This window comes from Stenotrophomonas sp. 86156_Sma (assembly GCF_056481625.1).
This window is the reverse complement of sequence record NZ_CM151157.1, coordinates 1,745,742-1,971,062: the sequence shown is the minus strand read 5'-3', so window position 1 is coordinate 1,971,062 and position 225,321 is coordinate 1,745,742. Positions and strand designations below refer to the sequence as shown.

The following is a 225,321-nucleotide window of genomic DNA, read 5'->3' as shown; positions in this document are numbered from 1 at the left end:
TGCACGCGCTTGCCCAGGCTTTCCATCACCAGCTGCTGCAGGTAGGCCGGCAGCAGCGCCAGGCGCTGGTCGTAAGTCATCACCGCGTGCGTGGCATGGCCCAGCAGGTTGCGGTTCCAGATGTCGGTCAGGCCGTGCAGCACCGGCAGGTTGCGCTCCAGCGGTGCATCCAGCGCGTGCGCATCCATCTGCGCGGCGCCTTCCAGCAGCTGCTCGAAGCGCTCGAAGCCGATCGCAAGCGCGATCGGGAAACCAACGGCCGACCACAGCGAATAACGGCCACCGACCCAGTCCCACATCGGCAGTACGCGATCGGCGGCGATCGCGAAGGCCTTGGCGGCGCGATCCGGATTGGCGCTGACTGCATACAGGCGCTCGCTGCCACCCAGCCAGTCGTGCAGGATCTGGCCGTTGAGCAGGGTTTCCTGGGTACCGAAGGTCTTGGAGATGAGGATGCCGGCGGTCTTCGCCGGATCCAGCGTGGCCAGCGTGCGCTGCATGGCGGCGCCGTCCACGTTCGATACGAAATGCACGCGCAGGCGCGCGCCGGTGACCGGGCGCAACGCATCGGCGACCAGGCGCGGACCGAGATCGGAACCACCGATGCCGACGCTGACCACGTCAGTGACGCCGCTGTCTTCCAGCGCACGCACCAGCACGCCCATGCGCTGGCGGATCCCGCGCGCGGTGGCATAGGCCTCGGCTGCAACCGGCGCATCGACCACGTCGCCGCGCAGCGCGGTATGCAGCGCGGCGCGACCTTCGGTCAGGTTGACCTGCTCGCCACGGAACAAGCGGGTGATGGCGCCACCGACATCACGGTCGGCGGCCAACGTGAGCAGGGCCTGCAACGCCGCGGCATCGTATTTCTGCCGCGCGAAGTTGACGTACAACGGACCGACCCGCAGCGCCAGGTCCTGCACGCGGCCGGGTTCGGCGGCGAGCAGGCTGGGAATGCTTGCGCCCTTCAGGCGCTGGGCGTGGGAATGCAGCGAGTCGAATCCGTTGTTCGTTGTCATGCGGCCTGGGTCGGGATCGTGTCGTTGGTGTGGGAGATCTGGTTCTTGCCATCAACGTACACCAGCTTCGGCTTGAAGCTGTCAGCTTCCTGCTCGGTCATGCTGGCGAACGCGGCGATGATGATGATGTCACCGACCTGCACGTGGCGCGCAGCACCACCGTTGAGCGAGACAACGCCGCTGCCGGCTTCGGCACGGATGGCGTAGGTCGAGAAGCGCGCACCGTTGGTCACGTCCCAGATGTGCACCTGCTCGAACTCGCGGATGCCGGTGGCAGCCAGCAGGTTGTCATCGATGGCGATCGAGCCTTCGTAGTTCAGCTCGGAATGGGTGACGGTGGCGCGGTGGATCTTGGTCTTGAGCAGGGACAGGTGCATGGGGGCGCTGCAACGGCAAAGGAAAGAGCGGATTCTAGCACCCGCTTGGCCATCGTCACGGGGCCGCAGCAGGACGCTGAAGGCTGTTCAGGCCCCCTCCCCCGGCGGCGGCGGCGCGGCATGCCCGGAACTGCCCTCCAGAGACAGCCGGAACACCGTATGGAAGGCCAGCCCGGCGACCAGGCCGAAGCCACCTGCGGCCAGCACCTGCAAGGCATAGCTGATCACGTCGAAGGTGTCGACATAGCGCAGGCGCTGCAGCAGCGGACCATTGTCCGCGCCCGGCCAGGTGCAGGTGGCCATGGCCAGCGCGCCCAGTCCGAAGCCGATCAGCACGAATCCAGTCCGGCGCAGCCGCTGTTGAGACTGCAGGATCAGCGCCATCGGCAGCAACACCGCGATCGCATTGCACACGGCCAACACGAACATCAGCCCACCGCCGGTGAGCGCAGGCATCGGCGTGCGCCGGAATTCAAGCGCGAACAACAGGCCGCCAAACAACTGGGCCGGCAGCATGCCGGCGGCCAGCACCGCCAGGATCGAGGCCTGGGCAAGACGGCCGGTATCGGTGCTGGGGGTCTTCATTTCCGGTCTCCCGTCCGTGGGAAGTCGAGAGGCGCCCGTTGCGGGCGCCCCGGAGCCGCATGCGGCTCAGAACTCCAGGTTGTCGATCAGGCGCGTGCTGCCCAGGCGTGCGGCGATCAGCGCCACGCGGCCACCGCCGTCGAAGGTCGGCTCGGCCAGTTCCGGCGTGCGCAACACGGCGTAGTCGACCTGGAAACCATCCGCCTGCAGCGCGGCCGTTGCGTCGGCCTCGATCTGCGCGCGCGACTGGCCAGCCACGTAACCCTCGCGCATGCCCAGCAGGGTGCGGTGGATGCTGGTCGCGACCGGGCGCTGTTCGGCGCTCAGGTACTGGTTGCGCGAGCTCTTGGCCAGGCCATCCTCGTCGCGCACGATGTCCGCGCCGACGATCTGGATCGGGAACGACAGTTCGGCCACCATCTGCTTGATGACGGCCAGCTGCTGGTAGTCCTTGCGGCCAAACACGGCCACGTCCGGCTGCACCTGCAGGAACAGGCGCGCCACCACCGTGCACACGCCATCGAAGTGCCCCGGACGGCTGGCGCCTTCCAGCACTTCACTCACGCCCGGCGCGTGCATGCGCGTGGTCTTGTCCACCCCCAGCGGGTACATCACCTCGACGCTGGGCAGCCACACCGCATCGCAGCCGGCCTGCTCCAGCCCGGCCACATCGGCTTCCGGCGTGCGCGGGTAGCGACTGAAATCCTCGTTCGGCCCGAACTGGGTCGGGTTGACGAAGATGCTCGCCACCACCTTGTCGGCGTACTGGCGGGCCAGGGTCACCAGCGAATGGTGACCTCCATGCAGGTTGCCCATGGTCGGCACCAGCGCCACCCGCAGGCCCTCGCGCTTCCACTGGGCGATCTGCCCGCGCAGTGCGCCGAGCTCGTTGAAGGTCTGGATCATTGGGCGTAGGCGTGCTGTTCGTCGGGGAAGCTGCCGTCGCGCACCGCGTCGGCATAGGCGCGGGTGGCACCGGCCACCGAACCGCCTTCGGCAAGGAAATCCTTGACGAACTTGGGACGGCGATGACCACTGTCCAGGCCGAGGAAATCATGCAGCACCAGCACCTGGCCATCGCACTGCGGGCCTGCGCCAATGCCGATGGTCGGCACATCCACCGCAGCGGTCACTTCGGCGGCGACCGGAGTCGGCACGCATTCGAGCACCATGATGCTGGCGCCGGCAGCGGCCACAGCCTTGGCATCTTCCACCAGCTGGCGCGCGGCATCGCCACGACCCTGGATCTTGAAGCCGCCCAGTCGCAGCACCGACTGCGGGGTCAGGCCCAGATGCGCGCAGACCGGAATCTCGCGCTCCACCAGGTAGCGGATGATGTCGACCTTGAAGCCGGCACCTTCGATCTTGACCATCTCGGCGCCGGCCTGCAGCAGCTGCAACGAGGCATCCAGCGCGCGCTCCGGGGTGGCATCGGCGCCGAACGGCAGGTCGGCCACCAGCAACGCACGCTGCAGCACGCGGGCCACGGCGCGGGTGTGGTAGACCATGTCGGCCACGGTCACCGGCAAGGTCGAATCATGGCCCTGCACGACCATGCCCAGCGAATCGCCGATCAGGATCAGGTCGACGCCGTTGGCATCGAAAGTGCGGGCGAAGCCGGCGTCGTAGGCGGTCAACATGACCAGCTTCTGGCCATTGCGCTTGGCCTCGGCCAGGGCGGGAACGGTCCAGGGCTTGCTGTCTGCGTGGGTGCTCATGTGCTGATAACCGGGGGAGATAACCCGGGCATTATCACCCTATCGGCGCAATCCCGCAGGCATCCACCCGCATCACTGCATCCCGCACGCGGCCATGGCCGGGAATGGCCAGATCCGGCGCGATTTCGGCCAGCGGCACCAACACGAAGGCACGCTCGTGCAGGTAAGGATGCGGCACCTGCAGACCAGGCTGGTCGAGCACCTGCGCGCCATACAGCAGCAGGTCCAGGTCCAGCGCGCGCGGGCCCCAGTGCACCGCCGGATCGCGTACGCGACCAAAACGCTGCTCCAGCGCCAGCATCGCCTGCAGCAGCGTATCGGCGGGCAGCGTGGTCTCGACCGCAGCCACCGCATTGACGAACGGCGGCTGGTCTTCATTGCCCCAGGCCGGCGTGGCGTAGAGGCGTGAGGCCTGGCGCAGGCGGGTATCGGGCAGGCCGTCGAGCGCGGCAATCGCCGCGCCGACGGTGACGGCCGCGTCGCCAAGGTTGGCGCCGAGGCCGATCCAGGCAAGGGTCATCGTTTACTCGCCAGCCGCACCGGCCGGGGCACCCGGACGACGGCGGCGACGGCGGCGCTTGCGCGGTCCCCCGCTCTCGTCATCCCCCTCTTCGCTGTGCATCACGTCCAGCGACGATTCCAGCTCGCGACCGGACTGCGCCTGCGCCTCACGCCAGAACTCGACATCGGCGGCGTGCTCGGCCGAGGCCACCTGGCGCAGGCTGAGGAAGTCGAACGCAGCGCGGAAGCGCGGATGGGTCAGGGTACGGAACACGCGCTTGCGCTGGCGCGAGCTGAAGCGCGACTGCAGCAGCCAGATTTCCTGCATCGGCAGCGAGAAGCGGCGCGGCAGCGCGATGGTGCTCAGCTGCTGCACCGTGACGCGATCGGCCGCACGGCGCTGCGCCTCTTCCGGTGCCACGCCCTGCTTGAGCAGGGTTGCCTGGGCGCGGCAGAACGCCGGCCACAGCAGCAGCGCAAACAGGAACGCGGGCGAGACTGGTTCATCGTTGGCCACGCGGGCATCGGTGTTGGCCAGGCCCTCCACCAGCATGCGGCGCAGCGCGCCGGTGCGGTTGGACTTCAGCGCCTTGGCGCTTTCAGGGAACAGCACGTCCAGCAGGCCGTAGCGCTCAAGGCCTTCGAAGCTGGCCACGCCGTGCCCGGACAGGAACAGCTTGAGCACTTCCTCGAACAGGCGCGCCGGTGCGGCTTCGTTGAGCAGGCCGGCCAGGTGCGGGATCGGCGCGGCGGTGCCCTCTTCGATCTGGAAGCCGAGTTTGGCCGCCAGGCGCACCGCACGCAGCATGCGCACCGGATCTTCGCGATAACGCTGCTCGGGGTCGCCGATCAGCTTCATCAGGCGCGCCTGGACGTCTTCGAAGCCGCCGGTGTAATCGCGCACCGAGAAGTCCTCGATGGCGTAGTACAGGGCGTTGCAGGTGAAGTCGCGGCGGATGGCGTCGTCTTCGATGGTGCCGTACACGTTGTCGCGCACGAGCATGCCGTTCTCCATCTCGCGGTCGCCGCTGCCGTCATCGCTGTTGGCACGGAAGGTGGCGACTTCGATGATCTCGCGGCCGAACACGACGTGGGCGAGGCGGAACCGGCGACCGATCAGGCGGCAGTTGCGGAACAGCTGCTTGACCTGTTCGGGCGTGGCGTCGGTGGCCACGTCGAAATCCTTGGGTTGGCCATTGACCAGCAGATCGCGCACCGCGCCGCCGACAAGGTAGGCGCCGAAGCCGGCATCGCGCAGGCGATAAAGCACGCGCAGGGCGTTCGGGCTGATGTCCTTGCGGGAGATCGTGTGCTGGTCGCGCGGGATGACGCGCAGGCTGAACGGTGATGTAGCAGAGGAAATGATGTTGGCGCTTCCGGTTGAAGTTTCGGGATTGCCCAATGGCATCGAGGTGCATATACTAGCGCTCCTGCCTCGGCAGCGACACAGTTACGCTCCCTTCGTCTAGTGGTTAGGACGTGGCCCTCTCAAGGCTAAAACAGGGGTTCGAGTCCCCTAGGGAGCGCCAGTCGCCACAGCAGGAACCGAAAAAGCCCGCCTTTTGTGCGGGCTTTTCTGTTTTCCGGGGTTGTGATGGCGTCGGTCGACTTGGTCGCATTGGCGTCTCCCTGCAATCGGCTTGAGCCGGTGGGGTCACCCAGGGCAGGACACGCCGTGAACCCATCCATGGGGGCTCGATGGCGCCTTGCTCGCGTGCGCTGTCCTGCGCACACGGCAAGACCGGGGTTGGGCTCCTGCCCAACCCGTCGGGTGCATGCGCCCAACCCATGGCGCCAACGGTCCGGCCCTGGGTGACCCCACCGGCTCTGGACGGTTTCCCGCGCCCCCCGGCAACAACCGACCAGCGCTTCACCGCGTCCGCACGCACCATGAAACTGTCAGGAGGGGGCAGGCCGCCCTCTCCAGGACCGTTGGCGCCATGGATGGCGCCATCGAGCACCATGGATGGGCTTTTGCGTGTCCTGGAGAGGGCGGCCTGCCCCCTCAAACTCGGGACAACCAGGCGCCAACAGGATGCAACCGAAGCCGGGTAGCGTCAGCCTTCCATCTGCTCCAGCTCCTTGCCCCTGGTCTCGCGTACGTAGCGGACCACGAAAACGATCGAGAGGATCGCGGCGACCGCGTAGATGCCATAGGCGCCGGCCAGGCCGATGCCGGCCAGCAGCATCGGGAAGGTCACGGTGATCGCGAAATTCGACGTCCACTGCGCCGCACCGGCAACGGCCAACGCCGGGCCGCGGATCTGGTTCGGGAACATCTCGCCCAGCATCACCCACATCACCGGGCCCCAGGACATGTTGAAGAACACCACATAGACGTTGGCCGCAACCAGCGCCAGCCGGCCCATGCCGTCGGACAGCTGCAGGCGACCATCGACCAGGCTGCCGCTGGCAAATGCCACCACCATCAGCACCAGCGCCACCGACATGCCAACCGAGCCGATCCACAGCAGCGGCTTGCGCCCGATGCGGTCGATCAACAGCACCGTCAGCAGGCAGGCGCCGATGCTCAGCGCGCCGGACAGCACGTTGATCAGCAGCGCGTCGCTTTCCGAGAAGCCCACCGCCTGCCACAGCACCGCGCCGTAATAGAACACCACGTTGATGCCGACCAGCTGCTGGAACATGGCCAGGCCAATGCCTACCCAGAGGATCGGGCGCAGCTTGCCGGTGACCGTATCGCGCAGGTCGCTGAAGCGCGGCTTGTGCTGATCCTGGGCCAGGCTGGCTTCGATCTCGGCCTGCTTGGTCGCCGCGGCCGCCTCGCCGTACAGCCGCGACAGTACCGCCCTCGCCTGCTGCTGACGCCCCTTCAGGACCAGGAAGCGCGGGCTTTCCGGAATCACCAGCAACAACAGCAGGAACAGCCCGGACGGCAGCACCTGCATCCAGAACATCCAGCGCCAGGCCTCATGGCCCAGCCATAGCGGCTCGGTTGACGCCCCAGCAGCTCGGGCCAGCAGGTAATTGCTGAGGAAGGCGGCGAACAGGCCGCAGATGATCGCCATCTGCTGCACCGTGGCCAAACGCCCGCGATAGCGCGCCGAGGCCACCTCGGCAATGTAGGCCGGCGACATCACGCTGGCCGCGCCCACCGCGAAGCCGCCGAGCACCCGTGCGGCGATGAACAGCCAGGAGGCGTGAGCGGCACCGGCGCCCAGCGCCGAGACCAGGAACATCAGTGCCGAGGCGATCAGCACGCCACGACGGCCCAGGCGATCCCCCAGCCAGCCGGCCAGGAAGGCACCGATCGCGCAGCCCAGCAGCATCGAGGCGACTTCGAAACCGAGCGCCGCCTCGCTGGAGTTGAAGGCCTGGCGCAGGCCATCGACCGTGCCATTGATGACACCACTGTCGAAGCCGAACAGGAATCCACCCAGCGTGGCCACGCAGCTGATCAGGACGATGAATGCAGTGTTCTCACCACCATGGGAGGCGATGTTGGGCTGAGCTGGGGACATGAACGATCCTGCTGGGAAGGGGTCCGGCCATCCAACGCAGCCGGCTGACCCGCAGCGTCGCACAGGCCTCACCCTGCCGCCAACGACCACCACGGCCGCGCCTGCCAGACGCCCGATTTCCGCCCCGCGCCGACACCGGGGGCCAACCTGTTCTAGAATTGGCGGGTTCAGGAATCGATCCACCCCCAGCCCATGCCCTTTGTCGTCACCGAAAACTGCATCAAGTGCAAACACACCGATTGCGTGGAAGTATGCCCCGTGGATTGCTTCCACGAAGGCCCGAACTTCCTGGTGATCGACCCGGATGAGTGCATCGACTGCACCCTCTGCGAACCGGAATGCCCGGTCAACGCGATCTTCCCGGAGGACGATGTTCCTGCCGGCCAGGAGAGCTTCGTCGCCCTCAACGCCGAGCTGGCGAAGGAGTGGCCGGTACTGACCGTGCGCAAGGACCCGCCCGCCGACGCCGGCGAATGGGACGGCAAGCCGGACAAGCTGAAGCTGCTGGAGCGCTGAGAAGCGCCTCTTGCCGCAACGAAAAGGGCGCCTATGGCGCCCTTTTTCGTTGCTCGGCAGATAGCATCCGCGCGATCCGATAGGTGCCAACCGCAAGATCCGGTAGCTGCCAACCGCAGGATCCGGTAGGTGCCAACCTTGGTTGGCACAGAAGCGCCGACCAAGGTCGGCCTCTACCCGGGCACGTGCGGACCTGGGCCCGCACCCACCCGACCGGCCCTTACTGGGCCAGCTTTGCCTTGAGCGCGGCGATCAGCTTCACCGGCGCTTCTGCAGTGGCCGGCAGGCCACGCGGGTCGACCGCGGAGATGTAGGCGCCGGCATCGACGGCGACCACGCGGACCAGGAAGTTGCTGCCTTCGTAGGCCACGTCATACGAGCCCAGCAGCTGCGCGCGGCTGGCGATGGTCACGCCTTCCACGCCTTCCAGCGCGGTGCCGACCTTGGCGAAAGCCTCGTCCTTGCCGCCGGCGATGGTGAAACCGGTGTTGCCCACGGCCGGGGCCGCAGCCACCGGGGCCGCCGGCTTGGTCGCCGAGGCAAGGGTCGGCACCTTGTTGTCACTGGTGGCGTTGGGCAGGTTCAGGTCCGGCGGCACTTCCAGCGGACGCATTTCCGGGGCCAGGGCGTAGTCGCCCTTGACGCCACGCTTGAAGCAGCCGGTGGTGCCGGCGGCAACGGCCACCGCAAGCAGGGCGTAGGACAGCACGCGGACGGTGGATACGGATTGACGCATGTGAATCTCCTGGGTCAGACCAAGACGGAAGGTCAGTGGCTGGAAAGGGCTTCGAGGGCGGCGATGTCGCCGGCAAGATGATCGGCCGCCGGATGGTGCGCCGCCGACAGCGGCAGCAGCGGCAGGCGCAGGTCGTGACCGATGCCGATACGGCGCAGCAGCGCCTTGACCGGAATCGGGTTCGGCTCAACGCCGCAGAAATCATGGAACGGCTGCAGGCGCGCATCCCAGGACCCGGTGGCTTCGTGGTCGTGGGCGGCAGCCAGCTCGCACATCCGGCGGTAGGCGCCGGGCAGCACGTTGGAGCCGACCGAGATCAGGCCATCGATACCCGCCTGGATCGAGCGCGCCGCCGTACCGTCGTCGCCACTGAGCACAGCAAACTGCGGGCTGCGCAGGGCGAGCAGTGCCTGCACCCGGCCGGTGTCACCCACCGCCTCCTTGATGCCGACGATGTTGGGATGGCTGGCCAGTTCGGCCACGGTCTCCGGCTGCATGTCGCACCCGGTACGGCCGGGCACGTTGTACAACACGACCGGTAGCCCGCCCTGGTCGGCAACCGCGCGGTAGTGGGCGATCAGGCCAGCCTGGGTCGGCCGCACGTACGGCGGGGTGACCACCAGCGCGTGGCTGGCGCCAAGCGCGGCGGCACGGCGGGTCTGTTCGATGGTCTTGGCGGTGCCCGACAGGCCGGTACCGGCCATGACCGGGATGCGGCCGCCGATGCGCTCGACCGCGCTGGCCAGCAGCAGGTCGTACTCGGCATCGGTGAGGGTCGCTGCTTCACCGGTCGAGCCGGCTACGACAACGCCATGTACGCCACCTTCCAGTTGCAGGTGCAGCAGGCGCTGCCAACCGTCGGGATCGAGGGCGCCGTCGGCCCGGAACGGGGTCGCCAGCGCGGTGATGAGGCCGGAAAGGGACAAGGACGTGCTGCTCTTGGCTGGAAAGGGAAAACGCCCGCCACGAAAGGCCGGGGGCGACCTGAATGTTACTTGCGGCGCGAAAGCACGGGCAAGTATGCTGGACACCGGTGGATCCCCGCCTCTGGCGGGCATTCAGACTAACGCATGCATTACCCGGAATCGCCTTGACCGACACCACCCCGCGCCCCGCGCCGAGCGAAAACCACCTCCTGATCAACGCCTACACGACGCATCCGGAGTCTCCCCTGCTGTCCGTCACCCGCCGCATTGCCGACAGCGGCTGCAATCTGGTGGACGCACGCCTGGCCACGGTCGGCCGCGATGTCTCGGTCACCGCCCTGGCCACCGGCTCCTGGGACTCGGTGGCCAAGCTGGAAGCGATGCTGACCCGGCTGGAGCGCGAAGAGGGCCTGAAACTGGTCTGGTACCGCACCGCCGCCAAGCAGGCGCAGTCCAACCTGCTGCCGTACATCGTCGAAGTGATCGCCGCCGACAAGCCGGGCATCCTGTTCCAGCTGGCCGATTTCTTCGACCGCCAGGGCATCACCATCGAGAACCTGCAGAGCACGCGCTACCGCGCCATGCAGACCGGTGCGGAGATGTTCAGCGCGCAGGTCACCATTGGCGTGCCGGCCAACATGCACATCGCCGCGCTGCGCGACGATTTCCTTGAATTCTGCGACCACCTGAACCTGGACGCGATCATGGACCCGATGAAATTCTGATTCTTCGCGCGCCTCTCACGGGCGCGTGGCGTTTCATGCAATTGTCGTAGAAAGAACCCAGGCTCGACAGAAGGACCTCATGAACAACGGCGATACCCTGGACAGCACCACCCTCTCCCTGCCGCTGGCGCTGTCCGGTGGCGAACAGGCCACTCTCGGCGACTACGCCGGCCACTGGCTGGTGCTGTACTTCTATCCCAAGGACAGCACCCCCGGCTGCACCACCGAAGGCATCGACTTCAACGCACTGCTGCCGAAATTCAAGAAGGCAGGCGCGGTGGTACTCGGTGTCTCGCGCGACTCGGTGAAGTCGCACGACAACTTCTGTGCCAAGCAGGGCTTCAACTTCCCGCTGGTCAGCGATGGCGACGAAGCGCTGTGCAGCGCCTTCGACGTGATCAAGATGAAGAACATGTACGGCAAGCAGGTACGTGGCATCGAACGCAGCACCTTCCTGATTTCCCCCGACAGCCGCATCGTGCAGTCCTGGCGCAAGGTCAAGGTTGCCGGCCATGCCGATGCCGTTCTCGCCGAACTGAAGGCCTCCCAGTCCAAGTGAGTCCCACTGCCTACTGTGTCTGCCATCACCCTGCCCCGCAGCAGGCCGTGGTGGTTTTTCCCTGTCCGTAACCAGGAATCGACGATGACCCGAGGCAAGCGCATCTACGTGCTGGATACCAACGTGCTGATGCACGATCCCACCGCGCTGTTCAAATTCGAGGAGCACGACGTCTACCTGCCCATGCAGGTGATCGAGGAGCTGGACAACGGCAAGAAGGGCACCTCCGAAGCGAGCCGCAACGCCCGCCAGGTGAGCCGCTTCCTCAACGAGCTGGTGCAGGAATCCGGCCTGGACAACCTGGCCGACGGCATTCCGCTGCAGCGACCCAATGGCCTGCAGCTGCGCGGCAAGCAGAGCGCCGGCAAGCTGCGCTTCCAGACCAGCCATTTCGACGCCGGCAAGAGCTTCGGCAAGGTCATCCCGGACAACGCCATCCTCGGCGCGATCCTGGCACTGAAGGAAGAAACCCCGGACCTGCCGGTGGTGTTCGTCTCCAAGGACATCAACCTGCGGATCAAGGCCGCGATCGCCGGCATCGTGTCCGAGGACTACGAGAACGACCGCGCGCTGGACGATTTCAGCCTGCTCTACACCGGCGCCACCGAGCTGCCGGAAGACTTCTGGAAGCGCCACGGGGATGACCTGCGCAGCTGGAGCGACAAGGGCCGCACGCATTACGAAATCCTGGCGCAGGATGGCGAGGAGTGGTACCCGAACCAGTACGTCTACCTGCCTGGCGAAGATGAAGTCGAGCTGCGCGTCAGCCGCGTGGTCGGCGACGGCAAGGTGGTGCTGTCACTGGTCGATGATTTCCGCCACGGCAGCCACGCCGTGTGGGGCATCAGCGCACGCAACCGAGAACAGAACTTCGCGCTCAACGCACTGATGGATCCGGAGATCGACTTCGTCACGCTGCTGGGTACCGCCGGCACCGGCAAGACCCTGCTGGCGCTGGCCGCCGGCCTGGCGCAGACGATGGACCAGCAGCGCTACCGCGAGATCATCATGACCCGCGCCACGGTCAGCGTCGGCGAGGACATCGGCTTCCTGCCCGGCACCGAGGAAGAGAAGATGACGCCGTGGATGGGCGCACTGACCGACAACCTGGAAGTGCTCACGCACAACCAGGAAGGCGGCACCTGGGGGCGCCAGGCGACCAACGACCTGCTCGCCAGCCGCATCAAGATCCGCTCGATGAACTTCATGCGCGGCCGCACCTTCCTGTCGCGCTACCTGATCCTGGACGAGGCGCAGAACCTCACCCCCAAGCAGATGAAGACGCTGATCACCCGTGCCGGCCCCGGCACCAAGATCGTCTGCCTGGGCAACGTCGAGCAGATCGACACACCGTACCTGACCGAGACCACCTCGGGCCTGACCTACGCGGTGGATCGCTTCAAAAACTGGCCGCATAGTGCGCACATCACCCTGCGCCGAGGCGAACGCTCGCGCCTGGCCGATTACGCTTCGGAGGTGTTGTGAACCGCTGCACCCGCCTGCTGCTGCCCACGGCTGCGATCGCCCTCGCAGCCGTCCTGGGTGCCTGCACCACCACGCGCGGCCCGGCCAGCGTGCCGACCGCCGAGCGTACCGGCCAATCCTGGGTGGTCACCCGCCCGATCATCGCCGCGCAGGTGCTCGATACCTGCTCGCGCCCCAGTCCCGGCCGCGAGGCCGGGCGGGTCAGTGGTTACTGGGCGCCCAGCCGGCAGCAGATCGACCAGCTGGAAGCGCAGCTGTCGTCGCTGGAATCACAGGTACCGAAGGTGCTGGACTTCGACCGCCAGTACGTCGGCATCGAAAGCGCCGGCAAGCGTCTGATCTACATCAACGCCTTCCATCTGCCCGACGACAGCGGCATCAACCCGGCACGGGAAGCGATCCGCGTCTGTGACGGCGGCACGCAGTTCTGGGGCGCGGTATTCGACCCGGCCAGCAACACCTTCAGCGAGCTGCAGTTCAACGGCGGCTTCGGCGGGCCCTGAGGGGCCCCGCCGATGGGAATACGCCTGCCCACCTGGGTCTGGATCGGCGCGGTCGCGCTCTCGTGCGTTGCCGGCATGGTCAACGTGGTCGGCTTCCTCGGTTTCGAGCACCAGGCGGTCAGCCACATGACCGGCAGCACCAGCCAGCTGGGCATGGCGCTGGCCCAGGGTGACTGGCGCGCGGTCGGCCACCTGTGGGGATTGCTGATCGCGTTTTCGCTGGGCGCGATGCTCAGCGGCCTGCTGATCCAGGACAGCGCATTGCAGCTGGGCCGCCGCTACGGCGTCGCGCTGGCGCTGGAATCGGCACTGCTGCTGGTGGCCATTCCGCTGTTCGAACAGCATCAGATCTGGGGCGCACTGGCCGCCGCCATGGCCTGCGGCCTGCAGAACGCGATGGCCACCACCTTCAGTGGCGCGGTGGTGCGCACCACCCACCTCAGCGGCATGTTCACCGACCTCGGCATCGGCCTGGGCCACCTGCTGCGTGGACTGCCGCTGCAGGTTCGACGGCTGACCCTCAGCGGCCTGATCATCAGCGGCTTCCTCGGCGGCGGCATCCTCGGCGCCTGGTTGTTCATGCGCTGGCAATACGACGCCCTGCTCGCCCCCGCCCTGCTGACCGGCCTGACCGGGCTGGGGTATGTGGTGTACCAGCAGTGGGCGCGCTGGCGGCATTGAATCAAAGGCATCCACGCATGGCGTGGATCTACCTTCCCCTGCGGGACCACGGCACAATCAACTGATGAGCCCGACCACTCCCGTTTCCGCCCTCACCATCGCCGGCTCCGACTCCGGCGGTGGCGCCGGTGTCCCTGCCGATCTCAAGGCCTTCGCCGCGCACCGCGTGCATGGCCTGGCCGTGTTCGCCGCGCTGACTGCACAGAACACCCGTGGCGTCACCGCCGTGCATGTGCCACCGATCGCATTCCTGCAGGCGCAGATCGAAGCCTGCTTCGATGACTTCGATATCCATGCCGTGAAACTCGGCATGCTGGCCAACGCCGAGGTGATCCATGCGGTCGCCGACGCACTGGAAAAGCATCGCCCGCCGCACGTGGTGCTGGACCCGGTGATGGTCGCCACCAGCGGCGCGCGCCTGCTGGAGGAAAGTGCGCTCAAGGCCATGCGCGAACGCCTGCTGCCGTTGGCGACGCTGGTTACGCCCAATACCCCGGAAGCAGAACTCCTGATCGGCCGGAAGATCGCCAACGGCGATGACGTCGAACAGGCTGCCTCTGCCCTGCTCGATCTTGGAGCCGGCGCAGTCCTGCTCAAGGGTGGCCACCTGCAGGAAGGCAACCGCGTGATCGATCGCTACTTCGACGGCGTCAGCAGCGAAGAATTCATCCACGCCCGCCTGCCGCTGGACGCACATGGCACAGGCTGCACGCTGGCCTCGGCCATCGCCGCGCAGCTGTGCAACGGCCTGAGCCTGGCCAATGCCTGCGAAGCCGGCATCGACTACGTTGCGCGCGGCCTGCAGCAGGGCTACGCGCCTGGCCGCAGCGAGGTGCTGGTGCTCGATCACTTCGGCGCGGCACCGCACGCATGAGCCTCGCACCGGCCGTCGTTGCCGTGCAGTGCACTGATGGCCATCGCTACGAAGTGATCGCCTGCGTGCCCGCACAGCCCATCGCGCGCCTGCTGTGGCTGCCAGCGCTGGGCGTGGCCGCGCGTCACTACATGCCACTGGCATTGGCGCTGGCGGCGAAGGGCGTGGCGGTCTACCTGCATGAGTGGCGCGGCAACGGCAGCAGCTCACTGCGCCCCTCGCGCACGCAGGACTGGGGCTATCGCGAAGTACTCGAACAGGATCTGCCGGCCAGCCAGGCCGTCCTGGCCGCAGCCGATGACGCCACCGACGCCCTGCCCTGGATCATCGGTGGACACAGTCTGGGCGGGCAGCTGGCCTGCGTGCATGCCGGCCGCAACCCGCAGCACTTCAACCGGCTGTGGCTGGCCGCCAGCGGCTCACCGTTCTGGCGCGGCTTCCCGCCACCGCGTGGCTGGCTGCTGCCACTGGTCTATCGTTTCCTGCCGTGGATCGCGCAACGCCAGGGCGTGCTGCATGGTCGGCGCCTCGGCTTTGGTGGCACCGAAGCGCGCGGGCTGATCGCCGACTGGGCGCGCGTTGGCCTGAACAACCACTACGCCGCGGCCGGCATGGACGAAGACCTCGATGCGCAGATGGCGCGCGTGCATGGCAGCGCACAGGCCGTGTTGATGGAGCACGACTGGTTGGCACCGACCGGATCGATGCAGACGCTGCTGGCGAAGCTGCCGAATGTGGACGCGCAGCTGCGCGTGCTGTCCGCGCAGGAACTGGGCACGCGCGCCGATCATTTCGCGTGGCTGAAGGCGCCGGAGGCCGTAGCTGACAGCTTTTTCATTCAGTTGGATGAAAATTTTCACAAAACTGTTGACGGTACGCGCCGACATCCGCATAATTTCGCTCCTGTCGCAGGGCGCCCGTAGCTCAGTTGGATAGAGTACCTGGCTACGAACCAGGCGGTCGGGAGTTCGAATCTCTCCGGGCGCACCACTCGACAGGTTTTCAGCATCCGCCGCTGGAAATGCAGTAAAATTTAGCAGTAAGTTGATTGTGTACCGCGCGCCCGTAGCTCAGTTGGATAGAGTACCTGGCTACGAACCAGGCGGTCGGGAGTTCGAATCTCTCCGGGCGCACCATACACAGTCAGCACAACAAGTTTATGTAATTGGCGCCCGTAGCTCAGTTGGATAGAGTACCTGGCTACGAACCAGGCGGTCGGGAGTTCGAATCTCTCCGGGCGCACCATTACACCGAAACAGCAGGCCCCGGCCTGCTGTTTTTTTATGTGTGTTTTTCGGCAGGGCTGCGCCCTGCACCCCTGGTAGTGCCGGCCGCTGGCCGGCAACCTCAACAGCAAAAGCAAAAGCAAAAGCTGGCATTCCGTGGGTTGGCGGGGCGGTGTCGGAGTGCGGGGACGCCACAAGTACGTCCATGTAGCAACTGTGTTGCTGGAGAGTCTCAGGCCCGTCAGGTAAACGGGCACGGTAGTGCCGGCCGCTGGCCGGCAGCCTTTGGTCTTTCGCCCTGGCTCGCCTCAGGCGGGGACTACCCCGCTTTCAGCGTCGCGCACACGGGCGTTGAGGATGACCAGCATCTTCCGCATCACTGCCACGATGGCCACCTTGCCTTCCTTGCCGCGGGCTCGTAGCGACTGGTAAAAATCGCGCAGCCGAGGTTCATGCCGCATGGCCGACATTGCCGCCATGTAGAGCACTTGCCGGATTTCGGCTCTTCCACCGTGGATGCTTCGTTTTCCTCTCATCGTGCCGCTGTCGTGGGACATCGGGGCTACCCCGACCAGGCTGGCGATGCGCTTGCCACTGATCCTGCCAAGCTCTGGCAGATAGCTGGCTAGAACTGCCTGCAGCACAGGCCCTACGCCCTTCATCGACTTCAGCATCTTCAGTTGAGGCTGCTGACCAACCTGCTCGACGATCTGCTTGCCCAGACGCTCAACCAACGTTTGTAGGCGGGTGATGTTGCCCTGCAGTAGTCGGCGCAGTTCACGATCAAGCACCATTTCCTGCTGCTGCCGCGCGATGGTCAGGGCGTCCATCGCCTGCCGACGTGCCCGAACGAACTCCCGCATCTTCTGCTGCCAAGACTGCAGCGGCTGATAGGGAGGCAGCTTCACCAGGGCGGCCATCTGCGCCAACGCGTAGGCATCCAAACGGTCGGTTTTGGCAATCTGACCCAACCCCTGAGCCAGTTTCCGGGCGCGCAAGGCATTGGCACGGGCCACCGGATGACCGGCCTTGTGCAGGAAATCCAGCACCGGCTGCTCATAGCCACCCGTGGCTTCAAGCACGATCTGGCGGGTCGGACGCTTCTTCAGCCAAACATCCAGCTCAGAAAACCCGGAGCGGTTGTTGCCGACCTGCAGGGTTTCTCCGTCCGTCGTACCGATATCCAGCTGACGCTTGCTGACATCAATCCCGATCCCGTTCATCACCTGACTCCGTATAGTCTGGAAGGGTCGAGAGCTCCCCCGCTTGCCCAGTCTTATCGCTTCGAGTGGTCGCTCCAGCAACTGTTCGGGCGGATCAAGGGAGATTCCGGCGTGGGCGCCAAGCTACATGGCGATCGTCGCGATCCTGGTTACGGATCGTCGAGATCTAGGCTCGCACGGCGGCCCACGCCGGCTCTCGACGCCTACGCTGCCAGATTCCGATCAGATAAGGCTTGGCCGCGGCATCCATGCCGCGGACACCCCGCACTCCGACACCGCCCCACCTTCGACAGGTTCACGCGGCTGTTGGTAGGTGTCGACCTTGGTCGACACATCTGTCAGATATCGAATGAATTCATCCACGCATGGCGTGGATCTACCGTGTCGACCAAGGTCGACACCTACCAGAGCAGTACGCCGTTCCGACAGATCGCGGGACTCTGTCGAAGGCGGGGTGGGTCCGGTTGCGGGGGCGTGAGCCGCATGGATGCGGCGACCGAGCTTACATGGACGTACTTGCAGCGGCCCCCGCAACCGGACCCACCCCGCCTCCCCACAGGAAACCAGCTTCTGCTGTTGCTGTTGCTGTTGCTGTTGCTGTTGCTGTTGCTGTTGCTGTTGCTGTTGCTCCAGCTCGTAGCGGGTGCAGGGCGCAGCCCTGCCGTACCCCTACCCCCTGGCCATTGACTGCCACCACTGTGACAGCAACTCCGGCCTGCGCAGGCGCTCTCGCCACCAGCGCAGTGCGGCGCCATCCTCGCCGGTGCGCCAGGCCAGCCAGAAGGTCTCTTCCGGCTTGTGCTCCTCCACCTCGCGGATCACCAGCTGGCCACGCGCCACCGCCGCGCGCGCGCACGGCTCGGGCAGGAAACCGAAGCCCACGCCTTCGCACTGCAGCTTCAGCTTGCTGGCCATGTCCGGCACCGTCAGCATCTCCTGCCCCATCAACAGACCGACCGTGCGCGGCAGCAGCCGCCGCGCCGAATCGGAGACCGCGATCGCGCAGTGCTCGACCAGCTGTTCGCGTCCGAGCACGCCCGGCACTGCGGCCAACGGATGATCGGGGGCGACCGCGAACACGAACTCCACCGTGCCCAGCGGCTCGACCACGTAACCGCCGCCGCTGGGACCCTCGCCCGGCGCACCAACCAGCAGGTCGGCACGGCGGTCCAGCAAGGCCTCCCAGGTACCGGACAGGGCCTCACCGATCAACCGCAGCCGGGTCGGCGCCTCGGCCTCACGAAACGCGGCGATGTCCGGGCCGAGCAGCCAGGTCGGAAACACCGAGTCCACCGCCAGGGTCAGTTCGGTCTCCCAGCCCGACGCCACCCGGCGCACCCGCAGTTCCAGCTCCCGGGCCGCGCGCAGCAGGTGCCGTCCTTCGTCCAGCAGCGCGCGGCCAGCCTCGGTCGGCTCGGCGCGCGGGCCGACCCGGTCGAACAGCTGTACGCCCAGGTCCTCCTCTAGCTTGGCCACGGTGTAGGAGATGGTCGAAGGCACCTTGTGCAGGGCCTTGCCGGCACCGGCGAACGAGCCGCGGCGGTCGATGGCGTCCAGGATCTGCAGGGCATCGAGGCTGAGCTTGAGCATTCGAATTTTTCGATGATGACTGTCAAAACTATCCGTTTTTCAAACCCCGGGCGCAAGCGGATACTTCTCTCCAACGGGGAAACACAGCGGCTACCGGCCCACCCCGCCCCATCGAAACCATCGAACAAGGAGATTCCATCATGCTGCAGATCCGCAAGAGCGCTACCCGTGGCCTGGCCGAGCATGGCTGGCTGTCCTCGCGCCATACCTTCTCCTTCGCCAACTACTACGACCCCCGCTACGTCAGCTTCGGACCGCTGCGGGTGATCAACGAAGACAAGGTGATCGGCGGCCAGGGCTTCGGCACCCACAGCCACAGCAACATGGAGATCGTTTCCTATGTGCTGGGCGGCGCGCTGGAGCACAAGGACTCGATGGGCACCGGCTCGGTGCTGCGTTACGGCGACGTGCAGCGCATGAGTGCCGGCAGCGGTGTCAGCCACAGCGAGTTCAATCACTCCGCCGACGAGACCGTGCACTTCCTGCAGATCTGGATCTTCCCGGACGCGGAGAACATTACTCCGTCGTACGAAGAGACCCACTTCGCACCGGAAACCAAGCGCGGCCAGCTGCGCCTGATCGCCTCGCCGGACGGTGCCGATGGTTCGCTGCGCATCCACCAGGATGCCCGCATCTTCGCCACCATCCTCGATGGCGGCCAGAAGCTGCACCACGCCCTCGGCAACGGTCGTGGCGCCTATGTGCAGGTGGCCCGAGGCCAGCTGCAGGTCAATGGCATCACCCTGGAAGCCGGTGATGCGCTGCAGGTCAGCGACGAAGCGCAGCTGACCCTGGAGAACGGCAACGACGCCGAAGTGCTGGTGTTCGACCTGCCGCTGTAACGACAACGCCCGCGATGCCGAAAAGCATCGCGGGCGTATTTGTAGAGCCGAGCCATGCTCGGCTGCGGTTTGACAGCCAGCCGAGCGCGGGCTCGGCTCTACAGCACCACCGGCGTCAGAACTTGTACGTCATCGCCAGGCGCACGTTGCGCGGCTCACCCCAGGTATAGGTGCTGTACCAGCTGAAGATCGTGTAGTAACGCTTGTCCAGCAGGTTGTTGACGTTGAGCGTGGCCGACAGGCGATCGTTGAATTCATAGCGCGCCATCGCATCCAGCAGCCAGTAGGGTTGGGTGCGATGCACCACCTTGGCCTGCGTGGCCGGGTTGGTGATCTCACCGAAAGTGGAATCCTGCCAGCGCGCGCCACCGCCCAGCGTCAGCCCCTTCCAGTCGCCGCGCAGGCGGTAGCTGGTGTGCAGGCTGAACTGGTTTTCCGGCTCCAGTGTGGTCACCTTGGCACCGGCCTGGCGGGCGATCTTGTGCGAGAACCCACCCTGCACCTGCCAGCCCTCGGCCAGCTGGCCCGACATTTCCAGCTCGTAGCCCTTGGTACGCACGCCCATCAGGGCGCGATACGCATCCTGCCCGTCCGGCGTCTTGCCGCCGGTGGGCTGGGCGAAATTGTCCTGGTCGAGCTGGAACAGCGCCGCACTGGCGTTGAAGCGCCCATCGAGGAACTCGGCCTTCAGGCCCATCTCGTAGCTGCGGCCTTCCAGCGGATCCAGTGCCTTGCCCTGCTCGTCGCGTTCGCTGTGCGGTTTGAAGATGGTGCTGTAGCTGGCGTACACCGAATAGTGCTCACCGAGGTCGTAGACCACACCGGCATACGGCACGAACACGCCGGTCTCGCGCGTGTCCGGCGAGCGGTAGCTGGCCAGGCGACTGCCCACGATCACCTTCAGTGGATCGGCCACGTCGAAACGGCCGACCACATACAGGCCGTTCTCACGCGTCACTTCGTTGTTGCTGTAGCTGCGCTGCCACTCCGGCTCGGGAATGTCGCCATTCCAGGTTCTGTAGTCCGGCACGGTATCCGGGAACCCCGCCTGCGGGCCGTAGCCGGTATTGGTCCAGCGCTTGCGCGAGGCGCTGCCACCGACCACCAGCTCATGCTCCCGCCCGAACAGGCCGAAATGACCGCTCAGGTAGAAGTCGGCCGCATTGCTGACGGTCTTGCCAACGTACTTGCCGAGCCACAGGCTGACGCCCTCGCCGGTCAACGGATCGGGATTGCCGGCGGCGGCACCGGCCAGTGCCGCGTCATAGCCGTTGACCTGGTGGTTGAGCTGCAGCTTGGCCACCCAGTCGTTGGCGAAGGTGTGCTCGAGCGTGGCGAAGCCGGTGCGCACATACTGGCGCCAGCCACTCCAGCGCGTGCCGTTGTTGAACGAACGCGGCATGTCATTGAAGTTGCCGGCACTGTCCAGAAGAGGGATGCCACCCCAGGTCGAGCCCTTCGGGTCGCTGTCCATCGTATCGCCACCCACGGTCAGCAGCGTGCGCTCGCCCAGATCGGCTTCCAGCACCGCGTAGCCCACCTTGCTGGTGCGCTGGTAGAAGTCGAGATTGGAATGCTTGTCCTGCCAGGCGCCCACCGCGCGACCGCGCACACGTCCATCGGCGGTCAACGGGCCGCCAACATCGATCTCGGCACGATAGTCATCCCAGCGGCCGACACCCAGCGTCGCACTGCCGGCGAAGTCCTTGCCCGGCTTCTTGCGCACAAGGTTGATGGTCGCGCCCGGATCACCCATGCCGGTCAGCAGGCCAGTCGCGCCCTTGAGCACTTCGATGCGGTCATAGATCGCGGTATCGCTGAGCGTGTTGCCCGCCGAATAGGCCGAGTCACGCGACATCGGGATGCCGTCGTACTGGAAGTTCTGCACGGCGAAGCCGCGCGCGTAGTACTCGGTGCGCTCGCTGTCGTAGGTGACGATGCTGATGCCCGGGGTCACCCGCATCACGTCATCGATGCCGTTCAGGCCAAAGTCGTCCATCTGAGCGCGGGTAATGACGCTGATGGTCTGCGGGGTCTGCCGTGGCGTCAGCACCAGGCGGGTGGCGGTGGCGATGGTCCCGGGCGTGTACGCGCCGCTGCCCTCGGTGATGGTGCCGAGCAGGTTGGCGGTGACCTGCACGGTCTGCAGGGTCTGCGACGCCGGGGCCTCGGCGGCCTTGTCCGGCTCGGCGGCGGACTGCGCGGCTGCGATGCCGCTGCTGGCCAGTGCGGTGATCAGCAGGCCCTGGGCAAGCGCCTGCGGCAACGCACGGCGACGCGGCAATTGGGACGGAATACGGGCATCAGGCACAGACAGCACGGCGGGACCTCCACGATCGGGTGGGATCCTCTGGCGGCGGCTGGAGGGAAGACGGGGACGCGGCCGGTTGGCCGCAGGCGCAGGAGTGTACTCCCCTGCGCCCCGGCTGTCGTGCGGTGTGCTGTGGTGCGGCGCGCTGCCGCAGGCTCAGCCGCCGATGGCGGCGCAGGCCTCCAGGATCAGCGCGGTCACCTCCTTCGGCTGCGAGGCCAGCGAGGCATGGCTGGCATCCAGCTCCAGCAGTCGCTTGGGCTGCATGCGCGTGGCCATGGCCCTCTGGTTCTCCGGCGCGATCATCCGATCATGGCGGGACAGCTGGTACCAGCTCGGCTTGTGCTTCCACGCCGGGTCGCTCACCGCATCACCGAAAGTGCTGGCCAGCGGCGCCTTCTGGGTCACCGCCATCACCCGGCCCTCGTCTTCGCTCAGATCCTGGCAGAAGCTCTCATGGAACTTGTCCGCACGCAGCCACAGGTAGCCATCGCTGTCCGGCGCAAGGTTCGGCGCCGCCTCCGGCAGGTGCTGCTGGGTGATGCCACCGGGGCTCTCGCCGGCATCAGGCGCGAAAGCGGCGATGTAGACCAGGCCCTTCACGTTGTCCTCGTTGCCGGCCTGGCTGATCACCGCGCCGCCATAGGAGTGGCCGACCAGCAGCACCGGCCCGTCGATCTGCCGGATCATTTTCCGGGTGCGTCCTGCGTCGTCGGCCAGCGAGGTAAGCGGCAGCTCCACCGCCTGCACCCGGTCATGGCCGTTGCGATGCAGTTCCAGGATCACCTTGGCCCAGTGTGCGGCCCCGCCCCAGAAGCCGTGGACGAGGAGGATGGTGGGTGTCGTGCTCATGTACAGGTCTCCGGCAGCGGGCGGCGGAATGCCGACCGTGCAGCCACTGTCCGTGGGCGACGTTAATCGCCAGTGACGCGATCGGGTCACTGCAATCGTATGCGTCGCCCGATGTCACGCATGGCACTTGCCGAGCCGTCCTGAAAACGTTTTCATGAACACCCCCTGGAGCTTCGCACCGCGCATGACGCCTTCATCCCCACGTGCCCAACAGCACGCCACCCGTGCCGCCTTCTTCATCCCTGGATTCGCCACCGCCGCATGGGCGCCGATGGTGCCCTACGCCAAGGCCAAGGCCGGGCTGTCCGACGCCAGCCTCGGCGCGGTGCTGCTGTGCCTCGGGCTCGGCTCACTGCTGGCGATGCCACTGGCAGGTGCGCTGACCGGGCGGCTGGGATGCCGCCGGGTGATGGTGATCACCTGCGCGACGATGCTGTGCGCCCTGCCCTTGCTGGTGCTGGCGCCCTCTCCGGTAGCGCTGGGCGCCGCCCTGTTCGTGTTCGGCGCCGGCGTCGGTGCACTGGATTGTGCGATGAACATGCAGGCGGTCGCGGTCGAGCGCGACGCCGGGCGCGCGATGATGTCCGGATTCCATGCCTTCTACAGCATCGGCGGCTTCGTCGGCGCCGGCTGCATGACCGGCATGCTGATCCTGGGTACGCCACTGTGGCTGGCCGCGCTGGTGTCCGTGGCCGCTCTGCTGCTGGTGGCAGTGCTGTCGGCACCGCACTGGCGCCCGCAACGGATCCTGCATGAAGGCCCCCTGCTGGCACTGCCGCATGGCGTGGTGCTGTTCATCGGCGTGCTGGCCTTCGTGGTGTTCCTCGCCGAGGGCTCGATGCTGGACTGGAGCGCGGTGTTCCTCGCCGAAGTGCGGCAGGTGCCACGTGACCAGGCCGGTGCCGGCTTTGCACTGTTCACCCTGGCGATGACCGCGATGCGCCTGTTCGGCGACGGCATCGTCGAGCGCCTCGGCCGGACCCGCACCCTGGTCTTCGGCGGCATCACCGCTGCTGCGGGTTTCACCCTGGCCACGCTGGTGCCATCGTTTCCGGTGGCGCTGACCGGTTACGTACTGGTCGGGCTGGGCTGCGCCAACATCGTGCCTGCGCTGTTCTCGATGGCGGGCCAACAGCGGGTGATGCCGGAGAGCATCGCCATCACCGCGGTCACCACGCTGGGCTACGCCGGCATCCTCGCCGGACCGGCAGCGATCGGCGCACTCGCACACGCTACCAGCCTCGGCTTCGCCTTCCTCTGCGTGGCCGCGCTGCTGCTGGGCGTCGCGGCGTCTGCGCGCTCGCTGGCAAGACGGGTGGCCTGACAGAAAAAAGGGGACGGAGGGGATTAAGTCGTTTCTGGCCCAGCTGTGCGAGAAACGACTTAATCCCCTCCGTCCCCTTTTCTCAGCTGCGTGTCAGCCACTCGGCCTGGGCCGGCAGCTGGGGCGCCGGGCAGGCACTCTGCGGATGGTGCTCGTCGCGCGCCATCCAGTCATCGACCACTCCGGCCAGCAGGTCCAGCCGCAGCGGCAGGGTGATGTGGTCCTCGCCGCGCATCTCGATGTAGTGCGCGCGCGGATTGGCCTGCGCCAGTTCGCGGCCCTGGCTGACCGGAATGTGCTGGTCGCCCTGGCCGTGCAGCAGCAGTACGCAGGCGCGGGTATCGGCCAGCGCGCGCGCTACATCCACGCGGTCCAGATCGACGTCGATGCGGCGGCTGGCGGCGGCGATCACCTGGTTGATGTCCTGGCCGCCGTAGCGCCAGCGCGCGTACGACGCCACCGCCTGCGCCTTCAGGCCTTCCGGCTGCAGTCCCATCAGGTGCGGAATCATCGTGCGGATCGCCACACCGGCATTGGCGAACGATTCCATCGCCACCACGCCTTCCACCTGGTCACCGAGCTTGTCGGCGGTGAATACCGCTGTGGCGGCGCCATAGGACACGCCGAACAGGTACAGCGGGCCGGTTACTTCACCACGCGCGCGCAGCTCACCGATTACATCGACCACATCGTCGGATTCATAGGTGCCGTATCCGGACGGGCCTGCACCGGACTGTCCATGGTTGCGCAGGTCCAGCGTGATCACGCGATAGCCGGATTCGGCCAGCTGCAGCGACCACGGCAGCATCGAATCGCCGTTCATCATCCAACCGTGCAGCAGCACCACGGTGCCGCGCGGGGCCTGCGCGCGGAACGGTTGCGGTACTGCCAGGCTCAGGCCGGTATCCAGCGGCAGGCCGTTCTCGTGGCGCTGCGGCAGGTAGTGATAACGCGCGCCGTAGTCGCCGGGATCGAACACACGCCAGAAGATCGGCACGCCATCGCGGCCCGGCGCGAAGCCATGGCGGTTGGGCAGTTCGGCGATGGCCGCGGCAATACGCGGGCGATCGAGCAGGGTCGATACGCCACCTGGCGCGATCAGCCTGTCGGCGAGCGAGGTGGACGAGGCATTGATCGAGGAGGAGCATGCAGCCAGCCACAGGCCGGCGCACGCCAGCAACAACAGCAGCAGGCGCTTCATATCACGTCATAGGGGTGAATCAGACAGGCTGGGACGTTAACGCCCCGATAGACCGGTCATCTATCGCGCGCGGATGACGGCTTGATGACAACGCAGGAACGATTCAGCTTGGTGTACAAGCTGTATCCGTTCAGTCATTGATCCGGATCAATGAACGCGCGTGCGCGATTGCCCACAGTGCCGCCATGCGCACCTCGCTCAAGCTCGCCATTGCCCTGGCCGCCACGTTTGCCGCCGCCTACGGCATCGCCCGCACCACGCCCTACTGGTTCGCACCGCGACAGACGGCGCAGGTCGACATCCACGATCCGACGCTGATCGCGCAGGGACAGTACCTGTCGCGCGCCGCCGACTGCGCCGCCTGCCACACTGCGCCGGGCGGCAAGCCATTCGCCGGTGGCCTCGGCATGCAGACGCCGATGGGCACGATCTACTCGACCAACATCACGCCCGATCCGGACACCGGCATTGGCGCCTACGACTACGCCGACTTCGAGCGCGCGGTCCGTCGCGGCATCCGTCACGATGGGCAGCCGTTGTATCCGGCAATGCCGTATGCCTCATACGTGATCGCCAGCGATGCCGAGATCAAGGCGCTGTACGCCTACTTCATGGGCTCGGTGCAGCCGGTGAAGCAGGGCAACGCCGACAGCACGATCCCGTGGCCGGCCAACATGCGCTGGCCACTGGCCTGGTGGCAGCTGCTGTTCGCACGCCCGCGTACGTTCAACCCGGATCCGTCGCTGGATGCCGGCCAGCAGCGCGGCGCCGAACTGGTGGAAGGCCTGGCCCACTGCGGCGCCTGCCACACGCCACGTGGCCTGGCGTTCCAGGAAAAGGCGATGGCCGATGATGGCAGCCGCCAGTTCCTGTCCGGCTCGGTGCTGGAAGGCTGGTATGCGAAGAACCTGCGCAATGAATCAACCGGTCTGGCCAGCTGGAGCGAGGGCGAGATCGTCGACTTCCTGCGCACCGGCCGCACCGATCGCTCGGCAGCCTTCGGCGGTATGGCCGACGTGGTCGAGCACAGCACGCAGTACCTGTCCGACGCCGACCTGCTGGCGATGGCCCGCTACCTGAAACAGCTGCCGGCACGCGAGGGCCGCAACGCACAGTGGTCCCCGGGTACCGACACCACCACCGCCGCACTGCGCAGCGGCGACTACCGTGTTGCCGGTTCGCTGGCCTATGCCGAGCACTGCCAGGCCTGCCACCGCGCCGACGGGCGCGGCATGCCCCGCGTCTATCCGGCCCTGGCCGGCAACTCGATCGTGTTCGCCGATGACCCCAGCTCGCTGGTGCAGGTGACCCTGATCGGCGGCCGCACGCCGCATACCCCGCACGATCGCATGGCCTTCACAATGCCCGGCTTCGAGCAGCTGCCGAATGCGCAGCTGGCACAGATCCTGACCTTCATCCGCAGCAGCTGGGGCAACCAGGCCAGCGCGGTGAGCGAGGTCGACGTGGCGCGCATGCGCCGGGTGGTGCGTGACAAGCCGGTGCACTACGTTCCGCAGGAGGCCGCACGATGAAACGTTCGCGCAAACGCTCCCGCCTGCTGATCGGCAGCATGGTCACCCTCGTGCTGCTGGCCGGCGCCGGCACCCTCGCCTATCGCCATCTGTACCCGGACCTGGATGCCGCCGTAGCCAGCACGATCGATATCCTCGATGCCCAGGGCAAGGTGGTCGGCCACTACCATGCACCCAGCGCCGAGGAGATCGCCGGGCTCGGCAATGCCGAATCGGTGATGCTTGGTCGCCGCCTCCTCAACGAGACCGCACGGCTGCTGCCGGACAACGTCGGCAACGATCTGAACTGCAATTCGTGCCACATGGCCGAGGGCAAGCGACCGTTCGGCAACCACTACTTCAATACGGGCGGCGGCGCCTATCCGCGTTACATGCCGCGCCCGGGCAAGGTGATCGGGCTGACTGAGCGCATCAATGGCTGCCTGCAGCGCTCAATGAACGGCAAGCCGCTGCCGAAAGACTCACCGCAGATGCGCGCCATGCTCGATTACATGGCGTGGCTGAGCAGTCCAGTGCCAGACGGTGCAAAGGTGGCCGCCCCCAGCGAGGGCCCCATCGACAGCACGCTGACCCCGGACCCGATCCGTGGCCAGGCGCTGTACGCCGTGCAGTGTGCCGCCTGCCATGGCGACAACGGCGAAGGCCGGCGCGACGCCAGCGGTGATATCGCCTTCCCGCCGCTGTGGGGCGACCACAGCTTCAACATCGGCGCCGGCATGGCGCGCCTGTACAAGGCGGCCGGTTTCGTCAAGCACAACATGCCGCCGGCGGTGACCCGCGAGCCGCCACTGGGGCAGCAGGTGATGCCCGACCAGGATGCGGTGGACATCGCCAGCTACTTCATCAACCAACCGCGGCCGGACTTCGCCAACAAGAGCAAGGACTGGCCGCGCGACCCGAAACCCAAGGACGCGCGGTACTGAGGAGGGCGTGGTTCAGCGCTTGACCAGCTCGACCCGGCGATTGCGCGCTTTGCCTTGCTCGCTGCCATTGTCGGCTACCGGCCTGTCGGCGCCGAAGCCGGCCGCCTGCAGGCGGTCGGCGGCGATGCCCTTGGCGGTCAACGCCGCCACCACCGACCGCGCACGATCCTCGGACAAGCTGCGGTTGTGCGCGGCCGCGCCACTGTTGTCGGTGTGGCCTTCAATCGACAGTTTCAGCGACGGGTCGGCACGCAGCAGCTCCAGCACCTGCGCCAGTTGCGGTTCGGACGTCGACAGGATCTGCGCCTTGTCGGTGGCGAAGTTGACCTGGATCGCCACGCGGCCGTCGCTGTCCAGCTTCTTCTTCAACGCATCGGCCGGCAGCAGCGCCGCGGTCTGGGTGAAACCCTTGCGCTCGACCACGACCCAGCCAGCGCTGAGGTATTCGAGGCGAGCATGCACCCACACCTGGCGGCCATCAGCCAGATCGACGCGATAGACCACGGTGTCGTAGTTGTCCCAGCTGTAGCTGGCCGCGTTGCCGTAGGACGACTGCACCTGCTTCGACACGCCCTCGGCCGCCTCGTGCGGGATGCGCCCCTCGAACACCTTGGTGCCGTTGACCTGGGCCATCATCGCCTCAAGGTTGCGACGTACTTCATGCATCGAGTATTCGCGCTCGCCCTTGTCGAAATCGGCAGCGAAGGTGCGGCCCTCGACCGGTTCGAAGTGATCTCCGGTCCAGAACGGGAAGGCATCGAAATCACGCTGCTCGGGCGTGTTGCGCTCACGATAGCCGGCCGGCAGGGACAGGTGCGGGAAACGGTCCGACCACTGCGCAGTGGCCTTGAACGGCACGTCATCCACGACCACCAGACCGGCGCCGTTGCTGTCCACCGCCAGCTGCACCCACACGGTGCGGTTGGCCTGGCGCAGCACGTAGACGGTGGTGGGTGCGTCCTGTTCACCGTTCACCGCATCGATGAAGCCACCCCCGATCTCGCCTTCCAGTTGCGGGCCGTAGTAGATGTCGCGCAGCAGCGTGCCTTCAAAGACCTTGCGGCCGCCGGCGGCGGTGATCACGCCGTCGAAGTTGCGCTGCACTTCCAGCGCGGAGAACGCCTTGTCGGGGGCCGCCTCACTGTCGGTCACGATGCGTGCCGACCAGCTCGGACCTTCCACCCAATGCACACCCTCGCCCATCCGGAACGGGAAGCGCGCCCAGGCGCGCGGGTGCGGGGCGTTCTGCGGCGCGTAGCCCTGCGGCAGGCTGAAGAACGGCAGTCCGCCCAGCGCGGTGTCGCTCAGCGGCACGCTGCTGGTGTCGAAAGGCACCAGCGGCACCGGCTTGCCATCGCGGTCGGTGAGTGCGGTGCCGTCGGCGGCGGCCGTTGAACCCGCTGGGGCGGCGGCCGGTGCTGCGGCCCCGTCCGCCGTGGCTGGCGCAGGCGGTGCCACCTCTCCATCCGAGGGCGTCCGGTTGCACCCTGCCAGCAGCACCAGGGCTGCACCTCCCAGCCAGATCTTCGATCGCTTCTGCATCGCCACCACCTCAGGTCCATTGAAGCGCCGAGCATACCCGAAGGCCGTGACCGCCCCCACAGTGCCATCGTTCCTGCGCTGCCACGTCATGCCGATGTCATTGGCGCTGCCGACACTCCGGGGTTTCCTCCCTCTGAAGGTCCAGTTTCGATGCGAACGATTGCGCGTTTTCCCCGTGTCTCGCTGCTGGCCCTGCTGATCGCCCCCGCCCTGGACGCCCTCGCAGAAGCACCGCAGGGCGATACGGGCGAAGCGCGCAGCAGCGATGCGCGTACCCTCGACCAGGTACAGGTGATTGGTCAGGCCACCAGCTACGCGAAGACTTCGGTGCGCGCGGAAACACTGAACCGGCAGACCGTGATGAGCAGCGTCAACGACGCGCTCAACGAAGTGCCCGGCGTGGTGGTCAGCGAGGCCGATGCCACCGGTTCGTCGGTGTGGGGCACGCAGATCAGCATGCGCGGCTTCGTGACCAACCGTGACACCCAGCAGATCGGCACCACCATCGACGGCCTGCCCAATGGCGGCTCGGGCTACGGTGGCGGTTCGCTGGCCAACCGCTACATCGATACCCTGGACCTGGAAACAGTGGAAGTCAGCCAGGGCACTGCCGACATCTCCTCGCGCTCGAACGAGGCGCTGGGTGGCACGCTCAACTTCCTCACCAGCGACCCACTGCAGGACAGCCGCCTGCGCTTCGTGGTCGGTGCCGGTGACAACGAGGCGCGCAAGTACTACGTGCGCTACGACACCGGCCTGCTCGGCGGCCATACCCGCGCCTGGGTCAGCGCTTCTTCCGCACGTGTGCACGACTGGATCGATGGCAGCGGCAAGACCAGCAATGACCACATCGCCGGCAAGTTCATCACCGAGCTGGATCGCTGGACGCTGACCGGCTACCTGTCCTACAACGATGCCGACGAGCCGGAGTACACCAGCGTCTCGCCGAAGGGCTTCGCCACCAATCCGGACCGCGACAACCTGGTCGGCACCCTCACCGGCATTCCGTACCTGGACCAGAACTACCGTTCCGGCTCGCGTGCGCTGCGCGAGAACACCTTCGGCTACCTGCGCGCGGCCTTCGACGGCGGCAACGGCTTCAAGGCCTCGGTGGCGGCTTACGGGCACCGCATGGAAGGTCGTGGCGACTGGCTGCCCCCCTACCTGGCGCAGGTCAGCGATGATGGTGCCGGTCGCCCGGAGTCAGAGTACATCGGTGGAAAGACCGTGTACGGCGGCAGTAACCGCGGCCAGATTTTCTTCGTCAATCCCGATGGCAGCGCCGCGCAGCGCCTGGCCAGCTGCACCCCACGGCTGGGCTTCACCGCCGAGTACGATCCGAACTGCTACGCGGGCAACGTGCTGGGCGCGCAGTCCTACCGCCACACCCACTACGACAACGACCGCATGGGCGTGACCGCCGACGTCGAATGGCGGCAGACCTTCGGTGCGGTCGACAACACGATCCGCGGCGGCCTGTGGGTGGAAAAGCTGGACCGCTCGGCGCGCCGCGACTGGCATCGCCTGCTCAACGTCGGCCAGGACATCGCCTTCGACCATCAGCCGTACTGGGTGCAGTTCGAGGACAAGTACAAGGTTGACGAGCAGATGTACTACGTCGAGGACGTGGCCCGCTTCGGGCCGTTCAGCGCACGCCTGGGCGTGAAGCAGTTCTTCGTCGACCAGTCGCGCCGCCGCGTGATCGGTGCCAGCGAGCACGTCAAATCCGATTCCAAGTCCGATCCGCTGCTGTCCACCGGCTTCACCTGGGCACCCGGTGTGGAAGGCATGGAGCTGTTCGCTGGCTTCTCGCAGAACTTCGCCGCCATTCCCTCCGGCGTGCTCGGCGAGACCGACCCGCAGCGCTTCCGCAACGTCGAGCCGGAGACCGCCGACAACATCGAAGTCGGCATGCGCATCAGCCGCTGGCCGCTGACCGCGTCGGTCACCCTGTACAACATCAAGTTCGACAACCGCATCGTCTATCTGCCGGCCGGTTTCGTCAGCGGCATCGACTACCTGGGCGAGACCGACGGTGTCTACGAGAACTTCGGTGGCGTGGAAAGCAACGGCTTGGAGGCGGCGTTCGGCTACGGCTGGGACAATGGCTGGCGTCTCAACGCCGCCTATACCTACAACCGCTCCAAGTACCTGGGCAGTGGCGATGCCGCACGTGATACCCAGCTGGGCATCGTCGACGGTGCCAAGGTGATCGGCCAGCCAGAACAGACCCTGGTGCTGTCGGCCGACTGGCAGGGCGAAAACTGGAACTTCGGCCTGTCCGGTCGCTACCTGGGCACGCGCTACCTCGATGCCGCCAACGTCAACAAGCTGCCCTCGGCCACCGTGTTCAACGCCAATATCGGCTTCGACCTGCAGGGCCTGTCGCCGCGCCTGAAGGGCATGGGTGCCAACCTGGTGGTGAGCAACCTCACCGACAAGCGGTATCTTGCAGGGGTGGACGGCCGCGACAACGCCTTCATCGGCGCCCCGCGCACTGTCGGCATCTCCTTCCGTGTGGACCTGTGAGTGAGCCCGTGACTGATATCGGCCGACGCCGGTTGTTGCAGGCCGGCGTTGCCGCCGGCCTTTCCCCGCTGCTGCCCAGCATCGCCCGGGCCGCAGCGATCGCCCCCGCCGCGCAGACGCGCAGCCTCGAAGACCTGCAGCACATTGTGGTGTTCATGCAGGAGAATCGCTCGTTCGACCACTACTTCGGCACGTTGCCGGGCGTGCGTGGTTTCGGCGATCGCTTCGTGGCTCCCGCGCCGGCGCTGCAGGCCGGCGGCCGCACGCGCAGCCTGTGGCTGCAACCCGATGCCAGCGGCACGCGCGCGATCGCGCCGTTCCCGCTGGATACCGCTGCGCACTTCGGCTACATGCGGGTGGAGGGCACACCACACACCTGGCCGGACGCACAGCGCGCCTGGGACCACGGCCGCATGGGGCAATGGCCGAAGGCCAAGCAGAACCATTCGATGGGCTACTTCCAGCGCAGCGACCTGCCCTTCCAGTTCGCACTGGCCGATGCCTTCACCATCTGCGACGCCTACCACTGCGCGATGCAGGCCGGAACCAACCCGAACCGGGTGTTCCTGTGGACCGGTCACAATGATGCACACGCGCGTGCTGGCGGCCCGGTGATCGCCAACTCGCACGACAACTTCCCCGAGCACGGCGGGCATCCGTCGTCGTATCGCTGGACCAGCTATGTCGAACGCCTGCAGAAGGCGGGCGTCTCCTGGCAGATCTACCAGGACATGGCTGACAACTTCACCGACAACCCACTGGCCGGCTTCGAGTCTTTCCGCCAGGCCTACCGTGCTGCGCCGGGGCATGACCCGCAGCTGCGCGCGCGTGGGGTCAGCACGCGTGGGCTGGCACAACTGCGCCAGGACGTGGTCGACGGGCGCCTGCCGCAGGTCAGCTTCATCATCGCCGACGCGGCCGGCAGCGAGCATCCCGGCCCCTCCAGCCCGGCCCAGGGCGCGGCCTATACCGCACGCGTGCTGGATGCACTGACCGCCGATCCGGAGGTGTGGAGCCGCACCGCCCTGCTGCTGATGTTCGACGAGAACGACGGCTTCTTCGACCACATGCCGCCACCGGCACCGCCTTCACCGATAAACGGTGGCTGGGCGGGTACGTCTTCGGTCAGTACCGAAGGCGAGTACCACCGCCATCCGGCACCGGGCGACGAGAAGTACGACGCCGCCGAGCTGCGCGGCCGCCCCTATGGGCTGGGTCCGCGCGTGCCGCTGTACGTGATTTCACCCTGGAGCCGCGGTGGCTGGGTCGATTCGCAGGTGTACGACCACACCTCGGTCATACGGCTGATCGAACGCCGCTTCGGCGTGGCCGCACCGGATATCTCACCCTGGCGCCGTGCGGTCTGCGGAGACCTGAGCAACGCCTTCGACTTCGCCCAGCGCGATACCCGTCCGTTCATACGCGGCCTGCCCGACGTGAGCGCGGCGGCCGCACGTGCCGCCGCCCTGCCGGGACGCACCGTGCCGGCGTTGCCGGAGGGGCTGGAACCGGCGCAACAGGAACGTGGCGTACGTCCGGCGCGTGCCCTGCCCTATCGGCCGCAGGCATCGATTGCCGCGATCAACACATCGGGCGTGGAACTGGTGTTGTCCTGCGAAGGTGCGGCAGCGGTCCTGCATGTCTACGATCGGCTGCGGCTGGGTGAGGTGCCACGCCGCTATACACTGATACCGGGCACGCCACTGCGGGAGCGCTGGCCGCTGGATGTGCACGGTCGCTACGACCTTTGGCTGCTGGGCCCGAACGGCTTCCACCGTCACTTCCAGGGCGCTGCCAAAGGACCCGTTGTGCAGGCGTCGGTCGAGCGCGCCGACGGCCAGCTGCGGCTGCACCTGCGCAATCTGGGTGAAAGTGCACAGCAAGTGCGCGTGCATGCCGGTGCCTATGCCGGGCACATGCCCGAGCAGACGCTGGCACTGCCCGCGCATGCAGAGACTTCGTTGGCGTGGGATGCAACGCCTACCGCCGGCTGGTATGACCTGCAGGTCAGCGCAGGTGAGAGTGTGCTGCGCCTGGCGGGCCGTGCCGAGGATGGGCGTCCTGGCACCAGTGACCCGGCGATGGGCAGCGAACCACTGCGGTTCGAGCACGATTGAGCCGCTCCGCCCTTGTAGAGTCGAGCATGGCTCGACTCTACAAGGGGGCGTGCCTGATCAGGCCTCCTGCAGCCCCGGCCGGCCGTGCTCGACCGCGTAGCGCTTCCAGCTCTGCACCGTTCCGTTCGGCTGCATCACGGTATCCAGCGTCTTCATGTCGCCGATCCACGCATCACGGGTGACATCGCACAGCACATAGCCACGCTTGTCGGTGGTCGCCCTCAGATAAGGGCTGTGCCGCAGCTGGTTCTCGGCATATGCATCCACACCCTGGCCATCAGCGCCGGACGTGATCGAAGTGGCGAGGAACTCACTGGAGACCACGCCCGAATCACGATGGTCCTGCACCAGGTCGCTGGCGTAATGCCGGTGCGCGTCGCCACACGCCGTCACCACGTTGCCGAAGCCCACCTTCTGGATGTGATCGAGCAGGCGCCGGCGGCTGTCCAGATAGCCCGACCATTGGTCGTCGGACGACTGCACCATCCCGTCCTTCTCGCGCATGTAATTGCCCAACGCCACCTGGTGGGCAATGGTGTGCCAGCGCGGCGCGGCATCGGCCAGGCCGTCGAACAGCCAGCGCTCCTGCTTCGCACCCACAATGCTGCGCTCCGGCGATTCCACCTCCTCACGCAGCGCCATGTTCACCTGCTTGCTGCGGTACTGGCGGGTGTCGAGCAGGTGCAGGTCCATCAGCGTGCCGTAGCGTGCACGCCGGTACATCTGCATGTGGCCATCGCGCGGGAATGCCGAACGGCGCAGTGGCATGTTCTCGTAGTAGGCCTGGAACGCCTGTGCGCGGCGCAGCAGGAACACTTCGCTGGGCGTATCGTCCTGGTCTTCGGCGCCGGCCCAGTTGTTGTCCACTTCATGGTCATCGAAGGTGACGAACCACGGCGCCGACGCATGCGCGGCCTGCAGGTCGGCATCGCTCTTGTACTGGGCGTAGCGGCGACGGTAGTCGTCCAGCGTGTAGGTCTGCGGCCCGACATGATTGCGCAGGTTGGTGAACGGCTGGCCGTTCATTTTCCGCAGGCCCGGCTGGCTTTCGCCTTCGTAGATGTAATCACCGTAGTGGAAAACGAAATCCAGCGGTTCCTCGGCAATGCGCCGCCACGCGGTGTAGTGGCCTTCTTCGTAGTGCTGGCAACCGGCCACCGCAAAGCGCACGCGATCCACTGCGGCCGTGGCTGCGGGCAGCGTGCGGGTGCAACCGACCGCACTGGCGTGGCCGCCTACGGTGAAGCGGTACCAGTAAGGCCGTGCGGGCGCCAACCCACCCAGCTCCACGTGCACAGCGTGGCCGAGTTCGGGATGCGCCATCGCCGAACCCTGGCGTACCACCTTGCGCATGCCCTCGTCCGCCGCCAGCTGCCATTCGACCACCATCGGCCGGGTCGGCATGCCACCGCCGAACACCAGCGGCTCGGTCGCCAGCCGTGTCCACAGCACCATGCCATCGGCCGAAGGATCACCCGAGGCCACGCCCAGGGTGAACGGCGTGCTGGCGAACCGCGGCGACGCCAGCAGGTTGCGCGGGTTCAGCGCGGCGGCATCGGTCTGTGCGGCCAGCGCGTGCGCCGTGCCCATCCACGCGCCGGCAGCAGACAGGCCGGCCAGGGCCAGGAATCGCCTGCGATTGATCGTATCCACGGCTGCGCCCTCAGTTGTAGATGATGTGGAAATAGAAGAAGCGGCCGTAGTCGTCGATCTCGGTACGGAAGCGCCCGTTCGGGCCGGTGCTGTAGGTCGGCTGGGTGTTGAACAGGTTCTTGGCCTCGTACTTCAGCGTCACGTGCCTGCTGACCTTGTGGCTGAAGCCCATGTTGAAGGTCATATACGGGTCGTAGTACGAATCCAGCCACTGGGTATCGCCGAAGTCGACCAGCATCCGGCTGCGGTAGGTACCGGACAGGCGCAGCTGTGCGCTCTTCCACGGCATGCGCCAGATCACCGACCCATTGAGCGACCAGTCCGGCTGGTACAGCAGGCGGTCCAGGCGGCGTTCGGTGCCATCACTGATGCGGTAGTTGGTCTGGCCTTCCAGCCGCGTTGCGTTGAAGTACATGTCGAAGCGCTGGCGGCCCCACTGCAGGTTGCGGTTGGCCACCGCGAACTCGACACCGCGCAGCCTGGACTCGTCGGTGTTCATCGGCTGGGTGACCCGGTAGCGGGTATCGCCAACGTTCTCGAAGGTGGTCAGGGTGTAGATGTCGTCCTTGATCACTTTGTCGAACAGTGCCACCGAGACCAGGCCGTTGTTGCCGTTGAAGTACAGGTCCCACGCCAGGTCGATGTTGGTGGAACGGCGCGGCTGCAGGTTGGCGTTGCCCTGCTTGATGGTGCAGAAGCCCCTGCCCTCCTCGTCATCACCACAGCTGGTGCTGGTGGCCTGGGCGATGTTGCTGGGTGTCGGCCGGCCCAGCGTGCGGCTGGCGGAGAAGCGCAGGCGCTGGTCCTCGCTCAACTTGAACGTCGCATTCAATGAAGGCAGCAGGTTGTTGTAGCCACCGCTCGTATTGCGGAAGGCAGAGGTATACGTAGTGCCGCCATCATCGCTGAATGGGCTGTAGGCATCGAAGCGGGTGTGGTCGTAGCGCAGGCCGCCGATCAGCAGCAGTCGGTCCCAGGCGTAGTGTGCGGACACGTAGGCATTGGTGATGTCCTCCACGTACTTGTAGTCGCTGGTGAAGTTGGCATTTGGATACGCCGCATTGTTGTTGCCCAGTTTCGGCAGCAGTTCCTCGTTCCACTTGCGGTTGTCGATCAGCGGGAAGCCCGGCACGCTGCCCAGCAGCGTCGAACCCGGATACAGGTAATCGTTGAGCGTGGCACTGCTCTTGAAGTAGTCGAAGTCGATGTCCTGCCAGATCTTCAGATGGCGGTACTCGGCGCCGGCGGCCAGGCCGAAGCCACGCGCATCGGCGTCGATGTTGTAGCTGAAGTCGGCACGCAGGTTGTCGATGCTCTCCTTGGCGTCGCGCGGCGAGACATAGGCCTGTGCCGGGTTGAGCTTGAACGCCGAGCTGGTCAGCAGGCTGGAATCGGAAACCGCCACTGCGTTCGGGAAACCGTGGCTGTCGTTCTCGTAGTCGACGAACAGATTGCTTGGGTAGGCGCGCACACCCCAGTAGACCTGGTTGTTGTGGAAGGTCTCTTCGGTATGGCCGCCACGCAGGGTCAGCCGCGAGCGATCACCGATATCCCAGTTGAAGCTGGCGATGGCGCCCCGGTTGCTGCGGTCCCAGCGGTCGTGGCGGTTCTTGATGTAGATGCTGTTGATCTGGGTGGTACCACTGTCTTCGGTCTGGTTGCGGATCGGAAACTTGGCGTTGCCGTACAGATCGGTCTTGTTCATCGTCGAGTTCTCGTAGAACCGGTACGAGTACAGCAGCAGCGATGCGTAGAAGGGATCATCCGAAGGCTTCCACTCAAGCTTGGCGGAGCCACCGAAGTTGGTGATGAAGTTGGTGTAGGTGCCGGTGCTGAAGTTGCCCGGCGCACGCAGCCCGTTCCAGCCCTTGGCCTCGTCCGGCCCGGAGGTACCGTCGGTGAGGTACTTGCCGGCGTCGTTGTAGTAGTAGTTCGACTCCACCCAGCGCTTGACGCTGTTGCGCGAACGCTGCTCATAGCGCGCTACCGCAACAAGGCCGAATTCCTGGTCGGCACCGAACTGGTTGGAGAACACCATCTTGGCGCTCTTGCCGAAATGCCCCAGGGTCTCGTGGTTGCCACCGGCACTGCGCTCAACATTGGTCTCCGCCGTGGAATAGATGCCGGCCACATCGGCGAACACGTACTTGCCGGACCGGTCGAAGGCACTGCGGCTGATGATGTCGATCACGCCGCCGATCGCATCCGGCGCCCGCTCCGCGCTGAAGCTCTTGTAGATGTCGGTGCGGGTGCCGATGTCGCTGGGAATCAGCTGCAGGTTGTTCATGCGCTCACCCGAGCCACTGCCCCCCACGCTGGCAATCGCGATGCCATCGATGGTGGTGTAGTTGAGGTTGGCCTGCACGCCCCGCACCGTCACGTAACGGGGCTCACCGGCATCCTCCACGGCACTCAGGCCCGGCGCGGCCATCAGGCTCTCGGCCAGGGTCTCGTCGCCGTAGCTGTCCATCTCGTCGTAGACCACCGAATCCTTGATCACCGGCGAGGTCTTCTTCTGGTCGATCACCTCATGCGCAGCAATCACCTTCACCGTGCCCAGGGTCGGCGCCACCACCGCTTCGGCCTCGCGCGGCTTCGGCGCGGCCGGCTTCGGTTCGTTGTGTGCCGGCGTAGGATCAATGGCGATGACGTTGCCATCCACCACGGTGTAGCCCAGGCCGGTCCCTGCCAGCAGCGCGTCCAGCGCCTGCTTGACGGTGGCACCGCGCGGCACCGCACCGGCCATGTGCACGTCACCGCTGCCCGAATACAGGAACTGCACGCCGGAACTGCGCGACAACTGCTCCAGCGCGCGCGCCAGCGGCTGCGCCGCGATCGGCGCCGAAACGCGGGCCTCGAGGCCATCGGCAGTGGCCGCAGCCGCCAGCGGCACGCTGCAGGGAGACAGCGCGAGGATGATCGACAGGTAAAGCGTGTTGCGCATCACGGGTCCTTGGAAGAGAGAAAGCAGCAGGTGCCGCTGCGTGACTCGGCAGCGGCTTCTCCCAAGTAAGAGCCCGCATCCACCGAAGTGGAGAACGCGGATTTGATGAATTTTTTCTGACAACCCACGGCCATGTTGACCTCAGCGACTGCCAACCCGCACGGTGTCGCCTTCTCGCCGCACCACGAAGCGCGGGTCGCGCTCGAGGAAGGCCTGCAGCGCACCGATGCGATGCGCGTCCAGGCTGCCGGACAACCGCGCCGACGCCGCACCTTCATCCAGCACCCGCACCTGCACCTGGTTATGGCGGTTGAAGGCGGCGGCCACCTCATCCAGCCGCTCGTCCAGGAAAGAGACCTTGCGTTGCTGCCAGTCCAGCAGCATCGACAGCGGCACATCCAACGACTCCACGGCATGGCTGCGCGCGTCGACCTGCACCACCTGGCCTTTGCCCAGCTGTGCAAGACGCCGCGCATCCGCACCCTGGCTCCACACTTCCACCTCGCCGGAAACCACACCGATGCGGGTGCCCTGCAGCCGTCGCGACACATCGAACACCGTGCCGATATCGCGGATCTGCAACCCGTTCACCTGCACTTCGAACGGGCGCCGATCGCGTGCGATGTCGAACGTCGCCTCGCCCTGCAGCAGTTCCGCCTTGCGGCTGAACCCGCCCATGCGCACCCGCAGGCGGCTGTCCGCGTTCAGCCGCACCCGGGTCTGGTCGGGCAGCACCAGGTCACGCAGTTCACCATGGTCGGCGCTGTACAGCTGCTCGATGGGCATCAGCTGCGGTACCAGGCCCACGCCGAGCAGGGCGATACAGGCTGCGGCAGCCGCCCCCCACCAACGCGTGCGACGGCTGTGCGGCGCACTGCGCAGCGGGGCCTGTGCGTGTCCGAACAGCGGCACGACCTTGGCAGCGGCCTCCTGTGGCGGCACCGAGGCCTCTTCAGCCAATGCCGATTGCAGCGCCTCACCAATCTGCCGGTGCAGTGCGAGCGCGTGCATATAGGCGCGCACATGCTCCGGCGAGCGCTTCATCCAGTCCAGCAACGCAACCCGCTCCGCCTCGCCCACCACGCCCTCGCGATTGCGCTGGAACCAGTCCATGGCCTCGCTGGCGATCACGTCGTCGGCCGCACCCGATGGATTCCGTTTCATGTGAGCTCCCTGGCGCCCAGCGCCTTCCTGCAGGCTTCCAGCCCCTTGCCGATATGCTTGCGCACCATGTGCACCGACACCTGCAACTGTTGGCTGATTACCGGGCAGTCCAGCCCGTCGCGGTAATGCAGCTCCATCACCCGCCGCGTGGTGGCCGGCAGCCGTGCGATGGTGGTGCGGATATCGTTCCAGCGCTGCGCGCGCTCGAATTCGCCTTCGACGTCTTCTTCGCTCTTCAGCACTTCGGCCAGAAGGTCGACGTCCTCCAGCGGCGGCAGCGACGAACGCGCGCGCGCGTGCTCACGCGCCAGGTTGGCCGCCACGGTGAACAGGTAGGCTTCCGGGTTCTCGACCGCGTCGGCATGCTCACCGGTGCTGCGCAGCAGCCGCAGATAAACCTCCTGCGCCAGATCCTCGGCATCTTCGCTGGCAGAACCACGGCGCAGGAAGAAGCCGCGCAGCAGCCGCCGCCGCAGCGCATAGCTTTTCTCCCAGATCCTCACGCTGTTCACGGCCGGCCAACCACCCCAAGGCTGGAAAGCCCCGCAGGGTGACGGCCATCGATGACAGTGGCGTTTCAACTGCCGGCAGGCAGCCGCTAGAATGCCGCCTCTGCAGTTTCCGGCAGCCGGCACAAGGAGTGCCCCGCAATGAACGCCCGCACCGCCATCAACACCCTCAGCAGCCTGCTGTTCCTGCTGCTGGTCGCCCACACCACCGCCTACCAGCAGCAGATGTGGCCGCCCAGCCGTGTCGTCCACGTGCATCCGGTGGTCATCGCCCTCGCCTACGCGCTGGGCCTGCTCACCCTGCTGCTGTGGATCGGAGGGCGCCGCTTGCCGGAACGCTGCCAGCAGCTCTCAGGCTGGCTGCCGATCGTGGCCTGGTGCCTGCTGGGGGTTGGTGTGGCGGTCATCCCGATGTTCTTCCCGGGCCTGTCCCCGGCCTGATCAGCGGCCGCACCCGGCGCGCCCGGCCATGATACGGCGCACCGTGCCAACCCTTGCTTGCCAGAGACCCAAGCCCTGCCCGCCTATCGAAGCCGGGGGGCCAGGCCTACGCTTGTCTTCTCGGCGGCCGCCACGGTCGCCCTTCGCGTCACGGCCCCGCCGTTGCGACCCCGCTCCAGTGCTGTGCGCCCTGCCGGTGTTGTCGCCCAGGCAGAAGTCCGACCGGCGCCCTCTGGAGACAGTCATGAACCAAGCGCTCATTCCCTTCGATACCGATCCGCTGGAAACCCGCGAGTGGCGTGAATCACTGGAAGCGGTGATGCAGACCGGTGGCCGGCCGCGCGCGCACTACCTGATCGACCAGCTCAGCGAGCTGGATGCACAGCAGCACGGTGACCTGCATACCCGTGCCTGGACCGCCTACGTCAACACCATCCCGCCCGAGCGCCAGCCGGCCTACCCGGGTGATCTGGCCATCGAGCGCCGCCTGAACGCGATGATCCGCTGGAACGCGATGGTGATGGTGCTGCGTGCCGGCAAGCATTCCAACGTCGGTGGCCACATCGCCACCTACCAGTCGGCGGCAGTACTGTACGACGTGGGCTTCGATCATTTCTTCCGTGGCCGTACCGACACCTTCGACGGCGACATGATCTACATCCAGGGCCACTCCGCGCCGGGCATCTATGGCCGCGCGTACGTGGAAGGCCGCATCGATCCGGCGCGCATGGACAACTTCCGCCGTGAAGCCGGGCGCGAAGGCCTGTCCTCGTATCCACACCCGCGATTGATGCCGGAGTTCTGGCAGTTCCCCACCGTGTCGATGGGGCTGGGCCCGCTGACCGCCGCCTACCAGGCGCGCTACATGCGTTACCTGGAATACCGCGGCCTGAAAGAACACCAGGGCCGCAAAGTCTGGGCCTTCCTCGGCGACGGCGAGATGGACCAGCCCGAATCGCTGGCGGCGATCTCGCTGGCCGGCCGCGAGCGGCTGGACAACATCGTGTTCGTGGTGAACTGCAACCTGCAGCGCCTGGACGGTCCGGTGCGTGGCAACGCCAAGGTCATCCAGGAACTGGAAGGCACCTTCCGCGCCGCTGGCTGGAACGTGATCAAGCTGATCTGGGGCAGCGGCTGGGACGACCTGCTGGCCCGCGACCACAGCGGCCTGCTGCGCCAGCGCATGATGGAATGCGTGGACGGCGACTACCAGACCTTCAAGTCGCAGAACGGTGCCTACGTGCGCGAGCACTTCTTCGGTCGTTACCCCGAGCTGCTGGAGCTGGTCGCGCACATGAGCGACGACGACATCTGGGCGCTGGCGCGTGGTGGCCATGATCCGCAGAAGGTGTACGCCGCCTACCAGCAGGCAGTGAACACCAGCGGCCGGCCCACCGTGATCCTGGCCAAGACGGTCAAGGGTTTCGGCATGGGTGAAGCCGGTGAAGGCCAGAACATCAACCACCAGCTGAAGAAGATGAGCGCCGACGCGGTGCGCGCCTTCCGCGACCGTTTCAACCTGCCGGTCAGCGACGACCAGCTGGAGGAGATGCCCTATCTGCGCCCGGAACCGGGCAGCGCCGAAGCCATCTACTTCGCCGAGCGCCGCCGCATCCAGGGCGGGCAACTACCCGCGCGCCTAGCCAAGGTCGATCCGCTGCCGCTGCCGCCGCTGTCGATCTTCAACACCCAGCTGCAGGGCAGCGGCGATCGCGGACAGTCCACCACCATGGGCTTCGTGCGCATTCTCACCAGCCTGCTGAAGGACCCGGAGCTGGGCAAGCTGGTCATACCGATCGTGCCCGATGAATCGCGAACCTTCGGCATGGAAGGCCTGTTCCGCCAGATCGGCATCCATTCGTACCTCGGCCAGCTGTATACCCCGCAGGATGCCGGCCAGCTGAGCTACTACAAGGAAGCCAAGGACGGCCAGATCCTGCAGGAAGGCATCAATGAATCCGGCGCGATCTGCTCGTGGATCGCCGCCGGCACCGCCTACAGCAACCACGGCCTGGCGACGATCCCGTTCTACATCTTCTACTCGATGTTCGGCCTGCAGCGCGTCGGTGACCTGGCCTGGGCCGCCGCCGATGCGCGCACCCGTGGATTCCTGCTGGGTGCCACCTCCGGCCGCACCACGCTGATGGGCGAAGGCCTGCAGCATGACGACGGCCACAGCCACGTGCTGTCGTCGGTCATCCCGAGCTGCGTATCCTACGACCCGACCTACAACTACGAGCTGGCGGTGATCATCCACGACGGCCTGCGCCGCATGTACGTCGAGCAGGAAGACATCTACTACTACATCACCGTACTCAACGAGAACTATCCGCAGCCGGCGCTGCCCGAGGGCGCCGAGGCCGGCATCCTGAAGGGCCTGTACCTGCTGCACCCGGCGGCCGCCGACAGCGACTCGCAGCCACGCGTGCAGCTGATGGGCAGCGGTTCGATCCTGCGCGAAGTGGAAGCCGCGGCAGAACTGCTGCAGCAGGACTTCGGCATCGCCAGCGATGTGTGGAGCGCGACCAGCCTGACCGAACTGCGCCGCGATGGCCTGGCCGCCGAGCGCTGGAACCTGCTGCATCCGGCCGAGGAGCCCCGCGTGCCCTACCTGCAGCAGTGCCTGCAGGGCCATGAAGGCCCGGTGGTGGTGGCCACCGACTACATGAAGATCGTCGGCGACCAGATCCGTCCCTTCATCAACGACCGCCGCTTCACCGCGCTCGGTACCGATGGCTTCGGCCGCTCCGACACGCGTGAGTCGCTGCGCACGTTCTTCGAAGTGGATCGCCACTTCATCGTGCTGGCCGCCCTGAAGTCGCTGGCCGACGAAGGCCGCATCGAGCGCGCGCGGATGCAGGACGCCATCGACAAGTACGGCATCGACACCGGCAAGCGCGACCCGGCCGCGGTGTAATGCTGCAGCATTCACCACGCCCGTTCTGCGGGCGTGGTGCCGGTGGCAACGCTAATGCATCCGCTTGAACAGATTGGTCTGCAGGATCGGCGTACCATCGTGGCTGTAGAACGCCTTGGTCTCGGTCATCGTCGAGCGGTCAGCCGCCACGGTATAGATACGGGTGGAGGCCGGCGTGCCGTGGTCCACCAGCTGCATCACCAGGGTGTTCGGCGCCGGCAGTTTCAGGTTGGCCTTGTCCGCGCCATAGGTGCCGGACAGGGCGCCCGGCGTACCATCCAGCGCCAGCGTGCCGTCGGATTTCATGGTCTTGCCATCGTGCAGGACGATGTCCACATGTGAACTCCAACGCCCCGCACCGGCGTCCTTGAACTCCAGCACCACGTGCTTCGGGCGCTGCGCTTCGGGTAGCGCGGACGTGGCGATATCCAGCGACCAGCGCCCCAACAGCGGTGAAGGAGACGCCTCCACTGCCAGCGCCGGAACGGCAGGAAGTGAAAGCGCAGACAACAACACAGCGGACAACAGCTTCATACGTTGCTCCATTCGGCGAAGAAGGCTCTGCGTGAGGCGTTGCGGGGCGCAGCACGGTCAATGCTGCTCGCCCACGGCGTGCGCTGCAAGCCACTCGCTGAATGGCCGACCTCGCACCATGTCAGGCCGCTGTCACACAGGGGTAGTAGAACGATCCCGGATCTCCGGCCTCCTCCCCCAAAACAGCGTTGAACGCGCAGCCATCGCTGCGGCAGCTCTATGCCGCCGGCCACTTCGCCCGCACTCTGGTCTGGTCGTTCGTGGACCTGGCACTCGGCTACTACCTGCACGCGCGGCTGGGGCTGTCGGCTGCCCACACCGGCCAACTGCTGGCGATCTCCCTGGCCTACAGCAGCGTGCTCGACCTGCTGCTGGCCGCCGTGTTCACCCGCCTGCACGACCAGCGTCGCCTCGCCTTGCGCCTGCAGTTGATCGGCGGGCTCGGCACCGCCGCCAGCGCCTGCCTGCTGTTCAGTCCGAGCACCGCGACCGAGCCCGCCTTCCTGCCGCTGCTGGCCGCCTCGCTCTTGTTCCGTACCTGCTACGCGGTTTACGACGTGGCCCAGAATGCATTGACTTCGCTGTTGCCCCGCGACGAGAACGAGGCCATGCGCTACGTTTCCGCTCGCGCGGTAGTGGTACCGATCTCCAAGCTGTGCATCGCTGCAGCACTGTTCGGCGTGGTCGGTGCACCTGAATCTGCAGGCGGTGGCAACGCGCTGCTGATCTGCATGATCATCGGCATCCTGATCGCGGCCGCCGCGCTTCCCCTGGCCTGCGTCGCCACGCCCGCACAGCCCGCCACAACCAGCAGGCCCGTTGCCGGCGCCCTGCCGCTGCCGGCACTGCTGCCGGTTCTGCTGGCTGCAGCGGTAGAGACGGCGCTGGTGGGCCTGGCCGGGCGTCTGTTTCCCTTTGCCGACCAGGGCGCAGCGCTGACCTTCGCCATGGTCGCGGGCATGGTGGTCGCGCCTTGGCTCCATCTGCGCCTGCGCCCCCCGCTGTGCAGCGAGACAGGCCTGATCGCGCTGATGTCGGTGCTGGTCATCGCTGCCGTCTGCGTTTACCAGGCCAAGCCCTCCCTGCCTGTAGCGATTGCGTGTGCCGCTGTCCATGGGGCGGCGGTAGCCAGTGTCGGCCTGGTGCTGTGGCGGCGCACCGCGCTGATCGCCCGTCGCCATGCCGCCCGCAGCGGGCGCGAGGATGACCTTAGCTGTTTTGCGCTGCTCACTGGAACCATGAAACTGTCCATTGCCGCCTCCTCATTGCTGCTGGGCCAGCTGCTGCCCGGCATACAGGCCGGTGATCCGGGCACCTCTGCCGTACTGGTCTCGCTGGTTGCCGTCGGCAGTCTGCTGTCGCTGGCCGCATTGGCCTGGCCGGTCGCGCTTCCGCATACCGAGGGCCTGCACCCATGAACCTGGCTCCTACATCGCGGCTGCGCCGCAAACCGCTGATCGCGCTGGATGCCGACCACAAGCGCATCATCTGGCTGTTGCGCACGATGGGCGCTGTTCCCCGCATCACCATTGCCCACCAGCTGGGCATGCACAACGGTGCATTGACCCGCCTGGCGCGTGAACTGTTGATGCTGGAGGTGATCGAGGAACAGGGACAACTGTCCGATGGCCAACGGGGGCGTCCATCGGTGCCACTGGCACTGTCCGGGCGGGGTGGCTATGCCGCCGGTGCCACGGTGCACCCCGGTTGGCTGGAGATCGCGCTGGTGGATTTTGCCGGCCAGGTCATCGCCCGCGATGCAACCGCATTCGACAGCGCAGATCCTTACGACTTCGTGCACGCGGTGGACCAGCGCCTGCGCAGCCTCACCAGCCGCACCGGGCTCATGCGCGCGCGCTTCCTGGGCCTCGGCGTGGCGGTTCCCGGGCCCGTGGTCGAAACCGGTCCGGCACGCCGGCACGCGGTGGACTGGCTGCATGGCTGGCGCGATATCGACAACGACCAGTTCTTCGAAGACTACTTCGGCTTCCCGGTCTGGGTGGAGAACGATGCAACCCTGGCGGCACTGGCGGAATACTACGACAGCGGACTGATCCGCGACTGCGCGTCGGCGCTGTTGCTGTATGTCGGCCACGGCGTGGGCGGTGGCGTGATCCATCGACGTGATGTGATGCGCGGTGAGTTCGGCAATGCCGGGGATATCGGTCGCCTGTTCCGCATGGACGCACCGCGTCCCTCGGGCATCGACCTGCTGGCCACGTTGCGCGACGCCGGCGCCGGCATTCCTTCACTGTTCGAACTTGAGTCCTGCCTGGAAACCCATGCCGGCATCATCAATGCCTGGGCAGAACGTGCAGGCAACCAGCTGGGCGTGGCGGCCAATACCGGTGTGGCATGGCTCGATCCTGGCGCCCTGATCCTGTCCGGCTCACTGCCGAGGCAGGTGCTGGAAGTATTGGGGCAACACCTGCAGCAACCGGCACGCTGGAGCAGTGCGCTGGACAGTCTGCGCCTGCCACAGGTGCATGTGTCACGGTTGGGAGGATCCGCGGTATCGGTGGGCGCGGCCCTGCTGCCGATCCATCAGCTGGGTGCCGATGCCGCCGCTTAATTGTTTATTTCCGCCGAAGTAAACAATTCCGTCATCGCCCGGACCTACCGTGCAGCGGTCCCCCTTTCCTGCATGGCCGCCCTCCGATGAACATCAGCCCTCTGGTCCTGGGCATCTCCCTGGCCCTGATCACCCTGCACGGCAGTGCGTCTGCGCAGGACGCCCCTGTCCAGAACAAGGACAGTGCCGACGCTGCAACGCTGGATGCGGTGGTGGTCACCGGTGCGGCACGCACCCAGCGTCGCTTCGATGCGTCCTTCGCGGTCAATTCACTCAGCCGCGAAGACGTGCAGAGACTCGCACCGAAAAGCTACGCCGACCTGCTCGGCTCGGTTCCCGGCATCCATGTCGAGGCCACCGGCGGCGAGGTGCAGAACATCACCCGGCTGCGCGGCATTCCCACCGATCGTGGCTTCATCGCCTTCCAGCAGGATGGCCTGGCGCTCTACCAGGAGCTGGATGGTCACTTCTTCAATTCCGGCGACGGCATGAACCGGTTCGATGTGATGAACCAGCGGGTAGAGATCGTACGTGGGGGCCCGGCGCCGATCTATGCCAGCAGCGGCGGCGCCATCGTCAACAACATCCTGGCCGAGGGCTCGGAAGAGACCCACGGCAAGGCGCAGCTGACCATCGGCGATACCGGGCTGTACCGCGGCGAGATGTACCAGTCGGGCGCGCTCGGCAAGGACACGTTCTACGCCGTCGGTGGCTTCCTGCGCCAGCACGATGGCTACCGCGACAACGGCTTCCCGAACGACAAGGGCGGCCAGATCCGCGGCAACATCAAGCACTACTTCGACGACACCAGCTGGTTCAAGGTCAGCGGAACCTTCGTTGACGACCACAATACGTTCTACCTGCCGATCCCGGTCGCCGACCCTCGCAATCCCAGCGTCCCGCTGGATCCCTACATCGACTACTTCGACGGCACCCTGAACTCGCCCTCGCTGCGCAGTGTCAACCTGAAGTACCTCGATGGCGGCGGTGTCCTGCAGGGCATGAACCGCGATCTGGCCGATGGCCGCCACATGCGCTTCGGCAACATCGGCTTCCAGTACGAGAACACCGCCACCGACTGGACCCTGTCGCTGAAATCCGGCTACACCAAGGGCCGCAATACCTTCGACGCGCTGTACTCGACCACCAATCCGGTCGACGCACGCAGCTTCGCCAACGGCTATCTGGGCGCGGCCCGTACCGCCTTCGGTGCCGGTGTCGCGCGGATGGGCTACGCGCTGGCCGGTAGCAACAGCGCCACTGCCTACGATCCCTACGCCGACTCCGGCCTGGTGATCTCGGCCCAGTACCGTGCTGCTGATTCGGACTTCTACTCCGGTCAGGCCGATTTCAGTGCGACGCGGCTGTTTGAAACGGCCTGGGGCAGCCACGATCTGAACATCGGCGCGTACACCGCCTTCTTCGGCACCACGTCCTTCAGCCTGTACCAGGACATGCTGATGGAGATGCGCGGCAAGCCACGCCTGCTGGATCTGGTGGCCTACGGTAACGATGGCGCTCCACTGGGCTATGTCACCGACAAGGGCACGCTGCGTTACACCACCACCCTCAATCGCGGCAAGGTCGATGCCCGCATGTTCGCGGTCTACGCCAATGACACCTGGGCACTGACGGACCGCTTCAAGCTTGATGCCGGCATCCGCCATGAGCGCTACCGCTACGAGGGCTATGCCGAGCAGACCGCCCAGGTCGACCTCGGCGACCGCAACACACTGGCCGACAACACCACGCGCCGGTTCACCGGCGTCGTCCAGAACCATCGCCTGAACCCGACCGCCACCAACTGGACGGTCGGTGCCAACTACGATTTCACTGCCACCTTAGGCGCCTATGCCCGCGTGTCGCATATGGAGATCGTTCCCAATTCGTCGGTGGCGCGCTCGATCGACCCCACCATCGTGCAGACCCAGCTGGACCAGTACGAGCTGGGCTTGAAGGCCGGGTTCGGCCGGTCCTATCTCTACCTGACCGCGTTCTACACCCAGTTCGATCCACTCAACGCGTCCTTCGTTGCCTTCAATCCGACGACCGGCCGCAATGACCAGTCGGTGCCCTTCATCGGTACCGCCGTCTCCAAGGGCATCGAACTGGATGGCCTGTTCCGGCCGCTGGACTGGTTCAGCATCGCCGGTTCGATCACGGTCAGCGATCCGCAGTACGACAGCCTGCAGAACGATTCCGGTGCCGATCCGGCGGCGGTCAACGGCAAGCAGATCGTTCGCGAACCCAAGCTCTACGGCAACCTGCGACCGACTTTCAGTTTCCAGCACGGCCAGGACCAGTTCGAGACCTGGCTGCGCTATGACGTGGTCGGCAAGTCCTATGTCGATCTGTTCAACCAGACCGCGTTGCCTGCCTACCAGACCCTGGGTCTGGGCGTTTCATGGAAGCGCGGCAACTGGGGCGCACAGCTGGTGGGCGACAACCTGACCAATGAAAAGGGGCTCACCGAGGGCAACACCCGCACCGATGCACTGGCTGGCCAGGGTTCGGCCGAGGCAATCTATGGGCGGCCGCTGTTCGGCCGCAACGTCCGCCTGATGGTCAGCAGGAGCTGGTGATGCACCGACGATTGAGCTTGTCCCTCGCCCTGCTGGCCACGGCTGTGCTGCCGCTTGCAGCGGCCGCTGACGACCGTGACAGCGCGGCACTGGTCGGGCGCTTGTTTCCAACCCTCGTGCAGCTGAAGCACGACGCACTGCCCGCCCCTGCGCGCGCCGCCCTGGCCGAACGCATGCAGCAGCTGGCGGCCTGCCGGACGGCGGCCTGCACACTCGAGGCCGCGCGCTGGACGCCGGCGCAGGCCGATCTGCTGGCCACCACGGTTCCGGCGCGCGCCGATGCCATCGAAAGAGAGCTGGCGGGCCTCAACAACATTCTCTCCGTCTATGGCCACGGCCAGCCGCCCCACTACGACGCCATCGACGGCCCGGTCGGTGCGGCGGGCAGCACGCGACTGGCCGGCGATGTTGCCATTGCCATGCAGATGAGCGAAGTGGACGCCGGCGCGGCCTACACCGCCTTCGATCGCAGCATCGCCGTGGCGGTGGGCCTGCTTGATGCCAATGACCGCCTCGATGCGATCCGCTTCGAGCCCATCAACGCGGGACTGAACGCCGCGCCATTCGCGCGCGCGCGGCAGCTCGATTGGACCGCGCATCCATACACAGCGATCATCGTGCTGGGCCAAGGCCCAGACGAGCTGACCACCCCGCTCAGCGCCGGCAGCAAGCTGCGCCTGAAGGCGGCTGCGCAGCGCTACGACGCAGGTGATGCGCCCTTCATCATCGTTTCCGGCGGCGCCGTGCATCCGCGCGGCACCCGCAGCGTCGAAGCGGTGCAGATGCGCGAAGCGCTGATCGCGCGCTTCGGCATTCCCGCAGAGGCGATCATCATCGAGCCGTATGCCCGCCACACCACCACCAACCTGCGCAACGCAGCGCGATTGCTGGCGGCCCTGCCGGCACCGCCACGACAATCGGCACTGGTGGTCAGCAGCCCATCGCATATCGATTCGGTCGCCAGCAGCGGCTTCAGCGAGCGCAACCGCCGTGAGCTGGGCTACGTTCCAGGCAAGGTCGGTTCACGCATTTCACCGTACGCGATCACCTTCGTGCCAGCGCCCGAATCACTTCGCATCGACCCGATGGATCCACTGGATCCCTGAACCTCGCCACTGCCGCCTCAATAGCCAACCTTCAGCGTGAACATCACGTTTCGCGGCGCGCCGTACCAGCCCTGGTTGTAGAAGCCGATCTGCGAGTAGTAGTGGCGGTCGAACAGGTTGTTGATGTTGACCGCCGCCGACACGTTGGAACTGAACTGGTAGCGCGCCATCAGGTTCACCAGTGCGTAGCTGGGCTGCTCCACCGGCACACGGCGATTTCCGGGCGCGGTGGCGGTCTGGTACATGCGGTTCTGCCAGTCCACGCCACCGCCGATCGTCAGCTGGTCCCAGGCACCTGGCAGGCGCCAGGTGGTGAACAGCTTGAACAGGCTGCGCGGCTTGGCGGTATTGATCGCCCGGCCCTGCGCGTCCTGCGCGATGAAGGTGGTGAAGCTGGTGCCCAGGCTCCAGCCCGGCAGCGGCTCGCCGGCCAGTTCCAGTTCCAGGCCGTCCACGGTTGCGCCCTTCACCGCACGGTAGGCCGCCTGCGTGCTGCCTTCGACCAGACCACCAGTGGCCTCGGCCAGGTTGTCCTGCTGGGTGCGGAACAGCGCCGCCGACGCATTCAAACGCTCCTGCAGCCAGCTGCCCTTGAGGCCCAGCTCATAGCTGCGGCCACTGACCGGATCGAGGATCTGACCGGATTCGTTGCGGTTGTTCTGCGGCTTGAAGATGCCGGTGTAGCTGGCGTACACGCTGCTGTAGCTGTTGAGGTCCCAGACCACGCCGGCATACGGTACGAACTCGTTGCGGTAGCGGTACTTCCGCTTGGTGCCAAAGTAGACCTGGTCGGTCTCCCAGTTGCTCAGGCGGCCACCGACGATCACGTGCAGCGGATCGGCCAACGACAGCCGCGCGACGCCATAGGCACCGCTCTGCTGGTTGTCCAGGTCATCGGCCTGGGTCTTGCTGCTGGCCCACATCGGCTCAGGCGTGCCCGGCCCATGCCAATCCAGATAGCTGGCCAACGGCGGCAGCGGCGCCAGTGCGCGGTACTGCCCCAGCGCGATTTCATCGCGTGAGCGCGACCAGCCGATGGACGCAGTGTGCTGGCGGCCGAACAGCTGGAACGGACCGGACAGGCTGGCACTGATCGCTTCGCGGCGCACCGGACCGTCGTAGCGGGTGAAGCTGTTGCCATTGGGCATGGCGCCGGTAACCGGATCGGGGTAGCCACCGCGATAGAGATGCTTCATTTCCATGTCGGTATGCGAGCGGCTGTAGGACACGCGCGCCTGCCAGTCGTTGCCGAAACGATGGTTGAAGTCGAAGAGGCCATTGCGGGTGTCGGTGGTCATCCGTGCCCACGGCGCGGTGGCTGATACCGAGCGGTCGAAACGGGTGCGCGTGCCATCGGCGTTGAACAGCGCGAAGCCGCTGCCGAAGCCACGGTTGTCGTTGCCCTGGTAGGAGATGCCGGCGATCAACCCGGTGTCCTCGCCCAAGTCCACGCTGACCACGCCGTAGAGCGTCTTCGCCGTACTGTCCAGGCCAGCGGTGTAGCTGTCGCCCTCTGCCTGCGCGGCCACCAGGCGACCACGCACACGCCCTTCCCGGCTCAGCGGGCTGGACACATCCGCCCACGCGCGCCGTGCGTCCCAGCTGCCGAGGCTGATGCCACCACTGGCAGCGAACTCGCGCAGCGGGCGCTTGCGCACGTAGTTCACTGCCGCCGAGGGATTGCCGGCGCCGGTCATCAGGCCGTTGGCGCCGCGCACGATCTCGATGCGGTCATACACCACCATGTCCAGGTTGTTCTCGCCGAAATTCCACGGCGACAGCACCGGCATCACCACGCCATCGAACTGGTAGTTGTCGATGTCGAAGCCGCGTGCGGAGAACGAGTAGCGGTTGGCGTCGCTGCGCGTGACCGAGATGCCAGGTGCGGTCGCCAAGGCATCGGCGGTGCTGAGCAGGCCACGGTCCTCGATCTGCTGGCGGGTGACCACGCTGACGGATTGCGGGGTCTGCCGCGAGGTCAGCGACAGTCCGGTCGCCGTGCCCATCGAGTCGGTGGTGTAGGAACGCGACGTTTCGGTGCTGCCATCGAGGTCGGCCGTGACCTGCACGGTTGGAAGCTGGGAAGGCGTTACGGACGGAGTGCGCTCGGCGGCGTGGGCAGCGTTGAACAGCGCCAAGGTCGTGCCGATGGCGCTAGCCAGGGCACACGGGCGGAAACAGGCAGGCATGGGAGATCCAGCGGGAAGGAAAGGCTGGATGAGAATTATTGTCATTTGAGCGTGAGCGTACGTATGCGCGGACGCAGCAGGCGTATGCGCACTGCCGACGGTGGTCCGGACTCAGCGAAGCTCGCTGGGCGCTATGCCGTAGCGCGCGCGGAATGCGGTCGCGAAATTGGTGGCGTGCCGGTAGCCGACGAAGTGTGCGGCCTGCTGCACGCTGCAGCCCTGCCGCAGCTGCTCGCAGGCCAACTGCAGGCGCCGCTCGCGCAGCCAGGCGAACACCGAGCACCGGTGCACCTGCTGGAACTTCAGCCGCAGGCTGCTCGGGCTCATGCAGGCCAGGCGCGCCAGATCCTCCAGGCTGTGGTCAGCCGCAGGTGATGCCTGCAGGCAGTCGATCACCCGTTGCAGCATGCGGCGATCACGTGCTGAAACACGCTGGTCCGGCGATGCCTCCTGGGCAGGCGCACCCAACGCCATCGCCAGCATCTGCAGGCCCACACCCTCGCACAGCAGCGCATGCATTGCGCCCTGCCAGGTCCCCGACAGCAACTGTTCGGCGGCATGTTCAAGATGCGCGGGTACCTGCCAGCTGTGCAGCCGCCGGCGACCATGGCGATGCGCCTGCAACAGCAGTTCGCTGATCACCGGATCATCCATCTCGGCCGGTGCATCCAGCGAGACATTCAGACTGCGCATCCGTTGACCGGCCGGATGAATCGCAGTCATCGGCGTGGCATCGGCCAACACCATCGCGCCGGCGCCGCGGTTCATGCCGATCACAGCCTGCCCTTCCAGGCGTGCTCCGGCACGACCTTCCAGCATCACGATCGCAGCGAACGGCGGGGGTGCCTCCGAAGTCGCCTCGAACGGCTGATGCGCGACCACGTCCGACAGCGCCAGGCTGATGCCAGGGCGCAAGCAGCGCTGTTCCACCCTGCCCTCGACCACGCACAGCGCGCCCGAATCGGCGGCGGACGCGAGTGCTGGCAGCCGATAGCGGAAACCACTGCTGCGGCCCAAGCGGTCCAGGTCGGCGAGGGTGAGGCTGTGCATGGTGCGCCCGTGAAAAATCACCCGCCATTCTCATATGAGAACCGTTCTCATATCCAGCCCTGGTGGCAAGGCCCAATCCGCCCTTGTCGATACAAATAGTTACGTTATAACATTTCACATCAACTTCACGGATCGTGTCATGCGCCGCCATCTCCTTGCTGCAGCCATTCTGTTCGCCGTCCACACCGCCCAGGCCGCGGACGAACCCACCCTCCCCACCCTCCAGGTCCAGGCCACCCAGCCTTCGCGCATCGACAGCCGGGTCACCGTCGACAATCCGCAGGCGCAGAACCGCACCCTCGGCGGCCTGCTCGAACACGTCTCCGGTGTGCAGAGCAGCGCCTTCGGCCCAAACGCGGGCGCTCCGGTCATCCGCAGCCTCAGCGGCAACCGCGTGCAGATCCTGCAGGACGGCCAGTCCATCCTGGGCATGAACGCGATCAGCGGTGACATCAACATCCCGTTCGATCCGCTGTTCGTGCGCAGCGTCACCGTCAACAAGTCCTCCGACACCGTGCGCTATGGCGGCAATGCGATCGGTGGCAGCGTGGAGATCGACTCGGGCCTGATCTCGCGCAGCATGGAAGACAAGGACCAGTCGATGGAACTGGTCCTGCGCAAGGGCTTCAACGCGGCCGACGCGCAGGGCTTCCGCATGAACTTCAACAACCAGCGCAACATCTCCACCAATCTGCAGGTGTCGCGGCAGCGCATCTCGCACTACGACATCCCCGGCAACAGCAAGGCCAGCGTCTGCAACACCGGGCTGTTCCCGGCAGGCGGGGGCGTCAACTCGGCACTGGCCGACGCCTGCCAGAAAGAGGCGCGCGTCCAGCAGATCTACAACAAGGCCTCGCAGCCATACATCGACCAGTTCATGACCGAGAACCCGGACTGGGCCGATGGTGATTTCTCGTTCTACACCAACAATCCGATCTCGGTCTGGCAGCGCCGCACCTACATCAATCCGGTCAACCCGGCCTACGTGCCCGGCACGCCGTCGTACGTGCAGAAGCAGATCAACAACGATGTCACACCCGACTACCATCACCGGCTGGGCAACAGCTATGCGCGCAACAGTCAGGTGGCCTTCGGCTCGACCTTGTTCTTCGACCGTGGCTACGTGGGTGTCAGCATCGATGCCAAGGACAGCGAGTACGGCGTACCGGGCTTTTCGATGCAGAACCTGTCGTTCGGTTCCAACTATGCCGATGGCCTGCCGGTGGGCGTGGTGATCAAGCAACAGCGCTACGCGCTGGAAGCCCTGCTGCGTGATCCACTGCCGTGGTTCGAGCGCGCGGAACTCCGTGTTTCCAAGCTGGACAACACCTCAGGCGAGCGGCTGGGCGCCACCAAGGCCAACGACTACGATTTCGAGAGCACCCAGGCCGAGCTGCTGCTCAGCCATCAACGCATCGGCCCGCTCAGCGGCCTGCTCGGTTTCAGCCATCAGTCGCGTGATGTCACCGGCAGCGGCTCGCAGCGCTACCTGCCGGACGTGGACACGCGCAGCAATGCGGTGTTCCTGAAGGAGACGCTGGACTTCGGCTGGGCCACCTTCGATGCAGGCATGCGCCACGAGCGTGTGGATCACGAATTGCAGCCCAGCCGCTTCAAGACCGCGCGCAATGCCGCCAACACCAAACTGCAGGACCGCGACTACCGGCTCAACAGCTACAGCCTGGGTTCGTATGTCGAGCTGGGGCCGATGTTCGCGGCCAAGGTGCGCTACTCGTCTTCGCAACGTGCCCCGGAGATCAACGAGCTGTATGCCAGCAACGCACACTACTCGGTGATGACCCAGGAAGAAGGCAACCAGAATCTGGAACCGGAACGCGCGAAGAACCTGGAACTGACCGGCCTGTTCCATCTCGGCGGTTTCGAGCTCTCCACCACCGCGTACCGGATGAAGTACGAGAATTATCTCTACCTCGGCTACTCCGGCCTGCAGACCGCCAACCGCCTGCCACTGAAGTACTGGAAGCAGACCGACACCACGGTGAAGGGCTTCGAGATCGATGCTTCGCAGGCATTGGACCTGGGCCGCTTCGGCACGTTGAATGTGTCCGCCTTCGCCGACCTGGTGAAGAACAAGGCCGACCACCCCGATTCGCTGCGTGCCCACAACGACGGCGAGTACCTGCCGAACATGCCGACCAACCGCTACGGTGCCAACCTGCAATGGCAGCGCCAGGGCTGGAAGGCGCAGCTGTCCAGCACCTACTACGACACGCAGAAGTACCTCGGCCGCAACGTCAGCGAGGAGGTGCCACTGGATGCGTTCAACCTGGTCGACCTGCAGGTCAGCCGCGAACTGCCGGTACGCAACAGTTACATCGCCGGCGTGGAGGTGTTCGTCAACGGCAGCAACCTGCTCAATGAAGAAGCACGGCCGCACAACTCGCCGCTGAAATACATTGCGCCGCTGCCGGGGCGTGGTTTCCAGGTGGGTGTGACGGTGAAGCTCTGACAACCGGATGCATCGGTACACGCCTGCAGGCAGACGGCCTGCAGGCGTCGTCCATCGCACCCCCTGCGTGGTTGCACCACGCTCCCCGGTTGATTCACCATCGGCAGAGAAGGAGAGCGTGATGAACTGGAAGCATGCGGTTTCACTGGCACTGTTGTTGTCCGTTTCATCAGGCGCAAGTGCTGCGTCTGCGATCACCTACGACAAGGATGGCCGCTACGGCTATTCGATGAACCAATCTTCCCTCACCACTGCGATGCAGCAGTCGCTGCACTACTGCGCAGCGCGATCGCGCAATTGAATCGCCCAGGGTTCCGTAGACACCTCGCAGCCATAAACTATGGCTTAGGCGGAGGTGGTTATGAGCACGAAGCGGTACACCGATGAGTTCAAGATCGAGGCGGTACGGCAGATTGTTGAGTACGGCCGTCCGGTAGCGGAGGTTGCCGAGCGACTGGGCGTGTCGATCCACAGTCTTTACGACTGGAAGCGGCAACAAGGCAAAGGCGATGTTGGCCGGCGTGTGGAGCAGGACCAGAACGCGGAAGTGCGCCGCCTCAAGGCTGAGCTACGCCGGGTCACTGAAGAGCGAGACATCCTAAAAAAAGCCGCCGCGTACTTTGCAAAGGGGTAAGAGCAAAGTACGCCTTCATGAAGCAGCACGCAGATGAGTTCGGCCTCGCGGCGATGTGTCGGATGCTTGGCGTCCATCGCAGTGGCTACTACGCCTGGCTAAAAGAGCCGGCAAGCGCTCGCGACAAGGACGATCAGCGATTGCTCGGCCTGATCAAGCACAGCTGGCTGGAAAGCGGCTCCGTGTATGGCCACCGCAAAGTGACCACAGATCTTCGCGAGCTTGGCGAGACGTGTAGTCGGCATCGCGTGGCACGCTTGATGAAGAGCGAGGGGCTGCGGGCAATGGTCGGCTACGGTCGGCGACCACGCCCATTGAGCGGCCCTGTTGGATCAGTCGCCAAGAACGTTCTGGCTCGCGGCTTCAAAGTCAGTGAGCCAAATCGCGCGTGGGTCACGGACATCACCTACATCCGCACGTACGACGGCTTCCTGTACTTGGCGGTAGTGCTTGATCTGTTCTCGCGTCAGGTCGTTGGATGGGCAACCCGGCCAACTCAACATACGGACCTGGCTTTGCAGGCGCTATTGGCCGCAGTGTGGCGGCGCAAGCCAAGCCCCGGGCTTCTGCTTCACTCCGACCAAGGAACCCAGTTCACCAGCGAAGACTGGCAGAGCTTCCTGCGCGAGCACGACATCGTGTGCAGCATGAGTCGACGAGGCAATTGCCATGACAACGCAGCGATGGAGAGCTTCTTCCAACTACTGAAGCGGGAGCGTATTAAGCGGAGGATCTACAGCAATCACGACGAGGCACGGGCCGACGTCTTCCAGTACATCGAGATGTTCTACAACCCAAAACGGCGGCACAGTTCCAACAACGGGCTGTCCCCGGTAGAGTTCGAGAAGCAGTACGCACTAGACGGCTGACGACTGTCTACAAAACCCTGGGCGATTCAAATTGCGGTCAGTCCGCCAGCACCAGCAGCGAAGGCTATTCGGCCATAGCGACCGGCACGATTGCGTTGGGCTTTGCACTGGGTGAGAAGACCGCGGACGCCGCGCAGCGGAAGGCCGAAAGAATGTGCAGGGAACGTGCCAACGACTGCACGCTTGCCTTGCTGTGGCGGGAAACCCCACCTCGCTATCTTGAACCGCCACAGCTGCCCGGTGCGCCCGCTCCGGCACCAGCGGCGACGCCCGCGCCCATGCCAACGCCTGCCATCCGCACCGATCAGCCAGGATAGCCAGCTCCACGCCGGCTGTACTTTCGAGTGTCGGATAAAGAAAAACGCCTGCAGATCGAGGATCTGCAGGCGCTTCTTTGTATCTGGCGGAGTGAGAGGGATTCGAACCCTCGATAGAGCTTTTGACCCTATACTCCCTTAGCAGGGGAGCCCCTTCGGCCACTCGGGCATCACTCCGGGGTTTTCTCCGCGTCTGGTGCGTTGCACCTCAGCGGGGCGTGAATCATAACGTTAATCGAGTGCGAAGGTAAAGCGTTATTCGGCAGAATTTTCGCTACCGGCGCCACCGGCTTCGTCACCGCGCTGGATGCGCTGATAGATCTCTTCGCGATGCACAGCGACGTCCTTCGGCGCGGTGATGCCGATACGCACCTGGTTACCCTTGACGCCAAGCACGGTGACGCTCACCGAGTCTCCGATCATCAGGGTTTCGCCGACGCGGCGAGTCAGGATCAACATTTTTGTAAGTCTCCATGGAACCGTGTGGAAGGGTATCCCCCACCGGCTTGACGCTCCGTCAAGAAGCGCTACCACGACAAAGGGAAAAGATTCGCAATGGTACCGTCAGCCGTCCCGCTCCTACAAGGAGGGGGACGGCCAGGTTCATCACAGGCGGGGGCTGACCCATTCGACGACTGCAGCCAGCGCAGTGGCAAGGGCGGGCCCGTCCTCGCCACCACCCTGGGCGAGGTCCGGGCGTCCGCCGCCCTTGCCCCCGATCTGACCGGCGATATGGGACAACAGTTCCCCGGCCTTGACCTTGCCCATTGCGCTGCCGTTCACACCCGCGACCAGGGCGGCCTTGCCGTCCTGGGCGCCGGCCAGCACGATCACCGCATCGCCCAGCTGCTGCTTCAGGCGGTCCATGGCGTCACGCAGGGCCTTGGCATCGAAGCCCTCCAGGCGGGCAGCCAGCACCTTCACGCCGGCAACCTCGACGGCCTGGCCGGACAGGTCGGCGGTGGCGCCAGCGGCAACCTTGGCCTTCACGGCTTCCAGTTCGCGCTCCAGCTGCTTCTGGCGCTGGCCGAGGGCACGGATCTTCTCGACCACGTCGGCAGCGCTGCCACCGAGCAGGTCGGCGGCTTCGGCCAGGCGAGCCTCTTCGGCGTCCACGTAGTCCAGGGCGCCCTGGCCGGTGACCGCTTCGATACGGCGCACGCCAGCGGAGACACCGCCCTCGGAGGTGATCTTGAACAGGCCGATGTCGCCGGTGCGGTTGACGTGGGTACCGCCGCACAGCTCGGTGGAGTAGTCACCCATCTTCAGCACGCGCACGTGCTCACCGTACTTCTCGCCGAACAGGGCCATCGCGCCGAAGTCCAGCGCTTCCTGCATGCCCATGTTGTGCACTTCGGCAGCGTTGTTGGCACGCACCTGCTGGTTGACCTTGCGCTCGATCACCGCCAGCTCTTCCGCGCTGATCGGCTGGAAGTGCGAGAAGTCGAAACGCAGGCGGTCCGGAGCGACCAGCGAGCCCTTCTGCTGCACGTGGGTGCCGAGCACTTCGCGCAGGGCGGCGTGCAGCAGGTGGGTGGCAGAGTGGTTGAGGATGGTGGCGCCACGGCGCTCGCCATCGACCTGGCCGGACAGCACGTCACCGACCTTCAGGCCGCCTTCGGACAGGGTGCCGACGTGGCCATGGAACTGGCCGGCGAACTTCTGGGTGTCTTCCACCACCAGGCGCACGCCGTTGCCGGTGAGCACGCCGGTGTCGCCGACCTGGCCGCCGGATTCGGCGTAGAACGGGGTCTGGTTGGTGATCACGATGACCGCATCACCGGCATCGGCCGACTGCACCGGACGACCGTCCTTGAGCAGCGCCAGCACGGTCAGGCCGTCGGCCTGCAGGCGGTCATACCCCAGGAACACGGTTGGGCTGAGGGTCGCCACCAGCTCGGCAGGCAGGGTCACGCCACCGCCGAACTTGCCGGCCGCGCGCGCGGTTTCGCGCTGCTGCTCCATCGCCGCATCGAAGCCGGCGATGTCGACGGTCAGGTCGCGCTCGCGGGCGATGTCCTGGGTCAGGTCGAGCGGGAAGCCATAGGTGTCGTACAGGCGGAACGCGTCAACGCCGGGAATCACGCCATTGCTGGCCTTGCCGGCAACGTCTTCGAAGATCTTCATGCCGGCGTCGAGGGTTTCAGCGAAACGCTCTTCTTCGGCCTGCAGCGCACGGGTGACGGTATCGACCGCCGCCGGCAGTTCCGGATAGGCCTCGCCCATCTGCTCGACCAGGGTCGGCACCAGCTTGCTGAAGAACGGCTGGCGCACACCCAGCATCCAGCCGTGGCGCAGGGCGCGGCGGATGATACGGCGCAGCACGTAGCCGCGGCCTTCGTTGGACGGCAGCACGCCGTCGACGATCAGGAACGAGCAGGCACGGATGTGATCGGCGATCACACGCAGCGACTTGTTTTCCAGGTCGGCGGTGCCGGTCAGCTCGGAGGCCTTGCGGATCAGCGCCTGGAACAGGTCGATCTCATAGTTGGTGTGCACGTGCTGCAGGATCGCCGCCAGGCGCTCCAGGCCCATGCCGGTATCCACGCACGGTGCCGGCAGCGGCACCAGGGTGCCATCCGGCTGGCGGTCGAACTGCATGAACACCAGGTTCCAGATTTCGATGAAGCGGTCGCCGTCCTCATCCGGGGAGCCCGGGGGGCCGCCGGCGATATGGTCGCCGTGGTCGTAGAAGATCTCGGTGCACGGGCCGCACGGACCGGTGTCGGCCATCTGCCAGAAGTTGTCCGAAGCGAACGGTGCGCCCTTGTTGTCGCCAATGCGCACGATGCGCTCTTCCGGCACGCCGACCATGTCGCGCCACAGTGCGTACGCTTCGTCATCGGTCTGGTAGACGGTGACCAGCAGGCGCTCGGCCGGCAGCTTCCAGACCTGGGTCAGCAGTTCCCAGGCCCAGGCGATCGCATCCTTCTTGAAGTAGTCGCCGAACGACCAGTTGCCCAGCATTTCGAAGAAGGTGTGGTGGCGTGCGGTGTAGCCGACCTGGTCGAGGTCGTTGTGCTTGCCGCCCGCGCGCAGGCAGCGCTGCACGTCGGCCGCGCGCACGTAGCTGCGCTTCTCCGCGCCAAGGAACACGTCCTTGAACTGCACCATGCCGGAGTTGGTGAACAGCAGGGTCGGATCATTGCCCGGCACCAGCGGCGCCGACGGCACGATGGTGTGGCCTTTGCCCTTGAAGAATTCAAGGAAGTCGCTGCGGATCTGGGAAGTCGTGAATTTGGCGGATGCGTTCATTGGGGGCTGGCAGTCTGCGGGCCGGCGGGCCCGGACCACCGGCCGCGTTGGCCAGGGTCGCGAGGGACCGCCGAAAACCTAAAGGGTATCAGGCCCGGCGCCGCCAGTCTCAGTCATCCGGGTCGTAGCGGGTCGCACGGCGGATGCTGTCGCCGTCGAAGCCCCGTCGGGCCAGCAGATCGGCGGCCTTGCGCCGCTGCGTCAGGTCCTGCGGACCGGCCTCGCCAAAGCGTCGGCGGACCAGATCACGGGCATTTTCCTGCCAGTCGCCTTCGTAGCTGTCCATCGCCGCGGCAATCGCGGCACTGTCCAGGCCGTGAGTGCCCAGCTCGGCGCGGACATGGATCGGCCCATAACCGGTGTTGGCGCGCATCCGTACCAGGTTCTCGGCGAAACGGGTGTCGTCCTGCCAGCCGGCCTCTGTCAACTTGGCCACAGCCGCCTGCGCGGCTTCGTCTTCGATGCCGCGTGCGGTCAGCTTGCGGGTGAGCTCCTTGCGCGAGTGCTCGCGGCGGACCAGCAGGCCCAGCGCTCGTTGCACGGGCGTCTGCTCGCGCGGCCGGCGTTTGCGGCCGGTGGGAATGTCGTCGGCGTCGGACATCGGTGCTCCAAGGGTGGCGCCATCCGTGGCGCCCAGCCCATCCCTGGGCGATTCGAACCTGCGGGACAGGGCGACGTCACTGACGGCGCCGCCCTGCCCCACAGCAAGCCTTATTCGTCGTCGCCTTCGTCGTCGCCTTCCTCACGGGTGGCTTCGGTCGGCTGGAACTTCTCGCGCAGCTCGGCTTCAAGCTTGGCAGCGACCGTCGGGTTGTCGCGCAGGTAGCCACGGGCGTTGTCCTTGCCCTGGCCGATGCGCTCCTCACCGTAGCTGTACCAGGCGCCGGCCTTCTCGACCAGCTTGGCGTCCACACCCATGTCGATCAGCTCGCCCTCGCGGCTGATGCCTTCGCCGTACAGGATCTCGGTGATGACCTGCTTGAACGGAGGCGCCAGCTTGTTCTTGACGACCTTGATCTTGGTCTGGTTGCCAATGATCTCGTCGCCCTTCTTGATCGCGCCGATACGGCGGATGTCCAGGCGCACCGAAGCGTAGAACTTCAGCGCGTTGCCGCCGGTGGTGGTTTCCGGGCTCTGGCCCGGCATCATCACACCGATCTTCATGCGCAGCTGGTTGATGAAGACCACCAGGGTGTTGGAGCGCTTGATGTTGCCGGTCAGCTTGCGCAGCGCCTGGCTCATCAGGCGGGCCTGCAGGCCCGGCAGCTGATCGCCCATCTCGCCTTCGATTTCGGCCTTCGGGGTCAGCGCGGCGACCGAGTCGATCACCAGGATGTCCACCGAACCCGAACGGACGAGCATGTCGGCGATTTCCAGCGCCTGCTCGCCGGTATCCGGCTGCGACAGCAGCAGGTCATCCACGTTCACGCCCAGCTTGGCGGCGTAGATCGGGTCCAGCGCGTGCTCGGCGTCGATGAAGGCCGCGGTGCCGCCCATCTTCTGGCATTCAGCGATGGCCTGCAGGGTCAGCGTGGTCTTGCCCGAGGATTCCGGCCCGTAGATTTCAACGACACGGCCCTTCGGCAGACCGCCAATGCCCAGCGCGATGTCGAGCATCAGCGAACCGGTCGGGATGGCTTCGACGGGCTCGACCACGCGGTCGCCCATGCGCATCACCGAGCCCTTGCCGAACTGCTTTTCGATCTGGCCCAGAGCTGCAGCGAGGGCGCGCTTCTTGTTCTCGTCCATCGGATTGGTCCTTGCAGAGGTCGTGTCGTTGGAGGTGCTGTCTTTGGGGGTCTTCTTTGCCATGGGTTCACTTTAAGTCGGACGTATCGCACAGGCTGAGATTCTGCCCGGCGCTCTGAAAAGAATTATCGGACATCCGTACCAACCTCAGTGGAACCAGAGAATCGCCACAAAAGACCGCGGGGTAATGCGCTATGGAACGGGTCAACGGTTGGGTCGCAACAGGCCGCAATAGAGGCCCTCGATCGAGAAGTCCTGGTCCGGCAGCACCTCGATCGGCTTGTAGTCGGGGTTGCGCGGCAGCAGGCGGATACGATCCTTGGCGATCTTCAGCAGCTTGACGGTGATCTCGTCATCGATTCGGGCCACCACGATCTGTCCGGAATGAGCATCGCGGGTGCGGTGCACACCGATCAGGTCACCGTCGAAGATGCCCTCGTCGATCATCGAATCGCCCTGCACCTTCAACAGGTAATCCGGTGCCGGCGAGAAGAACACCCGGTCCAGCACCACGAAGTCGTCCGAGCCGATATCGGCACCGATCGGCAGGCCGGCTGCGACACGGCCCAATACCGGCAGGCGCAGGACGCTGTCGGGCAGGCCCGGCTCGGCCAGCTTCTCGACCGGTGGCGCCTGCACCAGACGGATGCCGCGGGCCTGGCCCGGGATGCGACGGATCGCACCGGCCTGCTCCAGGGCTTCCAGGTGGTACTGGGCCGCGCGCACGCCCTTGAAGCCGAACGCACGTGCGATTTCAGTCTGCGACGGCGGCGCGCCTTCGCTCTCGATACGCTCGGCGATCAACTGCAGGATCGCCTGCTGGGTGTCGGTCAGGTCCATGGTTAGTAGTATTACTACTAATGAGCGGGGCTGCAAGTGCCGGGGGCGACACGGCGGCATCTGTGGTGCCGAGCCCTGCTCGGCGATCGTCGCTGGGCTCGGCCTGGCTGGCAGAGACAAAGGCGAGAGCAGAAGCAGCCGACCAGCGGTCGGCTCTACAGGAATCGCGCAGCGATTCCGCGGTTCCCGTTGGGAACCGCTGCGGCAAGCACACTATGTGTGCTTGCCGCTTCTCCAGATCGAAAACAGGATCCAGACGCCGCAGAAGCCGGCGCCGATGAAGCCGCATACGCCCAGCGCCAGCAGCCAGCGGCTGGAGACGCCACCTACACTGTGCATCACGATTGATGAGCCGATGATCAGGGCGGCAGTGACGATGCCCATCACCAGCCGGTTCGCCGCACGGTTCACCTGCTCGCCGAAGCCCTGCAGCGCCGTGGTTTCCACCTTCAGCTGCAGGCGCCCACGGCGGGCGGCCTGGACCAGCTTGCGCAGGTCGCGTGGCAGTTCACCGGCGAAGTCGACCAGGCCCAGCAGGCTGCGGCGGCCGCGCTTGAGCAGGGCCTTGGGCGCATAGCGCTGCAGCACCACCCGTTCCAGGAACGGGCGCGCGGCACTGGCCATGTCGAAATCCGGGTCCAGCTGCCGCCCCATGCCTTCCAGGGTCAGGAACGCCTTGATCATCAGCGCCAGGTCGGCCGGCAGGGTCAGGCTGTAGCTGCGCAGCAGCTGGGTGATGTCGCCCAGCATCAGACCGATGCGCAGGTCCTTCAGCGGCACGCCACGGTACTGGTCGACGAACTGGCTGATGTCGTGCTGCAGCCGGTTCTCGTCCACTTCCACGCCGCCGGCCCAGTCCAGCAGCACGTCGGCCACGCCCTGCGGGTCCTGCTCGACCAGCCCGTGCAGCAGCTGCGCAACCTGGAAACGACGCACTTCGGACAGCGCACCGACCATGCCGAAATCGATCACACCGATGCGGCCGTCACGCAGGTAGATGATGTTGCCGGGATGCGGATCGGCGTGGAAGCTGCCGTCCTCCAGCACCATCTTCAGCACGATGTCAGCACCACGCCGCGCCAGTTCGCGCCGATCCAGCCCCGCCGCATCGACGCCGGCCAGATCACGCCCTGGAATGCCGTCGACGAAGTCCTGCACGTTCAGGCTTTCGCAGGTCCACTGCCAGTGCACGTCGGGAATCAGGATGTCGTCGCGGCCCTTGAAGTTGCGTGCGATGCGCTCGGCATTGCGGCATTCGGCGGCGAAATCCAGCTCGCGGCGCAGCGATACGGTGAACTGCTGCACGACTTCGGCCGGGCGGTAACGACGCAGGTCCGGAAGGCGCGCCTCGACGATTTCGGCCAGGCGGGCCAGCAGCCGCAGGTCCGCTTCGACCACATCGCGGATGCCGGGGCGCCGCACCTTCAGCACCACCTCGCGACCGTCATGCAGGCGCGCGCGGTGGGCCTGCGCCAGCGAAGCGGCGGCCATCGGGGTTTCATCGAGGAAGGCGAACACTTCTGAAGGCGATGCACCTAGGTCGGCCTCGAGCTGCTCGCGGATATCCGCGTACGGCAGCGCCGGCACCGCGTTCTGCAGTTCGGAGAGCTCGGCGATCCATTCCGGCGGCAGCAGGTCGACGCGCGTCGCCAGTACCTGGCCGAGCTTGACGAAGGTCGGGCCGAGATCCTGCATCGCGCTGCGCACACGCACCGGCGCAGTCATCCGCAGCAGTTCCTGCCGCTCTTCGTTCCAGTGCAGCAGGCGGCCTGCCCGCTCCAGCGTGCTGGCCAGGCCGATGCGCCGCACCACGTCGCCGAAGCCATAGCGGATCAGGACAACCGCAATTTCCTGCAGTCGGCCCAGGTCACGGACCGTGCCCAGCGTTTCCCACATCATGCGTGCTCCGGACGATTACCGGAGCAGCATGTCACAGCTGGGCGTCGATACCGCGCAATGCCGCCGCCACGGTTTGCCGGCGGATGGCTTCGCGGTCGCCATCGAACTGGAACAGCTCGGCACGGGCATAGCCGCCGCGGCGCTTCCAGCCAATCCAGACGCTGCCCACCGGTTTGTCCGGGCTGCCGCCACCAGGACCGGCGATGCCGGTCACCGCCACGGCGATACCGGCGCCGGAATTGACCAGCGCACCGGACACCATTTCCAGCACGGTTTCGCGGCTGACCGCGCCGAACTGCTCCAGGGTCTGCGCACGCACGCCCAGCAGGCGCTGCTTGGCCTCGTAGCTGTAGACCACCATGCCGCAGTCGAAGAACGCCGAGGACCCGGCGATATCGGTCATGCACTTGGCGATCCAGCCACCACTGCAGCTTTCAGCGGTCACCAGCTGCAGCGAAGCCTGCTGCAGGCGCTGCCCGAGCGCGGCGGACTGGGCATTGAGTTCAGCGTCGGTGGGAATGGACATCGGCATGACGGTGGGGTGAAGAACCTGCACGTTGTACCGCAGATGACAGCTGGATGTCGCGCCCCTCCGGCACGGTTGCGCTGCCGGCCAGCGGCCGGCACTACCGGGCATGGGCCGCTACCTCACCACTCCGGCAGTTTCTCCGGCAGCAGCGCCCGGATCGGCGCGCCGTCGGCACTGGCGGCCAGCTTTTCGGCTTCGGCAATCGGCAGGTCGACCTGCAGCAGCCAGCCGTCTTCGTCGGCCTGCTCGCTGCGGATCACTTCCAGCTGGTGCAGGCGCGCACGCAGGCGGCCGGCATCCGGCGGCAGGCGCAGTTCGCCGGTGACATGCTGCAGGCCCAGGCGCTTGCCCAGCACCGCCTGCAGCAGCTCCAGGCCCTGCCCGTCACGCGCGGAAATCCACACCCGCTCGCGACGCGACTCATCCGGGATACCGTCCTGGCCATCGTGGCGAACGTCGGCGCCCTCGATGCGGTCAATCTTGTTGAACACCAGCAACTGCGGCAGGTCACCGGCACCGACCGCGGTCAGCACTTCGTCCACCTGAGCGATGCGCTCCTCGCGGTGCGGATCGGCGGCGTCGACCACGTGCAGCAGGAAATCGGCCTCGCGCGCCTCGGACAGGGTCGAGCGGAAGGCAGCGACCAGGTCATGCGGCAGATCGCGGACGAAGCCGACGGTGTCGGCCAGCACCACGTTGCCGCCCGGCACCGCGATGCGGCGCACGGTCGGGTCCAGCGTGGCAAACAGCTGGTCGGCGGCATAGGCCTCGGCGCCGGTCATGGCGTTGAACAGGGTCGACTTGCCGGCGTTGGTGTAGCCCACCAGCGCGACACGCGGCAGCTCGCTGCGCACGCGCGCACGGCGCATCTGGGTCCGCTGCACCTCGACCTTTTCCAGCCGCTTCTGCAGCTGCTCGACCCGCTTCTGCAACAGGCGGCGGTCGGTTTCCAGCTGGGTTTCACCCGGGCCACGCAGGCCGATCGAACCACCGCGCTGGCGCTCCAGGTGGGTCCAGCCGCGCACCAGCCGCGTGGCCAGGTGACGCAGCTGTGCCAGCTCGACCTGCAGCTTGCCCTCGTGGCTGTGCGCACGCTGGGCGAAGATATCCAGGATCAGGCCGGTACGGTCGATCACCCGGCGCTCCAGGAACCGTTCCAGGTTGCGCTCCTGGCCCGGGCTCAACGCATGGTTGACCAGGATCAGGTCGGCACCGCTGGCGTCGGCCGCAGCCTTGATCTCGTCCAGCTTGCCGCTGCCGATCAGGGTCGACGGATTCGGACGGTCCAGGCGCGCGGTGATCGTCGCGGCGATGCTGGCCCCAGCCGAGCGGGCCAGATCACCGAATTCTTCCAGCACATCGTCTTCCAGCTTGCCGAAATGGGGCTGGATCAACAGGGCGTGTTCGCCCTTTTTCGAGCGGTCAAACATTCACCGCTCCGGTCTTACTCGTCTGCTTCATCACCTGCCTGACCACCTTCACCCGACTGCACGTAACCACCGCCCGGACCGACCTTCACGTTACGTGCCGGAACGACCGTGGAAATGGCGTGCTTGTAGACCATCTGACTGACCGTGTTGCGTAGCAGGACCACGAACTGGTCGAACGACTCGATCGTGCCCTGCAGCTTGATGCCGTTGACCAGGTACACCGAAACCGGCACGCGTTCGCGCCGCAGTGCATTCAAGAAAGGATCCTGCAGCGATTGCCCCTTGGACATTGCACACTCCTGATTATTGTTCTTATTGGGTTGCCGACGGTTGCCACGGCCCCCGAGCCGCCCGCCGACCGATGATGTTACACGGCTGGCGGGGGTTCAGCGTGCGACGAAGGTCGACACCGCGCCGGCCAGGCGCTCGTGGTCGATATGGGGGTCGAACCAGCGCGCATCAAGCTCGCCACGCAGCCAGGTCAGCTGGCGCTTGGCCAGCTGGCGGGTGGCGAAGATCGCCTTGTCACGGAAGCGGGCGGCATCGCCCTCCCCGTCCAGGTATTCCCAGGCCTGCCGATAGCCGACCGCGCGCACTGCCGGCAGGTCCAGCGGCGCCTCCACGGCAGCCATTTCCGGCATCGCGCGCAACGCCCGCACCTCGTCGAGGAAGCCCTGCGCCAGCATGGCGTCGAAGCGCGCCTCGATGCGCTGGTGCAGCACCGCGCGGTCACGCGGCGCCAGGATCAGCTTGAGGGTGCGCACCGGCAATGGCGCTACGCTCGGCCGAAGCTGCCATTCAGTGATGGGCGTCCCGGTCAGGCGATAGACCTCCAACGCCCGCTGGATGCGTTGCGGGTCGGTGGCATGAATGCGTGCGGCGGCCGCTGGATCGACCTTGGCCAGCTCTGCGTGCAGTGCCGTCCAGCCACGCTCGGCCGCCTCGGCGCTGAGCGCTTCGCGCATCGCCGGATCGGCCTCGGGCATCGGCGACAGGCCCTGCAACAGGGCGCGGAAGTACAGGCCAGTGCCACCGGCCAGGATCGGCATCTTGCCGCGTGCCACGATGTCGGTCACGACCCGACCGGCATCGGCGGCGAATTCGGCTGCCGAGTAGGTCTGCCAGGGATCGCGCAGGTCCAGCAGATGGTGCGGCGCCTGCGCACGCTCTGCCGCATCGGGCTTGGCCGAACCGATATCCAGGTGGCGGTACACCAGCGCCGAATCGACGCTGACGATCTCGCCATCCAGCTGCTTCGCCAGGGCGATCGCGGTGGCGGTCTTGCCGCTTGCGGTCGGCCCCATCACGGCGATTGCCAGCGGCCGCCGGTCGATGCCCATCAGTCTTCGTCCGGCCAGCGGATCGTCGGCGTGGCGTCGGCGCGTGGCGTTGGCACCGCCTCGACCGCCTGCCAGATCTTCAGCGCATCCACAGTGGCGGCTACGTCATGCACGCGCACGATGCGCGCACCACGCTGCACCGCAATCAGGTGCGCGGCCACCGATGCGGCCACGCGTTCGGACGGCGTGTCGCGGCCGGTCAGTTCCCCCAGGCTGCGCTTGCGCGACAAGCCGGCCAGCATCGGCACGCCCAGTTCCAGGAAGCGCTCGGAGCGCGCCAGCAGGGTCATGTTGTGGGCAGTGGTTTTGCCGAAACCGAAACCGAGATCGATCAGCAGGTTCTTCTTCGCAATGCCCGCCATCTCGGCAGCGAACAGGCGCTGGACCAGGAAGCCGTGCACCTCGGCGACCACGTCGTCGTAATGTGGATCGGCCTGCATGTGGCCTGGCTCGCCCTGCATGTGCATCAGCACCACCGGCACGCCGGTTGCAGCGGCGGCGTCCAGCGCCCCTTCCTGACGCAGGCCGTAGATGTCATTGATCATGCCGGCGCCAGCCGCCACGGCCGCGCGCATCACTTCCGGCTTGCAGGTGTCGATGCTGATCGGCACCCGGGTGCGTGCGGCCAGCTGCTCGATCACCGGAATCACCCGGCGCAGTTCCTCCTCCACCGATACCGGCGCAGCGCCCGGCCGGGTCGATTCGCCGCCGATGTCCAGCAGGTCCGCGCCGTCCTCGACCAGCTTCAGGCCATGGGCGACCGCGGCCTCGGTGGTGTCGTGCGCGCCGCCATCGGAGAACGAGTCCGGGGTGACGTTGACGATGCCCATGACCCGGGCACGGTCGAGGCGCAGGATGCGGCCGGCGCAATCGAGCTGGGGCGAGGTATCGAACATGGGCAATCCTGCAGGGACAACGGCGGGTAGTTTAGTTCGGCAGGGCGGCGCCCTGCACCCGCAGAGGCCAGAGCTACAGCAAGAGCCGGAGCAACAGCGGGTTTACTGAGGGATGGCGGGGTGGATCCGGTTGCGGGGGACGCCGTGAATCCGTCCATGGAGGCTCGGTCGCGCCATCCATGGCGCTCACGCCCCCGCAACCGGACCCACCCCGCCTTCGACAGTTTTCTGCGATCTGCAGTAGATCCACGCCATGCGTGGATGACTCATTCGATATCTGACAGAGGTGTCGACCAAGGTCGACACCTACCAACAGCTGCCGGCATCTGTCAGAGGTGGGGCGGTGTCGGAGGGCGGGGTGTCAGCCGCATGAATGCGGCTGCCAAGCTTACAGGGACGTACTTGCAGCGTCCCCGCACTCCGACACCGCCCCGCCATCCTACGGAAAGCCCGCTGTTGCTGTTGAGGTTGCCGGCCAGCGGCCGGCACTACCACGGGTGCAGGGCGCAGCCCTGCCGACACCCCCTCAACGGCGGCGGCGCTTGCGGTCCACGTACAGGGTCTTGGCGATGCTCAGCACGATGCCGACCGCGATGCCCACCACGCAGCCCAGCAGCAGGTTGTCGGCCCCCAGGCCCACACCCACGCCGACCACGGTGGCGATCACCATTTCGGCAGTGTGGGAAATCGGTTCGGGCTTCGGGGCGGACATGCGGGCTCCAGCGTCAGATCGGATCTTCGGGATGGGCCAGTGGCCCGGAAACGACGAAGCCGGGTTGCCCCGGCCTCGCCTGGTGTCACCTGCAGCGGGCCGTCAGTGCGATTCGGCCGGGCCTGCGATCGGCGGCAGCGGACGGGCGTCGCCGCCCTTGTCGTTGCCGCCATCCTTGTTCGACTTGCTCCAGCCCGCCGGCGGCGGCGGATCGCGGCCTTCCATGATCGCGTCGATCTGCGGCGCGTCGATGGTCTCGTACTGCAGCAACAGCTGCGACATCGCGTGCAGCTTGTCGATGTTCTCGGTCAGCAGCTGGGTCGTGCGGGCGTAGGCCTTGTCGAGGATGTTGCGCACTTCCTCGTCGATCCGGCGCGCCGTGTCGTTGGACACGCTCTTGTGCTGGGTCACCGAACGGCCCAGGAACACCTCGTCGTCCTCTTCGCCATAGGCGATCGGGCCGAGCTGCTCGGACAGGCCCCACTTGGTGACCATGTTGCGGGCCATCTTGGTGGCACGCTCGATGTCGTTGGAGGCGCCGGTGGTGACCTTGTCCTCGCCGAAGATCAGCTCTTCAGCGACGCGGCCGCCGTACAGCGAGCACAGCTGCGACTGGATCGCCACGCGGTTCATCGAGTACTTGTCGCCTTCCGGCAGGTACATGGTCACACCCAGCGCGCGGCCGCGCGGAATGATGGTCACCTTGTAGACCGGGTCGTGCTCGGGCACCAGGCGGCCGACGATGGCGTGGCCGGCCTCGTGGTACGCGGTCAGGGTCTTCTCGTCCTCGCTCATGGCCATCGAGCGGCGCTCGGCACCCATCAGGATCTTGTCGCGGGCACGGTCGAAGTGGTCCATGCGGACTTCCTTCTCGTTGCCACGCGCGGCGAACAGGGCCGCCTCGTTGCAGAGGTTGGCCAGGTCCGCACCGGAGAAGCCCGGGGTACCACGCGCGATCACCATCGGCTCGACGTCGTCAGCCAGCGGCAGCTTGCGCATGTGCACCTTCAGGATGTGCTCGCGACCCTTCACGTCCGGCAGGCCGACCACGACCTGGCGATCGAAACGGCCCGGGCGCAGCAGCGCCGGATCCAGCACGTCCGGACGGTTGGTCGCAGCGATCACGATCACGCCTTCGCCACCTTCAAAACCGTCCATCTCGACCAGCAGCTGGTTCAGGGTCTGCTCGCGCTCGTCATGACCGCCGCCCAGGCCGGCGCCACGGTGACGACCGACGGCGTCAATTTCGTCGATGAAGATGATGCAGGGGGCGTGCTTCTTGGCCTGCTCGAACATGTCGCGCACGCGGCTGGCGCCGACGCCGACGAACATTTCCACGAAGTCCGAACCGGAGATCGAGAAGAACGGCACCTTGGCTTCGCCGGCGATGGCCTTGGCCAGCAGCGTCTTGCCGGTACCCGGCGGGCCGACCATCAGCACGCCTCGCGGAATCTTGCCGCCCAGCTTGGTGAACTTGGAGGGGTCGCGCAGGAAGTCGACCAGCTCGCCCACTTCTTCCTTGGCCTCGTCACAGCCAGCGACGTCGGCGAAGGTGACCTTGATCTGGTCTTCGCCCTGCAGCTTGGCGCGCGACTTGCCGAAGGACATCGCGCCCTTGGCACCGCCGCCACCGCCCTGCATCTGGCGCATGATGAACAACCAGAAGCCGATGATCAGGATGACCGGCAGGAAATTCATCAGGATCGCGCCGAGGGAAATGCCGCTGGACGGCTCCTCCTGCACGATCTCCACGTTCTTGGTACGCAGCACGTTGATCAGGTCACGATCGAACGGTGCGGTGATGGTGGACGACTGCCCACCGCGGGTGGTGTAGGTCAGCTGGCTGGTGCCACCGCGCATGTCGCCGCCAAAGGCGACCTTCTGCACGTTGCCGCTGTCCACCTGGTCCAGGAACTGCGAGTACGACGCGCCCTGCGCGCCGGCCCCGGAGGACTTCGGCGAGAAGCTCTGGAAGACCACCATCAGCACGACGGCGACGACCACCCATAGCAGGAGGTTCTTGGTCAAGTCGTTCATCCTCATTGGCTCCGGTGTTCCTCTCAGTGCTGGCGTTGCGTTGGGGTCGAACTTGCGTACATTGCGAGCTTACTTCATGTGGGCGCGTTTTCCCTGACCCAAGGCATACACCTCGGGAGAGCGCTTGCGCGAGGCTTCCGGCTTGCGGATGGAGACCTTGTCGTACCGGCGGCGCATGTCGCGCACGTAGTCGTCAAAGCCCTCGCCCTGGAACAGCTTGATCAGGAATGCCCCACCGGTCTTCAGGTGGTTGTCGGCAAAATCCAGGGCCAGCTCCGCCAGGTGCATCATCCGCGGCTGGTCGACCGCGCCTACACCACTCTTATTGGGGGCCATGTCCGACAGCACAAGGTCTACCGGCTGATCCCCGAGCATGGCTTCAAACTGCGATAGAACGGCTTCTTCCCTGAAGTCACCATGAAGGAACTCCACACCGGCCAGCGGCGGCATGTCCAGGATATCCAGTGCCAGCACGCGGCCGGTATCGCCGATCTGTCTCCGAACCTGCTGAGACCAGCCGCCCGGGGCCGCGCCGAGGTCGACCACCACCATGTGCGGCTTCAGCAACCGGTCACGTTCCAGCAGCTCTTCGAGCTTGTAGGCAGCGCGCGAGCGCATGCCTTCGGCCTGGGCCTTCTTCACGAAGGGGTCGGAGAAGTGTTCCTTGAGCCAGCGCTGGCTGCTTTTGCTGCGGGTAGCCATTGAAAATAGGGGCTGATGGGGTCCTCATGATACCCTGATCGCCCCATTCAACCGTGTTTTCCTGCATGTCCATCGCCCTGACCGCTTCCCAGACCCGTTTCCTGCGCGGCCAAGCCCACGACCTGAAGGCCCTGCTGCAGACCGGCGGCAAGGGCGTGACCCCGGCCTTCATCGCTGAGCTGAACGAAGTGCTGGAGCGCCACGAGCTGGTCAAGGTGAAGGTCGCTGCCGAAGACCGCGACGCCCGTGACGTGATGATCGGCGAGATCGTCGAAGCCACCGAGAGCGCGTTGGTACAGCGCATCGGCCACGTCGCCGTGCTGTACCGCCCGAGCAAGGAACAGCGCCAGATCGTGCTGCCGCGCGGCTGATCGCCTTACTGCCATGCAGCTGAACCACGAACCGCCCGATTACGCCTACAGCCTGCGCGCCGCCGATGGCCGCTCGGCCAAGGTGAATGACCAGGTGCTGGGCAGCAGTTTCTTCCTGACCCCGGACCAGCTGGTCACGCAATGGCCGGTAGTGAGCGCCACCGCGCTGCAGCTGGCTGACCTGGAGCCGATCCTGGCGCTGAACCCGGCGCTGATCGTGCTCGGCACGGGTGACCGCCAGGTATTCCCGCCGGCAGCGGTGATGGCTGCCTGCCTGTCACGCGGCATCGGCCTGGAAGTGATGAACAATCCGGCCGCCGCGCGCACCTTCAACATCCTGGCGGGCGAAGGCCGCAAGGTCGCGGCCGCTTTCATTCTGGAAGGCTGAGGTCGAGGCGTCGGGCGCGCCCCGGCGCTAGCCGCCAGAAGCGGTGCAGCGGAAGGCCGAGAACTGCTTCAGCCGCCCGATCAGGTTGCCGCCCTGGCCCCAGCGGATGTCCATGACCTTCCAGTCCTGACCCTGCCTTTGCAGCAGGACACGGTCGGTCCAGCGATAGTCGCCTATCGCCATTTCGACGAGCACCCAACTGCCATCGCCGCTCGTCGCGGGCAGCCCCACCTTTACCGTTTCCGGCCGATCCGGCGCCATGAGATACGGGCTCTGGTCCAACATGTGCGGCTTCTCGTCATGCGCGGCCAGCACCGCACAGGCCCGCTCGTAAGCGCGCTGCGCATCGATGGCTGAGCGCAGCGCATCGCCCAGCAACGGCGGAATGGTCGCTTCGTCCGAAGCCGGCGCCTGGACGGCCGCGTAAAGACGGGTGACCACGTCGCGCGGATCGCTGGCTGCGGAGGCCAGCGGCGCGACGATGAGCAACGCGAGAGTGGAAGCAGGACGGAGCATGGGGCACCGGATTGACTGGGACCGCTCAAGAATGCCGGGTATCCCGTCCGCCGTGAAGGTGAGCCTGCGACACACAAGATCGCAAATGACCACTCTGCGGTACCCGGGTCGAGCATGGCTCGCCTCTACGGGCCAGGAACGCCGGGCATGGCCCGGCGCTATCGCATCTGACGATCAGCGTGCCGGCAGGTACTGCTGCGGGTCGACCGGCTTGCCGTTGTAGCGAATCTCGAAGTGGACCATGTCGCGGTTCGCACCGGTACGGCCCATTTCGGCGATCTGCTCACCGGCCTTCACGCTCTGGCCTTCATTCACCAGGCGCTTGCGGTTGTGGCCATAGGCCGACAGCCACTGGTCGCTGTGCTTGATGATGATCAGCTCGCCGTAGCCGACCAGGCCGGCGCCGGAATACACCACCACGCCATTGGCGGTGGCCTTGACCGCCTGGCCGCTGGTGCCGGCGATGTCAACGCCCTGCTTGGTCGCATCACCAGCCACGTAGCGGCCAACGATGGCGCCATCAGCCGGCCAGCGCCAGGCGATGTTGCTCTTCACCGGACCGACCGGCGCCGGGGCCGGCGTGGTGCTGCCGCCACTGCTGCCACCGGAACGCGGCGGGGTGACCACCGTGGTGGGTGCGCGGCCGCCGCTGGCACCGGCCGGATACAGCCGGATGACCTGCCCCGGATAGATCGTCGAGGGGTTGTCCAGGCTGTTCCAGGCAATCAGGTCGGCCGGGGTGATGTCATGGATGCGGGCCAGCGCATAGATGGTGTCGCCCTTGCGCACCACCACGGTCTGCCCCGGCTTGGGTACCGAGGTCTTCGGCGTGGTCACACCACCACCGGTGCTGCCACCACCAGGACGAACCACGGTGGCGGTGCCGCAGGCGGCCAGGGTGGAAACCAGCAACGCCAGCGCGCCGATGCGCACTCCCTTGCTCAGACGATCAGGACTCATGCGAACTTCGACCTCCATACAAGCCAGGCGATCAGCACCACCACCAGCGCGGTGGCGATCCAGCCCAGCGGTTCAATCCAGCGACGCAGTGCCGCTTCAGCACGCGCACCACCGATACGGATGACCGCAGCCAGCACGAACACGCGCTTGCCACGACCGATCAGCATGCTCAACAGGTACTGCGGCATCGGTACACCGACGATACCCGATGCCCACGTGAAGACCTTCATCGGGATGGGCATGAATCCGCCCAGCACCAGGAAGGTGAACACTGCCCACGGCGACTCGGCCATCTTCGCCTGCACGGTGGTGATGCCCTGCTCGATGGCCGGCAGCATGCCCAGCGCCTCGAACAGCGGCTTGATCGCCTCGAAGGCGTAATGACCCAGCGCGTAGCCAACCAGTGCGCCAACCATCGAGCCGGCCAGGCTCAGGGTGGCGAACCACCAACCGCGCTTGGGCTGGGCCACGCACATCGGCGCCAGCATCACCTCCGGCATCACCGGGAAGATGATCGCCTCGAAGAAGCTCAACACCGTCAGGTAGGTCGGCGCGCGTTCGTGCGCCGCCCACTTCATCGCCCGCTCGTACAGCGGCCCGAAAATCTTCATGCAACCCTGCTCCGTGGATTAGTCGAGCATGCCAGACAGCAGCGGTACGAAGGTGACCGGCGCCAGCACGTGTTGTTCGATGCTGCCGTCGGCCTTGCGGTCCAGCTGTACCAGCGACTGCGCCCCGGGGCCACCGACCGGCGCCACCAGGCGGCCGCCCTCGGCCAGTTGCTCGATCAGGGCGTCGACCAGTGCCGGCGCCGCCGCAGTAACCACGATGGCATCGAACGGACCGTGCTCGGCCCAGCCGACGCGACCGTCGTCATGCTTGGTGCGGATGTTCATTCCCAGCGCACGGAAGCGCTTGCGGGCCTGCCGCAGCAGATCACCAATGCGCTCCACGGTGTAGACCTCCAGGCCCAGCGCACCGAGGATGGCGGCCTGGTAACCGGAACCGGTGCCGACTTCCAGCACCCGCTTCGGCGCGACCTGGAGCACCGCCTCGGTCATCCGCGCGACCACCCAGGGCTGCGAGATGGTCTGGCCGTGGCCGATCGGCAGCGCAGTGTCTTCATACGCGCGCGAGGCCAGTGCCTCGTCGATGAACAGATGGCGCGGCACCACCCGGATCGCATTCAAGGTCGGCTCGTCGACGATGCCGGCTTCGCGCAGGCGGTCGACCAGGCGGTCACGCACACGCTGCGAGGTCATGCCGATACCGACGGCTTCCGGTTGCAGGCGCAGGCGTGGACTCATGCCGGCTGGTCCAGCGCGGCACTGAGGCCGCCGACCCAGCTGGCCACTTTCTCCAGTGCCTGGTAGCGGGTCAGGTCCACCTGGATCGGGGTGATCGAGATATGCCCGGTGCGCACCGCATGGAAGTCGGTACCGGGGCCAGAATCCTGCTCACGGCCGGCCGGGCCGATCCAGTACACCTCGTTGCCGCGCGGGTCTTTCTGCGCGATGCAGCCTTCGGCGCGGTGGCGGTTGCCGAGGCGGGTGACCTCGAAGCCCTTGACCTCGCTCCACGGCAGATCAGGCACGTTGACGTTGAGGATGGTGTCAGCCGGCAACGGATCGGCCTTGAGCCGGGCAACGATCTCCACCGCAGCGCGCGCGGCGGTCTCGAAGTGTTTCGGATCGTGGTTGCGGGTAACCAGCGAGACCGCCACCGCCGGCAGCCCGAGGAAGCGACCTTCCATCGCCGCCGAGACGGTGCCGGAGTAGATCACGTCATCGCCGAGGTTGGCGGCATTGTTGATGCCGGACACGACAATGTCCGGTTCGAACTCGAGCAGCCCGGTCAGCGCCAGGTGCACGCAGTCGGTCGGAGTGCCGGCCACCGAGACGGTGTAATGGTCGATGCGCTTGAGGCGGATCGGCAGGTCCAGGGTCAGCGAATTGCTGGCGCCGGAGCGATCACGGTCGGGCGCGACCACCGTGACTTCGTGTCCGGCCTCGCGCAGCACCGAAGCAAGCATCCGGATGCCTGCGGCGTCGACGCCATCGTCGTTACTGACCAGGATTCGCATCTTCGATTTAACCGCTTGATTTTCCAAGAATTCGATTCCGTCACCGTGCAGTGTGGGCGGGACCGTCGTACTCCCCTGCGGAAGCCGTCGACCCTGCAAGGGCATCGTCTATTGTGCCGCATGCGAGCCGCCGGTCCTACCCTGTCGGCGGTCATGACCGACATCGAACCGTCATAGGCAGAGCTGCGCCGGCGGTTTACCCTGTGCGCATGTCGCACCCTGAAGACGAAGATCCGGCCGCATTGTTCCGTGCGGCCATCGGCGAAGTGACGCCGCTGCGCAAGGATGCCGAGCCGGCGCCTGCCGCGCCCCGGCCGAAGCCGCGCGCGCGCATGGCCGAACGTGACGAGGCCGAAGCCGCCGGCGAATTCGCCCGGCTGCTGCGCGACAGCACGCCGCTGGAAGCCGGCGACGTGGCCAGCTATCGCCGCGACAACCTGCCACCACGCCTGTTCCAGCGCCTCAAGCGCGGCCAGTACTCGGTGCAGGACGAACTGGATCTGCACGGCGCCAACGCCGCGCAGGCCGAAGCCCTGCTGCGCCAGTTCCTGCTGGAAGCGCATGCACACGAGTATGGCTGCGTGCGCATCATCCACGGCAAGGGTTTGCAGTCCGATGGCGGTGCGCCGGTGCTGAAGAACCTGGTCGATCGCCTGCTGCGGCTGCGCAACGACGTGCTGGCATTCCATTCGGCACCGACCGGGCAAGGCGGTACCGGCGCGGTACTGGTGCTGCTGGCGCGGCGTTGAAAAAGGGGACGGAGGGAATTAAGTCGTTTGTGCCACAAACGACTTAATTCCCTCCGTCCCCTTTTCCGTCAGGCCTGCGAGGCGTCCTCGACCGGGCCGAGTTCGTGCAGCACGGCGGTGGCGTAGCAGCCTGGCGGCAGCGCGAACGACAGCTCCAGCACGTCGTCGGCCAGCCACTGGTGCTGCAGCAGCGCCGGGCGCAGGCGCAGCGCGCGGCGCTCCTGCTTCAGGCGCGCGTCTTCCAGGCCGGCCCGCAGCGCCTTCGATTCCTCGTCGTCCAGCGCGGCCAGCTCCAGCTCACGTGCCGCGTCGGTGCTGCGCAGCTCGCCTTCGCCCCACAGCGGCGCGCTGGGATGGATGTCGAAACGCGCCAGTCGCTCGGCCAGCACGTCGGTGTACGGCTCGGGTCCGAACACGCTGCGGCTGCCATCGAGCATCCACACTTCGCCATCGAGCGGCTGATCCCAGTTGCCCTGCTCCACGCGCGCGGCCAGCACGCGGTTGAACAGCGCCGAGCGGGCTGCAGAGAGCAGAAGTGAACGCTGATCCTTGCGCATGCGGCGGCCACCGAACATCGCCAGTGCCGCCGGCACATTGCCGCCGTCACGGCCAAAGCGCTGTTCGCCGAACCAGTTCGGCAGGCCGCGCTCGGCAATCTGCTGCAGACGCTCGCTGATCGCCGTGGCATCACCCTGCACCTCGCGCAGCACCAGCTTGAAGCGGTTGCCGGCCAGTGCGCCACGCTGCAGCTTGCGGTTGTGCCAGGTGGCTTCGAGCACTTCGATCTCGTCGCTAGCCAGCTCGGCCAGGTCCGGCGCGACGCGCTTGGGCAGGTGCACGCTGAAACGCTGGGTGGTGACCGCATGGCGATCCTTCATGCCGGCGTAGCTCACCGCCATTTCCGGCAGGCCAGCCCACTTGGCCAGCAGCTTGGCCACATGCACGGTGTTGGCACCGCGCTTACGGATGTGAAGCAGCAGGTGCTCGCCTTCACCGGTCGCCTCGAAGGCCGGCAGTTCGTCAACCTGGAAATCGTCCGGCATGGTGCGGATGCGCGCCGTCAGCAACGGTGCACCAAACGCCAACGGCAGCGGGATCATGCCGCCACCAGCAGTACCACCGCCTGTGCGGCGATGCCTTCGCCACGACCGGTGAAGCCCAGCTTCTCAGACGTGGTGGCCTTGACGCTGACTGCATCCAGCGGCAACTGCAGCAACCCACCGATGCGCTCACGCATCGCCAGCGCATGCGGGCCGACCTTCGGACGCTCGCAGATCACGGTGATGTCGGTGTTGCCGACGCGCCAGCCACGCTCGCGCAGCAGGCTGTGGCAATGGCGAACGAAATCACTGCTGTCGGCGCCCTTCCAGCGGTCGTCGCTCGGCGGGAAATGCTGGCCGATATCGCCCAGCGCCAGCGCGCCGAGCATCGCATCGCACAGGGCGTGCAGGATCACGTCGCCATCGCTGTGCGCGAGCACGCCGCAGCTGTGCGGCACGCTCACTCCGCCGAGCATGATGTGATCGCCTTCACCGAAGGCATGGACGTCGTAGCCCTGGCCGATGCGGACGGGCGGGAACGGTGCGGTGCTCATGGATGCAACCCTTGCAACAGGGCCGCGCGGACGGTCAGCCGGCGCGGCGGGAAAGTACGAATTCGAACCGGTCCAGATCGGCCGGGGTGGTGACCTTGAAGTTGTCCTCGCTGCCTTCCACCAGCAGCGGGCGCTGGCCCTGGCGCTCCATGGCCATGGCCTCGTCGGTGACGTCAACACCGGCGGCCGCAGCGTCAGACAGCGCGCGGCTGAGCTGGTGGCGGCGGAACAGCTGCGGCGTCAGTGCGCGCCACAGGCGCTCGCGTGGCTCGGTGCCATCGATGCCGCCGTCGTCGCCAGCGCGCTTGAGGGTATCGCGCACCGGCGCAGCCAGGATCGCCCCGACCGGGTCGGCACGACCGACTTCAAGCAGACGACCGAGATCGGCCAACGACAGGTTCGGCCGTGCAGCATCGTGAACCAGCACGAATTCATCGGCACGCACGGTGTCCGGCAGCGCCTGCAACCCGGCCAGCACCGAGGCGGCACGGGTCGCGCCGCCGATGCAGGTCAGCACCGGCTTGCCCGACCACTCATTCCAGCCCGGCCAGTCGGCATCGTCCTGGCCGATCACCACCATCGCTCCGGCCACGGCGGGGTGCGCCAGCAGCGCGTCCAGCGTGTGGGCGAGCAGGATCTGCCCGCCCGCCTGCAGGTACTGCTTGGGCAGCGGTGCACCGAAGCGGGTGCCACGGCCGGCCGCAGGAACAACGACCCAGATCGCCGTGCTCATGGCACGTCTGCCGGGTGTTCGCCCGCCTGGGCAGTGACGCCGGCAGCAGGCTGCGCCGGGTGGACCGGCGCATCCTCGACCACACGGTAGAACTTCTCGCCAGGCTTGATCATGCCCAGCTCGCTGCGCGCGCGTTCCTCGATGGCGGACTGGCCTTCCTTGAGGTCCTTCACTTCGGCAGCGAGCGCGTCGTTGCGCTGCTGCAGACCCTCATTGTCCCGCTCCTGGTTGGCGACCTGGGCTTCGAGCATCATCACTTCACCCGAGTTGCCCGGACCGAACCAGAAGCGGTACTGCAGCCAGCCCAGCAGCAGGGCCAGCACCAGCAGCATCCAGCGCCAGTCGCGCATCGGCTCAGCGCTTCAGCGAAACGAACGCGTCACGACCGGCGTAACGCGCGCCGGCGCCGAGGGCTTCCTCGATGCGCAGCAGCTGGTTGTACTTGGCCACGCGATCGCTGCGGCACAGCGAGCCGGTCTTGATCTGGGTGGCGGTGGTGGCCACCGAGATATCGGCAATGGTGGTGTCTTCGGTTTCGCCCGAACGGTGCGAGACGACGGCGGCATAGCCGGCGCGGTCGGCCATCGCGATCGCTTCCAGGGTTTCGCTGAGCGTGCCGATCTGGTTGACCTTGATCAGGATCGCGTTGGCGGTGCCCGAGTCGATGCCTTCCTGGAAGATCTTCGGGTTGGTCACGAACAGGTCGTCGCCAACCAGCTGCACCTTCTTGCCGATGCGGTCGGTCAGCAGCTTCCAGCCGGCCCAGTCGTTCTCGGCCAGGCCATCTTCAATCGTGATGATCGGGTACTGCGCGGCCCAGTCGGCGAGGAAGTCGACGAACTGCTCGGAGGTCAGGCGCTTGTTCTCGCCGACCAGGTTGTACTTGCCGTTTTCGAAGAATTCGCTGGAGGCGACGTCCAGGCCCAGCAGCACGTCTTCACCGGCGGTGTAGCCAGCCTTGCCGATCGCTTCGAGGATGGTGTCGAGCGCCTCGACGTTGCTGCGGAAGTCCGGTGCGAAGCCGCCTTCGTCGCCGACCGCCGTGCTCAGGCCGTGGCCCTTCAGCACCGACTTCAGCGAATGGAAGATTTCGGTGCCCGCGCGCAGCGCTTCGGAGAACGAGGTGAAGCCGACCGGCAGCACCATGAACTCCTGGAAGTCGACGTTGTTGTCGGCGTGCGCGCCGCCGTTGATGATGTTCATCATCGGCACCGGCAGCGACGGGGTCACACCGGTCTTGGCGGCAAGGTACTGCCACAGCGCCTGCTTGTTCGATGCAGCGGCGGCGTGCGCGGCGGCCATCGAAACACCCAGCAGCGCGTTGGCGCCCAGGCGACCCTTGTTCTCGGTGCCGTCGAGGTCGATCAGGCGACGGTCGAGGCCGGCCTGGTCGGTGGCTTCGAAGCCCTTCAGCGCATTGGCGATGGTGGTGTTGACGTTGTCGACAGCCTTGCGCACGCCCTTGCCCAGGTAACGGGTCTTGTCGCCGTCACGCAGCTCGACCGCTTCCTTGGTGCCGGTCGAGGCGCCGGAGGGAACCGCGGCACGACCGAACGAACCGTCCTCCAGGATGACTTCGGCTTCCAGCGTGGGGTTGCCACGGCTGTCGAGGATTTCACGGGCGTGGATGCTGCGGATCGTACTCATGGTCGGGCCGGTTACCTGTATGGAGAGGGGGCGACAAAACGAATGCCGCGTGATTATCCCCGGCTGCCCGCCACTTGCCAAATGGCGTGGGCGGCTTCAGCCCCAACTGGACCCGATCACGATCAGGATCATCGACACCAGCATCACCAGCAATGCACCGGCAATCGCTGCCAGGATGGGGCCACGCCGCCGTCGCCAGGCCAGCACCATCGCCACCGGGCTGCCCAGGAAGGACAGCACCATCGTGACCAGCGCGCCCAGCAGCCACCACTGCGTGGCCTGCACGCCGTTGTTTCCATCCCCCGGCGGCCGGAAACCGGACGTGAAGGCCAGCACGCCCACCACCAGGGCGATCCAGGTCAACACGGACAGCCCCAGGGCGATCAGGCCCCAGGGCCAGCCACGCGCCGATGTGGTCGTATTCATCAGAGCAATCCGTAGAACAGGGCGCCCAGCCACAGCGAGAGCAGGATGATCGCCAGGCCAGCCGTGACCTTGCCGCGATTCAGCCGCCAGGCCAGCACAGCGGCAGCGACGCAGCCCACCGCACCGAGCAGCTCCGCCACCAGCAGCGCAATGAAGTACGCCCGCAGATCGAGCGCACTGCTGCCATCACCGGGGGGCCGCACCGACGCAGCGCCGATCAGTACCAGCCCGAACATGCCCACGGTGAACAGCACGGCCAGACCCAGTGCGATCAGGCCCCAGGGCCACTGTTTCCAGTGCCGGCGGTGACGCTGGGTTTCCAGCGCCAGCCACGGGTCACGACTCACGCGAAGCGCGAAAAGCCGTGCTTCTTGGTCACCGCATCGAGTTCCATCAGGGTCTCGAGCAGCGCTTCCATCTGGTCCAGCGGCCATGCATTGGGGCCATCGGACAGCGCCTTGGACGGGTCCGGATGGGTTTCGGCGAACAGGCCGGAGATGCCCACCGCCACGGCGGCGCGGGCCAGCACCGGCACGTGCTCACGCTGGCCACCGGAACTGGTGCCCTGCCCACCCGGCAGCTGCACCGAATGGGTGGCGTCAAACACCACCGGGCAACCGGTATCGCGCATCACCGCCAGCGAACGCATGTCACTGACCAGGTTGTTGTAGCCGAAGCTGGCACCGCGTTCGCAGACCATGATCTGCTCGTTGCCGGTGGCCTTGGCCTTTTCCACGACCGGCTTCATGTCCCACGGCGCCAGGAACTGGCCCTTCTTGATGTTGACCGGCTTGCCGGCCGAGCACACCTTGCGGATGAAGTCGGTCTGGCGGACCAGGAACGCCGGGGTCTGCAGCACGTCCACCACCGAGGCCACTTCATCCATCGGGGTGTATTCGTGGACGTCGGTCAGCACCGGCACGCCGATCTGCTTCTTGACCTCGGCCAGGACCTTCAGGCCCTCTTCCATGCCCGGGCCGCGGAACGCGGTGCCCGAGGTGCGGTTGGCCTTGTCGAAGCTGGACTTGAAGATGAAGTTGACGCCGAGCTTGTCGGTGACTTCCTTCAACTTGCCGGCGGTATCGAGCTGCAGCTGCATCGACTCGATCACGCAGGGGCCGGCGATCAGGAACAGGGGCTGGTCCAGCCCGACCTCGAATCCACACAGTTTCATGGCGTTTCCTTGTTGTCCGCGGCACCGGCCGGGCCGGTGCGCTGGGGGTTGAAGCGTGCAAGATGGGGGCCGGCGGCCCCCATCACAAGTCAGGCGCGGGCTTCCTGCAGCAGCTTGCCGCCAGCCTTGCGCTCGCGTGCGGCACGGATGAAACCGATGAACAGCGGGTGGCCGTCACGCGGCGTGGACAGGAATTCCGGGTGCGCCTGGCAGGCCAGGAACCACGGGTGCGCATCGCGCGGCAGCTCCACCACTTCCACCAGGGTGTCGTCCATCGACTTGCCGGCGATCACCAGGCCCGCATCTTCCAGCTGGGTGCGGTAGCGGTTGTTGAACTCGTAGCGGTGGCGGTGGCGCTCGGCAACCACGTCCTTGCCGTACAGCTCACGGGCCAGCGTGCCCGGCTTCAGGCGCTGTTCCTGCAGGCCCAGGCGCATGGTGCCACCGAGGTCGCTCTTGTCATCACGCTTTTCGACGTCGCCGGTTGCCGTGCGCCATTCGGTGATCAGGCCGATCACCGGGTTCGGCGACTGGCGGTCGTTCTCGGTGCTGTTGGCACCTTCCAGGCCGACCACGTTGCGGGCGTAATCGACGACGGCCGCCTGCATGCCGTAGCAGATGCCGAAGTACGGCACGTGCTGCTCGCGGGCGAACTTCGAGGTCAGCACCTTGCCTTCGAAACCACGGTCACCGAAGCCGCCCGGCACCAGGATGCCGTCGACATCGGCCAGTGCAGCCATGTCGGTGCCTTCCAGGTCCTGTGCTTCCAGCCACTTCAGGTTGACCTTGGTGCGCTGGCGCAGGCCGCCGTGCTTGAGCGCTTCGCCGACCGACTTGTAGGCATCCTGGTGATCGACGTACTTGCCGACCACGGCGATGGTCACTTCGTCCAGCGGATGCAGGGTCGCATCGACCGCGTCTTCCCACATCGACAGATCGACCGGACCGACCTTGTCGGCCAGCTTCAGCTGGTTGACGACGATCTCGTCCAGGCCCTGCGCATGCAGGCCTGACGGAATGCGGTACAGGACGTCCACGTCCGGCACGCTGATCACCGCGCGCTCGGAAACGTTGGTGAACTGGGCGATCTTGCGGCGCTCCGAATCCGGCACGGCCTGTTCCGAACGGCACAGCAGCACGTCCGGCTGGATGCCGATCGAGCGCAGTTCCTTCACCGAGTGCTGGGTCGGCTTGGTCTTCAGCTCACCGGCGGCGCCGATGTACGGCACCAGGGTGAGGTGCATGAACAGTGCCTTCTCCGGGCCACGCTCGGTGCGCACCTGGCGGATCGCTTCCAGGAACGGCAGCGACTCGATGTCGCCGACAGTACCGCCGATCTCCACCAGCGCCACGTCGTAGCCTTCGGTGGCTTCGTCGATGCAGCGGCGGATCTCGTCGGTGATGTGCGGAATGACCTGCACGGTCGCACCCAGGTAGTCGCCGCGGCGTTCCTTGCGGATCACGTTCTCGTAGATACGACCGGTGGTGACCGAGTTCTTGCGGCTCAGGCGGGTGCGCACGAAGCGCTCGTAGTGGCCCAGGTCGAGGTCGGTCTCGGCGCCGTCGTCGGTGACGTAGACCTCACCGTGCTGGAACGGGCTCATGGTGCCCGGGTCGACGTTGATGTACGGGTCGAGCTTCATCATCGTGACCTTCAGGCCACGGGCTTCGAGAATGGCGGCCAGCGACGCGGCGGCAATGCCTTTGCCGAGCGAGGACACCACGCCGCCGGTTACGAAAATCAAGGGAGTCATGGCTGCAAGCATCCTGTCTGGAAATGGAAAACGGCAGCACCACGCGCGCCCGGAGGGCAGGCATGGTGCTCAGAGGGGGTTTTCCGGTTCGCTGTGGCAGCGAGGGAGGTGCGGATCCGTGCGACGGCAGGCGCCGGACGGGGACCACCGTGCGAGGTCGGGGCGACCGTGCCGGTCAAATCGACCGTCACCTGCGACCCGCCATGCTGGAAGCCACGCTTGGCCGCTCCAGCCCATTCGCAAATGGTGGACACGCACTTACTCCCGGAAAGCCATAGTTTACAGATTGATGGCCGCCAACCCAAGGGGCTTGTGCGGCCGATCCAACAAAAAACGCCCCGCTGGGCGGGGCGTTCCGGTGCGCAACCCTTGTCGCAAGGGCGCTTGGCAGGTTGCGGGATCAGCGCTTCTTCCGCGCCTCTTCCTCTTCTTCCTTCTGCGGGGCCGGCTGGCCCTGCGCCTTCATTTCGGCATTGGCCTGGGCACGACGCTTGGCCTTGGCATCGGCCTCGGCCTGCGCCTTGTCGGCCTGGTCACCCTGCTGCGGGGCCGGCTGGCCAGCGTTCTGCGCCACCACCAGCGGCACTGCAACAGCGGCAGCGGCCAGGATTGCAATGGTCAGCAACTTCTTCATGAGGTCCTCCTCGCGGTATGGCTTGGACGTTTCGACCCAACGGGGGCCGCCGGCGTTCAGATTCCAGCGGCTGCCATTTTACCCCCTCCCCGGCGCCGAGGCTGAACCGCAGGCGTGCAAAATCGCCGCCCAGACCGCACACTTGCGCGTCGCTCCGCGCTTTAGAAGATAGATGAACGCCCGCTATAACGCCGCCGATATTGAAGTCCTGTCCGGCCTTGACCCGGTCAAGCGCCGTCCCGGCATGTACACCGACACCGCGCGCCCGAACCACCTGGCGCAGGAAGTGATCGACAACTCGGTGGACGAGGCCCTCGCCGGCCATGCCCGCTCGATCGAGATCACCCTGTACAAGGACGGCAGCGTGGAGGTCAGCGATGACGGCCGCGGCATGCCGGTGGACATCCATCCGGAAGAGAAGATCCCGGGCGTCGAACTGATCCTCACCCGCCTGCATGCAGGCGGCAAGTTCAGCAACAACAACTACACCTTCTCCGGCGGCCTGCACGGCGTCGGCGTCAGCGTGGTCAACGCGCTGTCGACCCTGGTGGAGGTGCACATCAAGCGCGAAGGTGCCGAACACCGCATCACCTTCCGCAACGGCGACCGCGCCACCCCGCTGGAAGTGGTCGGCAGCGTCGGCAAGAAGAACACCGGCACCCGCGTGCGCTTCTGGCCGGACCCGAAGTACTTCGACACGCCCAAGTTCGCGGTGCGCGCGCTCAAGCACCTGTTGCGCGCCAAGGCCGTGCTGTGCCCCGGCCTGACCGTGAAGCTGACCGACGAAGCCACCGGTGAAGTTGATACCTGGTACTACGAAGACGGCCTGCGCGATTACCTGAAGCTGGAGCTGGGCGATCGCGAGATGCTGCCGGCCGAGCTGTTCGTCGGCAACCTGAAGAAAGACACCGAGATCGTGGACTGGGCCGTGGCCTGGCTGCCGGAAGGCGAGCTGGTGCAGGAAAGCTACGTCAACCTGATCCCCACTGCCCAGCACGGCACCCACGTCAACGGCCTGCGCACCGGCCTGACCGAGGCGCTGCGCGAGTTCTGCGACTTCCGCAACCTGCTGCCGCGTGGCGTCAAGCTGGCCCCGGAAGACGTGTGGGACCGCGTGTCGTTCGTGCTGTCGCTGAAGATGACCGACCCGCAGTTCAGCGGCCAGACCAAGGAACGCCTGTCCTCGCGCCAGGCCGCCGGCTTCATCGAAGGCGCCGCCCACGATGCGTTCAGCCTGCTGCTGAACCAGAACGTGGAGCTGGGCGAGAAGATCGCGCAGATCGCCATCGAGCGCGCCAGCGCGCGCCTGAAGACCGAAAAGCTGGTCGTCCGCAAGAAAGTCACCCAGGGCCCGGCCCTGCCCGGCAAGCTGGCCGACTGCATCAGCCAGGACCTGTCGCGCACCGAGCTGTTCCTGGTGGAGGGTGACTCGGCAGGCGGCAGCGCCAAGCAGGCGCGTGACAAGGACTTCCAGGCGATCCTGCCGCTGCGCGGCAAGATCCTCAACACCTGGGAAGTTTCCTCCAACAGCGTGCTGGCGTCGGAAGAAGTGCACAACCTGGCCGTGGCCATCGGCTGCGACCCCGGCAAGGACGACATTGCTGGCCTGCGCTACGGCAAGGTCATCATCCTGGCCGACGCGGACTCGGACGGCCTGCACATCGCCACCCTGCTCACCGCGCTGTTCCTCAAGCACTTCCCGGCGCTGGTCGATGCCGGCCACGTGTTCGTGGCGATGCCACCGCTGTTCCGCATCGATGTGGGCAAGCAGGTGTTCTATGCCCTGGACGAAGAAGAGAAGCGCTCGATGCTGGACAAGATCGAACGCGAGAAGATCAAGGGCGCGATCAACGTCACCCGCTTCAAGGGCCTGGGCGAGATGAATCCGCCACAGCTGCGTGAATCGACCATCCACCCCGACACCCGCCGCCTGGTGCAGCTGACCGTGGACGACGGCGAGCAGACCCGTTCGCTGATGGACATGCTGCTGGCCAAGAAGCGCGCCTCCGACCGCAAGGGCTGGCTGGAGAGCAAGGGCGATCTGGCTTCGCTGGAAGTCTGACCCGACGCGGGGCCGGATCCGTTTCCTGCAGGGAAACGGCTCTGGCCCCATCGCCCGGTAATGCCGGTTCATGTGCCCTTGGCATTACGCCCCCATCGGCAAACCCGGCGGGGCCATAATGCGCGTCCATCTGTGTGGACCATCGTATTGGCCAGCCACTCGCTGCTGTTCCCGGGCCTGCCGCTGCACAGCGCGCGCCTGGTCCTGAGCCCGATCCGCCGCGACGATGCGGCCGCCCTGTTCGCGATCCAGTCCGATCCGGACGTGATGCGGTTCTGGAACCACCCGGCGTGGACACGACCGGCCGAAGCGCGCGCGCAGATCGACGATGACCTGGCGGCACAGGCCACCGGCACCCAGCTCAAGCTGGCCGTGCGCGAAACGCTGGACGGCCCGTTGCTGGGCATCTGCGTGGTGTTCGCCCTGGATCGCGATGCCGCTCGTGCCGAGATCGGCTACCTTCTGGCCCCCGACAGGCAAGGCCAGGGCTACATGCACGAAGCGCTGCAGCACCTGCTGGACTACCTGTTCCAGACCCTGCGCCTGCATCGCGTGGAAGCCGAAGTCGACCCGCGCAACCGGCCCTCGGCACACGTGCTTGAACGGCTGGGCTTCCACCTGGAGGGCGTGCTGCGGCAGCGCTGGCGCATCCAGGGCGAACTGTCCGATTCGGCGGTATACGGCCTGCTGGCCGACGACGAACTGCGCACCACCCTGCCCGCTTGACCCAATCTGGCCACTGGCGGCCTCGACGCGCGGCCATGCCTTTGGACACATACGACATGCCCTCCACCGGCCTAGCATCGGAACCCCCTTCCGCTGCCGATCCGGTGCCATGAAGTCCCTGCTGCACACTGCCGCGCTCTGCGTCGGCCTGCTCATCGCCCCAGCCAGCGTGCTGGCCGCGCCCGACGCCGAGGCCAAGCCCGATCCGAAAGACGACAAGACCGAAGCGCCCGCGCTGCCCGCCGATGCGTCAGCCCGCCAGAGCATGCGCCTGGCCGGCCGCACCCTGGACTACACCGCCACCGTCGGCACCCTGCCGGTGCGCGATGCCAAGGGCAAGGTGATCGCCGATGTGGTGTTCACCGCCTATACGATGCCGGGCAAGGACCGGCCGGTGACCTTCGCGCTCAATGGCGGCCCGGGTGCATCGTCGGTCTACCTCAACATGGGCGCGATCGGGCCCAAGGTGGTCACCTTTGGTTCGGAGGGTGACAGCGCATCGGCGCCGGCCACCCTGCACGACAACCCCGGCACCTGGCTGGACTTCACCGACCTGGTGTTCATCGACCCGGTCGGCACTGGCTTCAGCCGTGCACGCATCGGCGATGACGAAGCGAAGAAGCAGCTGTACAACCCCAGCGCCGACATCGAATACCTGTCGCGCTCGATCTACGACTGGCTGCTGCGCAACCAGCGCATGGGTGCACGCAAGTACCTGACCGGCGAGAGCTACGGCGGCTACCGCGGCCCGCGCATCACCCACTTCCTGCAGACCCGCCTGGGCGTGGCGATGAACGGCCTGGTGCTGGTGTCGCCCTACCTGAGCCCGACTCTGGAAGACAACGCCGATGTCTCGCCGATGGCGTGGATGCAGACGCTGCCGTCGATCGCTGCAGCGCACCTGGAGCGCCAGGGCAAACTGACCGATGCGGCGATGCGCGACGTGGTGGAATACACCCGCGGCGACTACGCCACTGCGCTGATGAAGGGCCGCAGCGATCCGCAGGCGACCGAGGCGATGCTGCGCCGGGTGACCGAGCTGACCGGGCTGGACCCGCAGTTCGTGCGCCGCGCCGGTGGCCGACTGGAGACGCAGGCCTATCTGCGTGAGGTGTTCCGCGACAAGGGCACGCTGGGCAGCCGCTACGACTCCAACGTGACCGCGTTCGATCCGTTCCCGAATGATCCGGAACAGCGCGCCAACGATCCGCTGCTGGACAGCATCATCGCGCCGACCACCACGGCGATGGTCGACTTCGTGACGCGGGTGGTTGGCTGGAAGGTGGATGCACGCTACCAGGCGCTGAACTACGACGTGAACCGGCTGTGGGACCGCAACGGCGAGCTGCGCCAGGGCGCGGTGACCCAGCTGCGGCAGGCGGTGGCGATCGATCCGCATCTGCAGGTGCTGATCGTGCATGGCTGGAATGATCTGTCGTGCCCGTTCATGGGGTCGATCCTGACGGTGGACCAGATGCCGGCGATGGGCAGCAATCCGGACCGGGTGCAGGTGCGCAGTTATCCGGGCGGGCACATGTTCTACAGCCGGGCGGACAGCCAGGCGGCGTTCCGCAGGGATGTGCAGGCGTTGTTCCAGCGTAACTGAGGGTGGTGGTGGTGGCCGGGCCTGCGGCCCGGCACCCGCTGGGGATCAACTGCCACTGCAACAGCAAGAGCTGGCATTCCGTGGGTTGGCGGGGTGGGATGGGCAGGCGGGGGACGGCAAAAACTGCTCCTGCGTGCCTCGTAGAGCGCCATCCATGGCGCTCTGCGCCCCCGCCTGCCCATCCCACCCCGCCTTCGACAGTTTCCGTGCGCTGTTGGTGGGTGCCGACCGTTGGTCGGCACGGGGGCGGATCCCTGTTTCTGCTCTGGTAGGTGTCGACCTTGGTCGACACGATGTGTCCGGAAGAATTCTCTGCCCATGAAAAAAGCCCGCCGGTATCCGGCGGGCTTTTTCGTGTGCACCTTGGCGCGGCGATCAGGTCCAGCCGAACAGTTCGAACAGCTTCAGGATCAGGTACGCACAACCACCTGCGGCCGGGATGGTCAGGATCCAGGCCCAGACGATGCGTTCGATCACGCCGAACTTCAGCGAGCGCGGGTTCTTGGCGAAGCCGACGCCCATGATCGCGGTGGAGATGCTGTGCGTGGTCGAGACCGGCATGCCGAAGTGGGCGGCCAGGGTCAGGATGGTGGCCGAGCTGGTCTCCGCGGCGAAGCCGTGGATCGGGTGCAGCTTGACCATCTTGTGACCCAGGGTCTTGATGATCTTCCAGCCGCCCGAGGCGGTACCGGCGGCCATCACCACCGCACAGGTCAGCACGATCCACATCGCGATGCCGTCACCGGCGCTGGCGTCCGGGTGCATGAAGGCCAGCCACGACGGCAGGTCATCCAGCGCACCGGTGGCCTCGGCACCGATCAGTGTCATGGCGATGATGCCCATGGTCTTCTGCGCGTCGTTGTGGCCGTGGGCGAAGCCCATGTAGGCCGCCGAGGCGATCTGCGCCTTGCCGAAGAAAGCGTTGACGATGCGCGGGCGGGCCAGACGACCGATGGCACCACCGATCTTGGCCAGCCCGGCGATCAGGCCCCACAGCAGCACCATCACCACGATGCCGAGCAGGAAGCCGGCGATCGGCGAGGTGATCATCGGCACGAACACCTTCCACAGCAGGCCCTTGTTCTGTGCCCAGCTGCCCAGGCGCTCGGACCAGATCAGTGCGTCCCAGTTGTTGTGGGCGGCGGCCAGGCCGGCGCCGCAGAGGCCACCGATCAGCGCGTGCGAGGACGAGGACGGAAGGCCCTTCCACCAGGTGATCAGGTTCCAGATGATGCCGCCCAGCAGGGCGCACAGGATCACCTGCGGGGTGACGTCGACCACGTTGGTGTTGAGCAGGCCCGAGGCGATGGTCAGCGCCACCGCGGTACCGGTCAGTGCACCGATGAGGTTCATGAAGGCGGCCAGCATCACCGCCCAGCCGGGCGAGAGCACCTTGGTCGCCACCACGGTGGCAATGGAGTTGGCGGTGTCGTGGAAGCCGTTGATGAACTCGAAGACGAGCGCGGCCAGGATCACCACCAGGACAAGGGTCAACATGCGGCGGCGTCCGTCAGCTGTTCTTCAACACGATCTGGTACGCCACCACGCCGGCCTCGCGGCAGCGGTCGATGGCCTTTTCCAGGATCTCGAAGAATTCCTTCAGCAGGAACATCTGCAGGTTGTCCAGGCGGCCCGAGTAGATGTCGCGGTACAGCTCGAGCATCAGGCGGTCGGCCTCGTTCTCCAGCGAACGCAGCTTCTCGTTGAGAGCGGTCATCCGGTCCAGGTTCATGTGGCGCAGGTCGGCCACCATCTCCACCACCACGCCGGCAGCCTGTTCCAGCATCGCCGCGCGCGGCGCGAAGTCGATGTGCTCCAGGTGGGTCGTGGCCAGCGAATAGCGATCGGCGAACTTCTCGATCTGCTTCGGGATCTTGTACAGCGCCGAGCCCAGCGCTTCGATGTCTTCGCGCTCGATCGGGGTCATGAAGCTGTCCACCAGCGCCTGGCTGATCTTGTCCGAGGCCGCGCGTTCGCGCAGGCGGGCCAGCTTGAACGCGTCCAGCGCGGGCTGGCGGTCGGCCTCGCGCAGCATGGAATGCAACGCCTTGGCGGCGTCGGAAGCCGCGACGGCAGCCTCATCGAGCAGGGTGTAGAACTGTTTGCCGGAACCGAAAATGGTCTGCAGAGAGAACATTGAGAAACCTGTCAGCCGTCGCGGGAAGGACGGCACCAGACGGAATTATGACGGCTAGATGACCATCACGGGTATCCCTGCCCCCTTCCGGGGCTCTGGAAGCCCCAACCTGAACAGGCGGTTGCCACCCTGCCACGCCCCTTTGCTAAGATGCCAGCGCGCCTTCGGGCGCACCTTATGGACGACGACCCTTACCCCCCTGCGCCGCGCCGGACCCTGTTCCTGAGCGCCAGCCGCCATCGCAAGCACCCGCCCTCCCTGCCACCAACCGGGGACGACGCCCGTGTTTGAGATCCTGATAGTTTTGGCCCTGATCGTGTTCAACGGCTTCTTCGCCATGTCCGAAATGTCGGTCATGACCTCGCGCAAGAGCCGCCTGAAGCAGATGGCCAGCACTTCCAAGCGCGCCGCCAAGGCGCTTGAGCTGTCCGAGAAGCCGGAGAACTTCCTGTCCACCGTCCAGATCGGCATCACCCTGGGCGGCATCCTGACCGGCGTGTACGGCGGTGAGGCCATCGGTAACAGCATCGCCCATCACCTTCAGGTGTTGTTCCCGTCGCTGGCCGACACCATCACCCTGTTCGGCAATCCGCAGCCGCTGTCGAACCTGATCGGCAAGACGCTGGCGGTGGCGCTGATCACCTTCCTGACGCTGATTTTCGGTGAGCTGGTGCCCAAGCGCCTGGCCATCACCCGTTCGGAAGACATCGCTGGCATGGTAGCCCTGCCGATGGGCTGGCTGGCCCGAATTGCATTCCCGGCCGTGTGGCTGCTGTCCCATTCGACCCGCTTGGTCCTGCGCCTGATGGGGCTAGGCAAGGACGAAGTTGCCTCGGTGACCGAAGAAGAGATCCGCATGCTGGTGGCCGAGAGCCACGAGGCCGGTGTGATCGACGCCCACGAGCGCGACATGATGAACCGCGTCATGCGCCTGGGCGACCGCACCGCCGACAGCCTGATGACCCCGCGCAACCGCATCGCCTGGCTGGATACCCAGGCTGGGCTGGAGCGCAACCTGGAAATCATGGCCGAGCACGAGTTCTCGCGCTACCCGGTGCTGCGCGACAACGACATGGACGTGGTCGGCGTGCTTGAACTGAAATCGCTGGCCACGCGCATGGCGCGCGGCGACAACGCGCTGTTCCAGACCCTGCGCGAGCCGCTGTACGTGTCTGAATCCACCCACGCGATGAAGCTGCTGGAGATCTTCCGCGAGGAACAGCAGTCGATGGCGCTGGTGGTGGACGAGTACGGCGAGATCCAGGGCCTGGTGACCATCAGCGACCTGATGGGCGCCGTGGTCGGCCGCCTGCAGGCAGTGGAAAATGCCGACGAAGATGCGCTGGTGGTGACCCGCGAGGACGGCTCGCTGCTGGTGGACGGCTCGCTGCCGATCGAGGACCTGCGCGAGCTGATCGGCAGCAACGACCTGCCCGATGCCGAGGATGGCGACTACTACACGCTGGCCGGCATGTGCATTCACTACTTTGGCCGCATCCCGCACGCGGGCGAGTACTTCGACTGGGCCGGCTGGCGCTTCGAGGTGGTCGACCTGGATGGTGCGCGGGTGGACAAGCTGCTGCTGCGCACGCTGTCCGACGAGCAGGCCGATGAGCTCACCGCCTGAGGCCGGCCAGGGTCCGGGCGTTGAGCGCCCGGCCTACCGTAACGAGGGCATCCGCACCCTGCTGGAGATGTTCGCCTCCGGCGACCCGGCCGAGCACATGCCGCTCGGCCAGATCCTGTGCAACCTGCAGCAGAGCGCGTTCGGCGTGTTCCTGTTTGTGGCGATCCTGCCGTCGTTCATCCCGATCCCGGGCATGGGCGGCGCGGTCAGCGGCCCGCTGGTGATCCTGATCGGCCTGCAGATGCTGTTCTGCCTGCGCCGGCCGTGGCTGCCCGGCTTCATCGCCCGCCGCGGGCCCAAGCGCGGCACCATGCACCGCTTCCTGGACCGCATCGACCGCCCGCTGCGGCGATTGGACAAGATGCTGAAACCGCGCCTGCCGCAGCTGCTGACACCGCTGCCGGCGCATGCCTTCAGCGGCCTGCTGCTGGTGTTGCTGGGCCTGCTGCTGTCGTTACCGATTCCCTTCACCAACTTCCTGTTCGGCTTCCAGCTGCTGCTGTTCTCGCTGGCACTGCTGGAACGCGATGGCGCGCTGATGCTGTTCAACTGGATCGCGGCGCTGGCGGCGATCGCCTTCTTCGGTTTCAGTTCGGGGCAGCTGGTGGGCTATACGGTGGAGCTGTTCCAGCGTTGGTTCTGAGCCGGAATCCGGTAGAGCCGGCCGCTGGCCGGCTGCCACGCTTCCAGGTTTGCCGGCCAGCGGCCGGTACTACCAATGCTGGGCATCGGCCATCATCGAAGGTCGATGAATCCGTTGTCGGCCAACGGCGCGGGCTCGTCCTGCACGGCCGACAGCACGAAACTCAGCGCCGTCCCCAGCAGCGTGCCCGGGCCGTCCCAGTATTCGGCCGAGTCGGCGCGCACCTGGATCAGGCGCAGGTTCGGGTCATCCTTGCCGCCGGGGAAGAACAGCTTCATGGCCGGCGACCACAGCTCTTCGATCTTCGCGCGGTCGTCGACGATGCGCGCACGCCCAGCCACCGACACATAGGTGTTCTTCGACGGCGAGGCGTAGGCCACGTTGACGTATGGATCCAGCGCGATCTCGGCGACCTTGGGGCTGTCGGCGGTGATGACGAACCACAGATCGCCGTCGAAGGTGACCTGCTGGGTAGCCAGCGGCCGGCTGTAGAGTCGTCCATCGACGCCGGTCGTGGTGAACATCGCCACCTCGACGTCCTTGATCAGCTCGGCCAGTTGGGCGATGTGTTCGGCGCGGGTATCAGCCATGTGGGGGCTCCATCGGTGTGAGCCCCCATCAGACGCGGTTCGGCCGCAATGGGCCGTGACGCAATTGTTCAGCCCGCGTGGCGGGCATGCCAGGCGTGCATGGCCAATTCGAACGAGCGCAGGCGCGCGCGGTGGTCATACAGGTTGGCGGTGAGCATCAGTTCGTCGGGCTTGTGTCGCTCGACAAACGCGGCGATGCCGTCCGCCACCTGCTGCGGATCCCCCAGCACGGTGCAGGCCAGTGCCCGCTCCACACCCAGCTTTTCATGCGGTTCCCAGAAAGCTTCGATATCGTCGATCGGCGCCGGGATCTTGCCCGGTCGACCACGGCGCAGGTTCACGAAACTCTGCTGCTGGCTGGTGAACAGGCGGCGCGATTCGGCCTCGCTGTCGCTGGCAACGACGTTCAGCGCCAGCATCGCGTGCGGCTGCTTCAACGTCGCCGAGGGGCGGAATTCGCGGCGATACACCGCCAAGGCTTCGTCCATCACATCAGGCGCGAAGTGCGAGGCGAACGCATAGGGCAGGCCCATCGAGGCGGCCATGCGCGCACCGAACAGGCTCGAACCGAGGATCCAGGTCGGCACCCGCAGACCGCCTCCGGGAACGGCCTGCACTGCCTGGCCAGGCTGCACCGGCTCGAAATAATGCAGCAGCTCACGCACGTCCTGCGGGAACTGGTCGGCGCTGTCGAAGTAGCGGCGCAGTGCACGCGCGGTTGGCTGGTCGGTGCCCGGGGCACGGCCCAGGCCGAGGTCGATACGATCCGGATACAGCGAGGCCAGCGTGCCGAACTGCTCGGCCACCTGCAGCGGCGCGTGGTTGGGCAGCATGATGCCGCCGGCACCGACGCGGATGCGCCGGGTGCCGCCCGCGACGTGGCCGATCAGCACGGCCGTGGCCGCGCTGGCGATGCCGGGCATGTTGTGGTGTTCGGCCAGCCAGTAGCGGCGGTAGCCCAGCGCATCGGCGTGCTGGGCCAGTTCCAGCATGTTGGCGAAGGCGGCGGTGGTGTCACTGCCCTCGCAGACCGGGGCCAGGTCAAGGATCGACAACGGGATCATCAGCGGTTTTCCGTCTCAGGATCTCCCCTGCATGGGGGCGGCCAGGCGCAGCGGCCAGTGACGGTGGCGGGATGCTGATTCCCGTGGGGCCGGTTCATGGCGGGCCGCCCTTGATCCGGTAGTGCCGGCCGCTGGCCGGCAGGAAGAGTGCCTTGGCAGCCGGCCAGCGGCCGGCTCTACCGGGGAATCGACATATCCCTGGCGCGACCGCGGAACCGGTCAGAACGCGCTGGGGCGCGGCTCCGGCAGTGGCTGGTCGACCATCGGCTTCAGTTCGGCATCCAGCGCCACGCGCTCGTCGAACACGAAGCAGCGGCCTTCGTAACCTTCGCCGCCCACCTCCTCGAAGTAGCCGAGGATGCCGCCATCGAGCTGCAGCACGTTGTCCATGCCATCATTGGCCATCCACAGTGCCGCCTTCTCGCAGCGGATGCCGCCGGTGCAGAAACTGACCACGGTGCTGTCCTTCAGCGCTTCGCGGTGCGGCGCCAATGCCTCGGGCAGGTCGGTGAACTTGTGGATGGGCAACACCAGCGCATCCTTGAAGGTGCCGTACTCCACTTCCTGCAGGTTGCGGGTATCGAGCATCACCACCGGCTTGCCAGCGTCGTCATGCCCTTGCCGCAGCCAACGCTGCACGGTGGCCGGATCGACCGCTGGGGCACGCGGATAGTCCAGCGGCTGGCCGTCATCGCGGCGGAAGCTGATGATCTCGTCCTTCACCTTGGCCTTCAGCCGCGCGAACGGCTGGTGCTCGCTCAGGCTGGTCTTGACCCGCATATCGGCAAAGCGCGCATCGGCATGCAGCGCCGCATAGAAACTTTCGACCGCCTCCGGCCCACCCGCCAGGAACAGGTTCAGCCCCTCGCCCGCCACCAGGATCGTACCGCGCAGCTGCGCCGCCTCGGCACGCGCCAGCAACTGGTCGCACAGGGCCTGGGGGGCGTCGATGACGGCGAAATGGTAGGCAGCGGTATTGGCGATCATCCCGCCATTTTAGCGCCTCCCGCCCGCACGGACAGATTCAGGGGTCGGATCCCTCTGCACGGCAGAGGGATCCGACCCCGGCAGGCACCCGGAATCTGTCAGAGGCGTGGCGGTGTGGGCAGGCGGGACCGTTGGCGCCATGGATGGCGCCATCGAGCCCCCAAGGGTGAGGGCGCTTTGCTTGCGAAGCACTGCTTCGCAAGCGCCCGAACGCACAGCCGCCAGCGGCTGGGCCGGGCCGCGGAGCGGGGTTTACGGCGTGTCCCGCCTGCCCACACCGCCCTGCCCACCACGGATTGCCTGCTGTTGCTGTTGTAGTTGCTGTTGTAGTTGCCCTGGCATCGGCGGGTGCCGGGTGCAACCCGGCCAGAAGCCCCCCTTACCCCCGCAACAGCACGAACGGCAGCAGCACCAGCGCCGCCGCACCGGCCATCGCCAGCAGCACCAGCACCACATACACCGGCCGGCGCCGGAACAGGCTACCGAAGGTCTCCGCCGTCCCCTCGCGCAACGCCTGCTCGCGCTCGGCACGGATGCGCGGCCCGCGTTCGGCCTGGTACTCGGCCATCAGCGCCTTTGCACGCGGATGATCGGCGTCCTCGCGCAGCCACAGGCCGCCGTTGGAAATGCCCCAGGGGCTGGGTTCGGTGCGATACCAGGCGATGCCGTGCTGGTCGAGCAGCGTGCAGACATCGGCGTATTCGTCGTCGCCGACATTGCGCAGATTGAGCAGGAGTTTTGCCATGCCCCCATGATACCCGGCGCCGATGCGCTACCCTTGCCGCCCTTGCCCTGCGCCCTTCCGGAGTCGCCCGATGCGCCGCCTGCTGCTTCCCCTGCTGCTGTCCCTCGCCGCCGTTGGCTGCTCGACCGAACCGTCCGGCCCACCGCCGGGTGGCACCCTGACCACCTTCGAGCGCATCGATACCGTCCCGGGCACCGGCACCGAAGCCGTTGCCGGCAACAAGGTCACCGTGCACTACACCGGCTGGATCTACGACAACCGCACCGAAACCAAGCACGGCAAGACCTTCGACAGCTCGGTCAGCCGTGGCGAACCGTTCACCTTTGCGCTCGGCGCCGGCCAGGTCATCCGCGGCTGGGATGAGGGCGTGGCCGGCATGAAGGTCGGCGGCAAGCGCACGCTGATGATCCCGCCGGACTACGGCTACGGCGACCGCCGGGTTGGCCCGATCCCGGCCGGCTCGTCGCTGGTCTTCGATGTCGAGCTGCTCGATGTCAAACCGTAATACCGCAACGCCTCCACGGGTCGCCGTCATCGGCGGCGGCCCGGCCGGCCTGTTCGCCGCCGAGCGCCTGCGCGCGACCGGGCTGCAGGTGGACCTGTACGAGGCCAAGGGTTCGCCCGGCCGCAAGTTCCTGATCGCCGGCAAGGGTGGGCTCAACCTCACCCATTCCGATCCGCGGCCGCTGTTCGACAGCCGCTACGGCGAGCAGGCCTCTGCCGTGGGACGCTGGCTGGACGGCTTCGACGCGCAGGCGCTGCGCGACTGGGCTGCCGGCTTTGGCGTGGAGACCTATGTGGGCAGCTCCGGCCGCGTGTTCCCGGTCGACCGCAAGGCAGCCCCACTGCTGCGCGGCTGGGTGCGCCGCCTGAAAGAACAGGGTGTGCGCCTGCACGCCAACCACCGCTGGATCGGATGGAGCGACGACGGCGCCCTGCGATTTGAAACCGAAGACGGCGCCGTTGAAGTGCATGCCGATGCCACCCTGCTGGCCATGGGTGGCGGCAGCTGGCCGCAGCTGGGCAGTGACGGCGCCTGGGTCTCGCCACTGCAGGCACGTGGCGTAGACATCGCACCGCTGCAGTCGGCCAACTGCGGTTTCGACGTGGACTGGACGCCGTTCTTCGCCGAGCGCAATGCCGGCGCACCGTTGAAGCCGGTGGTCGCGCACTGGGTCGACCTGGCCGGACAGCCGCAGTCGCTGCAGGGCGAATGCGTGGCCAGCGAGTACGGCATCGAAGGCAGCCTGATCTACGCATTGGCCGCAGACCTGCGCGAGACCATCAACCGCGATGGCCACGCGATGCTGTGGCTGGACCTGGTGCCGGGCCGCGATGAAGCACGCCTGCTGGCCGACCTGTCACGCCCGCGCAAGGGTCGCAGCTTCGGCGAACACCTGCGTCGCCAGGCCGGCCTGGATGCAGTGAAGGCCGCGCTGGTGTTCGAGATGCTGGGCAAGGAAGCGGGCAACGATCTGCCTGCCGTGGCAGCTACGCTCAAGCGCCTGCCCCTGCGCCTGCTGCGCCCCCGGCCGATGGCCGAGGTGATCAGCACCGCCGGTGGCGTGCGCCTGGATGCGCTGGATGATGGCCTGATGCTGCAGGCAGTGCCCGGCGTGTTCTGTGCCGGCGAGATGCTGGACTGGGAGGCGCCGACAGGTGGCTACCTGCTGACCGCGTGCTACGCCAGTGGCCTGCGTGCTGCGGAAGGCGTGATCGGGTGGCTGGCAGCGCGGTGACACCTGCGTTGTAGAGTCGAGCCATGCTCGACTGCTCTTGATTCAGGCGATAGAGCAGTCGAGCATGGCTTGTATGTTCCTCCCGGCTCCTACGCGGTATGTAGGAGCCAGGGTGGAGGGACCGTCAAGCATGCATCTGCGGATACTAGCCGACAGACGAGTCGAGCGATCCCCATCCCGCACACGAACGTCGATAAAGGATCGTACGGCCCCCAAAGGGGATCGTCGATGTAGGCAAGCTAACGTCGGTGCGGTACCACCCCAGCCCCTTAAAGATAGCTGGGAGCCGTACAAATGTCTGATTCTCTCGATATTGGCGTGGACGTGGACTCCAAGGAGTTCGTACCGGCAGTGGCCGACCGCAAGGCCGGCGACAGGATCGCCAACACCCGGGCCGGCATAGCCCAGTGGCTCAACACCTTGCCCCAGCGATGCCGGATTGGCATGGAGGCGACGGGGCGGTACTACGAGTTGTTGGCTCGGATGGCTGGCCAGGCAGGCCACGTTGTCTATGTGATCAATCCACGTCTGATCAAGCACTACGGCCGGGCGACGGGCTCGCGTGGCAAGACGGACGCCATGGACGCCGAAGCGATCGCCCGATACGTGAAGAAGGAGAACGATCGCCTGCGTGAATACGTACCGCGTACCGATGAGCAGCAGCAGATGCACGATTTGCTGCGCAAGCGGCAGACGCTGGTAAAGACACGCGCGCGGCTGGAGCAATCCTTCGGGGTAAGCAAAAGTGCCCCCGGGGAGCTGTCAGATCTGTTCTGCGCTCTGGCTGGGACGCTGTCCGAGCTGGAAAGCGAACTGCAGCGCTTGGGTCGCGATGGAGAGCATGGCACGCTCTACAAGCGCCTGTTGACCATCCCTGGTATCGGCCCCGCTGTCGCCGCTCACCTGATCTACTACATGACGCGCTGGCCGTTGGCCAACGCCAACGCGTGGATCGCCTACACGGGCCTGGATCCCCGGCCCAACGAGTCTGGCGGCAGAACGGGACGGCGTCGGCTGTCCAAACAGGGCGCGCCAGTGCTGCGCCAGATGCTCTACATGGCCGCCATGGGGCTCAAGCGGTGTCGTCGGGGGCAACCGCTCTACGACGAGCTGTCAAAACGCGGTCACCCCAGCACCGCCGTCTTCAACATCCTGGCCAGAAAGCTGGCCAGGATCGCCTGGGGTGTCTTCAAAAGCGGCCGGGACTTCGATCCGGCCATGCTGAAGGTGGGTCAAGCCTGCTTCCAGCAGGCTTGACCACGAACATAGGATCTCGACTCTACAAAAACCATCGAGCAAGCTCGACGCTACATCACCATGGCCGGCGCATGCTCACCGAGGCCAGCGCCACGCCGCTGGGATGCGGGTAAGTCTCTTCGCGCACACTGACAAAGCCCTGCCGTTGATAGAACGGCACGGCGTTGAGCGAGGCCGACAGCACCACCTCACGATCACGATCGGCCATCGCCAGCAGGCGCCGCATCAGCGCCTGGCCGATGCCCTTGCCGCCGCGATCCGGATCGACGAACAACGCATCAACCTCGTTGGCATCGGTATCAAACACGCCGAACCCGAGCAGGACACCCTGCCCGTCCTCGGCCACCACGCAGCCCCCCTGCGACAACAGCCGCGCGTACTGCGACGGTGGCGGCGAGGCAGACCAGGGCGCGATGACCTCGGGAGGGTAATGGCTGCTGCAGGTCTCGCGCACACAGCGCGTGCGCAGGGCCCACAGCCTAGCCACATCATCCATGGTGCCGGTCCTGAACTGCATGACGCCTCCTTGTAGAGCCGAGCCCATGCTCGGCTGTTCTTCGTTCCAACAGCGCGATGTCTGATCTAAAGGCAATCGAGCATGGCTCGATGCTACAGCAACGGTTACCGCGACTTGCTGGCGCGCAGCGCCTGGATCTTCGGCGGCGGCTGGAACGAGTCGCTGCGTGCATCGGCCCAGAACGCATGGAACACCGCATGGTCGGGCACCTTGTGCAGCAGTTCGCCTGGTTCCAGGTAGCGGTACAGCGAGGCCAGTGAACGGATTTCCACCGGTGAGACGCGGCGCAGGATGTGCTCCGGCCCCAGCTCGGCCGGATCGTTCAGGCCCGCCGCACACAGCAGCTCCTTCAGGGCGTGCAGCGTGTGCTCGTGGTAGCTGTACACACGGGTGGCCTTGTCCGGTGCATCCAGATGCTTCCAGCGTGCAGGGTCCTGGGTCGCGATGCCGGTCGGGCACTTGTCGGTATGGCAGCTCAGTGATTGGATGCAGCCCAGCGCGAACATGAAGCCTCGGCCGGCATTGCACCAGTCAGCCCCCAGCGCGATGGTCCGCGCGATGTCGAACGCGCTGGTGATCTTGCCGGCCGCACCGATGCGGATGCGATCGCGCAGATCCAGGCCGACCAGAGTGTTGTGCACCAACAGCAGCGCTTCGTGCATCGGCACGCCGACATGGTCGACGAACTCCGCCGGTGCCGCACCCGTGCCACCCTCGGCGCCGTCGACCACGATGAAGTCCGGCAGCAGCCCGGTTTCCTGCATCGCCTTGGCAATGCCGAACCACTCCCACGGGTGGCCGATGGCCAGCTTGAAACCGACCGGCTTGCCACCGGACAGCTCGCGCAGGCGTGCAACGAACTGCAGCAGCTCGACCGGCGTCGAGAACGCCGAGTGACGCGACGGTGACACGCAGTCCACACCCATCGGCACGCCACGCGTCACCGAGATCTCGGCGGTCACCTTCGGCGCCGGCAGCACGCCACCGTGGCCGGGCTTGGCGCCCTGCGACAGCTTGATCTCGATCATCTTGACCTGATCATGGGTGGCATTGGCAACGAAGCGTTCCTCGCTGAAACCGCCCTTCTCGTCACGGCAACCGAAGTAGCCCGAGCCGATCTCCCACACCAGGTCGCCGCCCATCTCGCGGTGGTAGGGCGAGATCGAACCTTCGCCGGTGTCGTGATAGAAGCCACCGCGGCGTGCGCCTTCGTTCAGCGCGCGGATGGCATTGGCCGACAGCGAACCGAAGCTCATCGCCGAGATGTTGAACACGCTGGCCGAATAAGGCTTGGCACAGTTCGGGCCGATCAACACACGGAAGTCATGCTTGGCGATGGCGGTCGGTGCCAGCGAATGGTTGATCCACTCGTAATCCACCGCATAGGTGCTGCGCAGGGTGCCGAACGGCACCGTGTCCATCTCGTTCTTGGCGCGCTGGTAGATCAGTGCACGCTGCTGGCGCGAGAACGGCACGTCTTCCAGGTCGCTCTGCACGAAGTACTGGCGGATCTCCGGGCCGATCGATTCCAGCCCGTAGCGGAAGTGCGCCATCACCGGATAGTTGCGGCGCAGCGTGCTGCGCTTCTGCAGCAGGTCCCAGGTCCCCAGCGCCACCATCGCGGCAGTCAGGCCGACGCCCCAATACCAGGCCGGCCAGATCGTGGCCAGCCACAGGCATATCGGGAACATCAGGATGGCGAGCAGGTAGACGATATACCGGTGCATGGCTTTCCTCGGTTGCAACTGCCCCCGAGTCTACCGCGCCGCCCGCTGCCAAGGCTTACAAGCGATCGTCAACCACGTTGCGCGGCCAGGCCGATTTCACGTCGTAGACCAGGCCTCCCGGCGCCAGCAGGCCCCGGATTGCGGATTCATCCATCGCCTTGAAACGGGCGTGGGCCACCGCCAGCACCACCGCGTCATAACACCCCGCCCCGGGATCGGCCAGCCAATCCAGGCCCTCGCCGGTCAACGCCGCCGGGCCGACCCAGGGGTCGCTGACCTCCACCTGCGCACCGGCATCGCGCAGGCGTTGCGCCAGCTCCAGCGCGCGGCTGTTGCGCAGGTCCGGGCAATCCTCCTTGAAGGTCACGCCCAGTACCAGGATGCGTGCGTCCGCCGGCGCACGGCCACGCTCGGCCAGCATCGCCAGCACCCGCGCCGCCACGTGCTCGCCGACGCGGTTGTTGACCTGTCGTGCGGTGTGGATCAGGTCCGGGTGATAGCCCACGCTCTCGGACTTGTGCAGCAGATAGTACGGGTCCACGCCGATGCAGTGGCCGCCGACCAGCCCCGGCCGGAACGGCAGGAAATTCCACTTGCTACCGGCGGCGTCCAGTACGTCCTGGGTATCGATGCCCAGCCTGTCGAAGATCAGGGCCAGCTCATTGACCAGCGCAATGTTGACGTCGCGCTGGATGTTCTCGACCACCTTGGCCGCTTCGGCCACCCGCATCGACGGTGCCGGGAAGGTACCGGCGGCGATGATGCGCTGGTACAGACCATCAATCACCGCAGCGACTTCCGCTGTCGAGCCGGAAGTGATCTTGCGGATGTCGGCCAGGCGCCGCTGGCGGTCGCCGGGGCTGACCCGTTCCGGGCTGTAGCCGCAATAGAAGTCTTCGTTGAAGCGTAGGCCCGAACCCTGCTCCAGCAGCGGCACGCACACTTCCTCGGTGGTACCGGGGTAGACCGTGGACTCGTAGATCACCAGGTCGCCGGCGCGAAGATGACTGGCAATCAGCCGTGTCGCCGCACGCAGGGGCTCCAGGTCGGGCTGCTCGTAAGCATCGATCGGGGTCGGCACGGTGACGATGTAGACGTTGCAGGCATCGAGCAGTGCCGGATCGCTGCCGTACTGCAGCAGCTGCGCACTGGCCAGCTCGTCGGATTCCATTTCCAGCGTGTGGTCCTGGCCGTTGCGCAGCTCGGCGATGCGACCGGCATCGATATCGAAACCCAACGTCGGCCACTGCCGGCCAAACGCCACCGCCAACGGCAGGCCGACGTAGCCCAGGCCGATCACCGCAAACCGGGGTGCGCTGGCCGCCGCTACCGGCGCACTCATCGGCACATCCCGCGCAACGGATGCGATCGCACATACGCTGCCATGGCCTCGGCCAACACACTCATCTGCTACACCACTCCGGAAAACCTGCGCCAGAAAGGCTACAGCCTACCGGCCCCGGTGCCCTGCCGCCAAGGCGGGCTCAGGACCCCAACGCCACCGCGGCCGGTTCCAGTTCACCGTCGGCGCCGGTCCAGGCCTGCAGCAGGCGCTCGAATCCACCGCTGCCAAGCAGGAAGCCGGGCCACGCGGCGTCGACGATCTGTGCCAGCAGCTCCGGTTCGATCCGCCGCGTGCCCATCGACCAGCGCGGAAATGCGCGCTGCACTACGGGGGCACGGCACAACACTTTCAGCTGCCCGTGGCTGCGCGCATTGAGGATGCGCTGGAACACCGAATCGATGCCGTCCTCCGGGCCCTCGAGATACTGCAGGAAGCGCGCTCCGTCGAACATCAGCACACCGGTGACACCGGCTACACGATTGAATGCCGTGGCGTCGGCCAGCAGGCGGTCAAGATCGGTTGTCTGCAGATCGGCGCGGGCCTCACTGGCATAGGCAATCGCGTGCAGCGACATCAGGTGGCTCCCCCCCCCCTGGGAACGATGGCAGGGACTATGACATGAATGCGATCGACAGTTAAGCACGTAAGCACGCCGCCGCCATGATGCAATCCGGTTGCGGAACCGCAGGTGGGCTACAATCGGCGCCGCGCTGCAGGCCCGGATGGCGAAACTGGTAGACGCATCGGACTTAAAATCCGCCGGGGGCAACCCCATGCCGGTTCGATTCCGGCTCCGGGCACCACACGCACGCAGCACGTCCCGCTTTCAGATCGCCCGCGAATAACGTGGTTGCTCGTGCGCGGCACGCAGATACGGGTCAAAGCACATCGCCAGCAGCCGCAGCAGCGGTCGCCCGGGTTCACTGGCACGCACCACGCCATCGCGGTATTCAGCCAGGCCGTCTTCCTGCAGCCGCTGTACCGAACGCAGGTCCTCGGCGAAGTACTGCTCGAAATCCACGCCGTGACGCTGCCCCAGCAGCACGCCATCCACCTCGCCCTGGCACATCAGCTGCTGGATCAGTTCCGCGCGCAGCTGGTCGTCGGCACTCAGTGCCACGCCGCGCCAGACCGGCAGCTGGCCCTGGTCCACCGCATCCTCCCACGACGGCAGGTCGCGCGGATTCTGGCTGTAGGTGGCACCGATGTGGCTGATCGCACTCACGCCCAGGCCGAGCAGATCGGTATCGGCGTGGGTGGTATAGCCCATGAAGTTGCGATGCAGCTGGCCGGCGCGTTGTGCGCGCGACAGATCCTCTTCCGGCAACGCAAAGTGATCCATGCCGATGTACTGGTAGCCCGCCGCGGAGAGCTTCTCCACCGCCAGACCCAGCAGCGCCAGCTTGTCTTCCGGTGACGGCAAGCGGCTTTCGTCGATCTGCTTCTGCGCGCGGAACAGATGCGGCAGGTGCGCGTAGCCGTAGACCGCCAGGCGGTCCGGGCGCAGCGCCAGCACCAGCTCGAGGGTGCGACCGAAGCCTTCCAGGCTCTGTCCCGGCAACCCATAGATCAGGTCGACGTTGACCGATCGCATGCCGCTGTCGCGGCAGGCGCGCAGGATGTCCAGCGTCTGTTGCACACCCTGCACGCGGTTGATCGATTCCTGCACCTGCGGATCGAAATCCTGCACGCCCAGGCTGGCCCGGTTGAACCCCAGCCGCGCCAGCATGGCGACGTCGCGGGTGTCGATGAAGCGCGGATCGAGTTCGATCGAGAAATCGCGCTGCGGCGAATCACTGAAATCGAAGCGCCGGCGCAACCCTTCCACCAGCGTGGTCATCGCTTCGGCATCGAGGAAGTTCGGCGTACCACCGCCCAGGTGCAGCTGGATCACCTCGCGGCCGTCATCGAACTGCGGCGCCAGCAGGTCGGCCTCGGCCAGCACGCGTGAGACGTAGCTGTGGCCACGACCGCGATCACGGGTGATCACCCGGTTGCAGCCGCAGTAGAAGCAGGGGCTGGAACAGAACGGCACATGCACGTACAGCGACAGCGCACGGGCCAGCTGGTTGCTGTCGGCGATCGCCTGGCGCAGTGCCGGCGCGTCGAAGCCATCATGGAAATGCGGCGCGGTCGGGTACGAGGTGTAGCGCGGGCCCGGCCGGTCGTGCCGGCGCAGAAGATCGGGGTCGAAGGTCCAGGCCAGGCCACCAGCGGCGGGAGAGAACGTGTCCATGCCGCCAGCATCGCGCCGGGCGGCCTGCGCCGCCTTGACCCAGATCAATCCTTGCCGGGGATCCCCAGCACCGGCAGGCCGACCTGCGGCCAGCGCAGCATCTGGTAGCGCTTCCAGAAGGTGTCACCGATACGCGCGGCCACGTCGTTGGCCAGCTCCTGCATCGGCGGGTTGTTGCATTCGGCGGTGGTGATCCGGAACAGCACCAGCCAGCGGTCGAACAGGTCCTTGTCCAGCTCGATGGCCATATGCTTGGACATCGGCGAGCCCTTGAACCGGCGGGTGCCGCGCAGCATCGCCGACCAGAAGTCGACCAGCTGCGCCAGGTGCTTCGGCCAGTCGTGGACGTGCGCGCCGAACACCGGCCCCAGCCGCTCTTCCTCGCGCACGCGGGCATAGAAATCGTGAACCAGGCGGGTCACTTCCTGCTCGGTGCACAACTCGGGCGAGGCAACGGGAAGAACAGGCGGCGGTGTTGCGTTCATCGGGGCACCCAAAGCTTGCCGGCAGTGTGCCGCAGCCGGCCATCACCACCGTTGATCCAGATCAATGTCGGCGCAGTCCGCTGCACCTAGGCTGGCACGCTTGCAGGAAGCATGCCCTGCGGATGCAGCGCCGACCCTGGCGAAGTATACGCGCCGCCCACTTTTCGATCCGGGACAGCATGAACAGACCTTCTCCCAACCGCCGCCAGCGGCTGATCCAGCAGTGGGGCGCCATCCTCTGGCCCAGCTTCATCGCCGCCGGCGTGGCCAGCGTGGTGTTCTTCGCCTTCGTCGATCCATTGCGCCTGCAGGCCATCAGTTTCCCGGGCACCGCAATCAGCCGCGAACTGGGTTACACGGCGGGATTCTTCATGTTCTGGTCGGTGACGGCACTGTCCAGCGCGGTCACCTGGTACCTGCAGCGGCCCATGCCGAGCGATGACGACGACGAGCTGCCGCTGGGATGAGCACGTCATGTACCCGGACTCCCCGTCCCTGGCACTGGCGCGGCACGCTCAGCGCCGCCCTGCTGGCGCTGTTCTACGCACTGCCGTGGCTGCGCTGGGAGGGCCGCCAGGCGCTGCTGCTGGACATCAACGCGCGGCGATTCGACCTGTTCGGCTGGACCCTGTGGCCCGGCGACGTCGGCGTACTGATCGGCCTGCTGGCGGTGCTGGCCGTCGGCCTGGCGCTGCTTACCCACCTCGCCGGACGCATCTGGTGCGGCCATGCCTGCCCGCAGACGCTGTGGCGGCGCGCCTTCGACTGGATCGCCCGCAGCGCGGCCCGCATGCTGCCGGCACCTGCTGTACGCCCGGTCACCCAGCTTGCCTGGGGACTGCTGTCAGTGTGGACCGGCATTACCTTCGTCGGCCTGTTCAGCCCGATCACCGGCTTGCTGGCCGCCGCGCCAAACGCTGGCTGGAGCGGCTGGGAAACGTTCTGGGTACTGTTCTATGCCGCTGCCACCTGGGGAAACGCCGGTTTCCTGCGCGAGCAGGTCTGCCGTTCGCTGTGCCCGTTCGCACGCATGCAACCACTGCTGACCGATCCGCATACGCCGCGCATGCTGTACGACGCCCGTCGCGGTGAGCCGCGCGGGCCACGTCCATCCGGGCTCGGCGGGGTGCTGGGCCGTGGCCGCGGCCTGCTCGACCCGACCACTGCGCAGGACTACGTATTCCGCGCCGCGCATCCGCTGCTGGCTGGACCGATGCCGACCTTCAGCGCCGACCGTCTGGGTGATTGCACCGATTGCGCGGCCTGCGTCATTGCCTGCCCGATGCAACTGGACATCCGACAGGGACCGCAAGCCGATTGCCTGGCCTGCGGTGCCTGCCTGGAGGCCTGCGCACAACAGCAGCACCGGGCCGGTTTCGGTCCGGCGCTGGTGCGCTACTGCAGTCCGCAGGCAATGGCCGGACAACCGAAGCGCCTGTGGCGCCCCCGGACGTTGGCGCTGCTGTCCTTGTTGCTGGCGCTGCTTGCCTGCGGCGCCTGGCGCCTGCTCTGAATCAACGCGACCCGCTGGCGTGCGGCGGCACAAGCTGCGCACGCCGGACGATGCCCAGCTGTTCGATGATCAGCGCCATTTCGTTGGTGACTTCGGTACGCTCGGTCCCCTGCGGGACCAGACGGTCCAGCACCTGCTGGTAGGTATCCCAGAACGCCGGACCGCATCCGTGTTTGTGGTAACTGGCTTCCAGTTCGCGGCGTACCCGTTCAGCCAAGCCATGCATGCCGTATTCCATACGACCTCCGTTGGACTTGTTCTGCATTGTTGACGGTCTACCGACTCACTTGCGTGCTACTGAAAGACTCCCAGGCTTCACGCTTGGTTGACTCCAATTAGTCATAGATTTCACGACAGGTCAATTACATGCAGCGACTTTCGTGATTGAAATTATTAATCGTTCACGAAACTACATACGGGACCCCGGGGCCCCCGGATGGGGTGAAGCCGACAGGCCGCGGGAACCATGGACCGATGACTCCAGTAGATGGCGCCGATTGTGACCCTCAGATCGATCGATCTTGCCTATTTTGCTAAGCATACTTAGCAAATTGCGCTTAGCGCGCTAAATGCGACAAAAGGCGGCGCAAGTCAGATGGATTCGCCCGCCGACGCTTCTGTCGTGGGGAACAGGTTCGGATAGCGCTGATGCAGGATGTACTGCCGCAGGGCCGGAATCGGGAAATCCTTCGGCCATTGCGACACTGCGGAACGGCTGATGCCAAAGAAGCGGGCCAGTTCGGCATCGGTCTGGAATCCCAGCCGGGTGCGCACCTGCCGCTTGCTCCAGAATTCGGTCACGGTCGGTCCTTCTGTTAACCAGACTGATTCTTGCGACAAGGCTTCTTCGCAATCCACGCGTTAAGCTGGCTTGCATAGATGAATACTCTCGGCCAACGACTCGCGGCAGCCATGAAGAAAGCCGGGCACCCACGCCCGGCCGATCTGGCACGCGCCGCCAAATCAACGACAGCAACCATCAGCAACTGGCTCAACGACCACGTGAGCGCCTCGCACGTGAAAGCCGAACAGCTGTTCCGCATCGCCGATGCGGCCAAGCTGGACGCACGCGAGCTGCTGTACGGGGTCAGCGGGCTCGGCGTCGGTGAGCCTGGCAGTGCCTACATCCCCAGCCAGGCCCATCTGGATGTCTGGCAGGACGCCTACGAGCTGGTCAGTCACCTGGTGGCCGAGAACGGGCTGGAGATCGACCATCGCCGCCATGCAGCGTTGGATCTGCTCGCGTTCGAACTGCTGATGGATGGCTTCAGCCGCAGCAAGGTCGCCCGCGTGCTGACGACCTCGATGACGTGAATGCACCGCCGCTGGTAGCATGGACCGCGATGGGGATGGGGCTCCCCCGATAACCGCCTGAGAAGGCTGATGGCTCCTGCCAGGACGAACCCGGTGTTCGTCGACGGCAGGTCGTGCCTGCCCTCGGCGTTCGCCATTGACCCTGCGAACCCGCATTCGAGGCACGCCATGCAAACACTGAACAATTATTTCCTGGTCTTCGTCGGAGGCGGCATCGGTGCCTGCCTGCGCCATGCCTGCAACCTGATCGGCGCGCGGGTGGCCGTCGGCAGTCCCTGGCCCTGGTCGACCTTCCTGATCAACGTCAGCGGCGCCCTGCTGATGGGCGTGGTGGTCGAGGTCTTCGCGATGCGCAATGGCGCCTCGCCGCAGCTGCGCCTGTTGCTGGCCACCGGCATCCTCGGCGGCTACACCACGTTTTCCACCTATGCGCTGGAGATCGGCCTGCTGCTGCAGCGTGGCCAGCATGGGCTGGCGGCACTGTATGCCGGCGGCTCGGTGGCACTGGGCCTGGCCGGCCTGTTCGGTGGGATGAAGCTGGCCCGGCTGGTGCTCGGCTGACGCTCAGGCCGCACTGGCACGGGCCTGTCCCCGCCATTCCCGCGGCGACTGCCCGGTGTGCGCCTTGAACGCGCGCGACAGCGCCGCTTCGCTGCCGTACCCCACATCGTCGGCAATCCGCTTCAGCGGTCTGCCTTGGCGCAGTGCCTGCTGCGCCAGCCCCACCCGCCAGCCCTGCAGGTACTGGCCCGGCGTGGTGCCCATCGCCTCGCGGAAGCTGGCGGCGAACACGCTGCGTGACATGCCGGCCACTTCGGCCAGGTCTTCCAGCGTCCACGCCTGCGCCGGCGCTTCATGCATCGCCACCAGCGCCAACCGCAGCCGCGGATGACCCAGCCCGGCGAACAGGCCGCCACGCATCTCGCCGCCTTCCATCAGCTGACGCAACACCTGGATCATCACCACCTCGAACAGCCGGTTGACCATCGCCGCCCGCCCGCAACGCTGCTCGAACGCTTCTTCGAACAGCAGTTCCAGCGCCGCGTTGCCGCCATACAGATCGGCCAGCGGCAGGCAGATGAAATCAGGCAGCGCGGCGCTGATCGGATTGAGCCGGCCACCCTCGAAATGCAGGTTGGCGCAGGCCATGTCGGCGCCCTGCTGCGGGTCGGTGCTGAATCGATGCGGCATCGGCCGCGGATACAGCAGCAGGCTCGGCACTTCGACCTGCACGGTCTGCTGCCCGTGGCTGACCTGCACCGGCCCGCGCCGCACCAGGTGCAGCTGACCCGCCTCGTCTTCGCCCTCCAGCGTGTTGATGCCGCACAGCGCACCGGCATGGAATACCGAGGCGGTCACCGCAAAACGTTCGAGCAGTATGGCGAGACGGTCGACCATGACGGGACTCCGGGTCAAGCGAGGCGAGCTCAATGCGACAGATCGTATCGGAATCACCACCGAAATGGTCGACTGAACGCCGCCCTCTCCGCGCCCTCAAGCATCCTGTGAATGGCGGATCACCACGAAGCCCTCCTCCTGCGCAGGTGCCACGAAGTGACGGGTGATCTGCTCGAAGGCTTCGTCGCTGGGCTGGAACGGGTGCTCACCGCGCGCGTTGCGGGCATGCAGCCGCGCCTTGCAGATGGCGTCGGCAACATCGAGAAAATGCAGCTGGTGGGCAACACCGGCCGACTCGAACAGTTCTCGGCCCCATGCACGGGCGGCCCGCGTATTGAACGGAACGTCGAGCACGACCGAAAGGCCGGCCTGCAGGATTGCGCATACATGCTGCGTCAGCGCTCCGCGCAGCGCGGCCGCGCGCTGCAGGTAATCGGCAACGGAATGGATCTGGTCGGGATACAGCGCGGCCAGCCAGGCGTCCTCGCTGATCAGCACATGACGTGGCTGCGCCGCCAGCTGCTGCGACAGGGTGGATTTGCCGGAACCGATCTTGCCGCACACCAGGTGCAGGGTCGGCGCATTGTCGGTCGATGAAAGATGATGCATCTGCGTTCTCCTTGATGGATTCCAGTACCCGGGAGAGCGCCGCATGCAACCCGCCCTCCCGGGCGGGTTGCATGGCCGTGGCGACCGCGCGCTATCCCGCCTTCCCGTGGGGAATGCGGATAATCGACGCGGTGCTGTGCAGGACCATGCCGCCAGCGTAGAGCGCAGCCTGGCCGGCGGGCAATCCCCTGCGGCAGTGCAGCGCGCGCAAGGTTTTGCGGGGATCTATGCTCGGCGCGATTCCCGCATGGAATGACCACGATGCGACCCTTGCTTCGATGCGCCCTCGCCCTCGGCCTTCTGCTGCCTGCGGCATCGCTGCTGGCTGCGCCCCCCACGGCACCACGCATGCTCAGCGGTGAGCTGCAGGGCGCACCCTGGCGCCTGGACGTGCCGGCTGACTGGAACGGCGACCTGGTGATGCTGGCGCACGGCTACGAGCCGGTGGGCGTGCCACGCACTACGCCGATGACCGCCAATGACAGCACCGCAACGCTGCTGTCCGCAGGCTACGCCGTCGCGCAGAGTGCCTACGCCAGCCAGGGCTGGGCAGTGGCCGATGCGATCACCGACATGGAGCGCCTGCGCCAGCACGCGCTGGGCGAACTCAAGCGCGTGCGCCACACCTGGCTGCTCGGATTCTCGATGGGCGGCGCGGTGGCACTCGCCAGCCTCGAGCGCTACCCGAAGCACTACACGGGTGGCGTCTCGCTGTGCGGTGCCAATCTCAGTGGCGAACAGATCGCCGCAGATCTGCTGACCACGCTGGTCGCCTTCGATTACTTTTTCCCCAACGCTGCAGGCCTGCCGGCCACCGGACTGGCTTCGCATGAAGCGGCCGTGCTGCCGCAGGGAGTGCTCTATCAGGGCATCGCCGACGCGCTGCAACGGAATCCCCAGCATGCCGACATGCTCGCCAAGCGACTGCAGGTCGCTCCGGCTGCACTGGCCGGGACAATCAGCCTGCACACGCTGGTCCTGCATGAACTGGCCACGCGCAGCGGCGGCATGCCGGCCGGCAACCTTGGTGTGGTGTACAGCGGATTCGGTGACGACGCCGCGTTCAATGCCGGCGTGCAGCGCATCGCTCCCGTGCCTGCGGCACAGGCCGATGTCCGCGCGAAGCTGGCACTGAGCGGCGCGTTGAAGCGACCGCTGGCGGTCCAGTTCAACAACAACGATCCCACCATCGTGCCGCACATGCAGGCGGTGTATCCGCAGATGGCCGCACAGGCCGGCGCGCGACCATTGCCGCGCGTGCTGCCGCCGGTGGGCGAAGGGCATTGTGGCTTCTCTGAAGCACAGGTTGTCGATGCCTTGAAGGCAATCCAGCGTTGAGCTCAACGTGTCGCAGCGCATCAGGGGCGCGCCATAAGGACTGCTATGGTGGCCGGGCCCATTGACGGGCACACAAAGGACTGACGTGATGATCAAGACGACCTTGAAGACCGTGATGTTCCTTGGCATGGCCGTGACCGGGCTGGCCTTCGCCGCAGGCCCCTGTGAATTCTGCAGCCAGCAGTACGAATATTGTCTGCGCGCAACTTCAGGCCCACTGGCCAAGACACCCGCAGAATGCCTGGCCCAGTACAAGATGTGCCGCGAAATGGATTGCCAGTCCTCCTGACCGGCATCCGGCCGGCTCCTGCGGGAGCCGGCTCAGCCGGCCACGCTGCCAAACGCTTACGATGCAGGGACCCGTGCAGCATCTGCCGCCTCCCCTCCCTGCTGACACAACGCATACGATGGCCTTCTTCGAACGACTGAGCGACACCCGCTACCTGCCGACCGAACACACGGGCGGCGCCTGGAACATCCGCGAACAACACATCGCACCTGCGATCGGGCTGCTGGCGCACCACCTGGAACGCGACGCCGCAGCGCGTGGGCACGGTTTTCTGATCGCGCGCCTGTCCTACGACATCCTCGGCACCATTCCGATCGAAGCGATGGAGGCCGACGTACAGGTGCTGCGCGGTGGTCGCACCATCGAACTGGTCGAAGCCACGCTGCGCCATGACGATCGCCCGGCGCTGCGCGTGCGTGCATGGCTGATGCGCCCGAACGATACGCAGGCCATCGCCGGCACGCCGATCACCGGCATTGCGCCGCCGGAATCAATGCCCGCGTGGGACCCAGGTACGGTCTGGCCAGGTGGTTTCATCAAGAGCGTGGAGATCCGCCGACATGATCAGGGGCCCGGCCGTGCCACCTACTGGGCGCGCGCGAAGCACGCGCTGCTGGACGGCGAGCCGGTCAGTCCGCTGGCCCGTGCCGCCACCCTGTTCGATCTGTCCAATGGCATGGCCGTGCGCGCCGATCCGAAGGAGGTCGCCTTCCCCAACCTCGATCTGACCGCGCACCTGTTCGGCATGCCCGAAGGCGAGTGGCTGGGCTTCGACACGTCGGTGTCGTTTGGCCACCAGGGTCTCGGCTTGACCAGCACCGTGCTGCACGATGCGCGCGGTTCGATCGGCATGCTCGGCCAGGCACTGACCGTACGCCCGTGACCCCAAAGGGCGGCGTCAGCCGCCCAGCGTACCCATGGTGAAGGTGTAGCCGGAGCTCATCAGGAATTCGCGCATGCGCATCTCCGCGCGCCGCGGTGAGGCGAGGTTGGCCGGTGCATACAGCGCGTAGACCACGCCCGCGCCTTCAATGGCTTCACGCCGCACGCCACAGTGGCGGGTCTCCGAAGCAATCACCCATCCATCCTTCAGCCGATCCGGTCCGATCGACTGGCCGTTCATCAGGCGGAACGTCAGCCAACGTACTTCCACAGAAGATTTGCTCATTGCCGGCATACCGCCAGCGTGCCGCGATCGTTCATGTCCTTGCTCGCCATTGCAGCTCCCTAAGACTTGGAACTCGACCATAGCGCCTTGCCATGTCGTGGGCGAATGAGACTGGAGGGGCCCTTATGTCGCCAGGCCGAACCGCGTCCACAGCGCTTCGCGCCCCGGCTGCGTCAGGCGCAGTTCGCGTCGACCCTCAACCCGCCGAAGCCAATCGTTCTTCACGAAGCTGTCCAGCATCGCCTCGCCGACCAGCCCGGCCAGATGCGGGCGCCGCTCGGTGCAGTCCAGGCATCCTCGGCAGTAGCGCGCAGGCTTGACCGTCACGGGAAGCCGCAGCAGCTCAGCCAGCGGCTGGCCGAGCTCCTGCAGGAACGCTGCGCCCTCTACACTCACTTGCCAATGCGCCTGGTGCGGGACCAGGTGTCCTGCCTGCAACAAGCGGTCGGTGATCGCCACCGCATGCACACCAGCCAGATGCCGGTAGCAGGAACGCGCCTGGCGCAACGCCGGCATGCTGCGTGATGCCTCAGCGGTGCAGGACGGCGTGCGGTCCGCAACGCGCAGGATGCCCTCCAGCATGTCGGCGACTTCGTGCGAGGCCAACCGGTGATAGCGGTGGCGCCCCTGCGCGACAGCGACCAGCAGGTCGCCCTCGACCAGCCTGCGCAGATGCGTGCTCGCCGTCTGCGGTGTCACCCCAGCCACGCGTGCCAGCTCCGTCGCGGTATACGCACGCCCATCCATCAACTGCAGCAGCATGGATGCGCGCGCCTGGTCGCCAACCAGGGCACCGACGCTGACAAGGGAACCGGAGGTGTGGACCATGCCCGCATTGTGGCACGCCGTTGCAGGCCGACAGTTCGATGCAGGCCGAAGCATCGGCACCCGCTGCCACGGCACAGTGGCCACCCCGATAGTGCAAGGCCTGCCGTGAAAACCGCTCCGATTCCCCGCCGCTGCATCACCCCTTCGGTCCTGTACCCGGGCACGCCTGTGCTGCTGATGACCACGCTGAACGACGACGGCAGCAGCAACATCAGTCCGTTGTCTTCGTTCTGGGCCCTGGGCAACCGGGTAGTGCTGGGCCTCGGCGTGCAGGGTCAGGGCTATCGCAACCTGCAGCTGCGCAACGAGTGCGTACTGAACTTCCCATCCTCCGCGCAGGCCGCACAGGTCGAGGCCATCGCGCGCGCGACAGGCTGCGACCCGGTGCCCACTGCCAAACAGGCGATCGGCTACGTGCACGTCCGCGACAAGTTCGCGCTGGGGGGCTTCAGTGCGGTCGCCTCGACGCACGTCGCGCCAGAGGCGATTGCCGAGTGCCCGCTGCAGGTGGAAGTCAGCGTGATGGCGATGCACCCGCCCGCCGAGGATGACAGCCAGGGCTTCGTGATCGTCGAAGGACGGATCCGTTGCGTGCATGCGCACGAAGCGATCACCGTGGCTGGCACCCAGCACATCGATGTCGCCCACTGGAAACCGTTGATCTATCTGTTCCGCCACTACCTGGGCGTGGGTGAACCAGTCGGGCGCAACTTCCGCGCGCAGACGCCGGTCCACGATCCGGCGTAGAGCGGGTGATTCAAGGTGCCGGCGATGGTGGGTGGCTGGTCACTGAAATCCAGTACGACACCATGTCCACATAGCGGCCGTCGCGCTTCACCGCGCGCGGCTCGACGCCGGATTCGGTGAAACCCAGCGATTCATACAGCGCGCGCGCGGCGGCGTTGTCCGCCAGCACCGTGAGAGTGAGCGATTCGATGCCTTCCGCGCGCGCAGCCGCGAACGCGGCAAGAAGAAGCTGACGGGCGATACCCTGGCCTCGATGGCCAGCACCCACATGGACACTGTGCACTTCCGCCGTATGCCGTCGCGCCATCCGCACCGGGCGTACGTAACGCAGGAAACCCACCAGCATGCCGTCCACGAACGTGCCGAAGTAGCGCGTGCCGGGATCGGCAAGCTGGGCGGGCATCACGTCCGCCGAGTCATCCTGCGCCTCGGCCAGCGTGGACAGGAACGCCGCAGGCGACTCGCGAAGGGCCTGCAACCGTGCTTGCCAGAGAATATCGGCGTCGTCAGCGCCGAGTTGCCGGAGAAGCATGCGACACACCTGTGAGGTTGCTGATGCACAGGTGCCCAGCCTAGCGCGGGTTCGCCTGATACGGCGTGCATGCAAGAATGAAGACGGCTCCTTCTTCATTCTCTGCCATGACTGAACTTCAGATTCCCCGAGTTGGATGCGGCGCCGTCGTCCGTGATGCCGACGGCCGCATCCTGCTGATCCAGCGCGGACGCGATCCGGAGCGCGGGCATTGGGGCCTGCCCGGCGGCAAAGTCGACTGGATGGAAACGGTAGAGGCTGCCGTGGTCCGCGAAGTCCGCGAGGAGACCGCCTTGGAAGTGCAGCTGCTGCGCCTGCTATGCGTGGCCGATCATTTCGAGCCGGCGCTTGCGCAGCACTGGGTTGCGCCGATCTACGAGGCACGGGCAACTACCTGCACCGAGGCCTCCATCCAGGAGCCGGGTGTGCAGACCGGGCTAGGCTGGTTTGCCGTGGATTCACTGCCCCAGCCGCTGACGCAGGCCACGGTGCAGGCGCTGGCCCGGCTGTAGCGAGTATCGATCCGGGCACGTGCCGGTATCCAGACAAACAAAAAGCCCTGACCGGAGTCAGGGCTTTTCAATTGGAGGCCTCAAGCGGAATCGAACCGCTGTAAACGGATTTGCAATCCGGTGCATAGCCACTCTGCCATGAGGCCAACGTACTGCGCGCCAGGAGCGGAGCCCTGACAAGACAAAACCCCATGATGGGGCCTGTCGGAACATGGAGCGGGAAACGAGACTCGAACTCGCGACCTCAACCTTGGCAAGGTTGCGCTCTACCAACTGAGCTATTCCCGCGTAAGCCGCCATGATACCGGAAATCCGGAACACACACCAGCGATTTCACTTTTCTGACTGCGCGTAAAGCCTTGTGGCCCAACGTGCCCCGCCTTGCCGTGGCGGGAGAAAAACAAGGCCCCTACCGGGGCCCTGTAGAATCTGGAGCGGGAAACGAGACTCGAACTCGCGACCTCAACCTTGGCAAGGTTGCGCTCTACCAACTGAGCTATTCCCGCAGATTCCGTTCGACCTGCGTCGAAGGAGCGCTATTGTGTCCAAATTCCTTCACGCCGTCAACAGTCTTCACACGATGCGGTCATGGGCGTCCGCACTGGGGTACGCTGCCCCGCCCAGCCCCGTGCGCCCATGTTCCTTCGCGGCAAGCCCCTGTTGATCGCCCTGCTGCTGCATCTGCTGGTGGCCCTGCTGTACTGGGCACTGATTCCCCTGGGAATGAACTGGTATCGCGACCATTTCGGCTTCACCTCGCATCGCGACATCAGCCTGGGCATCGCGCAGTTCTACCTGTTCTGGATGTTCCTTGGCGCCCAGCCACTGATTGCGGTGCTGCGGCCGCTGTTCGCCAAGCTGTTGGTGCTGGCGGTTCCGCTGACGTTCGCGACCTGGACGCTGATGCACAACCACCCGCTGCGCCTGCTGTACTTCACTGTCGGGCCTGGCCTGCTGGCGCTGGCCGCGATCGCCACATCGGTGTGCTATGCATCACGCAGCCGCCTGCCCGCTACCATGGACACCGCCGATGCCTAGACGTTACATCCGCCTGTTCTGGTTGCTGGTCGCGCTGACCTGGCTGGCACTGATCGCTGCGCTGGTCAATGCCGGCTTCACCCCGGACTACTGGTTGCTGCACCGCCTGGAAGGCGCCGAACTGTCCTACCCGACCAGCACCGTCATCATGTTCGCGTTGCTGGGCACGGTTGAACTGGTCGTGGCCGCCTTGATCGTGCGACCGTGGAAATTGAAGCGGCTGTGGCTGCGCCTGTTGATTGCCTTCGTTCTGCTGTTGGCGTGGTCGGTACCGTGGATGCTGTCGGCCATGCATCAGCCGCCGGTGCACGGCATGCATCTGCTGTGGTTGCTGCTGCTGGACGTGGGACTGCTGCTGGCGCTGTGCGTGGTGTCGGCGGTGAGCGCATGGCGGGCGCTCAGGCGCCGAGGACGTGCGGAGGCGGCCCCACTAAAGCGCTAGGCCTACTTCCGGAACTCCACCCGCACATGCTGGCCGAAGCGCGCCTTGGCCTCGCCGTCGAACTCCAGCACGCACTCCACCACCTTGGCCACGCCACGCCCGGCGTCTTCAGGCAGGCGCGCCTGCGCGAACACCGGACTGATGCGCACCACGCGCGCGGGTGGCAGCGTGCCGGTGTTTTCGGCGCCATCGCTGTCCGGCACGACGGTGGCCTTCATGCCCACCTGCACGGCATCGGCATAGGCGGCGCTCAGTTCTGCACGCACCTGCAGCGGACGCGCCGGCAGCAGCGAGATCGCCGGCTTGCCAGCCTGCACGAAGGCGCCGAGGCCCGGCACCTGGCCGACCACGGTGCCGGCTTCCGGCGCGCTCAGCGACATCTGCTGCAGTTTCAGTCTGGCGTGTTCCAGCTTGTGCTGGGCCATGTCGACCTGCGCACCGGCCACGTCGACATCGGCGCGCACACCGGCCAGTTGCTGCTTGGCTGCATCGGCCTGCTGGTTGGACGACACGCCTTCGCTGGCGCCGGTGGACAGGCGAGTCGCATTGCGCTCCAGTTCGCGCAGCTGCGCCTGGCTGCCCTTCAGACGGTCATTGGCCAAGGCGAGATCGGCAGTGGCCATCGCCACCTCCTGCTGCAGCAGGGCGCCATCCAGCGACAGCAGCAGCTGTCCCTTCTTCACCGTGGCACCCTCCTTCACCGGCGCGGCGGTGATCGAACCATCCACCGGAGGCGCCAGCGCGATCAGGCCACCCTCGACGTCGATGATGCCGCGCGCTACCGCGACCTTGCCGGCGGTGGCAGTGCCGGCTTTGCCTGCAGGTGCTTGGGCAGGCGCGTCCTTGGAACAGGCGCCGAGCAGCAGCGCCGCGGACAGTACCAGGCTGAAGGGAAGCAGGTGCAACGTCTTGGTCATGGGGCGGACTCTACAGTTTCGTTCTGGCGGCGGTCATCACGGACCATGCCGTCTTCCATGGCGATCACCCGATCCGCATGCCGGATCAGGCGTGGATCGTGGCTCACGCACAGCACGGTGGCGCCATGCGCACGTGCGTAGCGATGCAGGATGTCGATCACGCGCTGGCCGTTCTCGGCATCCAGCGCGCTGGTCGGTTCGTCGGCGAAGATCAGCGTCGGCGACTTGGCGAAGGCGCGCGCGACGGCCACACGCTGCTTCTCGCCACCGGACAGCTGCGCCGGTCGCATGTGGCTGCGGTGGCTGAGGCCGACCTCATCCAATGCCTTGCGCGCCAGCGGTTCGCTTTCGCGATTGCTCATGCCGCGATAGCCCAGCGGCAGCTGCACCTGTTCCAGTGCGGTCAGTGCAGGGAACAGATTGAAGCCCTGGAACACGAAGCCGACATGGTGCAGGCGGAAGCGCTCCACTTCACTGCGCGTCATGTGGCCCACATCCTGCCCGAGCGCGTGCACGCGGCCGCCATCGGGCGCAGACAACCCAGACAGCAACGACAGCAGCGTGCTCTTGCCGCAACCGGATGGGCCCGATACCAGGGTCAGCTCTCCGGGATAGATGTCCAGCGACAGGCCACGCAGCACCGGCACCTGCACGTCGCCGGACATGAAACCCTTTTCCAGTGCGTCGGCCTGCAGGGTCGGGGCGACGGCGCGTATGGAAGTCATCGGCCGGTCCTCAACGCAGCAGCAACGATGGATCGGAGCGGACGACACTGCGTACCGCCATGATGCTCGACAGCATGGCCATCACCGCGACCAGCGCCACGCAACCGATGATCACCATCGGTGTCAGCTGCACCGGCACGCGCTGGGTCTGTGCGATCAACAACACCACGGTGCTGAACGCCGCCGCCAGCAACATGCCCACGCCGCCGATCAGCAGCGCCTGCTCGAACACCACCCGCGCCAGCGCATAGCGACCGGCACCGAGTGCATTGAGCGTGGCGTACTCGCGTACCGAACCGGCCACCACCGAAGCAAACGACTGGTTGGTGATCACCGCGCCGACGAAGCAGACGATGACGGCCATGAACAACACTGCGATGCCGGCACCGGTATCGAAGAGCCAGTATTGCTGCGAGCGGCTGGCGAACTCCGGTGCCGTCCAGAACTCGACCGGCGTGGCCTGCCCCATCGACGCGGCCAGGCGGTCACGCACGCGGTCGGCCAGGCCCGGCGAGCGCAGTCCTGCCACGAAATAGGTGCTGCCCTCATGTGGATCTGTACCGGCAATGGCGCGCGCGGTATCCAGCGACGCCAGCACGTTGACGCCACCAAGGCCACGCAGGCCCGGTTGTGCCGCGACCACGCGCACCGCCTTGCCATTGATCCACGCACGGTTGTTCTGAAGGTCCACGCCCAGCGTATCCAGATCGGCGCTATCGACGATCACCGCACCGGGTTCGCGCAGCTGCGCGCGCAGGTCGGCGGGCAGGATGCGCGCGAACATCATCGCGTCGCCTTGGGTGGAGATGCCGGACAGATACACAGACACGTTACCGGTACCCTGCGCGCTGGAGCGCCATTCGCCATCGACCCACTCGTAGGGTTCGACGCGGGTGACATCCGGATCCATGCGCAGGTGGCTTTCCACATCCGCACTGATTGCATGGCCGTAGTTCACGCTCTGGGTGCCGGGGAAACCGGCCCAGATATCAGCCCACGTGCGGAGCCCTTGCTCGCCGCAGCCTGCATCACTTCAGATTCGGCCAGCAGAATCTGCGGGCGGTGGCGCAGCAGATCGGCCGGTACCTGCTGCAGCGAGAACGTGCCCAGCTTCGGCGGCGAGCGATAGGCGCGCCAAGCCGGATCCGGGCCATCACGGCCCAGCAACAATGCCAGCGCACGGGCGGCGTTGTCGGCGTTTTCCCGGGCTTGTGCGATGGCGGCGTGGGTGGCGGCCTGGCGTGCACGCAGGCGATCCAGTTCGCCCGGCTCATCCAGGCGCAGGCGCTGGCGGACCAGGGCCAGGTGCTCGCCGCGGTCATCCACCGATTGCTGGCGGGCCAGCAGGTCCTGCTGGGCCTGTGCCACGGTCAGGTCCAGATAGCTGCGCACCACGTCGGCAATCACCGCCACCTGTGCGGCATCGCGCAGCGCCTCGGCATTGCCGGCCGAAGCCTGCGCGCTCAGCTGCGCGCTCTCGGCGGCACCGAACAGGCCCAGGTCCCAGATCGCTTCGATGCCGGCATGGAAGTAGGTATCGACGGCGGCGGCGTCCTGCACCTGCTTGGCGCTGGCCGAGATTTCCGGCAGGAAACGCGAGTCGGAAGTGCCGGCGACGATCCGAACGGCCTGCAGGCGCAGCGTAGCCTGCTGCAGGTCCAGGTTGCCGGCGATGGCCTGGTCGACCAGGCCATCCAGTGCCGGGTCGGACAGCACTTTCCACCACTGTCTGGCATCCACTGCCACGCCCTGGCCCTGCGGCACCTGGGTCCAAGTGCTGGGCGTGCGGTCAGGCAGGTCCGGAACAGGCACCGACATGCAACCGGCCAGGGCCAGGCTTGCCAACAACGCACCAGGGCGCAGCACTGCATGCAGGGAGAGTCGGTGCCCGGCCTTGGGCACTGCCACTGAAGTGATACGCCTGACCACCAGCCCGCCAACGTGTAGAAGGAGCATGAAGGCTACCGTGCGATTGTGGAGCGAACATGGAGAAATCGTCCGAAAAAGGTCACAGCACGCGTGCGGTTCAGGCAACGCCGACCCAGTCTTTCACTACGCTTTCAATGCGTTCCCGGCACGGAACACTGGACGACTTTCACAGCGCATTGCACATTGCGGCATTGTCTTGCTTCGATGCTGCCCGACCGTGAAACGCCCCCGCCGCTGGCTGCTGATTGGCTCGATCACGACAGCGACTGTCGGTGTGATCGTGCTCGTCCTGACCACCCCACTGGTCTCGAACGCCACGCTGCTACTGATGGAGCGCAGCAACTTCATTCCCGCCGAATCCTCGATCTTCACGTTCGAGCCGTATGCCATCAACCAGGGCTCGTCGAACTACTGGTTGTACGGGAAGGACCGGACCTACTACTACCACTTCACCTACGAAGATGACGCTCCCTACGTCTACATCCCGCAGGACAACCGCTGCCCCGGTTTCCACCGGCAGGATGCCCGGACCTGGTGCAGCGCCCTGCCCGGCAAGGCACGCTAGCGCGGCGGTGGTGCAACCGGTGTGACAAACGAAAAACGCCCCCTTGCGGGAGCGTTCTTCTTGAATCTGGAGCGGGAAACGAGTCATGCACTAGAGCGCTAAGTCTCTGTTTCCCAATCACTTTCTCCACTGTGGTGATCAGCGAAGAACTCAATTATAGCCTTGTTTTTCGCCCTCGGCAACAAAGTTCATCCAACCACTTCCACCAGCGTCCAAGGATGATCCATCCACCCGTCGTTACGCCTGATGCGTCCAGCTGCTGAGCGGGTTCGCTATCGAACTCCAACTTGCGACGATCATGACTTGCGCTCGCTCCGCAGGCAGCGCGGGGTGGTGTCGCGTGGACTACCTGGCACCTGGACGGCTGTAGGACACAACCGCCGGCATCGGAACACCGCAAGTACTCATCTTTACATCGCTGCGGCTAACTTCGCCGGAGCGCAACGCGGCGCCAGTGTAGTGGCAGCCAGCCTCAACGAAGGCGTGCAGCAATCCGGTTCATCTGCTCGATCTCCGCGCGCTGGCCATCGGAAATCGCTTGGCATAGGTTGACGAGTTCCGGATCTGAGAGCTGCGCCTCGCGGCACATGAGGATCGCTCCCGAATGGTGCGGGACCATAGACGCGATGAACTGTCGATCGCCGATTCCGGTTTGAGCACGGGTAGCGGCAAAAGAACCGAGTGTGAGAACGGCAAACAAGCCGTACAGCACGAGATTGAGCCGCCGGTTTGGAAACATGCCGGGCATTGTCGCTAGCATGAAGATGCCCATTGGCGCCCACATAGTGACCGCCATGTAGAGCATGTTGAGATTGTTTCTGAAGTCCCTGGCGCCGTCGATCATGCTGAACATTACGAAGTACATGACGACGAGGCCCAACACCATGTTCACCCAGAACTTGGCGTATGGTCGGCCGTGCTTACCCATCTGACCGGATGTGTGATGTTGATGTTCATGGGAATGTTCAGCCATCTCCGTCTCCTATGTGCTGGGGCAACCTGGCAGGGTCACTGGTACTGCGGCAGATACTTTGTCGATATATCAGCATGTGGAGCGATGCATCACTAACCGCTGATTTCCAGTCCCCAACTGGACGTAGGGGCGTCGAACGCTTCAACTCGCTGGTCTTGAACCGTCTGGATATCAGACCATACCAAATCGGTCTTGATGGGCTTTGCGCCACCTATGACGCTGGTACCGTGAGCGCCAATATCGAGCTTGCGTCCTCATCGCTCGATGGGCCGGCAACTGATCGATTCTTGCATATCAAGCAAGACAAGGCCACCTGCGGCGGACGCCAATGGCCTCCTCCGCCTTCGCTTAGGGCATCGCCTCAAGCGTCCGTCGCAGGCCATAACGACACAACAGCCCTTGGGCAAGAAAGGAGCCGGTGATGTAGCGCACCCGAAAGGAGACGAAGACATGCACAAGGACATTTCAACATCAAAGGTGTTCTATCGTCCCATCGAGGCGGCCATCCGATGGGCTGGGTTGCTGCGGTATCTCCCGATGATCCTGGCCACGATCGCGTCACCGCGTGTCCTGCCTCGGTCGCTGAACTGCCCTCGATGGAATGAGTGCCGGCTGCACTCGGAACGTATCTATGACGGCATCCTCAACGGAGAGCTGCCCTACGGCAAGAACGGGATCACGCTCAATGATCCGAACCTGCTCAATTCTCTGGATCTGACTGTTCGCCATGTCGATCTAAAACGCTGGATGCGCACCCACTATCCCGAGCACCGGCCAGGATTTCTGTTCAGCCGTGGCGAACGCATGGCGCATCCTTTCATCACCATGGAAACAGGACAGGCGATCCTCGTGGAGCGGCTGGCCCTTCAGGCCGCGCTTGAACAAGCCCGACGTGAGATGCGAGAACTGCAGGAGCAGCACGACACGCTACTCAAGCAATCCTCGGTGCTGTTGGCATCCAAGCAATGCGAGATCAGCGAACGGGCGGAAACGACCTATCTCAACATCATTGGAGGGATGTTGACGCTGATGCTGAGCCAGTCGCCTTCAGGCGTGCCCTATTCCAGCTTCAAAACGCAGGAGGCCCTTGTCTCTGCATTGGTCGCCCACTACGGCGGCACCATGGGCATCACTGAGCGCACCTTAAACGGAAAGTTCGCCAACGCTAAGAGGTACGTTCGTAGCGCAAGCGCATGAGGTTATCCAGCTTGTATGTGCAATCGCGGAGATTGCATTTGCAATGTCTTTCCGCAGCCAGGTCTATTGAATAGAGGTCACGCCAACAAACGCCACCGAGCGTTCAGGAGTGACCGCCATGTCGCAGACCCCTGTACTCCCGCCGAACGAGCGCCGCATCCTGCGGCTCGATGAAGTCGAAGCGAAGTCCGGCTTCAAACGCGCCCACATCTACAACCTGATGAAGAAGCGCCAGTTCCCTCAGGCGCTGCGCCTGGGCGTGCGCGCTGTCGGCTGGGATTCGATCGAAATCGACCAGTGGATCGCCGAGCGCCTCAACCACCGGACCTGACCCGCTCTCCCGCGGACTTCCCATTCCCAGCCGGAGAGCGCCATGCAGGTCGTGTCCATCATTTCAACGAAGGGCGGCGTCGGCAAGACCACGACGGCCGCCAACCTGGGCGGGCTCGCCGCGGACGCGGGCCTGCGCGTGCTGCTGCTCGATCTCGACGTGCAGCCCACCTTGTCCTCCTACTACGAACTGACCCAGCGCGCGCCGGGCGGCATCTATGAGCTGTTGGCCTTCAACGAGCGCGACCTTGGCCAGCTCGTGTCCCGCACGATCATCGCGGGCCTGGACCTGGTGCTGTCCGACGACCACCGGGGCGAGCTGAACACGTTGTTGCTGCATGCGCCGGATGGCCGCCTGCGGTTGCGGCATCTGCTGCCAGCACTTGCTCCCCTCTACGACCTGGTGCTGATCGACACCCAGGGCGCGCGTTCCGTGCTGCTGGAGATGGCGGTGCTCGCCTCCGATCTCGCGCTGTCGCCCGTCACGCCGGAGATCCTCGCGGCACGCGAGCTGCGGCGCGGCACCATGCAGTTGCTCGAAGACATTGCGCCGTACCGGCACCTGGGCATCGAACCGCCGCCGCTGCACTTGCTCATCAACCGCGTCCACCCGGTGTCCGCCAACGCACGGCTGATCCAGCAGGCCTTGCGCGACCTGTTCCAGGACAGCGCCGGCATCCGCGTGCTCGCCACCGACGTGCCGGCCATAGAAGCGTATCCACGTGCCGCAACGCGCGGCCTGCCGGTGCATCGGGTCGAGCACCGCCAGCCGCCCGGCAGAGTCGCCCCTGCCGCGCTCGACACGATGCGCGCGCTCGCCAGCGAGTTGTTCCCGCAATGGCAGGACCGACTGGCTCAAGTATCCGGCCGCCCGCAGCGACCTCTTGATCCTGGGAGGCCCCATGGCGAACGCACATGAGCTGGCCCGCGGCCACAAGCGGCTGCGCGCCCTGATCGAGTTCGCGGTCGGTGAGGGCTGGCACGTCAAGCGCACGCCGGGCGGGCACCTCAAGTTCACCAAGGCCGGCTGCGCGGCGATCTACACGAGTTCGACAGCGAGTGACCACCGGGCCGAATTGAACGCCCGTGCGCAGATCCGCCGCGCCGAGCGAGAGGCCCGCATGGCGCCGGCCGGCGGTCGTGGGGACTGCGAGGGGTGCGGCCATGGCTGACATGACCTCGCAGGACATGGCAGGCAAGCTGCTCGCGGCCGGCTTCGAGCGCAGCGGCCCAGCGGCTACGGCCTTGAGCGACCCGATCGCGGACACGCCCATGGTCGTGACGCTGGACCAGTTGCGGCCCTACGACCATGACCCGCGCATGAAGCGCAACCCGGCTTACGAGGAAATCAAGGCATCCATCCGCGAGCGCGGCCTGGACGCGGCGCCGGCCATCACGCGCAGGCCCGGCGAGGACCACTACATCATCCGCAACGGCGGCAACACGCGACTGGCGATCCTGCGCGAACTCTGGTCGGAGACCAAGGAAGAACGCTTCTTCCGCATATCGTGCCTGTTCCGACCATGGCCGGAGCGCGGTGAAATCGTCGCGCTGACCGGGCATCTTGCCGAGAACGAACTGCGCGGCGGCCTCACGTTCATCGAGCGCGCGCTCGGCGTCGAGAAAGCACGGGAGTTCTACGAGCAGGAGAGCGGCGCCGCCCTGAGCCAGTCGGAACTGGCCCGCCGCCTGGCGGCCGATGGCTTCCCCGTCCAGCGGTCGCACATCACCCGCATGGCCGACGCGGTGCGCTACCTGCTGCCCGCCATTCCCACTGTGCTCTATGGCGGCCTGGGGCGCCACCAGGTCGAGCGGCTGTCGGTCATGCGCACGGCCTGCAAACGCACCTGGGAGCACTACGCCAAGGACCGTTCGCTGCCGCTGGACTTCGACAGTTTCTTTCAGGAGGTGCTGGCGCAGTTCGACACGCAGGGCGACGAGTTCGCGCCGCAGCGCGTGCAAGACGAGCTGATCGGCCAGATGTCCGAGCTGCTGGGCATCGGCTACGACGTGCTGGCGCTGGACCTGACCGAATCGGAAAGCCGCCACCGGGCGCTGGTCAGTGACCCGACGCCACCTGCGGCGCAGCCGGCGTTGCCTTCGCCCACCGCCGGCACGCCGACTCCGCCGGGCGCAGCATCGTCCATCGCCACGCCTGCAGCGGCGGCCGGTCCTCCACCCGCCAGCCCTCCGGCGTCCGAGCCCACCTTGCGCCACGACGACACGGCGGTTGGCGAAGCGGCCACGGGAAGCCAGCCGGCCGCACCGGGCGATCTGCTTCGCGAGCACATCGTCTCGCCAGCACCGACGACAGAACGGCTCCAATCGATCCAGCGCATGGTCGCCGACCAGTTGGGCGATGCGCTGCCGCCCGACTTCTCGGCGAGCGTGCTGCAGTCCATCCCGGTGCAAGCCGGCGGACTCTATCCGATCTCCGACGTCTGGTACATCGACGCCGGCCTGGACACGCCCGATCGGCTGCGCATCCACATCGCGCAGTTCGCGCGCGAGATCGCCGGGGAGGCAGGCCTGGACGAGTGCATCGAGGATCGCGCCGATGGCATCGGGTTTGCGTGCCGCGCCCGCGGCCAAGCCCCGTCGCCGCTCGGCCGCGCGGTGCTGACGCTGCTCACTTCCCTGACGGGTCAGCCCGTCGCCGAAGCGGGCCTGGACGGCGCGCAGCTCGCCGCCGACCTGCCGACCCTGTTGCACGGCCAGAGCCAAGGCCATGGCAGCGGCGCAAGGCGCTTGAGCGACACGGCGTTGGTCAAGCTCTTTCGGCTGCTGCGCCTCGCCCGGCGTCTGCTGGACCTGGAAGCCGGCACCACGGCGCCCGGGACGTGAGCGAGGGAGGCCGCATGTCCACATCGCATCCGCTCAACCAGGCCGTGATTGCCCAGGCGCTGTATGACCTTCGCAACGGCCAACTGCGCCGCTGCAAGGCCATGGGCTTCGGCGAGGCCGAGCTGGATGCGCTCAAGCACCCCGCGCTGATCAGCGTGCTGGCCAACGCCAGCGTCTCGTGGTGCTCGGTCACGGTCAACCGCGAAGTGCTGCAGCGCCTGCTCAACCAGGCACAGGACGTGGAGAAGGAAATCGCCACGGTCGATCGCATGCTGCGGCTGGGGGCCAGCACGGAGATGGTCAGCCGCTTCTATGGCCTGACCCATCAGGAAGTCGCCCTGCGGCGGGAGATCCTCGGCCTGCCCAAGCGCAAGGGGCGCCACCCCGTCCTGGACGAGACCCAGGACACCGAACTGTGGCGGCAATGGAAAGCCGTGACCAGCAGCAGGAACGTCGATCTGGAGGACGAGACCTCGATTCTCGATGCGGCCATGGACCTGGCCGAGGGCATGTCGCTGCCGCTCTCGGTGGTCTGGGCCGCGATCAGGAACTGGGTCGATCAGGGATTGGGCTAGGCCATGGCCGTGGACGACACCGCCCCACGAGCCCAGCGCCCTGGCCCCATCGCACTCGCCGACCTGTTCGACGCTGCGCTGAAGGACCTCGCGCCCAAGTCCAGCTCTGGCGCTCCCGCGTCCCTGCCTGCTCCAACGCCCACGCCTCCTACGTCCGGCGACGCCTTCCTGTTCAGTGGCAATCGGCACGAGAGCGTGCCGCGGCGGCTGTTCCTCGACCGCCGCCTGACACCGCTGGAGCGCAACGCCTGGCAGGTGTTCCGATTGATGCTCAACGACGATGGCGTCACGGCATTTCCCACCTATGAGCAGTTGCGCCCCTGGCTGGCGTCGATGCCCTGCGCAGGCCAGGCCTCCCATGAGACCGTGGCGCGGGCGCTGACGCTGCTGCGCCTGACGCGCTGGCTGAGCCTCGTGCGACGACGGCGCGACCCCAAGACCGGTCGCATCCTCGGCAACCTCTACGTCCTGCACGACGAACCGCTGACGCCGTTCGAGGCGATGCAACTCGACGCCGACTACCTGGCCCTGGTCAGCCAGTCGCTGGGGCATTCGGCCAAGGCCGTCCAGGTGGTGGGACTCAACACCCTCCAGGAGATCGCGGACGACCCGATGCTGTCCGGACGCACCTTGCCGTCGCGGCTGCAAGTGCTCGCCGAGCGCCTGGCCGACCAGGGCATCACCGCCTCCGAAAGTTATCCACAGGAGGATGCGGTCCACGATTCCGAAGAAGGGCCCGCGAGCCTTCTTCGGAATGGCGATCGCCCATCTTCGGAATCCGAAGCAGGGCCGAAACCCGCGCCAGACGGCGCTCTTCGGAATTCGAAGCAGGACCGTACAGTACGTAGTAGTCGTATTGATGAAGTACGTACTACCGCGCAGGCGCGTGCGCTGGGCGACCTGCAATGGCCCAAGCGCTTCGCGGAACTGAAGGCGGAACAGCAGGCCGGAGCCAAGATGGCGTTGCAGCAGGTGGACGCTGCCCTGCGGCAGGCCGTGCTGGACGAATGGGCCGCACGGTGCGGCAAGCATGGCATCCGCAACCCCGCCGGTTATCTGTTCGGCATCATCCAGCGCGCCATGCGCGGCGAGTTCAATGCCTGGGCCAAGCAGACCGGCCCGGCACCGCCAACACCATCGGCGGCGCGAGCGCCACCAACCGAGCCGCCGCGCAACGTCGTGCCGCCCGAGGTGGCCCGGCAGCACATCGAGCGCCTGCGCGATCTGCTGCGCAAATCCTGAGCACAGGGCTTGTCAAAGCCGTGAAGTAGATCTCCATGGCGGTCGGCAGAAACGGTCCCCTGGGGACGGCTGTGCGGTGAAGCGCCGGGCGACGGCGCGACATGCTGCGCAAAACCTGAGTAGAGCGCATGCAAGACCATGAAGCAGACCTCCATGGCGCTCAACGGAACGGTCCCCTGGGGACGGCTGCGCGGCGAAGGATCGTGTCGAACGGCAGCGCGACGTGCGGTGCAGCACGCATACCGTCAACAACCGAGGACGGGAACGCCGATGTGAGTGCCCATCTGCGGAGCGGTCCCCAGGGGACCGTTGCGCGCTGCGCCGCCAGCGCGCACAGAACCGGGGGTCGGCTCATTTCGGTTTGTTGACTGACTGCCTTCCGCTGCATGCGGATGCTGGCGGCTCCCTGTCCACCAGCGAGCGATCACCATGGCAACCAGCAACGAACCATTGCAACTCAACCTCGGCTCCCTGCGCAGCGCGATGTCGCTGACGCTGCACACCCACCACGCCTCGCGCATCTGGCATGGCCGCGCCGCCGCCGAGGGGCGACCCGGCATCGTCGGCCTGAACGGCTACATCGCCGTGATGAACAAGATGAAGCGCGGCTCGGAGCAGGACGACCCGTACAGCGACTGGTGGATGTTGCGCATCGAGGAAAAGCTCGACCAGACCAGGACCACGTTGCAATCGCTGCGCGAGCAGGTTGACCAGGCACTGGCCGGCGTGCCTGCGGCGTTGAGCCTGGGTGAGAACCTCAACGTGCAGCCGGTGAAGCTCCCCTTGTTCGTGAACGCGCAGCTCGGCTTTGCCGCCGTCTATCTGCTGGCCGACTACGACGACATCGCCCGCAAGCTGATCCTCGCCCACCACACCGCGCTGATCGATCGCTCGACGTTGGAGCGCTGGCTCAACGAAGGTGCCCACGCGCTGCGCAGCCTGTTCAGCCTGGCCCAGCAATACCGCTACTCGGGCTGCACCCGCGACGACTTCGCGGCCAAGAACGCCGCAGCTCGGGCAGCATTGGAGAAGTTCGGCGAACTGCCGCAGGACGTGCTCGAAGGCATGCGCCGCTCGAAGTTTGCGCCGCCCGTCGTGCGCCGTGGTCTGCAACAGCGTGGTGATAGCGCTGCCGCAGCCGCATCTCCCACCGACGAAGGCGCTGCCGCCGATTCGGCCGAGGCCAAGTCCACAGCCGCCGGCGAGGACGAACCGGCATGAGCGACCCGAACCGCGAACCGCGCTACTTCCGTCGTCTGGAACAGCCAGCCTTCATGCGGCTGGAACACGCGGCCTCTCTAAAAGGCCTTTTAAAGCCTTTTAAAGGTAAAGGGGACTTCGAGGCCTGGGCCAGCCAGTGCTTCGCCATGCGCGACGAGTTGATTGCCCTGGCGCAGCGACAGGTGCTGCCACAGGCGTGCGGGCATCCCTTCCACCTGCTTCCCGTCGAGCTGGCCCAGCAGACCACTGGCGCAGGCACGACCTTTCTTCGCTGGCGCAAGCACGATCGATCGGCCATGGGCGTGGCGTTGTGGCAGGAGCTGATGGCGAGCCCCAGCACGCCGGTCAACCTGCTGCACGACCTGCACGAGATCGAACTGCAGCGCGTCATGCTGAACATGCAGATCAGCCTGCTGCACACCCTGGGCAGGCAAGCACAGGAATGCGCCAGCAAGGCCGCGCAGGCGGACAACACCTACCTGCGCCGGCTCGCGTCCGTTCCTGCCGCAGTGCGCGATCGGTGATTGCGCCTGCCATCCGAGCACGCGCCCGAGCCCAACGAGGCACGGGTATTTCAACCACCACGGAGATTCCAACATGAGCACACAATTCATCGGCGAGGGCAACATCGGATCGCCTCCCGAGTACCGCGAATTCCCCAATGGCAACGACGATCCTCGCCGGTTGCTCCGGCTGAACGTGTACTTCGACAACCCCGTCCCCACCAAGGGCGGCGAGTTCGAGGACCGCGGCGGCTTCTGGGCGCCGGTGGAACTCTGGCACCACGACGCCGACCGCTGGCAGCAGCTCTACCAGAAGGGCATGCGGGTGCTGGTCGTCGGCCGCATGGAGCGCGACCCCTGGACGGACAACGAAGATCAGCCGCGTGAGACTTGGCAGGTCAACGCGCGCAGTGTCGGCATCCTGCCGTACCGCATCGAGTCTGTGGCCCTCAGCCCGAAGCCACAGGAGGCAGAGCCGAAGCCCCAGGCCACCCAGGAATCGACGGCGCCGAAAGAGACCAAGCGCAGGAAGTGATCGGGCATGGAGGGCGGCTGCCGCAGTGCTTCGCCGCCCTCCATGCGCTGCGAATTATCCCCAGGGGATAGCTCCACCAACGTCCACCGAGTTCCACGCGCGCTCCCGGAAATCGCGGCTCTCGGCCCGCACACTTCCGGCCACGCACCTTCCCCGCACTCGCCATTTCATCGGCGTGAAAGCGGTCGCTGCCGCATGCGGCTTGTTTGCTGCTGCCAGGGGCTGCGCTCGGCATCCTCGATCCCAGCAACTCCATGAACAACAGGAATCGGGATGGACGGATATGCGGCTGTTCTTGTGCGAGAAGCCCTCCCAGGGCAAAGACATTGGCCGGATTCTCGGCGCCACGCAGCGCGGTGAAGGCTGCCTCAACGGTTCCGGCGTCACGGTCACCTGGTGCATCGGCCATCTCGTGGAGGCGGCGCCGCCCGAGGCCTACGACGAGCAGCTCAAACGATGGTCCGTTGAGCAGTTGCCCATCATTCCCCAGCACTGGCGGGTCGAGGTCAAACCGAAGACCGCCACGCAATTCAAGGTCGTCAAGGCGCTCTTGGCGAAGGCGACTCACCTGGTTATCGCCACCGATGCCGACCGCGAGGGCGAATTGATCGCCCGCGAGATCGTGGAGCTTTGCGGCTACCGCGGCCCCATCGAACGCCTGTGGCTGTCGGCGCTCAACGATGCGTCCATTCGGGCGGCACTGGGCAAGCTGCAGGCCTTCGGCCGAGACGCTTTCGATGTACCACTCGGCGCTGGCGCGCTCCCGTGCGGATTGGCTCGTGGGCATGAACCTGAGCCGGCTGTTCACGGTGCTGGGGCGACAGGCGGGTTACGACGGCGTGCTGTCGGTCGGCCGCGTACAGACCCCGACGCTCAAGCTCGTTGTGGACCGCGACCGCGAGATCGCGCGCTTCGTGTCCGTACCATACTGGGCCATCGCCGTGTCCCTGTTCGCAGGCGGTTCGACTTTCGCCGCGCAATGGGTTCCACCCGATGCGTGCACCGACGACGCAGGCCGCTGCCTGCGGCAGCCGGTCGCACAGCAGACCATGCAGCAGATCCGCGCTGCGGGCAGTGCCCACGTCGTGTCGGTGGAGACTGAGCGTGTCCGCGAAGGCCCGCCGCTGCCGTTCGACCTGGGCACCTTGCAGGAAGTGTGTTCCAAGCAGCTTGGGCTGGACGTGCAGGAAACCTTGGAGATTGCCCAAGCCCTGTACGAGACGCACAAGGCCACGACGTACCCCCGCTCGGACTCCGGCTACCTGCCCGAGAGCATGTTTGCCGAAGTGCCCACCGTTCTCGACAGCCTGCTCAAGACCGATCCCTCGCTGCGCTCGATCATGGGCCAGCTCGACCGCTCGCAGCGCTCGCGCGCCTGGAACGATGGCAAGGTCACGGCGCACCACGGCATCATCCCGACGCTCGAACCGGCGAAGCTCTCCGCCATGAGCGAGAAGGAACTGGCCGTGTACAGGCTCATCCGGTCGCATTACCTGGCGCAGTTCCTCCCTCACCACGAGTTCGACCGCACTGTGGCCAAGTTTTCGTGCGGGGGGCAGAACCTGGCGGCCACGGGCAAGCAGGTTGTCATCCCGGGTTGGCGCCAGGTGCTCGCCGAGCCGCAGGCCGAAGACGGTGATGGCGAGGGCGATACTGCGGTCCGCGCCCAGGTGCTGCCCGCGCTGCCGAAACTGTATGAGGGCCTGGCATGCCAGGTGGCCGACGTCGATCTCAAGGCACTCAAGACGCTGCCGCCCAAACCGTACACGCAAGGCGAGTTGGTCAAGTCCATGAAAGGCGTCGCCAAGCTGGTGTCCGATCCCCGCCTGAAGCAGAAGCTCAAGGATACGGTTGGCATCGGCACCGAAGCGACGCGGGCCAACATCATCGGCGGCCTGATCGCTCGCGGCTACCTCGTGAAGAAGGGGCGCGCCATCCGCGCCTCGGATGCGGCTTTCACTTTGATCGATGCCGTGCCTGCGGCGATTGCCGACCCTGGCACCACCGCCGTCTGGGAACAGGCGCTCGACATGATCGAGGCCGGACAGCTCACCCTGGACGTGTTCATCGGCAAGCAGGCCGCGTGGATTTCGCAGTTGATTGCGCAGTACGGCAGCGCCTCCCTGTCCATCAAGGTTCCCCAAGGGCCGGCATGCCCGCAGTGCGGCGCACCCACGCGCCAGCGCAGCGGCAAGAGCGGCCCGTTCTGGTCGTGCAGCCGCTACCCGGACTGCAAAGGCACGCTGCCAGTCGAATCCGGCAGCTCCAAGCGCGGCGCCTCGCGCCCGCGCCGTAGCGGCCGCAAAGGCTCCTGACCGCCCCCGTTCCCCGTGAGCCGTGCCCGCCTTCGGCGGCGTGGCCCCTGTCCCGCACTCCGCCGCATGCCCTGCGGGACGCCCAGCGCGCAACGCCTTCTTGATCCGTGTGCGCGTCCCGCCCAGCCGTCCCCGGCCGCGGGACCTGAAGGTAGCTTCTCTGCGAGCCGCACCACGCGCGTTCTGTTGATCTGCGTTTCTTCCGCCCTCTGCGAAGGGTCTCCCGGTGGCTTGCCAGGCTGCACGAGCCACCGGGAGACCCTTCGTGGTCAGCGGTAATCGGTGCCGGTGCCCGCCGGTGCAAAAACGGGCTCCCTTTGTGCGCGGATGTGCGCCAGACGATGCCGGCCCCAGCCACGACATGGGCCGGGTGTGATTGCTTGATGAGCAGACGGTTCTAGCGACGACCGGGCCTGCCAATCAGCCCACGGGTGGTTCCTCTTTTCTCCCGAGCCGAAGGCCGTTGGGCCTTCGGCGCCATTCTCCTGCCCATCAACGTCCCGGCCCGGCCATTGGCCTGGGCCACACGAACAGGAGAGACGACATGCACCCTCAACCTTGCGCACCGCTGCTGTACGGCAGACGGAGGTCGAGAACGGCATGCCCGCCTATCGCGCGGCCATCGCCAATGGTACGCTCGGCTGCAGCCGAGGCCGTAGCCCAAAGGCTGGACTACCTCTTTTGCAGAGGTAAACCTCGGGATGAACTGGGCGAAAACATGCCTTATGTGCCCGCCTTACGGCGAGCTGTTTCCGATGCTTCGCGCAGGATTTCCCGCCCCCCATTCGCTGCGATTGCGGCCACGATGACGCCCAGCACCAGATCCGGGATGTTCGACCCGAACCCCATCACCAGCACCCCGGACAGCACAATCGCACCATTGACGATGGAGTCGTTGCTGGTAAAGATCGCTGACGCCTTGAAGTTCACATCTTCCCCGCGATGGCGGCGCAGTAGTCTGAGGCACACTAGGTTCAAAGCCGCGTTCAGCGCGGCCATGGCCATCATGGCTGGGCCGACAGGCTCTTCCCCTCCAGCGAAGCGGCGTAGGACTTCCAACAGCAGCAGCGCGGCCAGGCCGATTAGCAAGAAACCCGACAAGCGGGCCGCGCCCACCTTGACCGTTGCCGCACGACCGACGGCATACAGGCTAACCGCATAGACCGACGCATCGGCGAGGTTGTCCAACCCGGCGCCCATCAGCGCCGTAGAGCCAGCCCAGATGCCAAGGGCAATGCCGGCGGCGGACTGCGTCAGGTTGATCAGCAACACAGTCAGAAGAATCTTTCGGTCCTTCGCATCGCTCGCATCTAGGCGGCCCAACTCGTCGTTTTCGTGATTTCTGTGGTTTTCAGCCATGCATTGTTCCTTCCAAATCGATGGATGCTGAAGCCTGTAGCGGCTGGAGAGTCAAGGCGCAGATGCAACGAACTTGCCACAGGGTCTTCCCGGACGCCCTTGACTCTACCGTAGCTAGAAGGTTTTCCAATCCAGTCAGAGCTTTAGGACAGAACAGATGAGCACCAATGCGCCCCCTTCATTGCGACTGTCATCCGGTATGGCTGCTATCCACTGATCCGTGGCGCCACTGCGGTTGTGCTCTTCGGCGAGCTCGCGACCGGCCGGCCGTCTTTTCCGACGGAGCTACTCACAGTGATCGTCGCGCTCGCTTGTGCCGCCTTGCTAGAGGGCGGGCGGCCTTTCCACTCCCCGTTGAGCCAGTAGCGGCGTTCCAAGCTGTGGTTGGCCGTCGGCGCATGGCTCGGCTTCTTGGTCGTGCATCTGGCCTTCCAGCACTCCAATCTGGGATACCGGGTCGGGCCGTTGGGATTGTTGATCGGGGTGGCTGAAGCCCATCGCTGGCATCACAAGCGTGAGCACGAAGACGCCCAAGTCAACTACGGCGATTTCTGGATGCCCGGGGGCCACTTGTTCAGCGCTTTCCGGTCGCAAAAGCACACGCTGGGCGCCAAAGAGTGACACTCAAGAAAGATGGACTTTCCAATGGACTACGGCCCGCAGCTTGTCTATCCCTTCCGGAGCCGGCCAGCAGCGGCAAACGCTTGCGCTGCTGGCTATACGATCTTGCCCACGTCGCATTCTTGCGCGAGTCGGGCCTTGCGGCTTCTTGCGAAGCGATCGCGAGTTGCGTGGCGTGCCCATGAGTCGGGCCGCGTCGTGGCGCACTGCTACCTTGGCCTGCACCTGCACCTGCGCAGCCACGCCGCGATGCTCGGTCTGGCCTGGAGAACCCGTAAGGTGGCGGAGATTGCGGCGCGCAGGTCGTCCGGCTCGCGCTGGCTCCTGTGGGCCACGCCCTCGGTCGCACGCCGTCTCAAAACGTCAGAATCGCGCGCTTTCGCATGATGGAGCGCGGCACGTGGCTCTCAGAACTGGACCCGATCACTTCCAGCACCGATGACACGCTCGAGCTTCAGGCGGGCTCGGCCAAGCTGTTGAGAATGCCGCACTCGCGCGAGGTTCGGGCGCTATCGCAGGAGCGTCGCAGATCCATTAACTCGCGCTCCAAGGCGCGCAATTCCTTCATCTTGGTCCGCACTTGCGCGATATGAGCGTCGACCAGCGCGTTCACCTCGCCGCAGCCCAACTCTGGCCGATCCCGTAAGTTCAGCAGTTGACGGATCTCATCCAGCGTCATGTCCTTCGCCCGGCAGCGGCGGATGAACAGCAAGCGCTGCAAATGGACTTCGTCATAGAGCCTGAAGTTGCCCTCGCTACGTGCAGGCTCGGGCAGCAAGCCTTCTGACTCGTAAAAGCGCACGGTCTGCACCAAGCAATCTGCCTTCTTGCCCAGTTCACCGATCCGCATCATGGTTGCTTCCTATAAAAAACTTGACTCTATATCTACTAGAGGTTTTCTAATGATGGCATCCGGGGAAAACCTTGTCAATGAAGAGCGATCTATGAACAAAGAACCTTCCAGCCCATGCGCCTGCTCCGGCGGCAATGGCCAACAGACGGCGTGCGCCAGTGAGCAGGCCAGCACTGAAACCACCGTTTTCCACGTGAGCAACATGGATTGCCGCAATGAGGAAGCACTGGTGCGGCGAACGCTGGAGGGCATGCCCGGTGTCGAGCGGCTCCTGTTCGATCTTCCGCAGCGTTTGTTGACCATTTCGCACCGCGAAGTCTCGGCCGATGCCTTGGAGCAAGCGCTGAATTCGGTGGGCATGAAGGCTCAGGCTGTCCGAGACGCCGCCGTGTCGACCACCTACCGCATCGAGAACATGGACTGCCCGAGCGAGGAGAAACTCATCCGCTCGCACCTCGGGGCAGTCGAGGGAATTCAGGACCTCGACTTCGACCTCGCTGAGCGCACCCTGTCGGTGAAACACCTCGCTCAGGCACGCGCGCAGATGGAGCAGGTCCTGGCCTCGATCGGCATGCGCGCCAAGGAGCAGACCTTCGGCCACACGGGGCCGATCGAAGCCGCGGCTGTGATCCCATCCTCGGCCCTGCAGCAGCAACCAACCGCTGCCGTTTCCGCGCCGCCGATCGGCGAGCGGGTGACGTACCGGATCGAGAACATGGATTGCCCGACGGAAGAAGCGCTGATCCGCGACCGGCTGGGCAAGCTGCCGGGTGTGACCGCGCTCGACTTCAATCTGATGCAGCGTGTGCTGGGAGTCCAGCACACGCTGGCGACCTCAGCGCCGATCGAGAAGGCGCTTGCTTCCATTGGAATGCAGGCTGCGCGGCAGGACATGCAGACAGCCACCACGGTACTTCGCATCGCGAAGATGGACTGTCCGACCGAGGAAAGTCTGATCCGCGGCAAGCTGCAAGGCATGCCGGGCGTGCAGGGAATGGATTTCAACCTGATGCAGCGCACGCTCACGGTTCGGCACACACCCGACGCGATCAAGCCGGCAGTCGAAGCCATCGAATCGCTGGGCATGGAAGCCGAGGTCCAGAGGACTGATGAGCCGCGCGATGCCCCGGTGGCCGCGCACAAGACCAATTGGTGGCCGATGGCGGTTTCGGGCGTTGCGGCGGTGGCCGCCGAAGGCGTGTACTGGGTCAACGACGGCAATCATTGGGCCGTGATCGTGCTGGCACTGGTTTCGATCTTCACCGGCGGCCTCAGCACCTACAAGAAGGGCTGGATCGCGCTGAAGAACCTCAACCTGAACATGAACGCCCTGATGGCCATCGCGGTCACCGGCGGCATGGCGATCGGCCACTGGCCGGAGGCCGCCATGGTCATGTTCCTGTTCGCGTTGGCGGAAGTGATCGAGGCGAAGTCGCTGGACCGCGCCCGCAACGCCATTCGGGGGCTGATGGACTTGGCGCCCGAGACCGCGACCGTGCGGCAGGCCGATGGCTCATGGACAGAGCTGCCGGCCAAGGAGGTCGCAAAGGGCGCGGTGGTCCGCGTGCGTCCTGGCGAGCGCATCGCACTGGACGGCCTGATCACCTCGGGTCGATCGGCCATCAACCAGGCGCCCATCACCGGCGAGAGCCTGCCCGTCGAGAAGGCCGAAGGTGACCAGGTCTTCGCCGGAACCATCAATGAGACCGGCTCTTTCGAATACAAGGTGACCGCAGGCGCCAGCGACTCGACGCTCGCGCGCATCATCCATGCCGTGGAGTCCGCGCAGGGCAGCCGTGCGCCCACGCAGCGCTTCGTCGACCAGTTCGCCCGCGTCTACACGCCGGCGGTGTTCGCGGTGTCCGTGCTGGTTGCCGTCGTGCCGCCGCTCGCCTTCGGCGGCGCATGGTTTGACTGGGTCTACAAGGCCCTGGTACTGCTGGTGATCGCCTGCCCCTGCGCTCTGGTCATCTCCACGCCGGTCACCATCGTCAGCGGCTTGGCCGCTGCCGCCCGACGCGGCATCCTGATCAAGGGTGGCGTCTACCTGGAGGGCGGGCGCAAGCTCAAGGCGTTGGCCCTGGACAAGACCGGCACACTCACACATGGCAAGCCCGAGCAGACCGACTTCGTGCCGCTGATCGGCGAGGCGCAGGAAGTTGCCGCCTGGGCCGCAAGCCTCGCGGCACGCTCGGACCATCCTGTGTCTCAGGCCATCGCCCGCAAGGCGAACCGTGACGGCATCGCGCTGCACGAGGTCGACGACTTCGCGGCGCTGCCTGGCCGCGGCGTGCGCGGCCGCGTCGCCGGGCGCATGTTGCACATGGGCAACCACAGGCTCGCCCAGGAGCTGGGCCTGAGCGAAGCGACGCTCCAGGCTCGGCTGGAGACCCTGGAGCGCCAAGGCAAGACAGCGATCCTGCTGATGGACGATGCGACCGTGCTCGGCATTTTTGCAGTGGCCGACACCGTGAAGGAAACCAGCCGTGAGGCGGTGGCCGACCTGCAGGCGCTGGGTGTGCGCACGCTGATGCTGACGGGGGACAACCAGCACACGGCCGCGGCCATCGCTGCCCAGGTCGGAATCTCTGAAGCCCGTGGTGACCAACTGCCCGAAGACAAGCTCAAGACCATCGAAAGCCTGGTCGGCGGCGAGGGCCAGGTGGGCATGGTGGGCGACGGCATCAACGATTCGCCCGCGCTCGCCCGTGCCGACATCGGCTTCGCCATGGGCGCGGCCGGCACCGACACCGCGATCGAAACAGCCGACGTCGCCCTGATGGACGACGACCTGCGCAAGATCCCCGCCTTCATCCGGCTGTCGCGTAGCACTGCGGCGATCCTCACGCAGAACATCGTTCTGGCCCTTGGCATCAAGGCGGTGTTCCTTGCGTTGACGTTCACAGGGCATGCCACCATGTGGATGGCTGTGTTCGCTGACATGGGGGCAAGTCTTTTGGTTGTCGTCAATGGGCTGCGCCTCCTGAAGTTCAAGGCGGCATGAACAATGGATGAACCATCTCTTCGCAAGACGCAGTGGTACTCACTCGCGATCGTTATATTCGCCGGCGATCAGGCAGCTAAGAGCTACATTGACGCGACAACTCCCTTGGGTTGGTCGCACGAGGTGGCGTCATTCTTCAACCTAGTTCACGCTCTCAATCCCGGCGCGGCGTTCAGCTTCCTTGCTGGCGCGGGCGGCTGGCAGCGGTGGTTTTTTCTGGCGATCGCGTTCGCAATATCGGCATGGCTCGCATGGCTGCTCTCCCGGCCGCTGCGCAAAACGGAAGGCCTTTCGTACAGCCTCATTCTGGGCGGCGCATTGGGCAACGCGTTCGACCGCGCCACGCGCGGGCACGTTATCGACTACATCGACTTTCACCTGCACGGCTGGCACTGGCCCGCCTTCAACATCGCTGACATGGCCATCGTGGGCGGGGCGATCGCGCTGGTGGCCCAGTCGTTCATGAGCGTGGAGAACCCGGCCGCCACAAAGGAGTCCCAGTGACATTGGGACGATCCGGAAATTCGCAATGCACACGGTGCAGGACACCAATCTGAAGAGAACGGCCCCCAGCATGAGCGGCCGCGGCTTGGCCCTCATGCTAGCGCCCACCGCCGCTTTTGCTGCAACGCCCTGTTGCGATGGCGGCGATTGCTGCAACGACGTCGCAATGCCTTGCTGTGAATAAACAGCACGCAAGCCAGTTGACCTGGCAATTATGAAAGTCCATCACGGCGATGCTGGCCTTTTTCGTTCCAATGAGCCGTCACGGAGAGGTGATGATGAAGCTATGCCGGGATCCTGCAAGCTTTAGGACGGTCTTCTTTACCGCATAGCGATATGCTGATGTCACCCGTTCGCCTCGCCTGGCAAGTACAAGTAGTTCGTCGCGGTTTTCTGGCCGTGTCCGCCCGCTTCGCTGGCCCTTTTGCCCCAAACAAGCGCAATCATGCCTGCGTTACCACCAAAGTTCGCCCCCGCCAGTTGCTGTTCCTAAAGGGCATCAAGCTCAACGCCATCGCCGACCGGCCAGCGTATTTCGCATCGCTGCGTGCCCGTCGGGGCCAGCCCATCGTCATCCTCGCAGAGCTGGGACCGGACGAGGCATTCGCCCTGTGGAAGCAGCATGTACTGGGCGACAGGCCTCGCTGACCCAGTTTCGCCTCATCCTCCTGACAGCCCCGCACTTATTGCGGGGCTTTCTTTTTTCCGCGTTCGCCAATCGGGGCTGTTGCAAATGCCGATTTCCGGCTGACGCGGCTCGCCTCGCGCATGAAGCTGCCCGCATGTGTCGCTGATTCGTCAGCACCATGCCAGCAGCCAGAGTTTCCAGGCTGCCGCGGATTCTTTCCGCGCTACCCGCCAGTCCGCCATCGCATCGAGTCTGCGGACGCGCGTCACCCGTGACGCCGATGCTTTTTTCTCAACCGCGTGCGGGAGCTGCCATCCCGTGAGGGACGAGGCCCCGCTTTTTCCAAGGAGCCCGTCCATGTCCCAGCAAGCCTCTTTCGGCCAGTTGGCCTTGATCCATTGCGGCAAGTTCCTGCCGCTCGAAATCCTGCATAGCGCCGCCGGCCACTACATCGGCACGCGCGATACAGAAGGTCCCGTTTCGCGGGAATCCTGCCAGTACTTCCGCAGCTATGCCGCGGCTCAACGTGCCCTCGAAAGAGGCGGCTGGTCCCAGCTCGCCACACCCTGATCCAACTGGAGGAACCACGTCATGAACCAGCTTTTGCCCCAGGAAGTCGTCGATCAGATCATGCGGGAAGAGCAGCATTTCGCCGCCGCGCCCCAAGCCTTCTTCGAGGTCTGGAAGCGCGGCGTCGAGATCGCAGGCCCGCAATGGTTTGGCGACGGCACGCGCGAAGGCCTGAACCAGGCAAAGAGCAAGTGGGATCTGCGTCCCGACATGCTGCGTGCCAACGACGCACTCGGCGTCCTGAGCAGCGGGGAACGCATGTTCCTGTCCGCCATGTTCAGCTTCTACAACGCGCGCGAGGGCGGTGCCATGCTCAAGCGCTGCCACTTCCAAGGACTGTCGGACTTCGATGGTCTCGATCTGCAACGTCGCCAGGTGATCGCCGACCTGCTGCTGAACTACAGCGGTTGGTGAGCCGGTCCCTGGCACACCTTCATCACTGCGTTCACGGGACCCCATGAGGGACATGCGCCTCGTTCGAGGCCATGTCCCTCGCGTTTTCTCCCCGCCCAGCGCCATCCGGCATCAGGCGGTTTCCCCTGCGGATGCCATCGTCCGCAAGGGCTGGCTCCGTTCATTCATCGAAAGGAGCCTTCATGGCCAACAACTACTACGAAGCCACCGGCGTTCTCGTGCTCGACCGTGTGACGCCCGTCATCCAGGCGCTGTTCGGCGCCTTCGCGCTGGACGAGAGCCACCCCGGCAACGGGCAGGCCTACATCGCCCAGATCGCCGAGACCACCAATCCGCAATGGCCGGACGTGCTCGATGGCCTGGAAGACCTGGCCACGCAACTCGGTATTCCGATGCCGGACGACGAAGGGCTGTCGATCCCGCCGCTGCTCGAACTGCTCGCCGTGCACTTCCGTGCCGATGAGGACGAAGAGCTGGGGAACTTGATCGACCGTCATTCGTTCGAGGACACCGCCGATCTCGACGCATTGTTTCTGATCGCCACCCGGTTCGATGACGGGCACCACCTGACCGCCATCCAGTTCGAGGGCTGCTGGTACTGCAGCAAGCCGCGGCTGTTCGAGTTCGGCGGCAACGGCTGCTACCTGAGCCGCGAGGTCCGCTTCATCAGCTCCTCCTCCCAGGCCCTCCAGCTCGGCGACCAATTGCGCAAGACCATTGTGGCCGCCGACATCGAAGAGGCTTCGGCCCTGATCGCGCTGGAGACCATCAATCTGCTGGCGGGCGTCAGCGACGAGCCATTCCGCATGAATTTGCGCCGGCGCGTCGCCGAGCGATTGGCCCAAACGCCAACGATCAGCGTCACCTGACGCTGTTTCCTTTCTTTCCACCCACCGGGGTCAATTCCCGGTGGCGGGGATTTGCTCCATCATTATTCTGTTGGAGAAATCCCATGTCCCAGAATCCCAATCCCTTTCTACGCGGCTACTGGAATCTGAAAATCGTCCGCACGCTGTCCATCAGCTACGAGGACGGAAGCCCGCATGTTTGGCGAAACATCCACCCGAGCCAGCAGCACCTCTGCGACGCGGCGCTGGTTTCTTCTCCTTGCATCATCACCAGCGACTTCGCGGTGGTCAGGACTGGCACCGAACCTGTCGGCGCCGCACTGATCGCCGAATGCGACGCGGCTGAAGGGGGCAGCGGCGAAGGCATGGTGGGTGCCGTGGTGTACGCGATCCACGGCGACGACTTCGACGGCCGCCCCGTCCACATTGGCGACACCTATTCGGCCGAGGCCGCACGGGAAGTCGTGCAGCGGTTGAGCTTCGAGACCGGCTACTACAGCCGGTGCTGGGAAATCAGCAGCGCGCACATCAGCCGCGAAACCGGCCAGTACCTGGCCAACCTGGCTGACCTCGCGACGCCGGAGGCCTTTTTGTTCATCGCGTTCCGGATTCCCTACAGCCCGGCGATCGGCGTCAAGCTGATCTCCACGCCCTGGACGGACCAGCACCTGCAGGACGTCGAGGGGATCGCCGCCGAGCAGCTTCGGCAGGAGCACCGCAGCAAGGGCATGCCGGACGAGCTGGCACAGATCCTTGAACTGGCCGGCCAGGCCGACGTGCGCATCCTCATCCTCGATGCCGACGCACCCGTGTTGCCGGGCCTATCGCTGGCCGGCGAATAGCTGCCACACACATCCCCGGCCTTCCTTGTCCTCACCGCATGCCGGCCCGGTCTCCCGCCAGAGAGCCGGGCCGGCGCACTTTCACAGGAGCGATCCCATGTTCCCCGACCTCATCACACCCGCATCCGACTTCGAGCACCAACTCGGAGCCTGCGTCAACGCCATGAGCCAGGAAGATGCCATCGGCCAGATCCTGGTATTCGAGCGCATGAGCGGCACGCTGCACATGCGCCATATCGCCAGCGCCGACCTGGTGGACACCGACGTGGACGACTACGAAATGGTCGTCTTCGACGGTGGCAACACAAGCGGCGACACGTGGAAACACGTGTTCTTTCCGCGTCAGCGCGAGCACTACTTCGTGTACCAAGCCTGATTCCTCCAGCCCCTTTCGAGGGGCTTTTTCTTGCCCGCAGCACAGGAAAACGGTTGTGGTGCGGTGCCGTTTCCTGCGGGCAGGCAGACCGCCCCAGGGCCATGCTTGCCCCATGTTCGTCGGCGTTGCCGGCACATGCCCAGGCAGTCGAGACCTTCGAGGCTGCAAGCGCGGGAAACCGTGCTGGTCGTTTCTTCCTACGGACCTACCGCGTCCATCCACGCCACCCACAAGGGACCTCTCCCTTGCGGGCGGGGAATCCCTTGTTTTTCCTCAAGGAGTTTCCCCATGGATCGTTCCCTCATCAAATCCATGATGCCTTCGCTGGTCGCAGGCCATGTGCCCCGCAACGTGCGGTCGTTCAAGTACCGCGTGTTCGATGATCAGCCGCTGTCCTCAACGCTGGGCTTCGCCATCGACCCCCAACCCTTCGACGGCAAGGTGGTCGCCGCGACCGACGATGCCATCGTCGTCAAGCTCAAGCCTTCCGAGTTCGCGGTGCTCGATCCCAGCCTGGTGACCACGGTTCCTGCCGAAGGCGCCAAGGTGCATGTCCAACCCTATGCCCGTCGTCGCTTCGACGGACTGCGCGCGGACACGCCGGAGGTCATCACCGAGGAGACTTCGGACGGCACGCCGTACACCATCACGAGGCACATCCTCGGCTCGGCGCCGGCCAAGCTGCCCATTCCCACGCCGCAGTGCATGGAGTTGGGCCAGCTCATCGAGCAGTTGGAGGAGATGCCGGCCCCCGATCGCTTCCGGCGCATCACCCACATGCTGGTGGATGCCGGTGCCCGCGACTTCACCTGGGTCGATCCCACGCCCTCCAAGATCATCGAGACCCCGCCGGCGATCAGCTTCACGGTCTCGACCGCGAAGTTCGAGGGCCGGGTGACGATCCTCTACGACCGCGGCGGAGACACCTACGTGGTGGAACTGCACCGTCAGAACGGTGAATCGGTCGAACTGGTCGATCGGCACGACGAGGTGTATTTCGACATGCTCGGCGAAGTGCTGGAGAGGCTCATCGACGACGGGCGCTGGCGCCAGATCGACGTGAGCATCCTCGACGCGAAAGCGGCCCGCAAGCGCCAGGCCGTCCCGGCATGACGCCCCGCAGCGAAACCGGGCGGTCCTGCGGCTGACCCGAGGCATCCGCCACGGCGTTCCAGCCGTTCCGGCCGCGTGCACTACAGGCCCTTCATCCCATCGGATGGAGGCCTTTCTCATTCTTCCACACAGGAGATTTCATCCATGTCACTGCGATTCAAAGGCGCTGACCTGCGCCCCGTGCTGACCGAAGCCATCGCCAATCAGGGGTCGTCTCAGAAAACGGAAAAAAATCGTACGCTAAGAGCCGAAGTGGGCCCTTTAGCAGCAATGCAAAGCTGCGATCAACGGGCAGGAAACATTGCCATGGTGCGCGTTGCACTCTCTCACTAGCGTCGACAGGGCCTCTTCCATCCGCGTGAGGTCCGCCATGCGTGCGCGCACATCGGCCAGCCGGTGAGCAGCCAGTTCGGCCGCCTCGCTGCAATGGGTGCCGTCCTCCAGTTTCAGGAGCTGGCCGACTTCATCCAGGCTGAATCCCAGGCGCTGGGCTGACTTCACGAACTTCACCCGCGCCACGTCCGCCTGCCCGTAGCGGCGGATGCGACCGTAGGGCCGCTCCGGCTGGGGTAGCAAGCCCTTGAGCTGATAGAAGCGGATCGTCTCCACGTTGACCCGGGCTGCCTTGGCGAAGGCCCCGATGGTCAGATTCTCTTGAGCGTTCTCCATGGCGCTTGACTCCGTAGTTGACTACGGAAGTAACGTTACAGCATCAAGCGAAGTCCCGGAAGGAGAACCTTATGTCGGAACCCAAGAACGGCTGCGGCGCACTGGCGACCGGCGGCGTCGCGGCCGTCCTCGCCTCGGCCTGCTGCCTCGGCCCCCTTGTCCTGGTCGCGCTCGGCTTCTCTGGCGCGTGGATCGGCAACCTGACCGTGCTGGAGCCGTATCGGCCGATCTTCATCGGCGCAGCGCTCATCGCGCTGTTCTTCGCCTGGCGCAGCATCTTCCGACCAGCCCATGCCTGCAAGCCCGGCGACGTTTGCGCCGTGCCCCAAGTGCGGACTGCCTACAAGGTGATCTTCTGGATCGTGGCCGCCCTGGTTCTGGTTGCCCTCGCGTTTCCCTACGTCCTGCCGCTGTTCTACTGAAAGGAGATCACCATGAAGAAACTCACCACCCTCACCACCCTCATCGCCCTGGCCGCCGCTCTAAGCGCGCCCGCCTGGGCTGCCACCAAGACCGTCACCCTGTCGGTGCCCGGCATGACCTGCGCCGCGTGCCCGATCACGGTCAAGACGGCTCTGTCCAAGGTCGCCGGCGTCGAGAAGGCCGAAGTCAGCTTCGAGAAGCGGGAGGCCGTCGTCACCTTCGACGAGGCCAAGACCAATGCCGACGCCTTGACCAAGGCCACCGCAAACGCGGGTTACCCGTCCAGCGTCAAGCAGTGAGGGCGTAATCATGGCCGAGGCGATCACCCTCCACATCGAAGGCATGACCTGCACGTCGTGCGCCGAGCACGTCCAGCAGGCTTTGACGAACGTGCCCGGCGTGCGCGCGGCCTCGGTGTCCTATCCGCAGCGGCAGGCCGAAATCGAGGCGGATGCAGGCGTGAGCGTGGCCCCGCTGGTTGCCGCAGTGGCCACGCTCGGCTATCGCGCACGGCTTACCGACACGCCGAACAAGCCTGCCGGCCTGCTAGACAAGGCGCTGGGCTGGCTCGGTGGCGAAACGAAGCATGTTGGCGGTGAACAAGCGCTGCACGTGGCTGTGATAGGCAGCGGCGGCGCGGCGATGGCGGCTGCCTTGAAGGCCGTGGAGCAAGGCGCCCGCGTCACGCTGATCGAGCGCGGCACCATCGGCGGCACCTGCGTCAATGTCGGCTGCGTGCCGTCCAAGATCATGATCCGCGCCGCGCACATCGTCCACCTGCGCCGCGAAAGCCCGTTCGATGCTGGCCTGCCGGCCGCAGCGCCCGCTGTACTGCGCGAGCGGCTGCTGGCCCAGCAACAAGGCCGCGTCGAGGAGCTGCGCCATGCCAAGTACGAAGGCATCCTGGCAAGCACTCCGGCCATCACCGTGCTGCGCGGCGAGGCCCGGTTCAGGGACACGCGCACGCTGACCGTGGCGACCGCTGACGGCGGCACGCACGAGGTGAACTTCGACCGCTGCCTGATTGCCACCGGCGCGAGCCCGGCGCTTCCGCCAATCCCGGGCCTTGCGGACACACCCCACTGGACCTCCACCGAGGCGCTGGAAAGCAGCTCGCTCCCCGAGCGGCTGGCCGTGATTGGTTCCTCCGTGGTGGCGGTCGAGTTGGCGCAAGCCTTCGCCCGGCTGGGCAGCCAGGTCACGATCCTGGCGCGCAGCACGCTGTTCTTCCGAGAAGACCCGGCCATCGGGGAAGCCGTAACAGACGCCTTCCGCGCCGAGGGCATCGAGGTGCTGGACCACACCCAGGCGAGCCACGTTGCCTATGCGGGCGGGGAATTCGTGCTCACCACCGGGCAGGGGGAAGTGCGCGCCGACAAGCTGCTGGTCGCCACCGGTCGCGCGCCGAACACGCGCAGCCTGAACCTTGAAGCGGCAGGCGTCGAAGTCAATGCGCAGGGAGCCATCGTCATCGACCGCGCCATGCGCACGAGCGCACCGCACATCTTTGCTGCCGGCGACTGCACCGACCAGCCGCAGTTCGTCTATGTGGCGGCGGCGGCCGGCACGCGCGCCGCGATCAACATGACCGGCGGCGACGCGGCGCTGGACCTGACGGCGATGCCGGCGGTGGTGTTCACCGATCCGCAGGTGGCGACCGTGGGCTACAGCGAGGCGGAAGCGCACCACGACGGCATCGAGACCGACAGCCGGCTGCTGACGCTCGACAACGTGCCGAGGGCGCTCGCCAACTTCGACACGCGCGGCTTCATCAAGCTGGTGGCGGAAGCTGGCTCAGGGCGGCTGATCGGCGTACAGGCGGTCGCGCCGGAAGCGGGCGAACTGATCCAGACGGCCGCGCTGGCGATCCGCCACCGGATGACCGTGCAGGAGCTGGCCGACCAGTTGTTCCCCTACCTGACCATGGTCGAGGGACTGAAGCTCGCGGCGCAGACCTTCAACAAGGACGTGAAGCAACTGTCCTGTTGCGCCGGATGAGGAAAAGGGAGGTGTTCGATGAACGCCTACAGCCGCGCCAACCGCCGCATCTACGCGGCCTTGTCCGATCCCCTGTCGGCCACCCACCGGCACCGCCTCGACGATCTGCTCAAGCGCCACGACAACGGCAAGACGACCTGGCTGGCCTGGCTGCGCCAGTCGCCCGTCAAGCCGAACTCGCGCCACATACTCGAACACATCGAGCGCCTCAAAGCCTGGCAGGCGCTCGACCTGCCTTCCGGCATCGAGCGGTCGGTGCACCAGAACCGCCTGCTCAAGATCGCCCGCGAAGGCGGCCAGATGACGCCCGCCGATCTGGCCAAGTTCGAGGCACAGCGCCGCTACGCGACCCTGGTGCGCTCGCCATCGAGGGCATGGCCACCGTCACCGACGAAATCATCGACCTGCACGACCGCATCCTGGGCAAGCTGTTCAACGCTGCCAAGCACAAGCATCAGCAGCAGTTCCAGGCGTCCGGCAAGGCGATCAACGCCAAGGTGCGGCTGGCCACCTCGATCAAGCAGGGCACGGTGACGGCCTCGCTGATGCTCAGGAAACTCGGCAGCTACCCGCGCCAGAACGGCCTGGCCGTGGCGCTGCGCGAGCTGGGCCGCATCGAGCGAACGCTGTTCATCCTGGACTGGCTGCAAAGCGTCGAGCTGCGCCGCCGCGTGCATGCCGGACTGAACAAGGGCGAAGCCCGCAACGCGCTAGCCCGCGCCGTGTTCTTCAACCGGCTGGGCGAAATCCGCGACCGCAGTTTCGAGCAGCAGCGCTACCGGGCCAGCGGCCTCAACCTGGTGACGGCGGCCATAGTGTTGTGGAACACGGTCTATCTGGAACGGGCCTCAAACGCCTTACGCGGTCACGGCCAGACTGTCGATGACGCCCTGTTGCAGTACCTGTCGCCGCTGGGCTGGGAGCACATCAACCTGACCGGCGATTACCTCTGGCGCAGCAGCGCCAAGATCGGCGCGGGCAAGTTCAGGCCGCTACGACCGCTGCAACCGGCTTAGCGTACGATTTTTTCCGTTTTCTGAGACGTCCCCAATCAGTGCCGCATTGTCCTGGTCAAGGATCAGGGCGTGTACTTCCTCGCCGAGCGTGGGGAGCGTCGCCCGGATGGGCGCCAGGCACTGCTCGCCTACGCCGTCGGATGCAACCCGGACACCGACCCGTTCGATGACTGGTGGCACCTCGCCGGCCGCGAGCTGGGCGGCGATGACTTCGCGGAGTATTTCGACCCGAAGGACGGCCTGTTCACGCGCCTCCAGCACTCGGCGGACGATCTCGTGCTTTCCGCCACCGCCACGCACCTGTCCTTAGCAGTGGTGCCTCCCGCCTGACGCGGCAACCGCCTCGCAGCCCCCGCATCGGGGGCCTTCTTTTGTTCGCACCGCCGCCATCGCCGCGCGTGCGCGTTTGTCTCCAGCCGCCGAGGCACGCCCCGCCGGCCACAACGCCGGCATGCCACCGGAGACAACCGCATGAACACGCCATCGACCTCGCCGAGGCTGCACCTCCTACCGGTGTCGCTGCGCACGGCCAATGCATTCGTTCTGTCGCACCATCGCCACCACCGCCCGGTCCAGGGCGCGAAGTTCGCCCTGGCCGTCACGCTGAGCGACAGCGACCTGATCCACGGCGTGGCCATTGTCGGCCGCCCGGTCGCGCGGCACCTGGACGCTGGAAGTCACGCGGCTGTGCACCGACGGCACACCCAGCGCCTGCAGCAAGCTCTACGGCGCGGCCTGGCAGGCGGCAAGGGCGCTGGGCTACATACGCCTGCTCACCTACACCATGCCCGACGAAGGTGGCGCCAGCCTGCGCGCCGCCGGCTGGCGGCTGATCGGCGCGCGCGGTGGCGGCGCCTGGAGCCGTCCCGGCCGTCCGCGCGCCGATACCCCCGAGCACCTGCGCGGCGCCAAGTGCCTGTGACAGGCGCCGGGTGGCGCGGACAAAGGGAAGCGCCCGGGTGCCGATTGATTGCTGCCGCGCGCGCGAGGCCCCGCCATGCTGGCCCCATGCCTGCTGACGTCGTCAGCGACATGCCAGGCAACCATCGGTCTTCGAGGTTGCGGCGCAGTTCCCACTGCGTGACCGAGCCAGCTCGCACCGCATCCTTCCGCGAGCGGCCACCAGCCTCTGGTGGCGGATGCTTTCGCCTTATCAACCCACCGCGGGGTCACGCACCTTCCCCGCATGCGTGGGCCGGTGTGTCTCCGCTTCATCCCAATGGAGATTCACCATGAACACCACGTCCAACGAGAAATCGTATTTCGACCTCCACACCTCGGGCATCGGCTACATCCAGCGTGTCCGTGAAGTGCCCGTCCGGGGCGGCCGCCGTGCGCAGCCTTTCCTGGCATGCACCATCGCCGCGCTGGTCGGCCCCGCCCGGGACCCCAGCTACCGCTACTTCGACGTCAAGGTCTCGGGTGCCGAGGCCAAGAAGCTCGTTCAGCGCTACATCGGCGTTGACGATCCCAAGCAGCGCCCGCTGGTGCGCTTTCGCCTCGGTGACCTGTGGGGCGATGTGTACATCCGCGACAAGGGTGAGCAGAAGGGTCAGGCCGCCGCGTCCCTCAAGGCGCGACTGCTCAAGGCCGAACTGATCGACCGGGCCGAACTGGCTTCGATCGAGCAGCACGAGTTGATCACCCGCGGCATCGGCTATCTCAATCGTGTGAAGGACGTCACCCCAGAAGCTGGCGACTCGTTCCTCTCTTGCACCGTCGCGGCACTGGCCGGGCCTGTCGATGAACCGGAGTATCGGTACTTCGACACCATCGTCGCCACCCCGGAAGCCGAGCACCTGGTTCGCCGGTGCGTTCAGGCCGTCGAGGGTGACCGCAAGGTGCTGATCGCCTTCCGTCTGAACGACATGAAGATCGATCCGTACATCCGCACCAAGGGTGAGCACGCCGGGGAACCGGCCGCCAGCCTGGAATCGACGCTGGTCCACATCGGTCTCATCAAGATCGACGGCACCCAGGTCTATCCGACGAGCCAGGCGCAAGCCGAGGCGCCGCCGGCCGAAGACGCATCCGCGTCCGAAGCCGACGATGCCATCGACACGGCCACCGAGCCCGCCGAGCGCGAGCCCGAGGCGCAAGTCCAGGAGCAGGAGCCGGCATTGGCTGCTTCGTTCTGATCCGGCACGGCCTCTCACGGGGCCTTGTCGCTTTTCCTCCCCACGTACGCCGCGTCCCCAGGACGCGTGCTTGCGCATTTCATCCCCCGGAGTTCCGCGTGGTCTCACGGCCACGCGGTTGTCGAATTTCTCAAAGGAGATCAGCCATGTCTCTGGTATCCCGCTTTGCTCCGCAATCCCCGATCCTGCGCTCTGATCGCCCACTCTCGGACGACCGCATTCGTGCCGTCGTTCCGTCGATCTTCGCCGACGCTCCACATGGGAGCCGGTCCGATCGGTATGCCTACATACCGACCTCGACCGTGCTGACCAAGCTGCGCCAGGAGGGCTTCGAGCCCTTCATGGTGTGTCAGACGCGCGTGCGCAACGAAGACCGGCGCGAGTACACGAAGCACCTCATCCGACTTCGCCATGCAAGCCAGATCAACGGCGACGAGGCGAACGAGATCATCCTGCTCAACAGCCATGACGGCACGAGCAGCTATCAGATGCTCGCCGGCATGTTCCGGTTCGTCTGCCACAACGGCCTGGTTTGCGGTGACACCACCGCAGACATCCGCGTTCCCCACAAGGGCGACGTGGCCAGCCAGGTGATCGAAGGTGCCTACGGAGTCCTCGAAGGTTTCGAGCGCGTGCATAACGCGCGCGATGCGATGCGCACCATCACCCTCGATGAGGGCGAAGCGGAGGTCTTTGCGAACTCTGCGCTCGCACTCAAGTACGACGATCCGGCCAAGTCCACGCCTGTCACCGAGAGCCAACTGCTGGCCCCTCGGCGATGGGACGACCGCAAGAACGACCTGTGGGCCGTCTTCAACCGCGTCCAGGAGAACCTAGTCAAAGGGGGCCTGAACGGACGCACGGCCAACGGCCGCAATCAGCGCACCCGTCCGGTGCAAGGCATCGACCAGAACCTGCGCCTGAACCGGGCGTTGTGGCTGCTGGCCGAAGGCATGCGCCAGCTCAAGGCGTGATGCCACGCGGACCTCGCCCACCTCGGGCGAGGCCATTTCCTCTCATCCACCGGGTGCCGTCGGCGGCCCGTCATTCATCATCAGGAGAACCATCATGGCAACCCCATCGGCTTCCGAGAAATCTGTTGCGCCCATCGTCGTCCCCGGCCAGCTCACGCTGCGTACCATCCGCGGCAAGAACGGCCCGTTCACGGTTGGCCGCCTCGCGACGCACCTCGGTACTTTCGAGGTCAAAGACCCGGAGCTGGAGCAGTACCCCGAAGGCAAGTACGACGGGGAATTCATCATCAGGTACATCTTCCCGAAGTCCTATCCGGTCGGCGGCGGCATGCGGTTCGAGATCCGTGCCAGCCTCGACGGCATGACGCTCAACGGCATCGACAAACTCAGCCGCGACGAAGCCCGCAGCTTCGCCACCCAGGACGTCGATCCGCTCGATGAAGAGCAAGGGGCGCAGCCTGCGGCAACGCCGGCCAAGCCCACCAAAGCGTCCAGGCCCGCCAAGCCCGCACCCGTGCAGGCGTCCGCGGACCCGCTGGTCGATACCACGCCCTTCGGCGTGGATGCGCCACCGCCTGCTACGGCCGCTGCCCCCGGCAGCACCGAAGACGGTGACGCCGCGCTCTTCGGCCTGCTGTGGCCGCTGGGCGAGTCCGTGAAACTGGATTCGACCATCGACCGCCGCACCCTGCGCGCGCAGATCGCCCGCCTGGGCGAGCTGGGCTACGCGCTGGACTTCAAGACGCAGGAGTGGAGCCGCCAGGCCGAACCAAAACCTGCGTGATCGCAGACGCCGCATGCGCGGTGTTCTTCATCCACCCGCCGGGGTTCCTTTCCCATGCGGGGGAGGCCCTGGCCATTTTCTGGAGGTCTCCATCATGTCCACCATCGCTTGCGATACCCCGCGTTCAACGCTGGATGAACCCGCGTGGCGGGACCTTTGCAAAGCGGCCGCCGCACACGCCCAGCGCGGTTGCGGCTTGTCCTACGACCACTACGTGACGCTCTTCAGTTCGGCGATCGACGCACAGGCCAATCGTTTGCCGGATGAGCAACGTGCTCAGGCTCTCGAAATCGCGGCCCAGGAATGGGACTACGCAACACCTGCCGAACGGCAGGAAACCCAGGACTGGAATGCGGAGCATGGCTATTGCTCGCACGGGATCGAGTTCGGCTACTGCCCGGCCGGTTGTGATCGAGACGATGACGACTGGGATTGAGGGCGACGCATAGGTTCCTTCGCCGCAGATGCGGCATTCCATCACCCGCTGGGGGTTCTTCCCCACGGGGAGGCCTTCAGCTCAACTTTTCGAGGAGGCCTCTCATGGGCTGGTATTTCTCAAACCAATCGCGGTCCGAACTGATCGCGGAACTGATCGCACCGCAAGAGACCGAGCGCGCCAGCGTCAAGGTCATCGCTCACACCCTGCGCGGCAACGTGCTGTGGTCCGTCGCCGAAGTGACCGCCAAGGTCGAAGGCGTGCATCGTGATCTCGCACCGGGCCAGTCCCTGCGCTACATCCGCTGCGATCTGCTTGAACGAAGCGGCGGCCAGTGGGGCTACAAGTCCTTGGACGAGTCCATGCACCCGTACTACTACACGTGCCCGCTGTCCTATCTGGACCTCGCACCGGAGCAGTCCGCCGACTGGCGTGCAGGCGTTCGCGCCTACCACGCCCGGCGGCGCACACCCACGGCATCCGCGGCATCCGCCGCGGCGTCGATGGCCTGAGCCAGGAGGAACCGACATGGACCCGATCCTGGCAACGCTTCCGCCCTCGTTGCTGGCACTCGTTGAAGGGAGTTTGTCCAACGACGAAGTGTCCTCCGACGAGGAAATGCTGGCGTACTTCATCGACAACGGCCTCACCGAGGACCAGGCACGGCAGGCACTGACCTACCGCGACCAGTACCTCAACAACATCTACCTGGAAGGCTTCACGCCGATCACTTCGGCGGACGAGCCGCTTCACTTCAACCCGCACACCCGGCAGTTCGAGCCGGACTGAGCGGTTTTCTTCCACCCCCTGGGGCAGCACTTGCCCCAGCGGGCGGTGCTGTTCCCGTTCATCCGAGGACACCACCATGCCCGCAAACACTTCTTCCACCACGCTGTATCGCATCGACGAATGCTCCGACGTGATGGCCGACGCTTGCGTCGGCGATGACCAGGGCAATCTGATCTTCCTGTCGATCTGGGCGCGCGACACCGCCGTCCAGCAGTTCCTCGCTCGTCTGACCCTCGGGCGCGACGAACAGGGCTTGGACCAGTTCCACGTCATCACCGACCAGGGCAGCAGCGTCCCGGTGTTCGTCAGCAACGTCGATCGCCTGGAAAAACGCATGACCCGCGCCTACCGGCGAACGCTGTTCGGTTCGCTGTCCAACGTGTGGCTGTTCGATCGCCGCTGCGTGAAGCCCGACAAGGCCAACGCCAGCGCACTCGCACTTCTCCCACGCGGTAGCGCCCACCGGCTTGACCGCCTGTGGACGCTGGTGCGGGACACCTGCCCGTTGCCGCTGCTCGATCACTGGCGCGAGACCGTGCTGGAACTGCTGCAAACCCGCGAGATGCTGGCTCGTCTTCCGTTCGCCCTCGGGCCGCTGGAAGGCCATCGGCTCGCCATCGACGTGCCGGCGCTGACCCTGGCGCTGGGCTCCCTGATCCGCAGTGACGTGCTCACCGCCTATCCCTATCCGGCCAAGATTTGGACGCCGGAAGTGGTAGCGGCTTGACCCACCCGTGGAGGCACGCCTTGGCGTGCTTCCGCCTTTCATCCCCGCCAACCAGGAGACTTCCATGGCCCTCATGTTCCCGCGGCTCGCCCGCAATTTCGCCAAGAACGGGTACTACCCGACCGACGAACCCACGCTCGAAAGAGCCCTCAACGCACTGATGCCCAGCGATGGGCCGATGTGCATCCTCGATCCCTGCGCCGGCGAAGGCGTGGCGATCGCCGAAGCCGCTCATGTCCTCGGGCGCGAACAGGCAAAAGCGTTCGCCGTCGAGTTCGACGCGGAGCGGGCACGCCATGCCCGCGGCCTGGTCGATCACTGCCTGCACGCGGATCTGATGGACACGATGATCTCCAAGCAGTCCTTCGGGCTGCTCTGGCTCAACCCGCCGTATGGCGATCTGTCCAAGGACGTCAACGGCAACATCGGCTATCAGGGCCAGGGCCGTGCCCGCCTCGAAAAGCTGTTCTACCAGCGCAGCCTGTCGCTGTTGCAGTACGGCGGCGTGCTGGTCTTCATCGTCCCTGGCTACGTGCTCGACGCCGAGCTGGTCGGCTGGCTGACACGCCACTACACGGACCTGCGGATCTACCGAGCGGTGGAGACGCAGTTCAAGCAGGTGGTGATCTTCGGCCGCAGGGTGCGTCAGCGCGAGCTGGCACCCGATGGTCTCAAGGCCGTGCGCAATCTGCTGCTGCAGGTTGGGCTTGGCGAAGTCGAAGCCGAGGAACTGCCGAGCGAATGGCCGTTCCGGCCGTACATCGTCCCCGCCAGTCCGGCCGAGCCGGAGCATTTCTTCCGCGTGACGATGGAGCCAGAGCAGTTCGCCGATGAGGTTGACCGGCTCCAAGGCCTCTGGCCGTCGCTGGACACGCATCTGGGGGCCGCGCAGCAGAAACTGCGTCCGCCAGCGCGTGCCTTGACTCCTTGGCATCTCGCCTTGGCTCTGGCTGCGGGTGCGATCTCGGGGGTTGTGCGCTCCAAGACCGGGCGCGTGCTCGTCGTCAAAGGTGACACCCACAAGGACAAGACGCTCCAGCGGGAATTCACCGAACGCGAAGACGGCTCCATCGCCGAGACCCGCATCCTCACCGACAAGTTCGTGCCCGTCATCCGCGCGTGGGACATGACGCCCGGCTCCGCTACACGGGGCGAGGTCCTGACCATCCGTTAATCCACCGGACGCGCCGCCGTCCTGCAGTACCACATCGAAGGAGAAACCCCCATGTTCTCAAGCCTGTTCAAGCGGCCCGCGCCGCAGAAGCAACCGTTGTTCGCACCAGGTACGTTGCAGCTGAGCGAGAAGGTGCATTGGCTGGCCCGCAAAGGCCTGATCGATCCCTTGGCCTATGTCCAACGCCATGTGCGCGGTGACTGGGGCGAGACCGACGAGGCGACCCGCCAAGCCAACGATGTCGCAATCCGGGGGGACGATCCGATGATCTCCCACTTCAGGATCACGCCCGAACTGGTGTTGATCGTCAAAACCAGCGAGGACCACCGCACCACGGTGATCCAGCTTCCCGAAGAACGGGACATGATCTGACAGCACCATCGTGGTCTTCATCCCCCTGACGGAGCCACTTCACTCCGCGAGGGGTGTCGTGGCTCAATGACCCATCAAGGAGGAGCCCATGGCATCACATCGCATTGAAACCTACTGCCACAGGCTGGCGTTTCCAGTCGGTGCGCTCATCTTCAGCAGGGGCATCGATCGCCTGGTCCGCACGGGTCGCCTCGACCCGATCCCGTACTTCAGGCGCCACACCCGTGGCGACTGGGGCGACGTCAACCTCCAGCAATGGCAGGCCAACAGCACTGCACTCCAATCCGGTGCATCGCTGGAATCCCGCTACGTGATCCATCCGGGGCTGGCCATCCGCATCGTCACCGATGCGCAGCGCAGCGCCACCGTCATCGTGCTGCCGTCCGAAGACTGAGCACGATTCACCAGCAGGCCGCCACGGCCGGCAACTTCGACCACCTCGGCCAAGCGCCGATTTCCTTCCCACTGCGGGGCATGCCATTGCCCCGCTGGGGTGGTGCATGCCCCATTTTTCATTGGAGCATCACCATGTCCCTCGATCTCGAAACCACTGCCGCTGAAGCCGCGCCCGTACAGGGCGAACTGCTCGATGCGGAATCTTCCCCTCTGACCCTGAGCCTTCAGGATTTCGTCGGCGAGTTCGGCGACGAACTGCTCGACGCCCTCAACAGCGCCAACCCGCCGGTCTATAACGGCCAGCCGCAGGCGCACCGGCAACTCGTCGTCGCCAGCCTCAAGCGCAAGCTGTTCCCGGCCCAGGCCGAAGTCGTCCACGCCGCCGCCGAGCTGCTGATCGATCGCGGCGAACGCGCCGCGATCGTCAATGGCGAAATGGGTTGCGGCAAGACGACCGTCGGCATTGCCACGGCCGCTGTGCTCAACGCCGAAGGCTATCGCCGCACCCTGGTTCTCTCGCCACCGCACCTTGTTTACAAGTGGCGGCGAGAGATCCAGGAGACGGTGGCGGGCGCCAAGGTGTGGGTGCTCAATGGGCCGGACACGCTCGTCAAGCTCATCCAGCTGCGCGAGCAGTTGGGCGTGCAGCCCACGGGCCAGGAGTTCTTTGTCCTGGGGCGCGTCAGGATGCGGATGGGGTTCCACTGGAAGCCCGTCTTCACCCAACGGCGCACCCGCCACGGCAACGTGGCGGCGTGCCCGGACTGCGGAACGGTCATCACCGACCTCGACGGCGAGCCGGTCAACCCGGTCGCGCTCCAAGCCGAGGAGTACCGCAGGAAGTGCAGCCATTGCGCTGCGCCCCTGTGGACACTGATCCGCCCACGCAGCCTGTCCGGCAGCGACCAGTCCTCGGCCGTGCTGAAAGCCCTCAAGCGCATCCCGACCATTGGGCAAGTCACCGCGCAGAAGCTGATGCAGAAGTTCGGCGACGGGTTCCTGGCATCGATGCTGGGCGACAACATCCATGAGTTCATCAACCTCATGGACGGCAACGGCGAACTGGTTTTCTCTGACCGTCAGGCCACGCGCATGGAGCGTGCAATGGCCAACATGGAGTTCGGCTTTGGCGAGGGCGGCTACCAACCGTCCGAGTTCATCAAACGCTACCTGCCGCAAGGCACGTTCGACCTGTGCATCGCGGACGAGGCACACGAGTACAAGAACGGTGGCAGTGCCCAGGGCCAGGCCATGGGCGTGTTGGCGGCGAAGGCTCGCAAGACCCTGCTGCTGACCGGCACGCTGATGGGTGGCTAGGGGACGACCTGTTCTACCTGCTGTTCCGAGCCCTTCCGGGGCGGATGATCGAAGACGGCTATCGCCCGACTACGAGCGGCAGCATGACGTCGGCGGCAATGGCGTTCATGCGCGATCACGGTGTCCTGAAGGACATCTATTCCGAGAGCACCGGCACGGCGCACAAGACGGCCAAGGGCACCAAGGTATCGGTGCGCACGGTCAAGGCTCCAGGCTTCGGGCCGAAAGGGGTCTTGCGGTGCATCTTGCCGTTCACGATCTTTCTCAAGCTCAAGGACATCGGCGGCAACGTCTTGCCGCCGTATGACGAGGAGTTCCGTGAAGTTGCAATGGACTCGGCGCAAGTCGCGGCCTACCGCGACCTGGCGGGTCGGCTGACCGCAGAGCTGAAACAGGCTCTGGCACGACGCGATACGACGCTGCTGGGCGTGGTGCTCAACGTGCTGCTGGCCTGGCCGGACTGCTGCTTCCGGTCGGAGACCGTGGTGCATCCGCGCACGCGCAACACCTTGGCGTTCGTCCCGGCTCAGTTCAACGAGTTCGAGGTGACGCCGAAAGAGCGCGAGCTGATCGACATCTGCAAGGAAGAGAAGGCGCAGGGCCGCAAGGTTCTGGCCTACACGGTCTATACCGGCAAGCGCGACACCACGTCGCGCCTGAAGGTGCTGCTGGAGCAGGAAGGTTTTCGGGTGGCGGTGCTGCGCGCGAGCGTGGATGCCAGCCGCCGCGAGGACTGGATCGCCGAACAACTGGACCGTGGCATCGACGTGCTCATCACCAACCCCGAGCTGGTCAAGACGGGCTTGGACCTGTTGGACTTCCCGACGATCGTTTTCATGCAGTCGGGCTACAACGTGTACTCGCTCCAGCAGGCGGCACGCCGCTCCTGGCGCATCGGACAGAAACAGCTGGTGCGCGTGATCTACCTCGGCTACGCCGGTTCCTCGCAGATGACCTGCCTGGAGCTGATGGCCAAGAAGATCATGGTCTCGCAGTCCACATCGGGCGACGTGCCCGAATCGGGCCTGGATGTGCTCAACCAAGACGGTGATTCCGTCGAGGTCGCACTGGCCCGGCAGCTGGTCGCTGCCTGATTCCCATGCCATCACCGGCTCAATGCCGCCGGCTCTCTGTTGTTTCCGCTTGCAGCCACGCCCACGGTCTCCGTGGACGTGGCTGCGCTTTCACTGGCTCCCTCGGGGGCCATTTTTTTGCGTAGTCGCGGTCGGCAAATCGGGCGCTGCCTGGTTCGCATTGTTTGCTGCCGCTCGCGGCCCGAGCGGCGATGGTGAGGGCTCGATGTTTCAGGACGACGCGCCATGTGCCCCTCTCCACCCTGGTTTCACCATCCCGAACGCCGCCTGCTGGCGGGCTTTCTCGGCCTGCTTTGGTCCGTACTGGCTGGCGGTTGCGCGACGACGAGCGCGCCGGTCGCGCCCGACACTATCGAGGAAGTCTCGGCCGCGCCCATACCCGAGGCGCCCGAGTACATCCCCGTCGTGCGCTACGGTCGCTACACCCTCGTGGAACTGGCACCGACAGCAGCGCAGCGCGACCTGCTGTTACAGACCATCGACGTGTCGATGCCCGAGGATGCCCGCGCCACGGTCGGCGACGGGCTACGGCATGTGCTCAAGCGCAGCGGTTACGGCTTGTGCCAGACGGCGCACGCGGTGATCGAGCTGTACGCACTGCCGCTGCCAGCGGCGCACCTGCACCTTGGCCCGATGACCCTGCGCGATGCGCTGCTCACGCTGGCTGGTCCGGCCTGGGAACTGCACGCGGATGACCGCGCACGGCAAATCTGCTTCGAGCGGCCCGGCGACAGCATGACCGCCGACAACGCACCCGCGTCGCCCGCCACCGAGGCGGCGCAGACGTTCCCACTGGCGCCCCCGGCATCGGAAGGCCAGCCATGAACGCCCCGCAGCCCGCCCATCGTTCAACCGCCGCGGTGGTGGTGCAGAGCCTGATGTGGCTCTGGCTGATCGGCCTCAGTGTCCTCGTGGCCATCGGCTACCAGGCCATGAACGACCAGGCCGACCAGAAGCGCCTCGATTCCCGCCTGCAGCGCCTCGAAGCGCAGACAACAGGCCTGGCCGAGACCGTCGAGGCCATCCAGCAGCGTCCGGCCGTCGCCACGGCGGCAGACCTCAAAGACACCCGCCAAATCCTGGAAGCACGCGCGGCCCAGGTCGAGCAATCGCTGAGCGCCTATGCCGCCGACGACGACCTTCAGGCACTGCGCGCCGAAGTCGAGCAAGTCAAGGCGCGGCAGACCGCTGCGCGCGCCGCTGCACCCGTCCAGCCGCGCACCGGGAACAAGCCCACCGCCAAGCCCGAACCACCGCCGCTCCCGTTCCGCATCGTCGGTGCCGAACTGCGTGCCGGCGAGCGCAGCGTGTCCGTCGCGCCGAGCAGTGGCGACTTCACGCCCGACCAGCTTCAGGTGCTGCTACCCGGCGATGCGGTCGGCCCGTGGCGCTTGCAGGCCGTCGAGGGCAACACCGCGGTGTTCCAGGCCGGCGACCAGACCCGCCGCGTGGCGATTCCCTGACCGGAGCAGATCGCATGAAGCCATCGATCATCTTTTCCGTTCTCCTGCTGGCGTCCACCCAGTGGCCTGCCTGGGCCCAGCAGCCCGCCACGGCTCCCGCCCGCAATGCGCAAAGCCAGGAGCGCCCGCTGGCCGCCCGCACCCTGGACGACCGGGTGGCGAGCGACTGGGGCCTGCAACCGCAGGAATGGGCGCGCTACCGCGAATTGATGGACGGGCCGCTGGGCATCTACTCGCCCAACCTGGACCCGCTGTCGGCCCTGGGCATCGAGGCCCGCACCGACGAGGAACGGCGCCGCTACGCAGAACTGCAGGTGCAGGTCGAGGCGCGCCGCGTCGAGAAGCTGCTTGCCTATCAGCGCGCCTACGACGAGGCCTGGCAGCGCCTGAACCCCGGAATGCAGCGGGTGAACCTGCCGGACGACAAGCCGGTCGCTGGCGCCACGCACGGCTCCGGCCGCATGGCAGTGTTCGTCAAGGACGGCTGCGTGGCCTGCGGCCAGCTCGTGCAGCGCCTGCAATCGGCGGGCGCCGAATTCGACCTGTACATGGTCGGCAGCCGCCAGGACGACGCGCGCATCCGCGACTGGGCCAAGCGCGCGAACGTCGATCCAGCGCGCGTGCGCAGCGGCAGCATCACGCTCAACCACGACGGCGGCCGCTGGCTAACCTTGGGGGTGCCCGGCGACCTGCCAGCGGTCGTGCGTGAGGTGAACGGCCAATGGCAGCGCCAGCCGTAGCCGCTCTCCTGCGCGCACTGGTGCTCGTCGCTGGCTTCTGCGCCTGCGTCGCCCAGGCCCAGGAGGTTCCGCCACCGGCCTACCAGCTCGCCGCGCAGCACGCAGGCATCCCCTCGACAGTGCTCTACGCCGTGGCCTTGCAGGAAAGCGGCATCCGCCGTAATGGGCGCATCGTCCCGTGGCCGTGGTCGCTCAATGTCGCCGGCCAGTCGCGCCGCTATGCGACCCGCGCCGATGCCTGCGCGGGCCTGCAGCAGGTGATGCGCTCCACGCCGCACACGCGCATCGACGCGGGCCTGGGCCAGATCAACCTCGGCTACCACCAGCAGCGCTACGCCAGCGCGTGCGACCTGCTGGACCCGTACCGCAACCTCGCCATCGCCGCCGAGATCCTGCGCGAGCAGCACACCCCCGGCGAGGACTGGTTGCTGGCGATCGGCCGCTACCACCGTCCTGCGGGCGGTGAGCCCGCCGCCCGCTATCGCCGCAGCGTGTCGCGCCACCTTGCCCGCGTGCAGGGCGCGCGCGCAACCGCCGCGGTTCTTGCCGCACGCCAGGAGACATCCCCATGAAGAAATCCCATCTGGCCTTGCGGGGCCTGCTCGTATTGCTGGCGGGTCTGCCGCTGGCCTCGCTCGCCGGCGAGCCGCTGATCGTGGTCGAAGACCGCGGCGGCGCGTCGGCGCTGCCGTACTACGAAGCCCTGAACCTCCAGCCGCGCGCCAACGCGCCGGCCCGGCCGCCGATCCCGACGCCACAGGTTCCCGCCACGCCGGCAGACGAGGCCGCGATGCTCCCGGTACGCAGCGCCAAGCTCACGCCCGGCACCGTCGCGCGGCGGGTCATCGAGGCTCCGGGTCTGCGGCCTTTCGCGGTCGTCGGCGACGACGAAACTTCCCGGGCCTGGCTGCGCCGCCAGGCGGCAGCGCTGCGCGAGCGCGGCGCGGTCGGCCTGGTGGTCAACGTCGAGACCGTGCAGGGCCTGGCGCGACTGCGCGCCCTGGTGCCCGGCGTACCCCTCGCGCCCGTGTCCGGCGACGACCTGGCCGAGCGTCTCGGCCTGCGGCACTACCCGGTGCTGATCACGGCCACCGGCATCGAGCAATGAAGCCATGTCGGGGAAACAGCCGGTCGAGGTGCTGCTTCGCCCAGCGGTGGAGCTATATACCGTCGCGGCGTGTGCAGGCGCCGCGTTTCTGTCCCTGGTGGCCCCCTGGTCGCTCGCGCTGAGCCCCGCCATGGGCGTCGGCGGTGCGTTGGCGTTCGGTGCCTACGGCGCCATCCGCTACCGCGATGCCCGCGTCATCCTGCGCTACCGGCGCAATATCCGCAGGCTGCCGCGCTACGTGATGACCAGCAAGGACGTGCCGGTCAGCCAGCAACGGCTGTTCGTGGGGCGCGGGTTCCTGTGGGAGCAGAAGCACACCCATAGGCTCATGCAGACGTACCGGCCGGAGTTCCGCCGCTACGTCGAGCCGACACCGGCCTACCGGCTGGCGCGACGGCTGGAAGAACGGCTGGAGTTCGCGCCGTTCCCGCTGTCCCGGCTGTCGAAACTCACCGGCTGGGACGTGCCTTTCAACCCGGTGCGGCCGCTGCCACCTGTGGGTGGCCTGCCGCGCCTGCACGGCATCGAACCCGAGGAGGTGGACGTCAGCCTGCCGCTGGGCGAGCGCGTCGGCCACTCACTGGTACTGGGCACCACGCGCGTCGGCAAGACCCGGCTGGCCGAACTGTTCGTGACGCAGGACATCCGGCGCGTGAACGCCGCGGGCGAGCACGAGGTGGTGATCGTCATTGACCCCAAGGGCGATGCCGATCTCCTGAAGCGGATGTACGTCGAAGCCCTGCGCGCGGGCCGCGAAGGCGAGTTCTACGTCTTCCACCTGGGTTGGCCGGACATCTCCGCACGCTACAACGCCGTGGGCCGCTTCGGCCGCATCAGCGAGGTGGCCACCCGCGTCGCGGGGCAGCTTTCCGGCGAAGGCAACTCAGCCGCCTTCCGAGAGTTTGCGTGGCGATTCGTCAACATCATCGCCCGCGCCCTGGTGGAGCTGGGACAGCGGCCCGACTACATGCTGATCCAGCGGCACGTCATCAACATCGACGCGCTGTTCATCGAGTACGCCCAGCACTACTTCGCCAAGACCGAGCCCAAGGCCTGGGAGGTGATCGTCCAGATCGAGGCCAAGCTCAACGAGAAGAACATCCCGCGCAACATGATCGGGCGCGAGAAGCGCGTGGTGGCGCTGGAGCAGTACCTCTCGCAGGCGCGCAACTACGACCCGGTGCTGGATGGCCTGCGCTCGGCGGTTCGCTACGACAAGACGTACTTCGACAAGATCGTAGCCAGCCTCTTGCCGCTGCTGGAGAAGCTCACCAGCGGCAAGATCGCGCAGCTCCTGGCCCCGAACTACTCCGACCTGGCCGACCCGCGCCCGATCTTCGACTGGATGCAGATCATCCGTAAGAGGGCCATCGTCTATGTGGGCCTGGATGCGCTCTCCGATGCCGAGGTTGCCGCAGCGGTCGGCAACTCGATGTTCAGCGATCTCGTGTCGGTCGCCGGGCATATCTACAAGCATGAGATCGATGACGGGCTGCCGGGCGCATCGGCCGGTGCGCGCGTGCCGATCAATGTCCACGCCGACGAATTCAACGAGTTGATGGGCGACGAATTCATCCCGCTGATCAACAAGGGCGGCGGTGCCGGCCTGCAAGTCACCGCCTACACGCAGACCCTCTCGGACATTGAGGCCCGCATCGGCAACCGCGCGAAAGCTGGTCAGGTGATCGGGAATTTCAACAACCTGTTCATGCTGCGCGTGCGCGAGACCGCGACCGCCGAACTGCTGACCCGGCAATTGCCGAAGGTCGAGGTCTATACGACCACCATCGTCAGCGGTGCGACCGACAGCTCGGACATTCGCGGGGCGACGGATTTCACGTCGAACACCCAGGACCGCATCAGCATGTCCAGCGTGCCGATGATCGAGCCGTCGCACGTCGTCGGCCTGCCGAAAGGCCAGTGCTTCGCGCTGCTGCAGGGCGGCCAGCTTTGGAAAGTGCGCATGCCGCTGCCGGCGCCGGACCCGGACGAAGTGATGCCGGCAGACTTGCAGCAACTGGCCGGGTACATGCGCCAGAGCTACAGCGAAGCGACGCAGTGGTGGGAGTTCACCAGTTCCCCGGCCCTGCAGGACACGCGCCTGCCCGACGACCTGCTGGATGACGCCGCTGCGGCCGAACCTCCCGCGGTGACCACCACCACCGGCGATGGCTCCGGCAACGAGGCCTCGCCATGAAGGACGCCGCCTCGACTGCGCAACGGGAGCAGAACCAGCGTCAGGGCCTGATCGTCGGCACCATCACCTTGCCGTTTCGGCTGCTCGGGGTGCTGATCGGCTCACTGCTGTTCTCGATCGTCGTGGAGTGCGTCGGCATGCACCTGTTCTGGAAGGACCAGGGCTGGCGGCACTCGCAGCAGATGTTGCAGTACGAACTGGGGCACCTGTCCAGCCACTTCACGCGCAGCGTGGTCGTGCAGGAACCGGGGCGCACGGCGCACGAGTTGGTGGACACCGGCTACGAATGGGTATTCGTTCGCTCTGGGCTGCTGGAGCGCATGAGCCAGACCGCCGAGCGCGCCCGCGCACCCAGCCACGGGCAGACACGCAACTTCCGCTACTACATCAGCCAGGTCTATGTCTGGACCGAGAGCTACCTGATCGCCGCGGCTTTCACGACGCTCACGTTCCTCGTGCGCCTGCTGGTCCTGGTGCTCACGTTGCCACTGATCTTCACTGCGGCGTTCGTTGGCCTGATCGACGGTCTTGTGCGGCGGGACGTGCGCCGGTTCGGCGCAGGCCGGGAATCGGGCTTCATCTACCACCGCGCGAAGGCGAGCCTGATGCCGCTGGCCGTGCTGCCGTGGGTCACCTATCTGGCCTTGCCGATCTCGGTGCATCCACTGCTAATCCTGTTGCCGAGCGCCGCCTTGCTGGGGCTGGCGGTATCCCTGACCGCGGGGAGCTTCAAGAAGTACCTCTGAAGTAGAGCACGCCGCGCAGCGCTGATGCTCAGGCCTTCATCCGCGCATGCACCTGCTCCCAGGCCTGCGCAGCGCGCACCTGCGCTTCCTGCATTTCGGCTCGGATCAACTCGGTCATCTCGGCGTGGCCGGCTTCCGCTTCCTCCCAGATGAAGTACCGGCGCATCTGGTGCGTCACACCATCCACAAAGACCATCGTCTCGAACAGGAGTGGATCGCCACCAAGTCCGTGGTTGTGGTCCAGCCCAAGAAAGACCGTGAAGATACAGACGTCATCGATCCAGGTCTCCACCACGCGCCGATCAGCTACTGAAAACCAGGCGCCCCACTCGGCAATGCTCTCGCACGGCACGGCACGGCACGGCACGGCACGACGACCGTCCAGCGTGTAGTGCATGTGGCAAGGGAATTGGGGAAGCGGCATACTGAAAGAGTACCCGAAGGCGCTTGCGCTCCCAAAGCCGACGCCAGTTTCTCGCCACGCTGACGCGGCGTTCTTTCCCGCTCTCCAGACCCTGAGACCGAGCGCAAGTCCATCAATCCGGGCATGCGCGAATTCCTATTGTTTGCGGCCTAAAAGCCCCTCGCTGCCCACGATCAAGCCATTGCTGATCACACAGGAATGGCGCGATGTTGGCTCCGATCTGGCAGCGCGCCGCGCATCGCGGCGTGCCCATTTTTCTCGTGACGGCCCTGCTGCTGGGTCAGTGCCCGATGGCGTTGGCCGAGTCCCCCGCACAGCGCCAGGAGCTGGTCGCCGCGCTGCGCCAGCTCGACGCGCTGGAGCGCACCGTCGCCGACAGCGCCGCGCGTGCCCCCATCCAGCCGGGCGAGCGCTACCACTTCGATTACCCGCGGTTGCTGGCTGACCTGGCGCGCGTGCGCGCCGGCATCCGGACCCATCTCACACCGTCGCGTGCCCAGCCGCGCGACCCCTCCGAACTGGCCGGCGACTACCGCACCGAGCGGTCCGCTTCGCCATCGCCGAGGACTACGGAAGCCAAGCAATGAACGGCGCCCAGGTCTCGGCATTTCAAGCCAACAGCGGCATCGCGCCTTCGGTGATGGCGACCGTCCTGGTCGGCGCCGTGTTCGCGGTCCTGCTCGCCTGGGGCGTCTGGGCCATCCGAACGGCCTACGTGGGGTGGGCAGAGAGCCGCCTCAACCAGCGCCAGTTCCTCGGCGTCTGCATCCGCTTCGTCGCGATGTACCTCGTCCTGAGCTTCTTCCTTCTCTCCTGAACCGAAAGGCACGACCATGCAAAACCGCATCCTCCATTCCCGTCTTGCCCAGCGCGCCGCCGTGGCACTGGGCGCCGCCACGCTGCCCGCGCTGTCGTTCGCGCAGGGGCTTCCCCAGTTGGAGAACCCGACCCGCGGCACCGGCAACGGCATCATGGAAACGATCAGGAACTACGGCTACGACATCATCATGCTCGTGGCGCTCCTGGTCGTGGCGTCGATGTTTATCGGCGTCTGCTACCACGCCTACGGCACCTACGCGGAAATCCACACCGGCCGCAAGACCTGGGGCCAGTTCGGCCTCACCGTCGCGATCGGTGCCGTGCTGCTCGTGATCGGCATCTGGCTGCTCACCGAAGCCACCGGCATCCTGTAAGGCGAGGCCGGTATGTCCGAGCAGCAGCACGTCCGTGCGGACGGGACGGTCACGTTCCTTCCGCACCGGCTCAACCGCCATCCCGTTGTCGTGCGCGGCCTCACCGCCGACGAACTGTGGATCTGCTGCGGCCTGTCCGGCGCCGCCGGCCTGCTGGTCGGTGCGCCGCTGTCCTGGGTGTTCCGCACGATCGCCATCGCGCCGACGTTCGTCGTCCTGGGCGTGGCCCTGGGCGTCTTCATCGGCGGCGGCATCCTGCGCCGGCTCAAGCGCGGGCGTCCCGATACCTGGCTGTACCGGCAACTGCAATGGCGCATCGCCACGCGCCATCCGCTGATGGCGGGATGGGTAGGCGGCCACGTGCTGATCTCGCGCTCCGGCTTCTGGTCCACCCGAAGGTCTGCCGCAAGGGGGGCACGATGAGCCGGTTCAAGAACGAGATCACCCACCTGCAGGCGCACATCAAGACGCTTCGCCTGGGGGCTGGCGCGCTGGTCATCGTCGCCCTGGTCATGGGCGGGGGCTGGTGGAGCGCGCCGCGCGACCTGACCATCCACGTCCCGCCCGACCTGCGCTCCGGCAGCACCCGCAAGTGGTGGGAAGTGCCGCCCGAATCGGTCTATGCGTTCACGTTCTACGTGTTCCAGACCCTCAACCGCTGGCCGACGAACGGCGAAGAGGACTATCCGCGCAACCTCCACACGCTCTCGCCGTACCTCACCCCGTCCTGCCAGGCCTTCCTGCGCGCGGACTACGACTACCGCCGCAGCACGGGCGAGCTGCGCCAGCGCGTGCGCGGTATCTACGAAATCCCCGGCCGCGGCTATGGCGACGACCCCACGGCGCGCGTGCGCGTGGTCTCCGACCGCGACTGGGTGGTGACGCTCGACATCACCGCCGACGAGTACTACGGCGCCGAGCAGGTTAAGCGCGCGCTCGTGCGCTACCCGGTGAAGGTCACGCGGGTGGACGTCGATCCAGCCCGCAACCCGTTCGGCCTGGCGCTGGACTGCTACGACGGCGCGCCCCAACGCATCAGCGCCCCGGAGCCGACGCGCCCGGCGCCTGGCGGCCTGTCTTCGCAAGCGCCCCAAGGAGGAAACACCCCATGAAGCATCCTGCATTCACGCTGCTGGGGCTGTTGGCCGTGGCCACCACAGTGGTCATGTCCCCCGCCGCCCGCGCGGTCGAAATCCTGCGCTGGGAACGCATGCCGCTCGCGCTGCCGCTGAAGGTAGGCCAGGAGCGCATCGTGTTCATCGACCGGAACGTCCGCGTGGGCGTGCCGGCGGGCGTGGGCGAACGCCTGCGCGTGCAGAGCGCGGGTGGCGCGGTGTACCTGCGCGCCAGCGAGCCGATCGAGCCCACGCGGCTGCAATTGCAGGACGCCGACACGGGCGCGCTGTTCCTGCTCGACATCGCGGCCGAGCCGCCCAAGGACGGCGAGGCCGAGCTGGAGCCGGTGCGCATCGTCGAGGGCAGCAGCACCCCGGCGCGCTATGGCGATCAGGCAGGCGGTGCCGATGAGGCCCCGGCACGCGCCCAGAATCAGACAGGCGCTCATGCGGCGCGGCGCGAAACCCCGGTTTCGGTCGTCCTGACGCGCTTCGCCGCTCAGAACCTTTACGCGCCCCTGCGCACCGTGGAGCCGCTGCCAGGCGTCATGCGGGTGAACCTGCGCCGTGACCTCGACCTCGGCACGCTGATGCCGACGCTGCCGGTGCGCGCGGTCGCGCTCGCGTCGTGGCGTCTGGAAGACCAGTGGGTCACCGCCGTGCGTCTGACCAACAGCAGCAGCGGCTGGGTCACGCTCGACCCGCGCGTGCTGCAAGGCGACTTCCTCACCGCAACCTTCCAGCACGAATCATTGGGTCCGCGCGGATCTCCCGAGGACACGACCGTCCTGTACCTGGTGACGCGTGGGCACGGCCTCGCGCAATCGCTGCTGCCGGCGATCCACCGCTTCGACCCCGCTGCGCACCTGGCGCAGCCGGAAGCTGAAGCCGACGACGGCAAGGGGGCCCGCCATGCGCAGTAACGGCCTGCTCAAGTGGCTGATGATCCCGGTCGCCTTGCTGGTGCTGTTCGTTGCCATCCGGCTGTTCTCCGGCGGAAGCACGTCGGCACCGCCCGCTGCGGATGCCGGCTCCAAGCTCACGCCCGAGGAAATGAAGGCATTGGGCATCGAAGGCGATACCCCCCGCGATACCGTGGCAACGCTCGTCGCCCAGGTAAAGCAGTTGCGTACCGAGCTTCAGACCGCGCTAACCGACAACAAGTCGCAGCGCGAGGAAAACCAGCGGCTGCGCCAGCGCGAGAACTCCATCGATCAACGCATCAATTCGGCCCTCGAATCCGAGCGCTCGAACCTGCGCCGCGACCAGGAACAGGCGACCAGTGCGCGCCAGCAGACTGAAGGGCTGCTCGCCGACCTGCAGCGGCGTCTGGACAGCATCGGCGGGCGTGGCGGCGGCCATGCCGATCTGCCTGTGGGCCTGGGGCTGCGCGATGGCGACGAAGCCGGCATGGAAGGCGGCGTGCGGTGGGTCGAACCGGACGACGCGAAGAAGGCCGAGGGCCGCAACAACGGTCGTGGCACGGGCAGCGGCATGAGCTTCCCGACGAGCTTCGGCCCCGCGCAAAGCACGCTGGAAACCACCATGGAGAACGTGGCGAACGCCGGCGCACGTGCAGCAGGCGTCAAGAGCGCCAAGCCGGTCTATACCGTGCCGACCAACTCCACGCTGATGGGCTCCGTGGCGATGACGGCGCTGATCGGCCGCGTACCGATCGACGGGACGGTGAACGATCCGTACCCCTTCAAGGTGCTGGTCGGGCCGGACAACCTCACGGCCAATGGGATTGATATTCCCGACGTGGCCGGCGCTGTGTTCAGCGGAACCGCCTCGGGCGACTGGACGCTCTCATGCGTGCGCGGCCAGGTGCGCAGTATCACCTTCGTCTTCAACGACGGCACGATTCGCACCATCCCCGAAGACCGCGAAGGCAATCAGCAGAACAACCAGCAGCGCGACGGCCTAGGCTGGATCAGCGATCCGCACGGCATCCCCTGCGTCAGCGGCGAGCGGCGCAGCAATGCCCAGCAATACCTCGGCTCGCAGGCCCTGATCACGGCGGCCGGTGCCGGCGTGGCCTCGCTCATCGAGAGCGACAGCGGCCGCATGTCCTATGTCGGCTCGGACGGTTCCATCGGCACCGTGGGCATCAGCGGCCAGGAAGCAGTCGGCCAGATCCTCGCGGGCGGCGTCCGTGACATGTCGGCCTGGGTCAACAAGCTCTACGGCCAGGCCTTCGCCGCCGTCTATGTGCAGCCCGGCGCCAAGGTCGCTGTCCACCTCGAAAAACCGCTGGCCATCGATCACGACCCCGAAGGCCGCAAGGTCGATCACCGTGCAGGAGAAAGCCATGCGCTCGAACTCGATTAAGGGCCTGGCGCTGGCCCTCGCCGTCGCTGTGCTCGGCGGCTGCGCCACCAGCAAGGAAGAACTGCTGACCCATAGCGACCGCACCATGATGGACATCTGGCAGCAGGAAACGGGTGGCGGCGGCGGTGGCACCGGCCAGGTCGCGCGCCGGCAGTTGCTCGACGCGCGCCAGAGCCTGCGCCGGCCGCTGACCGAGGCCGACGTGCAGGCCGCGCCCGCCGAACAGATGCGCTACACGCGCACGGCACGCAACGAGGTCTATCGCCAGTTTCACCGCCTGCCCAATCCCGACCTGGTGATGTACGTGTACCCGCACTTGGCGGGCACGGACCCCGTACCCGTGCCGGGCTACACGACGGTCTTCCCCCTGTACCAACGGGTGCAGTACGCCATGCCGGGCGAGCGCGTGGAGGACTACTGATGCGCTGGAAACTACCCTGGTCGAAGTTTGCCGCATCCGGCGCCGGCGATGACGAGCAGCCGGACGGCTGGCAGCGCCACGTCGACGCCTTGCACCAGGCCGGCATCCCCGAACCCGGTGCAGCACTCCAAGGCCGCAGGCCGGCGACGGTAGCCAACGAGCAGGCGCTGTACGACGTCGCGCCGTCGTTCGCGGAACTGCTGCCTTGGGTGGAGTTCCTGCCGCAGTCGAAGTCCATGCTGCTGGAGGATGGGCAGTCGGTCGCTGCCTTCTACGAGCTGGTGCCGCTGGGCACCGAGGGCCGGGAACCCGGCTGGCTCGCGCATGCCCGCGACGCCTTGGAGAACGCGCTCCAGGACTCGTTCGATGAGCTGGACGAAAACCCCTGGGTGCTCCAGCTCTACGCCCAGGACGAACCCAGCTTCGACCAGTACATGGAGAACCTGCGCAACTACGTGCAGCCGCGCGCCCGCGGCACCGCGTTCACCGAGTTCTACCTTCGCTTCTTCAGCCACCACCTGCGCGCGGTCGCCAAGCCCGGTGGACTTTTCGAGGACACGGTAGTGACTCGCCTTCGCTGGCGCGGCCAGACGCGGCGGGTTCGCATGGTCGTCTATCGGCGTGCCACCGGGCAGGCGAACCGCCGCGGCCAGACGCCCGAGCAGATGTTGAACATCGTCTGCGACCGCCTGTGCGGCGGCTTGGCGAACGCCGGCATCCAGGCACGGCGCATGGTCGCAGCCGACGTCCACGACTGGCTGCTGCGGTGGTTCAATCCGCGCCCGGCGATGCTCGGGCCGAGTGCAGAGGATCGGGAGCGCTTCTACGCGCTGGCGCGCTACCCCGACGAGGCCGAGGACGGCGAAATCGAGCTGGCGAGCGGTCGGGATTTCAGCCAGCGGCTGTTCTTCGGTCAGCCACGCTCCGACGTGGAGCACGGCACCTGGTACTTCGACGGCATGCCGCATCGCGTGTTAATCACCGACCGCCTGCGTATGCCGCCCGGCACCGGACACCTGACAGGCGAAACCCGCAAAGGGGATGCGATCAACACGCTGTTCGACCAGATGCCGGAAGACACCCTGATGTGTCTCACGATGGTCGCCACGCCGCAGGATGTGCTGGAAGCGGACCTCAACCACCTGGCGAAGAAGGCGGTGGGCGAGACGCTGGCGTCGGAGCAGACGCTCAAGGACGTGCAGGAGGCACGGTCCCTGATCGGCAGCGCGCACAAGCTCTACCGGGGAACGCTGGCGTTCTACCTGCGCGGACGCGACGAAGCGGAACTGGACCGGCGCGGCCTGGACCTGGCGAACGTCATGCTCAACGCCGGCTTGCAGCCGGTGCGCGAGGACGACGAGGTGGCACCGCTCAACAGCTACTTGCGCTGGCTGCCGTGCTGCTACAACCCTGGCCAGGATCGGCGCAAGTGGTACACCCAACTGATGTTCGCGCAGCACATCGCGAACGTGTCGCCGGTGTGGGGCCGCGCCCAAGGTACGGGGCACCCCGGCATCACGATGTTCAATCGCGGTGGCGGCCCGATTACGTTTGACCCCTTGAACAGATTGGATCGGCAGATGAACGCCCATCTGTTTCTGTTCGGCCCTACGGGCTCGGGGAAGTCCGCAACGCTTAACAACCTCTTGAACCAAGTCACGGCGATATACCGCCCGCGGCTGTTCATCGTGGAGGCCGGCAACAGCTTCGGTCTGTTCAGCGACTTCGCACGCAAGCTCGGGCTGACGGTGAACCGGGTCAAGCTGGCCCCTGGCTCGGGCATCAGCCTGGCACCGTTCGCCGATGCGCGCCGGCTGATCGAAACGCCGAGCGACGTGCAGACACTCGATGCCGATGCGCTGGACGAGGACGTACCCCCCGACGCCTCAGCCATGGAAGCGGACGAGCAGCGCGACGTGCTGGGCGAACTGGAGATCACGGCCAGGCTGATGATCACGGGCGGCGAAGACAAGGAAGAAGCCCGGATGACGCGGGCCGACCGCTCGTTAATCCGGCAGTGCATCCTCGACGCCGCCGAGCACTGCCACGGTGGAGGTGGTAGCGAGAAGCGCACCGTTCTCACGCGCGACGTGCGCAACGCGCTGCGCACCCGCGGCCAGGACCCGACGCTGCCCGAGATGCGCCGCGTGCGGCTGCTGGAGATGGCGGACGCAATGGACATGTTCTGCCAAGGCACGGACGGCGAGATGTTCGACCGCGACGGCACGCCGTGGCCCGAGGCCGACATCACCCTGGTCGATCTGGCGACATACGCCCGCGAAGGCTACAACGCGCAGCTCTCCATCGCCTACATCAGCTTGATCAGCACGGTGAACAACATCGCTGAGCGCGACCAGTATTTGGGGCGCCCGATCATCAACGTGACCGACGAAGGTCACGTGATCACCAAGAACCCGCTGCTCGCTCCCTACGTGGTCAAGATCACAAAAATGTGGCGGAAGCTAGGGGCCTGGTTTTGGCTGGCCACACAAAATATCGACGATCTGCCGCGCGCCGCGGAGCCCATGCTCAACATGATCGAGTGGTGGATCTGTCTCAGCATGCCGCCCGATGAAGTCGAGAAGATCGCGCGGTTCCGCGAACTCTCGCCTGCGCAGAAGGCGCTGATGCTTTCGGCGCGCAAAGAGGCGGGGAAATTCACAGAAGGCGTCATCCTCTCCAAGAGCATGGAAGTGCTGTTCCGCGCCGTGCCGCCGAGCCTGTACCTCGCCCTCGCGCAGACAGAACCCGAGGAGAAGGCCGAACGCTACCAGCTCATGCAGCAGTACGGCTGCACCGAACTGGAAGCGGCTTTCAAGGTGGCCGAGAAGATCGACCAGGCACGCGGCATCGAGTCGCAGGCCCTGGAACTGTCGTAAACCGGAGAACGCCATGGACCAGAAACGTCCTTCCATTCCGATGCAGGTCCAGGCGTTCCGCCGTCGCCGCTGGCCCTGGGTATTGGCTGCTGCGCTGGTCGCGCTGCTGCTGATCTGGCTCGTGTCCCGGTCGCCCGGCGGATCCTCAGCGCCGTCGCCCGCGCCGGTCAGCACGGCGCAGGTCGCTGGGCCACCCTGGCAGATGGGCAACCCTGACGGCCGTTTCACGCTGACACTCTATGCCGACCTGGAATGCCCGTTCTGCCGGGAGTACTTCCCGCAGCTCAAGCGGTGGGTCGGCAGCAACACCGACGTCGCACTGCAATGGCATCACCAGCCGCTGGCTGCGCACGAGCCTGCCGCGTCGGACGAGGCACGTCTGGCCGAGTGCGCTGCCGAAGCAGGCGGGCATGCGGCGTTCTGGCAGGCGGTCGAATGGGTCTATGCCCACACGCGCAGCGACGGCCAGGGCTTGCCCGATGGCTTGCGCTACCCAGAAACAACGTCAGCCATCGAGCAGTGCATGGCGAGTGAGCGGCCCAACGCGGCCATCAGCGCCCAGGCCGCGGAAGCGACCAAGAGCGGCGTGACCGCCACGCCGTCGCTGCGACTGCTCGATCGCCAGACGGGCCAGGCCATCGTGCTGCAAGGGCCGATCGAGGGCGATGCCTTGCTCTCGGCCATGGACATGCTGGCGGCCGGGGAAATGTCCAGCGACGCGGCGGGTTCGCCCGCCACCCCCACATCCGAGATGCCTGCCGACGTTGTCGGCGACATGCCCAGGTAGCCCTCGGTCTTTGAGGCTACGGTGCGGATCGCCGCGCTGACCGCTACCCGTTCGCTTCGCATCCCGGCTGCGAACAATCACCGCTGCGCGGTGATAGATGCACCTTGTTCCGCTGTTTCCATCCCCAGGAGGGCTTGCCCTCTCAGGCTGGCGCCCTCCGTTCACATTCTGGAGGTTCGCCATGTCACTCGTCGTCAATGACTCCTGCGTGGAGCCACGTTTTGCCCCAGCGTCCCAATCCGATGACTGGATCATCCGGCAAGCCATCGCGCTGCTGGAGCAGCGGGTCTTCAAGAAGGGGCCTTCCCTGGATCAGCCTGCGGCCGTTAAGGACTACCTGCGCCTGAAACTGGCCGCCGAGCCCAACGAAATCTTCGCCGTCGTGTATTTGAACAACATGCACGAGGTACTGGCCTATGAACCGACGTTCAAAGGCACAGTCCATTCGACCACGGTACATGCGCGCCCGATCGTGCAGCGTGCCCTGGAACTGAACGCTGCTGCGGTCATTTTCAGCCACCAACACCCTTCGGGCTGCACGGACCCATCGAGCGCGGATCGCGCGTTGACCCAAACGCTGAGGGCCGCGTTGTCGCTGATCGACGTGAGGGTGCTGGATCACCTGATCGTCGGCCAAGGCACGCCGTACTCGTTCGCGGAATCCGGCCTGCTGTAGCGACGGCATCGGCTCCCTGATCCACGCGGAGGCTTCGGCCTCCGCTTTTTCGTGGGCGCGAGACAAGCAGGTATGCGGGCAGTGCGCGATGCGCATTGTTTGTTGGGGCCGCATCGGCTTCGCGTTTGACTACTGCTCTGATCAACTTCAAGGGCACGCGACATGCCAGCATCTCTTTCCAGGTTCGCGCCGGGCTGGCGAACCCTCGGCCTGGCCGTGGCGCTGCCGGCAGCCCTGGCCGTTTTCAGCCCGGCCACCTTCGCCGCCGACGTGGTGGTCGTCACCGACAGCCGCCACCCGGTCAAGAACAGGGGCGGCGAGCAGCTGATCGAGCTGGACGAAGCCCACCGGATTGAAGCGGAGCTTTCCGCGGGACTGCCCACCGACCCCGAACAGGCGACGGCCATCGTCAAGCGCCGGCTGAATGTCGGCGGTGCCGATCTACAGCGCCGCATCGCTTCCGCATACCAAGGCGTCACCGACGCATGGAGCCTGGGCATCACCAGCATTCCAGCCGTCGTGGTGGACAAACGCTACGTGGTCTATGGCGAGCCGGACGTGGCTCGCGCTGTCGCGCGCATCGAGCAGCACCGGAGGAACCAGCCGTGACCCGACCATTCGACCTGATGCGCCGCCTGCGCGCTGGCGTGGCTTCGTTGCTGCTGCTCAGCGCCACGGGTAGCTACGCCCTCAATACAGCGACCGTCATCGGATCGGTGGCATCGCCCGACTGCCTCGAATACCGCGTCGTCGGCATCTGCTACTGGCTCTATTGCACATGGACGGGCTGCACCGTGCGCACGTCCACGAAAGTGCGCCACTACGTTCCCGACGCGGTGGTGTCGTCGTACTCGAATACCGGCGAAAACCCCTGGGTCGAAGTCCGGGCAATGGGCACACCCAACCCGTCGGCCCAAGCGGGCGGCGATGGGACCACAAACGAGGATCACGAAAACAATCTCGCAAAATTCAAAAACGCGGACGTCATCGGCCACCCCGGTGCCGAGGTGTTCAACCAGTTCGCCTCGTCGTCGGGCTACTTCTGTGAGGGCGCGGGCACGGCGTTCATGCCGTACTTGCTCAGCACCCTGGATACGCTGGCCTGGCGCTACAACGTGCCCGAGATGGCCTACCCGGAAGCGCTGATTCCGGGCCGGCGCGAGGTCGGCGCACGCACCACGATGAACCTGTGGGGCAACGTGTATCCCCGTGGCGGCTTCCTGCACCAAACCGACGACTTCAAGGCCAGCGCAGTGGTGGCCCAGCGTGCGGGCGATGTGGTCACTCGCCGGGGGCAGATCCACGTCTATCAGCCGTTGCTCGCGAACTCCCGCGACGGCTACTGGCCAGCCGGCGCGCTGATGGAGGGCGATGCCTCGACCGGCAAGTGGCAAGAACTCACGCCCGTCCTGTCGTCGTCCTGCACGGTCTTCCCGCGCAGCGGCTTCCTTACCCAGGCGCAGCAAGGCGACTACGCATGGGCGCTGTGGCGGCCGTATGCCTGCTGCTCACGCCGTGGCCAGGTGTTCCTGGGCAGCGTCGATTTCCTCTGAGGTGGTGCCATGAAGTTCCGTCCTGCATTCAATCCGTTGTCCCGCCGGGCACGTCGCACGGAGATCGTCCTGGCGCTCGCCGGCGCGCTCGCGCTCGGCAGCGGCGTGGCCTGGGGTCAACTGGGATACCAGACCAGCGGCAGCGTCATCGGCGATGACGTCATGTACTCGATCGGCGGCGGCAACGCCGTGTCGATGGGACGTGCGGCCGGCATGCGCTCTCTCGGCGTCGGCGTGGGCTGGAACAGCAACTTGATCTGCGGCGATATGAGCATCCAGACCACGTTGAAGAACCAACTGAATGGCATCACCAACGGCTTCCAGCAAATCATGTCGTCGGTGATCCAGAGTGCCACCAGTGCGGTGGCATCGTTGCCCGCGCTGATCATCCAGCGGGCCGATCCCGGTCTGTACAACCTGCTCACCAATGGCGTGCTGCAGGCGCGACTCGATTTCGACCGTTCCAAGCTGACGTGCCGTGCGATGGCCGAGAAGATGGCCGAAACGGCGGGTGGACAACTCGGCTGGAGCCAGATGGCAGAAGGGCTGGCGTTGCGCGATGCCGTGTCGAGTACCGACGCGGTCTCGGCCATCGAGCAAGCAGAGACACGCCGCGGCAACGATGGCGTGCCCTGGGTCGGAGGCAGCAATGCGGGCGGCTCCGGCCAACCAGCGATCAGGGTCGTCGGCGATGTCACCCGTGCCGGCTACAACCTGGTCAACGGCCGCGGCGTAACCGACACCTCGTCCATCGCGCCGGCCAGTTGCAGCAGTCTCTCGTGCCAGACCTGGACCTCGCCGCAGGCCGCCGTCGAGTGGGCTACGCGCGTGCTCGGCGAGAAGGAGCAGCGCACGTGCGATGCCTGCACCAAGACCGAGACGACGCCGGGCGTCGGGCTCACTCCGCTGATCCAGGAAGAGTACGATGCCAAGCTGCAGGCGCTCCAGGACCTGGTGACCAAGGCGAAGAACACGACGCCGGAGAACCTGCGCGAGGCCGGCAGTGCGTCGCTGCCCATCACGCGCGGCGTGATCGAGGCGCTGCGCGACGAGCCCGACCAGCACCTGCTTTCGCAGCGCCTGGCGTCCGAGGTCGCGCTGGCGTCCGTGCTGGAGAAGGCGCTCCTGCTGCAGCGCACGCTGCTCACGGGCAAGAAGGAGCCCAATGTCGCGGCCAACGAGCTTGCCGTGGAAGCCGTGAACCACGAGAGCGACACACTCGACCGCGAGATTCGCAACCTCAAGACCGAACTGGAGCTGCGGCGCGAGCTGGCGAACAACTCGCCCATGGCGATCATCCAGCGCCACGGCGCGCGCGCGGCCGGCTCGCGCGGCATCTACGAGGGCGATCCTGTGCCGGACCGTCTCGACCAGCTCCAGAAGGGCAATCCGGGGAGTCGGCCATGAGCCCGGCGCGCATGGCATGGCGGCCGCTGCGCTGGCTGTTCAGCCGGCGCGCGGCGAAGACGCTGCTGTGGCTGGTGCTGATCGTTGCCGCCGCCGTGGGGGCGAACGTCGCGGGCATCTACCTGGTCGGCAGCGTTGCAGGCTGGGAACGGTGGCTGGCGGCCTCCGCAGGGTATTTCTTCATCTGGCGGCTGTGCGTGTACGTGGCAACGGTCTATGGATGGTTCTGGATGCGCCGCCGGGTGCTGGCCCGGGAAGACCAAAGTGGGACAGATGGCCAGGCGCGGCGCCGGTTGATCCGCACCGAAGTCGCCGGCGTCGTCGCCATCGTCGCGCTGGAAGCCAGCCTGCTGATGCAGGCCGCTTGAGGGGAGATCGGGACCATGACGCTCTTCACAACCGACTATCTGGAGTACTACCTCACCCTTGTGTCCTGGATCGTCAACAACGGTATCTGGGCCGTGCTGGTGTCCAGCGGGGTGTTTGCGCTGCCTTTCGTCGCCATCGTCGTGCAGGAGTGGCTGAAGGCTCGTGCGGAAGGCGCCGACGAAGGCAACAAGGGGGTGCTCTCGGCCGCTCGTATCGAGAATCGGGTCTTCGTCGCCATCGTGGTGGTGATGTTCGCCGGCATTCCGTTCATCGACGTGGATCTCAGCACCATCCAGTACGACAGCTCGCGCTCGGCGCAGTGCCAGGTCAGCGTGCCGCAGCCCACGGAAACCGGCTGGTCGCAGTCATTCAGCACCATCAACAACCAGTCGGCGAAGGTACCGGTCTGGTGGGCCTTCATGCACGCGCTCTCGCGCGCCGTCACGAGCGCCTCGGTAGCGGCGATCCCGTGCGGTACGGACCTGCGGCAGATGAGGATGGAGATCGACGCGACCCGCATTGACGACCCGGTACTGGCTCAGGAAGTCGCGGACTTCTCTCGGGATTGCTATGGGCCTGCGCGGGCCAAACTGTTCATGCAGCGCCCGGATCTCGATGAGCAGCAGATGCACGACGTGACCTGGATCGGCTCGCGCTTTTTCACGGACACGGGTGGCTACTACGACAGCTACCGCTCCAGCACGGCGCGCGAGGCATGGCCCTATGACGACACCCGCGATGCTGGCCTCGCGCAGGTTGCCAATGGCGGCGGCTACCCGACTTGCAGGCAGTGGTGGTCAGACGGCAGCAACGGCCTGCGGGCACGCCTGCTGGGGAAAGTGGACCCGACCCTACTGAATCGCCTGGCGGGCTGGGCCGGGTTCCTCAGCCGGGCCGAGGTGGACGATTCGGTGATTCGCGCCATCGCGTCACCGCGGCAGCAGAAACTGAACCAGGGCAGCGTCTATACGGACTACGGCGGCCAGATCGACAAGACCCTGCCGAACATCGTGACGCGCGCCACAGGCGACGTCGGGATGGCCGTCGGCGCGATTGCTGCGTTTCCCGCCATGGACGTCGTGCGCCAATCCCTGCCCATGGTGCTCGCCTTGCTGAAGATGGCGCTGGTCATCTGCATCCCGCTGGTGCTAGTCGTGGGCACCTATGACCTGAAGACGGTCGTCACCGTCAGCGTGGTGCAGTTCGCGCTGTTCTTCACGGACTTCTGGTTCCAACTCGCACGCTGGATCGATTCAACGATTCTGGACGCGCTTTATGGCTGGGGTTTTGGCTGGAACCGGCCGCACACCAACTTCGACCCGCTGGTGGGGCTGAACAACGCCTTCGGTGACATGCTCCTGATGTTCATCACGGGCACCATGTTCATCGTGCTACCTACCTTCTGGATCATGGCCTTGGCTTGGGCGGGTGTTCGCGCCGGTAACGTGCTGCAAGGACTCGCTGGTGCCACTGGCGATGCCAAGGCTGCCGGTGGGAAGGGAGGAAGTATCGCGATCAATGCCGTGTCGAAGAAGTAATCACTGCTAGTCATCCTCGACATGAGGATCAATGCGAAAACCGTCGTAGGTGTACAAGCCGAACCCGGCTGGTCCGTTTCGCCATTCTGGCTCGGGCAACTCCTCGCCCAGGTCGGTATTGCGGGCCATCCAGGCAACGACTATGACGCACACCAGCAGCAGAGCCAGCCAGAAGGTGGTGTACAGCAGCGCCCCGAGCGCGGCCAACTTGACCACCCACACGAGCGCGACAGCGCCAGCTATCGGCACTCCCTTGGAGATCAACCAGTTCGACGCCCGTCGTTCGCCGCGCGCATAGGCACGCCATCCGCGGCCAAAGGTGCGGCCGAGGCGTTCTGCGGTGCTGGTGCGGGTCGTCGTGGTCATGGTCGTCTCCTGCTGTTGAGGAATGCCTATTTCACTTTGCTCCAATTCATTCGGTTTGAGGCTTCAATGCGCTTTCTTGCTGCTTCAGGACGCTTCGTCCTCCGGCTCCACCGGGCCGGGATCGAGTTCCAAGCCGATGCGATAGGTGGTAACGAACCGCGGCCAGTCCACATGGTCAACCAAGTCGATGTCCTCGACAACGCTGATCTTGGCTCCCGCACGCTCGAACAGGGCGATGCTCTTGGCGGGATAGTTGTTGCGCGACGGATAGAGCACTCCGTCGAACAGCGCCTGGCCGTCATCTCCGAGCATCGCATGCACCTGGGCGGACACCTGCTGCGTGTACGTGTAGTCGCGGCTGGCCAATTGCTCCAGATTCAGGCCGAAGTAGCTTGCCATGACGCCCGGCGCCGTGAGGTCAGCCAGGAGCATGTCGTCCAGAACTCCTACTGCGCGCACCATCCGGGCCTGGACTTCTTTCAGCGTGATCGAGCGATTGGTGTCCGCAAGCCACTGGTGCTTGTGAAACACCGACTCCATCAGCGCCGTGGGCAGGTCGCGCCCCAGGTAGAGCACGCCGTAGGCTCCCGCCGGGTCATCGTAGCGATTCGTGCTGCTGCGGCCATAGTACAGCGGGCTGCCCCGATAGACGACGCGGCTCACATGCTGGAGCAGTTCACCGGCATCGATCAGGAACGAAGGCAGCTCGTGGCTCATGGCGATCTCGCTTCAATGCACCTGTACGCCCAGCACGTTGAACACAGCCTCGGCCACGTCATCGATCGTGCCATGCGTCACCGCATCCACCGGCGAGCGACCGCCCAAGCCTTCGAGTGGTTCGGACAGCGCGCGGTAGATCGTCCAGTGGTCGATGCCCTCGACCTCCTGGAGCACGGTTTGGGTCAACTGCTGCTTCACCGGGTCGAGCTGCCAGTCGGGCAGCTTCTGGCCGCGCGGCCCCACGTTCAGCGCCAGCAGCCGACGGGCGAGGATGTCCTTGTAGATTTGCTGGCGCGACTTGTCCGCCAGCTTGGCGAACTCGGCAGGCGGCAGGTTGTCCGGCTGGTTGAAGGCTTCCAGCAGCACGGCGCGGCCTCGCTGGACGTCGGTTTCAGTCGGTGCCCAGCGCGTGTCGGCGCGCAGCGCGGCCGCCTTTCGCTCCAAGGCCTGCGCCACCGTTTCACCTTCCAGGTTGGCGGGCAGCTTCACCGCCTCCACGCGCTCGTGGATAAACGCCTGCAACTCGGCCGCGAAAGCCGGGGCATCCCGGATTTCGACGGTATCCGCGAAGCGGCGCACATCCTCCACCGTGACGCGCGGCAGCCGGTCGGCAATGAATTCGATGGCAGTGGACATGGTCATCTCCCAGGTAGGTTTGAGACAGGATTCACTCTAGTCGCCTTTGTCGCCTTTGTCAATCTAGTCGCATGAATGGGAGTCTACCTGGCGGCTGTAGCGTCTCGGCAGCATAGGCCGCGGCCAGCGCGGGGCCGCTGTCCAATCCATTCGTGCGGGTTCCGCATTGACACTGGAGCCGCAACCCAGGGGCCGCTATACCGAAACGGTGAAAGGCCAAAGGGTCGAAACGGCAAGGGAATGGGGTGCAAGGGGAAAGGCCCTACCTCGAAAAGGCAAAAAGGCCTCCCGCCCGGCCCGCCATCAGGACACCGACATGCTCTCCCTGTTCCAGCGAAAACGTCCTCCGGTCGCTGCCGCGCCGTCGCCAGCATCTGCCACCGACCTCCTGAAAGGGCTGACGCGGCCGGAGTCGGCTGCCTCGCTGCTGGCCACCCCGCGCCGGCAGAAGCTGATGGAACACATCTGGCAGCGCACCTCGCTCTCGCGAAGGCAGTTCGCCACCCTGTACCGCACGCCACTGGAGCGCTACGCCGAGCTGGTCCAGGGGTTCCCGGCCTCCGAAGCGCACCATCACGCCTACCCGGGCGGCATGCTCGACCATGGCCTGGAAATCGTCGCCTACAGCCTGAAGCTGCGGCAGTCCCATCTGCTGCCCATAGGCGCCAGCCCTGAAGACCAGGCCGCGCAAGCCGAGGCGTGGACTGCTGCGATCGCGTACGCGGCCCTGTTGCACGACATCGGCAAGATCGCCGTGGACCTGCAGGTCGAACTGGCCGACGGCAGCACTTGGCACCCTTGGCATGGCCCGCTGCGCCAGCCGTACCGCTTCCGCTACCGGGAGGATCGCGAGTACCGCCTGCACAGCGCCGCCACGAGCCTGCTGTACCACCAGTTGCTCAACCGCGACATTCTCGACTGGCTCAGCGGCTATCCGTCATTGTGGGCGCCGCTGCTTTACGTTCTTGCCGGGCAGTACGAGCACGCCGGGGTGCTCGGCGAGTTGGTCGTGCAGGCAGACCGCGCCTCCGTCGCCCAGGAGCTGGGCGGCGATCCCGCGCGCGCCATGGCCGCACCCAAGCACTCGCTCCAACGCAAGCTGGTGAACGGGCTTCGCTACCTGCTCAAGGAAGAGCTGAAACTGAACCAGCCTGAAGCCTCCGATGGCTGGCTCACCGAGGACTCGCTATGGCTGGTGAGCAAGACGGTCTCGGACAAGCTCCGAGCGCACTTGCTGTCCCAGGGCGTTGATGGCATCCCTGCGAACAACACTGCGGTGTTCAACGTGCTCCAGGACCACGGCATGTTGCAGCCGACGCCAGACGGCAAGGCGATCTGGCGCGCGACCGTGACCAGTTCCACCGGCTGGTCCCACTCGTTCACCCTGTTGCGGGTGGCGCCTGCACTGATTTGGGAGCCTGGCGAGCGGCCCGCGCCGTTCGCCGGGACGGTGGCGATTGATACGGGCTCCACGGACAACGAGGCCGATGGGCCACTCCCACTTCCCCCAGATGATGTGCAGCCCGCCGCAGCGAGCCAAGAGGCGCTGCCATGGGAAGAAGCTGGTAGCACCGCTTCGGCTCCTTCGCCCAGGCCCCAAACCAAGGCCGATGTCATGGAGGACATGCTGGCGATGGTGGGTCTACGGGATTCGTCCGGCATGGCGCGGGAGGCGGAAGCCGCCGCGGGCGAGGTGGATGCAACGCCCCCGGGAGCGCCCTCACTAATCTCGGTCACCGCTACGCCTTCATCACCGTTGCCCATGTCCCCGGTCGCGCAGCCCTCCGGCGAGCATTTCATGGCATGGCTGCAACAGGGCATAGCCTCGCGGCGGCTAATAATCAACGACGCGAAAGCGCTCGTACACACCGTGAGCGATACGGCGTACCTGGTAAGCCCAGGCGTCTTCCAGCGGTATGCACAAGAGCACCCGCAGGTGGAAGCACTGGCCAGGCGAGAGAATCAGCAGGACTGGCAGTGGGTACAGAAACGCTTCGAACGACTGCAACTGCACCGTAAACAGCCCAACGGCCTGAACATCTGGACCTGCGAAGTCACCGGCCCACGCAAGGCGCGTCAGTTACACGGCTATCTCCTGCAGAGCCCGCTGCAACTATTCCAAGACCCGCCCCCCAACAATCCTTATCTGAAAACCGGGGGCGTCTCTCCGGCGCCGTGACTAAGTCGCGATTTCGATAATGTCTCCGGCCCCGCGTGCATAGATCAGGGCATAGTCCAAGGTGCTTGGCGTTTGCGCATGCAGAAACAGCAACGGCGCCCCCGGCACAACCCGATCGCCAACCTGCACCCTCAGATCCACGCCAGCTGCCGGGTTGTCCGGAGCGCCGGCCAACTTCGCCAGCCGGGACAGTTTGCGATTGTCGATCCCCACCACCTTGCCGGCGCTGGCAGCGACCAAGGGCAGCACGCAAGGGGCGCGTGGCGGTTCTCGCATTCCGCCTTGAGCATCGCAGATGCGCTGAAACTTCTCCCACGCGAGCCCCTCGTCTAGAGTGCGCAAGGCCAACGCCATGCCTCCTCCTGCTGGCGCAGCGCCCCCCATCTCCAACACTGCGCCGGCAACCACAGCGGCTCGTTGGCGAAGATCGGCCGGCGCCCCCTCGTCATTGCGCAATACGGCCAGCACATCCCGGGCTTCCAGCGCCGGGCCGATGCCGCGGCCGACGGGCTGAGTGCCGTCCGTATACAGGCAATGCACGGCGAGACCGAAGTATGTGGCAGTGGCGGTCAACTTCGAGCCCAGCAGTTGAGCGGCCTCCTGGCTACGTACCTTGGCGGTAGGTCCGACAGGAATATCGATGACGACATGCGTCGCGCCGGCCGCGATCTTCTTGGACAACACCGAGGCGATCAGTTGTCCCTCCGTATCGATGTCTAATTCACGCTCAACGCGTACAAAAATGTCGTCGGCTGGGGACAAGTGCATGGAACCACCCCACGCCAGGCAGCCGCCTTCGCGCTTGACCACATCGCGCAGCTTGTCTAGGCTGAGGTCGACAGGTGCTAAAGTTTCCATGGTATCGGCGGTGCCGGCAGGCGATGTGATGGCGCGTGACGAGGTCTTGGGCATTAGCAGGCCGTTCGCCGTCACAATCGCCACGACGATGGGTGTGGTGCGGTTGCCCGGCAATCCGCCGACGCAGTGCTTGTCGACGACCATCTGGGCCCCCCATTTCAAGCGCTCACCCACCTGAACCATCGCGCGGGTCAGATCGACGGTCTCTTGTTCGTCCAGCGGCAGGGTGGAAGTGGCGGTCAGGAACGCAGCCAGATGCACATCCGTGTAGCGCCCCTTCACGACGTCGCCGACGATGGCGGTCATGTCCTGCATGTTCAGGCGCTGACCGTAGATCCGCTTGCGCACGCCGGCCAGCGAGTCCAGTAACGGCGGATGGCGCACCTCGACGGTATCGCCTGCATGCAACCCCAAGGCGTCCCAGGCGTCTTCGGACAAGGCCACCTGCTCGGGCGCCAGGCGCTCATCGTCCTCGATCTGGTACAGCTGGGCGAGCAGCTCGCGCTCCCCCGCCCTGACCAGCACCTGCGATCGCGACGCGAGTCCTTCAGCGAGGCAGACATAGGAATCCCTGCGCATGACAGCGACAGCTTGGTGCTGCGCATGCAGGCGCATCCGCACCGCTACCATGGCTGGTGCAACGGGTACTGCAGCAGCAGCGCCTGGCGTTCCTACGACAGCGCTCACAGCTTGAACTCCTGACCCTGCCGTGGAACCGTGGCCTGCCAGCCCAGGTCACGTTGCACCCGCTCGCGCAGCGCCTCGGATGCACTTGGCTCGCCGTGAACGATAAAAACATTCTTGGGTGGACGCTGGAAACCGGCCAGCCAACGCATCAACTCGTCGCTGTCGGCATGCGCGGACAGCCCGGGGAGCTCGGCGACCTCGGCTTTCACTGGCACCCACTGGCCATGGATCTTCGTCTCTTTTGCACCTTCGAGCAGCTTGCGTCCGCGCGTGCCCGCAGCCTGAAACCCAGAGAACAGTAGCGTATTAAGGTGATGGGGGCCGAAAGCAGCGATGTGATGCAAGACGCGTCCGCCGGTGGCCATGCCGCTGGCAGAAATGATCACCTTGGGATAACGGTTGGCGGACAACGCTTTAGACTCTTCTACATCGCGCACGCAAGTGATCGCTTCGCATGCCGCCGTGTAATCTTGTACTGAAAGCCGATGGTCGTCCGGGTAGGCATGCATCAGTTCCGTAGCACTGGTCGCCATAGGACTGTCCAGAAAAATCGGAACATTGTTCAAACGACCAGCGCGGCGCAGCAGCCACAGATCGTAGATGAGCGACTGGGCACGGCCGACCGCGAATGCCGGAACCACCACCGTACCGCCTCGCTTCACGGTGCGCTCGATCACCGCCCCCAGAGCTTCGACCGGATCGCTGTGCTCGTGGCGACGGTCGCCGTAGGTTGATTCGATCACCACATAGTCAGCCTCGGGCACGCTTTCGGGCGCATGCATCACCAGGTCGTCATAGCGTCCGAGATCACCGGAAAACACGATGCGCCGGCCGCCGATGTCGATCTGTGCCGTGGCGGCACCAAGGATGTGTCCTGCCCGTCGGAGCAACAACGTGCCTCCGCCGGGCAGCGCAACCTCCCTATGAAGCGGTGCTGTGGCGAACATGCCGATCGCGCGCTCGGCGTCGGCGACCCGGTACAGAGGCAGGGCAGGCTTGTGCTTGCTGAAACCTTTGCGATTGGCGAACTCGGCATCCTTTTCCTGCAAGAAGGCACTGTCACGCAGGATCAACGCAGCCACATCGCGCGTGGCGGGAGTGGCGTATATCGGCCCGGAGAAACCATTGAGCACGAATCTCGGCAGATAACCGCAGTGGTCCAGATGGCCGTGGGTGAGAACGGCTGCGTCCACGTCTTCTGGATTGACAGCCAGTTGCTGCCAATTGAGCTCGCGCAAGTTCTTCAGGCCCTGAAACAAGCCGCAATCGATCAGAATGCGGGTGTCGTCGCAGGTCAGCAGGTGCTTGGAGCCCGTGACGGTGCCGGCTCCGCCGAGGCTGGTCAATGAGAGCATTCTTCTTTTCCTTGTCCTAAAGATTCTTGGTCAATGCAGTTGGCCGCTTGTGTCGGCGCCCAGTCGTGGATCGTCAGCCCGGTGCAGGCGTCTTCCAGCCGGTCACTTGCGCGGCTGCCTGCACGGCGTGTATCCAAGTGCAGCGATTGGCGAGGAGCATTCCAGCCACGTCGAGCGTGCCTCCGCGACTGATGTAACCCAGCGCACGCGTCCTTGCTTGGCCGCCATCGAGGCGTCGAAGGATCCCCAACATCGGTTCGGGACGTGTGTGGCTGAGCACCACCCGCGGCAGGTCGTCGGGAAAGAACGCCTGTAATTCGTCATCGCCGAGCACGAAAGCGCGCTCGATCTCATCGCGTGGAATGCGTAACCGCCCGGGCTCGATCACCGCGGTGACGCAGGAAGCCAGCCCATGCCGCTCCAGGAAAGCGTGGGCTTTCAGCGCCTCCTCCAGTTGATACGCTCCGATGGCGACGAACTGCACGCCGGCAACGCCAGGCGTCCCTGCGATGTGCGCTGCGCCGCGCTCGACCAGCCGTTGAGCCGCGTTGGCATCGAGACGCTCGGGAGCATCCCGCTTGGACACCACCATGCAGGCGAGCTGTCCGCGGCCGGCGTACACGTCTCGCAGCGCGGCCACAGCGGTGTTGCTGTCTACCGGAAACAGTACGCGTGCGGTGTCTGACATCTCGCCCAGCAAGGCTTCGCCTATCGTCGGGTCCTGGTGAGACTGCTCGTTCTTCGAGTTCTCCCAGGTGTGCGAGGTGACGATCAGCGGAACAGATAGCCAGCCGGGGACTTGGCCGAGCGCCTTCTGATGGCGCGCGAAAATGATCTCCTGGCGCAGCAGGCCGAGCATCTTCATTGCGAACGCCTCGTAGCTGACGATCAGGTTGAGCCCCCCCTTGTTGCCAAGCGCCGCTGCGGCGACTGCCTCTTCATTGAGCGCGGTGATCACCGCGCCATGAAGGTCCTCGGCCATGCCCGGTTCCGGCACGTTGACCCGATGCTTGAGCAGCGCGAGGGTGCCGCCCATCTTGTTACTGGCCAACTCGTCGGGATTACCGAGCCGGACCCGCAATCCAGGGTTGGCCCGAACCAGCTCAACGAACCACCGATCCAGCATCGCCATGGCGCTGCCTTGGGTGCCGGCCGGTGCCCACGCCGGTTCTGGCAGGTGCAGCGCCTGCGGGTGACGATGAGCCATGGAATGCTGGCTCTCCCGACCGCGGCCCTGGCTGCGATGGGTATCGAGCACCGCAAGCGCGTGATCGAGGTCCCCAGACGCCACATGGAGCGCAGAGGCGCTGGCATTGAACGCTTCCCGGGCGCCGGCATCCCGGTGAGGATTGCCGACCAGTGGAAGATTGTGTGCGGCGTTGGTACCGGCGCCGGCGAAGCCGAACCCTTTCTCGGTCTCGGCGATGACATATGGCAACCGGGCGGGATAACGTCGTTCCGGCGCGGCGGCGAACCTTTTCAGCGCCTGCTCCGCCGCCAGGATCGCCCAGGCGATTGCGGCAGGGTCACGGCCATCGACGATCAGCGGCTCGAAGCCGTTATGGCGCACATCCTCTGCCAGCCAAGCGGCACCGCCTTCTTGGACGATCTGCGTGCGCTGCTCGATCCGGCGTCCGTTGAGGATCATCACCGGAATCGCGAAACCGCAGTCCTCGGCTCGCCACCAGCGCGGTGCCCAATCCGAGCCGCGCTGCTCTTCGAACGCGCCGTCGCTCAGGAAGGCCACCAAGCTCTCTCCCGGCAAGGGCATATGCACGTATTGCAGTGCGGCGAAGCCCAGGTATCCGCCTTCGGAGACTGCCCCTGCGGTATGGGGGCTCGCATGGCTGCCCAACGGCACCGCCGGTTCGCCACGCGCATCGACGGCGTAGGAATAGAAGTCCGCACACAGACGGGACAGCCCAGCTTCGCTACGATCGTACCGTCCCTTCTGGCTTGGGGACACGTCCCCGGTCAGCGTGTTAATCGCCTCGATGGCCGCGACGCAGTGTCCCTGCCCCATCAGCCATCCGCGGGTCGAGCCAGCCAACGCATTGGCAAGCAGATATCCCACGAAGGCCGGCACCATGTTGAGCGATCCGCCGGTATGTCCTTCCGGCACCGCCTTGAAATCATGCTCCATCAGCGGGGCGCCGGATAAGTCGATACGATTGGCGTAGGTCATGTGCGCAACGACGTTCATCGCCGCACACGTCAGGCGGTCGCTCGCGGCGAGCAATACGTAAGCATCCTCCACGGATGCGATGGACCCCGCTTCCAGCAGATCGGCGACGGCCGCGTCGATATGCTCAATGGTGTCGTGCCGTCGCTTGATTGGCCCGTGTCCGGCCAGCCATTGAGACCGTGCCGAAGTCTTGTCGTTCATGGCGATATCCTTTCCAAGAAAGTGAGGGCTTAAGCGCCAGCAGTAAGCGATGCGTCCAGCGCGCCGCAGACCAGGGCTGACAGGGCAATCCTGTTGCTGGGGTGCGGGACGGCGTCGGTGGATGTGATACGCGAGAATAGGGGGATCAATTCCACCCAGGCTTCGTCAGCGAACAGCGCATGCACCACGACGCATTCGGGTTTTCGGAGCCCCTGTTCGACAAGCTTACGCGCTGCCACCGCCAAGGTCCGTCCAGACGATGCGATGTCGTCCACCAGTACCGGCGTGCGATCGCGCCACGCAGACAAATCTGGGACCTCGATCTCGACACTGCGGTCGCCTAGGCGCGTCTTGTTCAAAACGGCATAAGGCACGCCAATGCGCCTTGCGATATCACCTGCCCACTGCTCGCTTTCTTCGTCTGGTCCGATGATCAGAGGCAGATCGACATTGGCTGCGATCCAACTGGACAACAGCGGTGCGGCATGCAGCGTTGTGGCCGGTATGGTGTACAGCGAAGTCAGTGCCGCATGTCGGTGCAGGTGAGGGTCGACGGTCACCAGGCGGTCGAAGGTCGCGGATATCAACCGGGCAAACGATCTTGAACTGATGCATTCACCTGGGTGGAATCGCGCGTCCTGCCGCATGTAGGCCAGGTAGGGGGCCACCAGGTTGACTTCGCTTGCCCCAAGGTCCCTTGCAGCATCTGCAGCGAAGGTTAGCGCCAGGAACTGTGCGTCTGGCCGTGCCAACGTGCAGATCAGATCGACGGGACGCCCGTTAGGCATCCCGTGCAGGCGTACGTAGGTCTCGCCATCGGGAAATCGGCGAGTTTCCACCGTTCCAAGTTCACCACGACTCTGTCGTGCCAGCTCGCTGGCGAAAACCTCGTTGCCCGGAAGGGGCAGGATCAAACGCTGCATGTCTTTCTAGCTCCTTCAAATCCGGCCTAGAACATTTACCTATAGCCCGCACGTCGGCGAATATGAACTGACATCTGCGCGATCCGTGGGAGGAGTCGCACATATTCATTTGCCAGCCTCGCTTGGCGGAAATCGACGAACGCGTTTTTTTCAATGACGAACCGACCGTGGGCCTTCTTCCCTATCGCCTTCCGTGGGCGAGATCGCCTGTCGTCAGCGCCAACCTGGCACTGACGGCCCCGCCTTTGGTACTGCCGGACACGGCGTTCGATGACATATTGCCTCGCTCCTCAGTCGCACTTGGCCAGCGGCACTTCGGTGGCCGCTGGGTGAGGGTGGCGCACCAGCATCACCGGAACAGGTGCGATGCGAGCCACCTGTTCGGCATCACTGCCCAACAGCAGGCGATCCATACCCCGGCGCCCGTGGGTGCCGAGCACGACCACATCGCAGCGCGCTGTTTCGGCCTGTTTGGCGATCAGCTCCGAGACACGCTCTCCCTTGGCCTCGTTGAGAAGCGTCTCCACCGCAATACCGTCTTGTCGCAGACGGCCAGCGGCCTGATCCAACAGCGCCTGGCCAGCCGCCAAGAAGCCCGGCCGCACCTCATCCAGGTACACCTTGGGGCGCTCGAAACCGTTGCTGTGCTTGAGCTCCTCAATAACGTGCAGCAGGACGACGGTCGCTCCGCTGAGGCGAGCCAGAGCCGCAGCGTGATCCAGCGCAAGATGCGCGGTGGGACTGCCATCGAGCGGCACCAGGAGTCTTTTGTACATGGCGTTTTTCCAAGGGTCAGGACGTGGGGTTTGGGTGAGGCGCAGCACCTGCCGTGCATGGCCGGCAATGATCCATTCTTCGTTGGTGGGCTCGACACCTACCAGGACAGGGCTGTCGGACTGGGAAATCACAGGTGCATCCACGAGATTGGCTGGCTCGTCCAGAGCAACTCCGAGGAAGGCCAAGCCACGACAAACGCGTTCACGCACGAATGCGCTGTGTTCTCCGACGCCTGCGGTGAAGACGAGGAGATCCAAGCCTCCTAGCACGGCGGTCAATGCCCCGATCTCACGCACGATGCGTCGCACGTACAGCTCCAACGCGAGGCGAGCCCTGGTGCCGGGTTCGCCGGCATCCGACTCATGCTTCGCAAGCACCCGGGGCTCGGATGAAATACCGGAAACGCCGAGCAGGCCGGAGCGGTGATAGAGGATGTCGCCGACCTGCCCTAGCGACAGGCGCTCGACCTCCATCAGATAGAGCACCGCGCCTGGATCAAGCGAGCCGGTGCGAGTTCCCATCATCAGACCATCCAGGGCGGAGAAACCCATCGTCGTCGCGACGCTCTGCAAACCTTTCATGGCGCACAGACTCGCGCCGCTGCCCAGGTGCGCGACGATGGTGCGGCCTTGGGCTGCCTGGCCGTGACGCTGCGCGAGCGCAGTCGCCATGTACTCGTAGGACAAGCCATGGAAGCCGTAGCGTCGCAGACCGCGCTGCCATGCTTCGTAGGGAAGCGGCAGAACCTGCTCTACCTCGGGAAGCGTGTGATGAAAGCCCGTGTCGAAGCAGGCGATCTGGGGCACTTGCGGCAGGTCCTGCAGCAGGACCTCGATGGCTTCAAGCGCAAAGGGCTGATGCAACGGGGCAAGAGGGACGTAACCCTTCAGATCGGCGAGGACCTGCGCATCCACACGGATTGGAGCGGAGTATTTGCTGCCGCCATGCACGATCCGGTGGGCAATAGCGCTGAGGCTGCTGTGTTCATTCAGACGTGCCGACACGCGCTCACGGATCAATTGCAGCGCGCTTCGATGGGGGGTCTCCGTATCGAGTTGCACACGGAAAGGTGCAACACCGGTCTCCCCAAAATCCGGGACGTCACCACCGATTCCTTGGACCTTCCCATTCCACAACGGTCGGCGGGGCATTGGGTCAAGGGAAGCATCGAACACCGCAAACTTGATGCTCGATGAGCCGCAGTTCAGAACAAGGACAAGGCGCTCGGTAGATGGGGCAGACATCGCAATCCAGTGTTTGTCGGGGGATCGGAAATGGGGGCTGCCTGTGTACCGCGCGGAACGCGGTGCTCTCAGGCCAACCAAACCTAAGCCACTACATTAAATTCAATTTTATTTTACACTCGTTTTCAAAGATTTCAATCGATCCCCTGTAGCGAACGTTCCAGACACTGTGGAGATGAGCATGCATATAGAGCAGGAAGGGCTGCTTGGCGGGAAGGTGGTTTGCGTCACTGGCGGCGAATCAGGCATAGGGCGATGTATTGCGATGGCGTGTGCGCAAGCCGGCGCATCGGTCTGCGTTGCTGGCTTTGACGCAACACGAATCAATGGCGTGGTCGCAGAAATACAAGCTTTGGGCCGCCAAGCCTTGGGTATGGTGACGGATATCCGGGACCCGGCGCAGGTCGATGCGATGATTGCCGCGGTCGATCATCAATGGGGACGTCTGGATGCGGCGTTCGCCAATGCTGGCGGAACCCAGGCGAGCGGGCCGACGCACGAAACCTCACTTGCAGAGTGGGATGCCGGCGTGAAACTCAACCTGACCGGGACATTCCTGACCCTGACCGCGGCTGCACGCTATCTGGTCCGACAGGGAGAAGGTGGGGTGCTCATGGCGACGGGTTCATCGACCGCAGTCCGCGTCGTGCCCGACGCCTGCACCTACATCGCCCCGAAGGCTGCCGTCCACGCGCTCGTGTCCATCATGGCACTCGAGTTGGCCCCTCACCGGATTCGGGTCAACGCTCTGATTCCTGGCCCCACCGACACCCCCGCGCTTCGAGCAATTCCAGGGCACGCTGAGCGCGCAGCTGCCAGCGTGCCGCTGGGCGAACTCGTCGATCCGGCCGAAATCGGCCGCTTGGCAGCCTTTGCCGCGAGCGATGCATTGCGTCATATGACAGGAACACAGCTTTGCATCGATTCCGGCCGGATAATCGCCTGATTGACGCAGACCGACCCCTGTTGGAATGACCGCCGACACCTGAAGGAGAAACGCGATGACCGAACCTCAATCGCTAACCACCTCCCCTTAGTTTTTCTTCAACACAGACTGTGGTTCTGCCGACGAAAGGCAACTCGACGAGTGGGAATTGAAAGCGGCGCGTCGAATCCTGCTCAACCTCAAGACCCTGCTGCATGGACAGCCCATGTTCGACCTGATCCGCGATCAGATTGAGGCATCAGGCCGCCGCAACAAGCCGCAACAAGGAGATCGTGGCACGCTCAAAGGGAAGCTTCCGGCAGTGCAAGGTCGCCATGGCCGTGAAAGGCATGCCGGCGAAACGATTGTTTGAATGGATGGCCGCCGGCCTGACAGCCTCCGGTGGCGAAGGGGGAGACAAGCTGAAGGTTGCCCGGGAAATGGCCTATCCCTCCCACCCCGAGCACTACGCTCTTCCGCCTTATCCGGGCGTGAACGAAACGCTGGGCGGCCAGCCTACCCGTGTGCATGTGATTCCGACAGGCGATCTCCCGCCATTTGTCCAGGCAGCCGTCGATCCTTCGTACGAAATCCGCTCACCCTCCCGTGTCGAACTCGACGACGGCACAGTGTTTGGCTGGATACTTCACCAGTTCAGGGACTCCGGGAATGATTGCGAGGGCATACTGCGCGTGTGGTGGCCCGCCGAGGCACCAGAGGTTTTCTTCGAAGAGCACGCTCAACACTTCTCGGTCGAGTTCCGAGCCTTGTTTCTTCTCGGCGCACAAGCCTTGGAGAAAGGCGATTCGAGTCCACAACCCACCGCGACGGCACCGTGATTGATTTCGCCGCGGTAATTGAAGCACCGACTAGCATCGGCAAGAACACGTGAGATGCGCTCGAAACAGAATGCAAGAATAGAGATTGATTCAGTATGTGAATTGAACCGCACCCCGATTGTGTTGCCGTTTTCGCATTGCATGCATGCGAGGGGCGTCCTGGCCAAACCCGCCCTAGACGCCTGAGACGGCGTCCAGGGCGTCAAAGATCAGGCAGCGCCTGCGTTCGAGAGGATGATCTTCATCGCCTTCTCCTTGGCGCCATTGAGGAATACCTGATAGGCGTGCTCGATCTCGGCCAGCTCGAAGCGATGGGTAATCATCTTCTTCAACGGAAGCTTGTCGGTCGAGGCGACCTTCATCAGCATGGGCGTCGTGTTCGTGTTCACCAGTCCCGTGGTGATCGTCAGGTTCTTGATCCAGAGCTTCTGAATCTCGAAGTCAACCTTGACGCCATGCACGCCGACGTTGGCGATGTGCGCGCCGGGCTTGACGATCTCCTGGCAGATGTCCCAAGTCGCCGGTATGCCCACCGCCTCGATCGCAACATCGACTCCCTCTGCCGCAATCCTATGCACGGCTTCGACAACGTTCTCCGTGCCGGAGTTGATGGTGTGCGTTGCCCCGAGCTCCTTGGCGAGCTGGAGGCGATTCTCGTCCATGTCGATCACGATGATGGTCGAGGGGGAGTAGAACTGGGCGGTCAACAGTACGGACATGCCGACGGGGCCCGCGCCGACAATAGCCACCGCATCGCCCGGCTGGACATTCCCATACTGGACGCCGATTTCGTGGCCGGTGGGCAGGATGTCGCTCAGCAGGACGGCGATTTCGTCGTCAATTGTCTGGGGGATCTTGTAGAGGCTGTTGTCGGCATGCGGGATGCGGACGTATTCGGCCTGCACGCCATCGATCATGTAACCCAGGATCCACCCGCCGTCGCGGCAATGGGAGTAAAGCTGCTTCTTGCAGTAGTCGCACGAGCCGCAAGAAGTGACGCAGGAAATCAGGACCTTGTCGCCTTTCTTGAACTGCGTGACACTCTCGCCCACTTCCTCGATGACGCCTACCCCTTCATGGCCCAGGATGCGCCCGTCGGCGACCTCTGGATTCTTGCCTTTGTAGATGCCGAGATCCGTGCCGCAGATCGTGGTCTTCAAAACCCGTACTACTACATCCGTGGGCTTTTGAAGGGTGGGCTTGGGCTTGTCTTCAAGCGAGATCTTGTGGTCACCGTGATAAACCAGAGCTTTCATGTGTGCATTCCCCTTCTGAAAAAACCATAAACCATTGTGGTCGTCTGAAACGGCGCGCCAAGAATGGCATCGTTTTAAAAAAACACTGATCGGAAGTCTTTCCAATCCAGGCAATGGTGCCGTTGATGTCCGGTGCCTATTGTCGGTGCCGTCCATTCCTATCCATGACAGCCTGTATCATAGCATGCAGCGTTATTAATTAGACGTTAATGCGCAGCACGAAACACCACTCGGCTTGCTGCAAACTGTGCCGGCCTCATATCTTCATCGCCCTCAGCCGCAGCGCATTGCCAATGACACTGACCGACGACAACGCCATGGCGGCCGCTGCAATGATCGGAGACAGCAGCAATCCGAACACCGGATAAAGCACGCCTGCCGCGATCGGCACGCCGGCGGCGTTGTAGATGAAGGCGAAGACGAGGTTCTGCCGAATGTTGCGCATCGTCGCCTGCGAGAGCTGCCTGGCCTTGACGATGCCGGTCAGGTCGCCCTTGAGCAGCGTCACGCCCGCGCTCTCTATCGCCACGTCCGTGCCCGATCCCATGGCGATGCCGACGTCGGCCGCAGCGAGGGCCGGCGCATCGTTGACCCCGTCGCCCGCCATCGCGACGACCCTGCCTTCCGACTTGAACCGGTTGACGATCGAGGCCTTCTGATCGGGCAGCACATCCGCCTCGACCTCGTCGATGCCTAGCCGGCGCGCGACGGCCTCGGCGGTGGTCCGATTGTCACCGGTCAGCATGACAATACGGATCCCTTCGCCGTGCAGTGCCTTGAGCGCCTGTGGCGTCGTGGCCTTCACCGGATCGGCGATGGCAAAGATCCCGGCCGCGCGCTGATCGACACCGATATAGATCGCCGTCGCGCCATCTCGACGCAGTTCGTCAGCCTGGGCACCGAGCGGCGCGGTCTCGATGCCATGCTCGGCCAGGAATGCGGCATTGCCGACCACCACGCGCCAGCCCTCGACTACGCCCAGCGCGCCTTTGCCCAGGGGGGAATCGAATCCCGAGACCTGCGCCAGGGCGATGTTGCGTTGCTGGGCGGCCGCCACAATGGCCAGGGCCAGCGGATGCTCCGAGGCCTGCTCGACGCCGGCCGCAAGACCAAGAACCTCGTCCTGCGTGAAGCCGGCGGTGGCCACGATGCCTGTGACGGCCGGCCTGCCTTCGGTCAGGGTGCCCGTCTTGTCCACGACCAGCGTGTCGACCTTTTCCATGCGCTCCAGCGCTTCGGCGTTCTTGATCAGCACGCCCACACCGGCTCCCTTGCCCACGCCGACCATGATCGACATCGGCGTCGCCAGGCCCAGCGCGCACGGGCAGGCGATGATGAGCACCGACACCGCGGCGACCAGGCCGTGTGCCAACCGCGGCTCCGGCCCCCAGATGGCCCACCCCGTGAACGCGAGGATCGCGACCAGGACGACGGCCGGCACGAACCAGCCCGACACCTTGTCAGCCATGCGCTGGATGGGTGCGCGAGAGCGCTGCGCATCGGCGACCATCTGAACGATGCGCGAGAGCATGGTGTCCTTGCCGACCTTCTGCGCGCGGATGATGAGCGCCCCGGTCTGGTTCAGCGTACCGCCCACCGCCGGGTCGCCCTGGGCACGGGTGACGGGCATCGATTCGCCCGAGATCATCGATTCGTCGATCGAGGAGCGCCCGTCCTCGATCACGCCGTCGACCGGAACGGTCTCGCCAGGGCGGATGCGCAGCTTGTCGCCGATCATTACCTGCTCAACCGGCACGTCCTCTTCGGTCCCGTCCTCGCGCAGGCGCCGCGCGATCTTCGGCGCGAGGTCCAGCAAGGCCTTGATCGCCCCGGAGGTCTGCTCGCGGGCGCGCAGTTCCAGCACCTGCCCGAGCAGCACGAGTACGGTAATCACCGCAGCGGACTCGAAATACACCGCCACGGTGCCGTCCATGGTGCGGAAGGCCTGCGGGAACAGGCCTGGTGCCAGAGTCGCGACCACGCTGTAGCCCCAGGCGACGCCGGTGCCCAATGCGATCAGCGTGAACATGTTGAGACTGCGGTGGCGCAGCGAGGCCCAGGCGCGCTCGAAGAACGGCCAGCCGGCCCACAGTACCACCGGCGTGGCGAGGGCGAACTGGAGCCAGGTCGAGATCGCTGGCGGCACCAGGTGATGGAGCGCCGGAATCACGTGCGATCCCATTTCAAGCAGGAAGACAGGCAAGGCCAGCGCGAGGCCGACCCAGAAGCGTCGCGTCATGTCCGCCAGTTCCGGGCTGGGCCCGGAGTCGGCGCTCGCCACGAGCGGCTCCAGCGCCATTCCGCAGATCGGGCAACTACCCGGCTCGTTGCGGCGGATCTCTGGATGCATGGGGCAGGTCCAGATCCCCGTCGAGGATGCCGGCGCGGCTGGCTTTGCGCCCCCCCGATGGACTGCGCCGTGGGAATGCGGCGCGTGCCCGGCCGCGTCCGCGGGCGACGAGGCCGCGCCAGAAGATGCGTAGCGCAGCGGATCGGCCTCGAACTTGGCTTGGCAACCGCTGGAGCAGAACCAGTAAGCCGAGCCCTGGTGATCCACGCGATGGGCCGCGCGGCGCGGATCCACGACCATGCCGCAGACTGGGTCCCTGACGCTTGAGCCCATGGCACCATCCTGCGCACCGGGCTGGGCGAGCCGTGAACCGTCGCCATGGGCGTGGCTGTGATCGTGTTGCTCAGCGTTCATGACATCCTCTCCTGTTGCTCGATCCGCACGGAAACCCCGACGGGCGTTGATTCAAGGCACGAGCACGATGCGCCCGAAGGGGTGGCCTTCCTCCGCGTGCCGGTGCGCGTGCGCGGCCTGCGAAAGCGCAAACTTCTTGTCGATCGGCATCGTCAGCGAGCCGCCGGCCATGTCGGCGAAGATCGCCTGGATCATTGCGTGGACACGCGGGGTATGCAGTTCCTTGCCGAACAGGGCCGTGATGATCGCCAGGCTGTTCGGGGCGAGATCGGCGATCTCGAAAGCGACCCGCTCGCCGCTGGCGCCCCCCAAGGGAATATAGCGCCCGCGATAGCGCAGTGTCTTGAGCAGCGAGGCCTGCGCCTTGCCACCCGCCAGATCGATCACCATGTCCACGCCTTTGCCGTCAGTCAGCGACAGTGCGCGCTGCGCGATGTCTTCGTCCCGGTAGTCGATGCCGTGCGTGGCTCCGAAGTCCCGCAGTTTCGCCAGGCGCGACAGCGTGGACGCTGTGGCGATGACCTTCGCGCCGGCGCGATGCGCCAACTGTACGGCGGCAAGCCCCACGCCTCCGGCGGCACCCTGCACGAGCACAGTTTCGCCCTTTTGCAAGGCACCGAACTCGAACAGCCCGTCGTGGGCCGTGCCAAAGGCGATCAGGCCAACCGCGGCCGCGTCGATCTCCAAGGCATCGGGCACCGGAAACACGAAGTGCTGCGGCACCGCGAACAGCTCCGCGTGCGAGCCTTTCCAGTTGAAGCAGGCCACACGCTGGCCGACATCAAGGTCGATCACGCCTGGGCCTATGGACGCGATGACACCGGCGGCCGCGTAGCCGACGACGTAGGGCGTGGTGGGCGGGGCCATGTTGCGACGGGAGAGCACGTCGCCTCCTTCGAGGCTGACGGCCTGGACGCGGACGACGACCTCACCCTCCTTGGCCTTCGGGTCGGGCAGATCGCCGTAGGTGAGGACCTCGGGTTCTCCGTTGACGGTGTAGTAGGCAGCTTTCATGAGGTGGCTCCTTGCTTGGTTGGGGGACAGTGAAGAGATATCAGGGACGCCGCACCCGCGTCGAAAGGTGTGGGCCGGCCTTCAATCGCGCTCGCGCCATGCCAGCAGGCGCAGTGCGTTGAACACGACGATCAGGGTCGATCCCTCGTGCAGCGCGACGGCCGGCCCGATGCCCAGGCCGCCGATGGTGGCAGGGACCAGCAGCGCGACGACGCCCAAGCTGATGAAGACGTTCTGGCGGATGATGGACCGGGTGTGGCGGCTCAGCCCGACCGCGAAGGGCAGTTGGCGCAGGTCGTCGGCCATCAGCGCCACGTCGGCCGTCTCCAGCGCGACGTCCGAGCCGGCCGCGCCCATGGCGATGCCGACGGTCGCATGGGCCATCGCCGGCGCATCGTTCACGCCATCGCCCACCATGGCGACCTTGGCCTGGGCGCGCAGCTTGCGGATCGCCTGGACCTTGTCCTCGGGCATCAGATCGCCCCAAGCCTCGTCCAGCCCGACCTCTTTGGCCACGGCCTCGGCTACGGTGCGGTTGTCGCCGGAGATCATGATCATGCGGGCGATGCCGAGCCGGCGCAGCTTTTCCAGGGCGGCGCGCGCGTCGGGACGCGGCGTGTCCATCAGGCCGATGGCGCCCAGATCCCGCGTCCCCTGGCGCACGACCATGGTCGTGCGTCCGCGCTCGCGCAGGCTCGCGATCGCCTGCGATGCCCAGGCACCGAGCGGCGCGAGACCGTCCACGCCGAACATCTCCGCCTTGCCGATCCAGACTGTCTCGCCGTCCAGCGTGGCCGTCACGCCGCGCCCGGTCAGGCTCTTGAGGTCGTGCGCGGACGCGATGGCCTGCCCCTGCAGCTTCTCCTGTCCGTCGCGCGCGATGGCGGCGGCCAGCGGGTGATCGCTCAGGCGTTCGACCGCCACGGCCACCCGCAGCAGCGCCGCTTCGGTCACGCCGTCAGCCAGCGCGATATCGGTGATGCGGGGGCGGCCTTCGGTCAGCGTGCCGGTCTTGTCGAAAGCGATGGCATCGAGCGAGCCGAGTGCTTCCAGCGGTGCGCCGCCCTTGATCAGCACTCCGCCACGCGCGGCGCGCGCCACCCCAGAAAGCACTGCGCTCGGGGTCGCGATGGCGAGCGCGCAGGGACTGGCGGCCACCAGCACGGCCATCGCGCGGTAGAAGCTCTCACTGAAGGGTTCATCGATCACCAGAGGCGCGAACAGCAGCGCGACGGCCAACGCCAGCACGAGCGGCACGAAGATGCGCTCGAAGCGGTCGGTGAAGCGCTGGGTCGGCGACTGCTGGGCCTGCGCCTCGCTGACCATCTGCACGACCTTCGCCAGCGCGCTGTCGGTGGACAGGCGCGTCACCTCCACTTCGATCGCTCCCGCGCCGTTGATCGTGCCGGCAAAGGCGCGCGCCTCGGCGTCGATGGAACCCGGCCGCGCACGCGCAAGGCCGGGATCTGTGACCGGGCGTTTGTCCACCGGCATGCTCTCGCCAGTGACCGGGGCCTGGTCGATGCTGGTCGTGCCCTTGACCAGGAAGCCGTCGGCGGGCAGCCGCTCGTTCGGGCGCACGATCACCACGTCGCCGACCGCGAGCTTCTCGACCGGCACCTCATGCGTCTCGCTTCCTCGCCGCACGGTGGCGGTGCGTGGCGCAAGCTTGGCCAGCGCCTCGATGGCCTGCCGGGCGCGCCCCATGGCGTAGTGCTCCAGCGCGTGGCCGAGGCTGAACAGGAACAGCAGCAACGCGCCTTCGGCAAAGGCGCCAAGCGTCGCCGCCCCCGCGGCGGCCACCAGCATCAGCGTGTCGATCTCGAACTTCTTCAGGCGCAGGTTGCCGATCGCCTCGCGCAGCGTGTAGAAGCCACCGAACGCGTAGGCCCCGAGATACAGGGCCGTGGGCAGCCATGCAGGCGCGCCGGCCGCCAGCTTCTCGATGCCGAAGCCCAGCGCCAGTAAGGCACCACACAGCAGCGAGAACACGAGTTCGGTGTTGGGGCCCAAGAACCCGCCATGGGTGTGCGCGTGTTCGCCTTCGCCATGAGCGTGGCCCGCGTGGTCGTGCCCACGGCCAGTCTCGCCGGGATGGTCGTGACGAGGGTCGCGGCTATCGTGACTGTCGTGACCGCCTCCGGCATTCTGTTCGGCCGCGGGTTTCTCCTGGACGCGCGCCTTCGCGCGCAATCCGAGTCCTGACAGCGCCTCGAACAGCGACTGCTCCGTCACCACCCTGCGGTCGAACTCGACCCGCACGAGTCCAGTGGCATCGGCCTGTGCCTCCAGAACCCCTGGGACGCGCCGCAACGTGTCGCCAATCGTGCGTGCGCGGCGCGAATGCACGAGGCCATCCACCTGCCACAGCACGTGCCCGAAACGCGCACTGACCGATGCGCCCGCAGCCTGGACCACTTCGCGGATGCGCGCGAGCGAGAACATCGCGGAATCGTAATGAACGCACAGCATCGCCTCTTGCCTGCCGGGCGCCCCTGCTGCGGGCGGGATCACATGCACCTGCTCGACACCGCTCCTGCCTTCGAGCTCGGCGACCAGGCGGCCCACGCAGGCATCGGCAGCGTCCGACACCTCGGGCAGCAATACCGGGATGTCCAGTCTCAAGCGTTGCGTCATTGCCGTACCTTTTCAGTCATGCGCGCCGGGGTGGCCCATTGGCGTCGCTTCACGAGGAAGGTGGCCGGCAGGTTGGCGCTCTGGCGGAATGGGTGCTTCATGCGCTGCTCCTGGTCAGGCCATCCGTGCGATGGTTTTGCGAAAGCGTTGCAGCGACAAGCCGAACAGCACGGCTCCGATCAACAGCAACGCGGCGAACTGCGGCCACACCACCGCCAGGCCGGCACCACGGAACAGGATCGCCTGTCCAAGCTGCACGAAGTGCGTGGTCGGTGCCACCAGCATGATGTTCTGCACCAGCTCTGGCATGCTTTCGCGCGGCGTGGCGCCCCCCGAGAGCATCTGCAAAGGCATGATGGTCAGCATCATCAGCATGCCGAACTGGGGCATGTTGCGCGCCAGCGTCGCCAGGAAGATGCCCATCGACGTGGTGGCGAACAGGCACAACGCCGCACCGACGAAGAACAGCGGCAGCGACCCGGCGATTGGCACATCCAGCAGGCCTTGCACGACGAAACCGATCGACACGGCCGCCGCCAGCAGTACCACCGCTCCCATGGACCAGACCTTGGCCAGCATGATCTGCGCCGGCGTCACCGGCATGACCAGCAGGTGCTCGACCGTGCCGTGCTCACGTTCGCGGATGAGCGCCGCGCCTGCTAGAACGATGGACAACATGGCAATGTAGTCGATGATCTCCGCAAGACTGCCTGACCAGGAGGGCTCCAGCGCGGGGTTGAAGCGCGCCCGCAAGGCGAGATCCACCACAGGCACGGCGCTGGAGCGGTAGCGCTGTGCGAACTCACTGATCTCACCGTTGACGATCTGCTGCACGTAGCCGCTACCGACAAACGCCTGGCTCATGCGCGTGGCATCCACGTTGAGCTGGATCTGCGGTGCGCGGCCGGCCAGCAGGTCACGCTGGAAGTTGCGCGGGATCACCATCACGAACGTGTAGCGTCCCTCGTCCATCCCCACGTCCATCTCTGGCCACTCGATCAACTGCGGCTTGCTGAACTGGGGTGGATACAGGGCCGAAATGATGCGTTGGGACAGTGGGGATTGGTCTTCGTCGACGACCGCGATTGGGGCGTTGTGCAGCGTCTCGGGCATGGCCGTCGCCCCGGTGTACACGCCCAAGGTGAAGACGTACACGATGAGCACCAGCATGGTGCGGTCGCGCCACAGGCTCCACAGTTCCTTGACGCCCAATCGGTAGGTGTTGGAGAGGAATTGGCCCATGGTTCAGCGCTCCTGCTTGCGCAGCAGCGCAATCGCCGCACCGATGATCACGGGTACCGCGATCAGCATGGGAACGAGCGCCCCGCCCAGATCGCCGAAGCCTAGGGCCTTGTTGAAGACACCGCGGCTGATGCTGATCATGTGCGTGGCCGGATAGATCTCGCCCAACCAGCGCCCGCCGCCCTGCAGCGAGGACACCGGGTCGGTCAGGCCCGAGAACTGAACGGTGGGAATCATGGTTCCGATCATCGCGAAGAACATCGCCGCGATCTGGCTCTTGGTGATGCTCGATGCAAGCAAGCCCATGCCCGTCGCGCAGAAGCTGAAGATCACCGCGGCCAACACGAGCGTCAGAAAGCTTCCCTTGATCGGTACCCCGAACACGGTCACCGACAACAGCGTCATCAGGAAGAAGTTCAGCATGGCCAGCCCTACATAGGGCAGTTGTTTGCCCAGCAGGAATTCGGTCCGGGTGACGGGGGTGACGTACAGGTTCAAGATGGAGCCGGTTTCCTTCTCGCGCACCACGGCCAGCGCCGTGAGCATGGCCGGCAGCATCAACAGCAGCATCGGCACCACAGCCGGCACCATGGCCGGCAGGCTCTTGACGTCCGGGTTGTACCGAAAGCGCGTTTCGATCCCGGCTTGCCCGATGGGGGCGCTGCCCGTGCGTTCTGTAGCCTGCTCCACCAGCCAGTGCTGGTGGATGCCCTGCACGTAGCCAATGACGGTCTCGGCGCGCTGCGGCATCGCGCCATCGATCCAGGCGCCGATCTGCACGTTGCGCCCGCGCAGCACGTCGCGTCCGAATCCCGGAGGAATCTCCAGGGCAAGACTCAGCTCGCCGCTCGTCATGCGGCGATCGAGCTCGGTGTAATCGGTGATCGGCGGCTGCTCCACGAAGTACCGGGAGCCGGCCAGGCTCAAGGTGTAGCTCTGGCTGAGCGTGGACTGGTCGCGGTCAAGCACGGCGTAGCGCAGGTCCTCGACGTCCATGCTGATGCCGAAGCCGATCACGAACATCAGCAAGGCCGATCCGGCCAAGGCCAGCGTGGCGCGCACGGGATCGCGCTGCAGTTCCAGCGATTCCCGCCACATGTAGCTGAACAACCGTTGCAGGCTGAAGCGGCTGGGCTTGGCGTGGCCGGGGGCGGGCCCGGCCTGGGCGGGGCCTGCGCCGACAGGCGTGTCGGCCTGGGGCGCACCGCCGCCGGCTTCGACCAGGTAGCCGATGAAGGCTTCTTCCAGTGTCTGCGCCCCGCGTTTTTCTACCAGATTGGCCGGCGTGTCGCTATCGAGCACCTTGCCGGCATGCATCATCGACATGCGATCGCAGCGCTCGGCCTCGTTCATGAAGTGGGTGGAGATGAAGATGGTGACCTTGTCGCGACGCGACAGCTCGACCAGCAGCCGCCAGAAGGCATCGCGCGCGACCGGGTCCACGCCAGAAGTCGGCTCGTCAAGAATCAGCAACTCCGGCTTATGCACCATCGCCACGGCGAGCGACAGCCGCTGGCGCATGCCCAGCGGCATGCTCTCGGGCAGGCTGTCCTGCACCTCGCCCAGCCCGAAGCGCTGCTCCATCTCGGCCACCCGCGCGTCGATGTCCTCCTCGGGCACCTGGAACAGCCGGGCGTGCAGTGCCAGATTCTGCCGGACGGTCAACTCGCCATACAGCGAGAAGGCCTGGGACATGTAGCCGACCCGCCGACGGGTTGCGATGTCCCGCGGATCGATCTCGTGGCCGAACAGCCAGGCCCGGCCCTCGCTCGCCTCCAGCAGCCCGGTGAGCATCTTCATGGTGGTGCTCTTGCCGCAGCCATTGGAGCCGAGGAAGCCGAAGATCTCGCCGCGGCGAATGCGGAAGGAGACGTGGTCCACCGCGACGAAGTCGCCGAAGCGCATCGTCAGCCCATCGGCTTCGATGGCGATGTCGTCTTCCGAGGCTTGCAGCGGCGGGATCACCACCGGCTGGTGGCCACGCTTCTTGTCTTCGGGCAGCAACGCGATGAATGCGGCCTCCAGCGAATCGCTGCTGGTACGCGACAGCAGTTGCGCGGGCGTGCCGGTCGCCAGTACCTGGCCATCGTCCATGGCGACCAGCCAGTCGAAGCGCTGCGCCTCGTCCATGTAGGCCGTGGCGACGATCACGCTCATCGCGGGGCGATCGGTGCGAATGCGCGCGATCAGGTCCCAGAACTGCGCACGGGCCAGCGGATCGACGCCCGTGGTGGGCTCGTCCAGGATCAGGAGGTCCGGGTCATGGATCAGTGCGCAGCACAGGCCGAGCTTTTGCTTCATGCCGCCGGAGAGCTTGCCGGCCGGGCGCGCCAGGAACTTGTGCAGGCCGGTGGCTGCAGTGAGATCGTCGATGCGCCGGCGCCGCTCGGCCGCGTCGTGGCCGAACAGGCGCGCGAAGAACTGCAGGTTCTCTTCCACCGACAGTGTCGGATAGAGGTTCTTGCCCAGCCCTTGCGGCATATAGGCGATGCGCGGGCAGACCGCGTTGCGGTGGCGCCGGCTCGCCATGTCGCCACCCAGCACCTGCACGTGTCCGCCCTGCACTGCGCGGGCGCCCGCCACCAGCGACAGCAGGCTCGACTTGCCGACGCCATCGGGGCCGATCAAGCCCACCATGCGCCCCGCTGGGACGTCCAGCGTGATGCCGGCCAGCGCCCGGATCTTGCCGTAGTGCAGTTCCACCTGCTCAAGGCGGACGACGTCCGTGCTTGTGACCAGCGCCGATTGCGTCATGGCTGGACCTTCAGGGCGAGTCGGGCTGGCCACTCCTGCGAGTCATCGAGCCGCACCCAGGCCTCACCGGGCAAGCCAGTCTTCACGTACTCCAGGTGCTTGCGCAGCAACTCGCGGTCGATGTGTGCGCGCACGCGGAACATCAGCTTTTGGCGCTCGCTGGCGGTCTCCACCGTCTTGGGCGTGAACTGGGCAGCGCTGGCGATGAAGGAGACCTTGGCCGGAATCACGTAGTCCGGCGCCGCGTCCAGCACGATGCGCACCTCCGAGCCCAACGCCAGCCGTCCCGCCGCTTCAGTGGGCAGGAAGAAGGTCATGTAAACGTCCGACAGGTCGATCATGTTCATCACCCGGCCGCCGGCACCCAGCACCTCGCCCGGCTGCGCCACACGAAACTGCACCCGGCCGTCGCGCGGCGCCTTGAGCTGGCTGTCGTCGATCTCGGACTGGATGCGCTCCAGCGTGGCGTCCGTTGCGGCGACCTGGGACTGTGCGCTGGTCACTTGTGTTCGCGCGGCCGTGATGGCGGCATCGGCGGAGGCCACGCGCGCCCGGGCCGCAGCGACGGCGGCATCGGCGCTGAGCGCGCGGGCGCTGTCATCGTCGAGCGTCTGCGTGGAGGTGGCGCCTTCCTTGACGAGCGTCTCGGAACGGACGAGCCGCCGCCTGGCGGCATTGAGCTCGGCTTCGGTCTGGCGCATCTGGGCCACCAGCGCAGTCTTGTCGCTCTCGCGCATCGCCACCTGGGCCTGGGCGCTGGCCACGGCGTTGATCGCCTGTTGGCGCTGCGCCTGCGCTTCGCGCAACTGCGCCTCCAGGGTCTGCACCTGCATGGTGGCCAGTGTCTGGCCCGCCTTCACGAAGGCACCCTCGTCGACCAGGATGTCGCTCACCCTGCCTGCCAGCTTGGTGGCGATATCGACCTCGGTGGCCTCGATGCGTCCGTTGCCGCCGATGACGGAGCCGTCGTCTTGCCCGAGGGCAAAGTGTTGCCACGCGTACCAGCCAGCGGCGGCCAACGCGATCGCCACAACGGGGAGAATCAGTTTTTTGTTCAGAGATAGGGCCATGGTCATCAACGCGAATAAGGGGCGGTAGGAAGGGGCTGCGTGGACGACAGCGGCGCATCGCCGGAATCCTGCGTTCCACCGCCCAATGCGGCGTACAGCGCAATGCGGCTCGATAGCAATGCGCGACGTGTCTGAACCAGTTGCTGCTGGGATGAGATCAGGTTGCGCTCGGCATCCAGCACGTCGAGAAACGGAGACGCGCCGTTGTCGTAGCTCAGGCGGGACAGCCGCGCGCGCTCGATCTGCGTTTGGACGGCGCGCTGCTGGATACCGACCTGGCGTTCGAGCCAATGCTGCGCCGACAGCGCATCGGCCACGTCGCGAAAGGCGTTCTGCACCGTCTGCTCGTACTGCACCACGGCCAGGTTCTTGCGCACCTCGGCCAGCTCCAGGTTCGAGCGATTGCGTCCTGCATCGAAGATCGGCAGCGACAGGCTGGGCGCGAAACTCCAAGCGCGGTTGGCGCCTCGGAACAGCTGGTCCAGCTCCGTACTGGCGGCGCCGCCAAAGGCGGTGAGGCTGATGCGCGGGAAGAACGCCGCGCGTGCCGCACCGATGTTGGCATTGGCGCCCCGCAATTGGTGCTCTGCGGCAACGACGTCGGGCCTGCTGTACAGCAGGTCCGAAGGCAGGCCCGGTGACACCGGAGCCAGGATGTCCGCGTCGACTGCAGTGGCATCGTCCATCGGAATCGCGGCATCCGACAGATCGCCCACCAGGATGCTCAGGGCCAATCTTTGCGCGTCACGCTCCTGCTGCACCTGCACGACCAGGGACTCGGCCTGGGTCAGCAGGGTCTGCACCTGCGTCAGTTCAAGACGGGAAGCAGAGCCCACCTCCAGGCGCCGGGTGAAGATGCGCAGCGACTCGCGCTGGCTGGTTTCGCTTGCCTGTGCCAGCCGCAATCGCTCCTGCAATTCGCGCAGGCCCAAGTAGGCATCGGCCACCTCGGCGACGAGCGAGACGCTCACCGCACGACGGGCCGCGTCGGTGGCCAGGAAGCTCTGCAGCGCCGCTTCATTGAGGCTCGCGATGCGCCCCCAGAGGTCGATCTCCCAACTGCTCAGGCCCAGCCCGGCCTGGTACTGGCTGGCGGTGGCCGCTCGGCCGCTCAGGCTCAGGTCGGCCGGCGTGCGCGCCCGCGTGGCGTCCAGGCCCACGCCGATGGTAGGCAGCCGGTCGGCGCGCTGCACTCCGTAGGCGGCCTGTGCCTCCCTGACCCGCAGCACCGCAGTGCGCATGTCCGGGTTGTTCGCGAGCGCCTGCGCGATCAGCTGCGCCAGCACGGGGTCGGTGAAGTAGTCACGCCAGGCCAGGGTCGCGGCTGCGGTAGAACCCTGCGCCCCGGATGGCGTGCCGTGCGCGTACGCCGCGGGCATCGCCACGGCCGGCTTGTCGAGCGCAGGTGCCATCGAGGCGCAGCCGCTCATCAACAGGGCGGCGGCGCAGACGGCCAGTCTTAACGAATGGCTGTGCATGTGAGATCGAGTCCATCGAACAAAAGCAGGAGGCTGTGGCATCGACGCACAGCGCGGGCAAGACACGCTGTGGGGATTGCCCCTGAGCGTGGTGGGTGTGGACAACGGCGTCATGGCGGCGTCTGCCTGTACTGGTGCGCCAGCATCAGAGCTATGGCGCAGGACGCGACCCGTGCCTGGCGGCTGTCGGCGCGGCTGGTCAAGATCACCGGAACCTTGGCACCAAGCACGATGCCGGCACTGGCCGCCTGTCCGAGGTAGATCAATTGCTTGGCAAGCATGTTGCCGCTCTCCAAGTCGGGGACCACCAGGATGTCGGCCTGTCCTGCCACTGCCGAGACGATGCCTTTGGTTCGTGCCGCCACGGCCGAGATGGCGTTGTCGAACGCCAGCGGTCCATCCAGCACACCGCCGACGATCTGCCCTCGGTCGGCCATCTTGCACAGCGCCGCCGCGTGCAGCGTCGCGGGCATGGCCGGGTTGACAGTCTCCACCGCCGCCAGAATGGCGACCTTGGGATCGGCCACGCCGATGACGTGGGCCAGCTCGATGGCATTGCGCACGATGTCGGCTTTCTGCGCCAGGTCCGGTGCCAGATTGATCGCGGCATCGGTGACGATGAAGGGCCGGGGGTAACCAGGCGTTTGCAACACGAAACAGTGGCTGATGCGTCGCTTGGTGCGAAGCCGGCTGGCCGGTGCGAGGATGGCGGCCATCAGCTCGTCGGTGTGCAGGCTGCCCTTCATCAAGGCCTCGACCTCGCCATTGCCGGCCATCTCGACCGCGCGTTCGGCAGCTGCGTGGCTGTGCGGTACGTCGATGACCTCGATGCTGGTCAGATCCAGCCCGTGTTGCTGGGCAACCACGTCCAGCTTGGCGCGCGGGGCCACCAGGACAGGCTCGATCAGTCCGGCCCGGCGTGCATCCAGCGCGGCTGACAGGCTGGCTTCGTCGCAGGGATGTACGACCGCGACACGGATGGCGTCCAGCGTCTGAACGTGAGACAGCATGCGCTGCATGCTGCCGCCCACATCCACGCTCAGCCCGATATCGATCTGATCGTCGCCGCCGGGCACATCGCTGGGTGCCACCTCCACTTCGCCGTCGGCGACCGATATGCCGTCCTGGTTGGAGCAGGCACAGTGCAGGACCATGCGACCCGTTGCCGGATGGTGCTCGGTGACGGTTACCTCGGCCCGAAGGCGATCACCCAGACGGACCGGCGCCAGAAACCGCAGGCGCTGTCCACGGCAGACCAGACGGGTGCCGGACAGGCACTCGCCGATCGCCGAGGCGATCAATCCCCCGAGCCAGGTGCCGATGCCGACCCAGGCACTGCCACGCATGGAGGCCACGGTTCGCGTGTTCCCCTCTGCGGGAACGGTGTCACTGGCAAGCGCCACACCCAACTGAAGGTTGTCCAGGGTGAGCACACGCTCGACGCGCGCGGAGTGGCCCACGGAGATGCCGTCGGTACCGCGCTGCACTCCAGGCGGCGGGGATTGTTTGCTGGGATCGTTTGTCATGGTGTCGCACTCTGGTTGGCATATGGAGCAGGAGGATCTGTCGCCGGCGCGGCACCGCGCCCTGAGCACGGATCCCCCGAAGGCTCCCGTGCAACGGGGAACGGCTGTCTGGCCGACGTCTGAACAAGATCACTCACGCGTTGTGCTCCCTGGCCCCGGAATCGCCCGCTGGTGCTCGCGAAGAATGCGTCGCACCTCCAGGATCGCCTCCGGGGTCTCTTGCACGCTGTGGGAAAACGGGATGACCAGCTCCGATTGCGCGCCGGCAAGATGTGCGCTGCGGTATGGCACGAGGCCGTCATCGGAATCGACGAGGGCCCTGTCCGGCGTGTGGTTCGCAACGATGCTGTGGTAGCGCACGCTGGCAGAAATCGGGAGCTCGGCTGCGGCGCGGATGAAGGGGTCAGAATCCCTCAGGTTGTCGACCCCGTTGGGTAAGTAGGTCGGCAAGCTGGCTGGCGTGACCTCCTTGTCACCGATGACCTGCTGCAGTCGTACCGCCCGATTGACCACTTGTGCCGGCAACGTGATGAGTCCGGAGAGGAACCGCGAGAGCCGGTTGCCCGCGAATGGGGTCCCTCTGTGGGGCGCCGCAATGAAGATCGCGCGCGTCACGCCCGGGTATGGCTCGAAGCTCAAAAAGCCCTCGACCGCGGTTCGGAATCTCTCGAACCGCTCGCCCTCCAGTTGGCGGCCCGCCTTGACCGTATCGAGCAGCACACTGCCGGAGGACGAGACCAGCAATCGGCCCAGCACTCCGCCCATGCTGTGGCCGACGACGACAATGTCGCGCGAGGCGGCGGTGGCGCCCGAAGGATCGAAATGCTGGAAGGTCGCGGTGAGCGCGCTCCGAATCGCCGCGTGGTTGTACGCAAGAGGCGCATTGGTGGGGTAGTACACCTGCCAGACCTGGTAGCGCTGGCGCAACGCTTCATCGCCCATGATGTCATTGGCGACGTTGATCCAGGCCTCGGGACTGCTGGCCAATCCGTGCAGCATGATGATGACCCGGCGGTTGGGGTCGAAGGGCTGCATCAGATAGACATGCGGGGCGTCCAGGCTGCGGCTCCTGCCCAGGACCGTGCGCAGGGCCTGCACGGAAAACCCCGAGCGCGCCAGCCACAGACCGTAGGCGGAGGTGAAGTTGGCTGCGAGCGGCACCGAGGTGCCCTGGATCTGCAGGCCGTCGTGCCGGTAGGGGTCGTATCCGACCAGGGTGACTTCGCGAGCGCGAAGCACCTGCTCCAGCGTGCTTCCCGGAAAGGCCAGGATGGCCGTGACCGGCCGATATGGTGTCTCGCTATAGGCGTGCGCCGAAGCCGCGCGGTCCTCGTCCCCAGCACCGGTCGCCACCACGAGTTCGGCCCCGAAGCCGTCACGCCGGTAGATGCTTCGGATGCCCTGGAAGGTGAGCCGCGACGCCGGGAGCAGTTCGCTTGCACGTGGTGGGGGGCCGTTCTGGTACACGCCGGACATGTCTCCACGCAGCAGCCAATCGCCCACCTGGATGCTATCTCCGACATGCTGCCGCGCGTCGCGGTACTGCTCGAACAACAGCGCGGCCGCCTGCTGCGCCGCATAGTTGTAGTAGTCGCGAACTTGCGTCTGGCGATCCTCGAACGCCCGATCCCCCGGCAGGCGTGGGGTGAAGAACAGATAGGCGTAGGCATGGCGCGCCACCTGCAGATAGGCCCCCAACAGGCCCTCGAAGCGCTGGTGGCCGGTCACGCCTTGCCGCTCCTGGCGCATGGCTTCCTGCAACCACAGCTCCGCTGCCGTGGCGAGTTGACGTTCCATGCCAATGACATCGCTGCGCGTCAGCAACTGGGCGCAGTCGCTGACATTCTCCCGGCATCGCTCTGGCGAGATCGCAAGACTCGTGAGCACGTCGCGGGCCGAGGCGCTGAGCTTGCCGGTGGTCAGCACATCCCCGCGTCGCTGGGAGATGTAGTCCTCGGGGCTGACGGTTCCCACCTTGACACCGGCGCACCCCACACACAGCGACGCCATGACGGCCAGCAGGAGGCACCTGACGGGGCGTCTTTGCCTGCCAAGTACTCTCCTACGTGTCCGGGGCTGCGTCGCCAGTGTGTTGTGTGCCACGTCGTGTCATTCCCCTGATGTCGCAGCCGCCGTCGGCTTCTCAACCTGGGGGGCGTTGCCTACCACCTTCTGGATCGTCACGTAGCGGGTGTTCAGCCGCCCTTGGCTGGCCGTCAGGTCGCGGCGCGCCTGCAGGAAGCTGCGCTGGCTGTCGAGCACCGTGATGAAGTCGGCCGTCCCGCCGTCGTAGCGCGCCTGGGCCAGTTGATAGGCGTCTGCCGCACTGCGCACCCGGGCTTGCAATTGCTGCGCTTGCTGCTGCTCCGCGTTGTAGGCGCTAAGCGCGTCATCGATCTCCTGCCACGCCTGTAGTACCGTCTGTTGGTAGCTCACGGCCGCTTCCTGCTGCTCCAGCTCGCGCAGTTGCACCACGCTCCTGCGCCGGCCACCGTCGAACAAAGGCAGGTTCAGGCTGGGCCCGACCGACCAGGCGCGGCTGCCCCAGTCGGAGAACTCGCCACTCAGGTAGGACTCGTAACCAAAGCGCGCGCCAAGCCGGATGCTGGGGTACAGGTCCGCCCGCGCCACGCCGATGCTCGCGGTCGCCCGATGCAGCCGGGCTTCGGCGGCTCGGATGTCGGGTCGGCGCAGCGCCGCTTCCGAAGGCAAACCCAGCGCGAGATCGGGAAGCGCCGTCGTGCCGTCGCTGGCAGGGGGCGCTGCCAGCGTCTCGCGCAGCGCGCCGGGGCGCTCGCCCAGCAACAACGCGATCTGGTTGGCGCTCGCGCCTTCCTGGGCCAGCAGGCCGGGCAACTGCGCCTTGATGGCCGCAAGCTCCGCGCGTTGCTGCTCCAGGTTCAGGTGGTCGATGACGCCGCCATCCACCCGGGCCTGCAGGATGCCCAACCGATCCTCCAACGCCGTGATGTCCTCGCGCGCCAGGAGGATCTGGCGCTGCGTGGTGCGCAGTTCGAAGTAGTTGCGGGCCACATCGCTGACCAGTGTCAGCCGAGCAAGGTCCAGCAGTGCCGCCTGGCGGTCCACGTCGGCATCAGCGGCCTCGATGGAGCGCCGCACGCGCCCCCACAGGTCTACTTCCCATGATGCGTCGAAGCCGGCCTGATACAGCGTGAACGGCTCGCTCAACACATTCACCAGGCTCTCGCGATCGCCGCCGATCGCGTCGATCATGCGGGTGCCGGCACCGTACTCGCTCTGGCGCTGGCGATTGGCGCTCCCGCTGACACCTACCTCCGGCCCGCGCTGGGCGGCCGTCGTGCTGCGCTGGACGCGGGCCTGCGCAAAGTGCAGCGCGGCGGTCTGCAGGTCCGGGCTGGAAACCAAGGCCCGCTGCGTCAGGTTGTCCAGCACCGGATCGTTGAAGGCCTGCCACCAGTGCGGGGGCAGGGGCTGGTCGGCAGCGCCCAACGCGCGCAGGGAATCCTCGGCGCTGCGCCAGCTCGTCCAATCGTCCGGGGCCACGGGCGTCGGTTTCACGAAATCCGGCCCGACCGCGCAGCCGGCCAATGCCGCTGCCAGGGCCACCGCCAATGCGCAGTTCGCCAGGCCGCGGCGTGTTGGATGAGGAATGTGGCGCTGCAAATCGAACATACGGGTACCCGTGATCAAGAGAGACGGTTGCGGAACAGCCACGCCGCCAGCGGCAGCGTGATGGCGGCCAGCACGAGCAAGGGGATGAACTCCAGCGCCACGTCGCCGAAGCCCGCGCCTTCGAGATAGACGCGGCGCACGATGCTCATGCCGAACCGCAGCGGATTGACATAGGTGGCAAGCTGCAGCACTTGCGGCATGTTGCGCACCGGCGTGAGCAGGCCGGACAGCAGCATCAGCGGCATGATCAGCAAGAACGTGTAGAGCATCGCCTGCTGCATGGTCAGCGACAGGGCGGAGATCGACAGTCCGACCCCGACCGCCGCGATGGTGAAGGTGATGAGCCCGAGGTACAGCAGCCACACCGACCCGTTCATCGGGATCTCGAACCAGAACCGGATGATCAGGAAGATGACGGTGGACTGGATGAGCCCGACCAGGATCGCCGGGAGCGCCTTGCCGATCAGGATCTGCATCGGCGTGAGCGGCGTGACCAGCAACTGGTCGAACGTGCCTTGCTCGCGCTCGCGGGCCACCGACAGCGCCGATAGCAGCAGGGTCTGCATCATGCTCAATGCCGCGATCAGCGCCGGCATGAGGTTCCAGCGCGATTCCAGGTTGGGGTTGTACCAGGCGCGCCGCTCGATCGTGACGCCTTGTGCGCCGCTTCCGAGCGAGGCGTTGTAGTCGGCCACGATGGAGCCGACGTAGCCGGCGGCCGAGCCCGCGGTCGACGAATTGCGCCCGTCCAGGATGATCTGCAGAGGTGCCCGCTGTCCGGCCGCCAGGCGCGTATGGAAGTCCGAAGGAATGCTGACCACCATCAGCGCCTTGCCGGCGTCGACCTGGCCGGCGATCTGCTCGGGCGAGGTCAGCGTGGCCTCGCGTTCGAACACGCCGGTGCCGTCCAGCCGCGACAGCAGTTCGACCGACGCCGCGCTGCGGCTCTGGTCCAGCACGGCATACGGAACGTACTTGAGGTCGTAAGTCGCGCCGTAGCCGAACAGCAGGGCCTGCAGCAGCGCGGGCAGGAACAGGATGGCCCGGCTGGAGGGCTCCTTGACCAGCGCCAGGATCTCTTTTTTGACCAGGGCGCCGATCTGCGCGAGGGTGGCAATAAAGGACGTCATGGCGGTCAATCCAATGTCTTGCGCAGCGTGCGCCGCGTCGCGTAGGTCAGCACCACGGCGTATGCCGAGAGGATCAGCAGGCTGCGCACGATGGTGGGCCAGTGGTCGCCCGCTAGGAACAGCGTCTTGATCAGGCCCATGAAATGCGTGGCCGGCAACAACTGGCTGATCACCTGGATCACCACCGGCACGTTGCGCAGGTCGAACACGAAGCCCGACAGCATCATGGCGGGCATGAAGCTGGTCAGCAGCGCCATCTGGCTGGCCTGGAACTGGTTGCGCGTCTTGCCCGAGATGAACAGCCCCAGCAGCAGCGACACGGCGAGATACAGCATCGACGCCAGGACGATGATCCACAGCGAGCCGCGCATCGGCACCTCGAACAGGAACCGGGCGGCCAGCAGGCACAGCGTCAGGTCGATCGCGCCGATCGCCAGATAGGGCGTGAGCTTGGCGAGCACGAGTTCGGTCGGACGCACCGGCGTGACGAACAGCGATTCCAGCGTGCCGCGCTCCCACTCCCGGGCGATCAGCAGCGAAGTCAGGAAAGCCCCCACCAGCGTGAGCACGAGCACGATGAGGCCGGGGACCAGGTACCAGGAGCTGTTGTTGGCCTCGTTGAACCAGGTGCGCTGCACCACCTCAACGCTCGCGCCCGCTGGGGCCTTGCCGCCTGCGCGGTCTCCCTGGCGCTGCGCCCAGACGCCGATTGCACCGCTCACGTAGCCCTCGACAGCCGACGCGGTGGTCGACTCCACGCCGTTGAGCACGATCTGGATTGTCGCGTCGCCGGTCGCCAGGCGACGCGAGAAGTCCATCGGAATGCGCACGATCGCGTCGATCTCGCCGGCCCGCATGCGGGCTTCGGCCTGCGTCATGCTGGTGGTCAACGTCGGAGACAGGTAGGCGGAGCCTTGCAGGCCTGCGACGACCTCGCGTGCGGTGGGTGAGCTGTCTTCGAGCACCACCGCGATCGGCGCATTCTTCACGTCGAACGACAAGCCGTAGCCGAACAGCAGGATCAGTGCGACCGGAAGCAGCAGGCCGACGGCCAGGTTGCTCTTGTCGCGCAGCATCTGGCGCACTTCCTTGCGCAGCAGTGCGGTGAACCGCCTTGCGAAGCCGGAGGTGGTCACTTGTCCCCTCCTTGCGCGTGCCTGCTTTGGGCGCGGCCCTGTTCGACGACGGCGATGAAGGCACTGTTCATGTCGCCACCCGCTTCGCCGCCGGCTTGCTCTCGCACCTCTTGCGGCGTGCCGAGTGCCAGCATCTTGCCGGCGTCCTGGATCGCGATGCGGTCGCAGTACTCCGCCTCTTCCATGAAGTGGGTCGTGATGATGACGGTGACGCCCGACTGGGCGAGCGAGGTGATGGTGCGCCAGAACGAGCGGCGCGCCAGCGGATCGATGCCGCTGGTCGGCTCGTCCAGGAACAGGATCTCCGGCTCGTGCAGCAGGCCGGCCGCCATCGCCAGGCGCTGCTTGTAGCCACCCGGCAGTACCCCGCTCACGGCAGCGGCGTCCAACCCGAACTGTTCGATGGTCGCGGCCACCCGATCACGCATGGCAGCACCGCGCAGTCCGTAGGCGCCAGCGAAGAACTCCAGGTTCTCGCGCACGGTCAGGTTGCCGTACAGCGCGAACTTCTGCGACACATAGCCGATCCGTGCGCGCGCCTGGGCGCGTGCCGTGCGCAGGTTCAGGCTGGCCACTTCCAGGTGGCCGCTGGTGGCCGGCAGCAGACCACAAAGCATGCGGAACGTGGTGGTTTTGCCCGCGCCGTTCGGGCCGAGCAGCCCGAAGATCTCCCCGCGCGCAACCTCGAAGGATGTGCTGGCGACCGCGGTGAAATCGCCAAATTTGCGCACCAGGTCGCGCACGACGATCACCGGCTTGTCGTCGCTGCGCGCCGGCGCGACCTGCGGCGACGGCGCGGGCGCCTCGGCAGGGGCCTCCTTGTCCGCACCCTCGGCCTGCTGCTGGCGCAGCATCATCATGAACGCGTCTTCCAGGTCCTCGCTGCGCGGCCGGTGATCCAGGTCGCCGAGCAACGCATCGACGGCATCCGCCTGCGCCTCGGGCTGGCGAATGAACCACACCTCGCCGGCCTTGGGCACGGCGTCAATGATCAGCGCATCCTCATCGATCAGCCGCGCCTGCAGATCGCGCGCGGGCGTACCGGGTCGCGGTGTGGCGACGAAGGTGAGGCCGCGTGCGCGGCTGCGCAGCGCGTGCGGCGCCCCTTCGGCCAGCAACCGGCCCTCGTGCATCACGAACACCTGCGCGCAGCGCTCGGCTTCATCCATGTAGGCCGTGCTGACGATCACGCTGAGGTTCTCGTCCTCGACCAACTGCTGCACGATCTTCCACAGGTCGCGGCGCGACAGCGGATCGACGCCCACGCTGGGCTCGTCCAGCAGCAGCAAGTCCGGCGAGCGCACCAGCGTGCAGGCAAGACCGAGTTTTTGTTTCATGCCGCCCGACAGCTTGCCGGCCGGCCGTTCGGTGAAACGGGCCATGTCCGTCATTTCCAGCATGCGCCCGAAGCGCTCGCGGCGCACCTCCTGGGGCACCCCGTGCAGGTCGGCATACAGGTCCAGGTTCTCCTGCACGCTCAGGTCCTCGTACAGGCCGAATCGCTGCGGCATGTAGCTGATGCGGTCCTGGACCGACTGCGGATCCTTGGCGACGTCGCAACCCAGTACCTGCAACGATCCACCGTCGGGCGTGAGCAGTCCCGCCATCATGCGCATGAGCGTGGTCTTGCCGGCACCGTCCGGGCCGACCAGGGCGGTCAACTCGCCCGCCCTTATCGTCATCGACACGTCGTTTACCGCGCGCAACGGGCCGCCGCCCGGCGCATCGAAGGTCTTGCACAGGCCCTGAGCGTGGACCGGTGGGTGAACCGTTGCATTGCCCTCGTTCATCGCGCAGTGCCAGCCACCGCCAGATGGACCGTTGCCGGCTGCCCCAGCCGCAGCACGTCCTGAGGGTCGTCGACCAGCACTCGCACCTCGTAGACCAGGCTGGTGCGCAGTTCTTCGGTCTGCACCGATTTGGGCGTGAACTCGGCCACCGAGGAGATGTAGCCGATCTTGCCGGGGATAGGCTCGCCGGGGCGCCCATCGGCGACCACCTGTGCCTCCATGCCCGGCTTGACGCGGACCAGGTCGGGCTCGCCCACATAGGCGCGCACCCATTTGGGCTGGGTCAGCGCCAAGGCCAACACCGGACGTTGCGGCGTCGCCATGTCGCCGGGCTCCAGCAGCCGCGACCGCACCACCGCATCCGCGGGCACCTTCAACTCGCCCTGCGCGATCTGATGCTGAAGGAGCGCCAACTGTGCCTGCGCCGCTTTGAGCTGCGCCTGGGCGCCCGCGACTTCCTCCGCCCGGGGACCCAGTTCGGTCAGACGCAAGGCTTCGCGCTGCTCGGCGACCTTGGCCTGGGCGACCTGGTGATTACTCCTGGCGCGATCCAGGTCCTGAGCGCTGACGCCGCGCCCTTGGGTGTTGGCTGCGATGCCTTGCAGACGCTTGAGATCCTGCTCGGCTTGGGACGCATCCGCCTGCGCCGCGGTGACCCGACTGCGGGCCTGTGCGATCTCCTGGGGACGCGAGCCGGTCCGCAGCCGCAGCAGGGTCTGCTGCTGAACCTCGATCTGCGCCTGCGCCTGCTCCGCCTGCAGGGCCAGCGTGCGCGTGTCCAGCAGGCCCACAACCGCACCGGCCTTCACCCGGTCGCCTTCTTCGGCTCGCACTTCCGCCACGCGGCCACTGCCATCGAAGGCCAGCGAGATCTGGCGGATGTCCACATTGCCGTGCAGCACCAGCCCATCGTCACCGTCGCGCTGACTGAAGTGCCACGCAGCCCACGCCACGAGACCAACAGTGACGGCAGCGGCAAGGAGGATAAAAGGTTTCTTCATGTCAAAGGTCTCAGGAATCAGGATCGGACGGCAGAAGACTGCGGCGGGAGCGCCTTCATTAATTTGATTTTAGTTTTAAATTGGGTGAGAATGCAATCCATATCTGCTCTAGAGAGTCAAGGGATGAACAAGCCCGCACGCGGTCTTCGCTCGGATGGCGAAGCGACACGAGCCCGAATCCTGGAGGCCACAGGCGAACTATTCGCCACGACGGGCTACGCCGAAACCACCAACAAGGCCATCGCCGCCGAAGCGCGCGTGGATCTGGCCTCCATCAACTATCACTTCGGCAACCGCAGTGGTCTCTACCAGACCGTGCTGGCCGAGGCCCATCGGCGGCTGTTGGGAGTGAACGATCTGCGCGAACTGGTCGAGAGCGAGCTGGCGCCAACGTCGAAGCTGCGTTTTCTGATCGAGCAATTGGTCCAACGTGCGACCGAAGAGCCTCAAGCCTGGCACCTGCGAATCCTGGCCAGGGAAGTGCTGGCGCCGAGTTCACATCTGCAGGTGCTTTTTCAGAACGAAGCACTGCCGAAGATGGTGCTCGTCAAGCGCATGCTCAGTGAAATCACGAAGATCCCGGCTGAAGACCCCGCACTGACCAGGTGCCTGCTGAGTGTCGGCGCGCCTTGCCTGATGCTGCTGGTAGGTGGGCGCAGTTTTCCTGGACCTTTGCAGGAAGTGTTTCAGATGCCGCCAGCCACAGTTGTGGAACACCTTTTCCACTTCGCAATGGGGGGCATGCAGGCAATCGTCCAAGAATACGAGCAGGCGAAAAGCTGAGTCAGTCGTGAAGCTAACGCTAGGCTTAAACGGTAGTCCAACGAGGGATGACAGCGCAGGGAATTGGCATCTGCAACTAAAAAGGCGCTACAGATGGAGTTACGACACCTTCGATGCTTCGTTGCTTTGGCCGAGGAACTACACTTCACACGGGCTGCCGAGCGACTGCACATCGAGCAACCCCCCTTGTCCCGAGCGATTAAAGAACTGGAAGACGAGTTAGGAGTCGTTTTCTTCGACCGGGATAGACGGGGGACCCGCTTGACCCCAGCCGGTGCCGCCTTCCTGCAAGACATCCGTCGACTATTCATTATCCTCGAGCAGGCGCAAGACAACGCAAGGGCAATCGCGGCAGGTTTGCGAGGGAGTCTACGCATTGCTATATCTGACGGCGCTATTGATTCACGGCTGTCAGCTTTCCTAGCGCGTTGTCGCGCAGAGGAACCGGAGATCGAGATTCGCTTATGCGAAGTCCCCTTGGCCGAGCAGGTGCGAGGCCTGCGGGCCGGCGATTTTTCAATTGGCTTCGCACACGCTGCAGATGTCGGCGATGGCATCACTGCCCAAGCTATCTGGCACGACCCATTGGTAGTTGCCGTACCCGCCCGGCATGAGCTCCTCATCCACAAGGAGGTGCCGCTCGATGAACTCGGCAGCCATCCGCTCGTCTTGTGCGACCCACAGATATGTGAGGGCTACTGCCGAGAATTAGCACGGCTGCTTGGCCCTTTGGAAAATCGGCAGAACGTTGTCGAGCACGCAACCTCGTTAGACATGATGCTTACGCTGGTCGGCGCCGGTTATGGTGTCGGCTTCATGGCAGCCACCAAAATTCCGATTAGCCAACGACCGGACGTCGTGATTCGTCCCTTGGCCGTGGAGTCGGCGATCATCACAACTTATCTGCTTCGGCCCGACAGCGGCGATGTGCCGGCCTCACTGGAGCGGCTTATCGTTCGTCTACGCGAAGGTTTGGACGGATAGCTTCTCAGAAGTCAGCCTCAAACCTCGGCAGTAGGGGCCATATTGCGCTCCGTTGCAGCCATCAGTTTGGTGCCACTGATCCTGAGTGCCGCAGCAATCTTAAGTACCAAGCCTAAGGAGGGCAAATGCTCCCCCCGCTCGATCTTGCCCATGTGCGAACGCTCAATTCCGGCCAGTGCCGCCAGTTCCTCCTGAGCAACACCCTGATCCACACGAAACGCGCGTACGGCCTTCCCGAATGCCAGGGCTGGCTCGGCTTCATACCTGGTGGTGCCTGGGGGACGGCCTCGTTGAACAGTACGCTTCTGCATCAACAGAAGCGTCGAGCAGTCACGATAATTTAACCACGTTAAATTTAACTCACGGGTATCATACGGGGCTGTTTTCTTACTCAATTCTCTTCTTGGGGGCTCTTATGCACGACGCCACGCGTCGCCACCCCCGTCTCAGACTTGCCGTAGCACTGGGCGTACCCTCATCGCATCTTTCAGCGCTTCTCGCGCGACAACGCGCGGAAGAGCCAGACGTCGCCCTCTCGTTTTTTGAGGTTGCAGATGACGTTCTGCTTCAGGGACTTCGTGAAGGCCGCTACGACGCAGGGATGTCGCTTCAGGGGGCCAGCGACCCAGCCCTCAAGACGCAACCTTTGTGGGCCGAGAGCATGGCTGTCGCCGTGCCGCCGCGGTTGTATTCACAACTCGACAGGGCAAAGCTCACCATCGCCGATCTTCAGGACTACCCGATCTATCGCTGGCAGGCCGAGGATTGCCCTCTGCTGGACGAAAGACTGGCCTCCGTCATGCCACTGGACCAGGAGAACATCCTGCGGGTGACTTCATTCGAGATGCTGGCGCTATGGGTTGCAGCCGGCTACGGCGTCGGGGTATCCGCGCAATCGCGCATCGACCAAGGTCAGGGATGGGGGATCACCATGCGGCCGCTCTCTGACGGTCCCTATGAGATGGTGACGTATCTGCACCAGCCCCACGCGCAAGCCGACTCCATTTCGGAGCGGTTCGAGCGCAGAGCGCTGCAAATCACCGCGGCCGGCGCCACGTAACAGCGCCCCTATGGCCGGGGCCATTGACCCGACCATAGGATGATGATTGTGGGTCAGCCCCCCTCAAACACCACCGCGTTGTCCACCAGCTTACGGACGCTCTGCCGCACATCCTCGGGGATAGGCTGCAGGGCAACGGCCTCGGACTCCTCCTCATGGCGAGGATAGCCGCCCATAATGATCCGGATGATCACGGGCACATTGGTCGGCATAACCACATCAATGGCCGCGCGATCACCCAGGTCGGGGTGCGGCTGGGTCAGCATGCGGTATAGGTCCCACGAATCCGCGTGCGGGCACTGGTTCATGAGCGCCTGGGCCAGCCTGTGCTTGAGCGGCAGCAACTGCCAATCGGGAACCCGCTGCCCCCGGTTGCCCAGGCTGATGGACAGTAGCTTGCCCGCTTTCAACTCGCGGTTGATCTGGTCCTTGGACTTCCCGGCCAGCTTGCCGAACAGCGGGACCGGCAGATTGTTCGGCGACTCGTAGATGGCCAGCATTTCCGCGCGCTCGCGCTGGATGGCGGACACTTCCGGCTCCGGGGCATGCATAGGGGGTGGCGGCACCTGCGACAGTCGTCGGAACGTGCCTCCACCGTTGTTCGGGGTCACGACGATCGGTGTGGCCACTACTGGCGGCACACCAGGGATAGCGGGCTCGGCCACCGAGGGAACCGCGCCCACCGCTTCCTCCACTTCTGCCATCGCCGGCACCCCATCGATACGGATGGTCAGGTGCGCGCTCGCGGCTTCCAATTCGCCCTGTTCGAGCAAATCGAGGCGATCAGCCCAGTCCTGCATCATCCGGCGGCGCGGCTCCACGTACTTGGCGTGGTTGTAGGCCGAACTCACCTTGTTCGGATCTGAGTGCGAAAGCTGCGCGTCCACCCAAATCTTCGGGTACCCGATCTCGTTGAGTGCTGTCGAGATGGTGCCGCGGATACCGTGGCCGGTCAGGCGTCCTTCATACCCCATGAGCTGCACGGCCTTGTTGAGGGTGTTCTCGCTGATGCGCTTCTTGAGTTCGCTCCGATGCGACAGCAGGTATTTCTGCGCCGGCCGCATCACACCCAGGAGATAACGCACGATCTCGATGGCCTGCAGCGACAGAGGCACGATATAAGGTGGCACGTCCTGCGGCCGCTTGCCGGCCTTGCGCATTTCGTCCTGGAGCTGCTTAACGACCTGCGGCGGGATGATCCACAAGCCGCGGTCGAGATCGAATTGCTCAGGCTCGGCCAGCCGCAGCTCGCCCGTGCGCACCCCAGTCAGGAACAGCAGCCGGACGCCAAGCTGGGTCTGCCAGCCCCGGGGGTTGTAAAGCCGGAGCTTCTGAAGGAACTCGGGCAGCTCGGGTAGGTGCAGATAGGGGTTGTGGGCCACCGGGGGCTTGGGTTCGGCCACCACGTCCAGGTCCGCAGCCGGGTTGACTTCCAGCCCCTCGGCGATGACCAGGGCATAGCGGAACATCTGGTTGAACCAAGTGCGAACCTTCTCGGCGGTGGTGAACGCTTTGCGCTTCTCGATCGCCGCCACGACGCCCACGAGCTGGGGCCGGCGAATGTCGTAGATCGACATCTTCCCCAGGGTGGGCAGAACGTCCTTGTCGAAGATGCGCAGGATCTGCGAAAGCGTGCTTTGGCGGCCTTCCTTGAGTTCCTTGCGGCGATGCTCGACCCAGGCATCGAAGACATTCTTGAAGGTGTATTCGCCCGCCAGCTTGGCCGCGTGCCGGCGCTGGTCGCGTTCGATTTGGGGATCGATCCCCCTGGCGAGCAAGGCTTGAGCCTTATCCCGCTCGGCGCGAGCCTCGCGCAGGCTGAGGGCAGGATAGCCACCCAGGGACATGCGTTTCTGCTTGCCAAGCCAGTAGTATCGGAAGATCCACGACTTGCCGCCTGCGGCAGAGACCATCAGGCCCAAGCAGTCGTTGTCGGAGAGGGTGTAGCGCTTGCCGGTGGTCCGTGCCTGCCGGGCTGTCAGATCAGAGAGTGCCATTTCGAGGCTCCTAAGTTATGACTTAGGCCCTATGCTCGCCATGGTTCCCGCTCAGCCCCAGCAACTATCCGGTAACCGTCCCACCCGTATTCTTGTGCCTCAATTGGTCACTCAAAAATGGTAGCTGTGGGTGGATTTCCGTGGCGCTCGCTGGAATGAAAAAAGGGGCCGAAGCCCCTATTTTCAATGACTTACAGACGTCAGTAGAACTCTGTAGATCATAATTTGGAGCGGGAAACGAGACTCGAACTCGCGACCTCAACCTTGGCAAGGTTGCGCTCTACCAACTGAGCTATTCCCGCAGATTCCGTTCGACCTGCGTCGAAGGAGCGCTATTGTGTCGATATTGCTGCACGGCGTCAACAGGAATTTTCGCGTGCATTGTGGGGCGGCGTTCAGGCCCCCAGGACCGATACCTCAGGTTCGCAGGCCACGGCGATGGAAGTAGACCTGCTCGGCGATGC

General features: G+C 65.7%; 216 protein-coding genes, 10 tRNA genes, 6 pseudogenes and 1 riboswitch (2 of these 233 running past the window's edge). Of the genes and pseudogenes, 121 read left to right on the top strand and 111 right to left on the bottom strand.

The genetic code is table 11. From position 1 onward, the window contains the following. The 7 genes from pgi to pcnB all read right to left on the bottom strand — a co-directional run. A protein-coding gene (gene pgi, locus ACZK33_RS09275; RefSeq protein ID WP_071229272.1) for a glucose-6-phosphate isomerase crosses the window boundary here: on the bottom strand, positions 1-1,019 show its 5' portion. Its footprint begins 496 nt before the window's first position; only the first 1,019 of its 1,515 coding nucleotides appear in the window; the start codon lies at positions 1,017-1,019; the stop codon falls past the left edge of the window. Then, a complete protein-coding gene (gene panD, locus ACZK33_RS09270; protein WP_032128853.1) occupies positions 1,016-1,396 on the bottom strand; it encodes an aspartate 1-decarboxylase in 381 nt (126 codons plus the stop codon). The genes pgi and panD overlap by 4 nt, the downstream gene beginning before the upstream one ends. 87 nt (positions 1,397-1,483) lie before the next feature. Then, entirely contained in the window at positions 1,484-1,981 is a 498-nt protein-coding gene (locus tag ACZK33_RS09265; RefSeq protein WP_423175354.1) for a hypothetical protein, read from the bottom strand. Positions 1,982-2,047: 66 nt separating this feature from the next. Beyond that, complete coding sequence (gene panC / locus ACZK33_RS09260) at positions 2,048-2,887, bottom strand: pantoate--beta-alanine ligase (protein ID WP_125895697.1); 840 nt, start codon at positions 2,885-2,887, stop codon at positions 2,048-2,050. After that, positions 2,884-3,699 (bottom strand): 3-methyl-2-oxobutanoate hydroxymethyltransferase, encoded by an 816-nt coding sequence (gene panB / locus ACZK33_RS09255; protein ID WP_005416119.1) that lies wholly within the window; start codon positions 3,697-3,699, stop codon positions 2,884-2,886. The genes panC and panB overlap by 4 nt, the downstream gene beginning before the upstream one ends. Before the next feature lie 34 nt (positions 3,700-3,733). Beyond that, entirely contained in the window at positions 3,734-4,219 is a 486-nt protein-coding gene (gene folK, locus ACZK33_RS09250) for a 2-amino-4-hydroxy-6-hydroxymethyldihydropteridine diphosphokinase (protein ID WP_032128850.1), read from the bottom strand. A gap of 3 nt (positions 4,220-4,222) precedes the next feature. Next, positions 4,223-5,602: a polynucleotide adenylyltransferase PcnB gene (gene pcnB, locus ACZK33_RS09245; RefSeq protein WP_478455077.1), complete on the bottom strand. Its 1,380-nt coding sequence runs from the start codon at positions 5,600-5,602 to the stop codon at positions 4,223-4,225. A gap of 52 nt (positions 5,603-5,654) precedes the next feature. Here pcnB and ACZK33_RS09240 point away from each other — a divergent pair. Next, positions 5,655-5,729: transfer RNA gene (locus tag ACZK33_RS09240), tRNA-Glu, on the top strand. 528 nt (positions 5,730-6,257) lie between these two features. Here ACZK33_RS09240 and ACZK33_RS09235 read toward each other — a convergent pair. Then, positions 6,258-7,682, bottom strand: coding sequence for a sugar porter family MFS transporter (locus ACZK33_RS09235; protein ID WP_423175800.1), 1,425 nt, complete (start codon positions 7,680-7,682; stop codon positions 6,258-6,260). A gap of 192 nt (positions 7,683-7,874) precedes the next feature. On the opposite strand from ACZK33_RS09235, the gene fdxA reads away from it, so the two are divergent. Beyond that, positions 7,875-8,198, top strand: coding sequence for a ferredoxin FdxA (gene fdxA / locus ACZK33_RS09230; RefSeq protein ID WP_004153066.1), 324 nt, complete (start codon positions 7,875-7,877; stop codon positions 8,196-8,198). Between the two features lie 220 nt (positions 8,199-8,418). Here fdxA and ACZK33_RS09225 read toward each other — a convergent pair whose 3' ends face one another. Beyond that, on the bottom strand, positions 8,419-8,934 hold the full coding sequence (locus tag ACZK33_RS09225; protein WP_006432432.1) for a hypothetical protein: 516 nt from the start codon (positions 8,932-8,934) through the stop codon (positions 8,419-8,421). 32 nt (positions 8,935-8,966) lie between these two features. Continuing rightward, complete coding sequence (gene dapA, locus ACZK33_RS09220; protein WP_049463695.1) at positions 8,967-9,860, bottom strand: 4-hydroxy-tetrahydrodipicolinate synthase; 894 nt, start codon at positions 9,858-9,860, stop codon at positions 8,967-8,969. A gap of 164 nt (positions 9,861-10,024) precedes the next feature. Here dapA and ACZK33_RS09215 point away from each other — a divergent pair, with 164 nt between their 5' ends. The 10 genes from ACZK33_RS09215 to ACZK33_RS09170 all read left to right on the top strand — a co-directional run bounded on the left by ACZK33_RS09215 (position 10,025) and on the right by ACZK33_RS09170 (position 15,932). Continuing rightward, complete coding sequence (locus ACZK33_RS09215) at positions 10,025-10,585, top strand: glycine cleavage system transcriptional repressor (protein ID WP_005409051.1); 561 nt, start codon at positions 10,025-10,027, stop codon at positions 10,583-10,585. A gap of 79 nt (positions 10,586-10,664) precedes the next feature. Beyond that, positions 10,665-11,144 carry a peroxiredoxin gene (locus tag ACZK33_RS09210; protein ID WP_049445310.1) on the top strand — a complete coding sequence of 160 codons (480 nt, stop codon included), beginning with the start codon at positions 10,665-10,667 and terminating at the stop codon, positions 11,142-11,144. Between the two features lie 84 nt (positions 11,145-11,228). Next, positions 11,229-12,629, top strand: coding sequence for a PhoH family protein (locus tag ACZK33_RS09205; RefSeq protein ID WP_010484287.1), 1,401 nt, complete (start codon positions 11,229-11,231; stop codon positions 12,627-12,629). Beyond that, a complete protein-coding gene (locus tag ACZK33_RS09200) occupies positions 12,626-13,132 on the top strand; it encodes a hypothetical protein (RefSeq protein ID WP_032128845.1) in 507 nt (168 codons plus the stop codon). The genes ACZK33_RS09205 and ACZK33_RS09200 overlap by 4 nt, the downstream gene beginning before the upstream one ends. Positions 13,133-13,144: 12 nt before the next feature. Then, positions 13,145-13,813, top strand: coding sequence for a YoaK family protein (locus tag ACZK33_RS09195; RefSeq protein ID WP_032128844.1), 669 nt, complete (start codon positions 13,145-13,147; stop codon positions 13,811-13,813). Positions 13,814-13,877: 64 nt separating this feature from the next. After that, positions 13,878-14,687, top strand: coding sequence for a bifunctional hydroxymethylpyrimidine kinase/phosphomethylpyrimidine kinase (thiD, locus tag ACZK33_RS09190; protein WP_423175796.1), 810 nt, complete (start codon positions 13,878-13,880; stop codon positions 14,685-14,687). Further along, positions 14,684-15,610, top strand: a complete 927-nt coding sequence (locus tag ACZK33_RS09185) for an alpha/beta hydrolase family protein (protein WP_423175795.1) — start codon at positions 14,684-14,686, stop codon at positions 15,608-15,610. Before thiD ends, ACZK33_RS09185 begins: the two co-directional genes overlap by 4 nt. Next, positions 15,601-15,677, top strand: a tRNA-Arg gene (locus ACZK33_RS09180). Before ACZK33_RS09185 ends, ACZK33_RS09180 begins: the two co-directional genes overlap by 10 nt. Before the next feature lie 69 nt (positions 15,678-15,746). Beyond that, a tRNA-Arg gene (locus ACZK33_RS09175) sits at positions 15,747-15,823 on the top strand. Positions 15,824-15,855: 32 nt separating this feature from the next. Further along, positions 15,856-15,932: transfer RNA gene (locus ACZK33_RS09170), tRNA-Arg, on the top strand. Between the two features lie 289 nt (positions 15,933-16,221). Here ACZK33_RS09170 and ACZK33_RS09165 read toward each other — a convergent pair. Together ACZK33_RS09165 and ACZK33_RS09160 are read right to left on the bottom strand one after the other, a co-directional pair. After that, entirely contained in the window at positions 16,222-17,136 is a 915-nt protein-coding gene (locus ACZK33_RS09165) for an IS110 family RNA-guided transposase (protein ID WP_423175793.1), read from the bottom strand. A 669-nt stretch (positions 17,137-17,805) separates the two neighbouring features. After that, complete coding sequence (locus ACZK33_RS09160) at positions 17,806-18,726, bottom strand: LysR family transcriptional regulator (RefSeq protein ID WP_049400457.1); 921 nt, start codon at positions 18,724-18,726, stop codon at positions 17,806-17,808. Between the two features lie 140 nt (positions 18,727-18,866). On the opposite strand from ACZK33_RS09160, the gene ACZK33_RS09155 reads away from it, so the two are divergent. Further along, positions 18,867-19,568 carry a pirin family protein gene (locus tag ACZK33_RS09155; RefSeq protein WP_012510689.1) on the top strand — a complete coding sequence of 234 codons (702 nt, stop codon included), beginning with the start codon at positions 18,867-18,869 and terminating at the stop codon, positions 19,566-19,568. 115 nt (positions 19,569-19,683) lie between these two features. Here ACZK33_RS09155 and ACZK33_RS09150 read toward each other — a convergent pair whose 3' ends face one another. Continuing rightward, positions 19,684-21,888 carry a TonB-dependent siderophore receptor gene (locus ACZK33_RS09150; protein WP_423175352.1) on the bottom strand — a complete coding sequence of 735 codons (2,205 nt, stop codon included), beginning with the start codon at positions 21,886-21,888 and terminating at the stop codon, positions 19,684-19,686. A 147-nt stretch (positions 21,889-22,035) separates the two neighbouring features. Next, positions 22,036-22,731 carry an alpha/beta hydrolase gene (locus ACZK33_RS09145; RefSeq protein ID WP_423175351.1) on the bottom strand — a complete coding sequence of 232 codons (696 nt, stop codon included), beginning with the start codon at positions 22,729-22,731 and terminating at the stop codon, positions 22,036-22,038. Between the two features lie 184 nt (positions 22,732-22,915). On the opposite strand from ACZK33_RS09145, the gene ACZK33_RS09140 reads away from it, so the two are divergent. Continuing rightward, positions 22,916-24,055: an MFS transporter gene (locus ACZK33_RS09140; RefSeq protein WP_423175353.1), complete on the top strand. Its 1,140-nt coding sequence runs from the start codon at positions 22,916-22,918 to the stop codon at positions 24,053-24,055. Positions 24,056-24,137: 82 nt separating this feature from the next. On the opposite strand, the gene ACZK33_RS09135 is transcribed toward ACZK33_RS09140, so the two are convergent. Then, positions 24,138-25,256 carry an alpha/beta fold hydrolase gene (locus tag ACZK33_RS09135; RefSeq protein WP_049400454.1) on the bottom strand — a complete coding sequence of 373 codons (1,119 nt, stop codon included), beginning with the start codon at positions 25,254-25,256 and terminating at the stop codon, positions 24,138-24,140. 185 nt (positions 25,257-25,441) lie between these two features. Here ACZK33_RS09135 and ACZK33_RS09130 point away from each other — a divergent pair, with 185 nt between their 5' ends. Together ACZK33_RS09130 and ACZK33_RS09125 are read left to right on the top strand one after the other, a co-directional pair. Continuing rightward, positions 25,442-26,788, top strand: a complete 1,347-nt coding sequence (locus ACZK33_RS09130; RefSeq protein WP_423175350.1) for a c-type cytochrome — start codon at positions 25,442-25,444, stop codon at positions 26,786-26,788. Then, complete coding sequence (locus tag ACZK33_RS09125) at positions 26,785-27,711, top strand: c-type cytochrome (RefSeq protein ID WP_423175349.1); 927 nt, start codon at positions 26,785-26,787, stop codon at positions 27,709-27,711. The genes ACZK33_RS09130 and ACZK33_RS09125 overlap by 4 nt, the downstream gene beginning before the upstream one ends. A 12-nt stretch (positions 27,712-27,723) precedes the next feature. On the opposite strand, the gene ACZK33_RS09120 is transcribed toward ACZK33_RS09125, so the two are convergent. Then, the gene (locus ACZK33_RS09120; protein ID WP_423175348.1) at positions 27,724-29,253 is read right to left on the bottom strand and encodes an OmpA family protein; all 1,530 of its coding nucleotides are present in this window, start codon (positions 29,251-29,253) and stop codon (positions 27,724-27,726) included. A gap of 150 nt (positions 29,254-29,403) precedes the next feature. On the opposite strand from ACZK33_RS09120, the gene ACZK33_RS09115 reads away from it, so the two are divergent. Both ACZK33_RS09115 and ACZK33_RS09110 read left to right on the top strand, forming a co-directional pair. After that, positions 29,404-31,782 (top strand): TonB-dependent receptor, encoded by a 2,379-nt coding sequence (locus tag ACZK33_RS09115; RefSeq protein ID WP_121503741.1) that lies wholly within the window; start codon positions 29,404-29,406, stop codon positions 31,780-31,782. Positions 31,783-31,790: 8 nt separating this feature from the next. Then, positions 31,791-33,899 (top strand): phosphocholine-specific phospholipase C, encoded by a 2,109-nt coding sequence (locus ACZK33_RS09110; RefSeq protein WP_423175347.1) that lies wholly within the window; start codon positions 31,791-31,793, stop codon positions 33,897-33,899. A 57-nt stretch (positions 33,900-33,956) separates the two neighbouring features. Here ACZK33_RS09110 and ACZK33_RS09105 read toward each other — a convergent pair whose 3' ends face one another. The 4 genes from ACZK33_RS09105 to ACZK33_RS09090 form a co-directional block, all read right to left on the bottom strand. After that, complete coding sequence (locus tag ACZK33_RS09105) at positions 33,957-35,552, bottom strand: alkaline phosphatase D family protein (RefSeq protein ID WP_182267583.1); 1,596 nt, start codon at positions 35,550-35,552, stop codon at positions 33,957-33,959. A gap of 10 nt (positions 35,553-35,562) precedes the next feature. Beyond that, positions 35,563-38,496 carry a TonB-dependent receptor gene (locus ACZK33_RS09100; RefSeq protein ID WP_478454391.1) on the bottom strand — a complete coding sequence of 978 codons (2,934 nt, stop codon included), beginning with the start codon at positions 38,494-38,496 and terminating at the stop codon, positions 35,563-35,565. Positions 38,497-38,637: 141 nt separating this feature from the next. After that, complete coding sequence (locus ACZK33_RS09095; protein WP_423175345.1) at positions 38,638-39,660, bottom strand: FecR family protein; 1,023 nt, start codon at positions 39,658-39,660, stop codon at positions 38,638-38,640. After that, positions 39,657-40,172, bottom strand: coding sequence for an RNA polymerase sigma factor (locus ACZK33_RS09090; protein ID WP_423175344.1), 516 nt, complete (start codon positions 40,170-40,172; stop codon positions 39,657-39,659). The genes ACZK33_RS09095 and ACZK33_RS09090 overlap by 4 nt, the downstream gene beginning before the upstream one ends. Before the next feature lie 138 nt (positions 40,173-40,310). Between ACZK33_RS09090 and ACZK33_RS09085 the strand changes: the two genes are divergently transcribed. Both ACZK33_RS09085 and aceE read left to right on the top strand, forming a co-directional pair. Next, complete coding sequence (locus ACZK33_RS09085; protein WP_049400445.1) at positions 40,311-40,610, top strand: hypothetical protein; 300 nt, start codon at positions 40,311-40,313, stop codon at positions 40,608-40,610. Positions 40,611-40,854: 244 nt separating this feature from the next. Further along, complete coding sequence (gene aceE / locus ACZK33_RS09080) at positions 40,855-43,527, top strand: pyruvate dehydrogenase (acetyl-transferring), homodimeric type (protein ID WP_423175343.1); 2,673 nt, start codon at positions 40,855-40,857, stop codon at positions 43,525-43,527. A gap of 51 nt (positions 43,528-43,578) precedes the next feature. Here the strand turns inward: aceE and ACZK33_RS09075 are convergent, their stop codons facing one another. Continuing rightward, positions 43,579-44,061: a LuxR family transcriptional regulator gene (locus ACZK33_RS09075; RefSeq protein ID WP_423175342.1), complete on the bottom strand. Its 483-nt coding sequence runs from the start codon at positions 44,059-44,061 to the stop codon at positions 43,579-43,581. Positions 44,062-44,249: 188 nt separating this feature from the next. Between ACZK33_RS09075 and ACZK33_RS09070 the strand changes: the two genes are divergently transcribed. The 4 genes from ACZK33_RS09070 (at position 44,250) to ACZK33_RS09055 (ending at position 50,321) form a co-directional block, all read left to right on the top strand. Further along, positions 44,250-45,479 carry an MFS transporter gene (locus ACZK33_RS09070; RefSeq protein WP_423175341.1) on the top strand — a complete coding sequence of 410 codons (1,230 nt, stop codon included), beginning with the start codon at positions 44,250-44,252 and terminating at the stop codon, positions 45,477-45,479. After that, positions 45,476-46,633 (top strand): ROK family protein, encoded by a 1,158-nt coding sequence (locus ACZK33_RS09065; protein ID WP_132809792.1) that lies wholly within the window; start codon positions 45,476-45,478, stop codon positions 46,631-46,633. The genes ACZK33_RS09070 and ACZK33_RS09065 overlap by 4 nt, the downstream gene beginning before the upstream one ends. 86 nt (positions 46,634-46,719) lie before the next feature. After that, entirely contained in the window at positions 46,720-49,215 is a 2,496-nt protein-coding gene (locus tag ACZK33_RS09060; protein WP_423175340.1) for a TonB-dependent receptor, read from the top strand. Continuing rightward, a complete protein-coding gene (locus ACZK33_RS09055; protein WP_423175339.1) occupies positions 49,215-50,321 on the top strand; it encodes a YdcF family protein in 1,107 nt (368 codons plus the stop codon). Before ACZK33_RS09060 ends, ACZK33_RS09055 begins: the two co-directional genes overlap by 1 nt. 17 nt (positions 50,322-50,338) lie before the next feature. Here the strand turns inward: ACZK33_RS09055 and fauA are convergent, their stop codons facing one another. After that, positions 50,339-52,510 (bottom strand): TonB-dependent alcaligin siderophore receptor FauA, encoded by a 2,172-nt coding sequence (gene fauA, locus ACZK33_RS09050; RefSeq protein WP_423175338.1) that lies wholly within the window; start codon positions 52,508-52,510, stop codon positions 50,339-50,341. Between the two features lie 111 nt (positions 52,511-52,621). Then, positions 52,622-53,560, bottom strand: coding sequence for a helix-turn-helix transcriptional regulator (locus ACZK33_RS09045; RefSeq protein ID WP_049422688.1), 939 nt, complete (start codon positions 53,558-53,560; stop codon positions 52,622-52,624). A gap of 139 nt (positions 53,561-53,699) precedes the next feature. Between ACZK33_RS09045 and ACZK33_RS09040 the strand changes: the two genes are divergently transcribed. The 3 genes from ACZK33_RS09040 to ACZK33_RS09030 all read left to right on the top strand — a co-directional run bounded on the left by ACZK33_RS09040 (position 53,700) and on the right by ACZK33_RS09030 (position 57,533). Further along, positions 53,700-56,030, top strand: a complete 2,331-nt coding sequence (locus ACZK33_RS09040; protein WP_423175337.1) for a TonB-dependent receptor — start codon at positions 53,700-53,702, stop codon at positions 56,028-56,030. A gap of 121 nt (positions 56,031-56,151) precedes the next feature. Continuing rightward, positions 56,152-56,331, top strand: a complete 180-nt coding sequence (locus ACZK33_RS09035) for a hypothetical protein (protein ID WP_423175336.1) — start codon at positions 56,152-56,154, stop codon at positions 56,329-56,331. Positions 56,332-56,391: 60 nt separating this feature from the next. Then, positions 56,392-57,533, top strand: a protein-coding gene (locus ACZK33_RS09030) for an IS3-like element ISStma9 family transposase (protein WP_423175840.1) whose coding sequence is annotated in 2 segments (ribosomal slippage) — positions 56,392-56,629 and positions 56,629-57,533 — 1,143 coding nt in all. Because the reading frame shifts where the segments join, the coding sequence is not laid out codon by codon here. Positions 57,534-57,934: 401 nt separating this feature from the next. Here ACZK33_RS09030 and ACZK33_RS09025 read toward each other — a convergent pair. From ACZK33_RS09025 to rlmE, 15 genes are all read right to left on the bottom strand, one after another. Then, positions 57,935-58,027, bottom strand: a tRNA-Ser gene (locus tag ACZK33_RS09025). 78 nt (positions 58,028-58,105) lie between these two features. Further along, positions 58,106-58,309, bottom strand: coding sequence for a carbon storage regulator CsrA (gene csrA / locus ACZK33_RS09020; RefSeq protein WP_006432031.1), 204 nt, complete (start codon positions 58,307-58,309; stop codon positions 58,106-58,108). Between the two features lie 147 nt (positions 58,310-58,456). Then, positions 58,457-61,105 (bottom strand): alanine--tRNA ligase, encoded by a 2,649-nt coding sequence (gene alaS / locus ACZK33_RS09015; protein ID WP_423175310.1) that lies wholly within the window; start codon positions 61,103-61,105, stop codon positions 58,457-58,459. A 109-nt stretch (positions 61,106-61,214) separates the two neighbouring features. Further along, complete coding sequence (gene recX / locus ACZK33_RS09010; RefSeq protein ID WP_014036760.1) at positions 61,215-61,706, bottom strand: recombination regulator RecX; 492 nt, start codon at positions 61,704-61,706, stop codon at positions 61,215-61,217. A 110-nt stretch (positions 61,707-61,816) separates the two neighbouring features. Beyond that, positions 61,817-62,854, bottom strand: coding sequence for a recombinase RecA (gene recA, locus ACZK33_RS09005; RefSeq protein WP_049449560.1), 1,038 nt, complete (start codon positions 62,852-62,854; stop codon positions 61,817-61,819). A 204-nt stretch (positions 62,855-63,058) separates the two neighbouring features. Then, positions 63,059-63,694, bottom strand: coding sequence for a transcriptional repressor LexA (gene lexA, locus ACZK33_RS09000; protein WP_032128412.1), 636 nt, complete (start codon positions 63,692-63,694; stop codon positions 63,059-63,061). Positions 63,695-63,907: 213 nt separating this feature from the next. After that, positions 63,908-65,590 (bottom strand): 2-polyprenylphenol 6-hydroxylase, encoded by a 1,683-nt coding sequence (gene ubiB / locus ACZK33_RS08995; protein WP_110714292.1) that lies wholly within the window; start codon positions 65,588-65,590, stop codon positions 63,908-63,910. Positions 65,591-65,624: 34 nt separating this feature from the next. Then, a complete protein-coding gene (locus tag ACZK33_RS08990) occupies positions 65,625-66,119 on the bottom strand; it encodes a CinA family protein (RefSeq protein ID WP_010484249.1) in 495 nt (164 codons plus the stop codon). Between the two features lie 122 nt (positions 66,120-66,241). Further along, a complete protein-coding gene (gene hflX, locus ACZK33_RS08985) occupies positions 66,242-67,552 on the bottom strand; it encodes a ribosome rescue GTPase HflX (RefSeq protein ID WP_032128411.1) in 1,311 nt (436 codons plus the stop codon). 14 nt (positions 67,553-67,566) lie between these two features. Then, positions 67,567-67,842 (bottom strand): RNA chaperone Hfq, encoded by a 276-nt coding sequence (hfq, locus tag ACZK33_RS08980; RefSeq protein WP_004152891.1) that lies wholly within the window; start codon positions 67,840-67,842, stop codon positions 67,567-67,569. A 96-nt stretch (positions 67,843-67,938) separates the two neighbouring features. Beyond that, positions 67,939-68,892, bottom strand: a complete 954-nt coding sequence (gene miaA / locus ACZK33_RS08975) for a tRNA (adenosine(37)-N6)-dimethylallyltransferase MiaA (protein WP_423175311.1) — start codon at positions 68,890-68,892, stop codon at positions 67,939-67,941. Beyond that, positions 68,892-69,788: a dihydropteroate synthase gene (folP, locus tag ACZK33_RS08970; protein ID WP_423175312.1), complete on the bottom strand. Its 897-nt coding sequence runs from the start codon at positions 69,786-69,788 to the stop codon at positions 68,892-68,894. Before folP ends, miaA begins: the two co-directional genes overlap by 1 nt. Before the next feature lie 526 nt (positions 69,789-70,314). Further along, the gene (locus ACZK33_RS08965) at positions 70,315-70,500 is read right to left on the bottom strand and encodes a hypothetical protein (RefSeq protein ID WP_049482998.1); all 186 of its coding nucleotides are present in this window, start codon (positions 70,498-70,500) and stop codon (positions 70,315-70,317) included. A 102-nt stretch (positions 70,501-70,602) separates the two neighbouring features. Further along, positions 70,603-72,537 carry an ATP-dependent zinc metalloprotease FtsH gene (gene ftsH / locus ACZK33_RS08960; protein ID WP_005409015.1) on the bottom strand — a complete coding sequence of 645 codons (1,935 nt, stop codon included), beginning with the start codon at positions 72,535-72,537 and terminating at the stop codon, positions 70,603-70,605. Between the two features lie 69 nt (positions 72,538-72,606). Beyond that, positions 72,607-73,239: a 23S rRNA (uridine(2552)-2'-O)-methyltransferase RlmE gene (gene rlmE / locus ACZK33_RS08955; protein ID WP_005409014.1), complete on the bottom strand. Its 633-nt coding sequence runs from the start codon at positions 73,237-73,239 to the stop codon at positions 72,607-72,609. A gap of 65 nt (positions 73,240-73,304) precedes the next feature. On the opposite strand from rlmE, the gene yhbY reads away from it, so the two are divergent. Beyond that, entirely contained in the window at positions 73,305-73,610 is a 306-nt protein-coding gene (yhbY, locus tag ACZK33_RS08950; RefSeq protein ID WP_004152868.1) for a ribosome assembly RNA-binding protein YhbY, read from the top strand. Between the two features lie 13 nt (positions 73,611-73,623). Beyond that, positions 73,624-73,998 (top strand): Mth938-like domain-containing protein, encoded by a 375-nt coding sequence (locus ACZK33_RS08945; RefSeq protein ID WP_423175313.1) that lies wholly within the window; start codon positions 73,624-73,626, stop codon positions 73,996-73,998. 27 nt (positions 73,999-74,025) lie between these two features. Here the strand turns inward: ACZK33_RS08945 and ACZK33_RS08940 are convergent, their stop codons facing one another. From ACZK33_RS08940 to surE, 5 genes are all read right to left on the bottom strand, one after another. Continuing rightward, complete coding sequence (locus ACZK33_RS08940) at positions 74,026-74,514, bottom strand: hypothetical protein (RefSeq protein WP_107432325.1); 489 nt, start codon at positions 74,512-74,514, stop codon at positions 74,026-74,028. 174 nt (positions 74,515-74,688) lie between these two features. Beyond that, positions 74,689-75,474: a peptidoglycan DD-metalloendopeptidase family protein gene (locus ACZK33_RS08935; RefSeq protein WP_032130122.1), complete on the bottom strand. Its 786-nt coding sequence runs from the start codon at positions 75,472-75,474 to the stop codon at positions 74,689-74,691. After that, positions 75,471-76,085 carry a YqaA family protein gene (locus ACZK33_RS08930; protein WP_014036746.1) on the bottom strand — a complete coding sequence of 205 codons (615 nt, stop codon included), beginning with the start codon at positions 76,083-76,085 and terminating at the stop codon, positions 75,471-75,473. The genes ACZK33_RS08935 and ACZK33_RS08930 overlap by 4 nt, the downstream gene beginning before the upstream one ends. A gap of 18 nt (positions 76,086-76,103) precedes the next feature. Then, on the bottom strand, positions 76,104-76,781 hold the full coding sequence (locus ACZK33_RS08925) for a protein-L-isoaspartate(D-aspartate) O-methyltransferase (RefSeq protein ID WP_010485977.1): 678 nt from the start codon (positions 76,779-76,781) through the stop codon (positions 76,104-76,106). Then, entirely contained in the window at positions 76,778-77,557 is a 780-nt protein-coding gene (gene surE / locus ACZK33_RS08920; RefSeq protein WP_010485979.1) for a 5'/3'-nucleotidase SurE, read from the bottom strand. Before surE ends, ACZK33_RS08925 begins: the two co-directional genes overlap by 4 nt. A gap of 209 nt (positions 77,558-77,766) precedes the next feature. Here surE and ACZK33_RS08915 point away from each other — a divergent pair, with 209 nt between their 5' ends. Beyond that, positions 77,767-78,306 (top strand): Smr/MutS family protein, encoded by a 540-nt coding sequence (locus ACZK33_RS08915; RefSeq protein WP_423175314.1) that lies wholly within the window; start codon positions 77,767-77,769, stop codon positions 78,304-78,306. Between the two features lie 68 nt (positions 78,307-78,374). On the opposite strand, the gene truD is transcribed toward ACZK33_RS08915, so the two are convergent. The 10 genes from truD to ACZK33_RS08865 form a co-directional block, all read right to left on the bottom strand. Continuing rightward, the gene (truD, locus tag ACZK33_RS08910; RefSeq protein ID WP_423175315.1) at positions 78,375-79,406 is read right to left on the bottom strand and encodes a tRNA pseudouridine(13) synthase TruD; all 1,032 of its coding nucleotides are present in this window, start codon (positions 79,404-79,406) and stop codon (positions 78,375-78,377) included. Then, the gene (gene ispF / locus ACZK33_RS08905) at positions 79,403-79,900 is read right to left on the bottom strand and encodes a 2-C-methyl-D-erythritol 2,4-cyclodiphosphate synthase (RefSeq protein WP_423175316.1); all 498 of its coding nucleotides are present in this window, start codon (positions 79,898-79,900) and stop codon (positions 79,403-79,405) included. Before ispF ends, truD begins: the two co-directional genes overlap by 4 nt. A gap of 34 nt (positions 79,901-79,934) precedes the next feature. Then, positions 79,935-80,633: a 2-C-methyl-D-erythritol 4-phosphate cytidylyltransferase gene (gene ispD / locus ACZK33_RS08900; RefSeq protein ID WP_423175317.1), complete on the bottom strand. Its 699-nt coding sequence runs from the start codon at positions 80,631-80,633 to the stop codon at positions 79,935-79,937. Continuing rightward, complete coding sequence (ftsB, locus tag ACZK33_RS08895) at positions 80,630-80,983, bottom strand: cell division protein FtsB (protein ID WP_032130117.1); 354 nt, start codon at positions 80,981-80,983, stop codon at positions 80,630-80,632. Before ftsB ends, ispD begins: the two co-directional genes overlap by 4 nt. Before the next feature lie 4 nt (positions 80,984-80,987). Next, complete coding sequence (gene eno, locus ACZK33_RS08890; RefSeq protein ID WP_032130116.1) at positions 80,988-82,280, bottom strand: phosphopyruvate hydratase; 1,293 nt, start codon at positions 82,278-82,280, stop codon at positions 80,988-80,990. A gap of 96 nt (positions 82,281-82,376) precedes the next feature. Beyond that, entirely contained in the window at positions 82,377-82,706 is a 330-nt protein-coding gene (locus ACZK33_RS08885; RefSeq protein ID WP_049400376.1) for a hypothetical protein, read from the bottom strand. Beyond that, the gene (locus ACZK33_RS08880) at positions 82,706-83,053 is read right to left on the bottom strand and encodes a hypothetical protein (protein ID WP_107432320.1); all 348 of its coding nucleotides are present in this window, start codon (positions 83,051-83,053) and stop codon (positions 82,706-82,708) included. Before ACZK33_RS08880 ends, ACZK33_RS08885 begins: the two co-directional genes overlap by 1 nt. After that, positions 83,050-83,880, bottom strand: coding sequence for a 3-deoxy-8-phosphooctulonate synthase (gene kdsA, locus ACZK33_RS08875; protein WP_014036736.1), 831 nt, complete (start codon positions 83,878-83,880; stop codon positions 83,050-83,052). The genes ACZK33_RS08880 and kdsA overlap by 4 nt, the downstream gene beginning before the upstream one ends. 89 nt (positions 83,881-83,969) lie before the next feature. Beyond that, positions 83,970-85,634 (bottom strand): CTP synthase, encoded by a 1,665-nt coding sequence (locus tag ACZK33_RS08870; protein ID WP_032130113.1) that lies wholly within the window; start codon positions 85,632-85,634, stop codon positions 83,970-83,972. Positions 85,635-86,034: 400 nt separating this feature from the next. Further along, positions 86,035-86,268, bottom strand: coding sequence for a hypothetical protein (locus ACZK33_RS08865; RefSeq protein WP_014036734.1), 234 nt, complete (start codon positions 86,266-86,268; stop codon positions 86,035-86,037). A 172-nt stretch (positions 86,269-86,440) separates the two neighbouring features. On the opposite strand from ACZK33_RS08865, the gene parE reads away from it, so the two are divergent. The 3 genes from parE to ACZK33_RS08850 all read left to right on the top strand — a co-directional run bounded on the left by parE (position 86,441) and on the right by ACZK33_RS08850 (position 90,662). Beyond that, positions 86,441-88,330 (top strand): DNA topoisomerase IV subunit B, encoded by a 1,890-nt coding sequence (gene parE, locus ACZK33_RS08860; protein ID WP_019338185.1) that lies wholly within the window; start codon positions 86,441-86,443, stop codon positions 88,328-88,330. A gap of 147 nt (positions 88,331-88,477) precedes the next feature. Next, complete coding sequence (locus ACZK33_RS08855; RefSeq protein WP_107432345.1) at positions 88,478-89,056, top strand: GNAT family N-acetyltransferase; 579 nt, start codon at positions 88,478-88,480, stop codon at positions 89,054-89,056. Between the two features lie 109 nt (positions 89,057-89,165). Beyond that, entirely contained in the window at positions 89,166-90,662 is a 1,497-nt protein-coding gene (locus tag ACZK33_RS08850; RefSeq protein WP_049435952.1) for a S10 family peptidase, read from the top strand. A gap of 375 nt (positions 90,663-91,037) precedes the next feature. On the opposite strand, the gene ACZK33_RS08845 is transcribed toward ACZK33_RS08850, so the two are convergent. After that, positions 91,038-92,159 carry an inorganic phosphate transporter gene (locus tag ACZK33_RS08845; RefSeq protein ID WP_032128946.1) on the bottom strand — a complete coding sequence of 374 codons (1,122 nt, stop codon included), beginning with the start codon at positions 92,157-92,159 and terminating at the stop codon, positions 91,038-91,040. A 13-nt stretch (positions 92,160-92,172) separates the two neighbouring features. After that, the gene (locus ACZK33_RS08840; protein ID WP_004152833.1) at positions 92,173-92,799 is read right to left on the bottom strand and encodes a DUF47 domain-containing protein; all 627 of its coding nucleotides are present in this window, start codon (positions 92,797-92,799) and stop codon (positions 92,173-92,175) included. Positions 92,800-93,082: 283 nt separating this feature from the next. Between ACZK33_RS08840 and ACZK33_RS08835 the strand changes: the two genes are divergently transcribed. Next, positions 93,083-94,426, top strand: a complete 1,344-nt coding sequence (locus ACZK33_RS08835; protein ID WP_134950615.1) for a hemolysin family protein — start codon at positions 93,083-93,085, stop codon at positions 94,424-94,426. Next, positions 94,410-95,069 carry an exopolysaccharide biosynthesis protein gene (locus ACZK33_RS08830; protein ID WP_032128944.1) on the top strand — a complete coding sequence of 220 codons (660 nt, stop codon included), beginning with the start codon at positions 94,410-94,412 and terminating at the stop codon, positions 95,067-95,069. The genes ACZK33_RS08835 and ACZK33_RS08830 overlap by 17 nt, the downstream gene beginning before the upstream one ends. Before the next feature lie 92 nt (positions 95,070-95,161). On the opposite strand, the gene ACZK33_RS08825 is transcribed toward ACZK33_RS08830, so the two are convergent. From ACZK33_RS08825 to ACZK33_RS08810, 4 genes are all read right to left on the bottom strand, one after another. Next, complete coding sequence (locus tag ACZK33_RS08825; protein ID WP_262227071.1) at positions 95,162-95,659, bottom strand: pyridoxamine 5'-phosphate oxidase family protein; 498 nt, start codon at positions 95,657-95,659, stop codon at positions 95,162-95,164. Between the two features lie 68 nt (positions 95,660-95,727). Beyond that, positions 95,728-96,723 (bottom strand): LLM class flavin-dependent oxidoreductase, encoded by a 996-nt coding sequence (locus ACZK33_RS08820; RefSeq protein ID WP_423175318.1) that lies wholly within the window; start codon positions 96,721-96,723, stop codon positions 95,728-95,730. A 219-nt stretch (positions 96,724-96,942) separates the two neighbouring features. Beyond that, entirely contained in the window at positions 96,943-97,710 is a 768-nt protein-coding gene (locus ACZK33_RS08815; RefSeq protein ID WP_423175319.1) for a sulfurtransferase, read from the bottom strand. A 379-nt stretch (positions 97,711-98,089) separates the two neighbouring features. Continuing rightward, complete coding sequence (locus ACZK33_RS08810) at positions 98,090-98,455, bottom strand: DUF6164 family protein (protein WP_032128940.1); 366 nt, start codon at positions 98,453-98,455, stop codon at positions 98,090-98,092. Positions 98,456-98,525: 70 nt separating this feature from the next. Between ACZK33_RS08810 and ACZK33_RS08805 the strand changes: the two genes are divergently transcribed. From ACZK33_RS08805 to ACZK33_RS08795, 3 genes are all read left to right on the top strand, one after another. After that, the gene (locus ACZK33_RS08805) at positions 98,526-98,960 is read left to right on the top strand and encodes an FKBP-type peptidyl-prolyl cis-trans isomerase (protein WP_004152813.1); all 435 of its coding nucleotides are present in this window, start codon (positions 98,526-98,528) and stop codon (positions 98,958-98,960) included. Continuing rightward, positions 98,947-100,194, top strand: coding sequence for a TIGR03862 family flavoprotein (locus tag ACZK33_RS08800; protein ID WP_423175821.1), 1,248 nt, complete (start codon positions 98,947-98,949; stop codon positions 100,192-100,194). Before ACZK33_RS08805 ends, ACZK33_RS08800 begins: the two co-directional genes overlap by 14 nt. A 351-nt stretch (positions 100,195-100,545) precedes the next feature. Continuing rightward, entirely contained in the window at positions 100,546-101,451 is a 906-nt protein-coding gene (locus ACZK33_RS08795) for an IS110 family transposase (protein ID WP_478453914.1), read from the top strand. A 55-nt stretch (positions 101,452-101,506) separates the two neighbouring features. Here ACZK33_RS08795 and ACZK33_RS08790 read toward each other — a convergent pair whose 3' ends face one another. From ACZK33_RS08790 to ACZK33_RS08775, 4 genes are all read right to left on the bottom strand, one after another. After that, positions 101,507-101,968, bottom strand: a complete 462-nt coding sequence (locus tag ACZK33_RS08790; protein ID WP_423174080.1) for a GNAT family N-acetyltransferase — start codon at positions 101,966-101,968, stop codon at positions 101,507-101,509. Positions 101,969-102,072: 104 nt separating this feature from the next. Next, positions 102,073-103,695: an FMN-binding glutamate synthase family protein gene (locus ACZK33_RS08785; RefSeq protein ID WP_049420983.1), complete on the bottom strand. Its 1,623-nt coding sequence runs from the start codon at positions 103,693-103,695 to the stop codon at positions 102,073-102,075. Between the two features lie 55 nt (positions 103,696-103,750). Beyond that, positions 103,751-105,037: a nucleotide sugar dehydrogenase gene (locus tag ACZK33_RS08780; protein WP_423174079.1), complete on the bottom strand. Its 1,287-nt coding sequence runs from the start codon at positions 105,035-105,037 to the stop codon at positions 103,751-103,753. Positions 105,038-105,179: 142 nt separating this feature from the next. Then, complete coding sequence (locus ACZK33_RS08775; protein WP_032128935.1) at positions 105,180-105,614, bottom strand: BLUF domain-containing protein; 435 nt, start codon at positions 105,612-105,614, stop codon at positions 105,180-105,182. 142 nt (positions 105,615-105,756) lie between these two features. Here ACZK33_RS08775 and ACZK33_RS08770 point away from each other — a divergent pair. Continuing rightward, positions 105,757-105,843: transfer RNA gene (locus tag ACZK33_RS08770), tRNA-Leu, on the top strand. A gap of 23 nt (positions 105,844-105,866) precedes the next feature. On the opposite strand, the gene hemN is transcribed toward ACZK33_RS08770, so the two are convergent. Next, positions 105,867-107,276 carry an oxygen-independent coproporphyrinogen III oxidase gene (gene hemN / locus ACZK33_RS08765; RefSeq protein ID WP_132809774.1) on the bottom strand — a complete coding sequence of 470 codons (1,410 nt, stop codon included), beginning with the start codon at positions 107,274-107,276 and terminating at the stop codon, positions 105,867-105,869. 44 nt (positions 107,277-107,320) lie between these two features. After that, complete coding sequence (locus ACZK33_RS08760; protein WP_423174078.1) at positions 107,321-107,761, bottom strand: group III truncated hemoglobin; 441 nt, start codon at positions 107,759-107,761, stop codon at positions 107,321-107,323. Positions 107,762-107,940: 179 nt separating this feature from the next. Between ACZK33_RS08760 and ACZK33_RS08755 the strand changes: the two genes are divergently transcribed. Beyond that, positions 107,941-108,228, top strand: a complete 288-nt coding sequence (locus ACZK33_RS08755) for a hypothetical protein (RefSeq protein WP_010486039.1) — start codon at positions 107,941-107,943, stop codon at positions 108,226-108,228. Then, positions 108,225-109,274, top strand: coding sequence for a 4Fe-4S dicluster domain-containing protein (locus ACZK33_RS08750; RefSeq protein ID WP_121503772.1), 1,050 nt, complete (start codon positions 108,225-108,227; stop codon positions 109,272-109,274). Before ACZK33_RS08755 ends, ACZK33_RS08750 begins: the two co-directional genes overlap by 4 nt. 1 nt (position 109,275) lies before the next feature. On the opposite strand, the gene ACZK33_RS08745 is transcribed toward ACZK33_RS08750, so the two are convergent. Next, on the bottom strand, positions 109,276-109,512 hold the full coding sequence (locus ACZK33_RS08745) for a hypothetical protein (protein WP_032128931.1): 237 nt from the start codon (positions 109,510-109,512) through the stop codon (positions 109,276-109,278). Positions 109,513-109,865: 353 nt separating this feature from the next. Next, positions 109,866-110,075 carry a helix-turn-helix domain-containing protein gene (locus ACZK33_RS08740; RefSeq protein WP_032128930.1) on the bottom strand — a complete coding sequence of 70 codons (210 nt, stop codon included), beginning with the start codon at positions 110,073-110,075 and terminating at the stop codon, positions 109,866-109,868. Positions 110,076-110,186: 111 nt separating this feature from the next. Here ACZK33_RS08740 and ACZK33_RS08735 point away from each other — a divergent pair, with 111 nt between their 5' ends. Continuing rightward, positions 110,187-110,588: a transcriptional regulator gene (locus tag ACZK33_RS08735; protein ID WP_010486043.1), complete on the top strand. Its 402-nt coding sequence runs from the start codon at positions 110,187-110,189 to the stop codon at positions 110,586-110,588. 22 nt (positions 110,589-110,610) lie between these two features. Next, positions 110,611-110,674, top strand: a riboswitch (Fluoride riboswitch). A gap of 82 nt (positions 110,675-110,756) precedes the next feature. Beyond that, complete coding sequence (crcB, locus tag ACZK33_RS08730) at positions 110,757-111,149, top strand: fluoride efflux transporter CrcB (protein ID WP_032128929.1); 393 nt, start codon at positions 110,757-110,759, stop codon at positions 111,147-111,149. A gap of 3 nt (positions 111,150-111,152) precedes the next feature. On the opposite strand, the gene ACZK33_RS08725 is transcribed toward crcB, so the two are convergent. Both ACZK33_RS08725 and ACZK33_RS08720 read right to left on the bottom strand, forming a co-directional pair. Beyond that, positions 111,153-111,986, bottom strand: a complete 834-nt coding sequence (locus tag ACZK33_RS08725) for an AraC family transcriptional regulator (RefSeq protein WP_032128928.1) — start codon at positions 111,984-111,986, stop codon at positions 111,153-111,155. 96 nt (positions 111,987-112,082) lie between these two features. After that, complete coding sequence (locus tag ACZK33_RS08720; RefSeq protein ID WP_423174077.1) at positions 112,083-112,595, bottom strand: P-loop nucleotide/nucleoside kinase family protein; 513 nt, start codon at positions 112,593-112,595, stop codon at positions 112,083-112,085. Positions 112,596-112,856: 261 nt separating this feature from the next. On the opposite strand from ACZK33_RS08720, the gene ACZK33_RS08715 reads away from it, so the two are divergent. The 3 genes from ACZK33_RS08715 to ACZK33_RS08705 all read left to right on the top strand — a co-directional run bounded on the left by ACZK33_RS08715 (position 112,857) and on the right by ACZK33_RS08705 (position 115,105). Beyond that, positions 112,857-113,933, top strand: a complete 1,077-nt coding sequence (locus tag ACZK33_RS08715; RefSeq protein ID WP_423174076.1) for an alpha/beta hydrolase family protein — start codon at positions 112,857-112,859, stop codon at positions 113,931-113,933. A gap of 88 nt (positions 113,934-114,021) precedes the next feature. Then, the gene (locus ACZK33_RS08710) at positions 114,022-114,222 is read left to right on the top strand and encodes a hypothetical protein (protein WP_032128925.1); all 201 of its coding nucleotides are present in this window, start codon (positions 114,022-114,024) and stop codon (positions 114,220-114,222) included. Positions 114,223-114,340: 118 nt separating this feature from the next. Then, positions 114,341-115,105: a thioesterase family protein gene (locus ACZK33_RS08705; protein ID WP_423174075.1), complete on the top strand. Its 765-nt coding sequence runs from the start codon at positions 114,341-114,343 to the stop codon at positions 115,103-115,105. Between the two features lie 15 nt (positions 115,106-115,120). Here ACZK33_RS08705 and ACZK33_RS08700 read toward each other — a convergent pair whose 3' ends face one another. Together ACZK33_RS08700 and ACZK33_RS08695 are read right to left on the bottom strand one after the other, a co-directional pair. Continuing rightward, the gene (locus ACZK33_RS08700; RefSeq protein WP_032128923.1) at positions 115,121-115,390 is read right to left on the bottom strand and encodes a hypothetical protein; all 270 of its coding nucleotides are present in this window, start codon (positions 115,388-115,390) and stop codon (positions 115,121-115,123) included. Between the two features lie 123 nt (positions 115,391-115,513). After that, on the bottom strand, positions 115,514-116,218 hold the full coding sequence (locus tag ACZK33_RS08695) for an ArsR/SmtB family transcription factor (protein ID WP_049399948.1): 705 nt from the start codon (positions 116,216-116,218) through the stop codon (positions 115,514-115,516). 105 nt (positions 116,219-116,323) lie between these two features. Between ACZK33_RS08695 and ACZK33_RS08690 the strand changes: the two genes are divergently transcribed. Further along, a complete protein-coding gene (locus tag ACZK33_RS08690; protein ID WP_423174074.1) occupies positions 116,324-116,965 on the top strand; it encodes a flavin reductase family protein in 642 nt (213 codons plus the stop codon). Positions 116,966-116,975: 10 nt separating this feature from the next. On the opposite strand, the gene ACZK33_RS08685 is transcribed toward ACZK33_RS08690, so the two are convergent. Beyond that, a complete protein-coding gene (locus ACZK33_RS08685) occupies positions 116,976-117,497 on the bottom strand; it encodes a GNAT family N-acetyltransferase (RefSeq protein WP_423174073.1) in 522 nt (173 codons plus the stop codon). Between the two features lie 107 nt (positions 117,498-117,604). Between ACZK33_RS08685 and ACZK33_RS08680 the strand changes: the two genes are divergently transcribed. After that, positions 117,605-118,009, top strand: coding sequence for an NUDIX hydrolase (locus ACZK33_RS08680; RefSeq protein WP_014036635.1), 405 nt, complete (start codon positions 117,605-117,607; stop codon positions 118,007-118,009). A 72-nt stretch (positions 118,010-118,081) separates the two neighbouring features. Here ACZK33_RS08680 and ACZK33_RS08675 read toward each other — a convergent pair. From ACZK33_RS08675 to ACZK33_RS08665, 3 genes are all read right to left on the bottom strand, one after another. Continuing rightward, positions 118,082-118,155, bottom strand: a tRNA-Cys gene (locus tag ACZK33_RS08675). Between the two features lie 66 nt (positions 118,156-118,221). Next, positions 118,222-118,297 (bottom strand) — tRNA-Gly (locus tag ACZK33_RS08670). A gap of 142 nt (positions 118,298-118,439) precedes the next feature. Beyond that, positions 118,440-118,515: transfer RNA gene (locus ACZK33_RS08665), tRNA-Gly, on the bottom strand. 130 nt (positions 118,516-118,645) lie between these two features. On the opposite strand from ACZK33_RS08665, the gene ACZK33_RS08660 reads away from it, so the two are divergent. Then, entirely contained in the window at positions 118,646-119,047 is a 402-nt protein-coding gene (locus tag ACZK33_RS08660; RefSeq protein ID WP_032128918.1) for a hypothetical protein, read from the top strand. After that, complete coding sequence (locus ACZK33_RS08655) at positions 119,040-119,489, top strand: hypothetical protein (protein ID WP_423174072.1); 450 nt, start codon at positions 119,040-119,042, stop codon at positions 119,487-119,489. The genes ACZK33_RS08660 and ACZK33_RS08655 overlap by 8 nt, the downstream gene beginning before the upstream one ends. A 2-nt stretch (positions 119,490-119,491) precedes the next feature. On the opposite strand, the gene ACZK33_RS08650 is transcribed toward ACZK33_RS08655, so the two are convergent. The 4 genes and pseudogenes from ACZK33_RS08650 to ACZK33_RS08635 form a co-directional block, all read right to left on the bottom strand. Continuing rightward, positions 119,492-120,406 (bottom strand): HlyD family secretion protein, encoded by a 915-nt coding sequence (locus ACZK33_RS08650; protein ID WP_423174071.1) that lies wholly within the window; start codon positions 120,404-120,406, stop codon positions 119,492-119,494. Continuing rightward, positions 120,403-121,131, bottom strand: a complete 729-nt coding sequence (locus tag ACZK33_RS08645; protein ID WP_032128913.1) for an ABC transporter ATP-binding protein — start codon at positions 121,129-121,131, stop codon at positions 120,403-120,405. Before ACZK33_RS08645 ends, ACZK33_RS08650 begins: the two co-directional genes overlap by 4 nt. 10 nt (positions 121,132-121,141) lie before the next feature. Continuing rightward, positions 121,142-122,125 (bottom strand): annotated as a pseudogene (locus ACZK33_RS08640) (ABC transporter permease); the annotation flags it as partial. After that, positions 122,104-123,087, bottom strand: a pseudogene (locus tag ACZK33_RS08635) (TolC family protein); the annotation flags it as partial. The pseudogenes ACZK33_RS08635 and ACZK33_RS08640, both read right to left, overlap by 22 nt. A 190-nt stretch (positions 123,088-123,277) precedes the next feature. Here ACZK33_RS08635 and ACZK33_RS08630 point away from each other — a divergent pair. Beyond that, a complete protein-coding gene (locus ACZK33_RS08630) occupies positions 123,278-123,625 on the top strand; it encodes a hypothetical protein (RefSeq protein WP_050509834.1) in 348 nt (115 codons plus the stop codon). A gap of 472 nt (positions 123,626-124,097) precedes the next feature. Here ACZK33_RS08630 and ACZK33_RS08625 read toward each other — a convergent pair whose 3' ends face one another. Continuing rightward, positions 124,098-124,598, bottom strand: a complete 501-nt coding sequence (locus tag ACZK33_RS08625) for a DUF305 domain-containing protein (RefSeq protein ID WP_003098996.1) — start codon at positions 124,596-124,598, stop codon at positions 124,098-124,100. Positions 124,599-125,048: 450 nt separating this feature from the next. On the opposite strand from ACZK33_RS08625, the gene ACZK33_RS08620 reads away from it, so the two are divergent. The 11 genes and pseudogenes from ACZK33_RS08620 to ACZK33_RS08570 all read left to right on the top strand — a co-directional run bounded on the left by ACZK33_RS08620 (position 125,049) and on the right by ACZK33_RS08570 (position 135,360). Continuing rightward, the gene (locus tag ACZK33_RS08620; protein ID WP_003098991.1) at positions 125,049-125,795 is read left to right on the top strand and encodes a hypothetical protein; all 747 of its coding nucleotides are present in this window, start codon (positions 125,049-125,051) and stop codon (positions 125,793-125,795) included. Positions 125,796-125,913: 118 nt separating this feature from the next. Beyond that, the gene (locus ACZK33_RS08615) at positions 125,914-126,126 is read left to right on the top strand and encodes an AlpA family transcriptional regulator (protein WP_003090093.1); all 213 of its coding nucleotides are present in this window, start codon (positions 125,914-125,916) and stop codon (positions 126,124-126,126) included. A 42-nt stretch (positions 126,127-126,168) separates the two neighbouring features. Then, the gene (locus tag ACZK33_RS08610; RefSeq protein WP_003098988.1) at positions 126,169-127,044 is read left to right on the top strand and encodes a ParA family protein; all 876 of its coding nucleotides are present in this window, start codon (positions 126,169-126,171) and stop codon (positions 127,042-127,044) included. Continuing rightward, entirely contained in the window at positions 127,028-127,297 is a 270-nt protein-coding gene (locus tag ACZK33_RS08605) for a hypothetical protein (RefSeq protein WP_003050422.1), read from the top strand. Before ACZK33_RS08610 ends, ACZK33_RS08605 begins: the two co-directional genes overlap by 17 nt. After that, on the top strand, positions 127,290-128,969 hold the full coding sequence (locus tag ACZK33_RS08600; protein WP_004350508.1) for a ParB family protein: 1,680 nt from the start codon (positions 127,290-127,292) through the stop codon (positions 128,967-128,969). The genes ACZK33_RS08605 and ACZK33_RS08600 overlap by 8 nt, the downstream gene beginning before the upstream one ends. A gap of 14 nt (positions 128,970-128,983) precedes the next feature. Next, a complete protein-coding gene (locus ACZK33_RS08595; protein ID WP_003090097.1) occupies positions 128,984-129,544 on the top strand; it encodes a DUF2857 domain-containing protein in 561 nt (186 codons plus the stop codon). Positions 129,545-129,547: 3 nt separating this feature from the next. Beyond that, on the top strand, positions 129,548-130,786 hold the full coding sequence (locus ACZK33_RS08590) for an STY4528 family pathogenicity island replication protein (protein WP_003116837.1): 1,239 nt from the start codon (positions 129,548-129,550) through the stop codon (positions 130,784-130,786). Positions 130,787-131,215: 429 nt separating this feature from the next. Then, positions 131,216-132,007, top strand: a complete 792-nt coding sequence (locus tag ACZK33_RS08585; RefSeq protein WP_003116836.1) for a PFL_4669 family integrating conjugative element protein — start codon at positions 131,216-131,218, stop codon at positions 132,005-132,007. Continuing rightward, positions 132,004-132,531, top strand: a complete 528-nt coding sequence (locus tag ACZK33_RS08580; RefSeq protein ID WP_003098978.1) for a DUF3158 family protein — start codon at positions 132,004-132,006, stop codon at positions 132,529-132,531. The genes ACZK33_RS08585 and ACZK33_RS08580 overlap by 4 nt, the downstream gene beginning before the upstream one ends. Before the next feature lie 73 nt (positions 132,532-132,604). After that, positions 132,605-133,045 carry a single-stranded DNA-binding protein gene (locus ACZK33_RS08575; protein WP_003098976.1) on the top strand — a complete coding sequence of 147 codons (441 nt, stop codon included), beginning with the start codon at positions 132,605-132,607 and terminating at the stop codon, positions 133,043-133,045. Between the two features lie 283 nt (positions 133,046-133,328). Further along, positions 133,329-135,360: pseudogene (locus tag ACZK33_RS08570) on the top strand (DNA topoisomerase III). A gap of 723 nt (positions 135,361-136,083) precedes the next feature. Here ACZK33_RS08570 and ACZK33_RS08565 read toward each other — a convergent pair. Further along, positions 136,084-136,719 (bottom strand): cation efflux transmembrane domain-containing protein, encoded by a 636-nt coding sequence (locus ACZK33_RS08565; protein ID WP_003098972.1) that lies wholly within the window; start codon positions 136,717-136,719, stop codon positions 136,084-136,086. A gap of 411 nt (positions 136,720-137,130) precedes the next feature. On the opposite strand from ACZK33_RS08565, the gene ACZK33_RS08560 reads away from it, so the two are divergent. After that, positions 137,131-137,340, top strand: coding sequence for a sterol desaturase family protein (locus ACZK33_RS08560; protein ID WP_014747696.1), 210 nt, complete (start codon positions 137,131-137,133; stop codon positions 137,338-137,340). Positions 137,341-137,352: 12 nt separating this feature from the next. After that, positions 137,353-137,727: a DUF3703 domain-containing protein gene (locus tag ACZK33_RS08555; RefSeq protein ID WP_011516992.1), complete on the top strand. Its 375-nt coding sequence runs from the start codon at positions 137,353-137,355 to the stop codon at positions 137,725-137,727. Between the two features lie 67 nt (positions 137,728-137,794). On the opposite strand, the gene cadR is transcribed toward ACZK33_RS08555, so the two are convergent. Then, on the bottom strand, positions 137,795-138,193 hold the full coding sequence (gene cadR / locus ACZK33_RS08550) for a Cd(II)/Pb(II)-responsive transcriptional regulator (RefSeq protein ID WP_003098965.1): 399 nt from the start codon (positions 138,191-138,193) through the stop codon (positions 137,795-137,797). Positions 138,194-138,284: 91 nt separating this feature from the next. On the opposite strand from cadR, the gene ACZK33_RS08545 reads away from it, so the two are divergent. The 9 genes from ACZK33_RS08545 to ACZK33_RS08505 all read left to right on the top strand — a co-directional run bounded on the left by ACZK33_RS08545 (position 138,285) and on the right by ACZK33_RS08505 (position 146,492). Further along, positions 138,285-141,197 (top strand): heavy metal translocating P-type ATPase, encoded by a 2,913-nt coding sequence (locus tag ACZK33_RS08545; protein WP_003098961.1) that lies wholly within the window; start codon positions 138,285-138,287, stop codon positions 141,195-141,197. A 3-nt stretch (positions 141,198-141,200) separates the two neighbouring features. Further along, complete coding sequence (gene lspA, locus ACZK33_RS08540) at positions 141,201-141,701, top strand: signal peptidase II (protein WP_003098955.1); 501 nt, start codon at positions 141,201-141,203, stop codon at positions 141,699-141,701. 336 nt (positions 141,702-142,037) lie between these two features. Then, positions 142,038-142,349: a hypothetical protein gene (locus tag ACZK33_RS08535; protein ID WP_003108988.1), complete on the top strand. Its 312-nt coding sequence runs from the start codon at positions 142,038-142,040 to the stop codon at positions 142,347-142,349. A gap of 337 nt (positions 142,350-142,686) precedes the next feature. Then, positions 142,687-142,899, top strand: a complete 213-nt coding sequence (locus ACZK33_RS08530) for a hypothetical protein (RefSeq protein ID WP_003116833.1) — start codon at positions 142,687-142,689, stop codon at positions 142,897-142,899. A 21-nt stretch (positions 142,900-142,920) separates the two neighbouring features. After that, positions 142,921-143,313, top strand: a complete 393-nt coding sequence (locus tag ACZK33_RS08525; protein ID WP_003116832.1) for a hypothetical protein — start codon at positions 142,921-142,923, stop codon at positions 143,311-143,313. Between the two features lie 182 nt (positions 143,314-143,495). After that, complete coding sequence (locus ACZK33_RS08520; protein ID WP_003116830.1) at positions 143,496-144,182, top strand: hypothetical protein; 687 nt, start codon at positions 143,496-143,498, stop codon at positions 144,180-144,182. Between the two features lie 83 nt (positions 144,183-144,265). After that, positions 144,266-145,003 carry a DUF5983 family protein gene (locus tag ACZK33_RS08515; protein ID WP_003116829.1) on the top strand — a complete coding sequence of 246 codons (738 nt, stop codon included), beginning with the start codon at positions 144,266-144,268 and terminating at the stop codon, positions 145,001-145,003. Between the two features lie 97 nt (positions 145,004-145,100). Beyond that, on the top strand, positions 145,101-145,379 hold the full coding sequence (locus ACZK33_RS08510; protein WP_003116828.1) for a hypothetical protein: 279 nt from the start codon (positions 145,101-145,103) through the stop codon (positions 145,377-145,379). A 288-nt stretch (positions 145,380-145,667) separates the two neighbouring features. After that, positions 145,668-146,492: a hypothetical protein gene (locus ACZK33_RS08505; protein WP_003098941.1), complete on the top strand. Its 825-nt coding sequence runs from the start codon at positions 145,668-145,670 to the stop codon at positions 146,490-146,492. Between the two features lie 261 nt (positions 146,493-146,753). On the opposite strand, the gene merR is transcribed toward ACZK33_RS08505, so the two are convergent. Then, on the bottom strand, positions 146,754-147,161 hold the full coding sequence (gene merR / locus ACZK33_RS08500; RefSeq protein ID WP_003098939.1) for an Hg(II)-responsive transcriptional regulator: 408 nt from the start codon (positions 147,159-147,161) through the stop codon (positions 146,754-146,756). Between the two features lie 71 nt (positions 147,162-147,232). On the opposite strand from merR, the gene merT reads away from it, so the two are divergent. The 25 genes and pseudogenes from merT (at position 147,233) to ACZK33_RS08375 (ending at position 167,053) form a co-directional block, all read left to right on the top strand. Then, entirely contained in the window at positions 147,233-147,583 is a 351-nt protein-coding gene (gene merT, locus ACZK33_RS08495) for a mercuric ion transporter MerT (RefSeq protein WP_003116827.1), read from the top strand. A 12-nt stretch (positions 147,584-147,595) separates the two neighbouring features. Next, positions 147,596-147,883, top strand: coding sequence for a mercury resistance system periplasmic binding protein MerP (gene merP, locus ACZK33_RS08490; RefSeq protein WP_003116826.1), 288 nt, complete (start codon positions 147,596-147,598; stop codon positions 147,881-147,883). Between the two features lie 10 nt (positions 147,884-147,893). Then, the gene (gene merA, locus ACZK33_RS08485; RefSeq protein ID WP_003098932.1) at positions 147,894-149,582 is read left to right on the top strand and encodes a mercury(II) reductase; all 1,689 of its coding nucleotides are present in this window, start codon (positions 147,894-147,896) and stop codon (positions 149,580-149,582) included. 18 nt (positions 149,583-149,600) lie between these two features. Next, positions 149,601-150,116 carry a Tn3 family transposase gene (locus tag ACZK33_RS08480; protein WP_003098931.1) on the top strand — a complete coding sequence of 172 codons (516 nt, stop codon included), beginning with the start codon at positions 149,601-149,603 and terminating at the stop codon, positions 150,114-150,116. Beyond that, positions 150,080-150,598 (top strand): annotated as a pseudogene (locus tag ACZK33_RS08475) (Tn3 family transposase); the annotation flags it as partial. The gene ACZK33_RS08480 and the pseudogene ACZK33_RS08475, both read left to right, overlap by 37 nt. Before the next feature lie 45 nt (positions 150,599-150,643). Beyond that, complete coding sequence (locus ACZK33_RS08470; protein ID WP_031629745.1) at positions 150,644-150,928, top strand: DUF3085 domain-containing protein; 285 nt, start codon at positions 150,644-150,646, stop codon at positions 150,926-150,928. 141 nt (positions 150,929-151,069) lie between these two features. Beyond that, positions 151,070-151,520: pseudogene (locus ACZK33_RS08465) on the top strand (XF1762 family protein). Positions 151,521-151,830: 310 nt separating this feature from the next. Then, a complete protein-coding gene (locus tag ACZK33_RS08460) occupies positions 151,831-152,736 on the top strand; it encodes a DUF3577 domain-containing protein (protein WP_050159442.1) in 906 nt (301 codons plus the stop codon). Between the two features lie 146 nt (positions 152,737-152,882). After that, positions 152,883-153,710, top strand: coding sequence for a DUF932 domain-containing protein (locus ACZK33_RS08455; protein WP_003116824.1), 828 nt, complete (start codon positions 152,883-152,885; stop codon positions 153,708-153,710). A gap of 94 nt (positions 153,711-153,804) precedes the next feature. Further along, entirely contained in the window at positions 153,805-154,494 is a 690-nt protein-coding gene (locus ACZK33_RS08450) for a DUF3275 family protein (RefSeq protein WP_003116823.1), read from the top strand. A gap of 94 nt (positions 154,495-154,588) precedes the next feature. Further along, positions 154,589-154,930, top strand: a complete 342-nt coding sequence (locus ACZK33_RS08445; protein WP_003116822.1) for a hypothetical protein — start codon at positions 154,589-154,591, stop codon at positions 154,928-154,930. Positions 154,931-155,034: 104 nt separating this feature from the next. Next, positions 155,035-155,442 (top strand): hypothetical protein, encoded by a 408-nt coding sequence (locus tag ACZK33_RS08440; protein WP_003116821.1) that lies wholly within the window; start codon positions 155,035-155,037, stop codon positions 155,440-155,442. A gap of 16 nt (positions 155,443-155,458) precedes the next feature. Beyond that, on the top strand, positions 155,459-155,719 hold the full coding sequence (locus ACZK33_RS08435; RefSeq protein WP_003090124.1) for a hypothetical protein: 261 nt from the start codon (positions 155,459-155,461) through the stop codon (positions 155,717-155,719). 76 nt (positions 155,720-155,795) lie between these two features. Then, a complete protein-coding gene (locus tag ACZK33_RS08430) occupies positions 155,796-156,446 on the top strand; it encodes a hypothetical protein (RefSeq protein ID WP_034032918.1) in 651 nt (216 codons plus the stop codon). A gap of 64 nt (positions 156,447-156,510) precedes the next feature. Beyond that, positions 156,511-157,620, top strand: a complete 1,110-nt coding sequence (locus ACZK33_RS08425; RefSeq protein ID WP_034032917.1) for a DUF6094 domain-containing protein — start codon at positions 156,511-156,513, stop codon at positions 157,618-157,620. 51 nt (positions 157,621-157,671) lie between these two features. Further along, positions 157,672-157,992, top strand: a complete 321-nt coding sequence (locus ACZK33_RS08420) for a hypothetical protein (protein WP_034032915.1) — start codon at positions 157,672-157,674, stop codon at positions 157,990-157,992. 88 nt (positions 157,993-158,080) lie between these two features. Then, the gene (locus ACZK33_RS08415; protein ID WP_034032913.1) at positions 158,081-158,386 is read left to right on the top strand and encodes a hypothetical protein; all 306 of its coding nucleotides are present in this window, start codon (positions 158,081-158,083) and stop codon (positions 158,384-158,386) included. A 134-nt stretch (positions 158,387-158,520) separates the two neighbouring features. Further along, a pseudogene (locus tag ACZK33_RS08410) lies at positions 158,521-160,799 on the top strand (helicase-related protein). Positions 160,800-161,024: 225 nt separating this feature from the next. Next, positions 161,025-161,624, top strand: coding sequence for a PFGI-1 class ICE element type IV pilus protein PilL2 (gene pilL2, locus ACZK33_RS08405; RefSeq protein ID WP_034032908.1), 600 nt, complete (start codon positions 161,025-161,027; stop codon positions 161,622-161,624). After that, a complete protein-coding gene (locus ACZK33_RS08400; RefSeq protein WP_034032907.1) occupies positions 161,621-162,262 on the top strand; it encodes a hypothetical protein in 642 nt (213 codons plus the stop codon). Before pilL2 ends, ACZK33_RS08400 begins: the two co-directional genes overlap by 4 nt. Before the next feature lie 14 nt (positions 162,263-162,276). Beyond that, the gene (locus tag ACZK33_RS08395) at positions 162,277-163,002 is read left to right on the top strand and encodes a TIGR03759 family integrating conjugative element protein (RefSeq protein ID WP_034032906.1); all 726 of its coding nucleotides are present in this window, start codon (positions 162,277-162,279) and stop codon (positions 163,000-163,002) included. Continuing rightward, a complete protein-coding gene (locus ACZK33_RS08390; protein ID WP_034032904.1) occupies positions 162,984-163,574 on the top strand; it encodes a transglycosylase SLT domain-containing protein in 591 nt (196 codons plus the stop codon). The genes ACZK33_RS08395 and ACZK33_RS08390 overlap by 19 nt, the downstream gene beginning before the upstream one ends. Continuing rightward, positions 163,571-164,110, top strand: a complete 540-nt coding sequence (locus ACZK33_RS08385) for an integrating conjugative element protein (protein ID WP_034032903.1) — start codon at positions 163,571-163,573, stop codon at positions 164,108-164,110. The genes ACZK33_RS08390 and ACZK33_RS08385 overlap by 4 nt, the downstream gene beginning before the upstream one ends. A gap of 4 nt (positions 164,111-164,114) precedes the next feature. Then, entirely contained in the window at positions 164,115-166,307 is a 2,193-nt protein-coding gene (traD, locus tag ACZK33_RS08380; RefSeq protein ID WP_050159445.1) for a type IV conjugative transfer system coupling protein TraD, read from the top strand. After that, a complete protein-coding gene (locus tag ACZK33_RS08375) occupies positions 166,304-167,053 on the top strand; it encodes a TIGR03747 family integrating conjugative element membrane protein (RefSeq protein WP_034032899.1) in 750 nt (249 codons plus the stop codon). The genes traD and ACZK33_RS08375 overlap by 4 nt, the downstream gene beginning before the upstream one ends. Before the next feature lie 28 nt (positions 167,054-167,081). On the opposite strand, the gene ACZK33_RS08370 is transcribed toward ACZK33_RS08375, so the two are convergent. Next, positions 167,082-167,450, bottom strand: a complete 369-nt coding sequence (locus ACZK33_RS08370; RefSeq protein ID WP_175840907.1) for a hypothetical protein — start codon at positions 167,448-167,450, stop codon at positions 167,082-167,084. A gap of 233 nt (positions 167,451-167,683) precedes the next feature. Between ACZK33_RS08370 and ACZK33_RS08365 the strand changes: the two genes are divergently transcribed. The 16 genes from ACZK33_RS08365 (at position 167,684) to ACZK33_RS08290 (ending at position 181,746) form a co-directional block, all read left to right on the top strand. Continuing rightward, complete coding sequence (locus ACZK33_RS08365) at positions 167,684-168,064, top strand: integrative conjugative element protein, RAQPRD family (protein ID WP_034032896.1); 381 nt, start codon at positions 167,684-167,686, stop codon at positions 168,062-168,064. Beyond that, the gene (locus tag ACZK33_RS08360) at positions 168,061-168,294 is read left to right on the top strand and encodes a TIGR03758 family integrating conjugative element protein (RefSeq protein ID WP_034032894.1); all 234 of its coding nucleotides are present in this window, start codon (positions 168,061-168,063) and stop codon (positions 168,292-168,294) included. The genes ACZK33_RS08365 and ACZK33_RS08360 overlap by 4 nt, the downstream gene beginning before the upstream one ends. A gap of 16 nt (positions 168,295-168,310) precedes the next feature. Continuing rightward, positions 168,311-168,670, top strand: a complete 360-nt coding sequence (locus ACZK33_RS08355) for a TIGR03745 family integrating conjugative element membrane protein (RefSeq protein ID WP_033472245.1) — start codon at positions 168,311-168,313, stop codon at positions 168,668-168,670. A 12-nt stretch (positions 168,671-168,682) separates the two neighbouring features. Beyond that, positions 168,683-169,093 carry a TIGR03750 family conjugal transfer protein gene (locus tag ACZK33_RS08350; RefSeq protein WP_034032892.1) on the top strand — a complete coding sequence of 137 codons (411 nt, stop codon included), beginning with the start codon at positions 168,683-168,685 and terminating at the stop codon, positions 169,091-169,093. Continuing rightward, on the top strand, positions 169,090-169,782 hold the full coding sequence (locus ACZK33_RS08345) for a PFL_4703 family integrating conjugative element protein (RefSeq protein ID WP_034032889.1): 693 nt from the start codon (positions 169,090-169,092) through the stop codon (positions 169,780-169,782). The genes ACZK33_RS08350 and ACZK33_RS08345 overlap by 4 nt, the downstream gene beginning before the upstream one ends. Next, the gene (locus ACZK33_RS08340; RefSeq protein ID WP_034032886.1) at positions 169,779-170,708 is read left to right on the top strand and encodes a TIGR03749 family integrating conjugative element protein; all 930 of its coding nucleotides are present in this window, start codon (positions 169,779-169,781) and stop codon (positions 170,706-170,708) included. Before ACZK33_RS08345 ends, ACZK33_RS08340 begins: the two co-directional genes overlap by 4 nt. Next, positions 170,698-172,116 carry a TIGR03752 family integrating conjugative element protein gene (locus ACZK33_RS08335; RefSeq protein ID WP_034032883.1) on the top strand — a complete coding sequence of 473 codons (1,419 nt, stop codon included), beginning with the start codon at positions 170,698-170,700 and terminating at the stop codon, positions 172,114-172,116. The genes ACZK33_RS08340 and ACZK33_RS08335 overlap by 11 nt, the downstream gene beginning before the upstream one ends. Further along, positions 172,097-172,537: a TIGR03751 family conjugal transfer lipoprotein gene (locus ACZK33_RS08330; protein ID WP_034032881.1), complete on the top strand. Its 441-nt coding sequence runs from the start codon at positions 172,097-172,099 to the stop codon at positions 172,535-172,537. Before ACZK33_RS08335 ends, ACZK33_RS08330 begins: the two co-directional genes overlap by 20 nt. Beyond that, on the top strand, positions 172,537-175,416 hold the full coding sequence (locus ACZK33_RS08325) for a conjugative transfer ATPase (protein ID WP_034032880.1): 2,880 nt from the start codon (positions 172,537-172,539) through the stop codon (positions 175,414-175,416). Before ACZK33_RS08330 ends, ACZK33_RS08325 begins: the two co-directional genes overlap by 1 nt. Positions 175,417-175,429: 13 nt before the next feature. Next, the gene (locus ACZK33_RS08320) at positions 175,430-176,203 is read left to right on the top strand and encodes a DsbA family protein (RefSeq protein WP_034032879.1); all 774 of its coding nucleotides are present in this window, start codon (positions 175,430-175,432) and stop codon (positions 176,201-176,203) included. Between the two features lie 181 nt (positions 176,204-176,384). Further along, positions 176,385-176,879 (top strand): JAB domain-containing protein, encoded by a 495-nt coding sequence (locus ACZK33_RS08315; protein ID WP_034032877.1) that lies wholly within the window; start codon positions 176,385-176,387, stop codon positions 176,877-176,879. A gap of 162 nt (positions 176,880-177,041) precedes the next feature. Next, positions 177,042-177,488 carry a TIGR03757 family integrating conjugative element protein gene (locus tag ACZK33_RS08310; protein ID WP_034032876.1) on the top strand — a complete coding sequence of 149 codons (447 nt, stop codon included), beginning with the start codon at positions 177,042-177,044 and terminating at the stop codon, positions 177,486-177,488. 17 nt (positions 177,489-177,505) lie between these two features. Beyond that, on the top strand, positions 177,506-178,432 hold the full coding sequence (locus tag ACZK33_RS08305; protein ID WP_155684696.1) for a TIGR03756 family integrating conjugative element protein: 927 nt from the start codon (positions 177,506-177,508) through the stop codon (positions 178,430-178,432). Between the two features lie 9 nt (positions 178,433-178,441). Then, a complete protein-coding gene (locus tag ACZK33_RS08300) occupies positions 178,442-179,839 on the top strand; it encodes an integrating conjugative element protein (RefSeq protein WP_034032874.1) in 1,398 nt (465 codons plus the stop codon). After that, positions 179,836-180,207, top strand: a complete 372-nt coding sequence (locus tag ACZK33_RS08295) for a hypothetical protein (protein WP_034032873.1) — start codon at positions 179,836-179,838, stop codon at positions 180,205-180,207. The genes ACZK33_RS08300 and ACZK33_RS08295 overlap by 4 nt, the downstream gene beginning before the upstream one ends. A 15-nt stretch (positions 180,208-180,222) precedes the next feature. After that, entirely contained in the window at positions 180,223-181,746 is a 1,524-nt protein-coding gene (locus ACZK33_RS08290) for a conjugal transfer protein TraG N-terminal domain-containing protein (protein ID WP_034032870.1), read from the top strand. Between the two features lie 6 nt (positions 181,747-181,752). Here the strand turns inward: ACZK33_RS08290 and ACZK33_RS08285 are convergent, their stop codons facing one another. The 3 genes from ACZK33_RS08285 to ACZK33_RS08275 all read right to left on the bottom strand — a co-directional run bounded on the left by ACZK33_RS08285 (position 181,753) and on the right by ACZK33_RS08275 (position 183,468). Then, the gene (locus tag ACZK33_RS08285) at positions 181,753-182,112 is read right to left on the bottom strand and encodes a DUF3742 family protein (protein WP_034032869.1); all 360 of its coding nucleotides are present in this window, start codon (positions 182,110-182,112) and stop codon (positions 181,753-181,755) included. Between the two features lie 84 nt (positions 182,113-182,196). Next, positions 182,197-182,829 (bottom strand): RES family NAD+ phosphorylase, encoded by a 633-nt coding sequence (locus ACZK33_RS08280; protein WP_034032868.1) that lies wholly within the window; start codon positions 182,827-182,829, stop codon positions 182,197-182,199. Positions 182,830-182,841: 12 nt separating this feature from the next. Beyond that, positions 182,842-183,468, bottom strand: coding sequence for a hypothetical protein (locus ACZK33_RS08275; protein WP_034032952.1), 627 nt, complete (start codon positions 183,466-183,468; stop codon positions 182,842-182,844). A gap of 316 nt (positions 183,469-183,784) precedes the next feature. On the opposite strand from ACZK33_RS08275, the gene mobH reads away from it, so the two are divergent. Next, entirely contained in the window at positions 183,785-185,647 is a 1,863-nt protein-coding gene (mobH, locus tag ACZK33_RS08270; RefSeq protein ID WP_034032866.1) for a MobH family relaxase, read from the top strand. On the opposite strand, the gene ACZK33_RS08265 is transcribed toward mobH, so the two are convergent. From ACZK33_RS08265 to ACZK33_RS08245, 5 genes are all read right to left on the bottom strand, one after another. Further along, positions 185,648-187,120, bottom strand: coding sequence for a thymidine phosphorylase family protein (locus ACZK33_RS08265; protein ID WP_079388760.1), 1,473 nt, complete (start codon positions 187,118-187,120; stop codon positions 185,648-185,650). Positions 187,121-187,188: 68 nt separating this feature from the next. Further along, a complete protein-coding gene (locus ACZK33_RS08260; protein WP_034032863.1) occupies positions 187,189-188,547 on the bottom strand; it encodes an MBL fold metallo-hydrolase RNA specificity domain-containing protein in 1,359 nt (452 codons plus the stop codon). A gap of 73 nt (positions 188,548-188,620) precedes the next feature. Continuing rightward, on the bottom strand, positions 188,621-190,933 hold the full coding sequence (locus tag ACZK33_RS08255; RefSeq protein WP_034032861.1) for a phosphoketolase family protein: 2,313 nt from the start codon (positions 190,931-190,933) through the stop codon (positions 188,621-188,623). A 29-nt stretch (positions 190,934-190,962) separates the two neighbouring features. Further along, a complete protein-coding gene (locus ACZK33_RS08250) occupies positions 190,963-191,856 on the bottom strand; it encodes a ribose-phosphate pyrophosphokinase (protein WP_034032859.1) in 894 nt (297 codons plus the stop codon). Positions 191,857-192,146: 290 nt separating this feature from the next. Further along, positions 192,147-193,877, bottom strand: coding sequence for an acetate/propionate family kinase (locus tag ACZK33_RS08245; protein ID WP_079388759.1), 1,731 nt, complete (start codon positions 193,875-193,877; stop codon positions 192,147-192,149). Positions 193,878-194,058: 181 nt separating this feature from the next. Between ACZK33_RS08245 and ACZK33_RS08240 the strand changes: the two genes are divergently transcribed. From ACZK33_RS08240 to ACZK33_RS08230, 3 genes are all read left to right on the top strand, one after another. Then, on the top strand, positions 194,059-194,823 hold the full coding sequence (locus ACZK33_RS08240; RefSeq protein ID WP_034032858.1) for an SDR family NAD(P)-dependent oxidoreductase: 765 nt from the start codon (positions 194,059-194,061) through the stop codon (positions 194,821-194,823). Positions 194,824-195,028: 205 nt separating this feature from the next. Continuing rightward, a complete protein-coding gene (locus ACZK33_RS08235; RefSeq protein WP_153575514.1) occupies positions 195,029-195,175 on the top strand; it encodes a hypothetical protein in 147 nt (48 codons plus the stop codon). Beyond that, positions 195,138-195,641 (top strand): hypothetical protein, encoded by a 504-nt coding sequence (locus ACZK33_RS08230; RefSeq protein ID WP_034032857.1) that lies wholly within the window; start codon positions 195,138-195,140, stop codon positions 195,639-195,641. The genes ACZK33_RS08235 and ACZK33_RS08230 overlap by 38 nt, the downstream gene beginning before the upstream one ends. Positions 195,642-195,850: 209 nt before the next feature. Here the strand turns inward: ACZK33_RS08230 and ACZK33_RS08225 are convergent, their stop codons facing one another. The 15 genes from ACZK33_RS08225 to ACZK33_RS08155 all read right to left on the bottom strand — a co-directional run bounded on the left by ACZK33_RS08225 (position 195,851) and on the right by ACZK33_RS08155 (position 220,033). Further along, positions 195,851-196,897: a zinc-dependent alcohol dehydrogenase family protein gene (locus ACZK33_RS08225; protein WP_034032855.1), complete on the bottom strand. Its 1,047-nt coding sequence runs from the start codon at positions 196,895-196,897 to the stop codon at positions 195,851-195,853. Between the two features lie 256 nt (positions 196,898-197,153). Continuing rightward, positions 197,154-199,601, bottom strand: coding sequence for a heavy metal translocating P-type ATPase (locus ACZK33_RS08220; RefSeq protein ID WP_079388757.1), 2,448 nt, complete (start codon positions 199,599-199,601; stop codon positions 197,154-197,156). A gap of 51 nt (positions 199,602-199,652) precedes the next feature. Further along, positions 199,653-200,615, bottom strand: coding sequence for a quinone oxidoreductase family protein (locus ACZK33_RS08215; protein ID WP_034032850.1), 963 nt, complete (start codon positions 200,613-200,615; stop codon positions 199,653-199,655). Between the two features lie 81 nt (positions 200,616-200,696). Then, on the bottom strand, positions 200,697-203,252 hold the full coding sequence (locus ACZK33_RS08210; protein WP_034032848.1) for a heavy metal translocating P-type ATPase: 2,556 nt from the start codon (positions 203,250-203,252) through the stop codon (positions 200,697-200,699). A 114-nt stretch (positions 203,253-203,366) separates the two neighbouring features. Beyond that, positions 203,367-204,422 carry an ABC transporter permease gene (locus ACZK33_RS08205; protein WP_478454344.1) on the bottom strand — a complete coding sequence of 352 codons (1,056 nt, stop codon included), beginning with the start codon at positions 204,420-204,422 and terminating at the stop codon, positions 203,367-203,369. A gap of 75 nt (positions 204,423-204,497) precedes the next feature. Further along, positions 204,498-207,248, bottom strand: coding sequence for a ribosome-associated ATPase/putative transporter RbbA (rbbA, locus tag ACZK33_RS08200; RefSeq protein ID WP_050159449.1), 2,751 nt, complete (start codon positions 207,246-207,248; stop codon positions 204,498-204,500). Beyond that, positions 207,245-208,324 (bottom strand): HlyD family secretion protein, encoded by a 1,080-nt coding sequence (locus ACZK33_RS08195; protein ID WP_060481552.1) that lies wholly within the window; start codon positions 208,322-208,324, stop codon positions 207,245-207,247. Before ACZK33_RS08195 ends, rbbA begins: the two co-directional genes overlap by 4 nt. Beyond that, complete coding sequence (locus tag ACZK33_RS08190; protein ID WP_034033021.1) at positions 208,324-209,796, bottom strand: efflux transporter outer membrane subunit; 1,473 nt, start codon at positions 209,794-209,796, stop codon at positions 208,324-208,326. The genes ACZK33_RS08195 and ACZK33_RS08190 overlap by 1 nt, the downstream gene beginning before the upstream one ends. A 110-nt stretch (positions 209,797-209,906) precedes the next feature. Continuing rightward, the gene (locus ACZK33_RS08185; RefSeq protein ID WP_034033023.1) at positions 209,907-211,322 is read right to left on the bottom strand and encodes a bifunctional enoyl-CoA hydratase/phosphate acetyltransferase; all 1,416 of its coding nucleotides are present in this window, start codon (positions 211,320-211,322) and stop codon (positions 209,907-209,909) included. A gap of 129 nt (positions 211,323-211,451) precedes the next feature. Beyond that, positions 211,452-213,332, bottom strand: coding sequence for an esterase/lipase family protein (locus ACZK33_RS08180; protein WP_050159452.1), 1,881 nt, complete (start codon positions 213,330-213,332; stop codon positions 211,452-211,454). Between the two features lie 99 nt (positions 213,333-213,431). Continuing rightward, positions 213,432-214,976, bottom strand: a complete 1,545-nt coding sequence (locus ACZK33_RS08175) for an efflux transporter outer membrane subunit (RefSeq protein WP_050159454.1) — start codon at positions 214,974-214,976, stop codon at positions 213,432-213,434. A gap of 14 nt (positions 214,977-214,990) precedes the next feature. Continuing rightward, the gene (locus ACZK33_RS08170) at positions 214,991-216,106 is read right to left on the bottom strand and encodes an ABC transporter permease (protein ID WP_034033026.1); all 1,116 of its coding nucleotides are present in this window, start codon (positions 216,104-216,106) and stop codon (positions 214,991-214,993) included. Between the two features lie 5 nt (positions 216,107-216,111). Beyond that, positions 216,112-217,242 carry an ABC transporter permease gene (locus ACZK33_RS08165; RefSeq protein ID WP_034033027.1) on the bottom strand — a complete coding sequence of 377 codons (1,131 nt, stop codon included), beginning with the start codon at positions 217,240-217,242 and terminating at the stop codon, positions 216,112-216,114. Next, positions 217,239-219,032: an ATP-binding cassette domain-containing protein gene (locus tag ACZK33_RS08160; protein WP_034033029.1), complete on the bottom strand. Its 1,794-nt coding sequence runs from the start codon at positions 219,030-219,032 to the stop codon at positions 217,239-217,241. Before ACZK33_RS08160 ends, ACZK33_RS08165 begins: the two co-directional genes overlap by 4 nt. Then, positions 219,029-220,033, bottom strand: coding sequence for an HlyD family secretion protein (locus ACZK33_RS08155; protein ID WP_034033031.1), 1,005 nt, complete (start codon positions 220,031-220,033; stop codon positions 219,029-219,031). The genes ACZK33_RS08160 and ACZK33_RS08155 overlap by 4 nt, the downstream gene beginning before the upstream one ends. Before the next feature lie 123 nt (positions 220,034-220,156). On the opposite strand from ACZK33_RS08155, the gene ACZK33_RS08150 reads away from it, so the two are divergent. Further along, on the top strand, positions 220,157-220,816 hold the full coding sequence (locus ACZK33_RS08150) for a TetR/AcrR family transcriptional regulator (RefSeq protein WP_050159456.1): 660 nt from the start codon (positions 220,157-220,159) through the stop codon (positions 220,814-220,816). A 93-nt stretch (positions 220,817-220,909) separates the two neighbouring features. After that, on the top strand, positions 220,910-221,800 hold the full coding sequence (locus tag ACZK33_RS08145) for a LysR family transcriptional regulator (RefSeq protein WP_034033034.1): 891 nt from the start codon (positions 220,910-220,912) through the stop codon (positions 221,798-221,800). Between the two features lie 17 nt (positions 221,801-221,817). Here ACZK33_RS08145 and ACZK33_RS08140 read toward each other — a convergent pair whose 3' ends face one another. Then, entirely contained in the window at positions 221,818-222,195 is a 378-nt protein-coding gene (locus ACZK33_RS08140; protein WP_425530635.1) for a helix-turn-helix domain-containing protein, read from the bottom strand. 20 nt (positions 222,196-222,215) lie between these two features. Between ACZK33_RS08140 and ACZK33_RS08135 the strand changes: the two genes are divergently transcribed. Further along, positions 222,216-222,860: a substrate-binding domain-containing protein gene (locus ACZK33_RS08135; RefSeq protein WP_034033039.1), complete on the top strand. Its 645-nt coding sequence runs from the start codon at positions 222,216-222,218 to the stop codon at positions 222,858-222,860. 53 nt (positions 222,861-222,913) lie between these two features. Here ACZK33_RS08135 and ACZK33_RS08130 read toward each other — a convergent pair whose 3' ends face one another. The 3 genes from ACZK33_RS08130 to ACZK33_RS08120 form a co-directional block, all read right to left on the bottom strand. Next, a complete protein-coding gene (locus ACZK33_RS08130; protein ID WP_034033041.1) occupies positions 222,914-224,857 on the bottom strand; it encodes a tyrosine-type recombinase/integrase in 1,944 nt (647 codons plus the stop codon). A gap of 226 nt (positions 224,858-225,083) precedes the next feature. After that, positions 225,084-225,159, bottom strand: a tRNA-Gly gene (locus tag ACZK33_RS08125). Positions 225,160-225,274: 115 nt separating this feature from the next. After that, positions 225,275-225,321, bottom strand: partial view of an NAD(P)/FAD-dependent oxidoreductase gene (locus tag ACZK33_RS08120; protein ID WP_423174067.1) — the 3' portion only. 1,060 nt of this gene lie beyond the right edge of the window; the window shows 47 of its 1,107 coding nt (coding positions 1,061-1,107); its start codon lies off the right edge, out of view — the gene reads right to left on this strand; its stop codon occupies positions 225,275-225,277.

Bases quoted from the DNA above. Each gene is read 5' to 3' on its own strand.
- ACZK33_RS08990 (WP_010484249.1), bottom strand. From the start codon at position 66,119: ATGTCCATTCCCACCGACGCTGAACTCAATGCCCAGTCCGCCGCGCTC.
- ACZK33_RS08350 (WP_034032892.1), top strand. From the start codon at position 168,683: ATGTCCGAGCAGCAGCACGTCCGTGCGGACGGGACGGTCACGTTCCTT.
- ACZK33_RS08785 (WP_049420983.1), bottom strand. From the start codon at position 103,695: ATGCACCGGTATATCGTCTACCTGCTCGCCATCCTGATGTTCCCGATA.
- ACZK33_RS09040 (WP_423175337.1), top strand. From the start codon at position 53,700: ATGCGCCGCCATCTCCTTGCTGCAGCCATTCTGTTCGCCGTCCACACC.
- miaA (WP_423175311.1), bottom strand. From the start codon at position 68,892: ATGGGCATCGACCGGCGGCCGCTGGCAATCGCCGTGATGGGGCCGACC.
- ACZK33_RS08225 (WP_034032855.1), bottom strand. From the start codon at position 196,897: ATGAAAGCTCTGGTTTATCACGGTGACCACAAGATCTCGCTTGAAGAC.
- ACZK33_RS08345 (WP_034032889.1), top strand. From the start codon at position 169,090: ATGAGCCGGTTCAAGAACGAGATCACCCACCTGCAGGCGCACATCAAG.
- pilL2 (WP_034032908.1), top strand. From the start codon at position 161,025: ATGTGCCCCTCTCCACCCTGGTTTCACCATCCCGAACGCCGCCTGCTG.
- ACZK33_RS09115 (WP_121503741.1), top strand. From the start codon at position 29,404: ATGCGAACGATTGCGCGTTTTCCCCGTGTCTCGCTGCTGGCCCTGCTG.
- ACZK33_RS08295 (WP_034032873.1), top strand. From the start codon at position 179,836: ATGAGCCCGGCGCGCATGGCATGGCGGCCGCTGCGCTGGCTGTTCAGC.
- lexA (WP_032128412.1), bottom strand. From the start codon at position 63,694: ATGGACCTGACCGACACCCAGCAGGCGATCCTGCAGTTGATCGCCGAG.
- folP (WP_423175312.1), bottom strand. From the start codon at position 69,788: ATGTTCGATACCTCGCCCCAGCTCGATTGCGCCGGCCGCATCCTGCGC.
- rlmE (WP_005409014.1), bottom strand. From the start codon at position 73,239: ATGGCTACCCGCAGCAAAAGCAGCCAGCGCTGGCTCAAGGAACACTTC.
- ACZK33_RS08510 (WP_003116828.1), top strand. From the start codon at position 145,101: ATGTTCCCCGACCTCATCACACCCGCATCCGACTTCGAGCACCAACTC.
- ACZK33_RS08310 (WP_034032876.1), top strand. From the start codon at position 177,042: ATGCCAGCATCTCTTTCCAGGTTCGCGCCGGGCTGGCGAACCCTCGGC.
- ACZK33_RS08395 (WP_034032906.1), top strand. From the start codon at position 162,277: ATGAAGCCATCGATCATCTTTTCCGTTCTCCTGCTGGCGTCCACCCAG.
- ACZK33_RS08745 (WP_032128931.1), bottom strand. From the start codon at position 109,512: ATGGAATACGGCATGCATGGCTTGGCTGAACGGGTACGCCGCGAACTG.
- ACZK33_RS08685 (WP_423174073.1), bottom strand. From the start codon at position 117,497: ATGCTTCTCCGGCAACTCGGCGCTGACGACGCCGATATTCTCTGGCAA.
- ACZK33_RS08335 (WP_034032883.1), top strand. From the start codon at position 170,698: ATGCGCAGTAACGGCCTGCTCAAGTGGCTGATGATCCCGGTCGCCTTG.
- ACZK33_RS08160 (WP_034033029.1), bottom strand. From the start codon at position 219,032: ATGAACGAGGGCAATGCAACGGTTCACCCACCGGTCCACGCTCAGGGC.
- ACZK33_RS08620 (WP_003098991.1), top strand. From the start codon at position 125,049: ATGCACAAGGACATTTCAACATCAAAGGTGTTCTATCGTCCCATCGAG.
- ACZK33_RS08195 (WP_060481552.1), bottom strand. From the start codon at position 208,324: ATGACCATGGCCCTATCTCTGAACAAAAAACTGATTCTCCCCGTTGTG.
- thiD (WP_423175796.1), top strand. From the start codon at position 13,878: ATGAGCCCGACCACTCCCGTTTCCGCCCTCACCATCGCCGGCTCCGAC.
- ACZK33_RS08720 (WP_423174077.1), bottom strand. From the start codon at position 112,595: ATGCATCATCTTTCATCGACCGACAATGCGCCGACCCTGCACCTGGTG.
- ACZK33_RS08385 (WP_034032903.1), top strand. From the start codon at position 163,571: ATGAAGAAATCCCATCTGGCCTTGCGGGGCCTGCTCGTATTGCTGGCG.
- ACZK33_RS08430 (WP_034032918.1), top strand. From the start codon at position 155,796: ATGCCCGCAAACACTTCTTCCACCACGCTGTATCGCATCGACGAATGC.
- ACZK33_RS08390 (WP_034032904.1), top strand. From the start codon at position 162,984: ATGGCAGCGCCAGCCGTAGCCGCTCTCCTGCGCGCACTGGTGCTCGTC.
- hemN (WP_132809774.1), bottom strand. From the start codon at position 107,276: ATGGACACGTTCTCTCCCGCCGCTGGTGGCCTGGCCTGGACCTTCGAC.
- ACZK33_RS08255 (WP_034032861.1), bottom strand. From the start codon at position 190,933: ATGAACGACAAGACTTCGGCACGGTCTCAATGGCTGGCCGGACACGGG.
- ACZK33_RS08525 (WP_003116832.1), top strand. From the start codon at position 142,921: ATGAACCAGCTTTTGCCCCAGGAAGTCGTCGATCAGATCATGCGGGAA.
- kdsA (WP_014036736.1), bottom strand. From the start codon at position 83,880: ATGAAACTGTGTGGATTCGAGGTCGGGCTGGACCAGCCCCTGTTCCTG.
- ACZK33_RS08705 (WP_423174075.1), top strand. From the start codon at position 114,341: ATGGCCTTCTTCGAACGACTGAGCGACACCCGCTACCTGCCGACCGAA.
- ACZK33_RS08790 (WP_423174080.1), bottom strand. From the start codon at position 101,968: ATGCAGTTCAGGACCGGCACCATGGATGATGTGGCTAGGCTGTGGGCC.
- ACZK33_RS08455 (WP_003116824.1), top strand. From the start codon at position 152,883: ATGTCTCTGGTATCCCGCTTTGCTCCGCAATCCCCGATCCTGCGCTCT.
- ACZK33_RS08850 (WP_049435952.1), top strand. From the start codon at position 89,166: ATGAAGTCCCTGCTGCACACTGCCGCGCTCTGCGTCGGCCTGCTCATC.
- ACZK33_RS08250 (WP_034032859.1), bottom strand. From the start codon at position 191,856: ATGCAGCGTTTGATCCTGCCCCTTCCGGGCAACGAGGTTTTCGCCAGC.
- cadR (WP_003098965.1), bottom strand. From the start codon at position 138,193: ATGATGCGGATCGGTGAACTGGGCAAGAAGGCAGATTGCTTGGTGCAG.
- folK (WP_032128850.1), bottom strand. From the start codon at position 4,219: ATGACCCTTGCCTGGATCGGCCTCGGCGCCAACCTTGGCGACGCGGCC.
- ACZK33_RS08370 (WP_175840907.1), bottom strand. From the start codon at position 167,450: ATGCACTACACGCTGGACGGTCGTCGTGCCGTGCCGTGCCGTGCCGTG.
- ACZK33_RS08805 (WP_004152813.1), top strand. From the start codon at position 98,526: ATGCGCCGCCTGCTGCTTCCCCTGCTGCTGTCCCTCGCCGCCGTTGGC.
- ACZK33_RS09095 (WP_423175345.1), bottom strand. From the start codon at position 39,660: ATGAAACGGAATCCATCGGGTGCGGCCGACGACGTGATCGCCAGCGAG.
- fdxA (WP_004153066.1), top strand. From the start codon at position 7,875: ATGCCCTTTGTCGTCACCGAAAACTGCATCAAGTGCAAACACACCGAT.
- ACZK33_RS08760 (WP_423174078.1), bottom strand. From the start codon at position 107,761: ATGAACGCAACACCGCCGCCTGTTCTTCCCGTTGCCTCGCCCGAGTTG.
- ACZK33_RS08280 (WP_034032868.1), bottom strand. From the start codon at position 182,829: ATGAGCCACGAGCTGCCTTCGTTCCTGATCGATGCCGGTGAACTGCTC.
- merA (WP_003098932.1), top strand. From the start codon at position 147,894: ATGGCCGAGGCGATCACCCTCCACATCGAAGGCATGACCTGCACGTCG.
- ACZK33_RS09065 (WP_132809792.1), top strand. From the start codon at position 45,476: ATGAACCTGGCTCCTACATCGCGGCTGCGCCGCAAACCGCTGATCGCG.
- ACZK33_RS08320 (WP_034032879.1), top strand. From the start codon at position 175,430: ATGGACCAGAAACGTCCTTCCATTCCGATGCAGGTCCAGGCGTTCCGC.
- ACZK33_RS08530 (WP_003116833.1), top strand. From the start codon at position 142,687: ATGTCCCAGCAAGCCTCTTTCGGCCAGTTGGCCTTGATCCATTGCGGC.
- ACZK33_RS08325 (WP_034032880.1), top strand. From the start codon at position 172,537: ATGCGCTGGAAACTACCCTGGTCGAAGTTTGCCGCATCCGGCGCCGGC.
- ispF (WP_423175316.1), bottom strand. From the start codon at position 79,900: ATGAGCACCGCACCGTTCCCGCCCGTCCGCATCGGCCAGGGCTACGAC.
- hflX (WP_032128411.1), bottom strand. From the start codon at position 67,552: ATGTTTGACCGCTCGAAAAAGGGCGAACACGCCCTGTTGATCCAGCCC.
- ACZK33_RS08205 (WP_478454344.1), bottom strand. From the start codon at position 204,422: ATGCTGGTGCTCATCGTGTACGTCTTCACCTTGGGCGTGTACACCGGG.
- ACZK33_RS09185 (WP_423175795.1), top strand. From the start codon at position 14,684: ATGAGCCTCGCACCGGCCGTCGTTGCCGTGCAGTGCACTGATGGCCAT.
- ACZK33_RS08215 (WP_034032850.1), bottom strand. From the start codon at position 200,615: ATGAAAGCTGCCTACTACACCGTCAACGGAGAACCCGAGGTCCTCACC.
- recA (WP_049449560.1), bottom strand. From the start codon at position 62,854: ATGGACGAGAACAAGAAGCGCGCCCTCGCTGCAGCTCTGGGCCAGATC.
- ACZK33_RS09055 (WP_423175339.1), top strand. From the start codon at position 49,215: ATGCACCGACGATTGAGCTTGTCCCTCGCCCTGCTGGCCACGGCTGTG.
- ACZK33_RS08190 (WP_034033021.1), bottom strand. From the start codon at position 209,796: ATGCACAGCCATTCGTTAAGACTGGCCGTCTGCGCCGCCGCCCTGTTG.
- ACZK33_RS08735 (WP_010486043.1), top strand. From the start codon at position 110,187: ATGAAGAAAGCCGGGCACCCACGCCCGGCCGATCTGGCACGCGCCGCC.
- ACZK33_RS08755 (WP_010486039.1), top strand. From the start codon at position 107,941: ATGAACAGACCTTCTCCCAACCGCCGCCAGCGGCTGATCCAGCAGTGG.
- rbbA (WP_050159449.1), bottom strand. From the start codon at position 207,248: ATGACGCAATCGGCGCTGGTCACAAGCACGGACGTCGTCCGCCTTGAG.
- ACZK33_RS08565 (WP_003098972.1), bottom strand. From the start codon at position 136,719: ATGGCTGAAAACCACAGAAATCACGAAAACGACGAGTTGGGCCGCCTA.
- ACZK33_RS08210 (WP_034032848.1), bottom strand. From the start codon at position 203,252: ATGACGCAACGCTTGAGACTGGACATCCCGGTATTGCTGCCCGAGGTG.
- ACZK33_RS08800 (WP_423175821.1), top strand. From the start codon at position 98,947: ATGTCAAACCGTAATACCGCAACGCCTCCACGGGTCGCCGTCATCGGC.
- yhbY (WP_004152868.1), top strand. From the start codon at position 73,305: ATGTCCATCGCCCTGACCGCTTCCCAGACCCGTTTCCTGCGCGGCCAA.
- ACZK33_RS08330 (WP_034032881.1), top strand. From the start codon at position 172,097: ATGCGCTCGAACTCGATTAAGGGCCTGGCGCTGGCCCTCGCCGTCGCT.
- ACZK33_RS09100 (WP_478454391.1), bottom strand. From the start codon at position 38,496: ATGCGCAACACGCTTTACCTGTCGATCATCCTCGCGCTGTCTCCCTGC.
- ACZK33_RS08535 (WP_003108988.1), top strand. From the start codon at position 142,038: ATGCTGATGTCACCCGTTCGCCTCGCCTGGCAAGTACAAGTAGTTCGT.
- ACZK33_RS08265 (WP_079388760.1), bottom strand. From the start codon at position 187,120: ATGCGCCTGCATGCGCAGCACCAAGCTGTCGCTGTCATGCGCAGGGAT.
- alaS (WP_423175310.1), bottom strand. From the start codon at position 61,105: ATGAACGCATCCGCCAAATTCACGACTTCCCAGATCCGCAGCGACTTC.
- ubiB (WP_110714292.1), bottom strand. From the start codon at position 65,590: ATGTGGGAAACGCTGGGCACGGTCCGTGACCTGGGCCGACTGCAGGAA.
- ACZK33_RS08185 (WP_034033023.1), bottom strand. From the start codon at position 211,322: ATGACAAACGATCCCAGCAAACAATCCCCGCCGCCTGGAGTGCAGCGC.
- ACZK33_RS08235 (WP_153575514.1), top strand. From the start codon at position 195,029: ATGTTCGACCTGATCCGCGATCAGATTGAGGCATCAGGCCGCCGCAAC.
- ACZK33_RS08965 (WP_049482998.1), bottom strand. From the start codon at position 70,500: ATGTCCGCCCCGAAGCCCGAACCGATTTCCCACACTGCCGAAATGGTG.
- ACZK33_RS09060 (WP_423175340.1), top strand. From the start codon at position 46,720: ATGAACATCAGCCCTCTGGTCCTGGGCATCTCCCTGGCCCTGATCACC.
- ACZK33_RS08415 (WP_034032913.1), top strand. From the start codon at position 158,081: ATGGCATCACATCGCATTGAAACCTACTGCCACAGGCTGGCGTTTCCA.
- ftsB (WP_032130117.1), bottom strand. From the start codon at position 80,983: ATGCGCGACTGGCGCTGGATGCTGCTGGTGCTGGCCCTGCTGCTGGGC.
- ACZK33_RS08930 (WP_014036746.1), bottom strand. From the start codon at position 76,085: ATGAAGATTTTCGGGCCGCTGTACGAGCGGGCGATGAAGTGGGCGGCG.
- truD (WP_423175315.1), bottom strand. From the start codon at position 79,406: ATGATCCCGCTGCCGTTGGCGTTTGGTGCACCGTTGCTGACGGCGCGC.
- ACZK33_RS08240 (WP_034032858.1), top strand. From the start codon at position 194,059: ATGCATATAGAGCAGGAAGGGCTGCTTGGCGGGAAGGTGGTTTGCGTC.
- ACZK33_RS08820 (WP_423175318.1), bottom strand. From the start codon at position 96,723: ATGATCCCGTTGTCGATCCTTGACCTGGCCCCGGTCTGCGAGGGCAGT.
- ACZK33_RS09120 (WP_423175348.1), bottom strand. From the start codon at position 29,253: ATGCAGAAGCGATCGAAGATCTGGCTGGGAGGTGCAGCCCTGGTGCTG.
- ACZK33_RS09160 (WP_049400457.1), bottom strand. From the start codon at position 18,726: ATGCTCAAGCTCAGCCTCGATGCCCTGCAGATCCTGGACGCCATCGAC.
- panB (WP_005416119.1), bottom strand. From the start codon at position 3,699: ATGAGCACCCACGCAGACAGCAAGCCCTGGACCGTTCCCGCCCTGGCC.
- ACZK33_RS08710 (WP_032128925.1), top strand. From the start codon at position 114,022: ATGATCAAGACGACCTTGAAGACCGTGATGTTCCTTGGCATGGCCGTG.
- ACZK33_RS09165 (WP_423175793.1), bottom strand. From the start codon at position 17,136: ATGAACGGGATCGGGATTGATGTCAGCAAGCGTCAGCTGGATATCGGT.
- panC (WP_125895697.1), bottom strand. From the start codon at position 2,887: ATGATCCAGACCTTCAACGAGCTCGGCGCACTGCGCGGGCAGATCGCC.
- ACZK33_RS08865 (WP_014036734.1), bottom strand. From the start codon at position 86,268: ATGAAGAAGTTGCTGACCATTGCAATCCTGGCCGCTGCCGCTGTTGCA.
- aceE (WP_423175343.1), top strand. From the start codon at position 40,855: ATGAACCAAGCGCTCATTCCCTTCGATACCGATCCGCTGGAAACCCGC.
- ACZK33_RS08870 (WP_032130113.1), bottom strand. From the start codon at position 85,634: ATGACTCCCTTGATTTTCGTAACCGGCGGCGTGGTGTCCTCGCTCGGC.
- ACZK33_RS09210 (WP_049445310.1), top strand. From the start codon at position 10,665: ATGAACAACGGCGATACCCTGGACAGCACCACCCTCTCCCTGCCGCTG.
- fauA (WP_423175338.1), bottom strand. From the start codon at position 52,510: ATGCCTGCCTGTTTCCGCCCGTGTGCCCTGGCTAGCGCCATCGGCACG.
- ACZK33_RS08680 (WP_014036635.1), top strand. From the start codon at position 117,605: ATGACTGAACTTCAGATTCCCCGAGTTGGATGCGGCGCCGTCGTCCGT.
- ACZK33_RS08285 (WP_034032869.1), bottom strand. From the start codon at position 182,112: ATGACCACGACGACCCGCACCAGCACCGCAGAACGCCTCGGCCGCACC.
- ACZK33_RS08420 (WP_034032915.1), top strand. From the start codon at position 157,672: ATGTTCTCAAGCCTGTTCAAGCGGCCCGCGCCGCAGAAGCAACCGTTG.
- ACZK33_RS08600 (WP_004350508.1), top strand. From the start codon at position 127,290: ATGGCTGACATGACCTCGCAGGACATGGCAGGCAAGCTGCTCGCGGCC.
- eno (WP_032130116.1), bottom strand. From the start codon at position 82,280: ATGAGTACGATCCGCAGCATCCACGCCCGTGAAATCCTCGACAGCCGT.
- ACZK33_RS08505 (WP_003098941.1), top strand. From the start codon at position 145,668: ATGGATCGTTCCCTCATCAAATCCATGATGCCTTCGCTGGTCGCAGGC.
- ACZK33_RS08170 (WP_034033026.1), bottom strand. From the start codon at position 216,106: ATGACGTCCTTTATTGCCACCCTCGCGCAGATCGGCGCCCTGGTCAAA.
- ACZK33_RS08700 (WP_032128923.1), bottom strand. From the start codon at position 115,390: ATGAGCAAATCTTCTGTGGAAGTACGTTGGCTGACGTTCCGCCTGATG.
- merP (WP_003116826.1), top strand. From the start codon at position 147,596: ATGAAGAAACTCACCACCCTCACCACCCTCATCGCCCTGGCCGCCGCT.
- ACZK33_RS08775 (WP_032128935.1), bottom strand. From the start codon at position 105,614: ATGTCGCTGCACGCGATTGCCTATGCCAGTGAGGCCCGCGCCGATCTG.
- ACZK33_RS08825 (WP_262227071.1), bottom strand. From the start codon at position 95,659: ATGGCTGATACCCGCGCCGAACACATCGCCCAACTGGCCGAGCTGATC.
- ACZK33_RS08180 (WP_050159452.1), bottom strand. From the start codon at position 213,332: ATGGCGTCGCTGTGTGTGGGGTGCGCCGGTGTCAAGGTGGGAACCGTC.
- ACZK33_RS09035 (WP_423175336.1), top strand. From the start codon at position 56,152: ATGAACTGGAAGCATGCGGTTTCACTGGCACTGTTGTTGTCCGTTTCA.
- ACZK33_RS08645 (WP_032128913.1), bottom strand. From the start codon at position 121,131: ATGACTTCCATACGCGCCGTCGCCCCGACCCTGCAGGCCGACGCACTG.
- ACZK33_RS08695 (WP_049399948.1), bottom strand. From the start codon at position 116,218: ATGGTCCACACCTCCGGTTCCCTTGTCAGCGTCGGTGCCCTGGTTGGC.
- ACZK33_RS09195 (WP_032128844.1), top strand. From the start codon at position 13,145: ATGGGAATACGCCTGCCCACCTGGGTCTGGATCGGCGCGGTCGCGCTC.
- ACZK33_RS08840 (WP_004152833.1), bottom strand. From the start codon at position 92,799: ATGTTCTCTCTGCAGACCATTTTCGGTTCCGGCAAACAGTTCTACACC.
- ACZK33_RS08650 (WP_423174071.1), bottom strand. From the start codon at position 120,406: ATGACCAAGACGTTGCACCTGCTTCCCTTCAGCCTGGTACTGTCCGCG.
- ACZK33_RS08810 (WP_032128940.1), bottom strand. From the start codon at position 98,455: ATGGCAAAACTCCTGCTCAATCTGCGCAATGTCGGCGACGACGAATAC.
- ACZK33_RS08585 (WP_003116836.1), top strand. From the start codon at position 131,216: ATGGCAACCAGCAACGAACCATTGCAACTCAACCTCGGCTCCCTGCGC.
- ACZK33_RS09235 (WP_423175800.1), bottom strand. From the start codon at position 7,682: ATGTCCCCAGCTCAGCCCAACATCGCCTCCCATGGTGGTGAGAACACT.
- parE (WP_019338185.1), top strand. From the start codon at position 86,441: ATGAACGCCCGCTATAACGCCGCCGATATTGAAGTCCTGTCCGGCCTT.
- ACZK33_RS08925 (WP_010485977.1), bottom strand. From the start codon at position 76,781: ATGAGTCCACGCCTGCGCCTGCAACCGGAAGCCGTCGGTATCGGCATG.
- ACZK33_RS08605 (WP_003050422.1), top strand. From the start codon at position 127,028: ATGGCGAACGCACATGAGCTGGCCCGCGGCCACAAGCGGCTGCGCGCC.
- ACZK33_RS09075 (WP_423175342.1), bottom strand. From the start codon at position 44,061: ATGAAGCTGTTGTCCGCTGTGTTGTTGTCTGCGCTTTCACTTCCTGCC.
- ACZK33_RS08355 (WP_033472245.1), top strand. From the start codon at position 168,311: ATGCAAAACCGCATCCTCCATTCCCGTCTTGCCCAGCGCGCCGCCGTG.
- ACZK33_RS08480 (WP_003098931.1), top strand. From the start codon at position 149,601: ATGAACGCCTACAGCCGCGCCAACCGCCGCATCTACGCGGCCTTGTCC.
- ACZK33_RS08655 (WP_423174072.1), top strand. From the start codon at position 119,040: ATGCCTAGACGTTACATCCGCCTGTTCTGGTTGCTGGTCGCGCTGACC.
- ACZK33_RS08275 (WP_034032952.1), bottom strand. From the start codon at position 183,468: ATGTCCACTGCCATCGAATTCATTGCCGACCGGCTGCCGCGCGTCACG.
- ACZK33_RS08725 (WP_032128928.1), bottom strand. From the start codon at position 111,986: ATGGTCGACCGTCTCGCCATACTGCTCGAACGTTTTGCGGTGACCGCC.
- ACZK33_RS08260 (WP_034032863.1), bottom strand. From the start codon at position 188,547: ATGCTCTCATTGACCAGCCTCGGCGGAGCCGGCACCGTCACGGGCTCC.
- ACZK33_RS08615 (WP_003090093.1), top strand. From the start codon at position 125,914: ATGTCGCAGACCCCTGTACTCCCGCCGAACGAGCGCCGCATCCTGCGG.
- csrA (WP_006432031.1), bottom strand. From the start codon at position 58,309: ATGTTGATCCTGACTCGCCGCGTCGGCGAAACCCTGATGATCGGAGAC.
- ACZK33_RS08595 (WP_003090097.1), top strand. From the start codon at position 128,984: ATGTCCACATCGCATCCGCTCAACCAGGCCGTGATTGCCCAGGCGCTG.
- ACZK33_RS08300 (WP_034032874.1), top strand. From the start codon at position 178,442: ATGAAGTTCCGTCCTGCATTCAATCCGTTGTCCCGCCGGGCACGTCGC.
- ftsH (WP_005409015.1), bottom strand. From the start codon at position 72,537: ATGAACGACTTGACCAAGAACCTCCTGCTATGGGTGGTCGTCGCCGTC.
- ACZK33_RS08150 (WP_050159456.1), top strand. From the start codon at position 220,157: ATGAACAAGCCCGCACGCGGTCTTCGCTCGGATGGCGAAGCGACACGA.
- merR (WP_003098939.1), bottom strand. From the start codon at position 147,161: ATGGAGAACGCTCAAGAGAATCTGACCATCGGGGCCTTCGCCAAGGCA.
- ACZK33_RS08305 (WP_155684696.1), top strand. From the start codon at position 177,506: ATGCGCCGCCTGCGCGCTGGCGTGGCTTCGTTGCTGCTGCTCAGCGCC.
- ACZK33_RS08445 (WP_003116822.1), top strand. From the start codon at position 154,589: ATGTCCACCATCGCTTGCGATACCCCGCGTTCAACGCTGGATGAACCC.
- ACZK33_RS09145 (WP_423175351.1), bottom strand. From the start codon at position 22,731: ATGAGCACGACACCCACCATCCTCCTCGTCCACGGCTTCTGGGGCGGG.
- ACZK33_RS08915 (WP_423175314.1), top strand. From the start codon at position 77,767: ATGTCGCACCCTGAAGACGAAGATCCGGCCGCATTGTTCCGTGCGGCC.
- ACZK33_RS08450 (WP_003116823.1), top strand. From the start codon at position 153,805: ATGGCAACCCCATCGGCTTCCGAGAAATCTGTTGCGCCCATCGTCGTC.
- ACZK33_RS08580 (WP_003098978.1), top strand. From the start codon at position 132,004: ATGAGCGACCCGAACCGCGAACCGCGCTACTTCCGTCGTCTGGAACAG.
- ACZK33_RS08590 (WP_003116837.1), top strand. From the start codon at position 129,548: ATGGCCGTGGACGACACCGCCCCACGAGCCCAGCGCCCTGGCCCCATC.
- ACZK33_RS08940 (WP_107432325.1), bottom strand. From the start codon at position 74,514: ATGCTCCGTCCTGCTTCCACTCTCGCGTTGCTCATCGTCGCGCCGCTG.
- ACZK33_RS08400 (WP_034032907.1), top strand. From the start codon at position 161,621: ATGAACGCCCCGCAGCCCGCCCATCGTTCAACCGCCGCGGTGGTGGTG.
- ACZK33_RS08845 (WP_032128946.1), bottom strand. From the start codon at position 92,159: ATGTTGACCCTTGTCCTGGTGGTGATCCTGGCCGCGCTCGTCTTCGAG.
- ACZK33_RS08815 (WP_423175319.1), bottom strand. From the start codon at position 97,710: ATGATCGCCAATACCGCTGCCTACCATTTCGCCGTCATCGACGCCCCC.
- ACZK33_RS08555 (WP_011516992.1), top strand. From the start codon at position 137,353: ATGGACTTTCCAATGGACTACGGCCCGCAGCTTGTCTATCCCTTCCGG.
- ACZK33_RS08575 (WP_003098976.1), top strand. From the start codon at position 132,605: ATGAGCACACAATTCATCGGCGAGGGCAACATCGGATCGCCTCCCGAG.
- ACZK33_RS09130 (WP_423175350.1), top strand. From the start codon at position 25,442: ATGCGCACCTCGCTCAAGCTCGCCATTGCCCTGGCCGCCACGTTTGCC.
- ACZK33_RS09140 (WP_423175353.1), top strand. From the start codon at position 22,916: ATGACGCCTTCATCCCCACGTGCCCAACAGCACGCCACCCGTGCCGCC.
- ACZK33_RS08375 (WP_034032899.1), top strand. From the start codon at position 166,304: ATGAAGGACGCCGCCTCGACTGCGCAACGGGAGCAGAACCAGCGTCAG.
- ACZK33_RS08290 (WP_034032870.1), top strand. From the start codon at position 180,223: ATGACGCTCTTCACAACCGACTATCTGGAGTACTACCTCACCCTTGTG.
- ACZK33_RS09135 (WP_049400454.1), bottom strand. From the start codon at position 25,256: ATGAAGCGCCTGCTGCTGTTGTTGCTGGCGTGCGCCGGCCTGTGGCTG.
- surE (WP_010485979.1), bottom strand. From the start codon at position 77,557: ATGCGAATCCTGGTCAGTAACGACGATGGCGTCGACGCCGCAGGCATC.
- merT (WP_003116827.1), top strand. From the start codon at position 147,233: ATGTCGGAACCCAAGAACGGCTGCGGCGCACTGGCGACCGGCGGCGTC.
- ACZK33_RS08520 (WP_003116830.1), top strand. From the start codon at position 143,496: ATGGCCAACAACTACTACGAAGCCACCGGCGTTCTCGTGCTCGACCGT.
- hfq (WP_004152891.1), bottom strand. From the start codon at position 67,842: ATGTCCAAGGGGCAATCGCTGCAGGATCCTTTCTTGAATGCACTGCGG.
- ACZK33_RS08750 (WP_121503772.1), top strand. From the start codon at position 108,225: ATGAGCACGTCATGTACCCGGACTCCCCGTCCCTGGCACTGGCGCGGC.
- ACZK33_RS08715 (WP_423174076.1), top strand. From the start codon at position 112,857: ATGCGACCCTTGCTTCGATGCGCCCTCGCCCTCGGCCTTCTGCTGCCT.
- ACZK33_RS08365 (WP_034032896.1), top strand. From the start codon at position 167,684: ATGTTGGCTCCGATCTGGCAGCGCGCCGCGCATCGCGGCGTGCCCATT.
- ACZK33_RS09125 (WP_423175349.1), top strand. From the start codon at position 26,785: ATGAAACGTTCGCGCAAACGCTCCCGCCTGCTGATCGGCAGCATGGTC.
- panD (WP_032128853.1), bottom strand. From the start codon at position 1,396: ATGCACCTGTCCCTGCTCAAGACCAAGATCCACCGCGCCACCGTCACC.
- ACZK33_RS08935 (WP_032130122.1), bottom strand. From the start codon at position 75,474: ATGAGTCCTGATCGTCTGAGCAAGGGAGTGCGCATCGGCGCGCTGGCG.
- ACZK33_RS08885 (WP_049400376.1), bottom strand. From the start codon at position 82,706: ATGAATACGACCACATCGGCGCGTGGCTGGCCCTGGGGCCTGATCGCC.
- ACZK33_RS08660 (WP_032128918.1), top strand. From the start codon at position 118,646: ATGTTCCTTCGCGGCAAGCCCCTGTTGATCGCCCTGCTGCTGCATCTG.
- ACZK33_RS09155 (WP_012510689.1), top strand. From the start codon at position 18,867: ATGCTGCAGATCCGCAAGAGCGCTACCCGTGGCCTGGCCGAGCATGGC.
- recX (WP_014036760.1), bottom strand. From the start codon at position 61,706: ATGTCCGACGCCGACGACATTCCCACCGGCCGCAAACGCCGGCCGCGC.
- ACZK33_RS08830 (WP_032128944.1), top strand. From the start codon at position 94,410: ATGAGCTCACCGCCTGAGGCCGGCCAGGGTCCGGGCGTTGAGCGCCCG.
- ACZK33_RS09265 (WP_423175354.1), bottom strand. From the start codon at position 1,981: ATGAAGACCCCCAGCACCGATACCGGCCGTCTTGCCCAGGCCTCGATC.
- ACZK33_RS08625 (WP_003098996.1), bottom strand. From the start codon at position 124,598: ATGGCTGAACATTCCCATGAACATCAACATCACACATCCGGTCAGATG.
- ACZK33_RS08220 (WP_079388757.1), bottom strand. From the start codon at position 199,601: ATGAACGCTGAGCAACACGATCACAGCCACGCCCATGGCGACGGTTCA.
- ACZK33_RS08780 (WP_423174079.1), bottom strand. From the start codon at position 105,037: ATGAGTGCGCCGGTAGCGGCGGCCAGCGCACCCCGGTTTGCGGTGATC.
- ACZK33_RS09085 (WP_049400445.1), top strand. From the start codon at position 40,311: ATGAACGCCCGCACCGCCATCAACACCCTCAGCAGCCTGCTGTTCCTG.
- crcB (WP_032128929.1), top strand. From the start codon at position 110,757: ATGCAAACACTGAACAATTATTTCCTGGTCTTCGTCGGAGGCGGCATC.
- ACZK33_RS08515 (WP_003116829.1), top strand. From the start codon at position 144,266: ATGTCCCAGAATCCCAATCCCTTTCTACGCGGCTACTGGAATCTGAAA.
- lspA (WP_003098955.1), top strand. From the start codon at position 141,201: ATGGATGAACCATCTCTTCGCAAGACGCAGTGGTACTCACTCGCGATC.
- ACZK33_RS08460 (WP_050159442.1), top strand. From the start codon at position 151,831: ATGAACACCACGTCCAACGAGAAATCGTATTTCGACCTCCACACCTCG.
- ACZK33_RS08435 (WP_003090124.1), top strand. From the start codon at position 155,459: ATGGACCCGATCCTGGCAACGCTTCCGCCCTCGTTGCTGGCACTCGTT.
- ACZK33_RS08610 (WP_003098988.1), top strand. From the start codon at position 126,169: ATGCAGGTCGTGTCCATCATTTCAACGAAGGGCGGCGTCGGCAAGACC.
- ACZK33_RS08130 (WP_034033041.1), bottom strand. From the start codon at position 224,857: ATGGCACTCTCTGATCTGACAGCCCGGCAGGCACGGACCACCGGCAAG.
- ACZK33_RS08545 (WP_003098961.1), top strand. From the start codon at position 138,285: ATGAACAAAGAACCTTCCAGCCCATGCGCCTGCTCCGGCGGCAATGGC.
- ACZK33_RS09045 (WP_049422688.1), bottom strand. From the start codon at position 53,560: ATGCACAGCCTCACCCTCGCCGACCTGGACCGCTTGGGCCGCAGCAGT.
- ACZK33_RS08175 (WP_050159454.1), bottom strand. From the start codon at position 214,976: ATGTTCGATTTGCAGCGCCACATTCCTCATCCAACACGCCGCGGCCTG.
- ACZK33_RS08425 (WP_034032917.1), top strand. From the start codon at position 156,511: ATGGCCCTCATGTTCCCGCGGCTCGCCCGCAATTTCGCCAAGAACGGG.
- ACZK33_RS08945 (WP_423175313.1), top strand. From the start codon at position 73,624: ATGCAGCTGAACCACGAACCGCCCGATTACGCCTACAGCCTGCGCGCC.
- ACZK33_RS08315 (WP_034032877.1), top strand. From the start codon at position 176,385: ATGTCACTCGTCGTCAATGACTCCTGCGTGGAGCCACGTTTTGCCCCA.
- mobH (WP_034032866.1), top strand. From the start codon at position 183,785: ATGCTCTCCCTGTTCCAGCGAAAACGTCCTCCGGTCGCTGCCGCGCCG.
- ACZK33_RS08360 (WP_034032894.1), top strand. From the start codon at position 168,061: ATGAACGGCGCCCAGGTCTCGGCATTTCAAGCCAACAGCGGCATCGCG.
- ACZK33_RS09205 (WP_010484287.1), top strand. From the start codon at position 11,229: ATGACCCGAGGCAAGCGCATCTACGTGCTGGATACCAACGTGCTGATG.
- ispD (WP_423175317.1), bottom strand. From the start codon at position 80,633: ATGAGCACGGCGATCTGGGTCGTTGTTCCTGCGGCCGGCCGTGGCACC.
- ACZK33_RS08230 (WP_034032857.1), top strand. From the start codon at position 195,138: ATGGCCGTGAAAGGCATGCCGGCGAAACGATTGTTTGAATGGATGGCC.
- ACZK33_RS08135 (WP_034033039.1), top strand. From the start codon at position 222,216: ATGCACGACGCCACGCGTCGCCACCCCCGTCTCAGACTTGCCGTAGCA.
- ACZK33_RS08155 (WP_034033031.1), bottom strand. From the start codon at position 220,033: ATGAAGAAACCTTTTATCCTCCTTGCCGCTGCCGTCACTGTTGGTCTC.
- ACZK33_RS08245 (WP_079388759.1), bottom strand. From the start codon at position 193,877: ATGTCTGCCCCATCTACCGAGCGCCTTGTCCTTGTTCTGAACTGCGGC.
- traD (WP_050159445.1), top strand. From the start codon at position 164,115: ATGTCGGGGAAACAGCCGGTCGAGGTGCTGCTTCGCCCAGCGGTGGAG.
- ACZK33_RS08340 (WP_034032886.1), top strand. From the start codon at position 169,779: ATGAAGCATCCTGCATTCACGCTGCTGGGGCTGTTGGCCGTGGCCACC.
- ACZK33_RS09225 (WP_006432432.1), bottom strand. From the start codon at position 8,934: ATGCGTCAATCCGTATCCACCGTCCGCGTGCTGTCCTACGCCCTGCTT.
- ACZK33_RS08145 (WP_034033034.1), top strand. From the start codon at position 220,910: ATGGAGTTACGACACCTTCGATGCTTCGTTGCTTTGGCCGAGGAACTA.
- ACZK33_RS08440 (WP_003116821.1), top strand. From the start codon at position 155,035: ATGGGCTGGTATTTCTCAAACCAATCGCGGTCCGAACTGATCGCGGAA.